Source organism: Gallintestinimicrobium sp. (assembly GCF_046968865.1).
In the GTDB taxonomy this organism is placed as follows: Bacteria; Bacillota; Clostridia; order Lachnospirales; family Lachnospiraceae; genus Gallintestinimicrobium; species Gallintestinimicrobium propionicum.
Genome location: NZ_JBKVPW010000001.1, coordinates 228,806 through 402,158, shown reverse-complemented (window position 1 = coordinate 402,158; position 173,353 = coordinate 228,806). Strand labels below are relative to the sequence as shown.

Below are 173,353 nucleotides of genomic sequence, written 5' to 3'. Positions count from 1 at the left end.
GCAACCGGCTCATAACCGGTCGGTCCTGGGTTCGAGTCCCCGAAGGTCCATTTTTGAAATTAGTTAGTTATTTGGCCTAGTGGCTCAGTTGGTTAGAGCGCCGCCCTGTCACGGCGGAGGTCACGGGTTCGAGTCCCGTCTGGGTCGTTTCTTTTAAAAGAAATTATAATTTTATATGCTGGTATGGCGGAATAGGCAGACGCAAGGGACTTAAAATCCCTCGGGGGCAACTCCGTGCCGGTTCAAGTCCGGCTACCAGCACTTTTGTGTGAAGTCTGATTTTGGTGGATGCTGAGATTGGATTTTTTTGTTGTTTTATAAAATATAGCATTTTTGAGTGGAGCAAAGGAGCGTTTGTTCCACTTTTTATTCATGACAATAGAATGCTCGCAGAGCGTGCATTCTATTTTCTGTCACAGGAATGTCAAAAAGCCGTCCGAAAGAAAATAGCTTCTATTCGGACGGCTTTTTATACTAATGATACCCGTTGTGAAAATGTTTGAAATTCATATAAGCTGCTTTTTAATGTAGCGTCCAGGCTTCTGCACAGATCGGTGTGTCAGCATTGACAGTAATGGTTCCGCAGGTACGGTCATCAGGCAGCTCCCAGTAGGCAATGACGGTATCCTGTTTAGCAGAAAGCTCCAGAATGCCGCGGTCAGCGATCAGATGAAGCTCTGTTAAGCCGGCAGGAAGCTGGGTGGCTTTATCTGCACATGTAAAGATACCGGTTGCTGCATCATAGGCGCAGACATTTCCTAAAATGGAGAAGGAAACTTTGCCGGTGCTGCCAAGAGATACGTCAATGCCAACTGCTGCAGGAGAAGTCAGCTCTGCCTGGCAGGATGTGGTGTCAGCTGCGTGGAAGAGTGTGTTCGCTGCTTTTTTTGCATCAAACCATTCATGAACAGGATGCTGTGCAAGAATCCATTCACCATCCTGCTTGATCAGCTCAAGTTCACGGGGCAACGTCAGCATGCCGGTATAGAGACGTTCCGGATTCTGGGTGCGCAGCCACTGAATCAGTACGATGCGGTCAGGTGCGTTATTATAGGTTTGTCCGGCATAAGCGAGTTCTGTATAGGAAGCACGTTTGCCGGCGCTGTAGTTGGTAAAGCGGAAGCCGTCAAAATCGCCGATAAAGTATTCACTGGAAGCAGTATAGAAAATCCATTTTTCAGTGCCGTCCGGTGTAGAAATCGGGCGCAGATCGGGGCATTCGTTGGCAGTTTCGAAAGTCAGTTGCTGAGTGATCTCCCAGTGGAGCATATCTGTGGAACGAAGGATGGCATATTCCGTGCCTTTTAAGTAAAGGGACATGATAAATGCTTTGGATTTTTCGTGCCAGTAAACCTTGGGGTCACGGTTGTCTGTTTTGAGAAACGGAACAACTGCTCCCGGAAGCTTCTGCAGAGTGAGACCATGATCGGTGCTGTATGCCGTGTGCTGGGTGTAGTCTTTTCCCTCGCTGCAGGCGCTGTCATGGCTGCCGCCGGCTGCGGTATAGAAGAACAGGAGTGCATCCTTGGGAAGACTTCGATAGAGGTTGCTGTCAGCAGCTGCCTGAATTTCATCCCTGTGCTCGTTTGTCAGACCGCAGCCGGAGAAGATGGTTCCCTCTTCATCCGGAAGCATGGCAACAGGAAGCCGTGTCCAGTGGAGCAGGTCTGTACTGGTGGCATGTCCCCAACTCATATTGTTCCAATTGACACCGAAGGGATTGTGTTGATAATATAAGTGATAGGTTCCATTGTCGTAAACAAGACCATTTGGATCGTTGATCCAGCCTGCGTTGGCTGTAAAGTGGACAGCCGGATGCACTTCGCCGGAGACAGGAAGCTCGTCAGTCTGAGTAACTGCATCTTCAAAACCTGCAGGAAACTCTGCAGACAGGGTCAGCGTGCGTCCCATCCATTCAGAAACCGGCAGAGGGGAAAGATATTCGTAGGAATAGGTTCCGTTGTCTGCAGCGGCTTCTCCGAAAGGAAAATAAACACATAAAAGAAGCTTTTCGCCGTCAAAAAGTTTCAGGACCCTGGTATCTTTCGGGTGGGATACAACCGGAAGACAGAGAAAAGGATGCTTAATTGTAAGCTGCATATGGAAATCCTCCGTTTTTTTCTTCATCATAAGATGAATGGCGGAAAAAAGTCAATATGGGAAGTATGAAAAGTACTGTGGGATATCACAGAAAATTGTGAAATAGAAAAGAAGGATAGAAAACAGGATGAAAACAAAAGGCAATTCCGGTGTTATGGATATGACCCAGGGAAATATGGCGATGCTGATTTTAAGTTTTGCATTGCCGTTGATGTTGGGAAATGTATTTCAACAGTTTTATACGGTGGCTGATACGGCCATTGTAGGAAAAATACTTGGAGTGGATGCGTTGGCAGCACTCGGCACTGTAGAGTCGATAAACTGGCTGGTTTTGGGGACCATTCAGGGAATCACCCAGGGCTTTGGCATCCTTGTTTCCCAGCAGTTTGGTGCCAAAAAAGAGGAGGCGCTTCAGGAAACCATTTTTCATGCGTCTTTTCTGGCAGTAGTGGCGGCGATTTTATTTACCGTTGGTATTCTGATCGGATTACCCGGTTTGGTGGGGATTTTACAGGTTCCTGTTGATATTCGCCCGATCTGTCTGGACTATTTGTATGTGCTCTTTGGTGGTATTCCGCTGATGATGCTCTATAATTTTACTGCGGCTATGCTGCGGGCGTTTGGAGACAGTAAAACACCTCTGACAGCATGTGTTATCGCAGCGCTGTTTAATATTGCGCTGGATTTATATTTTATCCTGGAGCTTGGCTGGGGTGTAAAGGGTGCAGCCCTTGCAACTGTGATCGCCCAGACCCTTGCTTCTGCATATTGTCTGTGGAAGCTGTGCCGGATCGAGGTGCTTGCAGAAAAAAGGAAGGCCGCCAAATGGAGACTTCATGCCGGACTTTGCGGGAAACTGATCTATCTTGGACTACCGATGGCATTTCAGAACCTTGTGATCGCCATTGGAGGCATGATCGTGCAGACTGTGGTAAACAGCTTTGGCGTTGCATTTATCGCAGGCTACACGGCGACGTGCAAGCTTTATGGTATCCTTGAGGTGGCAGCGACCTCCTATGGCTTTGCAATGGTTACCTACGCGGGTCAGAACCTCGGTGCGGGAAAAACAGACAGGATCAAGGAGGGAACCAGAATCGGTGTTTTGATCGGTGTGCTGACTTCCTTTGTCATTACCGGACTGATGTTTCTGTTCGGACGAAATATTCTGGGACTTTTCATCTCTGCAGATGCAGCTCAGAGCAGTCAGGCTGCGGTGGTTGCATGGCGCTTTTTGCGGATTATGAGTAGCTTCTTATGGGTACTGTATATTTTACATATCGTCCGCAGCGTGATCCAGGGAATGGGAAATACCGTGATTCCGCTTGTATCCGGAATTTTTGAATTTATTATGAGAACCGGTGCGACGCTGATTTTACCGGTGCTTTTTGGAGAAAATGGAATTTTATTCGCAGAGGTACTGGCATGGATGGGCGCCGATCTGGTGCTGATTCCGGGATATTTTTATATGCGAAAAAAGCTGCTTTCGGGCAGATTGGACCAGGGTGATGTTCAAAGCGCAGTTTGAAGCTCGAAGGAAGAAAAAAACAGCCCTACGGCGGGATGTTCCGGTTGGAAGCTCCTGTGCCGCAGGGCTGTTTTTTTTCAGCGTCGGTTTTGCTGGTAATAGCTTAAGAAGTCCGCAATTTTGTCTGCAGATTCCTTGAGTACCTCGATCCGGGGCAGGTATACGACCCGGAAGTGATCAGGCTGTTCCCAGTGGAAGCCTCCGCCATGGATAAGCAGGATTTTCTTGTCGCGCAGAAGATCGAGGGCAAACTGTTCGTCGTTGGTGATATGAAACTTTTTGACGTCGAGCTTCGGGAACATGTAAAAGGCTGCTTTCGGTTTTACAACGCTCAGTCCGGGAATGTCCTTTAATGCCTGATAAATGCACTCACGCTGCTCATAAATCCGTCCGCCGGGCGTTAAATAATTGCTGACGCTCTGGTAGCCGCCGAGGGCAGTCTGGACGATGGACTGCGCGGGAACATTGGAGCACAGGCGCATATTAGAGAGCATACGGATGCCTTCGATATAGTCCTGCGCGATGGCTTTGTTGCCGCTTAAAATCATCCATCCAATTCGAAAGCCTGCGATCATGTGGGACTTGGACAGACCGCTGAAGGTGACACAGAACAGGTCGGGAGCCAGGGATGCGATGGAAATATGCTCGCCGCCGTCCATGACCAGTCGGTCATAAATCTCATCGGAAAAGATGATCAGATGGTGCTGACGCGCGATTTCCACGATTCCTTCCAGAACTTCCTTCGGATAAAGCGCGCCGGTCGGATTGTTGGGATTGATGATGACGATCGCTTTCGTGCGGCACGTGATCTTTTTTCGAATGTCGGCAAGGTCAGGATACCAGTCTGCCTGCTCATCGCAGAGATAATGGACAGCTTTGCCGCCTGCAAGCGTTGCGCAGGCAGTCCAGAGCGGGTAGTCGGGGGAAGGGATCAGGATTTCATCCCCGTCGTCCAGCAGGGCGGACATGCTTAAATTGATCAGCTCGCTGACACCGTTTCCCGTGTAGATATCCTCGATGGTGACGTTGGGGATATTTTTTAGCTGTGCATACTGCATGATTGCTTTGCGGGCTGCAAACAGTCCCTTAGCGGGAGAATAGCCTTCGCATTCCGTCAGCTGCTGGCGCATGTCGTAAATGACTTCATCGGGAGTGCGGAAGCCGAAGGGGGCGGGATTGCCGATGTTCAATTTTAAAATCTGAACGCCTGAGGATTCCATCCGTTCAGCTTCATCGACAACCGGACCGCGGACATCGTAAAGAACATTGTTCAATTTGGAAGACTTTTTAAACAGCGTCGGCTGGGAAGCAGACGGAGCGGAAAAGTCTGAACCGTCCTGACGGGAAGAAGTTTTCTTCTGAACCGAATCGGAACGTTTGGAGAATGTAGAAGATTGAACCGAACCTGCGGAGGAGGAACCGATGACCGTGTCTGGATGAGGGCAAAAATTGAACTCGGTCGGAAGCTTTGTACTGCCAGAGTTCAATTTTCCTGAACTGAAATTCTGTGCAGAACCGGTGCGCCCTGCCAGCCAGTCTGCCTCAACCTGGAGGGCATTTGCAAGAAACTGCAGGATCTCAGCGCGGGGCATGGTTTTGCCGTTGACATACTGGCTGATGTGGCTTTTGCCGAGCTTTAAATTCTGTTCTTCCGCGAGATGTAAAAGATCAATCGGTTTCATTTGCTGCTGATTCATGGATTCCTTTAAACGGGATGCAAAAAGTTCATAGGCTATGTTTGACATAGAAGGCTCCTTTCCTACAAACAATAGAAGGCACGCTCTGCGAGCATTCTATTGTCATGAATGATGCTTGAACATAGAGTTCAAATTATAAATATAAGTTTAAAAATGAATGCAATTTAAATTGAATAAAAAGTTCAAAAAAACAGGATGCGTCATGATCCATAAAAACAGGATACTGTTGAATTGAATTATATCATAAAATTGAAATGGTTCAAGATAAAAAGCGAAAGTTAAAAATTAAACAAAGGGAGCGTTCGCAGAAAGATTTGCAGGCAAAAAGTCTTTGCCTTTTGGAATGAAATTTGTTACAATACTAACGATATCAGGCAAACAGGAATTGCTGTAAGAAAGTAATACAGCCGGAAAATCTGCCGGTGTCTTTTGAAGAAGACAGGTAAGTCTCTCCGAAGGGAGCCGAGCGGCAGAAAGACGGAAACGATCGTAACAATTATCGTGATGATCCTTATCATAATAAGGTCATAATAAGGAAAAACATGGTGGTCACAGGACGATCCGGATCATGAAGAAAAGAATTGCCAGGAAGGGAATTTGTCTTTCAAAAAGACAGGTTCCCTTTTGTTGTGCAAAATTTCGACGATGGAGCAGGTGCAGTTGAACGGGACCGGCGCAGCGGCAGTACGGCAGTTTTTGACATCAGAATAGATTGCAGACAGGAATAAAGTGATGATAAAGGGAAGTAGACTGGGATTTTCCTATTTCTGGGACGGGGAGAGCATTCCGGTATTTGAACAAGCGAATATAGAGCTGAAAGAGGGCGAATGGACGGCGATCCTTGGATGCAACGGCTGCGGAAAGTCCACGCTTGTGCGTCTGATGAACGGATTGCTGCCGCTTCAGGACGGTAAGCTTTCTGTAAATGGCATAAATGCAGGAAATCCTGCAAATAAGTGGGAGCTGTGCAGGATATGTGGCATGGTATTCCAGAATCCGGATAATCAGTTTGTTTCTTCTGTGTTGGAAGAGGATATTGCTTTTGGTCTGGAAAACGCTCAGGTTCCGGAACGGGAGGTCACATCGAAAGTGAAGGCAGCGCTGGAACTGGTCGGGCTGGAAGGGTATGAAAAGCGTTCTCCGTCGAGCTTGTCCGGTGGGCAGAAACAGCGGGCTGCGCTGGCGGGGGTGCTGGCGTTGAACCCGGAGATCCTGATCTTTGACGAGGCGACTTCCATGCTGGACCCGAAAGGACGCCGGGAAGTACTCGCAGAGATGAAAAAGCTGCGCGATTGTGGAAAAACAGTTGTTATGATCACCCATGATGTGGAAGAAGCTGTGTTGGCAGATCAGGTGATTTTGATGGGACGTCCCAATGGACAGAAGGATCCGAATACCGTCCTTGCACAGGGGAGTGTGCGGGAAATTCTGACGGACAGCAGACTGTTGATACAGGCGGGAATTGTACCGCCCATGGCAGTTCGGATGTATGAAGATTTAAAACTGGTGGGAATTGAACTGAACCGATGCCCGCTGACGAAAGAGGAGCTGGCAGAAGCGCTATGCAGATGGAAGTCAGAAAATTAACAGTTGGATATGGAGCAGCCTGGGTACTGGATCAGGTCAGCCTGCAAATCGGGGCAGGAGAATTTGTCGGGATCGTCGGGTGCACCGGCTGCGGCAAGACGACGCTGTTAAAGGCGATGGCTGGACTACTGGAAGTGCAGAGCGGAGAAATTCTGTTGGACGGGGAAAATATTTTTTCCAGACGATTCGATCGGGCAGTTCTGCGCAGAAAAGTAGGAATGGTATTTCAGTATCCGGAATATCAACTTTTTGCACAAACAGTGGAGAAGGATGTGGGCTTCGGACTGAAATACAGCAGACTTAGCCGGGAGGAAAAACAGGAACGCGTCAGATGGGCGCTGGAGCAGATGGGATTTTCCTATGAGGAAATCAAAGATCAGTCGCCGCTTTCTTTATCTGGCGGAGAGAAGCGCAGAGTGGCGATCGCAGGCGTTCTGGCGACAAAGCCGGAGCTTCTGATGCTGGATGAGCCGCTTGCCGGACTGGATCCGATGGCGCGGGAGATGTTTCTGGAATTTCTGGAAAGGCTGACAGGGCAGGGTGTGACAGTGTTGATGGTGTCCCACAACCTGGACGCACTGGCACAGCATGCTGCACGGATCATTGGAATGAAGCAGGGCAAAATTGTAATGGATGGAAGCTGTCAGGAGGTATTGGGAGACAGCAGGGCGCTTCGGACGATCGGACTGCTCGGCAGCGAAGCAGCGCAGACCGCGGAGCTTTTGCTGGCAAACGGTGTGCTGCCGGAGGGGGCGGCAAAGCGGAGAGGGCTTACACCTGCGCTTCAGGAAGAGATGGAAAACGTTCCCGTGGAAGAAAAGAGGATTCTGCCGGGCAGCGGGCTTCCCGTTACTTATGAGGCGCTGCGGGACGAGATTATCGGTGCGTTGACTGGGGAAAAAGGAGAAAACAGATGATGCAGATGCCGATGGGGCAGTATCGCCCCGGAAATACATTTTTTCATCGGGCAGATGCGAAAGGAAAGCTGCTGGGGCTGTGCCTGGTGATTGCAGCGGTGATCGTGTCCAAAGGGCTGTTTGGCTGTATCGCCGCGGCGGCAGCGGCGCTGACGGTATCGTATCTGGCAGGGATATCCCTGCGGGAGCAGATAAAACAACAAAAAGGGATGTGTCGGTTTTTGGCAGTGATCTTTTTGATGAATGCGTTTTTTTACAGCGGGGAGCACTGCATCTGGAGCTGGTGGATTTTCCGGCTGAGCCGGGAGGGAATCCGACAGGGGGCGATGGTGGTCGTTCACCTGGTATTAATTTTAGTTTTCTGCATGGTGCTGACGGTCACGACAGAGCCGATGGAAATCACGCATGGGCTGGAGGAACTGCTTTCGCCGCTTTCGAAGGTCGGAGTTCCGACGGAAGAAATCGCGATGATTCTGGGTGTTGCGATGCAGTTTATTCCGGTGCTGGGAGAGGAAGCGGAGACAATCCGGATGGCGCAGACTGCACGAGGGGCTCGGTTTGAAAGTAAAAAGCTGACAGAGCGTGCGGCGAGCTTTCTGCCGCTGGTCATACCGGTGTTTCTGGCGGCGTTTCGTCGGGCGGATGAACTGGCGTGCGCAATGGAGGCGAGAGGTTATCGCGGGCCGGGGCGGCGAACAAAGAAGAAAAAATCATTGCCAAACCGCAACGGGAATGTGGCGATTGCCGCGAGTGCGATTTTTTTGATTATGCAGGTATTCTTGCAAAAATAGAAAATAATGCATGAAAAATCCCATGATAAAATGCAAATCAGAGGGATGAAATCGAAATGAGGAATTACCGCAGCGCAGTCTGAAAAAAGGTGAGGGACTGCGCAGCGTGTAATAGATATTTTTTTCAAGGAGGAGAAATGTTATGTCTCAAATGTCTCAGGTAAAACGTGCAATGATTACTGCTGTATGTATTGCGCTGTGTGTGGTGCTGCCGATGGCGTTCCATTCCATTCAGAATGCAGGGGCGATTTTTTGCCCGATGCACATTCCGGTACTGCTGTGCGGTCTGCTGGTGGGCTGGCCTTATGGTCTGCTGTGCGGCCTGGCAGGTCCGCTGTTATCCAGCCTGCTGACCGGTATGCCTGCGATGGGTTATCTGCCCTGCATGATGGTGGAGCTTGGCGCGTATGGCCTGCTCTGCGGTCTGTTCATGAAATTTGTGCGCACCGGAAAAATTTATGCGGATCTGTACATCAGCCTTGTTGGCGGTCTGTTGATCGGTCGTGTGATCGCCGGTCTCTTTAGAGCGCTGATCTTTTCGCCGGGAAGCTATTCTCTGGCAGCATGGGCAACCGGATATTTTGTAACCTGTCTGCCCGGTCTGGTGATTCAGCTTGTTTTGGTTCCGAGTATCGTATTTGCGCTGATGAAAGCCAGACTCGTGCCGATGCGCTATCCTGCAAAGCACTGAATATTGAAACAGAAATAAAATGTCATGTGGTTCCCCCAAATTTCAGACACTGCATTGTCCAGAAAATATGAACGAATTTAGAATATTTTTCGTTTGGTTTGCTGATATAGTTGTGGAAGTGCGGAAAAAATAATGTTACAATAATACTGTTTTAAGAGTGACAAAAACGGGGGGACCAACCAGCGAATGAAAAAAAATACAACGAAAGTGATCAAAGAAGCGAACCAATATCTGGTAATGCAGTGCATACAGGCCTTTGAACCTGTTACGCTGGAAGAAATTGCGGAAAAGACACTGCTGAGCCGTCCTACGATCCTGGAGATCATCAATTCTTTTAAAGAAGAAGGAATTGTAGTAAACGGCGGTTTTCGGGAATCGACAGGAGGACGGCCTCCGCAGTTGCTGTGCATAAATGGAGATTCTGCGTATGCGATTGGAATTGATTTTGAATTTCCGACAATCCGGATCGCGCTTGCGAATGCTAAACGGGAAATTGTGGGCAGACGGAAAATCCTGTTTCAGATAGATACGCAGGCGGAAGAGGTTTTGGCGCGGATGCTCAGGGAGCTTGAGCATCTGCTGGAAGAATTTTCCTCTGTGCGGCCCAGGATCGTCGGGATCGGTGTCGGGATTTGCGGAACGATTCGAAAGACAGAAGGCAGATCCCTGCACATCACGAGAATCCGGGGCTGGGAGCATGTTGAATTGCAGCGGATTCTGCAGGAAAAATTTCATCTTCCGGTTTATGTAAATAATGACGTGCATTTACTGGCGCTTGTAGAAAAGAAGAAGTATATGCGGGAGGACAATTCGGATTTTGTTTATATTGGAATCCGTTCCGGCATAGGCAGTGCATACATGTATCAGAATAAACTGATGGATGGGGTACAGGGCAATGCCGGTTATATCGGGCATACTGTATTGAATGCAGAAGGTCCGATGTGTGTCTGCGGCAATCGCGGGTGTCTGGATGCCTATGCAGGAGAACTGGCATTGAATCGCAGGTATCAGGAACTGACAAATAGTGAAAACGAGTCGTATTATACAATGCGGGATTTTATGAAGCTGTCCCGAAATGGGGATGCAGTCAGCCAGAAAATTTTAAAGGATGCTGCTTTTTATCTCGGGATCACGATTTCGAACCTGATCAAGATATTGGAACCCAAAATGGTGCTGATTGCAAGCTGTGAGCCGTTAAAGGGGACAACATATTGGAATATCATGGAAGAAACCATAAAAAAATATCACATCAACGAGATGGAAACGAAGCTGGAGCTGAGAGAGGCACAGCTTTTAGAGGATGACTATGCATTGGGAGCATGCTGTTATGTTTTCGAATATTTATTTGAAACGCCGCGTTTGTCCCTGGCAATCTTGTGAGGCACAACAATAGAATGCACGCTCTGCGAGTATTCTATTGACATGAATAAAAAAAGAAAAGCTGTCCTGTGATGAAAAACGGATCACAGGACAGCTTTTTTATCGCAAAGAAAATCCGGCTTCTATAGGATAAAAAACGTTTTGCAGGATGGTCAGGTTTTTGAAAGTCTGGTGCTGCAGGCTTAGTCAATCTTTCCGGCGCCAAATTCAGGGAAATCCGAAATCGTGCGTTCGAATCCTCCGCAGACGTTGGTTGCGCTGACGACGAAAAGAGGCAGCTTTTCATAGCCTTCGTTTATGCACTCGAAGGAGCCGTCGGTTTTGAAACAGGAAACCACGTCTTCTAAGGAGCGGACGGCGAGAGCGGGATTTTGCTGTGCAAGACACCAGATCATCCAGCCGGAGGCAGTTGCCCAGTAAGCACCGTTCTGGTAGGTCTCAGGTTCGACATCGATCAGCAGGCGCTCCCAGTATTGTCCTTTTAAGAGGTGGCGAACCTGACCGCGGTAGACGCAGGCATCATAATTTTTTTCCAGAAAAGAGAGAACCGCCTGTTTTTCGTTCGCAGAGCAGGGAAAGCCGATGTAAAGCATGTACGCCATGCCCCAGATGTCGTACTGATGGCAGTCTTTTGTTGCGGCATAAAAAGCGCCGGCAGCAGGATCAAACAGCAGGGAAAGGGAACGCTCGACAGATTCGGCAGCTTTTGCGAAGCGGTCCGGATTTTTGATACCGTAGGTTTTGCACATGCGCTCCATCATACGGCAGGCACGCCAGTAGAGCAGGGATTCCATATAGAGCGTGCCGGTTTTGCCGATGGTATCGGTGAAGCCATAGGGGGAATGGGGGTTCTGAACGTCGTTGTAGACCAGACCGTGTTCCTCGAGGGGCAGCAGGAACAATCCCTGCTCGAGATCGGCCTCCCATTCGGTAAACAGAGGCAGGAAGGCTTCCGGATCCATCCGTCTGGAAAGGCTGTCTACGGTGAAAATCAAAAAAGGCGTATTGTCGAGATTCGCTTCTCCGACGGGAGCTGCAGCGATTCCGGCGGCGTAAACAGCCAGACCGTCTGTCGTCACCCGGTCTGGCATCCATCCGTCGGCACGGCGGTGACGGACCGCATAGCGGATGCAGTTTACAATATCCTGATCCGGAATGGCGAAACCTGCGTATTCCACCATATAGGAAAAATCGCGGAGCCACAGTCCGTCATAGCTGGCTGTGCCGTCCGGGGTATAAATCACAGTGCCGTCTGCAGCTGTGCGGCGGCAGCCATGGACAAGATCTGAGGCGAGAGCACGTAAATATTGTGTCGTATTTGTGTACATTGGTTGAAGGCTCCATTCTAAAGTGTATTTTTATTACTTTAACATTAAAAGGTGCGGAAGCAGCCGATCGAGCACCGCTTTGTAGCCGTTTGCGTACATGTGCATCCCCTCTACGGTATATTCCGCTTTTAACTGTCCCTTTTCATCCTTGATGTCATCGTTGGCGTCTATGTAGGCTGCACCAACCTCGGCGGCGAGCTCTTTTACCATCTCGTTGGCACGGCAGATACAGTCATTGCTGCGGACTTTTAACACTTCTTTCATGCCTGCGTCGGCGACGTCCGGATTGACCGGATAATAGGCGAGCAGAAACAGCTTTGCCTGTGGAAGATGTTCGCGGATGCCGGAAAGAATGGTGCGGTAGCGGTTGTGCAGAACGTCTGGCGTGCAGGCGGGATCGTTTAAGTCGTTGGTTCCGATGTTGATAAAAATGTAGGCGGGACGGAGCGCATAAACGCAGTCCTGCATGCAGGCGAGCATTTCCGATGTGGTGAAGCCGCCGACACCGCGGTTATAGATGGTCAGCGGAAGGTCGAAATCCGCGACAAATTCCTGGATGGGAAACTGTTCCATCAGGCTGGAGCCTGCAAACAGGATCTGTCCGGGTTTGACGAACTCGTTGAGATAGCGGAAACGCATAACTCGGTCAATTTTTCCCGCATCTCCATGTAGAGCCTGATTCAGTTTGTTGTAAAATTCTATGTCCATGAAAAACCTCCTTAGGATGTTTCGAGAAGCGCGCATGCTATTATTTCATAGGAAAATGCGTCCTATGAAATAATAACGCTCCGCGAGGATGCGCACTCGGCGCAGGGGTAGATGGTTGCCGAGGCAACCGCGCCTCGGCGCGAGAATGTGCCGAGGCACATTCTTTTTTATTTTGCAGTGATCGTAACCGCGTGCAGATAGGCGTCGGAGCCAGACGCACAGGTAACGGAAATGCGCTGGTTGGTGACCAGAACCCTGCAGCCGTTGATTGCGTTGACGGAATCGAGCTTGATTTCCATCTGTCCCTGAGGTGTATCGAGGAAAAGCATATTCTCGGTTGAGTTCCCGTTTACAGTGCCGGTGGCGGTCAGCGTGGAAGCGGTATTGACAGAAGCCGAGGAGCTGCTTCTTGCGCCGACTGTGGTAACGGCGTGTAGATAGCCATCATTGCCGTGGTAATAATAAACGGTCAGGGAACGTCCGCTTGTCATCATCAGACCCTTTAAGGTGTTTGCATTGTTGTCGATTACAAACTGCATCGTGCCTCCGGTGGTGGAGAGATAGAGCAGGTTGTTGGTCGTTTTGGAATCTACCGTGCCGTTTATGAACGGATAAGCAGAGTTATCGCCGTTTACAGATGCAGAGGTATTGGCTGCAGAAGAAGCGTCCGCAATTTTTACAGCGTGGAGATATGCGTCAGAGCCGCGTCCGCAGGTAATGCGGTATTTGCCGTTTAAAACAAGGAAGGCACAGCTGCCCATCTCGGTAGAAGGATCCAGCCGGATGATCATCTCACCCTGAGGAGTATCCAGATGCAGATCGTTGTCCTTTGTATTTTGGTTGAGGGTTCCGGTGACGTCAACTGTGTTGTTGGTATCTACAATGACATTGCCGATCTGATTGCCGGTGGAAATTTTAGTTGCATGCAGATAGCCGTCGCTGCCGCCGGTAACGGTGACGGAAATTGCCTGATCGGGCAGCAGGATTTTACCGGCAGTGGTGTCAGTGGCATTATCGATCTTAATCTCCATTTTGCCCTGAGGGGTATCCAGCAGCAAAAGGCTGCCGGTGGTGCCGGACATGACCTTGCCCTGTACGGTAACCGTATTAGCTGCCTGCGCAGGAAGCAGAAAAGCCGGTGTAAAGAGCAGGGACAGAACCAGACAGGCTGTTAAAACAAGCCCGAAATGTTTGTGCATTTTCATAAGGAAGCCTCCGTTCAATAAAATCCGTGTCAGTACAGGAAAACAGACCTGTATCAAGATAGTTTCATCATATAATAAGCCCATTTAAAAAGCAAGAAAAGTTGTCAGAAAAAAGAGATTCTGGTACACTATGGGTTACAAGTACACTCGTGGCTTTTTACAGGAAGAGAGCGCCGCTTCATGTGCAAAAGAAGCTGCGAATGGCGCGGGTGAACGGATTGCCGGGCAAAACAGACTTTGGAAGCAACCGGAAATTTTTTGAGGAATGGGGAACTTTGAATGATCAACAGGGAAGATATGCTGGAACTGACCAGACGGATGACACCGAGCCGCACCTGCATGGATCGGATCGCGGGCGGATATATGGATGAGGACGGCTTTCTGGACGGAAGCTTTAACATACATTTTCTGAAGCTTTCCGGGGAAGAAAAGGCGAAGAACCTCGCGCTTGCAAAGGCGGTTCCTTTTTCGAAGACAAATGAACAGCTAAAAGAATACGAATTTTCACCGACACAGGAAAGGCCCGGAAGCCTGTGGCAGCTGTTGATGGCGATGCGGGAGGCGAGGCTCAAAAATGACGCCCTGAACGAAACGTTTTATGAACTGGTCGGTGAGCATTATCAGAGCGTTGGAAAAGATTACGCGGTCTTTTTGTTTCATGGAACCTATGACGTCCCGCTCAAAGCGTCCGACAAGGAAAGTCTGTGGGAGTCTGAAGAGGTGTACGATTTTTTAGTGTGCACGATCAGTCCGCTGGAGGGCGAATACGAGCCTGGTGAACCGGAGTGGGGCTTTTTGTTCCCTGCCTTTTCTGACCGCAGTACAGAAATCCACCGGATCGATATTTTTCAGAAAAATGCAACGGCATCCCAGACAGAGCTGATGAAAAAGCTGTTTCCCTAGAAAACAGTGACGCAGCAAGCTGCAGTCCGTTCCTGTATGCTGATGATACAGTATTTTTACTGTGCTTTGGGAAGCTGCGTAAAGATTGCGTAAAGAATATCTGCGCAGAGCTGCCAGCGGTTGACAGGAGCCAGTAGTTAAGGTATTCTGGGAAAGATGTAATTGGAAAAACGAAAATTTTAGGAGGATATTCATGATTAAAGAAGCAATTGGAGGCTTTTGTATGGCGCTGGCGGACAGCGTTCCCGGTGTATCCGGCGGTACGGTGGCCTTTATTATGGGGTTTTATGATCAGTTTATCGGTTCGGTCCATGACCTTGCCTTTGGCAAGATGGAAGATAAGAAAAAAGCAATCGCTTATCTGATCAAGCTGGGTATCGGATGGATCATCGGCATGGGGCTGGCGGTTGTCATCCTGTCAGCGCTGTTCGAAAGTCATATTTATGTGGTAAGCTCTCTGTTTATCGGATTTATTGCGGGCGCGATTCCGCTGATCATCCGGGAAGAAAGGGATGGCTTCAAGCAGTTTGGCAAGGGCATTTTATTCCTGATCCTAGGTATTGTGTTGGTGGCCGGGATCACCTGGTTAAACGGCAGAGCCGGAACCTCTTCGATGGATCTGAGCCACTTCCAGCTCGGAAATGCGATTAAACTGTTCTTTATCGGAATGATTGCGATTTCTGCGATGTTTTTACCCGGTATTTCCGGTTCCACCCTGCTTTTGATCTTCGGTGTATACATTCCGGTGATTTCTGCGATCCGCGCAGTGCTGGGGCTGCAGCTTTCCTATGTACCGAACCTGATCTTCTTTGGACTTGGTATCGTAGCAGGCGCATGTAGTGTTGTAAAGATTATCAAGGTTTGCCTGGAGCGCTTCCGCCCCCAGACGCTGTACTGCATCGTCGGCATGATGGTGGGCTCCTTCTATGCGATCGTGATGGGACCGACAACGCTGGAAGAAGCGCAGGCTCCGCTGGCTTTCTCCAGCTTTCATTGGATTGCCGGCATCATCGGACTGGCGCTGGTGCTTGGTATGCAGTTTGCAAAAGAAAAAGGAAAGAAAGCCTAAGAAACAGGAAAACGCCTTCAATAGAAAGCAGGAGGATAAGAAAATGGTAAAGCATGTGATTTTATGGCAGTTAAAGGATTCTTTTACAGAAGAAGAAAAAACGGAAATCAAGGCGGGCATTAAAGCTGGTCTGGAAGGGCTTGCAGGGCAGATCCCCGGTCTGCTTTTCATTCAGGTACATACAGAAGGGCTTCCTTCCTCCAATGCGGATCTGATGCTGGATTCCTGCTTTGCAGATGCAGCTTCCCTGAAAGGCTATTCTGTACATCCGGCCCATGTGGCGGTTGCGGACGGAAAGGTGCGCCCGAACGTGAAATGCCGCGTGTGCATGGACTATGAGGTGACAGAGGCCTGAAAAAGGGATGCAACAATAGAATGCACGCTCTGCGGGTATTCTATTGTCAGGAATAAAAGTGGCAAAATGCCATTGCTTTTTCAAAATTTGATGTTTATAATAATTTATAGTATGATGCCAGGGTCAAAAGGTCTAAGCACACATGAGCTTGCTCATAGGTGGGTGAAAGACCTTGTGACCCGCCCCGATAGGAGCATAAAAGTGGGATAATAATCCCACGATATGCGACTATCGGGCAGGATTGTGGGAGTGCGCAGCACGGAACAATCCGCAGGCATCAAGGTCGGGGGCTTTTGCCCCCGACATCATAGTGTTTCGAAATTCAAAGACAAAGGCAGGTGAATGAAATGGATAGCTGCGATGCTCACGGGCGAAGTCGCTGCATAGGATGGGAAGCAGAAAAAGCACAGAGACGCAGCAGATCCGTTTCGTTCTGAGCCTTTTTTCTGTTCAGTTCTTTCTTCTTCATGGCGATAGAGTTTCTATTGTTCCTGTCCTATGGAATCCCAATAGCACGACAAGTCAGGTGAAAAGCAGGTTGCAGAAGATGCCGCAGGCGTGGATCAACGCAAAGGGGCTTCTTTTTGTTGCGTGATTTATGCAGAAGATGGTGTCTCTGTGTGCAAGTTTGGAGAAGAAAGGAGACGGGAGAGATGGAGACAAAGGACTATACTCAAGAGATCATTGACATTATCCGGAGCAATACCTCCCCGGCGGTGATGAGCAGCCGGCTGGAGGATTACCATGCCAATGACCTTGCGGAAGTTCTCAAAAAGCTGACGGTACAGGAACGCTGCAAGCTGTACCGGATCCTGGATAAGGATATGCTTTCGGATATTTTAGAGTATACGGAAGCAGATGAAGCAGCAGAGTACTTAAAAGAAATGGAACCGCGTAAAGCTGCGGCGATCCTTTCCGGAATGGAGACAGACTCGCTGGCAGAAGTGCTGCGTATGCTCGATAAAGGCAAAAAACGTCTGTTGATCGATCTGCTGGATGACGATGTCCGCCACGATATCGAAGTGATCGCATCCTTCGATGAGGATGAGATCGGCAGCAGGATGACTACGAACTGTATTATCATCCAGAAAAATGTTACCGTGAAGGAAGCAATGAGCAGCCTGATCCGTCAGGCAGCCAAAAACGATAATATTTCTACAATTTTTGTCGTAAGCAGCCAGCAGAAATTTTACGGTGCCATCGACTTAAAAGACCTGATTATAGCAAGGCAGGATCATCCGCTTGAGGAGCTGGTTGTAACCTCTTATCCGTATGTATATGCGGAGGAGGAGATCGACGAGTGTATCGAACGCCTGAAGGATTATTCTGAGGATTCGGTTCCTGTCCTGGATAATGATAACCGCCTGTTGGGCGTCATTACATCCAGCAGCATCATCGAGCTGGTGGATGACGAAATGGGCGAGGATTACGCAAAGCTGGCTGGTTTGACGGCAGAAGAGGATCTCAAGGAGCCGTTAAAGGAAAGCATGAAAAAGAGAATGCCGTGGCTGTTGATCCTGCTTGCGCTCGGCATGGTTGTTTCGTCGGTTGTAGGCGTGTTCGAGACCGTTGTGACGCAGCTGCCGATCATCATGTGCTTCCAGTCCCTGATTCTGGACATGGCAGGTAACGTCGGCACACAGTCCCTGGCTGTGACAATCCGGGTATTGATGGACGAATCCCTGACAGGCAAGCAGAAGGCAGAGCTTGTCTTTAAGGAAATGAAGATAGGTTTATGCAACGGTGGTTTGTTGGGACTGATGTCCTTTGTACTGATCGGACTCTATATTTTTGCAATCAAAGGAAAGACCCTTGCCTTTTCCTATGCGGTATCCGCGTGCATCGGTGTCGCCCTGCTTTTGGCAATGCTGATCTCCAGTGCGGTTGGTACGTGTATTCCGCTGCTTTTCAAAAAGATCAAGGTGGATCCGGCAGTTGCTTCCGGTCCTTTGATTACGACCATCAACGACCTTGTTGCAGTGGTGTCTTACTACGGCTTGAGTTGGCTGTTTTTGATCGATCTCTTCCATATGGCGGGTTAATTCTTACGGAGGATTAAGAAATTCCTTCAGAAAAATAAGCTTTTGTTTAGAAAAAATTTCGGAAAAGCCTCTGCGGCTGTTTGGAATTTGTCTTTATGATAAGGGCAAATGAAACAAACGACTGCGGAGGTTTTTTTATGGATATCGATAGAGAAAAGGAAGGAAAGTGCCTGACGGTGACAGTGCCCTGCTATAATTCGGAAAGCTATCTGGAACGGTGTGTGGAATCCCTTTTAAAAGAGCGCGACGGGCTGGAAATCATTCTGGTGGATGATGGGTCGACGGATAGAACCGGACAGCTTGCAGATCAGTATGCGCGTGCATACCCGGATGTGGTTCGGGTTGTGCACAAGAAAAACGGCGGGCACGGTTCCGGTGTCAACGCAGGGCTGATGCTCGCAAACGGAATTTATTTCAAGGTTGTGGATTCGGACGATTGGCTGGACGAGGCTGCATTTCATAAGCTGATGAGCGTTCTGCGTTTCTGGTGCCGGACAAAGGAGGAAAAACGCCCCGACCTGGTTGTCTGCAACTATGTATACGATCATCTGGAAGAGGGAAAAACGAAAGCAGTCCGCTACGGAAATCTTTTTCCCGAGCAAAAAATCTGCAGGTGGGACGAAATCGGCTGTTTTTCGCCGGAACAGTATCTTGTCATGCATGCGCTGATTTTTCGGACGGGAGTGCTGTATGACTGTGGGTTAAAGCTTCCGGAGCATACGTTTTATGTGGACAACTTGTTTGCAAACTGTCCGCTTCCGTTCGTGCAGCGGATTTATTATCTGAATGAGGATTTGTACCATTATTATTTGGGGCGCGAGGATCAGTCGGTCAACGAAAAAGTGCTCGTGTCGCGCATCGATCAGCAGATTCTCGTGACGCAGCTCGGCAACCGGTTCGTCGGGTCGGACGCGGTGCAGAACACTGAACCGAAGCTGCGCCGCTATCTCTACCGCAACAGCTCGATTATGATGGCGATTTCCACGGTCCATCTGCTGATGCTCGGAAAAGAAGGGCGGCAGCGCAGAAAAAAGCTCTGGCAGTCACTAAAAAAAGAGAATCCGAAGCTCTATCGAAGGCTGCGGCTTGGCAGCATCAGCGGTCTGACCTGTCTGCCAGGTGCGCCTGGGGCGGCGGTGGTGATCGGAGGATACCGCATGGCGCGCCGGATCTGGCAGTTTCAGTGAGGGTGCGGCGATGAAGAATAGGAAAAAGCAGGATAATGCCGCGGCGCAGTCCGCAATCTACGTTGGCTTTGTAGACACGCCTGGTCTGTTTGCTTCGATCATCCGCCGAGTGATCGGGCAGAATTATGTGCATGTCGTGCTGGGCTTCGATCCGGAGTTGAAAGAAGCCTACAGCATCGGCAGACGCAATCCGGCGATTCCGCTGTTTGCAGGCTTTGAACGGGAAAACCGGGAAAAAATATTGAAAAAATATCCGACTGCGCGCTATCAGATCTGCCGCGTGGCATGTACGAATGTGCAGAGGGAAGCGCTGCAGCAGGAGACAAAGACGGAATGGGAACGACGCTTTACCCATCATTATATGGTGATCGGACTTGTGTTTTTGTTAGCTGGAATCGCCTTTGACCAGAAAAATCACGACACCTGTTCGTCGTGGCTGGCGCGTGTAACCCAGAAGGTCGGCCTGCAGGAATGGCAAAAGCCGTTTCCGCTTGTCACGCCACGGGATGTGTATGAACAGTTGGGAAAAGACAGCTGTGCCGGAACGCTTGTATTCGAGGGGACACTGGCAGAGCTGGTGGAGGGCGGCACAGCGGTCGTAGCTTCGGAGGCGGGCTGCGTAGTAGGAACTGCAGCGACATCGGAATCTACTGGCACGGGTCGTGACTGGCGGGCACGTTGGGCGATGAATTGAGGAATGTTCGTGCTGTATGTGCAGCAGCGTAGCCATGGCGCACACATGTTTTTAGGCGCTGCATGCCTGTAGAATGGAGAGGAATATGAAGGTTCGAAAAAAGGATACGCCTGCAGGCGGACGAAAAAAATATGTTTGGGAGACACTGCTGTTTTTGGCGGTGATGGTGCTCACGCTGCGGTTTTGCTTTAGCGGGCAGAAGCCGCAGGAGATCTGGGCAGCGGTAAAGAGCATGCGGGGAATGAGTCTGGCCGGGGCGGTGGCACTCGGCCTTTTTTTTATCTGTATGGAAGGGACGATCATAAGGATTCTGCTTGGGGCAGCAGGCGGAAAAAGCGGGCTCCTGACATGTATCAGCTATTCGTTTCTCGGATTTTTTTATTCCGGAATCACACCGTCCGCGACCGGCGGACAGCCGATGCAGCTCTATGAAATGAAGAGGGATGGAAACAGCGTCAGCAGCAGTACGGTCGTGCTGATGGTCACAGCGGTGTGCTATAAGCTGGTGTTAGTCTGTATCGGCACATTTCTGCTGATTTTTCAGGGGAAAATGCTGCGGCAATATCTTGGCGGATATTTCGGTCTGTATCTTCTGGGGCTGTTTTTGAATCTGGCGATCACGCTCGTCGTGACTGGAATGATTGTCCTGCCGCAATGGATAATCGCAGGGGCAAATATTTTTGACCGATTGTTCGTAAAACTGCATTTGTGGAAAGCTTCAGAAAGCGCAGACAGACAGGAAAAGGTGCGGTGCTTCGTGCAGGAATATCATCGGGCAGTCCTATTTTTAAAAGAGCATCCTGGGCGGCTTGCGGCAGCATTTTTACTGACCTTTGTGCAGAGAAGCAGCGCATTTGTGATTACCTGGCTGGTGTACTGCGGAATGGGTCTTTTCGGGACAAATTTGTGGAGCGTCGTCTTTTTACAGGCGGCGGTGACGCTGGCAGTGGACATGCTTCCGGTGCCCGGCGCGCAGGGAATTACGGAGCTCGTGTACCGGAGCACGTTTGCACAGATTTTCATCGGAGGGACGTTACCTGTGTCGATGATCGTCAGCCGGGCGGCATCGTTTTATGTGCCGATGGCGGTCGGGCTTGCAACCGTGCTCTGGAGGATGGCACGTAAGGCAGGAAAGTGAAGAAAAACAAATGCGCGAAAATTATATATTTAAAACAAAAAATCATATTCCTGTGAGGGCGGTGCGGTGCTACACTTAGGTCACAGGAAGAAGAATTTCGCCGATGAGAGGATCTCGGCGGAGGAAGGAAAACGCTCCGGCAGTCCCAAGGCGCTATTCCCTTCTGCAAAAAAGGACATGACAAGGAGGAGTGACACAACATGGAAAGGTATCGGGATGCAGGACTTCCGATTGAAGAGCGGGTAAAAGATCTGCTTTCCAGAATGACTTTGCTGGAAAAGATCAAGCAGACAGATCAGTATTTCACGTTTGATTTCACAAAAAAAACGCCGGAAGGACGCGTAGAAGAGATAGAATGGGACGCTATGAAGCAGTCCATGGGCAGCATGAGCGTGGGAAGCGTTCAACTGCGTGGTTGCACGCCGAAGATCGCGAATGCGCTGCAGCGCTATGCAGTGGAGGAAACGAGACTGGGCATTCCTTTTTTGTTCAGCGAAGAGGCGCTGCACGGATTTTATGAGGAAAAGGCGACCTGTTTTCCACAGCAAATTTCGCTGGCGGGCACCTTTGAGCCTGAGCTGGGCAAGCGCATGGGGCATTGCATCGCGGCAGAGGCGAGGGCTTACGGTGTCCATGAAACCTTTAGCCCGGTCATGGATCTGACCAGAGATCCCAGATACGGGAGGGTTGAGGAATCCTTTGGCGAGGACACCTACCTGTGTAGCGAATTTGCACGCGAGATCGTGAAGGGAATGCAGAAAGGGGATATCAGCAGACCGGACAGCGTGGCGGCGGAGCCGAAGCACTATGTGGGGTACGGCACGCCCGTTGCAGGACTAAATTGCGCGCCGACAGCATTCGGACGGCATGAAGTGTTTGCATACTGTCTACCCGTGTTCGAGGAAGCCTTTGTAAACGGCGGTGCATGGAATGCGATGTGCTCCTACAATTCCATTGACGGACAGCCGGTGGCATCTGACAGGGAGCTTCTGACGGATGTGCTGCGGGGACAATACCGGATGCCGGGATTTGTCCGCACGGATCTGACCGCCGTTTCCAGGCTGTACAATGATCATTATACTGCGCCAAGCCCGCAGGAGGCGATCCGGCAGGGGCTTGAGGCGGGCGTTGATCTGCAGCTTTATGATTTTACCCATGAGGAATGGGAGAACGGGATCAAGAGTCTGATCGAAACCGGAAAAATGTCAGAAGCAGTATTGGATCAGGCGTGTGGACGCGTGCTGAAGCTGAAATTTGCGCTGGGACTATTTGAATATCCCTATGTGGACGAGAGTCTGTATGAAAAAACGGCTGACTGCGAAGAGCATCAAAAAACCGCTCTGGAAATCGCCAGAAAATCCATCTGTCTTTTAAAAAATGACAGAGATATGCTGCCGCTTTCAAAAAATCTCAAAAAGATTGCGGTGGTGGGTCCCGGCGCTGCGGAACCCGCGCTCGGCGACTACTGTACCAATTTTGAACCATCTCACATGGTGACAGTGCTGGATGGGATCAGGGAGCTTGTGCCAGAGGAAACGGAAGTCATCTATGAAAAGGGCTGCAGTTATCTGGGAGAAAGGCTCATTCCGTTCCATCCGGGTTGGTTTGTCAGCGAGGACGGAAAGACAGGACTGACAGGACGTTATTACAACGGTTGGAACATAGAAGGGGAACTGGTGGCGACCCGGCTGGATCAGGTGATCCAGTTTAACTGGATTTATGCCAAGCCTCATCCGGATCTGGACGCGAGCCGTTTCAGCGCGGTGTGGACCGGAAAGTTAAAAGCGCCGGAGAGCTTTTGCGGATGCATCGGACTATCCAGCCAGGATAGCATGCGCCTCTATGTGGACGGAGAGCTTGTGATCGACGGCTGGGGACAGGGAAAAGACAGCGGGCAGCTTGTGGATTTCACCTTTGAGATCGGCAGAGAATATGATATCCGTTTGGAATTTTGCAATGACGCCAGAGGCGTGCGGGTGGTATTCGGTTACAACAGAGGCAGGGAAAGCTTTGCGCAGGCGGTGGAGGCAGTGAAATGTGCGGATGTTGCTGTCGTCTGTCTTGGCGACAGCGTTGAAACCTGCGGAGAAAATCTGGACCGGGCGGATTTGCAGCTTCCGGGCAGACAGCTGGATTTCTTAAAAGAGCTGGCAAAAACCCAGACTCCGATCGTGCTGGTGCTGCAGAATGGCAGACCACTTTCTCTGACGTGGGAGCAGGAGCATGTGCCCGCGATCCTGGAATGCTGGTATCCGGGAGAAAAGGGCGGCAGGGCGGTCGCTGAGGTGCTCTTTGGAAAGACTGCGCCTTCCGGCAGGCTTCCCATGTCCTTCCCGAAGTCCGTGGGACAGGTGCCGTGCAACTACAACCGCATGCCGGGCGGCGGCAGAAGGTATGTGGAAACGGACTGGAATCCTCTTTATCCGTTCGGCTACGGGCTGACCTACACCAGCTTTTCCTACAGTGATCTGGAAATCGATGCAAAAGATCTACGCGCGTCCGACGTGGAAGTGGGCGCTGAGGCGACGGTTTCTTTTACGGTGACAAATATAGGAGACACCTTTGGGGAGGAAACGGCGCAGGTCTATCTGCGGGATGAGTATGCCAGCGTGGTAAAACCGAGGAAAGAACTGGCAGGCTTTCAGAAGGTTGCGCTGCAGCCCGGAGAAAGCTACAGGGTATCAGTAAAGCTGGGAACGAGACAGCTTCGGACGCTGAACATGAAATATGAGTGGCATGTGGAGCCGGGCGATTTTACCGTGATGGTGGGAGATAACGCAGCGAATGTGCTGCTTAAGGGGAAGTTTTCGATTGCGTGAACAAAAACTGCCCGGCGGCAGGAAAAGCCGGACAACGCGGTGAACTTACAGGGCGTTTTTTTCACCATTTTGTCTGGTATTGTAAAGCAGTGTCAGATTTGTCGTAAATGTCGTAAATTTGTGGTCAAAAAATGATAAGAAATGGAGAGTGCTAATAATATGAACGCAGGCTACGAAGTGACTGCGTTCATGAGCAAGTAGCGAAGCGGATTGCGAATGTCCACTGTTATAACGTATACAAATGTAAATGGATATCTGATCCCGAATCTCACCTATAAATCCGGTGAGCAGATGGAACAGCTTGGCAAGTATGGTTTTCTTCGCAGAGATTATCTGAAGAACCATCGAAACTCAACGTATCAGGTGATGTTTTTGCAGGATACGATTGGTGAGCATCTGCTGGAAGTGGACAAGGCTGCCAGAGAACGGGAAGAAATTTTTCTGAAAGAATTGATTTATGTTTAAAATCGGATTGATATTTTTTTGTTGATTGCGTATAATAAAAATGTAAAGAAAGTAAAGAAAACAAAGCAATCAATGAAAGGATGATGATTATGGAAGTAGCAAAAATTTCCAGTAAAGGGCAGATTACGATTCCGGTATCTGTAAGAAACAAGTTAAAATTGAGAACTGGCGATAAAATTGTCATTCTTGAAGAAAATGGAAGATTTTATTTTGAAAACTCTGCAATGCTTGCATTTAAACGTGCAGAGGATGCATTCGCTGGCGAAGCACAGAAGGCAGGATTTGAAACAGAAGAAGATATGCAGGAGTATATGAAAGAAATCCGGAAGGAAGTAAGGGGGCGTTGATTTGCGGATAATGCTGGATACCAACATCTTTATTTCCATGATATTCTTTCCTTCTGCACAGACCAGAGAACTGGCAAGAAGATTAACAGAAAGCCATCAGATAGTAGTCTGTGATTATGTGATCGAAGAACTACGGCTTGTAACGGAACGTAAATTTCCGGCAAAAAGAAAATTCCTTGACCGTTTTTTCATGGAATTACCATTTGAACTGGTCTATACCCCAAAGGAGCTGGATTTGAACGAGTTCCCGGAAATGAGGGATGTAAAAGATTCCCCAATACTTGCAACAGCAATTATGGAAGGCATAGATGTATTTCTGACTGGGGATAAAGACTTTTTGGTGTTGGATGTCGAAACACCAGAGATTCTCACAATGAAAGAATTTTTGGAACAATATTAAAAATGAATAAATGCAAAGTAAGGCGTGAGTCATAGAAATGTGGCCCACGTCTTTTTCTTTGCTCTGAAAGGAAGTGATGAATATAAACAAGAAAGGAATGCGTTCCGTAAACAGAGAGAGCTGAACCTGATGCTTGGTTTAAAGAGTAATGTGGAGATCGGTGGACGTAGTGGATTCATCTTCAATACAAAGCATGGACGTCCGGTCATGCCGGCGGGAGTGAACAGCTTTCTGAAAAATATTGTTAATGCTTATAATAAGAAAGAAAGCAAATTGGCAGAAGAAGAGAAGCGAGAGCCGGAGCTGATGCCGCCTATTTCATCGCATACCCTTCGTCATACGGGATGTACCAGACTGGGTGAGAACAATGTCAATCCCAAAGTTATGCAGTATGTGATGGGCCATTCAGATGCACAGATTACAATGAATGTCTACAATCATATTGCAGAGAAGTCTCACGTGGAAAATGAGATGTCTAAAATGAACCTGCCAGAAACCGTACCTGCTATGGTATAAATCATAAGTTGTTGTCGTAAAATGTGGTAAGAAAATCAGACGATTATATTTTTCCAAGAATTTGTCGTAAAAATGTGGTCAAACCAAGAAAATCGAGTGCGAAAGCAAGTGAAAAATCCCTGTGAAGACTATAAAATCAAGGTTTCACAAATTTTTCATAAAAAATTAGCACTCAAGTGTTGACGTGGCTAATAGCTGGTGTTATAGTAGGATTCAGATGAAGTGTTATAGCTTCACTAGAACAAGCAACAGCGGCCGGAAGGTTCCAATAGAGGAGCCGAATGGCGAAACCATGATAGATTGAGTAAGGAGGGAGCTGTGTATGAACATTTCCAAATTTACCCAGAAATCCGTAGAAGCAGTGCAGAACTGTGAAAAGCTTGCCTATGAATACGGCAATCAGGAGATCGAAGAAGAACATCTTTTATACAGCCTTCTGACCATCGAAGACAGCCTGATCTTAAAGCTGATCGAGAAGATGGAAATCCAGAAGGAGCATTTTGTGGATCGCAGCAAACAGGCGCTGGCAAAGCGTGTAAAGGTGCAGGGCGGTCAGGTTTATATCGGCAAGGACTTAAATCAGGTGCTGATCCATGCCGAGGATGAAGCAAAACAGATGGGAGATGAATATGTTTCTGTAGAGCATCTGTTTTTGTCCATGCTACAGTATCCGAATAAGGAGATCAAGCAGATCTTTACCGAGTATGGCATCACGCGGGAACGTTTTTTACAGGCATTGTCCACGGTGCGCGGCAATCAGAGAGTCGTTTCGGACAATCCGGAGGCTACTTATGATACATTGGAGAAGTACGGACAGGATCTGGTAGAAAAGGCGAGAGCCCAGAAGCTCGATCCGGTCATCGGCAGGGATAATGAAATCCGTAACGTGGTTCGGATTCTTTCCAGAAAAACGAAGAACAACCCGGTTTTGATCGGTGAACCCGGCGTCGGCAAGACCGCCGTTGTCGAAGGACTGGCACAGAGAATCGTGCGGGGCGACGTACCCCAGGGGCTGAAGGATAAAAAGATCTTCGCACTGGATATGGGTGCACTGGTAGCAGGTGCCAAGTATCGGGGCGAATTTGAAGAGCGTTTGAAGGCAGTGCTGGAGGATGTGAAGAAGAGCGAAGGGCAGATCATTCTGTTTATTGATGAGTTGCATACCATCGTCGGTGCGGGCAAAACAGACGGTGCACTGGATGCCGGCAACATGTTGAAGCCTATGTTGGCGAGAGGCGAGCTGCATTGTATCGGTGCAACGACACTGGATGAATACCGCAAATATATTGAAAAGGATGCCGCTCTGGAACGTCGTTTCCAGCCGGTGCAGGTGGATGAGCCTACCGTTGAGGATACCATTTCCATTCTGCGTGGCTTAAAGGATCGTTATGAGGTGTATCACGGCGTAAAGATTCTGGATAATGCATTGGTAAGTGCCGCCGTTTTGTCCAACCGTTATATTTCTGACCGGTTTTTACCGGATAAAGCCATCGACCTGGTGGATGAAGCCTGCGCACTGATCAAGACCGAGATGGACTCCATGCCTGCGGAGCTGGACGAGCTGCGCCGTAAGGTCATGCAGATGGAAATTGAGGAGGCTGCGCTGAAAAAAGAAGATGACACCCTGAGCAAGGAGCGTCTGGAAGCACTTCAGAAGGAGCTTGCGGAGTTAAAGTCCGAGTATAACAACCGCAAAGCGCAGTGGGATAACGAGAAGAAGAGCGTAGAGAACCTTTCCAAGTTAAGAGAAGAGATCGAAGCGGTCAACAATGAAATTCAGATTGCACAGCGCGAAGGCGACCTGGAGAAAGCTGCAGAGCTTTCCTATGGCAAACTGCCGGAGTTGAAAAAACAGCTGGAGCAGGAAGAAGAAAAAGTAAAGAAGGAAGACCTTTCCCTGGTTCACGAAGCGGTAACCGATGAAGAAATCGCCCGGATTATTTCCCGGTGGACAGGTATTCCGGTTGCAAAGCTGACAGAAAGTGAGCGGAATAAGACGCTGCATCTGGATGACGAATTGCATAAGAGAGTTATCGGTCAGGATGAAGCGGTAACGAAGGTGACGGATGCCATTATCCGTTCCAAAGCGGGTATCAAGGATCCCACCAAGCCCATCGGTTCGTTCCTGTTCCTCGGACCTACCGGTGTCGGTAAGACGGAGCTTGCAAAAGCGCTTGCGGCGTCCCTGTTTGATGACGAGAACAACATGGTACGGATCGATATGAGTGAGTACATGGAGAAATACTCTGTGTCCCGTCTGATCGGAGCGCCTCCCGGATACGTTGGCTATGAAGAAGGCGGTCAGCTGACAGAAGCAGTCCGCAGAAAGCCCTACTCAGTTGTCCTGTTCGATGAAATTGAAAAGGCACATCCGGATGTCTTCAATGTTTTGCTGCAGGTGCTGGATGACGGCCGGATTACGGATTCCCAGGGCAGGACCGTGGACTTTAAGAACACGATTCTGATCATGACCTCGAATATCGGCGCAAACTATCTGCTGGAGGGCATCGATGCGGACGGCACGATTAAGCCGGAAGCAGAAGAGCTGGTAACGAAGGATCTGCGCGGTCACTTCCGTCCGGAGTTTCTGAACCGTCTGGATGAGATCATCCTGTTCAAGCCTCTGACGAAGGATAACATCAGCGGTATTATCAATCTGATTGTCGCAGACTTGAATCATCGTCTGGAAGATAAGCAGCTTTCGATCGAACTCAGCCCGGATGCGGAGCAGTTCATTGTAGACAACGCATATGATCCGATTTATGGCGCGCGTCCGTTGAAGCGTTATATCCAGAAATATGTGGAAACGCTGTCTGCAAAGCTGATCCTGGCAGATCAGGTACAGATGGGTGACACGATCCTGATCGCAGTGGAAAACGGCGAGCTGGTCGCAAAGAAAAAGCAACAATAGAATGCACGCTCTGCGAGTATTCTATTGTCATGAATAAAAGGAAAGGACAGTCAGATGACTGCCCGAAAGAAAGCAGCGTTGCGTTTAAAGCTGCAGACTGTAGAAGCACTCGGCAGGAGGAGGTTTCTCCTGCCGGGTGCTTTTTCTCTTTACAAAATCAACTCCTGCGAGTATTGTGATAGATACGGGTCGAAAAACGGCCTGAAAAGCGCATAGGAATGCAGATTCTGTGAGTAGAAAGGCTTTTGCAGGGGAATGGAGAGAAAAAAGAAAACAAAAGCAATAGAAATGACAACAGGTTCGATCTGGAAGAACCTGTTTTTCCTGAGCTGCCCGCTGGTATTTTCCCAGGTGCTGGAAGTGCTGTTTAATATGAGTGACGTAGCGGTGGTAGGGCGCTTTTCGGACTACCGGGCGCTGGGGGCGGTTGGTTCGACAACGCTTCTGGTCACGCTGTTTACCGGCTTCCTGATCGGAATGGGCTGCGGTGTCAATGTGCGGATGGCGCATGAGCTGGGTGCAAGGCGCAGGGAATCCGTGATCAAAACCGTGCATTCCGCCTTTGTAATTTGTCTGATCGTCGGTCTGCTTGTGGGTGCAGCCTGTTTTTTCTTTGCAGAGGGACTGCTTGGAATTCTGCATACCAAAGAAGAGCTGATGGACAGTGCTGTTTTGTATCTGAAAATTTATGCACTGGGCATGCCGGGTATGGCACTGTATAACTGCGGCAACGGTATACTGAGCGCCACCGGAGATACGAAGCGTCCGCTGCTATATCTGTCCATTGCAGGAATTGTAAACGTTATTTTAAATCTGTTTTTTGTTATCGTGTGCCATATGGCAGCAGAGGGCGTGGCCATCGCCAGTGTGATCGGACAGTATTTATCTGCACTTCTGATCGTGATTCATCTGCTGCGACGGACGGACGACTGTGGGCTGCACCCTTCGAAGCTCAGACTGGATCCAGCCTGCGGAAAAGCGATCCTGGTGCTTGGCATACCCACCGGGATCCAGAATGCCATCTTTGCTATCGCAAACCTTTTTGTGCAGTCCGGCGTCAATTCCTTTGATGCGGTGATGGTGTCCGGAAATGCAGCTGCAGCGAATGCGGACACGCTGATTTTTAATATTATGGCAGCGTTTTATACCGGCTGTTCCAGCTTTATCGGACAGAACTGGGGCGCTGGCAACCGGGAACGGATGAAAAAGAGCTATCTCGTCGGGCTGACCTATTCCTTTGCGGCAGGTGCGATCTTTGGCGGACTCCTGCTGATTTTCGGGCGACAGTTTCTGTCGCTGTTTGCGACGGAGCCTGCTGTAATCGATGCCGGAATGCAGCGTGTGAAGATCATGGGATTTTCTTATATGATCAGTGCGTTTATGGACTGCAGCATCGCAGCCTCCCGAGGAATCGGAAAGAGCATTGTGCCGATGGTCATCGTTATTTTAGGCTCCTGTGTGTTCCGGGTGATCTGGGTGTATACCATTTTTGTATGGATTCATACGATTCCGGCGCTGTACTCCCTCTACTTTTTCTCCTGGGCGATTACATCTGTGGCGGAGGTGCTCTATTTCAGGCACAGCTTTCGGCAGCTGGAATTTCAGAGCTGAGTTCGGGGACGAGAACCGTCAAAATCCGGTAGTTCTTCTGCAGACAGATAAGGTTTTGGCGTTGCTGCGCCGTCCTTTCCGAATGCTAGAGGGCTTCTGCTGCATAGATTAAAAAGAAGGAACCGGAAAAGGCGGTTTTCCATGGAACATCTGGAACATAAAAAAGAGAAACGAAATGAAAGGGCAGCAATTCAACTGGGACTTATTCTGGTTGGATTGCTGCTTTTTGGAACTGCTGCGGGAGGGCAGCTGACAGGGGAGGAAAAAAACGGGAAGGAAAAGGCAGCAATACAGACTTTTGGCGGCGTATCCGATGCAGTAGAGCCCAAAAAGATCGCCCTTACCTTTGATGATGACGTTATAATAGGACTAAGTCAAGAGATTAGCTATAAAGAAGCGGTTTCTATGATTTAGTCCTATTTTCGCTATTCTAAGGAGAGTAGATAGGGCAGCGCTGTTATATTAAAATCTTATAGTGAATAGCCGGGATCTGTCAATATTAGGGATATTGGCTGATGTCGTTATGACCAAAGCAGGGCTAAATCTAAATTCCATGAAAATGGGATACTTGATTTAGCTCTGCTTTAATTTCTATCGGGAGGAGGCAAGTGCTTAACCCTATTTTTATCCAAGTGCATATAAAATATGTTACCCATAGGTGGCCGCCAAGGTACAGCAAGCCTGACCTTGGCTCGCTGCCTGCATGAGAATCTAATGTAACCAAAATAACAAATTCAACAAGAGAAAGGAAGCAAACGTATGGGCAAGGTTTTAGGAATTGTAAACAGAAAGGGCGGAGTAGGTAAGACCACGACTGCCACAACCCTGTCATATCTGCTGTCTAAGGAGGGCTGTAAGGTCGCATTGATTGACTTTGACGGGCAGAGGCACACAACAAAACTTTGCGGAGTGACCGCACCAGAGCAGCTTTCCGTGACAATTTATGACATTTTGAAGTGTATCGTGATGAACGAAGAACTGCCGGATAAAGGGTCCTACATGATAAGGACAGAGACAGGAGTAGATTTAATTCCGGCGAATAACAAGCTGGATAACTTTGATAAGCTGATGTGTGATACTGATTTTGCAGAATACAAGCTGAAAGAGTTTGTGGACACCATTAAGGAGCAGTATGACTACATCCTCATCGACGGGATGCCTAAGATGGGGACAGCCATGATAAATGTGATGATATGCTGTGACAGTCTGATTATTCCGGTACAGTCGGAAACGCTGGCAGTAGAGGGAATGGCAGAGTTTCTAAGGGCTTTCCACAGAATCAAGAGCCACGCAAATGCCAGACTGGAAATCGAAGGAATCCTTATCACCATGGATAATGAACGGACAAGGGTATCAAAGCGTGTGAAAGCGCAGTTACAGCAGGCACTTGGGGAAAAAGTGCGTATCTTTACGAACAGTATTCCCCGGTCTATCAAAGTGCCAGAGGCTGTAGAGTATGGTATGACGATCTGTGAGTATGAACCGGATAATCCGGCGGCGAAAGCCTATGAAAAATTTGTAAAGGAGTTGATGGAAAATGGCGACCAAAACACCAAAAATACCGGCAAGAAGCACATTGCTTAATTCTTCTCTGGACGGTATGGACGACCTCTTTGATTTCAAGACAAAGGAAGACTTAAGCCAGCCGGAGCAGGAAAACGGCGGAACGGGAATCACGGAAATGGACTTTGCTGTGATGGAGCCGCTTCCAAATCATAAGTTCAAGCTTTATACCGGACAGCGGCTTTGGGACATGGTAGACAGCATCCGTGAGTTTGGTATCTTAGAACCGCTTATCGTGTGGGTACATGACGGAAAAAACACGATTTTAAGCGGACATAACAGACAGAATGCAGGAAGCATCGCCGGACTTACCAAAGGTCCGGTCATTATCAGGGAAAATCTGACCTATGAAGATGCCATTCTGATTGCGACAGAGACAAATCTGCGCCAGCGTTCCTTTGATGATTTAAGTCCCTCTGAAAAGGCATACTGTCTGAAACAGCACTATGATGCAATCAAAAGCCAGGGGAGGAGAAATGACCTGATAAAAGAGATTGAAGAGTTCGTAAACCCGCATGAAACCGGGAAAAACGGGACTTCGTTGGAAAACCCAAAGAAGTCAGATGCAGGAGCAGCCGTCAGCGAAGAATACGGATTAAGCAAAGACCGTATTGCACGGTATCTAAGGATAGCAACACTTATCACACCGCTGCTTGACTGTCTGGATGCAAAGACACTTGGTTTTGAAGCAGCCTATGATATTTCATTCGTGAAGGAAGAAATGCAGCCTGTGATTGCGGAATTGATTGTGAATGATAACTGCCGCATAGATACAAAAAAATCAATACTGATACATGACTATGCTAAGAAAGGCAAATTGACAGAGGAACTGTTACGGCAGATCATTACCGGAGAAAAAACGAAGGCTGCAAGGAGTGGCAGCCCGAAACCCATCAAAATCAAGGAGACAGTCATCAACAGATTTTTTGGCAGGGAGCAGAGCAGAAAGGAAATCGAGGATACGATTGTAAAGGCATTGGAGTTTTATTTCGCTCAGAGCAGCGAAAATCCGGAGCAGAAGGTTGGGTAGAGAAACCTATCTTGCAGACCTGTACCGCCAGTCAGTACAGGCACTGACACAGAACAGGACAGAGTGGATGGGGCTTTTGTCCAGTGTGTCAAAATACTACAAGATGTCCTTTGACAAGAACGTGCTGATTTATGTGCAAAGACCGGATGCGGGACTTCTTGCAACGAAGATGGGTTGGGAGAAGCAGACCGGAAGATATTTGAAAGCCGGTTCCAAAGGCATCGGCGTTGTGGATATGAATAATCCGAAAGCCACGCTTGCTTATTATTTTGACCTTGCAGATACCCGTGGCGACTATGAGGGTTTTCGGAGAGCCATGAGTGCGGTCTGGTCTTTGGAGAGGCAGTATCAGCCGGAAATATTAGACCGTTTCCATAAACAGTTTGGGACAGACGAGAATAGTATTGAAAACTGTCTCTGCCAGCTTGTCGGTATGCAGGCGGATGCGTTTTTTGAAAAATATCTTTCCCGTGTAGAGGTAAAGGATGAGAACAGTGTACTGCATGGACTTCCTGCCGGGGCAGTGCAGGCAGAGTTTGCAAAACTTGTATCAGACAGTGCAGCTTATATTGTTTTCAAGAAATGCGGAATCAAGGCAGAGATTTTTGAGGAGACAGGGGCATTTGAGAATATCAGCCATTTTGGAAGTCTGGAATTGTTCATGGGACTTGGGTATTATACCTGCGCCATAGCAAGATCGGTATTGTCAGAGATACATAAACAGATTGAGGAAATCAAGGAAGAAAGGAGTCAGAGATATGAGCCGAGAACCGTTAGCGAAACTGGAATACACGAAAGGGGAGGACGGGATGCTGTATCCGAACCTTCAGATATCCGTGAACAAGGAGTACGACTTAAGACCGACAGGGATGTTCGGGAGAAGATGGAAGGACTACATGATGTCGAAGTACCCGCAGAGACTGTCGGAGTTGATCGCACTGGGGCAGATAAACGAGCTGATAGCCAAGGTGGACGAGGAAGCAGAAGCGAAGAAAGAAACGCTGATTCAGCAGCTTCTGGAGGCACAGCCGATGCCGGAGACCGAGGATATGCTGGAGAGAGCCGGACACATGGAGATGATAACCAGACAGGCGGAGGAGATCATCCTGCACGAAGTAGTGTACCAGTTAAGATAGCAGAAAAAGAGGAAGCGGCAGAGCCGGAGCCTGTAAAAAAGAATACCGAAAAAGCATCAGAGGAATCCGAAGCGGAACATGCCGCAGAGGGTTCCTCTTTTCATATTCCGCAGTCAGCGACAAAAGAGAATATCAGGGAGCATAAGGACTGGGAGGAAGTGCAGAGCCTGTTGACCGATACCGGCGTATTTCCTTTGGAACTGTATGACCGTATCAATCAGGTGTTTGCAAAAGAGACAGATCCGGCTGTGAAAAGGAATGCCGTCAGGGATATTTACCTTGATTACGGACTGCAAAAAAGCAGTGACGGAACACGGGGAATCATGCCGGGAAAGGATGTGGCGGATTTCTTTTTCGGGGAAGAGGGCTTTGTGCGGCTTTCGTGGGATGTGATTACCCATGTGATAGGTTCTCTGATGCAGAACAGCGAGTATATCCCATACCATGAGGAAGAAGATGCCATTGGCGATTTCAATATTCCTGATGAAATAGAAGATATGCAGCTTGGTTCCCGAAAAGACCATGAGGACGGACAGCTCAGCCTGTTTGAACTTTATCCCGGTCCTTACGAGGATGACGGAAAAGGGGGCGACCAGATATTGCCGGAAGAAACAGAGCCGGAGGAAATAAAGAGCGGATATATGCCGTTCCCGGTGGGAAGCCGGATTGCGTATGACGACCGTATCTTTGAAGTGCTTCAGTATCTGGACGATAACCATACGGTTGAACTGGGAGATATAGAGCAGCTACAGGGGCTTCATGGATATAAGGTCATAGAGAGACTGCCGGTAGTCCTGATTGAAAATGCAGAGCTTCTGCAACCCAATTACACAGAGGGAGAAGTGGCTCAGACGGTTGTGCAGTCCGTAGAGGATGGAGATTTTTCGGAAGCAGCAAAGAAACGGATAGAAAACATGAGCCGCATCGGGCAGGCAAATGAGAAGTATGCCATGGATGTGGCAAAGGAAATGGAACAGCGTTTTCGGGACGGTACACTGAATTATCACTATCAGCCGGAGCATCGTCTGTACGAGGGAGGCCCTAAAGCAAAGTTCCGCAATAACGTGGAGGCAATCAGGCTACTGAAACAGTTACAGCAGGAGAACCGTATTGCAACTACGGAGGAACAGATCGTCTTAGCCCGTTTTGTTGGCTGGGGCGGTCTTGCCAATGCCCTGACACCCGGAAAGGAAGGCTGGGAAAAGGAATATGATGAGATTTCAGAGCTGCTGACAGAGGAGGAAATGCAGTTGGCATCGGCTTCAACCCTGACCTCTTATTATACGGATCAGAAAGTCATAGAGTTTATCTATCAGGCACTTTACCAGTTTGGTTTCCGGTCAGGAAACATTCTGGATCCGGCACTGGGGACAGGCAACTTTTTCTCAGCCCTGCCGGAGAGTATGAGCCAGTCAAGACTCTATGGAGTGGAACTGGAACCCATTGCTGGAGGCATTGCAAGGAAATTATATCCGCAGGCAGACATTCTTATCAAAGGGTATGAGGACACAGAGTTTTCCGACAGCTTCTTTGATGTGGTGGTGGGAAATGTGCCATTTCACAATATCAAAGTGAGTGACAGGCGGTATGACCGTTATAACTTCAAGATACACGATTATTTTCTGGCGAAAAGTCTGGATAAGGTAAGAAGCGGAGGCATCCTTGCAGTTATTACCACAAAATTCACCATGGATAAGGAGAATCAGTCTGTGCGGAAGTATATCGCACAGAGGGCGGAACTGATCGGTGCCATCCGTCTGCCGGAAAATGCTTTCAAACAGGTGGCAGGAACAGAAGTGACCACGGACATATTGTTTCTGAAAAAGCGGGAGCAGGAAATCATACCGGATGAAAGGAATACACCGTGGCTTTCCGTGGAAAAAGACGAGAACGGAATCCCCTACAACAGTTATTTCATAGATCACCCGGAGATGGTGCTGGGAACCATGGCACAGGAAACCGGTATGTATGGAAGCCATGATTTTGTAACATGCAAACCATACCCGGATAAAACTTTAAGTGAACTGCTGGAGGAAGCAGTAGGCAGGCTCCATGGGCAGTATGAGGAACCGGCAAGTGAACTATCGGAGGACAAAGACACGGTTATCAAAGAGTGGCTTCCAGCAACGCCGGATGTGAAGAATTACAGTTATACCAAGGTGGGGGACGCTTTCTATTACCGGGAAGATTCCCGGATGTACCGTCAGGAGCTGACAGGGAAAAAGGCAGAGAGGGTAGACGGGATGCTCCACATCCGTGATGCCCTGCGGGAACTGATGGACTTCCAGCTTCACGGCGATCCTGAACTGGGGTGGGAATTGCCCACCATGGAGTATGAAAAGAGACTGAAAGAATTATTAGACCGTCTGAACCGGGAGTATGACAGTTATATAAAAAAATATGGGTATCTCAATTTGCAGGGGAATGTCATGGCATTTTCCAAGGATGCAGATTCTCCGCTTTTACGTTCCATTGAGGAAGAAGTAAAGGACGAGCATGGGAAAAAGGTAAAGGGCGAGTACAAAAAGACAGCAGTATTCCATAAGGCCACGATCCGTCCAAAGAGTATGCCAAAAACAGCAGACAATGTGGAGGAAGCCCTGCGCATTACCATGAATGCCAAAGGAAAGTTTGACCTTGATTATATGCAGTATCTGTACCGTAAGGACGGGCAGATATGCAGCAAGGAGGATATTCTGGAGGAACTGGGGGAGCATGTATATCAGGATCCGGCAAAGTGGCGGCAAGGAGATGCCACGTCCGGCTGGGTGCTTGCAGAGGAATATTTAAGCGGCTACGTAAAGGATAAACTGGCGCAGGCTGTTCTGGCGGAAGAGGAGTACCCGGAGTGGTTTGGGCGGAACGTGGAAGCACTAAAGCAGGTGCAGCCGGAACCGTTAAAGCCGGAGGACATCAGTTTCGTGCTTGGCTCTACATGGATACCGGTGAAATACTATCGGGATTTTATGTATGAGAAGTTTGCAACGAGCAAGCATAACAGGGACAGCAATATCCATATCGAGTTTGCGGAATATACAGGAACCTATTTCATTACTGAAAAGAGGGCTGAGAGAGATTCCATTGCCGCAAATAAAACCTACGGGACAGAACGATTGAATGCCTACGAGATTATGGAATATACCCTGAACCTGAAAACGGTAGAAGTCCGTGACAGGCAGGAGTATGAGGATCCGGAGACTGGGGAAGAAAAGGTGCGGTATGTGCTGAACAAGCGGGAAACCCTGCTTGCAAGGGAGAAGCAGGCACAGATCAAAATGGAGTTTGAATCATGGCTGTTTGCAGAACCGGAGAGAGGGGCTGCATTAACGCAGCTTTACAATGACCGCTTTAACAACATCCGTCCCAGAACCTACAACGGGGATGACCTGATGCTGCCGGATATGAATGATGCCATTACTCTGCGAAAACACCAGCGTGACACGGTAGCCATGGGTATTTACAGTGACGGGAATCTTCTGGTGGCGCATGAGGTAGGAGCCGGTAAGACCATGACAGCCTGTGCTATTGCCTATGAGAGAAAACGGCTGGGAGTATGTAACAAGCCGTTGATTGCAGTACCGAACCATACCTTAGAACAGTGGGCGACAGAGTTTATGCGGCTTTATCCTAATGCCAATATTTTAGTTGCAACGAACAAAGATTTTGAAAAGCCACGTCGGAGACGGTTTGTAAGCCGTATCGCCACAGGGGATTATGACTGTATCATCATGGGACACAGTTCCTTTGAACTGATCGCTCTTTCAAGAGAGCGGCAGTTAGCTACCATGCAGGAGGAGATTGATGAAATCACAAAGAAGATAGACGAAATGAAGATGCTTTCCGGGAAAACATGGTCCTTAAAACAGATGGAGATATTCAGGCATAATTTACAGGACCGTTTTGACAGGCTCTATAATGCAGGGAAGAAAGACGGAACGATTTCCTTTGAGGAACTGGGCGTGGATAACCTGTTTGTGGATGAGGCCCATGCCTATAAGAATAATTACAGCTATACCAAGATGCAGAGAGTGGCGGGCGTGGGAGGACAGAGCAGCCAGCGTGCCATGGATATGCACATGAAATGCCAGTATATCAATGAAATCACGAATGAACATGGCGTGGTGTATCTCACCGGCACACCAGTATCTAATTCCATGTCGGAACTTTATGTTATGCAAAAGACTTTGCAGCCTTCCGAATTAAAGCGCAGGGGACTGCTTATGTTTGATTCCTGGGCAAGCACCTTCGGCAAGGTGGAATCATCGCTGGAAATCAAACCCGAAGGCTCAGGCTACCAGATGAAAGCAAGATTTGCCAAGTTCCACAATCTGCCGGAACTGATGTCCATGCTGTTTTTAGTGGCAGACATCAAGACAGCGGATATGCTGGACCTGCCGGTTCCGAAACTAAAAACGGGAAAAATGCAGGTGGTAAAGACAGCTATCACGCCGGATCAGAAAGCCATCATGGAGGAACTGGTGGAAAGGGCAGAAGCAATCCGTAATAAGGAGGTAGACAGCAGTCAGGATAATTTCTTAAAGCTGACAAACGAGGCAAGGCTGCTTTCCGTGGATCCCCGTATTCTGGATGAAACGCTGGATAACGATCCTGACACCAAACTCAATGCCTGTGCCAGAGGTGTGGCAGAAATCTACCATGACACTGAGGAGCAGCATTCCACACAGCTCATTTTCTGCGATAAGGGAACACCGAAGGCGGACGGCAGATTTAACTTCTATCAGGCACTCAGACAGGAGATGGTGCGGCTTGGAGTGGAGGAAAAAGAGATAGCTTTCATACATGACGCCAATACGGACACAAAACGGGCAGAACTGCTGGAAAAGGTACGGAACGGAATTGTCCGTGTACTGCTGGGAAGCACGGAGAAGATGGGAACAGGATTGAATGTGCAGGATAAATTGATAGCATTGCACAATCTAGATGCACCATGGCGGCCGGCTGATCTGACGCAGCGTAACGGGCGCATCCTGCGGCAGGGAAATGAAAATGATGAGATATCTATCTTTAATTACATCACGGAGCAGACCTTTGATGCTTACCTTTGGCAGATACTGGAACAAAAGCAGCGGTATATCAGCCAGATCATGACTGGCCGGAGTGCGCTTAGGAGCTGTGAGGATGTGGACGAGGTAGTGCTTCAGTATGCCGAGTTCAAGGCTCTTGCTGTATCGGATCCTAAGATTAAGAGGAAAATGGAGGTGGATAATGAGGTCTATCGCCTGCAGACACTGAAATCGGCTTGGAAAAGTGAGCATACGGACTTGCAGAACAAGATTACGGTCTATTATCCTCAGGAAATTAAGAAATGTACAGAAAGGATAGAACATAGAAAAGCCGATGCAGAGCTGTATCAGAAAGAGGTGCCGCAGGAGTTTTCTATTACCTTAAATCACAGGCTGTTTGACGAGCGGACAAAGGCGGGTGAATATCTGAAGATGCAGATGGCAAATCTGGGGCATGAGGCAGGAGACACCGTATCAGCCGGGACCTACGCCGGTTTACAGGTAATGCTGAAAAGAGGAGCATTTCAGGATGTACTTCTCTGCCTGAAAGGGGAAGGCAGTTATCAGGTGGATGCCGGTGAATCTGCACTGGGAAATATCACAAGGCTTGAGAATCTTGCAGAGAAGATACCGCAGTATCTGAAAGATGAGGAGAGGAAATTGGGAGAACTGAAAGAACAGTTTGAAGCGGCGAAAGTGCAGGCGGAGCGCCCCTTTTCTGAGGAAGAAAAGCTGTCGGAGTTTCTGAAAGAACAGGTATCCCTTAATCTGGAACTGGAATTTGCGGATGCAGACGAGGAAGGAATGGAAAAAGCGGGAAAAAGCCATGGAAACAGTATCTACCGGAAACTGCGTAAGCTGGCACCGGAGTTATTTGAGGGTACATATACTTACATGAAATTCAAACAGGACGGCTTTGATGACCTTGTGCTTGAAACCATCGGAGAGAATGAGTACAGTATTGCACACTATTATACACAGAATGGGGACAGGATGCGTGATCCGGAGATTACGTTCATGCTGGACGATACGCAGCGTTGTATCTATGCCTTATCTTACACGCAGGATAACATGGGCATCTATTACGAAACCGGGGACAGAACCGAGAAGCAGATGGAGGATCTGATGGGATTTTTCGACCAATGGATGGCGAATATCAAGGAACAGGGATTTACCTTATATAAGGCATACGGAGAAGATGCGGAATACACGAAAGAAGAGGAACATACAGAAGAAATGGGATATACTGTCATCAGTGCAGATAATTTGAAGCAGATGAATAGATTTGATGGGGAAGATATGGAAAATGAGCGGTAGATGGAAAGGAGAAAAGCAGTTGCAGGTACAGCAGAGGGGCAGACCAATGCCCTTTACGGAAGAACAGATGCGGCAGATTTATAATACGAATATTATAGATTTTGCGGTAAGGAATGGTTTTGAGATTGAGAAAAGTGATAAGGCCACGGTTCATGTGAAGCACAACGGGGGATTGTACCTGTTCAAGCATGGCCGTGGCTATTATTCATTTACGGAAGAACGGGGCGGTGACATTGTTGAATTTGCAATGAATTATCTGGGACTGAAAAAGAGGGAGGCTATGGAACAGATACTGGGGTGCAGGGCTTATGAACGGACCGCCCATGTAGTTTCACCGCAGGAAAAGGCAGAAAGGGGAACGATGGTATTACCGCCCAGGGACACGGACGACCGCCGAGTATTTGCGTACCTGACAAAGACAAGAAAGATTGATCCGGAAATTGTGCAGACCATGATGAAACAGGCAAAAGTATATCAGTCAAGACAGGAAATAGGTGGCAAAGTGCGCCGGAATTGTGCGTTTGTCGGGTATGACAGCAAGGGGACACCAAGATACTGCGCCCTGCGTGGTCCCAGTGCAGGCAGCAGTTTCCGGCAGGATATGGAGAACTCGGATAAGACCTATGGTTTTCTCATGGAGGGAAAAAGCAACCGTGTCTATGAGTTTGAGGCACCTATTGATGCCATGAGCCATGCCACGCTTTATAAGCTGCGGGGATATGACTGGAGAAAGGACTACCGGATATCGGAAGGCTGCCTGTCAGACAGGGCACTGAAGCGGTTCTTAGAGGAGCATCCCAAGGTCAATGAAATCGTGTTCTGCTATGACAATGATGTGGATGGGAAACTTGCAGACGGTACACCTCACAATCACGGTCAGGTAAGGGCAGGAGAAGCGAAGAAGCATTATCAGTCATTAGGGTATAAGGTCGCCATACAGACACCCACAGAGAAAGATTTCAACAAAGTGTTGACTTCTCTTTATGAACAGCCTAGACAACAGCAGAGCATGACGGAAGACCAGGAAGATGAGGAGGGGCTGGGAAGGTGAAGAAAGACTGGAGGTAGAGAATGAGACCGGTATATGTATGCCAGTTGCCGGATGAGATGCAGAGAGAAATAAGGGGAATCTTAACCCGGCTTCTTTTGTATCAGTGCGGAACGGAAGAAAAAGCGGAAAAATATTTTGACATGAGTCTTGTAGATGCGGTGCAGCTTGGCATGGATTCCAAGATTGTTGACATTGACTGTGTAGCAGACTCTTTTAAGAATGGCAGCTATATTGACGGGGAGGTGCCGGAGAATATAAGAAAGGACGTGGAACGACTGGCAGAGATCATTCGTCTGCGGACAGAAATGGAAACAGACAGTCCGTTTCTTTATCATGCCAAGGAACAGATTGACGGGAGGGAATATTATGAGCTGGTAAATGTCCTCTGGAACCATGGAGAAGATGATTATGGCTTATGGCAGGTGCAGATCCCGGTCTATTTGGTGCGGAATATCCTAAACAGCCCACAGAGCTTTATAGGCGATGTGGATGAGATTATGGACGGCGTACCTGTGGAGCAGGAGCCGTCCGACAACACGCTGCATTTCCTGTTTCCAAGGGGCGGAAAGATAGCCTGCTGCAGTATGAAAATGGAGGAAAAGTTCTTTGAGGAATACAGCACCCATGGTACATCCGTGAGAGGGAGCAGGGCAGATATCCGGCAGGACTTGGCAGCATCCTTGGAAGTGGACGAGACTTTTCAAGAAGAAAGATAGCGGGAAAGGAGCGGTAAATGGAAAAAATAAGAACCTTTGAGTTAGACCGGTGGAGTGAGCCGGATGAACAGCATCGTGTAAGGCATATCGGAATGGCGGATGCAAAAGAGACATTTGAGAAGCTGGAGACCCATCTGAAAGAAAAGGGAATGCTTCCGGACGAGTATTTTCTTTACGATGTGGATATGAGGACGAAAGCAAGGGAGTTGCCGGACTTCAATTTTGCCATGTGTGTTCCTAATTTTGGCGGCAGTGAAGGGATTTATCTGGATATTGACCTGATTTACTGTGATGAAGATGGAAAGCAGAAAAGCCTGCGGTTTGCTACGGGAAAGACTTTGCAGGAAGGAGCAGATGCGTTCTTTTGGATGTCCCGGATTGCTGCAGAATGTTCCCTTATGCTGAATGGGCGTGGGCGTACCTATGAGAAGCACAATGTGGAGCTTGTGCTGAAGCCGGAAGAAGCGGAAGCGGTGGAGTATTTTGCTAAGCTGCTGCGGGATAGGGCGTCTGAAGAAGCCGAGGCAGAGGACGAGGGCATGGAGCCGTAAGATACTGTTTTTCCGCTTTTTAGGAAAAAGGCTGCTCTGCGGCCGGGTGTGCCTGTGGCACACCCGCCTTGACACCAAGCTGAGCTTGTTGGTTAAGGCGGGAATAGGCGGGTTCCACACCGCCGGAAAACAGCTTGCAGGCAAAGCCTGCAACGGGGTTATCTCATATTGTGTGGGGTTCCTGTCAGAACCCTTGCAGGAAGAACCGTAAATGGGAGGTGGAAGTATCAAAAAGCCGACACAGAAGCGTTCTATCAATTTTACAACGGAGACTTTGGAAACGTTGGATAAGTTGGCAGCCAAAAACCATACCACGACATCGGAATTGGTGCGGGGATATGTGGAGAAAGGGCTTTCCATAGAGGGAAGCCGTGAGGATATAGATTTTATTGCCCGCATCATCCGGCAGGAGATTACAGCAGTATATCATGTGGACGAGATCAAGGCGATTGCAGACCATGACACGGATCGTCTTGCAAAGATGCTGATGAAGATAGGAAAAATCAATGGAGCAATCTTCTTTCTTCTCATTAAGGTTCTGATGAACCTTGCCAATGAGGGGAGTGAGGACGATTTCGACCAGATGCTTTCCGAAGCGGTCAAGCTGGGCGTGGATTATATGCAAAAAAAAGATTTCCAAATCAACAGTTTCCTACAGGATACATCGAATCTGTGGGAACTGGCTGAAAAATTATAGAAAAAGGAGAATGAACCATGACGTATGAAAAATTTATGGAACAGGTAAAGGAGCAGATTATGTCTTTTTTGCCGGAAGAATACGCAAATGCAGATGTGACAATTCAGGAGGTTAGTAAAAATAATAATCAGAAATTTCATGCAATATGTATTAAACGTCCAGAGGACAGAATTGTTCCCAATGTTTATCTTGAAGATTATTATCGGACATATGAGGATGATGGGAATATGGAAAATATTTTGACCGCTATTGCCCGGATATACAAAAAAAACATGGAAAACAATGAAAATTTGCTTCCGTTTGAGGTAAAGGACTACGAGAGTGTGAAAAACAGATTGTATGTGGTGGCATTGAATAGAAACAATAATCAGGATTATTTGAGAGATGCTGTACGCAGAGATATCGCTGAAACAGATATTACATCCGTTGTGCGTGTTTTATGCACAAACAATCAGGAAAAGGGAATGTCGAGTTTCATGGTTAAGTCAGGTATGCTGGAAATGTGGGGAATCTCAAGAGAAGAAATATATGAGCAGGCACTAAAAAATACGGAAAGAATTTTTAAGCCGGACATGAGGAACATTAAAGAGATTTTGCTTTCTGGTTGTATGGGAACACTTTCGGAAGAAGAACAGGAGGGATTTCGTAGCTTTCTTAATCTGGATATACCAGAGCAGGATCAAAGGGCAGAAAAAAGCAAGGAAATCTTACCCTATGAACAGTATGTCCTTACAAATATAGCCCAAATTAATGGTGCAACAGCCATACTTTATCCAAATTTGTTACAGGAAATCGGGGAAGCAACACAAAGTAATTTTTTCATTCTTCCCAGCAGTATCCATGAAGTTATCCTGATGAAGGATAATGGAGATATGAATGCGGAGGAACTTCAACGCATGGTAATGGAAATAAATAGAACACAGGTTGCACCTGAGGAAGTGCTGTCTGATGAGGTGTACAGTTATGATTACAGACAACAAAAGCTGACTATGGCAACCAGTCCCATACAGACCAAGGAACTTCTAGATCAAATAACAGGAATGTGTGATCATGATGATTTCATGGAAGAAGAACAGGAAGCGGATTTATGTATGGGAGAGTAGTTATTAAGTGATTATTGGGAGGAGGGCAAAAGTGAATCAGGCACAAAGATATGAGCATCTTGTAGGGCTGACCGAAGGGAAGAAACTGGATTCTGACTATCGGGCAGCCTTTTACATTTTATCCAGTGTACCGGAGCTTTTTGAGGTCGCAAAAAAATGTGTGGATCCATATGGTATTTCCTTTGACAAAATCAAAAGATCATGTAAAGGAAATCTGGAGGAGTATCAGAGCCAGCTTTTGTCTATGGCACATAACCTTTTCTCATGGAACAGCAGGACGACCGCCACGCCCCATGAACTGTCCCGTCTTACCTATCCGTGGATGGAGATTGCCTGCAACGCTATCTTCATATCCAGCGGAGAGGTTTCTGTGCTGATACAGGAGAATGAAAGTGGGGAGCCAAATCTGGTTTTGGATGCAACACCTTATGAGAAAACAAAGAGGATATACAAAGGATTGCAAAGAATGGGAGAGCGGCTGGCGGACCAAATGGAAGAAGCAGATGCAGAGGAAAGGGAAGGAGAGGAAGATTGGGAACGGTAGAAAAGCAGTGAAAACGGTATCAAATATATTATAGTACGAAAAGAAGCCGCCATAAATGACGGCTTCACGGTTACAAAATTACCAGGATTGCTCCTGCGTTTACATCATCATACTAGCACAAAGCAGCAGTGATGTCAAACATTTTGTAGCAGTAATAAAGTATGCAGAAAAAGCCTAAATGATACCGCAGGAAACCAGTTTTTCACGGATTTCCTTTAATACGGCAGGCTTTACATCGCCAAACTTCTCGAAGTGGACTCTGGAAAGGCTGACCTGTGTAATCCTTGTTACATTTGCCCAGCGTGGCATTTCGGGAAAACCGTAGACCTTATCAACCATTATATTGTAGTCCATGCTTTTGGGCATCTGGGAAGATAAAGGAATAACGATAAGGGAATCCTTTAAATTTTTCAGTATGATTGCCGGATGTCTGCCGCCAAATTCCGTGCCGATGTTATAACCGAAATCTACCCAGATGACAGCTTTCCGAATCAGTACAAGAGAGCGCATAATCAGTTCAATATCCGTTTCCGGCACGATACTTTTTTTGACAGCAATCACATATTTATCGGTAGCTTTGTCGTACTGATAGTATTTTGACACTACTGCCTGTTTATCGCTGTGCAGCCACTTAAATGCAGATGGCTTGATGACATTGGGCAGGGCGGAGGAGGGTATTTGAAAGGCTTTTTCATTCAGAATCAGATTTGTTTTTAAGGAAGTCCATTTATAGTATTCGTTGGCAAGTTTGACGTTTTCCGGTTCTTCCGGATTAATCTTCTGAAAATGATTTTGTAACGAGGAAGCCATTTCATCAAAGGAATGGTGCGTATCTTCTAATGTTGCTGTATGTTTCAAGGCAATTCTCCTTTGCAGATTTGTATTCCTGATTTTAGCAGATAATGTGACAGAGTACAACAAAATAATACGGAGAAAGGTAGCAGAAAGGTAGAAAATAATGTCAATCTTAGTGTATAAGCAGCGTTTCCGGCATCCGAACAAAAAGGACACACCAGGAGCAAACTATGCACATGTCCGGTATATTGCAACCAGACCAAGGGTTTTGAAGAATGAAAATATGAATCATGGGCTTTTCGGAAAACTGGAGCCGGGTGCTGTTACGGAATTTGGGGACTGGAAGGACGTGGCGAAGTTATCTTATGCCAATTCTAAAAAGGGAATCGTCATGTACCGCAGCGTGGTGTCCTTTGCAGAAGATACAGCAAAAGAGCTTCTTCTAAAGGATCAGAAAAGCTGGCAGAGATATATGGAAAACCACATAATGACGATTGCAGGAAAAAATGGCATCAAACGGGAAAACCTGCAATGGGCGGCTGCAGTGCATTGGGAAAAGAGCCACCCTCATATTCATGTGGTGTTCTGGGACAAGTCTGTAAGAGTAAAGAATCCGTTTACACCGCTGCAGATACCCAATGCCATCCGAAAGCAGATGATAAAGGACACTTTTGCGGAAAAGATACTTGCCTTTGCAAAAGAGAAAAATCTTGCAGTACAGGAAATGCGCCGGATAACGGATGAGCTGGTGGAGGAATTTGAAGAAGAACTGCGGTGTAAAAGCCCCGGCAGATTTCAGGCAGCGGAAAAATGGTTTGAGGAAGAACTGGAACAGGGAGTCTCTTTTGATAAAAAGATACTATCGGAACTCTCAGAGAGGCTCTTTGTACTTCGGACTATGATACCGGAACACGGGAGAATTGCTTATGGGCTTTTACCGCCGGAGAGCATGGAAAAGACGGACGAATTGGTACAATTCCTGCTTTTGGAGATACCGGAGATCAGGAAGTGCTTTGAACGGTATGTAAATGCCAAGTGCAGCATGGTGGGACTATATGCTGCGGATGAGGAATGGCTTTTACAGCAAAAGAAGAAGTTTGAAAAGGAAGCGGAGAAGATACTGGCAAACCGGGTATTATCCGGTGTTAAGGCGATATGCAGACTGGAAAAGGAGAAAAGAGGAGAGGCATACTTAAAGAGCCACAGAGAATATCTGGCATCCAGAATGATTATGGAGGCTCTTGATATGCTGGCGCAGGCGGCTTGGAAACAGGAAGAAGATTTCCTTGACGGACAGGGTATGTCGGGAGAACTGTCGAAGGAGGCAAAAAAAGAATTGTTCCTAAGAAATCAGGATAAAGGATATGAACATTAAAATGATAAATAAAATTAAAAGTCAGGGGCATCCGTGCAGAGGATGTCCCTATGTTTTTACTAGGGGTGGCACAGACTGCATCATGGATGCCGTTCCGGGGGACTGTGCATGGTATTTTTACAAGCGGCTGATGGGACATACGGACGCAACCATTCCTTCTGAAGAAATCAGAAAACAGTACAGGGAATATGTAAAAAGACAATCCAAGGCAGAAGAAAAGCTGGAAAGAGGGATTGATATGCTTCTTGAAGTCGCAGAACTGAAATATGGCAGGCAGTACGCACAGTCTCTGAAAAAGAAGATGAGAGGAGGTACAGATTGAAACTAAAGGATGTTCTGCTTATTACAAATAATAATAAGGGTACGGAATATAAGTATCTTTCAAGCATGAAGGACTATATGACAGTCCTGTTTAGGGCATTTGAGGGTTCGGAAACAGAACTGGCTCATGCGGTGCAGGAACTGTGTCAGACAAAGGAGAACAGCCAGTATGCAGAAGTATATCTGGCGGCAAATAAAACCTTTCATGCCAGATTTTGCAGTGATGAATGGGAACTTAGGAATTTCCTTGGGGGAAACCATAAAATGACAGAGGGAGAGGTCAGTTTTGACAAAGACCGCTGTACAAAAGAATGTCTGGATGTACTGACGGCCTACAACATGGACCATGAAGGCCATCCTCTGATCGGGGCGCTGCATTATGAGAAAATGGAATATGATTTCAGGCAGGGCGAGGTACTGCATAACCTGAACGGAAGTGATTACAGTGTGCTTATGGTGTTGAATCAAAATGACCTGTTTCTGATGGCATTAAAAAGCGGACAGTTTCTAATCGCAGAGGGTACAAGGGCATATGCAAGATATCCGAAAGAAGGAATTTGCTCAGAGGACTGTATTGTAAGAGGAATTGAGTGGGACAGAGGAATCTATTTGGGAAACAACCTGTCAGAGATTGATATGGACAGTATTCAGAAAGAATATGGTATAAACCGTAATGAAGTACAGGAAGAAACCGGTATGGATGAAGAACCGGAATGCTGAAAGGAGAGGCATGAAAACAAAAGTTGAATTTTACAAAGCATTTTTTGAAGAACTGGAAAAAAAAGGCTTCGGGGTGGCACAGCCTTCCTCACCGGATTATGTGGTGGATATCCAGTTTAAGGGAAAGACCATTGCATTTTATACGAAAGTAGACATGATCGAAAAGAACCCCTTTGTAGAGGTGCCGGAAAAGCAGATGGAACGGCTTTGGAGCATGGCAAGGGCAACCGCCAGCTTATGCGGTATCTGTTCCGACCAGCCTTACGAGGAGGAAAAGGCTGAGAAACTGAGAAATGGAGTGATGAAGCTGAATGAGCATAACGGCGTCATACTTGCCTGTAAGCAGCATCCATTGTTCGGATATGTGCTCTCTACCTACAAGCAGGATGCACAGAATGAGAATAAGCCTATTCAGAGGCAGTATTTCTATAACAGGGAGGAAGCCTTTGAGAGCTTCGCTACAAGAAGCGGGCTGGTGGATGAGAGGAAACTGTTTACGGAAACGCAGTTGCAGCTTATCCATGCGGGGCTTGTGAAATTACGGACCATGGACGAGGAGCTTACCGAGGAAGATATGAAAACAGTCGGGGAACTGGTAAACAGGGTAGAGGAGATTGTGCCGGAACTGCACCGGGAGGAGCGGAAATTTGACGTTTCAAGACTGCTGGATGCTCTTTCCATGGGTAACGGCATGGAACGATAGGAAGGAGGAAACTGATGCAGCCACAGGGAGACAGCATCTGGGGCAACATCAATCTTTGTATTGAGATTGCCCTGAACATTTATTACTTATGCGGAGAGAAAGGCGAGGGAATTGTGATCCCAAAGGAACAGGCAGAGAAGGATTTTTCCCCTGAAACAGTTGCGGCGGGAAAGGAGTCGGATGGGTATCTTTACTATCCCAAAGGGGAGGCAATGGAAATGTTCCGGCATGAAATGCTGCAGAAGCGGCTGGTTATGATAAAAAATATGGAACTTGCGGCCACCGAACAGATGGAGGCAGTCAGAAAAGGCGGGCAGGCAGCAGCTTTAGCACGTTTTCAGGATATAGAGCCGCCGGGGGACAGGGGAGAAAATAAAAAGCGCATCTGGAACGGAATCTACATACTGAACGGAGAAGAACAGAAGATTGCCGTCCATGAGAGGATTGCAGAGGCTTTTTTAACACCCTATGCCTGTGAGTTTGGCAGGCGGGAAAATGGGTATTTCTATTATACTCTGCAAAGTGCGGCACTTCCCCTGTATGAGTTAAAAGGGGTGGTCCCGGAATGTCAGGAAATGATTGTTTCCGAGGAAAGCCTGTATGCCACTATCTGTACCCATTATCCGGCATACAGGGAGAGGTACAATGCGCTAGTGGCACAGGAGCAACAGATCCCACAGATAGACGCACCGGCAAACCTGTTTTTGCAGGAGCAGCTTGACAGGGGGCAGACAGAAGCGGATGAGGAAACTGTACATGAGGAAGCATTTGCAGAGGAGGAGGCGGATGAGGACGAATATGGAGAGCAGGTGGATTATGGATTTGGCGTATGAAAGGGGTGCGGATGAAACTTGTCTATATCGCAAGTCCCCTCCGTGGGGAAATTCTTTCGGAGAAGGATTATAGTAAAAACATAAAGAAAGCAACAGAATACTGCGAAAAAGCCTGTTCCCTTGGCGTGCTTGCCTTTGCACCCCATCTGTATTTTACACAGTTTTACAATGACACGATACCGGAGCAGCGGGAAAAGGGACTGGAAATGGGGCTTTCCATGCTGGAAAAATGCGAAGAACTATGGGTAATGGGGAAAAATATCAGTCAGGGCATGAGGGGTGAGATTGCCCATGCAAAAAACCTTGGCATCCCCATCTATCATGTAGAGATGCCGGATGACATTATGTATTATCCGGTCAGTGCGGACAATCATGCACTGCTGGGGCAGCATTCTTGCATGCCGGACAGCCGGGATAAGGACTATATGGGAAAAATCCTGGTGATGAATTATGATGCCCTAAAACCGGAATACCGGAGCAGACCATATCAGCTATGGTTTGCTACCGGCGGCTTTGGGTGCAGCCCTACAGCCAGGGGCAGGAGGGTTTTTGCCACCAGTCTTTATGATGGGGAGCAGAGCAGCTTTTACCGACAGGATTTTGCAGGGATTATAAAGCCTGAAGTCTGGGAAGAAGTACAGGGGCAGTATGATTTTCAAATAACCACTCAGGAAGTACATAAGGACAGTGAAACGCCGCAGGAAGGAATGGAGACATAAAAAAGAAAGAGAAAATCATTTTAGGAAGCATTTTGATAGTGTTTGGAACAATATTCAATCTGTTCTTTACCGCTGCCCTGCACCGGATATTGTCAGGACAGATGAAAACCTTTGCACTGGTGTCGGTTTGGGAGTGTGTGGCAGGGCTTTTCACGAAGCCAAAGCAGGGGATGCTGTTTTTATCCTTTGAGTGTTTTGTGCTGCTCTGTACCGTACTGTTCTTTACGCAGAACAGCAGATCTTATCAGTCAGATCTTATGAAAGTGACGGATGAAATCGAGATACCCGTACCGGTGGGGCAGTTCCAGCATGGTTCTTCCAGATGGATGAGGGAAGAGGAAAAGGACAGAGTGTTTGAGGTATGTACCATAAGCCCCACAAATCCGGTCATAAAAGAACTGATTGACACCGGGTATGAGGGGCTTGATTTTTTAAAGGATAGTGAAATGGTGGATATCAAAGCTGCAGGAGAGCCGGAGGACAGAGAGCTTTCCGGCAGCTTTGTTCCAATAGATGAGGAAACAGAAAAAGAAGCAGACGAAAGAAAGGAGAATGAGGAGACAAAAATAGAGGAAACGGATGAGGGCTACGAGATAGTAGAGTATGCCTACGAAAAAAAGGAGCCGGAGCAGGGAAAAGATGTGCCTGCCTGTGAGGAAAAAAGGAAAGGAGACGGACAGGATCCCTACCGTATTCTGAAAGAAGGCGGTATCGTGATAGGTATGACGAAATGTGGGCAGAAGGAAAAGATACATTATATCGCAGACGATACCCACACGCTTACCATAGGTGCAACCCGTTCCGGCAAGACGAGGACGCTGGTGCTGCAGTCCATTTGTCTGATGGCACTGGCGGGCGAGAGCCTTGTTATCAGCGATCCCAAGGCAGAACTGTATCAGTATGCCGCACCGTTTTTAGAGAAACTTAGGTTTGATGTTATCTGCCTTGACTTCAAGAATCCGGAAAAGAGCAGCCGTTACAACCTGCTCCAGCCCATCATTGATGCAGTGAACCGGGGAGAGATGGATAAGGCAGAGATGTACGCATGGGACATCACGAATATCCTTGTGGGCGATAATACCAGCAATGAGAAGATATGGGAAAACGGCGAGAAGTCCACGATTGCGGCGGCAATTCTCTGCGTGGTGGTGGATAATGCCAAGCGTCCGGAATACCAGAACCTTACCAATGTGTATTGGTTCGTGGCGGAAATGTGCAAGGCGGTTGGAAACAAGACACCCATGCAGGAGTATGTAAAGAAGTTAAGGCCGGGGCATCCGGCAAGGGCGCTTCTGTCAATCTCTGATGTAGCACCCAGCAGGACAAAGGGAAGTTTTTATACTTCGGCACTGACGACTTTAAGGCTGTTTACTTCAAGGGCGGTCTACTCCATTACCCATAAGAGCGATTATGACATAGCAGATATCGGAAAAAAGAAGCAGGCATTGTTCTTTATCCTGCCGGACGAAAAGACCACCTATTATCCCATTGCAAGCCTTATGGTGTCGCAACTCTATGAACTGCTGGTACACCAGTCGGATGAAAGGGGCGGCCGGCTCATAAACCGGGTAAATTTTGTCTTAGAGGAATTTGGAAACTTTACCAAGATCAATGACCTGACGAACAAGCTGACCGTAGCGGGCGGTCGTGGTATGCGGTTCCATTTCTTTTTGCAGAGCTTTGAACAGCTTACGGAGAAATACAACAAGGAAACAGCTGCCATTGTCAAGTCAAACTGTCAGAGCTGGATTTATCTGCAGGCAGACGATAAGGAAACCCTGTCTGAAATCAGCGATAAGCTGGGGAAATACACTTGTTCCGGCTATCAGCTATCCAGCCAGCACGGGCGGTACGTCAATCCATCTTCAAGCAGCACTGTAAGTTTAGTGGCAAGGGATCTTCTGACAACGGACGAGATACGGAGAGTGTCAAGACCATATCAGATCGTGGTATCACGTTCCCACCCGGCAATGATGGTTTCTCCCGATCTGTCACAGTGGTATTTTAACAAAATGCTGGGACTTGGAGACAAGGAGCATAACCGCAGGGTAAGGGAAGAACGGGAGCGCAGGAGGCCGGTACTCACCAGCGTAAAGGAAGATATACCTTTATGGAATATCTGGGTTTATTACACGAAAGATCTTCAGATGAAGGAAGAAAAGCAGAAACAGCAGGGACTTCCGGTACAGGCAGGCACCCTGTTTTCAGAGAAATTTATGCGGAGAGGAGGAAAGCTGACGGGAAATGAAGAAGATGAATAGATGGTTACAAAGATGTAAGGCGGCAGGAAAGACATTTCTTGCCGCTTTTGCCGTGTTTTTGCTGAACACACAGACTGCCTATGCAAGCGGTATCAGTGAGAGCAAACTGGCAAAAGGAACAGAAAAGCTGATCGGGGATGCCACAACCTGGCTCATGGTGCTGGTACCGGTCGTTGCGGGACTTCTGATTATTTATTTCTGCATCAGGAGAAGTGCGGCGGACGAGATGGATCAGAAAAAGTGGAATAACCGTATCGTGGTTGCCATCGTGTCCTGCATCGGGGCAGTAATCGGAAGTGCAACCTTAAATATCATTATTGGTTATTACCAGTAATGCAGACAACCTAAAAAATAAATTTAAAATTCGGAGGAATGAACACTATGAGAAAAATCAATGACACTATGAACAGACTGGCGGTAGCAGCTTATGTAAAGGGTGGACGTATGAGAAAGAAGCTGGCTGACGTTCTTACCAGAAAAGAAGGAGAAGGTTTCGTAGATACCGCATTGAAAATCTTGATTTCTGTTGTGGTTGGTGCGTTGCTGCTGGCAGGGCTCTATGCACTGTTCAAGGACACCATCCTTCCTACCCTGACGCAGAGAATCCAGAACCTCTTTAATTATCAGGGGTAATGATCGTACAGGAAAAAACCATAACGTTCAATGAGAACTGCCTGCCGGGAAACTGGCAGGCAAATTTTATGTAATGGAGGAAAAAGATTGAAAGTAACAGCAAAAATTACAAAGAACTTTACCGATGCAGGTAAGCTGAAAGCATTTGCCACCGTATGTCTGGCAGATGCTTTTTTGGTAACAGGAGTCCGGGTTGTGGAGTGTGAGAAGGGAATCACCGTATTTATGCCCAGTATGAAAGACAAGGAGGATGAATATCGGGATGTATGCTTTCCGATTAAACCGGAGCTTCGCAGTCAGATCAATACAGCAGTATTAAATGCCTACGATGCGAGCTTGAAGGAGAATGAAATGGATGGGGAATAACAGCCAGATAATCTGCGCCACAAGGGAGGTGAAGCGGATTGGAGGTTATACTGGTACTTCTTATCGTGGCAGTCCTGAATGGAGCAGTTGCTTATATTGATGAAATGTTGCAGGAGTTAGTCCCTATGACACTTTATGCCGACCGGTATATGCTGGCGGCAAATGGCGGGAGCATGGTAGATGTACTGTTTGATATCCTGCTTGGGTTTGGCGTATCCATGATTATACTGAAATTTCTGAAAAAAGGGTTTGAATGTTATGTCATGTGGACGGACGGGGATCCGGACACAGAGCCAGCCGGTCTTGTCATCCGGTTTATGCAGGCGGTGGCTGTGGCGGTCTGCTTTCCCATCGTCTACGGATGGATGGCAGAAATCACACAGGGATTGATTGATGACCTGATGGCAGCGATAGGAGCAGCCACCGATTATGACTGGCAGGAGTGGGTAAACGGCATCTCATCCTTGGGACTGACAACAGCAATCTTCGGACTCATCTTTGTTGTCTGCTATTTTATCCTGTATTTCCAGTTCCTGATGAGGGGACTGGAAATCATGATCCTGCGGATTGGGATGCCTATGGCGTGTGTGGGGCTTCTGGATAACGATAAGGGCGTATTCAAGACCTATATCAACAAGTTCTTTCAGAGTACCCTTGCGGTGGTTATTCAGATCTGTCTTTGCAAGCTGGGCGTAGGTATGATGCTGAATATCGGAATCAATATGAATGTATTTTGGGGAATGGCGTGTATGGTGCTTGCCATTAAGACGCCGTCCTTCCTGAGAGAGTTTCTTGTGCCTGCTGGCGGCAGTGGAGGCGGAGTCATCAACAATGTTTACCATTCCGTGCGGTTAGTTGGCATGGTAAAGGGTATGGCAAAGTAAATGGCGTTAGTTTGAAAGGATGGAACGGTTTGAAATTAGATGATATTTCCATAGCCATAATCAGCCTAATCCGTGCGGGAGCGGTATTCCGCTTTGTCTATTGCATGGTGCGTTTGCAGGGTGCGGAGGAAGAACAGGCGCAGTACCGGAAAAGGGCAAAGAATACGGTATTGTTCTATATCGTTGCGGAGAGCATCTGGCAGATAAAGGACATTGTTATGTATTATTATGGGTCATGAGAAGTTCCCATGTTGCGGGACTGGAAAGGAGGAATTACGGAAGAACAGAAGTGGGAGCTGTATATCCCCAGTGGGGTAAAAGCGGAAAATGAATTATTTAATGGTTTTGGACGGAGGGAGCTTTTGCAGAGTATCGCAGGCTCCCTCTTTGGCGGTGCAGTAGCCGCCGTTATCTGGCTGTGTTCTAATAACGTAGCATTTACCGTGGTTGCGGTTCTGACGGGTATCTTTGGGAGTGTGATGATGTGTACCAAAGACCAGAATAATCAGAGCGTAGTCGATCAGGTGGGCAATATGATACGTTTTGCAAGGAGCCAGCAGATTTATCCCTATCGCGCTTTGAGCGAATGGGGCACATGATGAAGTAAGAAACGATTCTACCAATTCAATATGGATGCTATTCTACCGGACCAGAGGAAAAAGGAATTGTGAATACCTATCAAACCATAACAGGAGGTCTGTTTGGAATTTTTAGATTTATTCAGTGGAATAGGCGGCTTTAGAAGAGGATTGGAACGAAGCGGACATAGATGTATCGGTCATGTAGAGATCGACAAGTATGCGAACATCAGTTACATGGCAATGTACGGACTTTCCTACTGCAAGTACGGAAAATGCGGGGAAGGAAACTGTTGCCGGATATGCAGTAAGGAGGTAAGAGAACACTGTGACGGAAGTAAATGCACGGGCGAGTGGTTCGCCAAAGATATTAAACAGCTTACAGCAGGAGAGATTCCAAGAGCTGAAATCTGGACTTTCGGATTTCCTTGCACAGATATCTCCCTGTCAGGAAAGCGGGCAGGTCTTGCCGGAGAACGAAGTGGACTATTTTTTACAGTCGCTGGTCTGCTCAAAAGCACGCCTACCAAAGATAAACCCCGCTTCCTTATCGTTGAGAACGTTAAGCATCTGTTGTCAAGCGAGAGAGGCGGGGATTTTACCGCCGTTCTGTTTAACTTATGGGAAGCAGGGTATGACCTTGAATGGCAGTGTGTCAACAGTAAGGATTTCGGAGTCCCCCAGCACAGGGAGAGAGTGTACCTTGTTGGATATCTTGGAGGAATCCGTGGACGAAAAGTATTTCCTGTCAGCGGAACAAACACAGCGGTTGTTAAAAAAGTTATAGGAGGCTATCAGGGAGAGCGTGTCTATGATGCGGATGGGATTTCCGTTACCCTGACAGCGGACGGCGGCGGTGTCGGAGGAAAGACAGGGCTGTATCTGTGCGGGACAAAGAAGCCGGAGGAATGGATGGAGTGCCTGAAAGAGAATGGAAATGAGGAATGCGGAGCAAAGAACTATGCCGGTTTCCTCACACAGAAGAAAGAGCCGGATATGACAAGGACTTCACGGTGTCTGGTGTCTCATTATAACGCTGGGATAACGAGGTTTGGGGAAAGCTCCGGTGTGCTGCACTGTAAAGCCTGTGACGGAAAGTGCGTGCAGGCGAGAGCAGCACTTACGCCGGAGAGGGAGAACAAGCGGCAGAATGGACGAAGGTTTAAGAATGTTGGAGAGCCGGGATTTACCCTGACGGCGGTTGACCGCCATGGCGTGATGATGCTGCAGTGTCCATATTATGCCGGAATGCCTATTCGGGAAGCAACCAAGCAGGGATACGTAATCGCAAGGCATGGGGATGGGGTCAACCTGTCTTATCCGAACAGCACAGTAAGCAGAGGGCGGGTAGGTAAGCAGTGCGCCCAGACGCTTGTGACAGGTGGGAGCATGGGAGTGGTAGTATACTGTCGCATCCGCAGGCTCACACCGAGAGAGTGTTTCCGGTTACAGGCATTTGAAGATTTCCTGTTTGACCGTGCAAAGGCGGCAGGAGTCAGTGATGCACAGTTCTATAAGCAGGCGGGAAATTCCGTGACAGTCAATATCGTCTATGAGATAGGACTGCGGCTTGCGGAAATGGAGGCGGGCATCCTTGAAGTTTAACATTCTGTATGTGGATCCTCCTTGGGCTTATAAGGTTTACAGTAAGAAAGGACAGGGACGCTCCGCCGAAAATCACTATCGTACTATGAATGTTGAGGACATCTATGGGCTGGATATCCAGTCCATAGCGGCGGATGACTGCATTCTGTTTCTATGGGTGACATTCCCCTGTCTGGAACAGGGATTAGAAACAATCCGAAGATGGGGATTTACTTATAAGACACTTGGATTCTGCTGGGTAAAGCGGTGCAGGAAGCAACAGGAAAAATGGTTCTGGGGACTTGGCTTCTGGACGAGGGCAAACCCGGAGCTGTGCCTGATAGCTACAAAAGGACAGCCGAAACGAGTGTCAAAGGCAGTACACTGCATCGTAGATACACCGGTGGAGGAACACAGCAAAAAACCGGATATTGTCAGGGAGAAAATCGTAGAGCTGGCGGGTGATCTGCCAAGGGCAGAACTGTTTGCAAGAAACGAATATCCCGGATGGGTATGTGTGGGAAATGAGATTGATGGAATGGATATCAGAGACAGCCTGCGGATGCTGAAAGAAAGGTAAGGAAGGAGAATGTTTTGATATGGTTTCTTGAATCACATAGTTTTCTGGTGGCAGTATCAGCAAGTTTCCTTTTTGGAATTTTGCTGGATATGCTGCTGAAAAAACTGACCGGCTCTGAAAAAATCGGATATGTGGCGGTTACAGCTGCGGCTGTTACCGCCGTATTTATTGGAGCGTATGGAACGACTTTACATGCACTTGCCTGTATTTTAACGGGGCAGGTGCTTTTATTTGCGGCAGAGTATGATTTTGCAACCCATACCGTGCCGGACTATGTACCGGTCCTTATACTGATGACCGGATTACTGGAGGTAGAATTTGCCCCAGCACTTCTGGGGCTTGTTCTTGTGCCGCTGCCCTTTGTGGTGGCGGCACTGGTGAAAGAGGGAAGCATTGGCGGCGGGGACATCAAACTGATGGGTGCCTGCGGCTTTGTGCTGGGCGTAAAGCGGGGATATATCGCACTGATGCTGGGGCTGTTTCTGGCAGTCCTGTTTCAGACGGCGTATGCAAAGAAAGAGGACAAAGGATTTGCAATGGCGCCGTATCTGGCATTGGGATGCCTGCTTGCCATGCTGCCTGCATAAAAGCGTGAGAAGAAGTTCTAATGCTCACAGCAAAGGCTGTTTCACAAAGAACTTCTACGGTTTGCAGGCAAACCTTTCTCACGCTGAAGAACGCAAAACCAGCGTTCTTCCCAAATAGATAGAATTGGAGGAAAGAAAAGTGAAAAATTTATTGAAGAACCGTATTGTGATTGGACTGATCTGTATCATCCTTTCGCTGATTATCTGCTTCGGTCTTACCCCGATGTTCAACAATGCACTGAAATCGAAGGTATCCCTGATCCGCGTAAATACGGAAATTCACAAAGGCGACCAGATTACGGAGAAGATGTTTACTACCGTGGAAGTAGGCGGCTATAACCTGCCCGGTAACGTGGTTTACAAAGCAGAGGATGTGGTTGGCAAATACGCTAATACCGACCTTTACAAAGGAGATTATATTCTGGAGAGTAAGCTGTCAGATACTCCTATGTTAAAGAATGCCTATCTCAGTAAATTAAATGGGGAGAACCGTGCAATCTCCGTCAGTATTAAATCTTTTGCAGCCGGTCTGTCCGGGAAACTGGAGGCCGGTGATATTGTAACCCTGATCGCCTCGGATGTGGGGGAAAAGAGGGAAACACTTGTACTGCCTGAGCTTCAGTATGTAGAGATCATAGCAACTACGGCAAGCAGCGGAACGGACAATGATGTGCAGGCTGATGTGGAGGACGGAGAGGAACAGGAACTGGCGTCTACTATTACCGTGCTTGCAACGCCGGAGCAGGCAAGGCTTCTTGCAGAACTGGAACAGACCGGAAAACTTCATGCAGCCTTGGTATTCCGTGGGGACAGCACACAGGCCGAAAAGTTTTTGGATGAACAGCAGAAAGTCTTAGAAGAACTGTATACAGAAGAATTGGAAGGGGAAGCGGAAACAGCAGAAACAGACACAGAGGAGGAAAAGGAAGAACCTATTGTGGATGATGTAGAAGTGAATGCAGGAGGACAGTAGGATGGAACATGGAAATATGCTTGCTATTGTAGGAAGCCCCGGCAGCGGAAAGACTACTCTGGCGGTAAAGCTGGCGGCAGAAATAGCGAAGAAAAAGAAAAATGTGGTTGTGGTATGCAGTGACCCCTTTGTGCCTTCTGTGCCGTTCCTGCTTCCTATGGATACGGAGCAGGAGGTTTCATTGGGTGCGCTTCTGACGGCTCCGTCATTGACACAAAACAAGATACTGGAAGCCTGTGTGCCTGTCACTGCAAATGAATATATCAGTCTGCTGGGGTACAGGATGGGGGAAAACCTGATGTCCTATCCCAAGGTTACAAGAGAGAGGGCAGTGGAATTTCTTGTGTGCCTGCGGCATCTGGCTGATTATGTGATTTTGGACTGTACTTCTGTCTTTGAAGCGGATGTGTTTTCCATTCTTGCCATGGAGATGGCAGACCGGGTACTGCGTGTGGGAACTTCCAATCTGCGGGGAATATCCTACTTCAAATCCCATGCGGGTATGCTGGAAGGACGGGCAGACAATGGAAAATATATAAGTGCCATCGGGAACTTTAAGACCGGGCAGGAATGGGAAGCAGCCGCAGGACAGTATGGCGGAGTAGGCTTTGTATTCCCGTATGTGGCGGAACTGGAGAAACAGTATGATGAGGCAAGTCTGTGGAATGGGTTGACTTCCAAGGAAGCTGGTCCTTTTCAGACGGAGGTCAAAAAAGTTCTGGTTGAGGTCTTTGGACTGTATGAGACAAAACAGGGTGAAAACAAGCCGGGGGCAGAGAAAAAGAAACTGGTAGTGCGCAGCCCCTTTGTCTGGAAAAACAAGGGAGAATTTTAAGCAGGAGGAAAAGAATTGCAGGAAATATTAAACATACATGAAACTGCCGGGATGTTAAACAAAAGTGTGGTATACCGCACTTTTCCGGAAGTATTGAAGGATGTGCAGGAGTACATATCCAAGAACTTTGCTTCCGTGCTTCGTGACAACCCGGACGAGAACCGGGAACTGATTGAATCCTATATCGGGAAATATCTGGAACAGAGCAACGTGGGTGTAGAGGGAATGGAGCAGGCAGAACTCTGCGATCTTCTTTATGGGGAGATGACAGGCTTTTCTTTCCTGACACGTTATCTGTACCGGGATGATGTGGAGGAAATCAATATCAACCAGTGGCGGGATGTCAAGATTACTTATTCTACCGGCGAGATTATCCCGGCAAAGGAGCATTTTAACAGTGCCGGTCATGCGGTCGATGTTATCCGAAGGCTCCTGCATAAGTCAGGCATGATTTTTGACAATGCACAGACTATTGTGGTGGGACATTTGAATAACAAGATCCGTATCACGGTTATGGGCGATGGTGTCATTGATAAGGAAAAAGGGCTGGCAGTGTCTATCCGTATTGTAAATCCGAGGAAGCTGACAAAAGGGCAGTTTGTAGGTTTTGGAACTGCCACAGGGGAAATGCTGGATCTGCTTTCCATGTGCTTTACCCATGGTGTATCCATGTGCATAACAGGGGCGACTTCTTCGGGAAAGACTACGCTGATGAGCTGGATATTGGGTGAAGTGCCGTACAGCAAGCGTATTGTTACCATAGAGCAGGGATGCCGTGAGTTTGATCTGACTGCCGTTGACGAGGAAGGAAATGTGCTGAATAACGTGGTGCATCTGGTGACAAGGTTTTCTGATGATCCGAGACAGAATATTGACATGGTAAAGCTGCTGGAAACCACCCTTACCATCAATCCGGATTGTATCGCAGTAGCGGAGATGAAGGGCGGGGAGAGTATGCAGGCTATCAATGCCGCCAATACCGGGCATTCCGTGATTACCACTATTCACGCCAATTCCTGCGAAGATACCTATTACCGTATGGTTACGCTGTGCAAGCAGGAACAGCCGGGGATGGATGATGCCACGCTGCAGAACCTTGCCACAAAAGCATTTCCGATTGTGGCATTTGCAAAAAGGCTGGAGGACAATTCCCGAAGGATTATGGAGATAACGGAATGTGAGACATTGCAGGACGGAAGGAAGAAGATGCGTACCCTGTACAGGTTCAATATTACAGACAATATCATTGTAGAGGGAAAGCCCAAGATTATAGGACATTATGAGAAGGTGGAGAATCTTTCGGAAGGCTTGCAAAAGCGGCTCCGTGAGAACGGACTGCCTTTAAAGATGCAGGAGCAACTTTTGGCGAAGCGTTAGGAAGTGCCGGATATGCGGCGTATGGAATGTGAAGATTATGAAGAATTACTGGAAGAAATGGAGGTATGACCTATGACATTACTTGTGACCATTGCCTTTATCATGGCAGTGGCGGGATGTTTTATCATGCTGGAGCTGTCACCGTTTGCGTTTTTGGAGGGCTTATCGGGGTATTTAAGACCCAAAAATCACAGCATGAAGAACCGGATCAAAGAGAGTAAAAAGAAGAAAGAGCCGAAAGGACTGAAACTGTTGTTTGAAGAAATAAAGGAAATCTTGCGGCTGACCGGGAAAAGCGAACAGTTTATCATGCTGTGCGTGCTTGCCATGATTTTATTCGTGTTGGGCGTGATGATTGCCCTTACCATGAATAACGTGCTGATGGTGCCGGTGCTGGCAGTGGGCTTTGCACTTTTACCGTTTTATTATGTGAAATTTACGGCATCCAAGCATAAGAAGCAGATCAATACGGAGCTGGAAACGGCTTTATCCATGATTACCACCAGTTACCTGCGGAACAAGAATACCATTATTCGGGCAATCGAGGAAAATCTGCCCTACTTAAATCCGCCGGTATCGGAAGTGTTCCGGAACTTTCTCATGGAGGCGAAACTAATCAATTCCAACACAGCGGAAGCTTTGGAAGGATTGAAAAAGGGGATGGATAATGCGGTATTCCATGAGTGGGTGGATGCAGTGGTTGCCTGTCAGGATGATTACAACCTGAAGAACACCCTGCCGCCCATTGTGTCGAAGCTGTCGGATATGCGTGTGGTGTCATCGGAACTTGATCTGCTGATTTATGAACCGGTAAAGGAGTACATCACTATGATCATCCTGCTTTTAGGAAGCATCCCCCTGCTTTACTTTCTGAATAAGGACTGGTATGAGACACTGATGTTTACCGGCTTTGGAAAGGTGCTGCTTGCCATCAGCGGAACAGTGGTATTTATATCCGTGGCGGCAGTATCAAAACATATCAGACCCATTGAGTATAAGAGGTAGGAGGAAAACAATATATGCAGAACATGATTTTACTGCTCTTTGCCGTGTTTTTTACGGCAGGGAGCTATTTTATTCTTGCGGAAGTCTTTAAAGTACCCACTTACCGCACCAGCCGGGCAATCCTGACCGTGGGGAAAAAGCAGAAGAAGCAGGCGAGAAGTTCGGATGCCTTTATCATGGAATTATCCAGCAAAATCGCCCGCTTCCTGCCCATAGATGAGTATAAAAAGCGTAAGCTGGCGGCAACGCTTCGTTCCGCAGAAATTCCAATGACTCCGGAACTGTATATGGCGCAAGCCTATGTAAAGGCAGGGCTAATATTCGTTTGTATCATACCCTGTCTGCTAACGGTTCCGCTTTTATTTCCCGTCTTTCTGGTTTTGGGGATAGGGACATTCTTTTCCGAGAGCGGAAAAGCGGAAAAAATGGTAAAAAAGCGGAGAGAAGAAATCGAGTTTGAACTGCCGAGGTTTGTAGCGACCATTACGCAGGAGCTGATGGCAAGCCGTGACATCCTTTCCATGCTGGAGACTTACCAGAAGAATGCAGGCCCGGCACTAAGGAATGAACTTGCCATTACTACGGCTGATATGCGGACGGGTAACTACGAAGCGGCACTTACCAGACTGGAAGCAAGGGTATCAAGTGCTATGCTTTCCGATGTGGTAAGGGGATTAATCGGGTGCATCCGGGGAGATGACGGCGTAACCTTCTTCCGTATGCTGTCCCATGACATGAAGCAGCTTGAAGTACAGAGACTGAAACGGCTTGCCATGGAGCGGCCGCCGAAAATCAGGAGATATTCTTTCTTACTGCTGGCCTGTATGCTTCTGATTTATATGGGAGTTATGGGTTATCAGATACTCGGAACAATGTCGGGAATGTTTTAGGAGGAGCAGCCATGAAAAGAAGAATAAGAGATGTGTGCCGAAACCGCAGGGGAGAGGGGTACATTGATGTTGCAATCGGGATCTTTTGTCTGATGCTGGTAGTGGCTCTTGCCATGACATTGTTTCCGGTCTTTATGAAGAAACAGCAGCTTGATTCCTTTGCGGAGAGAATAGTCAGGCAGGCAGAAATCGTGGGGAGTACGGATGTGTCCGGCAGGATTGCACAGTTAAAGCAGGAAACGGGACTTGATCCGCAGATACAGTGGGACTGTGATTATTACAGCGGGAATAAGGTGCAGTTAAACGGAGACATCCAAGTGACACTGACGCAGAGGGTGGATATCGGTTTCTTTGTGTTTGGTTCCTTTCCCATTGAACTGAAAGCGAGGGCAAGCGGTAAGAGTGAAGTCTATTATAAGTGACCAAGAAATGAAGTTTCTCTAAGGCATCAAAGAACGCTGCCTAAGAGAAACTAAATCATTTCTGGAAGAATGGCTCTGCCATTCTTCGCAGATGAGAGGCAAGAGAATGAGAAAAATAAGAAAACTGGTAATGGATAAAAAAGGTATGTCCTATCCGCTTACGGTGGCGTTGGTGCTGGCATTGCTGATTGCGTTATGTGTGCTGGCAGAGTTCTTCCGGCTTTCCATTATCGCCTATGGGGTACGGAATGCCTTGCAGGAATCCGTTATATCCGTGGCGACCACCAACTATAATGAGGTCTATGACGGACTCAGGGAGGGGTACAGTGGCGGCTACTTTATGACAGGGGACTGCTGGGAGGAAACACTGGATTACGGAGATGTGTATACCCGGCTTGACCGCCTGCTTGGTACGAACCCTGATGGAGCGTATCATGTGAAATGGCAGGGAAATGGATATGAATACCGGGTAACGGATTTGAATGTATCAATCAGCAATACACCCTTTGCACCGGGTAACGCCAGCCAGAATTTTGAAGCGGATGTTTCGGTGCAGTTGGAGATACCTTTATCTTTCGGATGGGAGGCTCTGCCGCCTGTCCGTATGACGATCAGAGCAAAAGCTGCCTATATGCCCAAGTTTTGAAAAACAATAGACAGGAGTGCAGGCATTATGGTAGATTGAAGAAAAAGTTTCTGATCTGCCGGGAAATGTCTGGACGCATTCAAAAGTCTATTGTATGATGGAGTTGGATAAAAGTAGGACAGCATTTGCCGTAAAAGTGATTTTATGGAAAGTGAGGTCTTTTAGATGAAAAAAGAATATGATAAGAAAAAGAAACTGGTGATTTTTATACTTACAGCAGTGGCGGTATGCCTTGCTGGAGGGTTGTGTTTCTATCTGGTAAAGATTGGAACGCCGAAAGAGCCGGAAAAGGAGCCTGTGCAACAGGTCACGGAGCAGATGGAAGTGACTGTTCCTGAAATTGATATTACCAAGAAGCCAGAGGCTTTGGAAGAAACCAAGTCGGAAGCAGCCGAAAGCAGCGGACAGGAAACAGAGCAGCCGGAAAGCAGTGAGTCGGAAACAGTAGACATCCATACAGGAAGTGAACAGGGCGGGGATGACAGTGGGAAGTCCCGGACCAAGGAGGATGCCCAGCCCCCGGCAGAGAAACCGGAGGTCAAGGATACGGATGCAGCCGAGAATCCGGAGCAGCCGCCCCAGTATGAGCCGGAGGTGACGGAACCGGAACAGAAGCCGGAAGAACCGGCAGGGGGTAGCACCAACGACAGCGGGCAGGTATTTGTTCCGGGCTATGGATATGTAGACCAGCCGGGCGCACCGCAGGGAGAGTCCGCAGGTTCTGACGGAGACTGGAACAAGCAGATTGGTGACATGAATTAAACAGAGTAAGGATTATATTTGGGAGTATGGTGCAGGTCATGATCTTTTTCTGTTTATTCGTCGGGAAAGTGCCTTGACACGTTGTGACGTAACATGGTATAACGAAATAACTAAGTATACTTTTACGTCATAATAAACAAGAGGATGAATAAATGGGAGATATAGTTAAGAAAAACAATACCATGCCGATAGTACCAACAACCAAACCAGATAAAGTGGAAACGTATGGGGGAAAGCAAACAGCGCGTGTTACCAAGATTTTTAAACAGTCAGACGGTTCTACAGTCAAAGCAACAAAAAAAATTAACAAAGACGGTTCTATTACCGACAAAATCGAGCATAGACATATGTAAATTTATAATCTTATATCTATTTTTATAAATTGTTTTAAACGCTTATTACAAGTTCCCAGTGAGGTTATCTCGCTGGGAATTTTTGCAGTTAAAAAACTTTGGAGGAAAAAATTTGAAAAAAACATTTATGGTAGTATTCCTGACACTTATCATGCTGCTGTCAGGTACGTTGACCGCCTATGCAGAGGGAAGCGGAAACGTGGATGGTGGTGGAGGGGGACTGAATCAGGGAACGAAAGCCTATAACTGGCCGGGCAACTCTTATCAGGGGGTGCGTGTAACGGTGGTAGATGCAGAGTCCGGCGGGACTGTGGCGGGACCCATGGATTTTTCCAATAAGAATCTGTCGTCTGTTGCAGGCAATATGTTCAGTTTTGGAAAAGTCAGCAAGATGCAGTACCGCAATGGAGCAGCGTTGACATTACAGACATCGGGCTATACTTACTATACACCTGATAACCCCATGCCCCAGATTATATCCAGCAATAGTAGTAAGGCGAGTATCGCACAGATCAAGAGGTACTTCTGTTCGGAAGGGGCGGCATCCATGGTAGCAGGAAAGGCGGGCATAGATGTGGTAACACTTACAAATGGTTCCTATAAACTGGTGATCGAACCGGTTATCTATCTAATCTATAACAATCTTTATTTTGCCATGACGACCACCGAGGCCGGGCTTTATAACCGGATGGTGGGCGGCGATTTAGGCGCACATTTTCCCACAGTAGTCATGAAGAACCTGGCTCTTGCGTTGTTTTTGGAGAAGGCAGATTTAGGTTTTCCGGCTTATACCGGCTCAAAGACTACGGCAAGGTCAACGGATGAAATGATACAGACGCTGGGTATCGGTATCATCAGCTACAAGGGCGCACCGCCCACGGAAGCGGAGTACGATGCAGTATATCGGATTGATACGGATGTGATTACTTCCACAACGCTGTCAACCACGGGTGAGATCAACAACGATGCTAAGGCAACAGTGACCTTTTCCATAGGCGGCAGGAGCTATCAGATGTCCGGTGTGGTTATCCCGGAAAACGGGAGTCAGCTTGTGTGGGTAAAATGGCATACACCGTCCGAACCTTGTGAGATTACCATAAACATATCCACAAATAAGGGAAGACTTGCGACTACCACCATCCGGGCAAACGTGGTGGACTTAAATGAGAACCCGCCACCGGATCCCATGGCAGATGACCGTTACAATGGTTACAGCAGACCGTCCTTACCAGCAGGGCAGAATGTGACGAGCCTAAGCTGGGGTATCTGGCGGTGCTGGTGGCACGCTAACTGGGTATGGGTATCTGACTGGGACTGGGAGAGTGGAAGCCATAGCTCCAGTTGTCCGGCGGGCTGTACTTCCAGTCACGGGCATTGGGTAGACAATGGAGAGTGGGAGGATCAGGGCTGGTATGATTATGCCTTAGACACCTATTCGGCATCCTTGTCCACAGCCATGCGTATCACTCCGGATGAAAAGAACCCCACTGCATCAGGAAGCACGTTGAAATCAGGCTATGGCATCAACATGACAGCCACGGCGGATATGCGTTCCGGTGCACCTGCAAGCCATATCACGCAGGTACAGACCTGTGTAGCCTATTTCCCGGAATTTCACTATACCGATTACTGGAGACTGCTGAAGCCGACAAGTCCGGGATATTCTGCACAGTTTGAGTTTCAGAGGAATGAATACAGTACCTATAACAGAAGAACACATTTTACACCGGTCTGGTTCCCGGACGGGAACTATACCGTATATGCACAGGTCATTGACGCATGGACACCAGCGGGGATGCTGCAGATGCACTTGAACGACACCCTGACGATCCATGACAATCTGTTTTCAGACTGGCATGTGCGGCCATTAAATTAAATAGAAATCGGAGGAAGAAATGGAAAGTCTTTTATTTCCCATTATCATGCTTGCCGTCACCTTGATAGGTGGCGGCATTTTGCTTTTATTTTTGAAAACCAGTAAAAAACCCCCGCAGACGGACGCAGGCAGTACGGCCATGCAGACAGCACAGCAGTTCATCAATGTCAAGGACATTCGGGATAAGTACCTGTATACCCGTGGCGGGATGGTATTTATCTATCTGCGGATCCATGCTATCAGTATCGACTTATACAGCAAGTCGGAAAAGAATGTGCTGATTAAGACACTGACAGCAGAGCTTTCCGACATCCAGTACCAGTTCAAGTTCATGGCGTTATCCCGTCCGGTGGATATTTCCCCGCTGATAACGGAGATGAGCGAGATGTTAAAGGAAGCGGAGGACAAAAGAAAAGAGTTGCTTCGTCAGGAAATCTTGCAGATGGGCGGTTTTGCCTTGTCTGGAGAGATTGTGGAAAGACAGTTTTATATCGCATTGTGGGAGAAGCAGGAGGAGGGTATTGAGCGTGACCTGCTAAAACGGGCATCTTTGCTTTGCGAGAAGTTCGCAACTGGCGGCGTGACCTGCGACATATTGACGGAAAAAGAGATCGTCAGGCTGATTAACCTTGTAAACAATCCGTCCTATACCCATCTGGAGGATGCGGAAACGGCGGCAAGTATACCAGTGCTGAAGGGAGTGATGTAATGAGACATGCAGCGCAGACGGTGGAACAGGCACCGGTAAATAGTGCCCTGTTGAACGTAGTGACGCCTATGGGGCTGTCCTTTGAAAAGAACCGTCTTTCCATTGGGGAGAATATCGGAAAGGCATACGGAATTATCCGTTACCCGCAGAAAGTGGATGTGGAATGGCTTTCTAAGCTGACGAACATTCCAAGCACCTTAGTATCTATCGGCTTTAAACCGGTAGATAACGGAACGCTTATCAATGCCATATCAAGAAGTGTAGTACAGCAGAGAGGTCTTGCGGACGGAGCGAAGGATCCCCTGTCAAGACAGCGGGCAGAAAAAGCCGCAGAGGACGGGGAGAAGATTATCATGCAGATTGACAGGGAGGGCGAGACAGTCGGGCTGATGAGTGTGGAGGTTATGCCGGTGGCAAGGGATGAAAAAGAGTTCAAAAAAGCCTGCCGTCGTGCAGAGAGCATAGCCAGCGTAATGAAATGCAAGATGCGGGCGATTCCTAATTTACAGAAAGAGGCTTTTATGCACCTGTCACCTACCTTTCCCAATCATGCCAAGATGGAGAGTATCCTGCAAAGAGTCGTTCCCTTTTCTACCTTTGTGGGAGGCTTTCCTTTCGCCAGCAGCGGTTTTAATGATGGGGAGGGATACTATTTTGCAAAGGACAGAAACGGCGGACTAGTGATTGTGGATACATGGAAGCGCGGTGGAGACAGAACCAACAGCAATTTTTGCGTCATGGGTAATTCCGGTGTGGGAAAGTCCACTGCTATCAAGCATATTCTGTTGTCAGAATATATGAAAGGCACGAGAATTATTGTAATTGATCCCGAATCGGAATATAAAGAGCTGTGCCAGAACTTAAACGGAGACTGGATTAATGCGGCAGGCGGTTCCAAGGGAATGATCAATCCCCTTCAGGTCAGACCGTCACCAAGGGATGATGAAGATGAGAAGGAAGAACTTCGGTTGTACCGGGATGAAGGCTATGGCATGAATGACCTTGCATTACATATGAAGAATCTGGAGATTTTTTTCAGTCTCTACATCCCATCTCTGACGGATATGCAGAAAGCAGTCTTAAAACGATGTCTGGTGGAGCTGTACCAGAAGTTTCACATTACATGGGATACAGATGTTACAAAGCTGGAATCGCAGGACTTCCCGATTTTTTCAGACCTCTATGCACTGGTGCAGGAAAAGACAAAGACAGAAAAGGGAAATCAGGTCTATGCCGAACTTGTCATGCTTTTATATGACATCGCAGAGGGTGCAGACAGCTTTATCTGGAATGGACACACCAGCATTTCCGGCAATTCCCGTTTTACCGTCATGGACACTCACGCCTTGCAGGAAACCGGAGATAATATTAAGCGTACCCAGTATTTCAACATTCTGACCTATGACTGGGAGCAGATGAGCCGTGACAGGGAGGAACGTGTGCTGTTAATCTGTGATGAGGCATATCTTATGATTGATCAGAAAGTGCCGCAGTCCCTTGTGTATCTTAGAAACGTAATGAAACGTGCCAGAAAGTACGAGGCGGCACTGGGTATTATTTCCCACAGCCTTGTGGACTTCCTGCATGAGAGCATCAAACAGTACGGGCAGGCATTGCTTGACATTCCGTGCTATAAGATTTTGATGGGTACAGATGGGAAAAACCTGAAAGAAACCGCAGACCTTTATGATTTGACAGAAGCGGAGCAGGAGCTTCTCTTATCGAGAAAGAGGGGACATGCTTTATTTATGGCAGGAGCGAAGCGGCTTCATATCCAGTTCGATATACCGGAGTACAAATTCAACTATATGGGAAAAGGCGGCGGACGATAAAAAGTCCGCCTTTTGAAAGAAGGTGCAAAGATGGCTGATCCAATTCTGGTGAAGCTGCTGGCAGAGGCAGCTTTACAGGCTGCGAAAGACAGTGAAGGCAAGAACAGACTGCTTGCGATTATCTTAGGTCCTGTCATTTTCCTGCTGCTATTAGTGGCGTTGGTAATGTATCTTGCCACAAGTCCCTTTACCGCTTTGTCTGAATGGCTGGTGGGAGATGAAATTGCCGCGGTGGATGAATTTCAGAAGGACTATGGATATAACAATGATTCCGGTATCTTTGAGAGGGATTTCAGGGAGGCAGACGGGCAGGAATATGACGAGGATATTTTGCTTGGCAGGGAGGGAGAAACACAGGTTGTTTATTATAATCAGTTAGACGAGCGTTGGTCAGATGAACCATACGGGCAGGACAAAATCGGCACACATGGCTGTGGTCCTACCAGCATGAGTATTGTGGTATCTACCCTGACGGGCACAAATGTAAATCCGGTGGAGATGGCTCAGTGGTCCTATGAAAATGGCTATTACTGTCCGGGTGGTGGCTCGTATCACAGTTTGATACCCAAGGCGGCAGAACACTGGGGACTTTCCGTAGATATGAACCTTGAGGGGGAGAATGTGGCAGATGCCCTTGCAGAAGGCAAACTGGTAGTTGCCATTATGTCAAAGGGGCATTTTACAAAAAGCGGACATTTCATCGTGCTGAGGGGAATCAATACAGATGGAAAGGTTTTGGTGGCGGATCCTGCCAGCCTGAAGCGGAGTAATCAGGAGTGGGAGTTGTCACTTATTTTAGAGGAAGCAAGAAAACGGGTAGGAGCAGGCGGTCCGTTTTGGGCTATATCAAACTGAAAAGAGGAGTCGGAAGAAAATGATTTTATATCTATCATCCCAGCAGCACACCAATCTGCTGGATTTTTTGGCAGAGCAGGAAGATGCTTTGCCGGTCAAGAAAATGACAGGGAATTTCATGCTGAAGCAGTTTGTTGTATACGATATGCGGAATTTTTCACATTGCACGGAGCTAGTGTTAGACCGCATTGCCTTTGGTGATGAGGACAGGGATTTTGCCCAGGCCATTGAGGAATTTCTGACGATGTATAATACCAGAATCACAGTTATCTGCGAGGGCTTAAAGGAGAACAATCCATTATTTGGGGCATTGCTTTCCGCAGGCGTGGGAAATATTGTCACCAATGTGGAAATCAGAGGGATGCAGGAGGAAATCCGGCAGTCTCTAAGCAGTCAGGGCATGACAAAATATCATCCCAAGGAACGGAAACAACCAAAAGCACAGGGTGAACATTATCGCTTTATGGCAGATGGAGTCAGAATTGCCTTAGTAAGTTCTCAGAGCCGCATCGGTACGACCACTACTGCTCTTGGCTTCACGTCATGGTTAGGAAGCGTTGGGGCAAGTGTGGCTTATGTGGAGAGGAATGACAGCGGTATTATTTCTTATCTTTCGGATGCTTATGAAATGGACGAGGAAGCAGGCGGGTATCGCTTGGAAAAAATGTGGTATGGAACACAGCCACCTGATGCAGGATTTCACTTTCTGATTGAGGACTATGGAACAGACAGACCGGAGGTGGATACAGATATCCTATTACTTGTCTGTGGCACAAAGCCCTATGAGATTGTACATACCATGAAACTTTTGGAAAAATATGATACGAAGCCAGCTTTTGTACTGTGTCCTTTTGTGGAAGCATCATTGCAGGACACTTATGTGGAAGCATTCCAGACAGATTATCATAAGGTATTCTTCTTGGAATACCAGCCGGACTGCATGAATGGCAGCCCAAACGCAAAGATTTTTAAAATAATTACAAATAAATAGTAGATTTTATTAAAGATTTGCCGAATGGACTGGAAACTGTATTAGGACAGTTAGATAAAGATGGGGAGGAATTATCAGGTGGTCAATGGCAAAAAATAGCTTTTGCAAGAGCTTGTGTAAAAAGTAAAGCAGAAATATTTATTTTTGACGAACCAACAGCTAATATGGATTGTGTTTCTGAAAAAAGAGTTATTAATTTTTTGTTTCGTAATTTGGAAGAAAAAACTTTAATTTTCATAACACATAATTTGGAATTATGCAAATTTTGTGATAGGATAATCGTTATGGATAATGGGGAGATAGTTGAAAATGATTCTTTTTGTAATTTAATGGAAAAAAAAGGAACATATTATGATATGTATAGGAGCCAAACTATACTTTAGCGTTAGGGCGGAGAGAGCATTACAATAAGTTATTTGATTCAAAGGTATTTAATTCAAATTCTAAAAAATAAGCGCTTTTATGTAACAAAAAACAAAGTGAATGCTCTTATACTTATACAAGGGGGTGATGAACTGAAACGAGAAAATTTTAAGGAAGTATATACATTATATTTTCATGATGTTTTTAAGTTTTTAGTGGCACTTTGTCATGATGAAAAGATTGCTGAGGAATTAACACAGGAAACTTTTTTTCGTGCTTTGAAGAGTTACGATCAATTTCGTGGAGAGTGCAAAATAACGAGTTGGCTTTTTCAAATAGCGAAACACTCACTATATTTATATGAAAAGCAAAGAAAAAGATATGTAAATTTAGAAGCAGTTGAAAATGAAATAGCGGATGTGGATACTGTGGAGATTATGTTGGCTCGAAATGATCAGGCTTTTGAGGTGCACAAATTATTGCATGTTTTGCAGGAGCCTTACAAAGAAGTATTTTCATTGCGTGTTTTAGGTGAATTATCATTTGCAGATATTGCAAGATTATTTGGTAAAACCGAAAGCTGGTCGCGTGTAACATTTCATCGGGCAAAATTGAAACTAATTGAACAATTAAAGGAGGAGTATAATGATGGCTAAAATATCATGTGATTTGATTCAGGATTTGTTGCCACTATATTGTGATGATGTATGTTCTGCGGATAGTAAGAATATAGTAGAAACTCATTTGCAGGAATGCGAAGCATGCGCTAAATTATTTCAGCAATTAAAGAGTAAATGTATTATTAATACAAAAGCGAGGGAAGAAAAAAGTGCAGAAGAAGTTATAATTGGTAAAATTGCCCATTCATGGAAGCGTTCTATTTTGAAAGCCTTTTTTAAAGGAGCAATTATTGCTGCAATTATACTGTCACTAGTTGCTGGAGGATATTATACTTTATTTGTACAACAAAACAGTATGGTTGCCTTTGAAGATGTTTTAGTTTCTGCATATATGTTGACAGATGAACATATTACCTTTCATTTACAAGTAGATGATGGATATTGTGGTGGAACAATGAAAACATATATTGATGAGGAAAGGAATTTGTATATTTCTATTCAAAGGACATTGGTAAAAGAAAAACTAACTAATGGTGAAGAGGTGATGGATTACGGCTTCAACCTAACTGATAAAAATTGTGTGGCAGTATATTATGGTGTACCAGGTAATTGCAAATTGCTGTGGAAACAAGGTGATGTTTTGCCGAAGGCAGAACCAGATATTTTTGAATAATTGTAACCATTCAGGGTAATGTTTAGCTTTTTGGCTACAAAAGTACGTAAGAACATGATTCATTCGCAAGCCCATCAGTGAAGCTGGTGGGCTTGCAGTGCAAATTGTAACAGTGAGAGTACTGAATAGTGATCGATCCGGTGCGTCGGAAGACCGGAAAGATCCTGTTCTTTTTTGCCCTTTTTCTTTACCGGACGGGGAGCAGACTCCTCCAGGTGCTCCGGCTCCGGGGCATCCAGGTCACAGACTGCCTCTGCCTCATTGAAGAAAACAATAGTTCCATCCACTTCCCTGAAGCTGATCTGACTGGCATCCGCCATTTTTTCAGAGGAACGTCCAAAACGGTTTCTGTTTGCCAGAACCATCTGCTCCATCATAAGCTGCATCTTTTCATTGAGAGAACAGACCTCGGCGGTCAGGGTCTGAAGCTGTTCCTGCTGGTTCAGAAACATCTGGATCAGCAGGGACTTGTCAACAGTATTCAGTTGTTCTTCTGTGTATCTGACTGCCATAGTGGAGCTCCTTTTCTTACTGGGTTCATTATAGCAGATATGGTACATTTCCGCCAGTCGGCGGCTGTTTTCCTTTCGTCATTATGACGGTGGATAAAAGTACTGAAAACCTGAAAAATCACTGTTTCCTTTCAGATTTTCAGTACTGTTGTCCACAATTGCCCTGCCTTCCCGGTCGTATGGGTGGCAGGCAGAACCGTTGTGGATAAACAGCGGACAGTAAGCCCCGAGAGATAAAACTGTCCACAAAAAATTTCTGCGAAATGCACAAAACTTAAAAAAGTTTCTTCGGGTCCTCTGTCTGCTCTATAGGGTGTCTGGCAACGATCTCCAGTCCCTGCATAAGCATTGCGTACTGATCTGGAGTGATCGACAGTGCTTCTTCGTTGTTTCGCGGCCAGTTAAAAGCACCGTTGTCCAGCCGTTTGTATAATAACAGGAATCCATCTCCCTCCCACAGGAGTCCCTTGATACGGTCTGTTCGTTTGCCACAGAACAGAAACAGCGTATTTCTGTCATAGGGGTCCAGATGAAAACGGAAGCGAATGATGTTTGCCAGTCCTTCCATGCCTCTGCGTAGATCCGTGTATCCAGTGACAAGATATATTTTCTGGAACCCGGAAGCATCATTAAGCATGGCTGGCTGCTCCTATCAGGTTACGGAGGAATTCCGGTGAAGCGTCATTATAGAGATCTATAGTGACTCCGCTTTCTGTATGAAATGCTGCAGCCACAGAGGGATGTGTCTGGGAGGCTTTAGCCGGTATACTTTCCGCAGGTGCTGTGAGTTCCACGAAGGAAGGGGACGGATCATAAAGTTCCAGACAGGCCTCCCGGACCCGGCGCAGGCGATAGTAATAATTCGCCTTTGTTATGCCGTGTTCCCGACACCAGGCATCGACTTTCATATCAGAGGGACGATTCTGGCAGTCCCTGATCTGGTCGGCCCACTGCTGTAGCCTGATCTGTTCTGCCCACTGCTGTAGCCTGATCTGTTCTGCAACTAAACTGGTTTGAGTGTTCATAGTCTGACCTCCTGACCTTGGTCAAAAAAGTTAAGCGCTAAACTTTTTTGACTGTGTATAGTGTGAGACTATTATTGCAGATGAAAGGTAATAGCAAAAGGCACTTGCTATGGAGCGTTTACATTCGGAGGTAAAGAAGAAAATGTTGTAACATTTTTCTTGTGACATATTCTAATATATGAACGAAAAAAATATGTGGTGTAAATTGAGAGAGGAAGGTAAGAATATGAAAAACAGAGTTTTAATGTGTATTTTGGTAATAGCAGCAATAGGTACAGGGATTGGTGTATATGCTATAAAGGCATCAGCCATTAATACACCAACGGAAGAAAGGAAATATGTGAAGGATATTGCAGATCCGGCTTATGCTAAAACGCTTACAGTGGAGCAAAAAAAAATGAATGATGCAATTAATAAACAGCTTAATGAAGAAAAAGCAGATAATTTGAAACAGTACGAAGAATATGGTTTGAGTTATGATGTTGAACAAAATCAAATGTATTTTAGTGGTTTAGAAGTTTGTTATTTTGCAGATAACAGGGCAACTGATGGTACATTTGAGGGAATGGAGGTAAAATCCGAGCATGGTAATATTGGTATTATTGCAGTAAGGGATGAATTAGGAGATTTGACAGGAGTAAAACAATTAAATGAGCAAGAACTAAAGATTTTGTTATCGAATGGATGGAGTCAAAAGTAGTGTTACATGTGTAACTGATGGCGCATATTTTTTTCGGATAACAAATAGTTGAATCATGAAAGGGAATATTCCCCAATCCTGCGTAGAAGGATGAAAATACCCTTGTGGTGTTTGGGTGCTTGCACCAGGGAAGTTTATTAGTAGATGATAATGATAAGTTTCTATTAAACAGTATTTGAGAGAAGGGACTACACATAGCTAATTTAAACTGTTATGTGTAGTTCCTTTTTTATTTTTGCGTGACCTAAAATACATGATTAAGGTAAACAGCTACCATGGTGGATATTCCGTTTAAATAGTGCACTCTTTTCGTAAATTCAGAGCAGGTGTTTCTGTTTCCGCTCCGGAGTGCATACCTCTATAATAATGAATCTATACACATAAAAATGTGTAAATTCATTACATATAGATAACGATGGCTGATTACCTATGAGGGAACGTCATGGTATCAAAGTCTCTCGGAAAGGAGATGTAAATGACTAAGTATTGCTCTTTCAGTAAAGACCATATTATTATTATGAACCTATCGCCTTTTATTTCTATATAGTTTTGCCTTGTTGAATTCTGATGGTTGTATAAATAGTTGTATTTACGGTTGTATTATTTATTGCCTTTAATGGTTATATTTAAACTATAAAATAATAACCAGAGGTACAGGTCATGTTTAAAATAGAAAAAGCATTTTCACGCGCTAACATTCCAAAGACAATCCGTTTCACGGATGACCTTGATGCAAAACTGACTAAAGTTGCAAAAGGAGAACAGATTTCTTTTAATGAGCTTGTTCTGCGCTGCTGTCAGTATGCACTGGATGAATATGACGGAAATGTTGATTTGCAGAATGCAGGGAAATACACAGATGATTAATATAGCCATATGCGATGATGATGTGGCGATGACCGCCACCATAGAAAAAATGCTTTACGTAATAGCGAAAGAACAGAACATTAAGATAAGCAGTGCCGTCTTTTTTGACGGCTCTACGCTTGTTGCCAATATCCGACAAGGTGTATGCTACGACCTGATATACCTTGATATTGAAATGCACAATGTCAACGGCATCAATGCGGCTGAACTGATAAGAAACATGGAGATTCCGGCACTGATCATTTATGTTTCCAGTTATGAAAAAATATCTGAAAGAGCTGTTCAGTACAGAACCTTTCCGATTTCTTTCAAAACCGATAATACCGGAAGATTTTCAGGCGGCATTCATGGCAGCATATAAACGTATCAGACGCAAGCCGGAATATTTTACTTTCACCTATAATAAGGAATACGTCAAGGTTCTGCTGGACAGGATATACTTCTTTGAAAGCAGCAACAGAATCATACATATTCATATGGCGGATGATGCAAAGGATGATAATACAGATGAAACCTTAAACAGGTTTTATGGGAAAATGAGCGATGTGGAAAGACAGCTTTCAGAAAGTAACGGAAGATTTATCAGAATACACCAGTCCTATCTTGTGAACTTTGACTATATCAGACAGATGAATTTTTCCGGTGTAACCATGTCTGACGGCACACAGCTACAGATAAGTGAAGACCGGCAGAAAGAGGTCCGCATCCGCTTCTGCCGAATGGCCGGTATGGAGGGAAGCGGTGATGAATGAGTATGGCATTCTGAATATCCTGATGGTATTTTTTCCCGCACTGATTGTCAGTGTGTATCTGAAAGCATTTCATAATGATAAGAAGTCCCGTACCACAGTCTGTGCTTCGGCATGGGGACTGTATATCATCTTCCAGTGCTGGGTAATGGCATCACATGCCAGCCATCCATTGCTGGTTCTTATCGTAAATATCCTGCTGATATTCCTCATCTACGAAGTTTCCTATCAGGTGGACTTTAAAACAGCACTGTTTCGTGCGGGTTTTTTTTATGTTTTGTGGATGCTGGTAGAAATAGCAACAAACTATATGCTGGGAAAGCTGGGCAATACGACCGTTCCTTCCAGCTTTCTCGTAGGCAGTATAATTTCAAAACTGATTATGTACATAGCGGTTCATATTTTTAAGCGTTTGCATAAAAAGGATTTCAGCACTGGTATTTCCCAAAAATACTGGATACGGCTCTGCTTTGTTCCCGTGGTTACAATTTACATCATACATAACACGTTTTTCCTGACTGCCCGGAATCAGCGGAATATTTTCTTCCTGCTGACAGCAGTATTCATGATCTTAGTAAACTATATCGTATTTGACGTATATGACAAACTGGGCAGCCAGTTGGATACGGAAAAGAAGAATCTTGTCTATGAACAGCAGATAGCTCTGTGCAACAAGCAGGCTGCAGAAAGGGAAAATGCCTATCAGGAAACGCGGAGGGTAAGACATGACCTGAACGGCTATCTTGTTGATTTGAAGGCATCCATCCAGTCGGGCAGGTTTGAAGATGCCGAAGCCAAGATTGATAACATACTGAGCCATAACAGTCTGTACGGTGATGAGGTATCGCGCAGCGGAAATCTTGTCATAGATTCCCTTATCAATTACAAATATTCCCTTGCCCAAAAAGAGGGGATTGAAATGAAATGTTATGTATTTGTTCCGGAGACGCTGGACTTTGACGGCGCTGATTTGTGTATCATACTGGGGAATCTGCTTGACAATGCGCTGGAAGCCGTTAAGAATCTCCCGGCAGAGAAAGGCAGAATAGAGCTGTCAATGTCTCAGGTAAAGGGAAGTCTCAGCATTGTGGTAAAGAATCCCTATGAAGGGAAGATACTGGAAGACAGGAACGGGCAGCTATTGACAAATAAACCGGACAAAAAGAACCATGGGATAGGGCTGGATTCCGTACGCAGGGCTGTAGGAAGATACAATGGGGAACTATTGGCGGAGTATGGAAACGGAATGTTTCGGGCAACTGTCCTTCTGTATCCACGGGAAAACTTACACGATTATTCCTAATTTCTACATGGTTACAAAATACATGACAAAAACATTATAAATTAACTGTAGTTTGCTAAGGCTTGAGGTACAAAATGAAAAAAATATCAATTAGAATAGCAGACCTTTTATTGAGAAAACATCATATAGAAGAATCAATGTACAATATATATCAGTATGGTTTACAGATGACGTTGGAGATAGGCTGTTCTTTCATCACAAGCATTATAGTATGTTGTATATGGGGGAAAGTGATTGAGGGGATACTTTTCTTTGTGATATTTATCCCATTGAGATCATATTTAGGCGGTTTTCATATGAAAAGCTATTGGGCTTGTTTTATTTGTTCACTTGTGACGTTAATTGCCGTATTAGGATTAAGTCCCTTTGCCCCTAAGTATTATATCTCGTGGCTGATTTTAGGCATCTCGATAGTTATGATATTTTTTGAGGCTAAAAAAGAAAAAATGAAGGATGCAGAAGGAAGATATTTTTATCCCAAGATTTGTGTAATTATTTTGTTGATTCTAATTACAGGCATTGTATTTACTGCATTACATTCTTCTTCAAAAATGTTTTTGTTAGCCTGCACGAATGCTTTAGTAGCGGCTTCAAAGCTACTGGAAAGAGTACGAGCAAAAGAAGAAACATAAATATGGATTTAACAATATTATAAAGAACCGTTCAGGCTGAAAGGAGAAAGCATGAACGGTTTTTTGGCGGATAGAAATAATATGGCTGGATGGTTTTTTTACTGTCCGGCTTTTTTTATATGCAAAATTCTTGAATATTAAGGAGTTTGCCTGTCCTATCCGGGCACCGCCTCTTTTCCGATTTTGAAAAATTCAAAAATCGGAAAGGAGACAGCCACAGATGGCAGAAAGAGAAAAATATTATATTGGTCTGAACGGACAGACCTTTGAAGTCAGCAGAGAGCTTTATGAGGCTTATTACAAAGGGCATCGCAAGGAAAAATATTTTACCTGTGATCTGAAACAGGAACATACAAAGGTGGATAAGAAAACGGGAGAGATAATTGTGATTCCCAGCCGGGAAGATTCCTATGAGCGACTTTTGGAAGCGGAAAAGCAGTTTGCAGAGGAGGCAGAGAATGTGGAGGAAACGGCGGTGCGGGCAGTCGTGTTAGAAAAACTGAATGAAGCTTTACATACACTCACAGAGGAGGAGACATCTATCATCCAGGCCTTGTTTTATCAGGAAATCAGTGAGGCAGAGCTGGCAAAGAAATTAGGAATAGCCAGAACAACCTTGCAGTCAAGAAAATATAAGATATTAGAGAAATTGAAAAAAATGTTATAAGGATTATGGTGCTTCTGCCTACATGACAGAAGCACTGCTTTAACATCAGAGTGTTAGTGCACAGTAAAAATTACAAATAAAGTAGTAATTTCTACATAAGGGACTAGAAAAAAAGAGTTTTTTGTAAAATGGAAATATCATAAAACATAATTTCCTGAAAGGAGAAGGCGCATGAAAAAATTAATAGTACTTATCAGCACAATGGCATTGTTACTGAGTAGCAGTTTTACAGTATTTGCAGAGGAATTACCGCACGGTAATGTAGGGGCGGCACAGGTGGAACAGCTATTGGAAGTGGATGTAGTCAATGGAACGGAACGAATTATTAATTTGCCTGAAATGGCGGCATATTCTATGATAGCCGATACCGCATCATCAGATGTTGCATTAGGAAGGTCAATTATTGGGGGCAGCGATGAGAGGACTAAGATTACGAATACAACATCCTCACCTTACTATGGGATAGCATATTTGAGCATTACCATGGAAGATGGAAAAACTTATAGAGGAACAGGCTTTATGATTTCTCCGAATACAATGCTGACCGCAGGACATTGCCTTAAATCATCTACCAGTAAGGCAAAATCAGTTACGGTGTACCCGGGAAGAAATGGAACGTCGAAACCAATAACAGCAAAGATGACAAAATATTATGTGGATACTAAATATACGGGTAGCGAAGCTGATTGGGATTATGGTATAATGGTGCTGGATAGTAATGTTGGTAACACAACCGGATGGTTTGGGCTTCATGGAACCAGTGGAAGCAGCATAGGGACTACCAATGTAAAAGTGACAGGGTATCCAGCAGATTTAGATGGATATTATATGTGGACTTGTGGCGGAACAGTTAGTAATATTACTACAAATAGATTTCAACATACGGCGGATACGGCAGGCGGAGAAAGTGGTTCACCGACATATTTCTATAATGGCTCATATGGAAATCAGGCGGTAGGAATTCATACTCATGGTGGAAATTATAGTAGAAGGATTACTACCACGTTAGTAAATTGGTTAAAGGATAATGGATATGCAAGTTAAAAAGAAAAAGATAATTGTTATTTCTATTGTTGTGGTATTATTTTTAGGTGCTATAATAGCAATGCAACATATGAAGCGTAGGAGTATCTATGAAAAGCCGCAAGTAACGATAGAGGGAACGATTACAGAAATCCAAGAAAATAGTTTATCATTTCAGGATGATTCGGGCAGAGAATTTGAAGTTTCCCTTTCAAAAGACTATGAAGGGAGGGCTTTGACAGATTTTTCTGCTGGGGACATTGTGAAGATATGGTTTTCAGGCGAAATAGCAGAAACATATCCAATGCAGATTACGGCATATAAAGTAGAAAAGAATAATTGATTTTAAAAGTAAAGACAGTATATTTGTTTTAACAAGGTATGCTGTCTTTTTTAATACAAAAAATATCAAAAAAACTTTCGGCAGGCCCCTTTACCTAACGGCGAATTAGGTGAAGGGGTTTTCTTTTGTTCAAAATTATTTCCCCTTTACAGCACTTTGACAATTTCATATCTGTGCGTCAGGCACATATCCGACCGGCCGGGAAGCCGGAAAGCACAAGTCAGGATACGCCATGCGGGGATAACCCAAGCGAGAACTATCTGTGGCTTTACTGCCCGTGGTAGGGCAGGATGCGATGATACCGGTCGGAGATAATGATACTTCCAGCGATGGCCCGCATAAGTGACGGGAAAATGCACACCCACGTTTGAGAAAGAATGTGGGCGGCTTTTATGATGCCTGTTTACCGGCAGGATGTCTGATGTACTTTTTTAAGCAGTAGAGTTCATGGGCTGGATGGAAGTTCATTTTTGTTAATAAAAAGCCAAATCAATACCTTCCAGCCTGTTCCTGTGCTGCTTATGGCACTAAGAAATTTTAGGAGGCGAAACGGATGGCAAAGAACGCAGAGGAATTATTAATTAATTTATTTGATGAGATTTTACCGGAACACGGAATGAATCTGCGGGTAAAGCAGAAAGAACTGGCATTGGAGATGCTGCGGGCATTGCAGGAGAACAAATTGGCATTATGTGAGGCAGAAGTGGGGACAGGAAAAACACACGCATATATCCTTGCACTGACGGTATATAACATTTATTTGGGCAGGAAGGTTCCGGCGGTCATATCCACATCTACCATAGCTTTACAGAAAGCATTGACAGAGGAATACATACCGCAGATATCCGGCATTCTTTTAGAACACCATATCATTGATAAACCATTATCTTTTGTGGTGAGAAAAGGAAAACAGCATTATGTTTGTGACTCCAGATTGAAGATATATGAGACAGCCATCATAAATTTGCAGAGAGAAGCGGACGCTGATCTGATACTGGAATTGGAAAGGCTGGGAGAGAATGGAGATGACAGGATTGATTTGGATGATGCAAGTCTGACACCTTATGTAAAAGGAAGAATCAATGTGTTTCACTGTAATAGGTCATGCCCGTATTCTGTTTTATGCAGATTTATGAATTTTAAAAAGAAGTGTATGACAGGCAGTTTTGATTTTCAGATTACGAATCATAATTATATCCTTGCCGATCTGATTGGGCAGAAACAGGGAAGAAAATCTCTTTTTCCGGGATATGGTGCAATGGTGTTTGACGAGTCCCACAAGCTGATAGACGCTGCCAGACAGATGTACAGCACAGTCTGGAATGAGCAGGAGGCAGAACTTATTGTGACTTTGAGTGAAGTGAGCAGAAGAAGTACAGCAGTAGATGAACTTAGTGTATTACGGAGTCAGCTTGAGGAATATAACAGGAAAATATTTGACAGGCTGTCAGGTGATTTGACAGGAAATCACACAAGAGAGGGAAGCAGGACTGAAATAACAATAGGTGTTATGGAAAAAAGTTATGTCAGGAACATGATAAAGATTTTAGAGCAGCTTCCCTTATCCTATCAGGAAAACAGCGGACAGAAAATGCGGATGCAGAACCTGAAAAGACGTTGTCAGGAGCTGGCAGACAAGCTGACGGTATTTCTAAACAGTGATAATTACATTTGCTGGATGGAAAAGAGGGAGAACAGCAGGCTTGCCCTGTGTGCGGTTCCTATGGAATTGGAGCAGATTTTATTTCGTGATATCTGGAGCAGAATGATACCGGTCATTGTCACGTCCGGCACAATGTCAGTCAGGGGCGATTTCAGACATTTTAATAAGATGACAGGGTTGTCTTTTGCTGCTTCTTCCAGAATCATGGAAACCAGCAAGCCGTCACCTTTTGATTTTCAGAGTAACGGTCTGCTCTATATACCGGAGCGTATGCCGTTCCCAAATATCCGTGATGACAGGTACATACAGGCGGTGATGGCGGAAATATTGCAGATTGTGTCTGCCACCCATGGGCATACCCTGATTCTTTTTACATCCTATTGGCTTATGGAGAAAGTGTTTTATGGTTTGAAGGAGCAGCTTTCCGATTATCCGCTGTTTCTTATGGGCAGAGGCAGACTGGATGTGATAAACAGATTCCGAAGAAGTGGAAACGGAGTATTGTTTGCCAGTGATAGTGCCGGAGAGGGAATTGATCTTGCAGGGGATATTCTTTCCAGCCTGATTGTGGTAAAACTGCCGTTCCCCGTGCCGGATCCGGTTATGGAATACCAGAGAAACCAGTACGAGGACTTCGACTTATACCGCAGGGACATCATCATCCCGGAAATGCTGATTAAACTCAGGCAGTGGTTCGGGAGGGGAATCCGCAGGGAAAAGGACACGGCGGTATTTTCTATTTTAGATAGCAGAGCATCCCTGCGTGGCAGATACCGTACAGAGATTTTGAACACACTCCCGACCATGCCGGTTACGGACAGGCTTATGGATGTGGCAGATTTTATTATAAGGAAGAAAGCGGACAGTTATTTTATGGATAAGGAGTGGAACGAAGAATGAAAATCATAGGGATTGCAGTGGGTGCTGTAACAGGCACCCTGCTTCTTATATTTCTGGTGGCTTGCATTGCCGTTGTCAGGGCTGGGAAATGTATGAAGGCGATGGAAGAAATGTGAAGTTTATAAAGGAATATCGAACAAGCTGGCTGTCATATAGTAAGATAAGCCAGTTTGCTGATTTTGGGAGTGAAAAATGGAGAATTGGGAAAAGCTGAAGTCTGCTGATATACGAACGGTTAAGCGGGATGAGCTTATAGATATTACAAGGATTCCAAAAGATGATTCAGACTGTGAAGATAAAGAAATGCAGATGAGAACTTTTTTAAGAAATATAAAGAACCCATATTGTTTTATGGTAGGGGATGTAATAGTAAAATCTTCTTTTACAGAAGAAGTTAGTCTGAAACAAAGACTGCGGGAACTGGCGGATGGAATATAGAATGAAAATTGCTATAAAGGTCTGGAAAAAGGAGAAGTTCTGTGCTAATATGTGTATAGGACTAAAGAAATAGAAATCACTTCTTATTTATAGCAGATTGTTCTGGCTAATATGAATAAGGAGTGTTTTTTATGCTGTCAAATAACTTATCTAAAACATATCTATGTGGTGGCTATCTTCGTTTATCCAAAGAGGATGATGATATTGCCAAAAGTGAAACTCTGCAAAGCAACAGTATTGAAAATCAGAAAGAATATATTGAAGATTATCTGCAAAGCAAACCGGAAATTAGGGTTGTAGATTTTTACATTGATGACGGCTACAGTGGTGTAAATTTTGACAGACCTGATTTTCAGAGGATGCTGCAGGACATTAAGGACAAGAAGATAAACTGTGTCATTGTCAAAGACCTGTCACGATTAGGAAGAAACTATATCGAGGTTGGAAAATATATTGAGAGGCTTTTTCCTTTTCTTGGAGTACGCTTTATAGCAATCAATGATAATTTCGACAGTGCTGATGATGCGGCATTATCGAATAATATAATTGTTCCCTTTAAGAATTTAATCAATGACGCATATTGCAGGGACATATCAATCAAAATCAGAAGCCATTTGGAAGTAAAGAGAAAACGCGGTGAATTTATTGGTGCTTTTCCAGTCTATGGATATATGCGGGGAGAGGATAAAAATAAACTGATTGTCGATCCGTGTGCGGCAGAGATTGTAAAAGAAATTTTTGCCATGAAAATGGAGGGAATGAGCCAACAGGCAATTGCCGATGAACTGAACCGTTTGGGAGTGCTCTCTCCGGCAGAATACAAGAAAGAGCAGGGGAGCGGATATAAGACGGTATTCCAGACACACAGCAGGGCGAAGTGGACTGCGGTTGCAGTTCTGCGTGTTTTGACAAATGAAGTTTACATGGGAACTCTGATACAGGGAAAGGAGAGTACCCCCAATTATAAAGTCAGGGTGAGGGAAAAGAAACCGAAGGAAGAATGGATTCGGGTAGAAAATGCGCATGAGGCAATTATAAGCAGAACTGATTTTGAACTTATTTCAGATATTTTACAGAAGGACACAAGGGTAAGTACAGGAAAAAGTGCAGTTTCTGTATATTCCGGTTATCTTGTCTGCGCGGACTGCGGATGCAGCATGGTAAGAAAAAAGGTTCGCAGTGGTTCTTTAGAATATGTATATTATGTCTGTTCTGGAAATAAGAAGGACAAAGATATATGCAGTAGTCATAGAATCAGTGAGAATACCTTGAACATGGCCATAACAAAGACATTGCAGCTTCATTTGAAACAATTGGGCGATTTACAGGAGAGTATTCGGTATATACGGGAGACATCCGGTAATTCAGATAAGATAAAAAAACTGGTGCTGCAGTCAGAAAAACGGAAAGAAGATATCGAAAAATATAACCGGTTAAAATTGGAATGCTATGAGGACTATAAAAAGGAACTGATTACGCAGGACGAGTATATGCTGTTTAAAAAAGAATTGGATAATAGAATTGAAGAGATTCAAAGGGCTATTACAGAATTAGGAAAGAAAAAAAGAATGTTATTGGATGGCGGATACGAAAAGGAAAGTTTACTAGAGAAATTTTTGACAAGTAAAGAGATAGAATTGAAGCGTTCCATATTAGTCCGCTTTATTAGCAGGATATATGTATATGAGGATCATCGGATAGAAATTATCTTTCGTTATCAGGATGAAATCAGGCAATTATTAGGGATAGTAGAAGAAATTAAGCAGGAAGTGGCGCTTGAGGAGGTGATTTGATGGCACGCACAGTCAGAAATCACCCGGTTCCGAGAGATAAGATGCAGGAAGAACGGGGAGCGGAACAAATACCTGAGGTTAAAACACAGGAAATCTCCGTTGGACTATATATTCGATTGTCAAAAGAAGACAGCGGAAAACATAATCAAAATACGGTAGAAAACCAAAAAGCGTTGTTAGAGGACTTTGTCAGAAGCAAAGCGGATATGAAAGTATTCGATGTTTATATTGACAATGGCTTTAGTGGGACGAATTTTGAACGTCCCGCTTTTCAAAAAATGATGGAAGATGCGAAAAGCGGAAAGATTAATTGCATTATTGTGAAAGATTTGTCTCGTTTTGGACGCAGTTATTTGGAAATAGGGAATTACTTGGAAAAGATATTTCCCTTCTTAAATATACGGTTCATTTCTGTAACAGACCACTTTGATACTTTTGCTGCAGCTTCTTCTGAAAGCGGCAGACCATTGACGAATGGGCTGGAAATACCGCTGAAAAATATTATCAATGAGGTGTATGCAAAGGATATTTCCAGAAAAGTAGGCTCTGCCATAGAAATCAAGAAAAAAGAAGGCAGATATGGCGGCGGAGTTGCACCCTATGGTTATCGGAAATCGAAAACTGTTAAGGGAAAATATGAAGTGGATGAGGAAGCAGCCAAGGTAGTGCGCTATATTTTTGGACTGCGCTCTGAGGGTTATGGATATTGCAGTATAGTAAAAATTTTGAATGAGAAGGAAATAAAGTCACCCAGTGCATACCGTTATGAAAAAGGAATCGTAAAGAACGAGAAGCTGAGGGATGTGCTTTGGAAAGCTTATGCCATAGAGGATATGCTTCGTGATGAAGTGTATTTGGGAAATATGGTACGGGGTAAAACGCATTCTGCTATGCACAAGGGAGAAAAGAGGCATCCTGTTCCGAGGGAGGAATGGATTGTTGTTCCGGGAATGCATAAGCCTATTGTATCTAAAGAACTCTTTGATGCGGTACAGGCTGTGAATGAAAAGAGAGCGCAGGAGCATAAAAAGAAATTGGAAAAAGCAAAAGAAAATCCGAAACGTGATAATGTGTTTAAAGGAAAAATCTTTTGTGGAGATTGTGGCATTACCATGGGGTGTAGTGTCGGCAAACATAACTCTAAGAGTTACTACTGCACAAATTACAGGGAGAATGGTGCAATGGGATGTGTGAAAAAGCATATCAGTGCAGGAAAATTAGAAAAGGCGGTAGCAGAGGCAGTTCAGATATATCTAAAAATGTTCTTAGAGAGCAGAGATATAATCAGGTCAAGAAACGGAAATATTGAAATCAGTAAGAAACGGATGGTACTTGAAAAGGAGATAAGAGATTTAGGACAAAAAGAGGTACAGCTTCAACAGAAATTGAGCAGCAGTTATCTTGACTATAAAGACAAATTACTTACGGTTCAGGAATATTTTATGCTCAAGGAAGAATATCAGAGGGCATTGGCACAGACTGATGAAGTCCGTAAAGAGAAAGAATTGCTTTTGCATGAAATGCAGGAAACTTATGGAGATAATCTGGAACTGTCTCAGGCTGCAGAGCAGTATGCAGGGCAGGATACGGTTACACAGGACATGATAGATTCTTTGATAGAACGGATAGAAGTATTTGCAGGAGGACGTATACATGTTATATTCCGATTCGAGGATGATTGCCGGAGGTTATTAGAGAAGAAAGAAGAGATGGAGGTCGGGGAATGAAAAAGTATACGATTGCTAAGTATATCCGGCTTTCTATGGAAGATTTAGATTTATGCGATTCTGAAGAAAAGGCTGAGAGTGTAAGTATCAGTAATCAGAGGAATTTTATCAATGTTTTTATGGAGCAAAAGGAAGAATTTAAAGGAGCAGAAGTCAGGGAATTTGTAGATGATGGATATTCCGGTACCAATTTTGACAGACCGGCGATGAAAGAGATGCTTCGGCTATGCAAGCAGGGAGAAATAAATTGTATTATCGTAAAGGACTTATCACGTTTTGGACGAAATTATCTGGAGGTTGGAGATTATTTGGAACAGATATTTCCTTTTTTGGGTATCCGCTTTATTAGTATCAATGATGGGTTTGACAGTAAAAATTTTTTCGGACAGACAGGTGGAATGGATGTAGCTTTCAAAAATTTTATTTATGAAATGTACAGCAGAGATTTGTCTGAAAAGGTAAAAAGCGGGGTTACAACCTGTATGAAAAGGGGAGAGTATTACGCAGGTTGTATGGTGTATGGCTACCAAAAATCGTCTGATGGTAAAAGAATGGAAATTGATGAAGGTGCAGCAGTCACGATACGGCGTATTTTTCGGGAATTGGCAGATGGAAAAAGTGCAAAAACTTTGGCAATTGAACTTAACGCAGAGGGAGTACCGACTAGACTGACTTATAAGCAGGCAAAGGGAGAGCAGCTTAATCGGCATTATAAAGCAGATATATGGAATCGTAACAAGATACATTCCATTATCCATAATCGGGTATATCAGGGAGATATGGTGTATCGAAAGGCTGTCCGCACAAGGGTTGGAAGTAAACGGAAGGTAACTCAGCCGGAAGAAAAATGGTTTGTGATACCGGAACATCATGAGGCGATTGTCAGCCGGGAACTTTTCAAAAAAGCAAATGACAGTATCAGAAAAAGAAAAACAGCAGAATATGACCGTTCTTCCGTCCACCGGGGGATTGTCTTTTGTGGATGTTGTGGAAATCGGCTAGAACTGCGGAAAACCAAAACACCATATTATCTATGTAAACGAAGAAACTTGCTGGATGATGCGGCGTGCAATGAACTTCGTGTGGAGAAAGAGCAGATTGAGAGGACAATATGGACTATCTGGCAGGAACATTGTCGGTTGTTTGCGACAATTCCTGTTGCGAGTCTCTATGAGCAGCAGATTGAGAAGCTGAGGAAGCAGGAAAAAATACTAAAGCAGAGTTTAGAGCGTTTTCCGGCTGAAAAAATCAATTTGTATGAACAGTTCTGTTCCAGCAGGGTAAAGCAGGATATGTTCTTGAAAGAAAAGGACCAATTGAGCAAACAGGAAGAAGTGGTACGGAAAGAAATAGAGAAAGTCTCCGGACAGATTGATATGCTGGAAAAAAGACAAAAGAATTATCAGTGTGCTGCTGATCTTGTAGAAAGGTATAGAACAAGTGAAGCATTGACAGAAGAATTTATGAGTGAGATGGTAGAGAAAATCGTAGTGTATGAAGACAAGCGGATAGAAATTGTCTGGAAGTATCGGGAAGAATTTGAAGAAATATTGTAAGAATCTGAAAAGAGGAAGCCTAAGGAAGCAGAAAGGCTTCTTCTTTTTGTATATTATCTATCCATAGTTAATATTTTAGATGTCAATAGTAGGAAAATATTGTATAATATATATGTATTTTTTGACAACGGAGGTATTAATCTATGGCACAGATGACGTATATAGAGAAAGATTATTTCGAGAGATTATTTGACATGGAAATGGGTTATGTATTAGATTTCACAAATTATACATATCAAAGATTCGTTGCTGATACTATTAATATAGATGTTTATAAAAAGTATCATAATTTATCCAAGGCAAAAATCTTAAGAGCAATTATGGATGATTATGATAATGTTATTGTTGGAAAATTGTTACTTGGACTAATGCAATATATGCAGGCAAGAAAACTTGTGACAGATGAGAAAAATGAAATCTTTCAGAAATGCTCTCAAATAGGGTATCGCTTAATCGGAAAGAAAATTTCTGAGAAATCGGTTGATACTGTAGCTGAATCTCCCAAAAAAGAATTTGATTTTAAAAAGTATCTTGATGAACTTAAAGAGTTGGCAGATTATCATGATAATCCGCAAGCAAGAGGATATCAATTTGAGAGATATTTAAATAGGCTATTCAAAGATTGTGCGTTAGAGCCAAGAGAAAGCTTTAGGATTAAGGGAGAGCAGATAGATGGAAGTTTTGTTTTAAGGAATGATATATATTTATTAGAAGCAAAATGGACGAACAAGTTAACTGAAAAAAGTGATTTAGTGGTATTTAATGAAAAGGTATCTTCAAAATCAGGCTTTACAAGAGGGCTATTTATTAGTTTTGCTGGCTATAGCAATGATGCAGTTGAAACATTATGTAATGGTAGAAAAGTTAATATAGTGTTAATGACAGTACAGGAGTTGGCAGTAGCCTTAACAAGGGAAATGAATATTTCTACTGTGATATGGAACAAGGTTAGGGCATTAGCAGAAGAGGGAAATTATAATAAGTTGGTATTTGAGATGTGAGTTATAACACCAAGGTATGGGATAGCAGTGGAGTATGGCTAAAGTGGTACTACAAATTGTAACTGTGCTTATGCAAATTTTCTTTAGAAAACTGTTTTCGGTTCAAAATCAGCAGACACTAATTGAATAATCTACAAATGAATTATGAGGAGAAGCAGTAATGATAAGACGAGAGAACGTGATAAAAAGATTTATAATGGGAATGAGCGTACTCACTGCATACATTTATTATACAGGAAATTTGAATATGCATGATATAAATATTAGTGCAGAACAATTTATGTGTGATTTGCTGAATATTCTTTATAATATGGATTTAAAAAATGCAAATAATGTCACATATAATAATTCGGGATATGACTTGATCAGCGAAAATAAAAAAATAATTATACAGGTAACAGTTACGGATACACCAGAAAAAATAATACGAACACTTAATACTATTAAGCATAAGGTATTTGAATACTCAGAGTGGACGGAGAAACTTAGAGAAATAAGAGTGCAAAAAAAATTAGATCCGTCGACATATACTTCTAAAGTGCAAGACGATGAAAAGAAAATTAGGTCTAAATTGGCGGAGAATGTGAATTTAAATGATTATACATTATATTTTATGGTAATGAAGCAAGACGCAACCATGCAGAGAAAATATAAGGGTGAGAATAATCAGGGGTATGTGTGTATAGATGAAGTTAATTTTGACAAAAAGAATATTTGGGATTTCAGCACGCTTATTAATAAAGTTAATAGTATATCGGAAATTTCCAGCAATGGGGAAGATGATTTATTAACTGAAATAAATCATTTTATGGATAAAAATATCAATGTATTTGGAATGTTATCTGAACATGGAAATAGCCTTAACAATAAGGTTAAATCTATTATTAAAGAATATGCAGATAATTTTACAGAAAAGTTATTTCGACATAGATATGTTAGGAATAGTAAGGTTACATTAAATAGATTGTTTGTAGAACCTAAAATGAAAGTTAAAGAGTATTCTTTGGACAATTTTATTGTTATATTGGATAATTTTTTGTGGAATGAAACAAAGAAAAGAATATTGTTTATTGAAGGTGATGCAGCAATTGGAAAGACAAGTCTAGTTTCATATTTGTGTTATCACTATTTAGAAAAAGATGATATAAGTAAAGCAGTTTTTCTTAATAGTGATTTAGTGTGCGTAAGATTACGTGAACTAGATTTTTCCGATCGGAATAAAAGTATTCAAGAGATTTTATTAGAATATTTAGGCTTTGAAACAATGGAAAAGTTTAAGACTCTATTCGCTGATTGTATTTTGATTCTAGATGGTGCAGATGAAATGAGCATGATTGAAGGAATACATAGTACGGGAATGGAGGACTTGATTGTTTCCATTAGAAAAATATTTAAGAATAACAAAATAATTATAACTTCTAGACCACAATTTATTGATACAAGAAGATTTGATGCAAGAAATTTTAGCATTGAAAAGGCAGAAATTTTGCATTTTGATAAAGAAAAGAGAAAACAGTGGTTAGAAAAGTATGAGAGCTGTGGGGAGAGTGTACCTGAAAAAACAAAAGAATATATAATAAATATAGATGATAATGTAGCATCAGGAGTAGCCGATACACCTTTGGCACTATATCTTTTGGTTGCATGTGATATGCGAGAGGAACTTCAGGGAAATGTGTGGGCTTTATATCATGAAATATTTCATAATGCAATCATTAACACAGAGTATAATGAAAATTTTGATAATAGTCTTGAGCATCCAATAAAAGATTATGAAGAGATTCTATATAAGATTGTATGTAGTATTGCATTCAGAATGTTTAAAAATTCAATGGAAGAGAGGTATTATATAAGTTCACATGAACTTGATGAAATCATAAATGAATCGGGGGTTGACTCCGTAATTGTAAAATGGGTTCGAAAATGTTGTGTCCTTTGTGCATATTGGAAGAGCAATGGTAAGGCAGGTGCATTAGAATTTTATCACAATAATATTCGGGACTATTTTTTTGGTGAGTATATATATAATAAACTGAGCTTGCTAATGAATGAAAATGATGTTGAGAATCCACAAAATTTTCTCACAACAATGTGTGAAATAATGCAATACGGATATATAGCAGGAACAACATGGGAACAAACATTTTTGTTCATTTATAATAAGTTACAATATGATGATAAGAATTATGAGTGTGATCTTGAGAGTATGGTGATTTTTCTGCAAAGTATATATACAAAAATTATTTTAGCTGATGATACAATTTGGACGTATAATTACAGTGGATACAATTATCAGAAAATCAAGAATACATTATTTAATACATTGTTGTTAATTCGAGTTTATCAAAAAGGAGCGTTAATAGAAAAAAACAGTACGAAAACTACTTTTTGGAGTTCAGATGGTGAATTTATACAAATATTAAATTCAAATATTTTTGCGGATTGGTGTGATATGTTTAAGCAAAAAGTAATTATATCGAATAATAATATAATCTCGATAGGGCAAAACTGTCTACTCGATGGATTGAATTTTGAAAATAGGAGTATGCAGAATGTTGGATTTCAAGATTCAAGCTTAAGAAAAGCAAGCTTTAATAATACAAATTTGAATGGTATTGATTTTGCTTATAGTGATCTTTCAAATGCGTTTTTTTCAGGAGCAATATTAGAAAAAATAAATTTTTCAAATGCTCTTTTGGATGATATTGATTTTAGTAATGCTACTCTTATTAATTGTAATTTTACAGGTGCCAAAATTAGAAGGGGAAAATTTGACTTAACTAAAGTGGTAGATTGTGCATTTAAAGATTTGAAAGTGGAGGATGTAAATTGGGGTACTACGAAAATTCAGAGGTGTCATTTAGAAAATGTAAAGTTTACAAATTCATGTTTAGATAGAATAAAACTTAGAAAGGAAACGATTAATAATTCTGAATTTATAAATTGTAGTTTAAAAAAGGCGGATTTGGAAAGATGTAATGTTCAAGAAAGTATATTTGGAGAATGTGTGTTAGATGAAATTATATTAATTGGTGCAGAACTTTGCAATATAGAAATTACAAAAACATCATGCAGAAACGCAAATTTAAGTAATTCATCTATTGAGGATAGTCAGCTTATAAGTATAGATTTTGAAAACACAAGCTTTACTCAGGCAATTTTAAAGAAAAATAGCTGGGAACATATGAAATTTCGAAATTCAGATTTTAGACATACACAAATTTTTACAGATGATTTCATCAAGTTAAAAAAATATGATGCAGATTTAAGATGGTCAGTGGAGAAGAATGAGGATTTTTAAGATAAGTTAGGTTAGTCCACGCAAGTTTGAAATTTGTCAGCTCTAAAATAATAATTTATTCAAAATTTTTGGTCCTTACTTGACATCAGCAGATGACGGCCCGCATCCGGTCTATACGAAAATACTTTTGGACGGCCTGGCAGAGCGAGGCGCAAAAGCCAGTTTTTTTGTTACAGGGGAGAATGCAGAAAAATATCCGGAGCTGATTTTGCGTATGCAGAAGGAGGGACATCTGATCGGCAACCACACCTATAGTCATATTCAGCTGACAAGCAATAACCGGGAAGCCTTTCGACAGGAGCTGATTTCCACGAATGAGGTATTGAAGGAGATAACAGGAGCGGAACCCATTTTTGTCCGTCCGCCCTATGGAAGCTGGGACAAAGGCTTCGAACAGGAGCTGAATATGTTCCCGGTGCTGTGGACGATTGATCCCCTGGACTGGTGCAGTCAAAGCAGCACCAATGTTGAAAAGCGAATCTTGTCCAAAGCGCGGGAAAATGCGATTATCCTGCTGCATGATGAATATGCTTCCAGTATTGAAGCGGCACTTTTTATTGTGGATGAGCTGCAAAGCCAAGGCTATGTCTTTGTGACAGTCGAAGAAATAATGCTGGTATCTTGAAATCCGCAGTTGGATAAAATCCGCAGTTGGATAAAATCCAACAGTTGGATGAAATCCAACATGTACAGCAGGGAAAATAGTTGTTATAATCAAAATTGAAAGCGTTTGCCCTGATTGTGTCTGCGCGCACTTGGCACAAACTCGGCATGGGCAAAAAGCGTGCGCAGAAATGAGTGGAAAGAATGCAATATACCTACACAGAACTGGCAGCGTATCTGCTGCTGTACAGCTTTATCGGATGGGCACTGGAGGTTGCCTTTTTTGCAGTAAAAGAAAGAAGATTTTGTAACCGCGGATTTTTCAGCCTGCCCCTTTGCCCGGAATACGGCATAATGATGGATATTCTGATCCTTTTGCTGCCGGAGCAGGGGACAAAATGGCTGCTGCAGTTTCTGACCACTTGGATGGTCGTGTCCGTTGTGGAATATTTTTCCGGAGGGATCGCAGCCAAAATCTGGAAAAAGCATTTGTGGAATTACGAGGATGTGACACTGTTTGGCGGAAAGAAAAAGAGTGTGCTCCTTTCGCTGATCAAGGCAGCAGTTGTGATGACGGCGGTGCTGCTTTTGCATCCTCCGGTCTTTATCCTGTTTTCAATGATTCCGACAATTGTGCTGCGGATCATAGACATAGCCGGCTTTGGGCTGATGGCTGCCGACCTGGTGTCGATTCTGATTGCAGTCAGGAAAAGCAGGAGCCTGACAGAGCTGAAGGAAACCCAGGGGAGACTTCTGCAGGAACAAAAGGAAGTCAAGCAAAAGCTTGGAGGCAAGATCTATCATGCAGTCTGGAAGCGGTTAAACCGCGCATACCCGGAGATGGAAGCTCTGGAGGAGGCAGATCGGGCAGAACGATATGTCTTTGCAAGAGGCGTCTGTGTGGATAAGCTGATCTGGGTATTTATGATCTGTGCATTTCTCGGAGATCTGATCGAAACGCTGTTCTGCAGGGTGACGGGAGGCGTATGGATGAGCCGGTCCAGCGTAATTTACGGCACCTTCAGTATTGTCTGGGGCTTCGGTGCGGTCATTCTGACAGTTGTATTGCAGCGGCTTGCCGGAAAAGAGGATCGTTATATTTTCCTGGCGGGCAGTGTGCTGGGCGGCGTATATGAATATCTGTGCAGCGTATTTACAGAGATTTTTCTCGGGACTACATTCTGGGATTACAGTGACATGCCATTTAATATCGGCGGGAGAACCAACCTGCTGTATTGCATTTTCTGGGGACTGTTATCCGTTGTCTGGGTAAAAATTTGTTATCCGACGATCAGCGGATGGATCGAAAAGCTGCCGCCCCTTGGAGCAAAAATTGCGACCTGGGCAGTTATCGTGCTGATGAGCTGCGATGCGGTGATTTCAGCAGGCGCCATGGTACGCTATGTGGAACGGCAGGACAGCGCGGCGGTGCAGGAGAGCAGTGCGGACGCAAGGAATGCCGCGGGCGTAGAAAACGCCGCGAAGGAGGAAAGCGTCGCGGACGCAGGGACTGTCGTAGGCACGGAAAGTACCACAGGAACCGTGCGGGCGGAAAAGAAGAGCGTGATCGACACATTCTTTGACATCAATTACCCTGACGAGCGGATTGAGAAGGTGTGGCCGAACATGAAAGTGGAGGTACAATAAGGGGACATGGATCTTTTCGATTATATGAGACAGACCAATCAGGAAAAGGAAGCGCCGCTGGCGGCAAGGCTGCGGCCCCGGACGCTGGATGAGGTAGTCGGGCAGCAGCACATTATCGGAAAGGACAAGCTTTTGTACCGTGCGATTCAGGCGGACAAGCTTTCCTCCATCATTTTTTACGGACCGCCCGGAACGGGCAAAACGACCCTTGCGAGGGTGATCGCGAATACGACCAGTGCGGAGTTTATGCAGATCAATGCGACTGTGGCAGGCAAAAAGGATATGGAAGAGGTTGTGGCTAAGGCAAAGGACAACCGTGGAATGTTTGGCAAAAAAACGATACTGTTTATTGATGAAATCCATCGGTTCAACAAGAGTCAGCAGGACTATCTGCTTCCCTTTGTTGAGGATGGAACCCTGATCCTGATCGGTGCGACGACGGAAAATCCGTATTTTGAGGTAAACGGAGCGCTGCTGTCCCGTTCGGTTATTTTTGAACTCAAGCCGCTTTCAAAGGAAGATATCGAAGAACTGATCCGCCGGGCGGTCTACGATCAGAGAGGAATGGGTGCCTATCAGGCACAGATAGAGCCGGATGCGCTGGAGTTTCTGGCGGATATTGCAGGCGGAGATGCACGTGCGGCATTGAATGCAGTAGAGCTTGGCGTAATGACGACACAGCGCTCAGAGGATGGAAAAATCCATCTGACCCTGGAGGTTGCCCAGGAATGTATTCAAAAACGTGCAGTAAAATACGACAAAACAGGTGATAATCATTACGATACGATTTCGGCATTTATCAAGAGTATGCGGGGCTCCGATCCGGATGCGGCGGTTTATTATCTGGCGCGGATGCTGTATGCTGGGGAAAGCGTGACATTTATCGCCCGCAGGATGATGATCTGTGCGTCGGAGGATGTTGGCAATGCAGATCCGACAGCGCTGCAGGTAGCGGTTTCTGCATCCCTGGCAGCAGAGCGGGTGGGCATGCCGGAGGCGCAGATTATTCTGGCACAGGCGGCGGCCTACATTGCATGCGCGCCGAAAAGCAACGCAGCGGTCAACGCCATTGCGTCTGCAATGAAGACGGTGGAAGAAACCGGAAATCTGGCGATTCCGGTGCATTTGCAGGATGCCCATTATAAAGGAGCAGCAAAATTGGGACACGGAAAAGATTATAAATATGCACACGATTATCCAAACCACTATGTCAGACAGCAGTATTTACCTTATGAGCTGTCCGGAAGAGAGTTTTATCAGCCAGGTGGGATGGGATATGAAGTAAAAATCAAAGAGCACATGCAGCGGATACGCAGGGAAGCGGCTAAGACAGAGCAAAAGCCGCAGGATGGAGAAGAGCAATGAAACAGATACCAAAGCGGGTCATGATCGTGTCCTTTGATGCGGTCGGAGCAAAGGACCTGGAATATTTACAGACCCTGCCGAATTTTCAGCGTTTTTTTGAACAGGCGGCGCTGTGCAGCCATGTAAACAGTGTGTGTCCGTCCCTGACATATCCGGCCCATACATCCATTGTGACAGGGCGGATGCCGAAAAATCACGGGATTGTGAACAACACAAAAATCCAGCCCAACCGGAAGGATCCGGACTGGCTTTATCATCGCAAATGGATCCGCAGCACGACGCTTTATGACGAAGCGAAGAAAAAGGGAATGACGACGGCCGGGCTTTTGTGGCCTGTTGCGGCAGGCAGCAGGATGGACTACTATGTGCCGGAGATTATGGTGACACGCAAATGGCAAAATCAGATCCTGATGAATGCGACGAACGGTCCGTTGTTTTATCAGTTGGATCTGAACAAACGCTTCGGACAGTTGCGAAACGGGATCGCACAGCCTCAGCTGGACAATTTTATTCAGGCATGCGCGCTGGATACGATCTACAAATACAATCCGCAGCTGTTTTTGCTGCATCTGACGGATGTGGATGCGAACAGACATCTCTATGGCGTGGAGAGTAAGGAGGCAAAAGAAGCTCTTAAGCGCCACGATAAGCGTCTGGGCGAGATTGTAAGGGCACTGGAGGAAACCGGAGAGATGGAGAGCACGACGGTCGTGCTTCTGGGGGATCATTATCAGAAGGATGTGGACAAGGTTGCCTTCGTCAATCATGCACTGTGGAAAGCCGGCTTGCTGACGGTCCGCAACGGCAGGATCAAAAGCTGGAAGGCCTATGCAAAAAACTGTGACGGAAGCTGCTATATCTATCTGCATCCGTCTGTAGAAAACAATGCAGAAGTGCAAAAGCGTACAAGAAAAGTGCTGGAGACGCTGAAAGGACGGGAGGATTTTGGAATCGAAAGGATTCTGACCCGGGAAGAGGCAGCAAATATGGGCGCAGACGAAAACTGCTTTCTGATGCTGGAAGCAAAGGAAGGATGGTTTTTTCTGGACGAATGGGAACAGCTGACGGCAGCAGAAAAAGACTGCGCACATGGTATGAAGGGGACCCACGGGTATCTGCCGGGTGAGGCAGACTATCAGACCTTTTTTGCAATGTCGGGATGCAGTGTAAGAGCTGGTGCCAGGGTAGAAAAAAATATCGCGCTCTGGGATGAGGGCGCGACATTGGCAGCACTTTTGGAGATAGACCTCGGAAAAACAGATGGCAGTGTGATCCGGGAGATGCTGCAATAACATACTTTAAAACAGGGCGGTTGTCAGATACTGATAAATCTCCCTGTTATTTTTTTGCCAGTTTTCGCAAATGGAAATTGCGAGCTCTTCTGTAGGAACCGTAAGGCGGATGGTCACCAGGTTGACGTCCTTATCCACTGCAGTCAGCTCTGTTTCGAATTCCCCGTTGACAGCCTTGTAGTAGTTGCTCTGGATCGAAGATTCGTTGCGCATTTCCAGTTCATTTTTTTTGAGATATTCGCCGATGTCTGCCTTGATCGCGTCACTGATGCGGTTCTCAAAATAGGAAAGGGTATTGCGGCCCTCCTCTGTGATCTGCAGATGGGTTCGGTTGACCAGTGTTTTGGCAGTGATCAGCCCGGCCTGCGCCAGCTCATTGATAACCTGCTGCAGTGTCAGATAGCTGGTATATTCTTTTTCCAGAATGAGATCGCTGACCTGCGCCATTGTGAGTGGGAAGGATACCTTGTTGAGCAGATAAAGAACGATCAGTTTATAGAGTGTAAGAGGTTCCTGGTTCATAATTATCCCCTTGTCTGAGATTTCGTTGTTTCATAAGGGCATGCAGCCCGTTTAAGACGTTTCGTTTCGAAAGACTCCACTGGGGCGCGATCAGAAGCTTGCGGGGACCGTCTCCGGTGACCCGGTGGAGGCAGATATCCGGAGAAAGTGCAGCGATACAGCTTGTCAGCAGATCGAGATATTCTTCCTGTGTCAGTACAGGAAGCTTTCCGGCTTCATAAAGCAGGGCAAGATCTGTTCCCTTTAAAATATGGAGAAGCTGCAGCTTGACCCCAAAGGGATGCACCTGATTGACGGCACGGATGCTTTCCAGCAGGTCAAGCCGGGTTTCCCCGGGGAGTCCGAGGATCAGATGGACGATAAAGGGAAGCCTTCTGGCATGGAGCTTTGCTGCAGCATCATAAAATACGGAGGTCGGATATCCCCGGCGGATCCTTGCTGCAGTGTGGTCATGAATGGACTGCAGACCAAGCTCGATCCAGATAAACCGGTCAGGATACAGTAACTGGAGGCGGTCAAGTCCCTCCAGAATGATATCGGAAAGACAATCCGGGCGCGTCGCAATGGAAATGCCTGCGACCTCCGGGGAGGAAAGTGCTTCTTCATAACAGGAAAGCAGTCTGTCCGGATCACCATAAGTGTTGGTATATGCCTGAAAATAGGCGATCAGAGACGGCTTGCCGGGTTCCGGTGTCCATTTGGAGGACAGAAGTGCCTTGGCCTGATTTAACTGATCTGTTACAGAAAGCTGCCGGGAAGCAGCAAAATCGCCGCTTCCGCCTGCAGAGCAGAAAATGCAGCCTCTTGTATCGAGGGTGCCATCCCGGTTGGGACAGGTACAGCCGATATCCAGTGCAGCCTTGTAAAGTTTCCGTCCGTATGTATTTTTACACCAGGCGTCCAGCGAATAGTAGGGCTTCTGGTGCCAGAGATCAACGGATGTTTTTCTTGACTGCATCTGCAACAACATCCGCAACTCTGGGATCGAATGCTTCTGGCATGATATTGTTTTCGTTTAATTCTTCGTCAGAAACGAGGGCTGCGATGGCATTAGCGGCAGCCAGCTTCATTTTATCGGTGATTTGTTTTGCATGTCCTTCCAGAGCACCGCGGAAGATGCCGGGGAATGCGACAACGTTGTTGACCTGGTTCGGGAAATCGCTGCGTCCGGTGCCGACAACGCGTGCCCCTGCTTTTTTTGCGAGATCAGGCATGATCTCAGGAACGGGGTTAGCCATTGCAAACAGAATAGCATCGGAATTCATGGAAGCAACCATCTCTTCCGTCACAATACCTGGAGCGGAAACGCCGACGAAAATATCAGCACCCTTTAAAGCATCTGCAAGGGAACCGGTTTCGTGAGCCAGATTGGTGCGTTTTACCATCTTTTCCTGCATCCAGTTTAAGCCCTCTGCGCCATCGCAGAGAATGCCGGATTTATCGCACATAATGATATTAGAAAAGCCGTAGGTCAGCAGCAGGCGGGTGATGGCAACTCCTGCGCTTCCTGCGCCGTTTACAACAACGCGGCAGTCTTCCTTTTTCTTACCGACTACCTTTAAGGCATTGATGATGCCGGCGAGTACAACAATAGCAGTTCCGTGCTGGTCATCGTGGAAAACAGGGATATCCAGAGTCTCTTTTAAGCGCTCTTCGATTTCAAAGCAGCGGGGTGCACTGATATCTTCCAGATTGATGCCGCCAAAAGCGGGAGCAAGCCAGGTAACAGCTTTGATGATCTCTTCCGTGTCCTGAGTATCCAGGCAGATGGGAACTGCGTTGACACCGCCGAATTCTTTAAATAAGACAGCCTTGCCTTCCATAACGGGCATAGCGGCCTTCGGACCGATATTGCCGAGTCCCAGTACGGCGGAACCGTCGGAAACAACAGCTACAGTGTTTGCTTTCATCGTATAGGTGTAAGCGGCAGCCGGGTCTTTTGCAATGACCTTACAAGGCTCCGCAACGCCGGGAGTATAGACAAGTGCAAGGTCTTCACGGGTGCGGACGGGTGTTTTGGAAACGGTTTCAAGCTTTCCCTGCAGCTTCGCATGCAGTTCCAGCGCTTTTTCCTGATTTGTCATTTGATTTGCCTGCTTTCTTTTTTATTTAATAAGGAATGATGATGTCGGGGCATACGCGCCATTCGTAGCTCTCTGTATATCATCATATCTGATTTATTTGAGTGAATCAAGGAAAAAATCTTCCTATTCTGTTTTGAGTGTGGTACAATGAGCGAAACAGAAGGAGACGTTTGACTTGCGTCTCCGATGTGTAATAAAATTCACTAAAATGACAGGCACTTTTGATTTCTGACAAAAGACCGCTGTTTCCCGGATCGGGATGTTCTGGCGCATTTCAAAAAGATCGTTTCATGTAGAATTCCGTATGAAAATCAGGGACGAATCACGATGGCAGTAAAAGGAGTAAAGATTGAAAAATAAAAATTTTCAATCGCGAGATTTGTGTCTGCGCGCACTTGACACAAACTCGACATGCGCAAAAAGCGTGCGCAGAAATGAGAGGAAAAAATGATAAGAGAAAAATATGAATCTCTGGCAGTGCATGATCTGAAGGAGATTGCAAAAGCAAGGGGGATAAAAGGACTTTCTACAATGAAAAAGGCGGAAGTCATTGATGCGATGCTGAGGTTGGATGCCCAGGAGAATGCAGAAATCAAAACAGAACGCAGCGTCCCGGAGAGCCGCCCGGCAGAGCGCAAGGATGCCCCGGAGAAGGACGCGGCAGAGCGCAAGGATGCTCTAAAGAGGGACGCAGCAGAGCGGGAGGATGCTCCGAAGAAGGGCGCAGCAGAGCGGGAAGATGCTCCGAAGAGAGGCGCAGCAGAAAAGCAGGATCCTCATGACAGTGGGACGGAACCGGAGAGCAGAGCAGGGGATCGGGAAGAAAGACGGCAGCAGAGAACAGGAAAGCGCTTCATCAGCAATGGTTCTTATCATAATGGACGGACAGGAAGCCGCGACAACAATGGTGCGCGGGAAAATACTGCAGCTGCAGTGCCCCGTACTGCTGCGCCTGTGGCAGAAGAGGCACAGAACCGTGTGAGCGCGCCTGCACCTCGTTATAATGAGCGCTACAACAGTCCGTATAATCGCGGAACTGCACCGATCCAGAGTCCAGAGGACGACAAGTTCCCGACAGAGCTGGACAGCGGCATTACGGTAAAGGGTATTCTGGAGGTCATGGCTGAGGGCTATGGCTTTATCCGCTCGGATAATTATATGCCGGGAGATAATGATATTTACGTGGCACCCAGCCAGATTCGTCGGTTCAATTTGCGGACAGGCGATATTTTAGAGGGAAATACCAGAGTGCGGACACAGAATGAAAAATTCTCCGCCCTGCTTTATGTCAAGACGATCAATGGTTATACCACAGAGGAAGCATCCAGACGAAGCAACTTTGAAGATATGACGCCGATCTTTCCGAACAGCAGACTGAAAATGGAACGCTTCGGCTGCCCGGTGGCGATGCGGGTCATGGATTTGTTAAGCCCCATCGGTAAAGGACAGAGAGGTATGATTGTGTCCCCGCCGAAGGCTGGTAAGACAACCCTATTAAAAGAAGTGGCCATGTCGGTAAAGAAAAATTATCCGAACCTGCATCTGATCATTCTCCTGATCGATGAACGTCCGGAGGAGGTAACGGACATGAAGGAGACGGTGGCAGGGCCGAATGTTGAAGTGATCTATTCCACGTTTGATGAATTACCGGAACATCATAAACGAGTTTCCGAAATGGTTATTGAGCGTGCAAAGCGTCTGGTCGAGCATAAACAAGACGTTATGATCCTGTTAGACAGTATTACCCGCCTGACCCGTGCCTACAACCTGGTGGTTCCGCCCAGCGGACGTACCCTGTCCGGTGGTATTGACCCGGCGGCATTGCATATGCCGAAGCGCTTTTTTGGTGCAGCCCGCAATATGCGCGAGGGCGGAAGCCTGACGATTCTGGCCACTGCACTGGTGGACACCGGATCCAGGATGGACGATGTCATTTACGAGGAATTTAAAGGAACCGGTAATATGGAGCTTGTGCTGGATCGTAAGCTGTCTGAACGCAGAATTTTCCCTGCCATCGACATCCCCAAAACCAGCACGAGAAGAGAAGATCTGCTGCTGAGTGCAGAAGAGATGGAAGCAATCAACGTGGTGCGCCGCGCGCTGAATGGTATGAAATCCGATGAAGCTGTGGATAAGGTGCTGGATCTGTTTGCAAAGACGAAAACCAATGTAGAGTTTGTGCAGACGGTGAGAAAGATGAGATACCTGTAAAAATACAGCCCATGCAACAAAATGGGAAAGATGGAGGGCGTGTGAAAAAATGAGAAATCATTTTTTACACGCTCTTTTAGACTAAAAAATTATAAACGAAGTAGTCTCGTCATTTTTTATAATACCAAAAGTACCTTCTGCCTGGATGGAACGGTTCATTCTAAGCAGCGCACCCTGGATACTCTCAAGGTTTTGAATCACTTCCTGATGCATCTTTGTTAGTTCCTGATTGACACGCACGGTACGGTTTCCTTCTCCCTTTTTACATTTTTCCGCATAAGGACATCCACTGCAGTCTTCGCACTGATAGATTTCCTCTTCCCGTCCATACGCGTTTCCTTTTATTGCCTTACGGTACTGCAAATGAAATCCCTTTCCGTTAGGGCACCGCATTTTTCCATCTCCGTCGATCTTGAAATTAACTGCCCGGAATGGGTCTTCATGATAGTTTTTGTCAGTGGTTTCTTTCTTAAACATTGGGAATTTCATATATTTTTCCAGCCCATTCTGTTCACAGAAAATATAGTTATTATACGAGCCGTAACCGGCATCCGCTACCGGATATTTGGGGTAGAATCCATAAATATCATGGAACTTATTCATGAGGGGGATGAAACAGTCCATATCTGAACGGTATTGGTTCACATCAACAACCGCTATATACTCATCCGCCACACCGACCTGGACATTATACGCCGGGAGCAGCTGGTCATTTCCCATATAGTCCTTTTTGATTCGCATGAAAGTAGCGGAATGATCAGTCTTGGAATAGCTATTGCGTCCATCTCCACAGATTTGGATCTTTTCTACATATTCATTCAGCTTTGACAGATATTCCTTAAGTTTTTCATAATGGCGCTGCTGGACGGACTTTCGATGTCCTTTACCAGCGACAAACGTTGCTTCATCCAACTGCCAGATTTCTACGTATTTCGATGCGGCTTCCTTTAAGTATTCTGGCGAGTATTCCGTATTAATACGGAACTTTATCCCCGTGTATTGAAGCTCAAGATTAATTTCCTGAAACAGGGAAGTGATCTTCTCAAACAGGCGGTATCTGGATTTTTCAGTCGCCTTCTTCCATACCCAGGAATACTTGTTTGCGTTGGCTTCAAACTTAGAACCGTCAATATATAAATGTTGCAGGTCCGTATGTTCTTCCTCAAAAATTTTTTGATTGATATCACAGAATAGTTTCTCAATAGAATCGCTGAGTATCTCATTGATAAAATATCCAAAAGTCCGATAGGATGGGACTTCATGATCCATCAGATACATGAACCTTAGATTCACTTTGCAGCTGTCTTCCAGCTCACGAAGAGAGACATATCCATTTGTCATAAATCCGAACAGGATTGTTTTCAGCATACTGACCGGGTTATACCGAAGTCTTCCCATCTCATGTTTCGGGATTTCCTTCAGGTATTTCTCCAAATCGATTTCTCTCATAAATCGATCAAATGTCAGCACCGGATCACAGATGTCCAGATAATCTTGAATAAATAGTGGCAAAACTGCCTGTTTTGGATTAGAATAAGTATTAGTTAGATTTTTCATCGCAAGTTAATTCTAACACAAAAAGAGGACCTTGGGGTTTTTTATGAACCCTTGGTCCTTCTTTTTTATAGGCTATGTTTTTTCACAGCCCCGTTTTTCATCTTATGATGTGCCTTGGGGAGAGCCATTTTTCTCCGTCCCCAATGGTTTACATTGCCTCAAGGATAGCTGCCAGGTAATCATTGATTGCGCTCATAGCATCAATAGTTGACTCTGCGTCTTCCTCAGCAAGGCTTGCCTGATCAACCTCTCCAAGAGATTCGATCAGCTCCTTGGCCTGATTCAGGTTTGCTTCTACTTCGTCACTCTGCTCAATCTCATCGGACATATAGGCATCGGATACCGCATTGTATGCCTCTACTAACAACTGGTAGTTGCTCTGCAGCACTGCGAAGGTCTCATCAGAACAAGGGGTAGACTCTGTTACCTCTCCCATCATAGCCTCGTCTGCTGCGTAAAGAGCATCTGCAAGGGTTTCCATAGCATTCAACAGAACCAGTGCATCATCCTCAGAAATGTTTTCCTGAGTCAGTTCACCCATCTGGTTGATTGCGTCAGCACTCTGGTTCAATGCATCCTCCAGATCTGCATCAGCTGCAATCTGATCTTCTGAATAAAGGTCAACAGTCTGATTGTGAAGATCTGTCAACAATCCGAACACTTCCTGCAAAGAAGCGAAAGTTTCATCAGAACACATCTCCTTAGCGCCTGTTTCCTCTGCCTCTGCATCCTCTACAGTGTCTGCCTCTGCCTGAACACTTACATCATTCTGAGCAGCGGGAGTCTCCTTGGATCCTCCACATGCAGTCATGGATAATACCATTGTTCCACATACAATCAGTGCAAGTAATTTTTTCATAGTAATCTCCTACCTTTCCGTAATCTGCATCCTATTAGGTGACAATCCACAGGGATCGCTCGCGCCTTCATGCAGGTACATTGTTTACTAACTGAGATCAGTATAATTCCAAATAAATCCCTGGAAACATCTCTGTTGTGAAATGTCGATTTTTTGTCCCGAAATGTAACACAAATTAGGGAAAATACGATATAATGGGAGAAATACAAAGGATGGTTTATTCAAATTATGATACTCCAAATTGTTCGATATATCGTCGCACTCGTCTTCGGAGTCGTAGCAACTGCAGCTTTTGCAGGAATCCGAAATACCAGGAAAAACATCTTTGGCCTAAGTATCGTCTCCTTGGGCATTCTGCTGTTGCAGCTGGTATTTCTCATATTAATGGGATTGGACCAGACCCTGGCCCTGTACCCCATCCATACACATCTGATTTTAATTGTTTTCCTGATTTTTCACTTTGAGTGCACCTGTCTGGATGCCGTTATCTACACCCTTCTGGCTTACATGTGCTGCCAGATACCTGCCTGGTTTTCCAAGCTGGCAATCTATACTCCATTCAATAGTGGCGGTCTGGAACTTACCATCTATATTGTCACAGTGTGCGCCACCTTATATTTGATCTGCCGGTTTGCAGCAAAGCCCGTGCACGAATTGGTGCAAAGCTCCACACGGTCAGCCATTGCCTTCTCCCTGGTTCCTGTCACTTATTACCTGTTCGATTACGTCACTACAGTGTGGACCCAGCTTCTCTATACCGGCAATTACCATATCACCCAGTTTATGCCACTGATTGTCTGCGTCTCCTATTTAATCTTCGCCGTCATCTATAACAAAGAGCAGAAAAAGCGGGTACAGTCCAACGAAGAGCGAACCATGCTGGAAAATGAATTATACAATGTGGAAAATGAAATCGAAAGCTTAAGTGAGTTGGAACATAAGACTCGGGTTTACAGACATGACATGCGCCATCACCTGTCATTGCTTTTAATGTATCTGGAGGAGGATCAGATCAAGGAAGCCAAGACCTACATTCAGGAAAACTTAAAAACCATTGACTCCTTCACTCCAAAAAGATATTGTGATATGCAGATTCTGAATCTGTTATTGTCCCATTTTGCAGGCAGAGCGGAGGAGATTGGAGCAAGCTACCATCCGGATATCAAACTGCCGGATCATCTGCCTTTAAGTAATATGGAAATCTGTACCCTTGTGTCCAATGCTTTGGAAAATGCTTTTGACGCCACAGAAAATGTGCCTGTAGGACGTAGAATGGTAGAGGTAAGAATACAGGAATTTCAGGAGCAGCTTGTGATCTCCATTGATAATTCCTGCAACAATGATATTGTCATTATAGATAATCTGCCCCAGGCCTCCCGAACCGGTCACGGTTACGGAACCAAGAGCATTCAATCCATCGCCAAAGTGCATGGAGGAATGGCCCTTTTCCAGGTAAAGGAGGAAATTTTCTCCCTGATGGTAACCATTCCACTGCACAATATTACTGTCTGATAGCGGAGTGCAGATAGTTTACATACTGTGTATGCACCTCCGTCAGCAAATTTCTGGAGATGGGAATTTCCTTGCCGGTCATAGTTTCGAAACTATTTTTATTCAGACTCTTCATATGATCCATGTTAATCACATAAGAGCGATGGATCTTTAGGAAATTCGGCTGGGAAAGCAAATTTTCCTCATAATCCGAAAGTTTGCCCCGAAGAGCCTTGGTCTCTCCATCAATCAGGTGAAACAACAAGGTTCGGTTATTGATTTCCACATATTCCAGCTGGGACAGGGAAATCACATGCAACTCCTTGGCGTTCTGAATCGTCAGCATATGGCTGACCAATTCCTTCTTTATTGCAAAAATCCGATTTAACCCCTTAAACAACTCCGCTTCGTCCACCGGTTTCATCAAATAGTCAAATGCATGAACCCGGTAACTGTCCACGGCAAATTCCGGACTGGACGTCAGAAACAGAATCGGAATATCCTCATTGATCTGACGAATATCTCTGGCTGCCTCAATGCCGTTAAGGCCCGGCATCAGAATATCCATCAGCAATGCATCATATCTGCCAGAGGAAAGGTTTGACACAAGATCCAAGGCATTTCCATAGAGATCGTAGCGAACCTTTTCCCCTTCCGGCGTCACATAACGTTCCAGCATCTGTGCAATACTATGCAGTTGATTTTTGTTGTCATCACAGATAGCAAGTTTCATTTTACAGTCCTAACAATTGTTTTTTCTTCGCATCAAACTCTTCCTGGGTGATGGCGCCCATATCTAAAAGTTCCTTGAACTTCTTCAGTTCATCCGCTGTACTGACAGGCTGTGCAGGAGCTGCCTCCTGTGCCAGGGAATGATTGTCATTCTCATAAATCACCTTACAGTTGGGATAGCAGGTATCCCGGAAAACCTGAATCAACTCCGTCAACTCAGAAACTTTCTGATTGTAATCTGCCATATAATCATATACGGAAGGATGGGTTCTGTCAAAGGTAGGCGCCCCCTCGTGCTCCTTCACAGAATCCCACCAGGGATGATTCAGCACCAGCTCAATGTGAAATTTCTCAAAAGGCAACACAGGGCGGAAGGAAGGGCTGGAGTAGGAAGAGGAGGAGTAATCCTGTTTCTCATTACTGCCTGCTCTCAGTTCCTCCACACGTTTTCTCTGCTCTTCCATACGCTTTCTCTGCTCTTCCAGGAACTCATAACGCTCATACTCCCGATTAAAAGCATCGATTTCCATCTGCAGTGCATTCACCTCATCCGGCACCGGAGATGTGTAAAACCGAAGGCTCTGAGGTGTCAGCTCCATGAACACTCGGTCATCTTCAGAAATTGTCATACGCTCCACACAATTTCCGGGGAACACAATGGCATTGTTCAAATTTGTGATTTTGAACAGCTGATGCACAGAATCACAGATAAAAAAGGTGTTGCTGAAAAAACGGCTGCTTCTGGAATAAGTCTCCTGGAACATTTCCCTAAGCTTGGCATTTTCCCCATCATAAAATTCCAAATACTTCTGAAATTCAGCCATCGTAAGGTTGTTGGCTCTGCCCTGGGGAAGATTGATCTTGTCCGCACAGACAGAACAAATAGGCTCGCCCTCAATCTTGGTAGGCAACAATCTGGGAGTGGGGCTTCCGCAGATTGGACAAAGTTTTTTCTTATTAGTAAATAGGCCCATAAAAATACCTCCTCGCACGAAACATATTTGATGTTTCTATTCTACAAAAAAATCTTTGCCGTGGGCTATAATCACGCGAAATGTAAGATTTTTGTTGTAAAATGCGAGGAGGAATCATCCATTGTCAAAAAAGCCTTTTTGCCCTTTCCCGTTAGCTATTCCCAATGCCTACAAAACACCGTCTGTCCAGCCAATGTCTTCGCCGTCACCTGAGCCGGCATCGGGCTGCTGAACAGGTTCCGAAGGGGTGGGTTCTGCAGGAGTCGGTTCTGCCGGGGTTGGATTGGATGGCGTTGGATTGCTGGGTGTCGCAGGAGTAGGATTGGATGCCCCTGCACTGCCGCCTGCAGGAGTCTGTGTTCCTGCCTGTCCGGTTTCCTGACCAGTCTGCGTATTTTCTACAGCCTGGCTATTATTGTTTCCTTTGTTCTTCTTGTTATTTGCGTTACCATTTGCACTCTTATCCGCACCGGCACCTTTTTTGTCCACCGTAATTTGCTGGGTCGCATCCGCAAGTCCATTCTCCCTCTTCAAAGAAGCCACAGAAAATCCACCGTTTTCCTCATCCGTTCCGTTTGTCTCCGCCTCCTGGTGCTGTCTTACAATTTCTTCCATCTTCTGTCTGCCTGCAGACACCGGATCAGATTGTTCAAACTCCTGAATGGTGCAAATATCTATCCACTGACCCTGACTGTCTTGCTGCTGTACCATATCATCCAACAATCTGACGGTGGTATCGCCGGATTCTTGGTCCGCTGTGGCCAGATCAGAGGCATTCTCTTCCTTTTGGCCCATTACTTCCTGCCAGGCTTCTCTCTTTTCTGCCTTTAATTCCTTTAACTCACCTAGGGTGCTGTTTAACTTCACCATCAGAATGAGACTTAAAATTGCAAATACAATGGCTGCAATGGCGGTAACAATCAGCCAGTCCTTCCTCTTCTCCATGTGTTTCTCCTCCATACAAATCAACTAGCTTTGTTTTTCCTATGAAATTGGCAGCTTTACTGTGTCTCTACACTGTCAACTATATTTTTCAAAAATTGATATCCACTGGTTCCCGGCTGAAAATCTCCTTTTTTCAATCCCGTTTCATTGAAAAATCTGCACCGGATCTTCTTCCTTTTCAAGGAAATCAAAAAAATACTTGCGTAAGGCAAAAGTTTATGCTATATATAGTTGTATAAAATATACAACGAAAGGAAAGCGAACGATGAAGCTGCAGGAAACCCTGGAACATCTGAATTTTTCAAGGCTGGAAGCACAGATTTATATGGCATTGATCGGTTCTGAGCCCATGTCTGCCTATCAGCTGGCAAAAAAAATCGCAATTGCACGCCCTTCTATTTACAATGCGCTGGAGCACATGCTGGATAAGGGGATGGTGGAGCTGGTGCCGGATCAGACAGCACTGTATACCGCCCAGGAGCCGGATGTGCTTTTGGGGCGGATGCAGGCGGAAATGACAGCAAACCTTTCTCTCGCCAGGCAACAGCTGGAAGAATATGAGACGGCGAAGCAGCCGGAGGTGCATTTCGTATTCCGGGGCTTTGAAACGGCGATGGCAAGGGCAGGGAAGCTTCTGGAGGATGCCCGGGAGGAGGTTTATCTGAATGCGGATTTTGATCTTTCCCGTTTTGCAGAGACCTTCCATCGGCTAAAGAAAAAAGGCGTGCGGATCGTTGCGTTTTCCTTTTATGATCTTGGGCTGAACCGGGAGGATGTGGAGTTTTATACCCACGGAGGAATGCTGACAGCACATCAGCCCTCCCGTCTGATGCTTGTGACAGACAGGCAGATGACGCTGACAGCGGACTGCGGTGCATTTGCCAACTGGAGCGGTACGGTCAGCAACAATGGGCTGATGGTGAAAATTTTGTCGGAGCATATTCAACATGACATCACCTTACTGCAGCTGCAGAAAAAGTATGGTCTGGAAATGTATTGAAATGAGATCGGCTGCAGTTCGAAAGGATGCAGCTTGGAAAAAGGAGGTCTGAACATGATTCATTTAGAAGCGGTTTATCATAGAGCGTCACAGCAGTTTTGCTATGCATTGAATGAGGAAATTTTGATGGTAGGGCTGCAGACCGGAGAAGAAGTGGAACAGGTTTGGATTCATTATGGTGACCCGTTTTCTACCGGTATTCTGGGCGGAAACGAGGCTTGGGAAGGCAGCCGGGAGGAGATCGTGACAAAAATGCGCCTGCCCCAGCACCTCTGGTGGGAAATTCCCGTGCAGCCTCCCTATAAACGGTGCCGGTATTTCTTCGAGCTGCAGGCAGGAGCAGAACGGGTCTTTTATTTTGAAGATGGCTTTCATTCGCCAGAGGATGTGAAAAACGGACAGCTGGGACAGTGCTTTACGTTCCCGTGGATGAACTCGGTGGATATCAACGTGACGCCGAAGTGGGTGCGGGAGACGGTCTGGTATCAGATTTTTCCGGAGCGCTTTTGCAACGGCAACAAAGAAAATGATCCGGACTGGGTAAAGCCCTGGGGATACCATACCGTAAGTAATCTCGATTTTTACGGCGGCGATCTGGATGGAATTCGTCAAAAGCTTCCTTATTTACAGGAGCTTGGTATTACCGGACTGTATCTGACGCCGGTGTTTGAATCTCCCTCAAGTCATAAATATGATACGACAGATTACCGGAAGATCGATCCGGGCTTCGGAGATGAAAAGACTATGAAGCTGCTCGTTAAGGAGGCCCATGACAGAGGCATCCGCGTGATGTTGGACGGTGTATTCAACCATTGCGGCAGTAACTTTTTACCGTGGCGGGATGTGATGGAAAAGGGGCCCAAGTCCCCCTATTACGACTGGTTTATGATCAATCGCTGGCCCTGTCGGGAGCAGGAGGGCAGCACCCGGGATGGACGCTATTATTCCTTTGCCTTTGCGGAGCGGATGCCAAAGCTCAATACGAGTGAAAAAAAGGTGCGGGACTATTTTTTGGATACCGTTCGTTATTGGATTGAGACATTTGACATTGATGGACTTCGGTTAGATGTTGCAAACGAAATTTCCCATCTGTTCTGCCGTGAGCTGCGGCAGATGACAAAGCAGTTAAAACCGGATTTTTATCTGCTGGGGGAAATCTGGCATGACGCAATGCCGTGGCTTGGCGGGGACGAATTCGACGCCGTTATGAACTATCCCTTTGCTGCAGCCATCCGGGAGTTTTGGTATCAGCCGGAAAAGACAAAATCGGATTTGGAAGAGGCGATCCATGAAAATCTGGTGCGTTATATGCGTCAGACGACAGAGGTTTTGTTTAACCTTATGGATTCCCATGATACAGATCGGCTGATCCATCAGACAGGTGGAAATCAGGATCTCTTTTTCCAACAGCTTGCAATGCTCTTTACAATGCCTGGAAGTCCCTGTATCTATTATGGGACGGAAATCGCGATAGAGGGCGGCGCTGACCCGGATTGCAGACGCTGTATGCCCTGGGATCAGATCGAACAGGGAAACTATGCAGAGATTACGGAGCAGGTAAAGCAGCTGATAGCCCTTCGAAAAGAGCCTGCGGCCCGCAGCATGGAAATCACATTTGAAAATAATAACAGCTCTGACCGGGTGGTGGAATATGTCAAAACCGGGGCAGAGGGCAGCAGGCTCCGGGTTGTGTTGAACGCATCCGGAAAAGAGACCGATGTGGAGACAGAGGGCAGCGTGCTGTTTGCAAGAGGTTATGAGAATGGGGTGCTGCGCGCAGGCGGCGCATTGGTGGAACGGCTGTAAAACAAGGATTTCTGGTCAAACCGCAGCGAAAGAGGACAAAAATTTCACCAAAACTTTACCGGCATGTATATTGACAGAAGACTTTGCATATGATAACCTTACTGCTAAACAAAATTCCCTGTGAGGGAGTAGCGAGCGCAGCAAGTGCAGCTGCCGGAATAAAACAGAGCCGGCGGATCGCCTTTGCATCAGCGTAACAAGTCAACAACCCCGATCCTATGCCGATCTGGCTTGTTTTAAATTGCGAGACTCAGATACTGTTTTCTTTTTGAAAAGCAGTATTTGGGTCTTTTGTGATTTAAGACAATAGAGCGATCACGAAGTGAGAGATCTATTGTACGAAAAACACCATCGGGAGGAAAAAGAATGAAGTATTATTGTGAAGACTCACAACAGGTACTGCAGGAGCTGAACAGCCAAAAAAGCGGCCTGACGGAAAAAGAAGCGGCAGAGCGGCTTTTGCAGAACGGGGCAAATGAGTTAAAAGCGGCGAAGGGAAAATCCCTGCTGCGCCGGTTTGCGGAACAGGTGGCAGATCCGATGATCGTGATCCTGCTGGCGGCAGCGGCCATCAGCGGTGTGCTTGCAGTCCTGGAAAATGACAGCTTTGCGGATGTCATCATTATCCTGGCAGTGGTCCTGATCAATGCCGTGCTGGGTGTGTATCAGGAAAGCAAGGCGGAAAAGGCGATCGAAGCGCTGCAGGACATGGCAGCGGCCACCTCAAAGGTTGTGCGGGACGGGAAAATGTCCTCGATTTTGAGCAAAGACCTTGTGGTGGGGGATATCATCTGTCTGGAAGCAGGGGATGCGGTTCCGGCGGATGCAAGGATTCTGGAAAGCGCAAGCCTGAAAGCAGAGGAAGCTGCACTGACAGGAGAATCCGTGCCGGTCACGAAGCTGATCGATCAGATCTTTTTGGCAGACGGGGAACGGGATGTGCCTCTGGGCGACCGTAAAAATATGGTCTATATGGGAAGCACGATCGTATATGGACGTGCTGTGGCAGTCGTAACGGCCACTGGTATGGATACGGAAATGGGAAAAATTGCGGATGCTCTGTCTCAGGCTCAGGAAGGACAGACACCGCTGCAGAGAAAACTGACACAGCTTTCGAAGGTGTTGACAAAGCTGGTGATCGGAATCTGCGTACTGGTTTTTGCGATTCAGATGATCCGGGCAGGCAGCCTGAATTTTGAGGTTGCGCTGAACTCCTTTATGATTGCGGTTTCCCTTGCAGTGGCGGCGATCCCGGAAGGACTTGCGGCAGTTGTGACAGTGGTACTTTCCATCGGTGTAACGAACATGTCAAAACGAAACGCGATTATCCGCCGGCTGACTGCAGTGGAAACCCTTGGCTGTGCCCAGGTGATCTGCTCGGATAAGACCGGAACGCTGACGCAGAACCAGATGACAGTTGTAGATTCCTTCGGAGCAGAAGAGAAGGAGCTTTCGGCAGCAATGGCACTGTGCAGTGACGCAGAGCTGGATGCAGACGGTAACGTGACAGGAGAACCGACGGAGGCTGCCCTGGTTGTCTGGGCGAACCGGATCGGGCAGGATAAGAATCTTTTAAAACAGAGTATGCCCCGTGTGATGGAGGCTCCCTTTGATTCCGGACGGAAAATGATGTCCACAGTCCATAAACGCAAGGATGATTACATTCAGTTTACAAAAGGGGCGCCGGATGTGGTTCTCACCCGTTGTGCATTTTATCTGGAGGATGGACAGCTTCTGCCCATGACAGAAGAATATCGGAAAAAGGTTTTACAGGCAAATAAGTCCATGGCAGATCGGGCACTGCGTGTGCTGGCATGCGGACAGAGAGTCTGGACGAAAAAACCGGAAAGCGAGGATGCGGATCTGCTGGAGCAGGAGCTTTGCTTTTTGGGACTGTGCGGCATGATTGATCCGGTGCGTCCGGAGGTAAAGGCAGCAATTGACGAATGTCGGGAAGCGGGTATCCGACCGGTTATGATCACGGGCGACCATGTGGATACGGCAGCAGCGATTGCAAAAGAGCTTGGTATTTTGCAGGATGGCAGCCTGGCAGTGACCGGAGCAGAGCTGGAAAAAATGGACGATGCAGAATTTGCAGAGAAGTTCCGGAACATCAGCGTTTATGCCCGCGTACAGCCAGAGCACAAGACCCGTATCGTAAACGCCTGGAGAAATGCCGGCTATGTGACGGCAATGACCGGTGACGGCGTTAACGACGCGCCCTCCATCAAGGCTGCGGACATCGGCATCGGAATGGGCATCACAGGAACGGACGTTACCAAAAATGTGGCAGATATGGTGCTGGCGGACGATAATTTTGCAACGATTGTCGGCGCGGTGGAAGAGGGCCGCAGAATCTATGACAACATCCGGAAGGCAATCCAGTTTCTGTTAGGCTCCAATATGAGTGAAGTGCTGAGTATTTTCTTTGCGACACTTCTGGGCTTTACGATTCTGCAGCCGGTGCATCTTCTGTGGATCAATCTTGTAACGGACTGCTTCCCGGCGCTGGCACTTGGTACGGAAAAGGCAGAGCCGAACATTATGAAGCGCAAACCCAGAGATGCGAAGGCCGGGATTTTTGCAGATGGAATGGGCTTTGATATTGCTTATCAGGGACTTTTGGTAACAGCACTTGTCATGGTTTCCTATTTTATCGGACATTTCATGGAAACCGGAGAATGGACCATCACAAACAGCGCCCATGGCACTACGATGGCGTTTGTCACAATGTCAATGGCGGAAATTTTCCACAGCATGAATATGCGTTCCCAGAGAGGAAGTATTTTCAAGCTTGGCTCGAAAAATTGGCTTCTGCTTGGAGCGGCAGTGGTTTCGCTGCTTGCAACTACTGCAGTGTGTGAGATCCCGCTGCTTGCCGGGGCATTTGGCTTTACGAGTGTGGAACCTGCAGAGTATCTCGTTGCACTACTTTTGAGTGTGCTGGTAGTTCCCATCGTGGAGCTTGTAAAGTGGATCCAGCGGCGCAGTGCGAAACACGAGGACTGATCGGCGCAGGTTGAACCACAGAACTGTAACCTGTTTAGAGTCAACAGATGCGAATATACGCAACTGTTGACTCTGTGCTTTTTACGGGATATAATTGGAAAGAGCTGCAGCTGTTGAAACCAACAGACTGCAGGTTTATCAGGATGCGGCAGGCTGCAGACAGCACTGTAGTATCCCAAGAGAAGCGAGAGGGACAGGCATATGAGCAAAAAGAATATTTTAACGGGGGATCGCCCCACAGGACGTCTTCATGTGGGCCATTATGTAGGCTCTTTGAAGGAGCGTGTAAGACTGCAGAATTCCGGTCAGTTTGACGAGATTTATATTATGATTGCGGATGCACAGGCGTTGACAGACAATGCAGAGCATCCGGAAAAGGTACGTCAGAACATTTTACAGGTAGCGCTGGATTATCTGGCATGCGGCCTTGATCCGGAAAAGGCAACGATTTTCATTCAGTCGATGGTTCCGGAGCTGACAGAGCTGACCTTTTACTATATGAATCTGGTAACGGTTTCCAGAGTACAGAGAAACCCTACCGTTAAAGCAGAGATCCAGATGCGTAATTTCGAAGCAAGCATTCCGGTTGGATTTTTCTGCTATCCCATCAGCCAGGCTGCGGACATTACTGCATTCCGTGCAACTGCCGTTCCGGTTGGCGAAGACCAGCTGCCGATGCTGGAACAGTGTAAGGAAATCGTACATAAGTTCAACAGCGTTTATGGGGACACCCTGACAGAGCCTGAGATCATCCTGCCCTCCAATAAGGCATGTTTAAGACTGCCCGGCATCGACGGCAAGGCGAAGATGAGCAAATCCCTTGGCAACTGTATCTATCTGTCCGACACAGAAGCAGATGTGAAGAAAAAGGTTATGAGCATGTTCACAGATCCGAATCATTTGCGTGTGGAGGATCCCGGCAATGTAGACGGAAACCCTGTATTTATCTATCTGGATGCGTTCTGCAGACCGGAGCATTTTGCAGAGTTTTTACCGGATTACCAGAATCTGGACGAATTGAAAGCACATTATCAGCGGGGCGGTCTGGGCGACGTCAAAGTGAAGAAGTTCTTAAACAACGTTATGCAGTCTGAGCTTGCGCCGATCCGTGAGAGAAGAAAATACTGGGAAGAGCATCTGACGGATGTTTACGACATTCTGAAAAAGGGCAGTGAGGTTGCAGAAGCAAAGGCTGCGGAAACCTTAAAGGATGTCAAGGCAGCGATGAAGATCAATTATTTCGAGGACAGCAGCCTGTTAAAGGGCGAATGAAAATTATCTGCGTGTTTCGCGGAAAAATAAAGGCTTATCGGAAATAATCAGGGCGTGTGAAGGATGAGAAATCATTTTTTGCACGCCCTGATAATGTAAGAGGCGGCAGCACTTTTTGCTGTCGCCCCTTAGCGGCCTAAAAGCAAAGACAGGCGGGGCTGTCAATAGCGGACGTAGCCCGTTCATTTTACTGTGGACTAATATGTGTTGCATTTTTTTGCTTTCTTAATTCTGTTCCCACTAACACAATAGATAGCACAAACGCTGAAAAATCAGCAACAGGCCCCGCTAGCAATACTCCCATAATTCCGAAACGAAGCGGGAGCAGCAGGGTAAGCGGAATCAAGAAAAAGGTCTGCCTTGTTAATGCCAACAGAGCACCTTTTAACGCTTTTCCTATTGCGGTAAAAAAGTCGGAAGAAAGCAACTGCACACCATTTACCAACACCATGAAAATATAGGTACGCATGAACAAAACAGCAAATTCAAAATACAGCTCGTCCCCGTCTCCGAATAGTGAAATGATAGATCGCGGGAAAAATTGAAATGCGATAAAAGCAATAGTGGAAACAACAAGGTTCCATTTTACTGCAAGCAGGTAAGCCTCCCGTACCCGATGATATTGCCTTGCTCCATAGTTGAAACCGATAATCGGCTGCATCCCTTGCGAGATTCCTGTAACAATCGCAAGGATTATGGCATTTGTTTTCATAACAATTCCGCAAGCTGCCAAGGGAATATCCGTTCCATATTTTGTTAATGCGCCGTAATAAGTCAACGAATTGTACTGAATGATTTGAATCACGGTAATTGCAATCTGATTTGAGCAGCTGCTTATCCCCATGCTGCAAATTTTCAGGCTTTCTTTAATGTCAAATAAAAACGACTTTTTTTCAAAATGGATTGTTTGGAAACGCCATAGATAACGGAGTGCGAGTGTGAAAGAAAAAATTTGCCCAATAACCGTTGCCCAAGCTCCGCCGGCAATTCCCCAATCGCAAACAAAAATAAAAATGGGGTCAAGAATGGTATTGATAATAGCTCCCACAACCATGCAGGCCATTGAATACTTTGGTTTTCCATCTGCTCGAATCAAATTGCTCATACCATTCGTTACAATGAGAAACGGCATTCCAATCAATGTTATGCTGGCATACTGCTTTGCATATGGAAATACAGCTGTCGTTGCCCCAAATGCCTTTAGGAGCAAAGGCAGAAAAGTTTCTCCAACCAGCAAATAAATAATTCCGAAAATTCCCATCAGAACAATACCATTTCCCGCTGCTTTGGCGGCAGCTTTCGGCTCTTTGCATCCAAGACAGAGGGAAACACGGGAAGAACTGCCAATTCCGACCAGTAGTGCAATGGCAAGGCAGATGGTAGAAAACGGGTAGGCAACATTGGTTGCTGCATTTCCCAAATAACCGACCCCTTGACCAATAAAAATCTGATCCACAATATTGTAGATTGAGCCGACAAGAGACGCCACAATACTGGGAACAGCAAAATTTTTCAACAGCTTTGGTATTTTTTCATAGCCCAGAGGATTTTCAGTCATTGAACTCCTCCCCCTTTCTCTCTATATGGAGTTCCGATGTGATATTTCTGCCCGCCTGTATTAAGAAATCCATAAAAAGGTTCTGCTCGGATTCGCTCATACCCTGCAATAAAAGAGCTTCTGTCTTTTCGCATATCATCTGTATCTCGTCAATAATAGACAATGCTCTTTCTGTAGGATACAATTTACATGTCCGCTTGTCATTATCATTGGGAGAACGTGTAATCATTCCCTGCTTTTCCAATGTCGCAACCGTCCGTACAATATTGCTTGGATGAACATAGAACATATTCAACAAAGAATCTTGTAGAATACCGGGCGAACGACAGATTTTGATTAAGAACATATATTGACTGTTGTTGATTCCATAGGGGGCAAGTTGCTTGTCCAAATAGATTTTGTAAAATCGGTCTGTTACGGAAAGCCATTTTAATAGTTGCATAGATATATACCTCCAAACAGAACGTATTGTACATCAATATGCGTGCGCACGCAAGTATTTTTTCTGCCAACAAATATTTCCACAATGCTTGTCTTTTGGTCTTTGTTTTCTTTGGTTCGGAATAGTGTGGTGCTGGCGGTCTATCTCTTGTTTTCGGTTGCTTGCTTCTTTACCGTACATGAGCATTACTGTAAGGCGTATAAAAAATGCGGCGCAAACGGCGTTGTTATCGCAGAGCCGCTGGCAGGAGTGCTTTCTCCTGCGATGGAAGATTCGCTTGCATCCATCGGTGCGATGGGATATCATTTTGGAAATGCAGTCAATATGGAAGACGCGCTGGAGAAGATGCCGGCAGACAGACTGGTCATGGGAAATGTAGATCCTGCTGGGCAGTTTAGAAACGGTACGACAGAATCTATCCGGAAGGCGACGCTGGAAGTGATGGAAAAATGCTGCACGCATGATAATTTTATCATTTCCTCCGGATGTGATATTCCTCCGATGTCCAAATGGGAGAATATCGACGCGTTCTTTACGGCTGTATCGGAATATTATGAAGCAAAGGACAAATAGGAGACCGGATTGTTGGCTGGCAGGCAGAAAACAGACGGTTCGGAGCCTGTTTGACAGGACAGAATAAAAAATGACAGATAACTGCGAAAAAATCCGTTTTTGGATCAATGAAGAGGCTTTTTTTACAGAGCCCGGAACAACAGTCAGCAGTCTGCTGAAAAAATCACACGGAGTGGAAATGCCCTGTGGCGGACGGCATGCCTGTGGAAAATGTATGGTGTATGCGGAGGGAGGTTTTGCGGCGCCGTCTGAGACGGAAAAAAAACTTCTTGGAGCCGAGCGTCTTGCGCAGGGAATCCGGCTTGCCTGTTTTCTGAAAGCAGTGCCGGACGGGAAAATCGATGCGCTGCGGCAGGAAGCAGACGGGGAGGAGACCATTTGTGTAAGCACGCCGTCTGCACCGTCAGTTGCCTGCGCCGCCGGCATGTCGCCTGCTCCGCCGTCAGAGCGCGCCAGTGCAGCGCAGCCGTCAGAGCACACCAGCGCTGCGCCGTCTGCAGAAGCTGCGCCCGGCGCGCGGCTCTACCGTCATCTCGGCGCGGCAGTGGATATCGGTACAACGACAATTGCAGCCGTCCTCTATCGGGAAGGCAGGGCTGTCGGAACGATGGGTGCATGGAATCCGCAGTCCGTGTTCGGAGCGGATGTCATCAGCCGGATGGAAGCTTCTCTGGAGGGAAAAGCAGGTAAACTTGCGGCAATCGTCCGGGAGGCAGTGTCGTGCCTGCTTACAGAGCTGGCAGAACACGCAGGAGAAAGTGCAGAGGCCATTGAGACAGTTATCATTACCGGAAATACGTCGATGCTGTATTTCCTGACGCAGAAGGATCCCAGATGCCTGTCAAGGGCGCCGTTTGAAGCGGACGAGCTGTTTGGCTGGTGGACGATAGGAGAAGCACTGGATTTGAGCTGCCGGAAAGCAGACGTATATCTTCCGCGCTGCATGTCTGCGTTTGTCGGTGCGGATATTACGACAGCGATTCTTGGATCGGGTCTTACAGAAACGAACCGCATACCCGGAGCGGACGGCAGCCGCAAAGAAGCTGCGGCAGCAATTGACACGAATGTCAGCTGCGGAGAATTGAATGGCGTCTCAGCCGCGCGCAGCGGCAGATCCCGGCTGATGGTGGATGTGGGGACGAACGGAGAGATTGTCCTGTTTCATAAGGAACGCCTGATTTGCTGCGCGACAGCGGCGGGACCGGCTTTTGAGGGCGCTGGGCTTTCCTGCGGCATGCGAGGTGTGGCAGGTGCCATTGACCATGTAAACTGGGAAAACGGCAGCTGGAAGGTACATGTGATTGGCGACAGGGAGGCTTCTACAGCAGAAGGCATCTGCGGCAGCGGCGTGATCGACGGTGTGGCAGGATTGCTGGAAAGCGGATTGCTGGAGGATACAGGTTATCTGGAAGAGGATGTATGCTTTGCTGGAAACGTCGGTCTGACTGCAGAGGATATTCGTGAGGTTCAGCTTGCCAAGGGAGCGATCCGGGCAGGAATGGAGACACTTTTGGCGGAGGAAAAAATAGATGCTGCCGGGTTGGAAGGCCTGTATGTGGCAGGTGGCTTTGGCTCCTATATGTCGTCCAAAAGCGCAGAAAGAATCGGACTTTTTCCCAAAATTGACCTGTCCCGTATTAAAATCTGCGGAAACGCGGCACTGGCGGGTGCGGTAAGGATTCTGCATGACCGCAGGCTGGAAAAAGAAGCAACAGCGCTGGCAGAGCGGGCAAAGACCATCAATCTTGGATCGAGTGCGAAATTTCAGGAATTTTATATGAAATATATGATGTTTGATGAATAGAAAGGAAGAAAGCGTTCGGTCTTGGATTCGGAGCGATGTGCTCGATTCCCTATCTGTTTATCGGGGGAATCCATACTGCAGTTATGTGAGGAACGATTCTATGGAACGATTTGTCTTAAAAAATTGCTGGCTTGGAAGAATTCTCCCTACCGCAAGCCTTTAATCTTGAAGGGTGTACGTCAGGTGGGTAAGACTTGGATTCTGAAAGAGTTCGGCGGACGCTGTTATGAAAATACAGCTTACTTTAACTTTGATGAAATGAAGAATATAAGAAATTTTTTGAAGTCATGCCCCGTTATTGGAGTCAGAACAACCCGCCTTACGAAGTTGATTTCCTCATTCAGCGGGAGAACGACATCTTCCCAGTGGAGGTCAAATCCGAAGCTGGACGATGATGTGCTGAACATTCCGCTATTCATGGCAGATCAGGCGGATCGATTGATTGGGTTGGCATTGGAACCGGGTAACGCACAGTAATAGAAGTACAGAGCGGCAGTTTTCCAAATTGGATAATTTCATAAAATGCTTTTCTGATTTGCAGGATTTTCCGGAAAGGAAATCCTGCATTTTTTATATGCAGAACTTTTACAAACGATTTACGCATTCCTGATGGTGACAAATAGAAAAGAGACATAAGATGTTAACAGTTCTTTTGATGATGTGCACACAAAACTTAGAACTGCAGGAAAGGGAATAGAAAACACAACAAGAAGGAGAATGTATGAAAAAAAGGACTCGGTTGATTGCCGGAGTAATGGCAATGATGCTTACGCTTGGTGGCTGCGGCTCTGCTGCAAATACCGCAAATAAGAAAGAGGCGACTCAGACGACTGCTGAGCAGACTGCGTCTTCACAGGAGGATACAGCAGAAGCTGCAGCAAAAGAAACAGAATTGGATGTTTTGAAAATTGGTCTTGCTGCTTTGCCGACACAGTTAGATCCGGACAGATCCATCGGTATTGCCAGCATTAAGCTTTTTTATAATATTTTTGATACCCTGCTTTTCACGGATAAAGAAGGAAATATCACCGGACAGCTGGCAGATAGCTGGGAATGGCAGGATGATACAACATTAAATGTAAAAATCCGGGAAAATGTTACCTTCCAGAACGGCGAGGTATGTGATGCAGAGGATGTGAAATTTACATTTGATCGAATTTTAAGCGGCTATGGAGATGGAACCATTGCAGTATTATATGAAACACTGGATTCCGTCGAAAAGATAGATGATCTTACGGTACAGTTCAAGCTGAAAAAACCGGATGCTGCGTTTGAACAGAGACTGGGCTCTATCTGGGGAGCAAGCATTGTACCGAAGGATTATATTGAAGAAATCGGAGATGAAGCCTTTCAGACTGCTCCCATCGGTACCGGCCCGTATAAGCTGACACAGTACTCTCCTGAAAAATATGTGTTGGAGCGTTACGACGGCTTCTGGGGAGATAAGCCTGCTGCAAAGAGTATAGAATTTATTTCTTATCCGGAAGCATCTGCCCGTATGACCGCTTTGATCACAGGGGAAGTAGATATTATCAATGATGTGCCTTCTGATGCGGTAGATACGATCAATGGAACCTCCGGTGTGAGCGTGGTGGGAACCTCCATTAAAAATATCCATATATACACATTTAATACCAGAAATGAAGACAGCATTATGTCAAATCAGAAATTCAGACAGGCATTGACGATGGCAATAGACCGCCAGACACTGGTAGATACCCTTTGGTCCGGATATGCAAAGGTTCCGAATGGGCATCAGTTTGAAAGCTATGGAGATTTATATATTGAGGACTATCCCGGTGTACAGTATGATCCGGAAAAAGCTCGTGAATTAGTAAAAGAATCCGGATATGACGGGGAAGAGGTTATTTCCATCGAAATGGCGGACGGTTATTATACAAACGGCAATCAGGCAGGTGAGGCCATTGTCAGCATGCTTGCGGATATCGGCGTAAAAGCAGAAGTCGTATTTACAGACAAATTCTCCTTCAGTGCAGACATCCGGGCATGGTCCTCTGCTTCCCGGTTTGATAATCCCCTTGGTGCATTATGGCTCCTGTTTGGAACAGGATCCGGACCGGCAAACCCGGAAACAGGAAGCTGGACACCTACAGAGGAATTTGTGGCAGCAGGAAATACACTGATCGACAGCAAGGATCTGGAAGAACAGCGGCAGGCAGCAAGAACCCTGATGGAAGTATTCGATACCTACTGCCCAGGCACTTATTTGTATCAGGCAGAAGATTTGTATGGTATCAGAGATGGTCTGGAATGGGATATGACATATTGTGAAAACCAGATCATGCCGTTCCGTGCAGGGGATCTGAAAGTTGCAGAATAATGACAGGACTGCTTCCCGGCAGATATCTGCCGGGAAGCAGATTTTGAAAGGAAGTATAGTTATTTGGAAGCTATTCTGAAAATAAAAGGGTTAAAAAGCTATTACTACTCGGGACAAAACGTAATTCCGGCAGTGGATGGAGTGGATCTTGATATTTATCCTGGTGAAATTGTCGGAATCGTAGGAGAATCCGGATGTGGAAAAAGCACGGTTGTGCGCAGCTTGATGGGATTGCTGGATCCTGTTTCCTCCAAAAGGGAGGGCGGACAGGCCATTTATCTGGGGAAGGATCTGTTTCAGATGAAGGAAAAAGAGCTTTGCCGGATAAGAGGAAAAGAAATTTCCATGATCTTTCAGAATCCCCTCTCCGCATTGGATCCGGTGTACACGATAGGAGATCAGATCGTAGAGATCATACGCATACATGAAAAAATCTCTAAAAAAGAAGCCTATGAAAAGGCTGTTTTTTTGTTAAAGCAGGTAAAAATCCCTTCACCGGAGGTGAGGATCCAACAATATCCTCACGAATTGTCCGGAGGTATGCAGCAAAGAGTTATGATCGCCATTGCATTGGCATGTAACCCGAAGGTACTGATCGCAGACGAACCGACAACGGCGTTGGATGTGACGATCCAGGCCCAGATCCTTTCCCTGCTGAAGGAGCTGCGGGATCAGCTGGGAATAGCAGTCATACTGATAACCCATAATATGGGAGTAGTGGCCGCTGTCTGTGACCGTATGCTGGTAATGTATGGCGGTGCAGTAGTAGAAGAAGGAAAATGTACAGAACTGTTCGAAAATCCATGCCACCCTTACACCAGAGGGCTTCTGGCAGCAATTCCCAGCATAAAAGAGAGAAAAGAAAAGCTGTATACAATCCCTGGTCAGGTTCCAAAGATGAAAGTACCGGTACAGTACTGTCGGTTTTGCAGCCGCTGCAGCTATGCACAGGAGGTATGCCATGAGAAAGAGCCGGGTATGCAGGGGGAAAACGGACATTTATACAAATGCTTCTATACTCCGCAGCAGCAGGAAAAAGAAAAATGCGGGCCTGGAGGGGTTGCCTTGTGAAAGAGAAAATATTAGAAGTCGTTGATCTATGTAAAGAATATCCGGTAAAAAGAGGAGCACTGCTTCCAAAAGAAATTGGAATGGTACATGCCGTGAATCATGTTTCCTTTACCCTGTATCAGGGCGAAACACTGGGGATCATCGGGGAATCAGGGTGTGGAAAAACAACCCTGATCCGCATGCTGATGGGGTTGGAGGAAGCGACTGGCGGTTATGTGCAGTTCGGGGACAAAAAAATACACAGACATATGCCTCCTTTGGTTAGAAAAAATATACAGATGGTATTTCAGGATCCCTATGCATCTCTGGATCCCCGCATGAGCATTCAGCGAATTCTGGAAGAGCCGTTACGGATCCATGAGCGGATGAGTGCAGAGGAAAAGAAATCGAGAATCCTCCCTTTGTTGGAGCAGGTGGGATTATCCAGAGACTCTCTGAAAAAATATCCCCATGAATTTTCAGGAGGACAGAGACAGAGGATTGCCATTGCCAGAGCTTTGGTGACGGATCCGCAGCTTTTATTGTGTGACGAACCAGTTTCTGCGTTGGATGTTTCTATTCAGGCGCAGATATTAAACCTTTTGAAGGATCTGCAGGAGAAAAAGAAGCTGACCTATGTTTTCGTTTCACATGACATGAGCGTTATAAGCCATATCAGTGACAGAGTGCTTGTAATGTATCTCGGGCAGGCAGTAGAACTGGCGGAGAAAGAAGATCTGTTTGAGCATCCGCTTCATCCCTACACCCAGGCCCTTATGCAGGCAGTACCGATACCGGATCCCAGAGAACAGGATCAATGCAAAGTACTGGAGGGAGAGATCCCCAGTCCCATGGATTTGCCCTCTGGATGTCCGTTCTGCGCGCGTTGTAAAAAGGCACTTGCTATTTGTAAAGAGATCAGACCGCAGATGGCAGAAACGGCAGATGGACATCAGGTTGCCTGTCATTTATACACGGATGGAGGAAAGCAATGAAACGTTATATTATATTGCGTGTAGGAAAGGCGGTACTGACGATATGGGCAGTTTACACTCTGGTTTTTTTCCTTACCAGAGTAACGGGAGATCCGATTGAATGGCTGACATTGGCCGGAGCCAGTGATTCTGCAAAAGAAATCCTGCGGACAAATCTGGGACTGGATATGCCGCTGTGGCAGCAGTACATAAAATCATTTGTCGGGCTCTTTACGGGGGATACCGGAATGAGCTATTACTATGCACGTTCTGTTTCCGATCTCTTCGCAGAGCGTATGATTCCGACAATTTCATTGGGAAGCATTGTATTGGGACTTACCATTGTGATCGGAATCCCCTTGGGAGTTCTGGCAGCGGTGAAGCACAATACCCTGTTAGACCGGATCACCATGAGCAGTGCGGTGGTAGGCAGTACTCTGCCTAATTTTATATTGGGAATCCTGTTGATCTTTATTTTTTCTCTGAAACTCAGAATTTTGCCAAGCGGCGGTATCGGAACTCCACAGCACTTTCTCATGCCGGTAATCGCGTTGTCAGTAGGTCCCATTGCCAATGTTGCAAGACTTACCCGCAGCTCGCTTCTGGATGTGATCGGACAGGAGCATTTGGATTGTGCCAGAGCAAAGGGCATGCGGGAATGGAAGGTGGTTTTAAAGCATGGCCTCAGGAATGCGCTGATCCCGGTCATTACGATTTTGGGAGCACAGTTAAGTGCTATGATCGGAGGATCTGTTGTTGTGGAAACGGTATTCGCGTGGCCCGGGATCGGAACCTTAATTGTTTCCAGTGCACAGCAGCGAGATTTTCCTGTGGTAGTATTTGGCGTTCTGGTGATATCGGCTTCCGTAACATTTGTGAATCTTTTGGTAGACCTTTCTTATGGTTTGCTGGATCCGCGAATACGCGATCATTAAAGGATTTCAGATAAAATACAGAAATGAGGATAAGTATGCGGAACAGAAAGCTCGGTAGAAAAAGATGGATCATTCCACCGATGATAATTTTTTTAATGGTGACACTGGCAGTAATCGTTATAACGGCGCTGCTTGCACCGGTGATTGCACCGATCGATCTGGGGGCAAGTGATCTTACACAAAGATTAAAAATGCCAAAATTTAAGGATCCCACATCCCCCTATTTATTTGGAACGGATAATCTGGGCAGAGATGTTGCGATCAGATTGCTTTATGCCACAAGATCCACCATCATGATTTCCTTTACCGGCATGATCATTGCGACGGTAACTGGAACTGCATTGGGGATTCTTTCCGGACTGGGCGGAAAATGGATAGACGCGGTATTGTCTTTCTTTACAGATGTACGTTTATCTATACCAACCACATTTATCGGTATTATTTTTGCTTGTATTCTGGGGGCAAAGCCGGTTACGACAATTCTCGTTATGGCAATCACAGGATGGTCTTCCTATTGCCGTCTGGTAAGAAGCCAGATTTTTCAGCTGAAAAATGCGAAGTTTATCGAAGCGAGCCGTTCTATGGGGGCAAGCGGAGTAAAAATTGTGTTTGAGCATATTCTGGTAAATATTGCATCGCCCCTGATCGTGCAGACTACCATGGAGCTGGGGGGATTTATTTTGCTCGAAAGCACCTTGTCTTTTTTGGGACTTGGAATAGAGCCTCCCGGCACATCTCTTGGCGTGATGGTCAGTCTGGGCAGAGATTATATGCTGACGCATTGGTGGCTGGCGGTACTGCCCAGTATTATCATAGTGGTACTGATCTTAGATATTTCCCTGATCGGAGACTGGCTGAGAGATAGATTGGATCCTAAATTAAAAAATGCTTCCTGAAAAAAGAAAGGAAATGGATAAAATGTCAAAAAGAAAATTTTGCTCACACAGAGGATTTAATGCCGTTGCGCCGGAAAATACACTGCCGGCATTTGCGGCTGCGGTGGCATTAGGAGCGGATGAGATAGAATTTGATTTATGGCCGACGGCGGATGGACAGCTGGCAGTGTGTCATGATCCGTCGGTAGACAGGACGACAGACGGCAAAGGCACAATCTGTGATATGACATGGGAACAGATGAAAAACCTGGATGCAGGAAAGAAATTTCATTCGGAATATGAAGGAGTACGTATTCCTTTATTTGAAGAGGTGCTGCGGCAGTTTGCCGGTAAGGTAGTTATGAATATTCATATCAAATCCATTGGCGCTTCGGTTCTTAAAAATCGGATCATGGAGGGAAGAGGACAGGAGCTGATGGAAATATATACAGAAAATAAGCCGCTGCCGATGCCTCTTAGGGAGCCGGAGCCGATGGTGCTGAAGGATCTGGAAGACAGAGAAATTCCGGCTTATGATGAGAATACCTTTCAAAAAATCCTGCAGCTGCTGGATAAATACCAATGCAGAGACATGGTTTATATTACCGGGGAGAAGGATGTTTTGGAAACGGCATTAAAAATGGCGCCGGATATCAAAAGATGCTGTCTGGAGGGACATATGAATTACAGCATTGTGGAAAATGCCATTCGGTATCAGTGCAGCCGGGTACAATTCTGCAAATTATTTCTGACCCGGAGCATGATCGACAAGGCTCATGCAAAGGGGATGATCTGTAATTTATTTTGGTCGGATGATGCAGAAGAAGCAAAAGCCTTCTTTGATATGGGGATCGATGTCATATTAACGAATCATTTTTTAAAAACATCAGGGATTGATTGATTCTATTGGAAAAGTGCAGGATTCTGATATTGAGCAGTCCGGAGGAAAATGGTAAAATAGACAGGTCAGCAAACATACTGGCAGGAAAGAGGAATTTACTATGTGGGCATATGAAAGTGTATTTTATCAGATTTATCCCCTTGGTTTTGTCGGAGCACCGTTTGAAAATGACGGGGTGGAGACACATCGGATTTTGAAGGTGCTGGACTGGACAGATCATATCAAAAAGCTGGGGGCAAATGCGATTTATTTTTCACCGGTCTTTGAATCGGATACCCATGGGTACAATACAAGGGACTATCGTAAAATCGATTGCCGCCTCGGTTCGAATGAAGACTTTAAGCAGGTTTGCGATAAGCTTCACAGCGAAGGCATCCGGGTTGTGCTGGATGGCGTGTTCAATCATGCAGGACGCGGCTTCTGGGCATTTCAGGATGTTTTGAAAAACAGGGAAAATTCCCCCTATTTAAACTGGTTTCATATCAATCTTGGCGGCAACTCCAATTACAATGACGGTCTGTGGTACGAGGGCTGGGAAGGCAATTACGATCTTGTCAAGTTGAATTTACAGAACGAGGAGGTTGTCCAGTATCTTCTGGAAAGCGTAAGAGGCTGGGTTGACGAGTTTGACATTGACGGTCTGCGGCTGGATGTCGCTTATTGTCTGGACGAAAATTTCGTCCGCCGTCTGAGAAGCTTCTGCGACAGCTTAAAGCCGGATTTCTTTCTCGTCGGAGAAATGCTGCATGGGGATTACAACCGGTTGATGAATGATTCCATGCTGCATTCTGCCACCAACTATGAATGCTATAAGGGACTGTATTCCAGCTTCAACAGTATGAATATGTTTGAAATTGTCCACTCTCTGCTGCGCCAGTTCGGCCCGGAAAACTGGACCCTTTATAAAGGAAAGCATCTGCTTAGCTTTGTGGACAACCATGATGTGACGCGAGTGGCAAGCATCCTTACCAATGAAAAACATCTGCCGCTTATTTATGCGCTGATGTTTGGTATGCCCGGAATCCCCTGCGTTTATTATGGAAGTGAATGGGGCGCAAAGGGAGAGAAAAGCCAGGGAGATCCTGCACTGCGTGCATGCTTCGATGGGCCTCAGACAAACGGGCTGACAGAGTGGATCGCAAAGCTTGCAGAAGCTAAAAAACACTCCAATGCCCTCAATTATGGCGCATTCCGCAGTGTTGTGCTGACGAACCGCCAGTGCATTTTTGAACGCGCCGTAGATGGAGAACGGGTTTTGGTTGCGATCAATGCAGAGGAGCATCCCTATACAGCCCACTTCGATGCAGGCTGTGGTCGTGCGGTGGATCTGATCACCGGACAGGAGCATGATTTTGGCGGCGGAAGTGAGCTGCCGGGATATAGTGCTTACTTCTGGAAATGTGAGAGATAATAGTCGAAAAGAAAAGACGTTCCCGAAACAAATCTGTTCGGGAACGTCTTTTTTTCATGACAATAGAATGCTCACAGAGCGTGCATTCTATTGTTATCGGATAGGAAACTTCGTTTTCATACGATAATAAATGCTTTACGAGGATGCGCACACGGCGCAAGGGTAGATGATTGCCGAAGCAGCCGCGCCTCGGCGCGAGAATGTGCCAAGGCACATTCTTTTTCAAATCAGTGATCGGCATTGCGCTGTGCCGCATGTCGGCATCTCCCTTACACAGCAGCTCGCATTCTTGCGCATTTACGCTTCTTCATCTGCCGCGCGGTCGAGCATCGTGCGCACAGCTGCGACAGCTTCCGGATCAGTCTGCCAGATCTCATATTCGCTCATACCGGGAATTCCCATAAAAACCTCCGGGTTGCGGTAGACCATCTCACTGTTTTTAATGGTCTTGCCGGACATATGGAATTGGGTCAGGGACGTTTTTTCAAGGAGAGCAGGAACCGTTTTGGCAGAGACGCCTGCACCTGCAAGGAGATGGATTCTGCCGTCAGCTGCCTGATGGAGTTTATTGAGCAGATCGACGCCGTGCAGACAGTCGGGAGCCTGACCGGAGGTCAGAATGGTCTGAATATCCAAGGAAATCGCTTCCTCAAGGGCTGCAAAGGGATCGCGGCACATATCAAAGGCACGATGCAGTGTGACGGACATATCCCGGGCATGTTCGCGGAAACGTTTCATCTGTTCGGTACACAGGGAACCGTCCGGAGAAAGACTTCCGATTACAACGCCGTCGGCTCCGGCTGCCCGAAACGCATCGATTTCTTTACAGATGAGGGCTGTCTCATCCTCCGAGTACAGGAAATCGCCGAAGCGGGGGCGGATCAGAACATGGATGCGGATGCCGGTCTGTTTTCTGATCTGTTCATAAAGGGCGAGGGTGGGCGTCGTACCGCCGATGACAAGATTAGAGCAAAGCTCGAGGCGGTCTGCACCTCCTTTTTTGGCCATACGGGCAGAATATGCGGAATCGACGCAGCATTCTAACAGGTAATTGGATGATTTCATGAATTGCTTCTCCATTTTGCAGGATTTCCCGGGAAGGAAATGCTGCATTTCTTTGTGCGGTTGTTAATGATCCTATCCAGCCTGATAGTCGCATATCGTGGGATTAGCATCCCACTTTTATGCTCCTATCTTGACGGGTCAAGAAGTCAAAACGCCTTCTGTAAGCAAGCTTGCGTCGGCTTTTTTGACTTTTTGACCCTAGCATCCTATATGATACAGGATTTTTTCGGATTTACAAATGCAAAATCGGCGTAAAAAGGAAGAAAAAGTCGAAATATGTACAAATTGTGAACAAAACCTTATAAAATTCATAAAATGTTTTAAAATTAGAAAAAAACTATTTACAAACAAAAGGAAAGGTGGTATCCTCACATTCGTATTAAGGAAACGGCATTTTTTAAATGCCTGGTTTTGATTTAGGAGGAGACATTATTATGAAAAAGAATTTAGTAGCAGTTTTAGCAGCAGTAGTTATGACAGCATCCATGGTAGCTTGCGGCAGCGCAGCAGCTACAGAGACAACTGTTGAGACCACAACCGTTGCAGAAGAGAGCACAGTAGCAGTTGAGTCTACTGTAGAAGAGACCACTGTAGAAGCTACAACTGAGGAAGCTACCACAGAAGAAGCTACAACTGAAGAAGCTACCACAGAAGCAGCTACAGAAGAAGCTGCAACTGAGACAGCTACCGAGACTGTTGCTGAGTAATTATACCCAGACAGTTTTGGCAGGATGTGTTTTTTCAGGCATTTGATCAGTCCTCATGTGGAAAACACATCGGATAAAGGAAATGAAAGAGACACCCTTTTGTATGGAAACATGCAGAAGGGTGTTTTTTAATATGGAAATGAATTGTATAAAGGAAATGAGTAAGTTATAATATAGATATGGTCTGATGCCTTTTGGGGGATGACTGAAGAAATTTATGAAACATCCATCCAAGGGAGGGATACCGGTGAATGCAGAATTAAAAAATGCAATAAAAGCAACAGATTCTAAAGCAGAATATGATACGAGTGCGAAGCGCTTGTTAGGACAAAAGAGTATATTGGCACATATACTGGTGAAGACTGTTGATGAATTTAAGGGTATGGACCCTAAGAAAGTGGTGGACAGTATTGAGGGAACACCTCATATTGGTACTGTGCCGGTGGAACCTGGTCTTACAAATGCAGTCAGTGAGAAAAATGGAGAACGGCTGGTTGGGTTTAACACGGAAAATGGAGAAGTTAATGAAGGACTGATAAGATTTGATATTGTCTTTTATGTACGTATGAAAGATGGTTTATCACAGATTATTATAAATGTGGAGGCACAAAAAGATGAACCGAATGGATATGAAATTTTAAACAGAGCAATCTTTTATGTGAGCAGACTGATTTCTTCGCAAAAAGAACGCGATTTTGAAAATTCTAGCTATGATGATATTAAACGGGTGTATTCCATTTGGATATGCATGAATATGAAGGAAAACACCATGAGCTATGTACATCTCACAAAAGAAGATTTAATAGGTTCCTATGAATGGAAAGGAAATCTTGATCTGCTGAATATTATTATGATTGGATTAGCAAAGAAACTGCCTGAGCATGATGAAACATATGAGTTGCACAGACTATTGGGAGCATTGTTGTCACAGGATCTTACAGTGGATGAAAAATTAAATATCATAGGAAATGAATATGATATCCCTATTGAGGAAAATTTCAGAAAGGATGTGAGCGTTATGTGTAACTTGAGTCAGGGAATTGAAGAAAAAGGAATTGCAATTGGAGAGGCTGGACTTATTGTCAAAATGTATAAAAACGGTTTTACTGCAGAACAGATAGCGGCAGCTACAGATAAAGATCTAGAAGCAGTGAAAAAAATTATTGCCGACAAGGAGCCTATGCCAGCATAGGAAAATGTTATTGGGAATAAGAAGCCTTTGAGTGTAATGACTTGAAGGCTTCTTCTGGATAATTGGGAAAATGATATTGTGTTGAATAAAGAACTTTTGGCGAAGCGGTTCAAAAAATAGAAGAAGAAATTTATTATATGAAAAAATGGAGGATTTTATGAAGCTTTTGATTGTAGTAGACATGCAGAACGATTTTGTTACAGGGAGCCTTGGAACAAAGGAGGCTCAGGCGATTGTGGAAAACGTCGTCTGCAAAATCAAAGAAACCCCGGCAGAACAGATCTACGTGACACAGGACACGCATCCGGAACAGTATCTGCAGACAAAAGAAGGACTGCATCTTCCGGTTGCACATTGCATCGAGGGAACGAATGGACATTGCCTGTGCCCGGCAGTAGAGCAGGCGTTGAAAGAAAAACAGGTGGATGCAGCGAGAAAAATTCAAAAGCCCACCTTTGGCTCCATGGAGTTGATTGAGAAACTGCGCTCGGACGAGAAAATCGTTGCGGATTCGAACCTGCAGATCGAGCTGGTCGGACTTTGCACCGGAATCTGTGTGCTCTCCAACGCGATTTTGTGTAAGGCTGCATTTCCTGAGGCAGATGTGATCGTTGATGCGGCAGCGTGTGCCTGCGTGACGCCTGCTTCTCATGATACTGCGCTGGCGGCAATGAAGCTGTGCCAGATTGAAGTAGAGAAGGAAGGGAAAGAACCCTGGAGAAATTAAACATAGGATCCTAACATTTTTGTTGACAGAATCGAAAAGAGTGCTATAATGAAATCAAACATATGAATAATTGTTCATATGAAAGAAAAAGCAATGGGGAACAGAAGCACCCATAGATGCTGCAAGACAGGAAAAGAGAGGATTTTATCATGAAAAAAACTTACAAAATCGACGTTGACTGCGCAAACTGTGCAAACAAAATGGAAGACGCTGCAAAGAAGACTGCAGGCGTTAAGGACGCAACGGTAAACTTCATGACCCTGAAAATGTCCGTGGAATTTGAAGAGGGTGCAGATGTAAAGGCCGTTATGCAGGATGTATACAAAAACTGCAAAAAGGTAGAGGATGACTGCGAGATCTTCCTGTAAAAGAAGACAAATCTGCAGGCTGTAGCCGTCATGGACAGTCTGCAGATTTAATGTTTTTACTGAAAGGGGAAAGGCATGAATAAGAAACAGAAAAAAGTATTGACCAGGATTATCGTGGCAGCAGTGCTGATGGTTGTGCTGAGCCTGCTTCCGGTAGATGGCTGGCTGAAATTTGTGCTGTTTATGATTCCGTATCTGGTGATCGGCCATGATATTTTGTTAAAGGCCTGGAAAGGTATTTTAAACAGACAGGTTTTTGATGAGAACTTTCTGATGGCGGTTGCGACCATTGGCGCGATCCTTCTGGGGGATTATAAAGAGGGCGTTGCGGTTATGCTCTTTTACCAGATCGGTGAGCTGTTCCAGAGCTATGCGGTGGGTAAGAGCCGCAGAAACATCAGTGAGCTGATGGATATCCGTCCGGATTATGCGAATATCGAAAAAGAAGACGGAACACTGGAGCAGGTTGATCCGGATGAGGTTGAAATCGGCAGCGTGATCGTTGTACAGCCCGGAGAAAAGGTGCCGATTGACGGCGTGATCGAAGAGGGACGCACAAGCTTAAACACCAGCGCCCTGACCGGTGAGAGCCTTCCGAGGGAAGCCGGCGTTGGGGACGAAGTCATCAGCGGCTGTATCAACATGTCCGGCGTGCTGAAAATCCGGACGACAAAGGAGTTTGGCGAATCGACGGTATCGAAGATCCTAGATATGGTAGAAAATGCAAGCTCCAAAAAATCCAGATCCGAGAATTTTATTTCCAAATTTGCAAAATACTATACGCCTGCGGTCTGCTACGGAGCTCTGGCGTTGGCAATTTTACCTCCCCTTGTGCGGCTGCTGTTTCTTGGAATGACACCGGAATGGGGCGACTGGGTTATGAGGGCGCTGACCTTCCTGGTAATCAGCTGTCCGTGCGCGCTGGTCATCAGTATTCCTCTGAGCTTCTTTGCCGGAATCGGCGGTGCGAGCAACGCAGGTGTTCTGGTAAAAGGCTCCAACTATCTGGAAACACTTTCCGAAACCAAATATGTTGTATTTGATAAGACAGGAACCATGACGCAGGGCGTGTTCGAAGTAAGCGGTGTGCATCATTCTTCCATGGATACAGAGAAGCTGTTGGAATACGCAGCGCTGGCGGAATGCCATTCCTCCCATCCGATCAGCAAGAGCCTTAAGAAGGCATACGGCAAGCCCCTGGATCCGAGCCGTGTAACGGATGTCGAAGAGATCAGCGGCAACGGTGTGACTGCAAAGGTGGATGGCGTGAGAGTTGCTGCAGGCAACAGCAAGCTGATGGAAAAGCTCGGTGTGGATTGTATGGAATGTCACAGCGTCGGAACCGTTGTTCACATGGCGGTGAATGGCAAATATGCCGGACATATCCTGATTTCGGATCAGATCAAGCCTCATGCAAAGGAAGCCATCGCGGCATTGAAAAAATGCGGCGTGAAAAAGACGATCATGTTGACCGGAGACCGCCGGGAGGCAGCACGTCAGGTTGCGGAAGAGCTCGGTATTGATGAGGTACACAGCGAGCTTCTGCCCGGCGACAAGGTAGCGCAGGTAGAAAAGCTTCTGGATGAAAAAGGGGAAAAGGAAAAGCTTGCCTTTGTGGGAGACGGCATCAACGATGCACCGGTGCTTTCCCGGGCGGATATCGGCATCGCAATGGGAGCACTGGGCTCGGATGCAGCGATCGAGGCGGCGGATATTGTTCTGATGGATGATGATCCGTTAAAGATTTCCAAGGCCATCAGAATTTCCAGAAAGTGCCTGAGAATCGTTTATGAAAATATTTATTTTGCAATCGGTGTTAAAGTGGTCTGCCTGATCCTCGGCGCACTCGGCATTGCGAATATGTGGGCGGCGATCTTCGCAGATGTGGGCGTTATGATTATCGCCGTGCTCAATGCGATCCGCGCCCTGAATGTGAAAAAGCTGTAAAGAAAATGGAGAGAACCATGCAGGAAAAAGAAGAACTGGAAATGGATCACTGTGAAGAAACGGAGGTTCATGAAGAACTGCTCAGGATCGTACAGGAAAAGCTTCCAAAAGAAGAAGAGCTTTATGATCTGGCGGAGCTTTATAAGGTATTTGGAGATTCTACCCGTATCCGGATTCTGTTTGTTTTGTTTGAAGCGGAGGTCTGTGTCTGCGACCTTGCAGCAGCCCTGCAGATGACGCAGTCGGCGATTTCCCATCAGCTGCGCATTTTAAAACAGAATAAACTGGTTAAAAGCAGAAGAGAAGGCAAATCCATCTTTTATTCCCTGGCGGACGGACATGTCCGCACGATCATCAATCAGGGACTGGAGCATATCGAGGAGGATTGAACCGATCCTGTTGTCAGAAAGAAAGCACCTCAACCGATCTGAGAAAGGTTGAGGTGCTTTTGCTTTTTTGGAGGAGGATCCCCCTTAAGTTCAAAGATTATTTTTCTGTAAAAAACGCCACTGCGATAGCTCCGGGACCGACATGGGTTCCGATGGCGCCTCCAATGGTTCCGATGGGCAGATGATCGACATGCTCTTTCCAGATCTCTGCGCTGTCGGAAATGTATTTCTGCAGCAGCGCGTCGCTTAACCCGGTGTAGCCCAAGAAAAACGGCCGGGAAAAATCAATGCCGTCCTTCTGAATCTGCTGGATCAGGAAGTTGTTGCCCTGGCGGGAGCCCCGTGCCTTACCCAGCAGTGCAACCTCACCATCCACAACGGAGACCACCGGCTTGATGGAAAGCAGGCTTCCGGCGATGGCAACGGTTTTGGAAATTCTGCCGCCTTTTTGCAGATATTCCAGGGTATCCAAAAGAGCGATCACTCGCAGATTTTCTTTTTCATGATTCAGGGTCTCTACGATGGTGTGGATATCTGTGCCGGCATCCTTCATGCGCAATGCATATTCCACGATGGCCTTTTCCCCGACGGCAACGTTTAAGCTGTCTACGATATAAACCTCTCCGCCGGTTTCGGCTGCGGCGATGTTGGCACTCTGCCAGGTTCCGGAGAGCTTGGAGGAGATCGTAATGATCAGTGCAATGTCGCCCTGTTCATGGATTTTTCTGATTGCAGCCTCGAAGGCATAGGGGGAAGGCTGGCTGGTGGTCGGCAGCACCTGTGTTTCGATCATCTTTTCATAAAACTGTCTGTGGGTTAAGTTGACGCCGTCCAAATATTCTTCATCGCCAAAACGGATGGTCATCGGAAGGACGGTCAGGTCTGTGCGGGAGCAATCGACGATATCCGATCCCGCGTCTGTAATAATCTGTATCTGATTCATGTGATTCGTTACCTCCATTTCGCAGGCCCATTGGGCTGCGTGGCCGATCGATTTCCCAAGTCGGCCTGGAAAGCATAACATATATTTGTTGATGTGTCAACAAAGATGGAAAAGCTACAGCACAATCGCCCTTGTGGATTTGCGAACCTCCAGAAGAGGCGACATCACACGGCGTGTCACCTGCGGATCACGGGTTTCGATCTGATGTTTCAGAATCGTGCCGGCTTCTTTTCCCATCAGATATTCGGACTGACTAATGTGGGTAAAGAAATCGGGACGCTGGGATTCTACCAGCGGTTTATCAAAGGACATCAGGGAGATATCCTCAGGAACCCGGAGGTTCATTGTGGCAAACAGGCTGTAGAGATAGGCGCAGGTAGTGGATTCTGCTGCAATAAAGGCAGTGATGCGCTCCTCCCGGATCAGCTTCATCATTTGCTTCTGATAGTGAACGTAGGGCTGATGCTTGTTGAAGAAATCCAAGATCGTAATGGAGGATTCCGGAATATTGCGTGCCTTCGCTTCTTGCAAAATGCCGTCGATACGGGAGCGAACCGTGAAGGTATTCCGCCGGGCAGAAGAGACGAAGCAGATGCGCTGATGTCCGAGGGCGTGGAGATGACGCAGACAGAGTGCACCGCCGGTTTTATTGTCCCCAATGACATAGCTGGTATCCAGACGCGGAAGATTCCGGTCGATGAGGACCAGGGGATATTTCTGCAGCAGCAGATAAAGCAGTTGCTCGCTGAAAAATGGCTGATCCTGAGGAAACAGAACGATTCCGCTGATGCCGGTGTCGATACATTTTTGCAGCAGCCGGTTTTCCAGAGAAGGATTGAAGCTCTGGAAAAGGTGACAGATATAGGAATCTATGGGAAATGCAGAAAGTATGCCATTTACCATGGATAACGAAAACTGATCGGAGAAGGACGGCAGGATGCAGGCAATCTCGGTAAAAGCAGTATCGGAGGTACTGCCTTCCGGGACAGCAGGAAGCTGCGCGGAGGCAGAAGCCGGCAGCAGGACACTGGGAGCTTCCAGCGGGACCTGAGCCGCAGCAGCAAGGGGAGAAGCACTTTCTGTGCAGGGTGTTTGCAGGCGATTTCGATGCGGTAATTCTGGATGAACCGACAGCATTTTTAGACCCGCTGACAGAAGCGGATATTTTGCAGGAAGTGCTGGAAGCGACAAAGGGAAAGCTGTTGATTTTCGTGACGCATCGGTTATCCTTTGCACGGCAGGCAGATCAGATTTTATATCTGAAAAAAGGAATGATTGCAGAGCATGGAACGCACGAAGAACTGATGGAAAAGGGCGGCGACTACTGCAGGATGTTTACGACGCAGCGACGGCAGTATTTTGCACAGGAGGGGGAAAACGATGCGGTTTAACGGGTTGAAAAGTCATCTGCGGCTGCAGAAGCTCCGCTTTCTGGATGCACCGGGGCTGTTTTTACTGGAAATTGTGCTGACGGGCGCATATGACCTGGCGGATGTGTTGGCGAATGTCCTTGTTTTGAAATGGATGATCGGCGCGCTGATGGGGCGTGATCTGATACGGGCAGCGTGGGTGCTGGGAGGATTTCTGGTGTACCAGCTGTCGGTGAGCTTTTTGTGGCACTGGTACTTTGAACGCATTTATCCTCAGTGGAAGGAACGGCTGGAATACAAACTAAATTGCAGGCTGTACCGGATCATGCTGGACGCAGATTGCAGAAAATATAACGAAGAATCATACTTTCACGGATACCGCAGGGCGTTGCAGTTTGCACAGACGAAAATGGAGGAAACGCTGGAATTTTACCGGCAGCTGTTCGGCAGTTTTCTGGCTGGTGCGGTAGCGGTCGTCATTTATATCCGCATGGATCAGATGATCGTTGTGTTCGTTTTGCTGGCGTTTGTGGCAAGCCGTTTCTGTGTCAAAAGTCTGGTGGAAAAAACGAACGCAAAGCGGGATGAACAGAACAAAAAAGATGCATTGCACCAGAACTATTTACGGATTTTTCTGCGAAAGGAATATGCAGCAGAGGGGCGGATTCTGGGCTGCCTGCCATTTTTCGTAAAACGGGATCAGGACAGCTTTTCGCAAAAGGCGGAGCAGACGAAACAGTGGAATCGACGTATTTTTCCAATTGCGTTCGGGCGGGAGATCGGGAGCGATTTTCTGTTTATCGACTGTTTGATGATCGCGTATCTGGGATATTGTTTTTTCTGGAAAAAGACGATCGGACTGGACGATTTTGCGGCGCTTTTGAACGGGACGCACATCATCCTGTATGCGCTGTCCGTGCTGTTTGAGCAGATGGCGGGAAGAGCCGGGGAGTATGCCGGATACATCGACGGATTTATTGATTTTTGCGAACAAAACGGAGAAGTGTCGAATGACAAAAACCAGGAATCCATGGCAGCGGACAGTAGGATGATTTCAGAGATTTCGATGGAGCATGTCGATTTCGGATACGGGGAGAAGAAAGTCTTACTGGACATCTGTTTTCAGATGAAAAAGGGGGAAAAGATCGCATTGGTCGGAGACAGCGGCGCCGGAAAAACGACGTTCATCAAGGTTTTGCTCGGACTTGGAAAAACGGACAGTGGGACGATTTTTGCGGATGGAGCAGCCGTTTCGACGAAGGCAGAATGGGAGGAATGTCGGAAGCATTTCACGGTGCTGTTTGCTGGAAATCTGCTGTATGCGGCGTCTCTGGCGGAGAACGTGGCGCTTTCCGAAAACGCAGATAAGAGCCGGGCTGCGGACGCGTTGTGCGAGAGCGGTTTGTATCGAAAGGGGACCTCTGTTCCGGTCGAAAAACAGGTGTTGCGGGAATTTTGCGAGGACGGTTTCCTGTTTTCAGAGGGACAGAAACAGAAGATTGCGCTGGCGCGCGCCTGCTATTATAACACGGAGTTTCTGATTGCGGATGAAGCGGCGGCTTCACTTGATCCGTTTGCAGAGGATGCGTTTAACAAAACGCTGCTGCAGGGACATCCCGATCAGGGCGTGCTCGTGATTTCGCACCGGCTTTCCGTGACGGCGCTGACGGATCGAATCTATGTCATGGAGCATGGACGGATTACGGAGTGCGGCAGCCATCAGGAACTTTTGGCGCAAAAGGGACGCTACTGGAAAATGTGGGAGAAGCAGAGGCGGGGATATGCGTGAAACGGGGTCAGATCCCCAATCAAAACGCAGCATATTGGATAGCGGTTGCTGTTGATTTTTTTCGAAGTATCGTTTACATTAAATCTATGATGTCGAGGGCAAAAACCCCCGACCTTGATGCTTGTGGATTGTTCCGTGCTGTGCACTCCCACAATCCTGCCCTATAGTCGCATATCGTGGGATTATCATCCCACTTTTATGCTCCTATCGGGGCGGGTCAAGAGGTCTTTCACCCACCTATGAGCAAGCTCATGTGGGCTTAGACCTTTTGACCCTGGCATCAAATATATTCTATTATGGCAGGCGGCTTTTGCAGAGGGAGAGCCGCCCCTGCCGTAGAATCTAAAATCTTTTTTTCAAGGTCGGATCGACCAGAGATTTCTATCAGACAAAAATTGAATAAGGAACAGATGGAGATACCGGGAAGACCTTGCAGGAAAGAGCCTTCCTGGTATATGATGAATGTATCAGAAAGGCAAAAGATGGAGACAATCAATACACCTTATGATGACACTTTCCGCACGCTGCTGCAGGACTGCCCAGAGCTGGTGGTTCCGCTGATTAACGAGCTGTTCGGCACGAATTATACCGGGCGGGAAGTAGTGGTATCGAATGAAAACGAGATTTTTTTTAGGAACCCGGAGGGGAAAAAGGAGAAGCGGGTTACGGATTCCAACCTGACATTGATTTCTTTAAAGGGAATTTCCAAACGGTATCATCTGGAATGTCAGAGCACACCGGATGGGACAATGGAAATTCGGATGTGGGAATATGATGCGCAGATTGCTTTGAGGAATAAGGAATACCGGAACGGCGTGCTGTATGTGAAATTTCCGGATTCTGCAGTGATCTATCTGAGGAGCAATTCGAATACACCGGATGAGTTGAAGATTTGTATTTGCGTTGGGAAAAAGGAAATATTTTACGAAATTCCGATCCTGAAAGTAAAGAACTATACGTTGAAAGAAATTTTTGAAAAAGAGTTATGGATGTTGATCCCATTCTATATTTTTCGATATGAAAAGGAATTTCGAATAATTAATGGAGATGAAAAGCGGCTTCGCAGTTTGAGGATGGAATATGAGAACGTAGCTGCACGGCTGGATCAGGAGTGCCAAAGCGGGCGTATGAAGCCAATTACCGGCGGCGCGTTGTGTGAACTGGCGAATACTGTAGTGGAAAAACTGGCGTCGAAATATGACAATGTGGAGAAGGAGGTTACGGAAGTTATGGGAGGAAAAGTGTTGAATTATCGGTCGAAGGAGATTTTTCGGGAAGCCATGGAGAAGGGGCTGGAAGAGGGACGCTTAGAGGGACGCCTGGAAGGATCTAATCAAAAAACGGTCGAGTTGGTAACTAAAAAGTATCAAAAAGGCGATTCTGTATCCAAAATAGCGGAAGACCTCCTGATGAGTGTAGAGGAAGTAGAAGAAATCCTGGGGAAAATGACAGTAAGTCAGTAATAAACAGGCTTCCAATATTTAGAAGAGTGCGTATGCCGTTCTATCATCTAAGCAGATGGCAGGGCGGCATGTTTTCTGATATTGGGGCGGCAAGGGCTACGGGAGAGAATCAAGATTGAAAAAAGAACACTGGATTTGCGGCGGCGCAGGCTGTGAAGCGCCGCTGTTTCGAAGAAGCTTCTGGCTGGATAGGACAGAGCGCTTTCAAAGCGCCCGTCTGGAAATCTGCGGACTGGGGTATTTTCTATTCTATATCAATGGAAAAAGGATCAGCGATCAGGAGCTGATGCCGGCGATGACAGACTACGCGTCGGTGCTCGGCTGTGAAACAACGTATCCGGTATGGGAGGAGCGCAGCGCACATCGCTGCCGGTATTTGAGCTTTGACTTACTTCCGTATTTAAAGGCAGGAGAGAATGTACTTGCAGTACGACTGGGCAATGGCTGGTATCATCAGACAGAACGGATTGCCGAAGGAAAATTTATTTTCGGGCTGCCGAAGCTTTGGTTTGAGCTGACGTTGACAGATGCAGACGGAAGACAGGAATGGATTGAAAGCGACCGGCAGACATTGTGGCATCCGGGTGGATTGCTGAAAAACAACCTCTTTTTGGGAGAGGTCGGGATTTGCGGAAAGAGCTGGAAGGCTGGCAGTATCCGGGCGCTGATTTATCCGGTTGGAAGCCAGCACAGCCGGTCCATGCACCGGAAACCCTTTTAGAAGAGCAGACCTGTCCACCGGATCGTGTGATCCGAAAGCTTTATCCGATCCTGATTGGGGAGCACGATGGCAGAAAAATGGTTCCGCTCGCATGGGCAAAAATTTATGGGGACGACAGCCTGCTTGTGCAGGGCTATGACGCGATCCTGCGCTGGTTCGATTATATGGATGCCCACAGTGAAAAGGGACTTGTGGTCCGCGAAGAGGAGGGCGGCTGGTGTCTGGGCGACTGGTGCTTTCCGGCATCAGAGGAAAAGGAGCAGCTGCCGGAGGCATTTATCAATACGTTCTACTACTTGCATGGATTGCAGGAAATGATGCAAATTTCAGAAAAAATGAATAATAAACTGCCAATTCGATTTGCGGAGCGGGAAAAGAATGTCAAAAATGCTTTTCTTGACGCTTATTTCGATCCGGAAACCGGAGATTTCTGCGAAGGAAGGGCAGCAGGCAACGCCTATGGACTGGCACTTGGGCTTGGGGATGAGCGGACGAAAAAGCATCTGGTCGAAAAATATGAAGCGCTCGGACGTTTTGATACCGGAATTTTCGGCACGTCGATGCTTTTGGAACAACTGTTTTCCATCGGTGCAGGGGATCTGGCTGTAAGGCTTCTGACCAATGACAGCGAAGCAGCGTCCTTTGCACATATGAAACGAAATGGTGCGACGACGCTCTGGGAGCGCTGGGATGGCAGAGAATCCCATAACCATCCGATGTTTGGCGCCTGTGTGCGGCTGCTGTTTACACAGATCCTTGGGATCCGGATGATACCAGCGCCGCAGCCGCCCGTTGTCAACTCTACGCAGCCGGACGTTACTGCACCGCCAGCACAGGCATTGAAGCCGCTCAACGGCGAACTGCAGCCGCCAGCCGTGCCCGGGTTCGCACAGCATTTTTCTTACGAAATCCGTCTCAGCAGCCAGCGGCAGCTGACCTGGGCAAAGGGCAGTATCCAGACGCCGGATGGAATCCTTTCGGTGAGCTGGGAGCTTCTGGAAAACGGGGAAAAGCAGGTGGAGTGGAGCCTTGCGCCCGCAGGCGAGGACAAGGTGCCTACAATGTAATATGGCAGCTCGGCGTGTCGCACTACATTAAAGAAAAGGAAAAATAACATGATAGAAACAATTCTGGAGGAAATCCGTGTGCTGAATCTTCCGCTGTTCTGGCTGACGGAGTCGGAGCATGGAAAGCGCACGACATGGAGTTTTGTGCCGGACAATCCGTGCAATGACATCTATTCCGTTACGAAGGTGTTTACCGTGACGGCGCTTGGCTTTTTATACGATCAGGGACTTTGGAAGCCAGACGATAAGATCTGCGATCTGTTTCGGAAAAAGCTGCCGGAGCGCTATGATCCGCAATGGGAAGAAGTGACGCTGGATCATGTGATCCGGCACCGAATCGGCGTGACGGAGGATTTTCTGGATATCGATAATTATGATATGACGCAGTTTGGTTCGGAGGATTTTTTAAAGCTCGCGTTTGAACGTCCGGTTCCGGCGCGGCCGGGCGTGGACTATCAGTACAGCGACGGTGCATATTATCTGCTGTCCCGCGTTGTGACGGAGCTTTCCGAAGAAAAGCTGGACGACTTTCTGCGCCCGCGCCTGCTGATGCCGCTGCATGTAAGGGAGGCGGCTTTTTCAAAGTGTCCGATGGGGTATCCGATTGGAGCGACCGGCATGTATGTGCGCACAGAGGACATGGCAAAGCTTGGCGAGGTCTATCAAAACGGTGGCACATTTGAAGGAAAGCATCTGCTTTCGAAAGAGTGGGTCGAGCTTGTTTTTGAGCGGGAATATGAGCTTGCAAAGATGGAAAACGGAGGGCACTGCAAGGGCGGTATGAACGGACAGATGCTGTATCTGTCGCCTCATGGCCGCGTGATCGCGTGGCAGAGCTATGACCCGGAGGGAAAAGGGAACACGTTGATGGAATTGATTCTGAAAAATGAGTGAGAAGTGCGCATGGTGCGCTTTGAGTAACAAAATCCCCGCTGTCACAGCGATTCAGGCTGTGGCGGCGGGGATTTTTGCCGTGAGCAGCGTTCTGGCAGCTTACGCGGAATTTTTACATGTCGTATGCAGCAGCGAGTGTTACGGCTCAAGCATAAACTCTAAAAATTTCTTCGCATTTTCCGGGTGCTGGCAGTTGGCAGGGATGGTAAACCATGCATTTGCCCGATCTGTCAGCAGATATTTGGATCTGCTGACGCTGATGCCGATGGGGATTTCCCCGTCGGTATTGTCATCAGGAAGATCCTTGTATATAACCTGATCGCCGTACTGTGCCAGCTCCTCGTCGGTAAAATACTGGTGCAGGTCGCAGAATAGACCGGCTTCGAGATTGTGATCCATATAGGTATCATCTGTGATGAGGGCATCTAAGGTCTTGCCGGATATCATCGCGATGATTTTCTGCATATTTGCATAGGAATACTGGTCAGTATTTTCATAATCAACATTCATATCCCGGTTGATTGCGGCACAGTCGCTGGAGGTATCGATGTCAGCATACTGCTCAAAATCGGCGATCATCGTGTCGGAGTCGACCTCGGTATTCATGTAGCAGTTGACAAAGGCTGCTTCCATGACGGTATCCTTGCGCGTCGCAAAGGTGTAAATCAGGTTTCCCGCAAAGGCGAGAACCGCGATCACCACGATCGTTTGGATTTTATAATATTCCCAGAAATAAGCCCATTTTTCCTTGAAGGGTTTCCCTTTTAATTTTTGCTGCTGTTCCTTAACTTCGTCATGGACGGAATTGCCTGTTGCCATTGAGTGCCTCCCTGTAGTTCGGTGTTGAATCCTGTATTTTGCGGCATGCGGCAAAATCTGGTGCCGGTATCCTGTGTTCGATCGTTTCGATAGTATGGAAAGATTCATGCGCTGATATTTATCATAGTCGTTTGATTTTGGGAAGTCAATGAAAGCATTGTGATAGAAAAGTGAAAATTTTCTAAACTACCGGATAAGTCCCTGGGATACCTTGAAAAAAAGCGAATTCTGTACTATGATAGCTTTATCGGTTTGAAAAAGGGAGCACTGTCAAAAGGGCAGACCTTTCAAAACCCTGAGCTTCCCGGGATGGGGAATAAATACGAAGGTGGTAAAGCAATATGAATGAAAGCTATGTAGAATGTCTGGTGGCGAAAAAACCGTCCAGTGCGATGAAAGCACTGCAGGTTTTTCTGATTGTCCTGGCGGTGATTTTTTTCCTGCTTAGCATGCTGAATGCCCTGATGTGGCTCGGAGTGGCAGCAGCCGGAATCGGAGCGTATTTTACTTCGCTCAATGCCAGCGTGGAGTTTGAATATCTGTACGTGGATAAGGAGATTTCCGTCGACAAGATTTTAAACAAAACCAAACGGAAAAAAGTCGAGAAGTTTGAAACAGAGAGTATGGAGATTTTTGCACCGATCAACTCCTGGCATCTGGACAACATGAAGAATCGTCAGCTTAAGGTGACGGACTATTCCAGCGGCGTTGCCGGACAGCCGGACAGACGCTATGTGATGATCTACAGCGGAGACCGCAAGATCATTTTTGAGCCCAGCGAGGCTATGGTAAAAGCACTTCAGTCTGTTGCGCCCAGAAAAGTATTTTTCGATTGACACAGAGTTTTAATTCTGTTACACTTGCCTCAAACGAACTGTCAGTAGTGTATTTACTGGCAGTTTTCATTGAATTGACAGTTAAAATACGCAGGAGGAGAGAAGATGGGTCAGATTATTGGCGAAGGCATTACCTTTGACGATGTGCTGTTGGTGCCGGCATACTCTCAGGTAATTCCCAATCAGGTCGACGTGACTACCTGGTTGACAAAAAAGATCAAGCTGAACATTCCGCTGATGAGTGCGGGAATGGATACCGTTACAGAACATAGAATGGCGATCGCAATGGCCAGACAGGGCGGTATCGGTATTATCCATAAGAATATGTCCATTGAGGCGCAGGCCGATGAGGTGGACAAGGTAAAACGTTCTGAGAACGGCGTCATTACAGATCCTTTTTCGTTATCCCCGGAGCATACCCTTGCAGATGCCAATGAGCTGATGGCAAAATTCCGTATTTCCGGTGTCCCGATCACAGAGGGCAAAAAGCTGGTCGGCATCATTACCAACCGCGACCTGAAATTCGAGACAGATTTTACCAAGAAGATTAAAGAATCCATGACCAGTGAAGGTCTGGTTACGGCTCCCGAAGGTATCACACTGGAAGAAGCAAAGAAGATTCTGGCAAAGGCAAGAAAAGAGAAGCTGCCGATCGTTGATAAGGACTTCAATCTGAAGGGCCTGATCACGATCAAGGATATTGAGAAGACGATCAAATATCCTCTTGCAGCAAAGGATGCACAGGGACGTCTGCTCTGCGGTGCAGGTGTTGGTATTACTGCCAATGTTCTGGATCGTGTGGCAGCTCTGGCAGAAGCCAAGGTTGACGTTATTGTTCTGGATTCCGCACATGGTCATTCTGAAAACGTACTGCGCTGCCTGCGCATGATCAAGGAAGCATATCCGGATCTGCAGGTAATTGCGGGCAACGTTGCAACCGGAGAAGCGACCAGAGCACTGATCGAAGCAGGTGCAGATGCCGTTAAGGTTGGTATCGGACCCGGTTCTATCTGTACAACCCGTGTGGTTGCAGGTATCGGTGTTCCTCAGATCACAGCTATCATGGACTGCTACGCAGTTGCAAGAGAATATGGTATCCCGATCATCGCAGACGGCGGTATCAAGTATTCTGGTGAAATCACCAAAGCAATCGCGGCAGGCGGAAGCGTCTGCATGATGGGTTCCATGTTTGCAGGCTGTGATGAGAGCCCCGGACAGTTCGAGCTGTATCAGGGACGTAAATACAAGGTTTACCGCGGCATGGGTTCCATCGCTGCGATGGAAAACGGCAGCAAGGATCGCTACTTCCAGACCGACGCCAAGAAGCTCGTTCCGGAAGGCGTAGAAGGTCGTGTTGCATACAAGGGTCTGGTAGAAGATACGGTATTCCAGCTGATGGGCGGTCTTCGCTCCGGTATGGGTTACTGCGGAACAAAAAACATCGAAGAGCTGAAGGAAAACGGCAAATTCGTCAAGATTTCTGCAGCAGCTCTGCGTGAGAGTCATCCTCATGATATTCATATCACGAAGGAAGCTCCCAACTACAGCTCTGCGGACTGATTTTAACCGATTGGCCGCATAGCATAGAATAGGATGTTCCGTTAGCGGGTATCCTGTTTTAACACAATCAAACACAAAACGTGTGACTGGCGGATTAGTGGAGATCACCACGGGGAGCACGTTTGAAGAAACCGACCGCCTGGGTACTGACAGCAGAAGATGATGTGAGTATTCAGGCGGTTTTTTATCGTATTCATTTCAAAATGGAGGACAACATGGAGCTTTTAAATCTTTCGGAAGAACTGAAAAACAACGCCTATCCGGGACGAGGTATCGTCATCGGCAAAACCCCTGACGGAAAACAGGCGGTAACAGCGTATTTTATTATGGGCAGAAGCAGCAATTCCCGCAACCGTGTGTTCGTAGAGGAGGGCGAGGGCATCCGCACACAGGCGTTTGATCCGTCCAAGCTGGAGGATCCGAGCCTGATCATCTATGCACCGGTTCGCGTGCTGGGTAACAAGACGATCGTTACAAACGGCGACCAGACAGACACGATCTATGAGGGCATGGACAAGCAGCTGACCTTCGAGCAGAGCCTGCGCAGCCGGGAATTTGAGCCGGACGGTCCGAACTACACCCCTCGTATTTCCGGAATCCTGCATATTGAAAACGGCGGTTACAACTTCGCAATGTCCATTTTAAAGAGCGACGACGGCGATCCGTCCTCCTGCCTGCGTTACACCTTTGCTTACGAAAATCCGAAAGCGGGCGAGGGCAGATTTATCCACACCTATATGCATGACGGCAATCCGCTGCCGAGCTTTTCCGGCGAGCCGAAGAAGGTTGCGATTTCCGGAGATATCGACAGCTTTACTCAGCTGGTTTGGGAAAGTCTGAATGAAGAAAATAAGGTTTCCCTGTTTGTGCGCTACATCGACATCGAAACCGGCAAATACGAGACAAGAATTGTGAACAAAAACCACTGAAAATGGAATGGAGGAAAAAATGAACGAAATTCAGTTAAAGTACGGATGCAACCCGAATCAGAAGCCTTCCAGAATTTTCATGGAGGATGGCAGCGACCTGCCTGTTACCGTATTAAACGGCAAGCCAGGATATATCAATTTCCTGGATGCATTAAACGGCTGGCAGCTTGTTTCCGAGTTAAAAAAAGCGACCGGACTTCCGGCAGCAACCTCTTTTAAGCACGTTTCCCCGGCTGGTGCGGCCGTGGGACTTCCGCTGACGGATACGCTGGCAAAAATTTACTGGGTAGACGACCTTGGAGAGCTTTCTCCGTTGGCATGTGCCTACGCAAGAGCGAGAGGTGCAGACAGAATGTCTTCCTTTGGTGACTTTATTGCACTGTCTGATGTCTGTGACGCAGACACGGCAAAGCTGATCAAGCGCGAGGTTTCCGATGGAGTGATCGCTCCCGGCTATACCGACGAAGCGCTGGAGATTTTAAGAGCAAAGAAAAAGGGCGGATACAATGTTATCCAGATCGATCCCTCTTATCGCCCTGCGGAAATCGAGAGAAAACAGGTGTTCGGCGTGACCTTTGAACAGGGACGCAACGAGTTAAACATTGATGAAGAGCTGCTGTCAAACTTTGTAACAAAGAACAAAGAAGTGCCCGAAGAGGCGCTGATCGATATGAAGATCGCGCTGATCACCCTGAAATATACCCAGTCCAATTCTGTTTGCTATGTAAAAGGCGGACAGGCGATCGGTATTGGTGCAGGTCAGCAGTCCCGTATCCACTGCACGAGACTGGCAGGACAGAAAGCGGATAACTGGTGGCTGCGTCAGTCTCCCCAGGTGCTTGGACTGCAGTTTGTAGACGGCCTTGGACGCGCAGACAGAGACAATGCCATCGATGTTTACATGGGTGATGAATACGAAGATGTGCTGGCCGAGGGCGTATGGCAGACCCGTTTCAAGGTAAAGCCTGCTGTCTTTACGAGAGAAGAAAAGCGTGCATGGTTAAACCAGCTGACCGATGTAACCCTTGGTTCTGACGCATTCTTCCCGTTTTCCGATAACATCGAACGCGCACATAAGAGCGGCGTAAAATACATTGCACAGCCCGGCGGCTCCGTCCGCGATGATGCGGTCATCGAATGCTGTGATAAGTATGACATGGCGATGGTATTTACCGGAATCAGACTGTTCCATCACTAAGCTACACAAAACGGCGCACCGGCTCGGATGAGCGGTGGCTGAAACTCCGGGGGCAAAGCGGCGACATCGCGAAAAATACAGGATATCGCCTAGTATCGGAAGGCGGTAAAGATTGAAAATAAGAACCAGATGCCAGAAAGGCTTCGCCTCTCGGGTATCTGGTTCTTATTATCGTATAGAAAACTTCGTTTCCATACGATAATAAACGCTTTACGAGGATGCACATTCTTTTTTATAAAAATAAAAAATATCCATCCGCCCAGGTCTTTAGGAAGTACACCTGTACGAATGGATATTTTATAAAAATCATATGGTTACAATAGCTATTTTCCGGAAAATCCTCAGATCACATCATCCGGCTGAGGATCGCATCCATATCCGCCGTCATAAGATTGTTCCGGCTTTAAGCTTAAATAATAACCGGCGTTGGTAATCTCGGTATAAGGAGTTACATACAGGCTTGCAATACCGCAGGTAACACCTGTAAGCAAATACCAGAGGATAAAGGAAAGCTGCAGCACGAAGTATTCCCACAGATGACCGCTCATCAGCTCTTTACTTTCATTGACACACTGACGGATTCCCTTATTGGGATCTTCTGCCAGAATGTAGAAGGCCTGGGAATAACGCAGTGCAGCGATGATGCCGGGGATGTAGCACAGGCAGCTCCACAGCATGATGAACAGACCCATCCAGAGGGAAAGACCGAAAATCTTGAGCAGCATGGGAAAGTATGCAAGCAGCTCGGAAATGCCGGCTTCTTCATGCTTGAAAACCTTCAGGCTGTATGCATAATAGCCAAACTGAACGGTACCGATCAGTAGGCCGATAACGATCGCAACAACCAGGTAGATCAGGAAAGCGCCGATGCTGGGGGCATAGTTTAAAAATGCACTGTCTTCATACATGCTGGAGCTGATGGCTGCAGCAAAGTAGGTAGTAAAGCCGCAGATACTGGAAACAATACCAAGAATGATCTGCGCGGCGAGCTGGATCGCCCAGAAAACAAGGGTTGTGAGTACCGGATGCGGATTTGCCGCTTTCATAGCGTCCTTGGCATCCTGTTTGAGTAAGGCACGATTCATAAGGGAGTCCTCCTGCATAAAAAAGTGTAGTTATAACATTTGTACAGCAGGGTATTCCGAAACTGATAAAAATATCCCTGCAAAAGGTATTTTATCATACAACAGGGGGAAAGAACATTATTATTTTCTTAAGAACGATGTTGTATTTTAATGTTTGTTTTGATAAGATAAAACAATAATAAGGAAATGAAAGGATGGGAGATAAGGAAAATGGCTGAATTCTCGAAAGAAAATCCTGCAGCAGAAGAAGCAAAGGAGCCTGTTTCCAGAAACTTCATCGAGCAGATGATTGATAAAGATCTGGAGGAAGGCGTTTACGAAACAGTACATACCAGATTTCCGCCGGAACCCAACGGATATCTGCATATCGGACATGCCAAGAGCATTCTGTTAAATTATGGACTTGCAAAGCAGTACGGCGGTAAATTCAATCTCCGTTTTGACGATACCAACCCGACGAAGGAAAAGATCGAATTTGTAGAATCGATCAAGGCGGACGTAAAATGGCTGGGCGCAGACTGGGAGGACAGACTGTTCTTTGCATCCAACTATTTCGACCAGATGTATGAGGGCGCTGTAAAGCTGATCAAAAAAGGCAAAGCTTACGTTTCTGATCTTTCCGCGGATCAGATCCGTGAATACCGCGGTACGCTGACCGAGCCCGGCAAGATGGATCCCGGTGCAGAGAGAAGCGTAGAAGAAAACCTCGCTCTGTTTGAAGAGATGAAAGCGGGCAAATATGCCGACGGCGAAAAGGTTCTGCGCGCCAGAATCGATATGGCAAGCCCGAATATGAACATGAGAGATCCGGTTATTTATCGTGTGGCGCACATGACACATCACAATACCGGAGATAAATGGTGTATCTATCCGATGTACGATTTTGCACATCCCATCGAGGATGCCATCGAGGGCATTACCCATTCCATCTGTACGCTGGAATTTGAAGATCACCGTCCGCTGTACGACTGGGTTGTGCGGGAGCTGGAATACAAACCCTATCCGCCCCGTCAGATCGAGTTTGCAAAGCTGTATCTGACCAATGTTGTTACCGGCAAACGTTATATTAAGAAGCTGGTAGAGCAGGGCATCGTAGACGGCTGGGACGATCCCCGTCTGGTTTCCATCGCAGCGCTTCGCCGCAGAGGCTTTACACCGGAATCCATCAAAATGTTCGTAGACCTGTGCGGTATTTCCAAGAGCAATTCTTCCGTAGATTATGCGATGCTGGAATATTGCATCCGGGAAGATCTGAAATTAAAACGCGCCAGAGTGATGGCAGTCGTTGACCCGGTGAAGCTTGTGATCGACAACTATCCGGAAGACCAGATCGAATATCTGGACGCTCCGAACAACCTGGAAAACGAAGCACTGGGCAGCCGTAAGGTTCCGTTTGGCAGAGAGCTCTACATCGAACGCGAAGACTTTATGGAGGAGCCTCCGAAGAAATACTTCCGTATGTTTCCCGGCAACGAGGTGCGCCTGATGAACGCGTACTTTGTAACCTGCACAGGCTGTGAAAAGGATGAAAACGGCAATGTAACCGTAATCCATGGAACCTACGATCCTGCAACCAAGTCCGGAAGCGGTTTTGAAGGACGTAAGGTAAAGGGCACCATTCACTGGGTAGCGTGCCAGACTGCAGTCAAAGCAACCGTTCGTCTGTATGAGAACATCATTGATGAAGAAAAGGGCGTTTACAATGAAGACGGCTCCCTGAACTTAAATCCCAACTCCCTGACTGTAAAGGAAGCATGGATTGAGCCTTCCTTAAAGGAAGCAAAGCCCTACGAAAGCTTCCAGTTCGTCAGACAGGGATACTTCTGCGTAGATTATAAGGATTCCAAGCCGGGCGAGCCGGTATTTAACCGGATTGTATCCTTAAAGAGCTCCTTTAAGCTTCCGAAAAAGGACTGAGCCTATGCAGGATCTGGTAATTGAGTGGAAAGAGGATGGGACCCATCTTTACGAACAGATTTATCAATATATCAGAGACGAAATCAGAAGGGGGAAGCTTCTCTGTCAGGAGAAGCTTCCCTCGACGCGTTCTCTGGCGGAATATTTGCAGGTGTCCCGCAGTACGGTAGAGCTGGCGTATGACCAGCTCGTGGCGGAGGGATATCTGGAGGCGGTACCCTATAAAGGATATTTTGTCGCACGGGTGGAGGAACTGTACCAGATGGAGACCGCGCCGGACGCAGGAATAACGTCTCGCGAACAAGCTGGCAGCTTTTCACGTGCAGATGCAGGCGGCGATTGCCTTTTCCTTTCAGAGGCCGCTTGCGCATCCAAAGCTGCATTGGACGACTCGTCTGCGGTGCCGCCCGTTCAGATCGATTTTTCTCCAAATGCGATCGATATGCGTAATTTCCCGTTTGATTTATGGCGAAAAGTCAACAGAAACGTTCTGAATCTAAACAACCAAGACCTGTTTTTGCCGGGAGATCCGATGGGCGATCTTTCGCTGCGCCGCACGATTTCCCGATATCTGCATGCATCCCGTGGCGTGACCTGCAGACCGGAGCAGATCGTGGTTGGAGCGGGAAACGATTATCTGCTGATGCTGCTCCGTTATGTTTTCGAGGAAACAATCACAGCGGCGTTTGAAAATCCGACCTATCCGCGTGCATGGAAGATTTTTCAGCTCTTTGCGGGGGAAGTGGTTACGGTATCGTCGGATGCCAGCGGAATCTGCATAGAAGAGCTGGAAAAATCGGGAGCGCAGGTGGTCTACGTGATGCCGTCGCACCAGTATCCCACCGGGCGTATGATGCCGATCGGGCGCAGGACAGAGCTTTTAAACTGGGCAGCACGGGAAAAGGAACGCTATATTGTAGAAGATGATTATGACAGTGAATTCCGTTACCGTGGAAAGCCCGTGCCGTCCCTGCAGGCGAGTGATGCGGCGGGAAAGGTGATCTATATGGGAACCTTTTCCAAGTCGATTGCACCTGCAATCCGTGTCGGGTATATGGTGCTGCCGGAGGCTTTGCTGGAGCGCTACCGGCAAAAATGCGCCTGCTTTTCGTGTACGGTTTCGAGAGTCGACCAGGCGGTGCTGGAGCAATTTCTGGACAGCGGTGCGTTTGAACGGCATTTGAACCGGATGCGGAAAAGCTACAGCAGAAAACATGAAGCGCTGCTGGACGGGCTGAAACCCTTTTTGGGGCAATTTGACCTTTCGGGGGAAAATGCGGGACTGCATCTTTTGCTCACGGATCGCGTCGGACGCAGCGAAAAAGAGCTTGTCGACGCGGCACGCCGACAAGGTGTGAAAGTCTATGGTCTGTCGTCAGCGCTTGTGGGGGCAGCTGTCCCGGAGGCTGTGTGTCGCGCAACCGTTTTGATCGGCTTTGGCGGCCTGACGGAGGACGAAATCCGGGATGGTCTGGAGCGGCTTGCAGCGGCGTGGCTGATCGAAAAAAGATTGTGATTTTTTAGGGATAAATATAGGATTATTGGGGTTGACGAACCAGATGGAAAACGTTATAAATGAGGTGGTATTGATTTTTAATACCCGAGAATATAACACAACACGGAGGAATTCAGATGGGGATCATGAGTTCAGAATGGCGTGGCAGACTGCAGCATTGGATGCGCACGCTGAAGGATGATTTTTACAGACCTTTGGGGGAGATTTCCTGGGAAGCGTTCCGCACAATGGATCATTTATCTCAGGAGGAAGCGATGAATGGCCCGTTCGAGCCTGTAGAGCCCGGCTTTACCTGGGGCAAGACCTGGGAATATTGCTGGTTTAGAGGCAAAGTGGTTCTGCCTGCAGAAGCACAGGGCAAGAGAATTGTCATGGATTTAAAACCGGACGGCGAATCCACGCTGTTTGTAAACGGTCAGGAATTCGGTACCTACCGTGCTTCCTGGGTAACCCAGAAGCATCATTTCGTAGAAGATAACGTTCTGACCACTGACGCTGTGGCAGGAACAGAATATGAAATCCTGATGGAAACCTACGCAGGCCATTATTATCCGGAATCTCCGGACGGCGGCTGTGCAACCGGCCCGGTACTTCCCGGCGCATATCAGGACCCGCTGGAAGAGGGTAAGAGACGTATCCTCGGTATCTGCACCTTCGGTATCTGGAATGAAGACGCATATCAGCTGTGGATGGATGCAGACACCTTAAGACAGCTGTTGGACAAGCTCGATCCGAATTCCCTGCGGGCTGCAAAGATCGCAGAGGCGCTGGAGGCCTTTACCCTTGTGGTTGATTTTGAGCAGGATGAGGCTGGCAGAATCGCATCCTACAAGGCAGGCAGAGAAGCACTCCGCCCCGCACTGGAAGCGAAGAACGGTTCCACTATGCCTGTATTCTACGCAATCGGCAATGCCCATATCGATCTGGCATGGCTGTGGCCGATGGCAGAGACACACAGAAAGACAGAGCGTACCTTTGCAGCACAGCTGCGCCTGCTGGAAGAATATCCGGAATACAAATATATCCAGAGTCAGCCTGCCGGCTATGAGATGTGCCGCAAATACTACCCCGAGCTGTTTGAAAGAATCAAACAGGCGGTTAAGGATGGTCAGTGGATCGCAGAGGGCGCGATGTGGGTAGAACCGGATACGAATATGGCTTCCGGTGAAGCACTGATCCGTCAGCTGCTCTACGGCAAACGCTATTATCAGGAAGAGTTCGGCGTAGACAGCAAGATGCTGTGGTTGCCTGATACCTTTGGTTATACCGCTGCACTGCCTCAGATTTTGAAGAGCTGCGGCGTTGAATATCTGGTAACTCAGAAGATTTTCTGGTCTTACAATGAAGGCGAACAGTTCCCTTACCATTATTTCTACTGGGAAGGCATGGACGGCACGAAGATCAGTTCCTTCCTGCCTACCAGCTACACCTACCGCACCGACCCCACCGAGCTGATGAACGTGTGGGAGAACAGAAGCCAGAAGAGAGATCTGGATGCATTCCTCCTGCCCTTTGGTTACGGCGATGGCGGCGGCGGCCCGGCAAGAGACTATCTGGAATATGCGAAGCGTGAGGCTGACCTGGAAGGCTGCCCGAAGGTAAAACTGGAAGGCCCCATCGAGTTCTTCCAGGATATGGAAGCAGAAGGCGGACCGAAGCATACCTATACCGGAGAGCTGTATTTCAGCGCTCACCGCGGAACCTATACTTCTCAGGCAATGGTGAAGAACAACAACAGAAGATGTGAGCTTTCCATGCGTGATCTGGAATTGTGGGGCACGTTGGCAGCCCAGAAGGGACAGACATATCCTGCAGAGGCAATTGAGCGTCTGTGGAAAGAAGTCCTGCTGCATCAGTTCCACGACATCCTGCCCGGCTCTTCCATCGCAAGAGTTTATGAGGACGCGGAAAAAGCATTCCATGCAATTCTGGAAGAAAGCCATGAGCTGACTGCAAAGGCAGTTGCAGGTCTGGTAGAAGCCGGAAATGGCGTGACTGTCGGCAACTCCCTGGGATTTGCATATGACACACTGGTTGAGCTGCCGGAAAGCTTTGCGGCAGGTGCACAGACCAGAGAAGGCAAGGCTGTTCCGACCGAAAAGATCGGTGACAAGGTATATGGTCTTACAGAAGTTCCTGCTTATGGTATGGTTTCCCTGGTTCCTGCAGAAACCCAGACCAAGGCAGCAGACAGTGTTTCCCTGACTCAGGACGGAGATACCTTCATTCTGGAAAACAATCAGGTGAAGGCTGTCGTAGACGGCAAGGGTGAGGTGGTATCCTTTGTTCTGAAGACAAGCGGCAGAGAGTTCGCAGCTGAGCCGATGAACCGTTTCCACTTATATAAAGATGTTCCGCGTCTGTTCGATGCATGGGATATCGATTCCAACTACATCGATCAGGAAATCACCGCTGCAGAGGATGTAACGGTAACCGTTGAAAGCACAGGCAGCCTGCGCAGTGTCCTGAAGGTAACTGGCCGCATCAGCAATTCGTCCTTCGTTCAGTACATCCGTCTGGATGCAGACAGCACAAGACTGGAATTCGAAACTGCCATCGACTGGAAAGAGCTGCATCGCCTGTTAAAGGTTGGCTTCCCTGTCAACGTATTTGCAGAGAACGGGATCAACGAAATGCAGTTCGGTTATGTAGAGCGGCCTACCAGACGCTCCAGAGCATATGAAAAAGATCGTTTTGAGGTTTGCAACCATCGTTACAGCGCTCTGTGCGATCAGGCTCACGGCGCCGCAGTGCTCAATGACTGCAAGTATGGTATCAGCATGAACGGCAATGCACTTGAGCTGACCCTGTTGCGTGCAGCAGCTGCTCCTGAGATGCATGCAGACAACAGAGAACATCACTTTACCTACGGCTTTACTGCATGGGAAGGCAGCTTTGCAGACAGCGACGTAGTTCGTCAGGGCTATGAGATGAACGTAAAGCCTGTTATTACAGCTGGTGTTGTGGATACCTTCAGCGCCTTCGGTGTAGAGAAAGACAACGTTATTCTCGAATCCGTGAAGCTGGCTGAGGACGGCAGCGGCGACCTGATCCTGCGTCTGTATGAAGCGAAGAAGGCAGCAGTCAATACGAAAGTATTCACTGCGCTCAACGTTGCACAGGCATGGACCTGCGATATGCTGGAAAAGAAAGAAGCAGAGGTTGCTGTGGAAGATAACACCGTATCCCTTGATTTCAGGGTATTCGAAATCAAGACCCTGCGCCTGAAACTGGCATAAAATCCTTCATTCCGCAGGCGCTTTGCGCCGAAGGAATCGCGAGGCGAACGTCCAGTTCGGCTCTGCGATCATAGCTACTTTGTGACGCCTGTGGCACAAATAGCTGTGTGAAAAATAAGCGATCACGCTTATTTTTCACACTAAGACTCATCTGAAAACATAACCCCCCGGCAGAAGCCTGATGAAAAGTTTCTGTCGGGGTTTTTGCGCGAAAAAAGGTGTAGCTGCCCAAAATGCTGCAACATGCTGCAACGAGAGCGACAACCGCAGGGAAAACGGGGGATTCCTGCGGTTTTGAATGTCAAAGCGTTTTGGAAGAAATACGGAATGGAGGAGAGAATGAAAGAGAAAAAAGGGAGCTTCAGCGGCTCAATCGGATTTGTGCTCGCTGCGGCGGGGAGTGCGGTAGGCGTCGGAAATATTTGGCGTTTTCCTTATTTATGTGCAAAGGACGGCGGCGGACTGTTTCTGATTATTTATCTGGTGCTGGTGCTGACATTTGGTTTTGTTCTTTTGACAACGGATGTGGCGATCGGGAGGAAAACAAAGAAAAATGCACTGAATGCATTTGCTGCGATTTGTCCGAAGTGGAAATTTCTGGGATATCTGACGTTTCTGGTTCCGGTGCTGATTATGACTTATTATTCGGTCATCGGCGGCTGGATTACGAAATATTTTGTGGAATATCTGGCATCTGGGGACAACGTGCCTGCACAGGACGGATATTTCACTTCGTTTATCACGTCAAAGGCAGCCCCGATCGTGTTTATGCTTCTGTTTCTGGTGCTGACAGCAGCGGTCGTTTACGGCGGTGTGGAAAAGGGAATCGAAAAGGTTTCGAGCTTTATTATGCCTGTGCTGGTTGTTCTGATTGTGGCGATTGCGGTTTTTTCCCTGACGCTGTCGGCAGAAGGGGAGGATGGTGCGGTTCGGACGGGAATGCAGGGACTGGCGATTTATCTGCTGCCGGATTTTCATGGGCTGACGGTGAAACGGTTTCTGGAGATTTTGCTGGATGCGATGAGCCAGCTGTTTTTCTCCCTGAGTGTTTCGATGGGCATCATGGTGACTTATGGTTCCTATGTAAAAGATGACGTGGACTTAAATAAAACGACGAACCAGATCGAAATTTTTGATACAGGAGTTGCATTCCTCGCTGGAATGATGATTCTGCCTGCGGTTTATGTGTTCCTTGGAAAAGAGGGCATGGCGTCCGGTCCCAGCCTGATTTTCATTTCGCTGCCGAAGGTTTTTTCGGCGATGAGAGGCGCAGGAAGAATCGTGGCAATCGCCTTTTTCCTGATGATGGGCTTTGCGGCGCTGACATCGTGTGTATCCGTTATGGAAACGCTGGTTGCAAACTGTATGGAAGTATTTCATCGGACACGCAAAAAGATGTGTGGACTGATCGGTGTTTATTCGCTGGTAACGGCGGTGCTGATCTGCCTTGGCTACAACGTGCTTTACTTTGAACTGCCGCTGCCAAACGGTTCCACCGGACAGCTGCTCGATGTGATGGACTATATCAGCAACAGCTTTTTGATGCCGTTTATTTCATTGCTGACGAGCATTCTGATCGGCTGGGTGATTGGCCCGGACTGGATCGTTGGTGAGGTGGAGAAAAACGGTGAGCGCTTTACAAGGGCGAAGCTGTATCGTTTTATGATCAAATACGTCGTGCCGGTTGTGATGCTGATCCTGTTTTTGACCTCAACGGGACTGTTGAATAGGATTGCGTAAGAAGTTTGTGCTGTAATAGGGGTTCAGGGAGCGCTGCCACTGTTTGTTGGCTGCAGGCAAGCTGCTCGTAGGAAGAAAGGCACTTTTGGTCACAGGGGCAAGGCAGATAGGAAAGACATGGCTTATTAGAAATGAGAACGAGGCTATCCCATCAGTTTATGACTGCAGGATAGCCTCGTTTTTTAGTTGTCAGCCTCCGTTGTAACGAGAACTTCTTCAGCCGGAGGCGCGTTCGTTTCAAATCCCAGTATTCGTTTACAGCTGTTTATTCTGCCGCCGGAGCATCGGATTCGGAAGCGGTTTCCTCAGTCTTTACATCGCCGGAGGTTTCCTCAGCTTTTGGAGCATCGGTCGCCGGAGCAGCGGAAGCTTCCTTTGCAGCCTCTTCCTCTGCAATTGCCTCTGCAGCCTCCTTTGCTTCTGCAGCAGCTTCGGCTACAGTGGTGTGAACCTTGTCTGCTACGTAGCGGGCAGCGTCTTTGGCCAGATCAGCGGCAGCACTTCCGGCCTGCTTTGCAGCGCCGGCAGCAGTGTGAGCGGCTTCCTCGACAGCCTGTACATCTTCGTTGCTGCGAACCTTGTCGACCGTTTCGTTGATCTTGCCGGTTACGGTTTCGTATTCGCTGCTGTTTTTGATTCTGGAAACGGTGTCGCCGACTTTATTGAAAACAGTGTCGCGCAGCTGGACAGCCTTATCCTGAGCAGCCTTTAAGTCCAGGGTCACATAGGTATGCCCGTCCTCTTTCGTTTCGGAAGAAAAGACGGGAGTGTCTTCTTTTGCTTCTTCTTTGGCTTCCTCCGGATGCTCGCTTTCATCGACGAAATCATCGTCCGTGAAATCGGTGTCGTCAAAGTCATCCTCTGGATCTTTTTCGAAATCATCCTCTTCTTCCGGAGCTTCCTGCACTGCGGCTTTTTTATTCTGGAGATAATAATAAGCAGCGGCAGCAGCGGTGCCGGCGGTAACTGCGAGAGTGAAAAGTTTTCCTAATTTTTTAGCCATAATAATGCCCTCCATACATATACCAGAATATGGTTACTTATTTCTCTCATTTTAATACTATTTTATGAAAATGAAAAGGTCAGTATGTATGAAAAATCTATAAACTTAACATTGAAGTGACCCTGCAGGTATGATAGAATGAAACGACTCAGAAAGTCAATGACGCGGGGACAGACACATGAATGATAAATTTTTTGATTTGAAACAGGAAAAGCAGGACCGGATGATCAACGCATCTCTGAAGATTTTTTCCAGGGGCGGCTATCGACACGCCAGCACGGATGAGATCGTAAAGGAGGCGGGGATCAGTAAGGGACTGCTTTTTCATTATTTTGGAAGTAAACTGGGGCTGTACGGATTTCTGTTTGACTACAGCGCGCGCTTTATGTTGTTGGAGCTTTCCAGAGAGGTAAAACGTTCCGAAACGGATTATTTTGCCCTGACAAAGCAGATGGAACAGGCGCGGATGCAGGTGATGAAGCTTTATCCGTATATGCAGCGGTTTCTGGATGTTGCGGTAAAAGAAGAGAATACGGAAGCGGTGGAGCGGATCGCGGAAAAGAAGCTGGATTACGAGGATCGGCTGCGGGCATACAGCATGCAGGCAGATTACAGCATTTTTGCACCATACGGGGATTCTGTGCGTGTGACAAAAATGGTGCGCTATACGATCGACGGGCTGACCGATGAGATGTCGGAGCGCTACGATTTTTCCCCGGAGAAGCTTTTTGCAGAGATCTGCGCTTATCTGGACACGCTGCGGCGGATGACCATAAAAGAGACTTAAAGGCGCAAGTAACTGCGGAAGGGAGGAAGAAGAGTGAAAGAAAAGCTTTATACGATACCGCTGAATGATGCGGTAAATGCGGGCGATGAGTGCCCTTTTTGTTATATCGAGCGGAATGTAGAGCAGGATCTGATGGATTTTGTGCTTGGCTCCTGCGCTTCGTACATGGAGAGCGATGTCCGTGAGGATACAGACCGGGAAGGATTTTGCCGCACGCACATGAAAAAAATGTTCGATTACGGCAACACCCTTGGCAATGGCTGGATTTTAAAAACCTACTATAAAAAACTGCTGTCCGAAATGGATGGCGAATTCAGGCATTTCAGGCCGCAGAAGCAGTCGATGGGGGACAAGCTGCGCAAAATTGCGCCGAAAAACTCCGTGGCAGACTGGGTGCAGAAAAAGGAAAGCACCTGTTATATCTGCGACCGTTTCCAAAAAGAATACGAGCGCTATCTGGACACTTTTTTCTATTTATATGAAAAAGACCCGGATTTCAAAGCACGGATTGCGAAGAGCAAGGGCTTTTGTCTGCATCATTTTGGGGAGCTTTGCAGCAGCGCGGATACCAGACTGTCGGAAAAGGAAAAAGAGACCTTTTTCCCGGAAATTTTCGAGATCATGCAGAAAAATATGGAGCGTATGAGCGCAGATGTGGACTGGCTGATTGAAAAATTCGATTACCAGAACAAGGACGCGGACTGGAAAAATTCCAAAGATGCCATACAGCGCGGAATGCAGAATATCCGGGGCGGTTACCCGGCCGATCCGGTTTATAAAATGAATAAATAGACAGGAGAAATGAGAAAAAAGACATGAGTAATGCAAAAGAAACCAAAGTAGAAGACCACGATTATTCCCTGCAGCCGGTGCCTCAGTTTGCACGGCGCAGGCTGCTGACAATGTTTATGATCATGCTTGGCTTTACGTTTTTTTCAGCCAGCATGTGGACGGGACAGACGCTGGGTGACAGCCTTGATCTGTCCGGCTTTATCGGTTCCCTGATCCTGGGAGGTATCATTCTTGCAATTTATACCGGCTCTCTGGCTTATGTCGGTGCCAAAACCGGACTTTCCCTGGATCTGCTGGCACAGCATTCCTTCGGTGCAAAGGGCTCCTATTTGCCGTCTGTGCTGACCAGCTTTACCCAGATCGGATGGTTTGGCGTAGGCGTTGCGATGTTTGCAATTCCGGTTGCAAAACTGATCGCTCCGGAAAATCCGTGGCTGCCTTATTTGCTCGTTGCGATTGCCGGCATTTGCATGACCGGTTCCGCATTTTTCGGAATTAAGGCGATGACCATCGTCAGCTATATTTCCGTTCCGCTGATCGCAATTCTTGGCATTACGGCGATGGTAATGGCGGTCAAAACCGGTGACGTTCCGCTGGCTGAAAAATTTGCAGAAAGCCAGGGTATGAGCGTCATTGCAGGCGCCGGACTGGTCATCGGTTCGTTTGTCAGCGGCGGTACGGCAACTCCGAACTTTGCAAGATTTTCCAAAACGGCACTGCAGTCCGTTATCGTCACAGTAGTCGCATTCTTTATCGGCAACAGTCTGATGTTCTGCTTCGGCGCGTTCAGCGGCGTTTATGTAGGCGGAAACGATATTTTTGAAGTTATGGTTGCGCTGAACCTGACGGTATTTGCGATTATCGTCCTGGGCTTAAATATCTGGACAACCAATGATAACGCGCTTTATACCGCAGGTCTTGGACTGTCTAATATCACAAAAGTGCGTAAACGTCCGATGGTTGTAATTTCCGGTATTCTGGGAACCGTAACCGCGGTATGGCTGTACAACAATTTTGTCGGCTGGCTGAATATCTTAAACTGCACACTGCCTCCGGTTGGCATGATTGTTGTACTCGGCTATTTCTGCCATAAAGAAGAATACGAAAAATGGGATGTGATTCCCAGACAGGTCAACTGGTTCGCAATCGCAGGCGTCCTCATCGGTGCGGCTGTTGCAAATCTGGTTCCGTGGGGCATCGCTTCTGTCAACGGTATGGTTATTGCAGCGGTATGCTACCTCGTTGGCGAACTGGTAGAACGGAAAAAGAAATAAATTCGAAGAAAATCGAAAAAGAGAAGCGTCAAATTCTGCAAAACAGAGTGGAATTTGGCGCTTATTAACTTTGCTGACTTCTGCAAGCTCCTGATGGAAGGCGGAATCCTTCCGAGAGTATATAAAAGAACAGTTTATTTGTAGAATCAGTGAATGGAAGTATGATATAATGAGCGCAAGTGAGCGGGAACAGGCGAAGCCTGCTCATCGCGAACGGCGAAATTATTGAGTGAGCTATGCTCACGATATAATGAGCACGAAAGAAAAACAAGCGACGCCGAAGGCGGCATTTGTTTTTCTCGTGCCATTAGCGAACGAGCAGCCTGCGTAGCAGGCGGTAAAGCGCGTCAGCGCGGGCTCGTGAGCGAGCGAGAGCACGAAAGAAAAACAAGCGACGCCGAAGGCGGCATTTGTTTTTCTCGTGCCATTAGCGAACGAGCAGCCTGCGCAGCAGGCGGTAAAGCGCGTTAGCGCGGGCTCGTGAGCGAGCGAGAGCGCAAGTGAGTCAGCGTTCTTGCATGACTGACAGTTGAAAGTAAGGCACACGGGAGAAAGATTGTAAAAAGCGTGCGCGGAAATGAGAGAAAACATGACATTACGAGAATTACCAATTGGAAAAACAGCTACAATTAAATCGGTCGGAGGAGAGGGGGCGCTTCGGCATCACTTTCTGGATATGGGACTGATTCCGCAGGGCGACGTGACGATGGTGAAATATGCGCCCATGGGCGATCCGATGGAGCTGCGGATTCACAGCTATGAACTGACGCTGCGTCTGGCAGATGCGGAGAAAATTGAAATAGAGAATGTGCGGGACGTCTGTCCTGAGACTTCCCGGCAGATGGGGAAGCCGATTCCGCATCCGGGTCTGGGAGAAGAGGGAAAATATCACGATAAGGAAAAGGAAGATCCGCTGCCGGATCAGGAGGTACTGACGTTTGCCCTTGCCGGCAACCAGAACTGCGGAAAAACGACACTTTTTAATCAGCTGACCGGCTCAAATCAGCATGTCGGAAACTTTCCGGGTGTTACGGTAGACCGAAAGGACGGTCAGATCCGTGGACAGGAAAATACGCTGGTAACGGATCTGCCGGGTATTTATTCGATGTCCCCCTATTCCAGCGAAGAGGTTGTGACGAGAAACTTTCTGCTGGAGGAGCACCCAAAAGGAATTATCAATATCGTGGATGCGACAAATATCGAACGGAACCTTTATTTGACGATGCAGCTGATGGAGCTGGATATCCCGATGGTGCTGGCGCTTAATATGATGGATGAGGTGCGGGAAAACGGCGGTTCCATTCTGGTTAATCAGATGGAGGCGCTTCTGGGCATTCCGGTTGTTCCGATTTCCGCAGCCAAAAACGAAGGCATTGAAGAACTGATTTCCCATGCGGTTCATGTGGCAAAGTATCAGGAGCGCCCCGGACGGGTGGATTTCTGCGACAGCGAGGAAGATGGCGGTGCCGTGCATCGGTGTCTGCATGCGATCATGCATTTTATTGAAGATCATGCAAAAGAAGCGGAGATTCCGGTGCGGTTTGCAGCTTCCAAGCTTGCAGAGGGAGATGTCCTGATCCGGGACAGCCTGAAGCTGGATGAAAATGAAAAGGAAACCCTGGAACATATCATCTGCCAGATGGAAGCAGAGCGGGGGCTGGACCGTGCCGCTGCGATTGCGCACATGCGGTTTGATTTTATCGAAAAGGTGTGCGACGAAACGGTGATTCGTCCCAAAGAGAGTAAAGAACATATCCGCAGTCAGAAAATCGACCGGATTTTAACGGGAAAATATACGGCGCTTCCGTGCTTTGCAGGCATTATGGCACTGGTGTTTTTCCTGACTTTCAGCGTAATAGGATCAGGCCTGTCAGATCTGCTCGATGCAGGGATTACGGCGCTTGGAAGCTGGGTGGATGCGCACATGACAGCGTGGAACGTAAACGATGTGATTCATTCCCTTGTGATGGACGGTATTTTTAACGGTGTTGGAAGCGTTTTGAGCTTTCTGCCGATCATTGTGACGCTGTTTTTCTTTTTATCGCTGTTGGAGGACAGCGGATATATGGCGCGGGTTGCGTTTGTGATGGACAAGCTGCTGCGCAAAATCGGTCTTTCCGGCAGAAGCATTGTGCCGATGCTGGTTGGGTTCGGATGTACCGTGCCGGGTGTTATGGCGAGTCGGACACTGCCCTCTGCCCGGGACCGGAAAATGACGATTTTGCTGACGCCTTTTATGAGCTGTTCTGCAAAGCTGCCGATTTATGCGTTTTTCACAGCGGCGTTTTTCCCGAAACATGGGGCACTTGTGATGATTGCGCTGTATTTTGGCGGAATTTTGATCGGGATTTTGATGGCACTTTTCATGCGCGGTACGCTGTTTCAGGGAGAAGCGGTTCCTTTTGTCATGGAGTTGCCAAACTATCGGATGCCGGGAGCCAAAAATGTTGGACATCTGCTCTGGGACAAGGCAAAGGATTTTCTGCAGCGGGCCTTTACCGTTATTTTCATGGCAACGCTGGTGATCTGGTTTTTGCAGACCTTTGATCTGCATCTGAACATTGCAGCGGATTCGAAAGACAGCATACTTGCGCTGGCTGCCGGAAGCCTTGCATTTTTGTTTGCACCCATGGGCTTTGGAGACTGGCGGATCTCCACGGCGCTGATCACCGGATTTATGGCAAAGGAAAGTGTGGTTTCGACGCTTTCCGTGCTGTTTGGATCTACAGAAGCGCTGCAGACGGTTCTGACGCCGCTTTCTGCTGCCAGCCTTCTGGTGTTCTGCCTGTTGTATACGCCCTGTGTGGCGGCGATCGCTTCGATTCGTCGGGAGCTTGGCGGAAAATGGGCGGTATTTGTCGTGGTCGGACAGTGCGTGATCGCCTGGATAGCGGCATTTGTGGTCTATCAGGTTGGCCATTTGTTTATTTGATAACATAACGCCGGGGCTGCGGCAACCAAAATAAGACCGGGGTTGCGGCAACTAACATAACTCTGAGTTTACGACAACTAACATAACGCCGGGGCTGCGGCGACTAAAATAGGAAATCAGGAGAGGTACATTATGAAAAACCAAAGCATAACCGAAGCGATGCTTCAATTTATCGAGGAGAGCCCGACGGCATTCCATGCGGCGGCAAACGTAGAAGCGCTGCTTTTGGAAAACGGCTTTGAAAAGCTGGAAAATCTGGCGGAGGGAGCTCTCGTGCCGGGCGGAAGCTATTATACGATGCAGAACGGTTCTGCGGTGCTGGCGGTGAAAATCCCCGAAAATCCTGCCAAGGGTTTCCGGATTGCAGCAAGCCACAGCGATTCTCCGTGCTTTAAAATCAAGGAAGTGCCGGAGATGAAGGTGGAAAACACCTATGTGAAGCTGAATGTGGAAAAATACGGCGGCATGATTTTAAGCCCGTGGCTGGATCGCCCGCTTTCCGTTGCCGGTCGTGTGTTTGTGGCCGGAAAAGATGGAAAGCCGGAAGCAAAGCTCGTCAATCTGAAAAAAGACCTGTTGATAATTCCCAATGTAGCGATTCATTTTAACCGGGAAATCAACAATGGCTTTGCATACAATCCGCAGACAGACATGGCACCACTGATGGGGCTGGATCAGGAGCTTTCGATCAAAAGGCTGTGCGCAGAAGCGGCAGACGTGGCGGAAGAGGAGATTCTTGGCAGCGATCTGTATGTGTATAACCGGGATAAAGGGCGCATCATGGGAGCGGACGATTCCCTGATCGGCTCTCCGCGTCTGGACGATCTGCAATGTGCTTATGCGACGCTGCGCGGATTTCTGGCATCGAAGCCGGAAGAATCTATCAGTGTGTATGCGCTGTTTGACAATGAAGAAGTTGGAAGCGGAACGAAGCAGGGCGCAGATTCCACGTTTTTGGAGGAGTTTCTGGAAATTGTTCTGGAAAATGTCTATCCGGATAAAAACAGGCTCTGGAAGCGCAGCTTTTATCAGAACAGCTTTCTTTTGTCCGCGGACAACGGACATGCGGTGCATCCGAACCATCCGGAGAAGACCGATCCGACCAACCGTCCGTACTTAAACGGTGGTGTTGTGCTCAAATATAACGGCAGTCAGAAATATACGACAGACGGTTATTCTGCAGCAATTGTCCGCCAGATCTGCAATACCTGGGAGATCCCGCTGCAGACCTTTGCAAACCGTTCGGATATCGCAGGCGGCTCCACGCTTGGAAACATTTCTACTGCCCATGTCTCCATTCCCTCTGCGGATGTAGGACTGGCACAGTTGGCCATGCATTCTGCATTCGAGACAGCGGGGGTGAAGGATACCGAAGCACTGGCACAGCTGGCAGAGCATTTGTTTGCGTGAGTTTCCTTTGACACGAGAGGACGAAATCGGAGTGTTGGTACCTGACCCCAGGAAAAATTCGCTTCAAACGAAATTAAGACGAAAAATGTTGGATTTATTTCGCTATATAGGATGTAATTGCGTTAGATCATCGTTTGGAGGTGCGTTATGGACTATTTGTCTTGTGCGGATGTTGTTTCTGACGAGTCAAATGTGAAAAGAATGATTAATTAACAATCGTTTGCCGTGATGCCCATTATATTGACGAATAAACTGGGAAAATATATACTTTATTTAATGAAAAATTTACCAAACCGGAGGGCGTCATGGGAATATTGGTTTCATTTTTAAGAGGAATTGTATCGCTGGTGCTGTTTGCGGCAGCGGTCACTACAGTTGTGATCGATATGGAATTTATCGGGGAAAAACTGGGAAAATATAAACTCCTTCGATACGGACTGATCGCAGGAGTTGTTTTGCTGTTGTTTCTCATAGGATTTAATTCTACCTGTAATGTAGTGATAATTGCTATCGATATATATGGAGTCTGGGCTTTTTTCAGAAGAAAAAAAGAAGACGATCTGGCATGGGAAGAGCGCCAGGCAAACGAAGAAAAAGAGCGAAGAGCCACAGAGTGCTATCAGAAAGCAGAGGATATCAAAAAGACAGATCTGGTGCAGGCGCGCGAGCTTTACCGCGAGGCAGCAGAGCTGGGGCACCGGAAGGCGCAGTACCAATATGGCTGGTATTGCCTGAGAGGCATCGGTGGTGAAAAAGATCCGCAGCAGGCATTTGAGAACCTGACGAAAGCGGATGAGATGCGGAGAAACGAAAAATATGACCTGGAGCTGGAAAGAGACGTCCATTATGCATTGGGCTTGTGTTACAGCCAGGGCGCAGGTACCGAACGGAATGATTCCGAGGCGGTAACCAGGCTGGAATGGGCGGCAGAACATGGCAGCAGTGGGGCAACTGTCGTCGCAGGAAATGTGTATAAACGGAATGGACAGAAATCGGATGCGGAAAGAATGTACAGAACTGCAGCCGGGCAGGGCAGCGTTATGTCCATCTATGAAGTGGCGCAGATTTGTATGGGAAAAGAAGGAAATCTGGATGCGTATCGGGAGGCTCTGGAGCTGTTTGAAGCAGTGAAGCTGGCGGATGCAAGACGGGAAGAAGCGTGTGAAGAAGCGATTCAGACTTTGAAGGGTTATATCGCTGAGGAGCAGCAGAAAGAGGCAAAGGCATATTTTGAAAATGGCGGCAAGGATGCAATTTCTCTGGAAGAGGCAAAGAAGTTATATCAGGATGCCATAGATGAGATGAAACAGACGTTGGAGTATAAAACAGTGACGGACAAGCTGGAAAAGGCAGCGTTTGGAAGCTATGCACCTGCAGAATTTTTGTGTGGGTATTTCTGGATAAAGGGTATGACAAAGACACAAAATCCATTCATTGCAGCGGAATGGATCCGGCGTGCAGTCAATCAGGATTATATCGAAGACAATCTGTTGGAGTACGACTGGATCCTGGCACAGGATGAGGCGCTGGCAGCCCGCATTTTAGAACTGGGCAAGCTGCGTGGCAGTGCATTTGCATTGTATCGTCAGGGAGCGGACGCCATGCAGAAAGGAAATATAGAAGAAGCGATTGCTGCATATCAAAAAGCAGCGGATGTAGGAAATGCGGAAGCCTGCTATCGGCTTGCAATATGGACAGCGCAGCAGGCAAACGGGAACCTGTCCGAGGAAGAATTCAAACAGGTATTGAGCTGGCTGAAACAGGCAGCTCAGCAGGAGCATCCGGAAGCCTGCTATTGTATGGGAGCGCTGATGGAAAAGAACCATCCGGAGGTTGCCTGCAAATATTATGAAATTGCGGCAAATCGGCAATATATTCCTGCAATGCTAAAACTGGCATTATTGTATGATAAAGAGGATACGCTGTTTGAGCAGCTGTTCTGGATGGATCGGCTGGTATGGAATGGAGAACACAGTCCGCTGAAGGATTTGCCTCGGATCCATATGCTGTATGCAGAAAAGCTGAAAAAAGAAGCGATCAGTGATCTTCAATCAGAACAGCAGCCGGAAACGTATAAATCCCGCATCGAGGCATGCAGAGAGGCTATTTTGGAAACAGGAAAGGCAATTTTCTGGCAAAAATGTATTTCCAGACAGCCGGAGAAAAATGATAAAGAAGTAAATCAGATGTATGAAGTGCAGAAGAAGCTTTATGTATATCTGGATTCCCTGGAGGATCTGAAACATTACGCGGAAAAGAAAAAGCGGATCGATGCGGAAATAGAAAAGGCAGAAGAAGAGCACGCAAGGGAAGCTGCTTTGTACGTGCAGCAAAAGAAGGAAGACGCTCTGCGGAATGCAGAGATGATGGGAGTCATTTTTGGAGCAGAGATGGAGGCATATTTGCTGGCAAGAGACTTTGCAGAAGAAATCAAAGAGGATCCCTGGCTGTATTGTGCCCTTACAGATGTCGATCCGTGGCTTGTGAATATACTGTAGGACTGCAAATCTGCGCCAGGCTGCACCGGACTTTACAGGAGAAGGAGGAATGTCAATGCCCTACGATTTTCGGGATAATCGAACGAATTACGAAAAAGAAAAAGAAGTGCGGGAAAAGCGTCTGTCCGCTTATTCGGAAGACATTCAGAAAAGGACGTTGGAGCAGTCCTGTGAGCTGATCCGGCATCTGGTGGAAGAGAGACGGCAGCAGGGGATGACCCAGCAGGATGTGGCGGACATCACAGGAATTTTGCCTTCGAATCTGGCGCGTCTGGAGAGTGGAAAAAGAGTTCCGACACTGGTTGTTTTGCAGAAATATGCCTCCGCATTGGGAAAACATATCGAGTTAAAGCTTTGCGACGGGGCGGAGGAATAAAATGGGGGAAGAGACTCAACCAATCACCGGTCTGCATAGGGATATTGAGGAACTTCCGCACGCGGAGCTATTGACTGTCCTCCACGAAAACCACGACGAGCAGCATCTCTGGGACTGCATTGTTGCATTTGAGGGATATCCGTTTCAGACGATTTCCGGACTGCCGTTTTCCTATCAACTGAAAACCGGACGAAACGGCGAGCTGACAAAGGAGCTCTGGATTGACCGGCGGGAAAAGAGCAAGAGCCTGGCGTGGAGCTCAGTGAGGATGGCATTTGAAAAGACGGAAGGAAAGCCGATTGTGACACGGCCGAAAGCACTGGGAGATATCCGCGGCATATCTTATATTTACGGGATTTTTCTGAAATTTGGGCTGATCGAGGCAGCACAGAAAGATACGAAAAAAGAAGAGACCTGAAAGTCGATTACTGTTCACTCGCGCCATTCGCAAACGGTACGAGTGAACTGCAATGGAAATTTTTTAAAATCCGCAAAAAGTCTTGCATTGCGCACACTCCTATGGTATTATGAATAAGCTGTCCGTAGAATATTACAGGCAGTGGCCGAAAGGCCTCGCGGATGAGAACAAGTACAGATAACCAATCAATATAAGACGAGGTGAAAGGAAATGAAAGCAGGAATCCATCCTAACTACTACCAGGCAACTGTAACCTGTAACTGTGGCAACACATTCGTAACCGGCTCTACCAAGCCCGAACTTCACGTTGAAGTTTGCTCTAAGTGCCATTCTTTCTACACTGGCCAGCAGAAGGCAGCACAGGCTCGCGGACGTATCGATAAGTTCAACCGCAAGTATGGTGTGGCAAGCAAATAAGAAATTGGGTAAGGTTGAGGTTTTTATAAATCTCAACCTTAATTTAATTGTGACAATAGAATGCGCGCTTTGCGAGCATTCTATTCCTTTTTAACGTGCAGAATTCTTTTTAATAAGGACTACAATTATGGGAAAAAAGAGAAAAAAAAGATGCTATTGCGGAATCGGCGGACAGGCGGTTCTGGAAGGTGTCATGATGAAAAATAAGGACAGCTATGCGGTTGCAGTGCGCAGACCGGATGGCGAAATTGAGCTGAAAAAAGAAGATTATAAAGGAATCTGGGGCGATAAGAAGATCACGAAGATTCCTTTTTTACGCGGTGTATTTAATTTTATAGACTCGCTGGTGCTTGGCATGAGCACACTGACCTGGTCGGCGCAGTTTTTTGAAGAAGACGAGCCGGAGAAGAATATAGCCGACCAGAAGAAAAAGGCCAAAAAGCCGGAGCAGAAGGAAATGGTTTCGGATGCAGTCACAGAAAACGTGGATGAGAAAGCGGATGCGACGGATACGAAAGAGAAAAAATCCGGCGCGGCAGAAAGTATTGCAGTCGGCGGAACGGTTGCGCTGTCGATTCTGATGGCAGTTGCAATTTTTATCGTGCTACCGTATTTTCTGAGCATGCTGTTTTCCCACTATGTGCTGAATGAGTCGCTGCTGGCGATTGTGGAAGGCGTGCTGCGTATCGTGATTTTCGTTGCATATGTAGCAGGAATTTCTGCGATGAAGGATATCCGGCGCGTATATATGTATCACGGCGCGGAGCATAAATGTATCAACTGCATCGAGCGCGGCAGAGAGCTGACGGTGAAAAATGTCCGCAAAAGCTCCAGACTGCACAAGCGCTGCGGAACGAGCTTTTTGTTGTTTGTCATGCTGGTGAGCATCGTGCTGTTTTTGTTTATCCGGGTACAGAACCCGCTGTTGAGACTTGGATTGCGGATTCTTTTGATTCCTGTGATCGCCGGAATTTCCTATGAGCTGATTCGTCTGGCTGGACGCAGCGACAATTTCCTCGTTCGGATCATTTCTGCGCCTGGCATGTGGCTGCAGAGGCTGACAACCAAGGAGCCGGACGATTCGATGATCGAGGTTGCGATCGCCTCTGTGGAAGCGGTATTTGACTGGAAGGCGTATCTGAAAGAGACGTTCGGATACGACGTGGAGGACTGGGAAAAGCAGGATGCGGCGGCAAAAGCGCAGGAAACAGAGGACGCAGAAGCGGCTGACGGTATGGAGGCAGGTAAAGCAGCTGCGGAAGAAAGTAGGGAGCAGTGATGGAGTACCGTAGCCTTTATGCTCTTGGAAAAGAAAAGCTGGCGGCAGCAGGCATCCCGGAAGCCGATCTCGATGCGCGGCTGTTGCTGGAATATGTCTGCCATACGAGCCGTAACGATCTGCTGGTGCACGGCGACCGCGAGGTTGCAGAGACAGAGCAGCAGGCGTATGAGCAGTTGCTTGCAAAACGCGCAGAGCATATCCCGCTGCAGCAGCTGACTGGAGAGCAGGAGTTTATGGGACTGACTTTTTCAGTCAATGAACATGTATTGATTCCTCGTCAGGATACGGAAGTTCTGGTGGAAGAAGTGATGAAAAACCTTCATGACGGATTTCGGATTCTGGATCTTTGTACGGGTTCCGGCTGTATTTTACTGAGCCTTTTACACTATTCCAACGATTGCAGCGGCGTCGGCGCCGACCTGTCGGAGGAAGCGTTGGAAGTGGCGCGAAAAAATGCAGAGCAGCTGGGGGAAAGCGGTGCGTTGTTTGTGCAGGGCGATCTGTTTGCGCCGGTCGAGGGAAAGTTTGAGATTATTGTATCCAATCCGCCTTATATCTGCTCCGATGTGATTCCGACGCTGATGGAAGAGGTGCGGGAGCATGAGCCGATGCAGGCGCTGGATGGCGGTGCAGACGGACTGGATTTTTACCGGAAAATCATACAGGGCGCAAAGGAGCATCTCTGCGGCGGCGGGCAGTTGTTTTTCGAGATCGGTTACGATCAGGGAGAAGCTGTGCAGCGGCTGATGGAGCAGGCAGGCTACCGGGAAGTGGAGTGCGTGCAGGATTTTGCCGGACTGGACAGAGTCGTATTTGGAACGTTGTGGTAAGTTACAGTTCACTCGTGGCTTCGCGTTCACAGCTTCCATGCTTGCATGAGAATCTGTGAACACGAAGCTATGAATGACACGGGGAACTGTAACCGTTTTGACAGATAGAATGGAGAAAATCAGATGTTTGATAAACTGGAGGATTTGCTGATTCGGTTTGAAGAGATTATGGGCGAATTAA

General features: G+C 46.8%; 156 protein-coding genes, 2 tRNA genes, 2 pseudogenes and 1 riboswitch (1 of these 161 only partly in view). Of the genes and pseudogenes, 135 read left to right on the top strand and 25 right to left on the bottom strand.

What is annotated here, in order from left to right; all coding sequences use genetic code 11:
• Window positions 1–73 precede the first annotated feature (73 nt).
• Together ACLTOQ_RS01720 and ACLTOQ_RS01715 are read left to right on the top strand one after the other, a co-directional pair.
• A tRNA-Asp gene (locus tag ACLTOQ_RS01720) sits at window positions 74–147 on the top strand.
• Window positions 148–177: 30 nt separating this feature from the next.
• Window positions 178–261, top strand: a tRNA-Leu gene (locus tag ACLTOQ_RS01715).
• A gap of 261 nt (window positions 262–522) precedes the next feature.
• Here ACLTOQ_RS01715 and ACLTOQ_RS01710 read toward each other — a convergent pair.
• Complete coding sequence (locus ACLTOQ_RS01710) at window positions 523–2,100, bottom strand: glycoside hydrolase family 32 protein (RefSeq protein WP_412318538.1); 1,578 nt, start codon at window positions 2,098–2,100, stop codon at window positions 523–525.
• Between the two features lie 127 nt (window positions 2,101–2,227).
• Between ACLTOQ_RS01710 and ACLTOQ_RS01705 the strand changes: the two genes are divergently transcribed.
• A complete protein-coding gene (locus ACLTOQ_RS01705) occupies window positions 2,228–3,625 on the top strand; it encodes an MATE family efflux transporter (RefSeq protein WP_412318537.1) in 1,398 nt (465 codons plus the stop codon).
• A 77-nt stretch (window positions 3,626–3,702) separates the two neighbouring features.
• On the opposite strand, the gene ACLTOQ_RS01700 is transcribed toward ACLTOQ_RS01705, so the two are convergent.
• On the bottom strand, window positions 3,703–5,370 hold the full coding sequence (locus tag ACLTOQ_RS01700) for an aminotransferase class I/II-fold pyridoxal phosphate-dependent enzyme (protein ID WP_412318535.1): 1,668 nt from the start codon (window positions 5,368–5,370) through the stop codon (window positions 3,703–3,705).
• 684 nt (window positions 5,371–6,054) lie between these two features.
• Here ACLTOQ_RS01700 and ACLTOQ_RS01695 point away from each other — a divergent pair.
• The 5 genes from ACLTOQ_RS01695 to ACLTOQ_RS01675 all read left to right on the top strand — a co-directional run bounded on the left by ACLTOQ_RS01695 (window position 6,055) and on the right by ACLTOQ_RS01675 (window position 10,688).
• Entirely contained in the window at window positions 6,055–6,909 is an 855-nt protein-coding gene (locus tag ACLTOQ_RS01695; RefSeq protein WP_412318533.1) for an ATP-binding cassette domain-containing protein, read from the top strand.
• Entirely contained in the window at window positions 6,891–7,826 is a 936-nt protein-coding gene (locus ACLTOQ_RS01690) for an energy-coupling factor ABC transporter ATP-binding protein (RefSeq protein ID WP_412318531.1), read from the top strand. The genes ACLTOQ_RS01695 and ACLTOQ_RS01690 overlap by 19 nt, the downstream gene beginning before the upstream one ends.
• Window positions 7,823–8,617 carry an energy-coupling factor transporter transmembrane component T family protein gene (locus tag ACLTOQ_RS01685; protein WP_412318529.1) on the top strand — a complete coding sequence of 265 codons (795 nt, stop codon included), beginning with the start codon at window positions 7,823–7,825 and terminating at the stop codon, window positions 8,615–8,617. The genes ACLTOQ_RS01690 and ACLTOQ_RS01685 overlap by 4 nt, the downstream gene beginning before the upstream one ends.
• 142 nt (window positions 8,618–8,759) lie before the next feature.
• Window positions 8,760–9,308 (top strand): ECF transporter S component, encoded by a 549-nt coding sequence (locus ACLTOQ_RS01680; RefSeq protein ID WP_117962364.1) that lies wholly within the window; start codon window positions 8,760–8,762, stop codon window positions 9,306–9,308.
• 186 nt (window positions 9,309–9,494) lie between these two features.
• Entirely contained in the window at window positions 9,495–10,688 is a 1,194-nt protein-coding gene (locus ACLTOQ_RS01675; protein WP_117962363.1) for an ROK family transcriptional regulator, read from the top strand.
• 182 nt (window positions 10,689–10,870) lie between these two features.
• On the opposite strand, the gene ACLTOQ_RS01670 is transcribed toward ACLTOQ_RS01675, so the two are convergent.
• The 3 genes from ACLTOQ_RS01670 to ACLTOQ_RS01660 all read right to left on the bottom strand — a co-directional run bounded on the left by ACLTOQ_RS01670 (window position 10,871) and on the right by ACLTOQ_RS01660 (window position 13,929).
• Entirely contained in the window at window positions 10,871–12,016 is a 1,146-nt protein-coding gene (locus tag ACLTOQ_RS01670; protein ID WP_412318528.1) for a hypothetical protein, read from the bottom strand.
• A 33-nt stretch (window positions 12,017–12,049) separates the two neighbouring features.
• Entirely contained in the window at window positions 12,050–12,724 is a 675-nt protein-coding gene (locus ACLTOQ_RS01665; protein WP_337598880.1) for a GDSL-type esterase/lipase family protein, read from the bottom strand.
• A gap of 167 nt (window positions 12,725–12,891) precedes the next feature.
• A complete protein-coding gene (locus ACLTOQ_RS01660; protein WP_337598878.1) occupies window positions 12,892–13,929 on the bottom strand; it encodes a hypothetical protein in 1,038 nt (345 codons plus the stop codon).
• Between the two features lie 279 nt (window positions 13,930–14,208).
• Here ACLTOQ_RS01660 and ACLTOQ_RS01655 point away from each other — a divergent pair, with 279 nt between their 5' ends.
• The 25 genes and pseudogenes from ACLTOQ_RS01655 (at window position 14,209) to ACLTOQ_RS01535 (ending at window position 45,118) form a co-directional block, all read left to right on the top strand.
• The gene (locus tag ACLTOQ_RS01655) at window positions 14,209–14,832 is read left to right on the top strand and encodes a DUF4317 family protein (RefSeq protein WP_117962359.1); all 624 of its coding nucleotides are present in this window, start codon (window positions 14,209–14,211) and stop codon (window positions 14,830–14,832) included.
• A gap of 193 nt (window positions 14,833–15,025) precedes the next feature.
• Window positions 15,026–15,901 (top strand): DUF368 domain-containing protein, encoded by an 876-nt coding sequence (locus ACLTOQ_RS01650; protein WP_118497527.1) that lies wholly within the window; start codon window positions 15,026–15,028, stop codon window positions 15,899–15,901.
• A 43-nt stretch (window positions 15,902–15,944) separates the two neighbouring features.
• Window positions 15,945–16,256, top strand: a complete 312-nt coding sequence (locus tag ACLTOQ_RS01645) for a Dabb family protein (RefSeq protein ID WP_337598874.1) — start codon at window positions 15,945–15,947, stop codon at window positions 16,254–16,256.
• 653 nt (window positions 16,257–16,909) lie between these two features.
• Window positions 16,910–18,298 (top strand): magnesium transporter, encoded by a 1,389-nt coding sequence (gene mgtE / locus ACLTOQ_RS01640; RefSeq protein WP_337598839.1) that lies wholly within the window; start codon window positions 16,910–16,912, stop codon window positions 18,296–18,298.
• Window positions 18,299–18,435: 137 nt separating this feature from the next.
• Complete coding sequence (locus tag ACLTOQ_RS01635) at window positions 18,436–19,485, top strand: glycosyltransferase family 2 protein (RefSeq protein WP_337598840.1); 1,050 nt, start codon at window positions 18,436–18,438, stop codon at window positions 19,483–19,485.
• A 10-nt stretch (window positions 19,486–19,495) separates the two neighbouring features.
• A complete protein-coding gene (locus ACLTOQ_RS01630) occupies window positions 19,496–20,179 on the top strand; it encodes a hypothetical protein (RefSeq protein WP_337598842.1) in 684 nt (227 codons plus the stop codon).
• Window positions 20,180–20,264: 85 nt separating this feature from the next.
• Window positions 20,265–21,317, top strand: coding sequence for a lysylphosphatidylglycerol synthase transmembrane domain-containing protein (locus tag ACLTOQ_RS01625; RefSeq protein WP_337598843.1), 1,053 nt, complete (start codon window positions 20,265–20,267; stop codon window positions 21,315–21,317).
• Window positions 21,318–21,517: 200 nt separating this feature from the next.
• The gene (locus tag ACLTOQ_RS01620) at window positions 21,518–24,136 is read left to right on the top strand and encodes a glycoside hydrolase family 3 C-terminal domain-containing protein (RefSeq protein ID WP_337598845.1); all 2,619 of its coding nucleotides are present in this window, start codon (window positions 21,518–21,520) and stop codon (window positions 24,134–24,136) included.
• Window positions 24,137–24,352: 216 nt separating this feature from the next.
• A pseudogene (locus ACLTOQ_RS01615) lies at window positions 24,353–24,589 on the top strand (TnpV protein); the annotation flags it as partial.
• A gap of 101 nt (window positions 24,590–24,690) precedes the next feature.
• Window positions 24,691–24,948, top strand: coding sequence for an AbrB/MazE/SpoVT family DNA-binding domain-containing protein (locus ACLTOQ_RS01610; RefSeq protein WP_055056916.1), 258 nt, complete (start codon window positions 24,691–24,693; stop codon window positions 24,946–24,948).
• Window positions 24,949–24,958: 10 nt separating this feature from the next.
• The gene (locus ACLTOQ_RS01605) at window positions 24,959–25,348 is read left to right on the top strand and encodes a putative toxin-antitoxin system toxin component, PIN family (protein WP_227292136.1); all 390 of its coding nucleotides are present in this window, start codon (window positions 24,959–24,961) and stop codon (window positions 25,346–25,348) included.
• A gap of 129 nt (window positions 25,349–25,477) precedes the next feature.
• Window positions 25,478–25,864 carry a tyrosine-type recombinase/integrase gene (locus ACLTOQ_RS01600; RefSeq protein WP_412318525.1) on the top strand — a complete coding sequence of 129 codons (387 nt, stop codon included), beginning with the start codon at window positions 25,478–25,480 and terminating at the stop codon, window positions 25,862–25,864.
• Window positions 25,865–26,186: 322 nt separating this feature from the next.
• Window positions 26,187–28,775 (top strand): ATP-dependent chaperone ClpB, encoded by a 2,589-nt coding sequence (clpB, locus tag ACLTOQ_RS01595; protein WP_412318524.1) that lies wholly within the window; start codon window positions 26,187–26,189, stop codon window positions 28,773–28,775.
• 255 nt (window positions 28,776–29,030) lie between these two features.
• Window positions 29,031–30,386, top strand: a complete 1,356-nt coding sequence (locus ACLTOQ_RS01590; RefSeq protein WP_412270326.1) for an MATE family efflux transporter — start codon at window positions 29,031–29,033, stop codon at window positions 30,384–30,386.
• Between the two features lie 141 nt (window positions 30,387–30,527).
• Window positions 30,528–30,800, top strand: a complete 273-nt coding sequence (locus tag ACLTOQ_RS01585; RefSeq protein ID WP_412318523.1) for a hypothetical protein — start codon at window positions 30,528–30,530, stop codon at window positions 30,798–30,800.
• Between the two features lie 345 nt (window positions 30,801–31,145).
• Entirely contained in the window at window positions 31,146–31,970 is an 825-nt protein-coding gene (locus tag ACLTOQ_RS01580; protein ID WP_055169974.1) for a ParA family protein, read from the top strand.
• A complete protein-coding gene (locus ACLTOQ_RS01575; protein ID WP_412318521.1) occupies window positions 31,924–32,979 on the top strand; it encodes a ParB N-terminal domain-containing protein in 1,056 nt (351 codons plus the stop codon). The genes ACLTOQ_RS01580 and ACLTOQ_RS01575 overlap by 47 nt, the downstream gene beginning before the upstream one ends.
• 758 nt (window positions 32,980–33,737) lie before the next feature.
• Entirely contained in the window at window positions 33,738–34,115 is a 378-nt protein-coding gene (locus tag ACLTOQ_RS01570; protein ID WP_082430328.1) for a TnpV protein, read from the top strand.
• Window positions 34,116–34,438: 323 nt separating this feature from the next.
• Window positions 34,439–40,456, top strand: a complete 6,018-nt coding sequence (locus tag ACLTOQ_RS01565) for a DUF6908 domain-containing protein (protein ID WP_412318545.1) — start codon at window positions 34,439–34,441, stop codon at window positions 40,454–40,456.
• Window positions 40,446–41,507 (top strand): DUF3991 domain-containing protein, encoded by a 1,062-nt coding sequence (locus ACLTOQ_RS01560; RefSeq protein ID WP_412318520.1) that lies wholly within the window; start codon window positions 40,446–40,448, stop codon window positions 41,505–41,507. Before ACLTOQ_RS01565 ends, ACLTOQ_RS01560 begins: the two co-directional genes overlap by 11 nt.
• Window positions 41,508–41,527: 20 nt before the next feature.
• On the top strand, window positions 41,528–42,223 hold the full coding sequence (locus tag ACLTOQ_RS01555) for a hypothetical protein (protein WP_118172950.1): 696 nt from the start codon (window positions 41,528–41,530) through the stop codon (window positions 42,221–42,223).
• Window positions 42,224–42,240: 17 nt separating this feature from the next.
• Complete coding sequence (locus ACLTOQ_RS01550; RefSeq protein WP_118172949.1) at window positions 42,241–42,774, top strand: hypothetical protein; 534 nt, start codon at window positions 42,241–42,243, stop codon at window positions 42,772–42,774.
• 211 nt (window positions 42,775–42,985) lie between these two features.
• The gene (locus ACLTOQ_RS01545) at window positions 42,986–43,471 is read left to right on the top strand and encodes a hypothetical protein (protein WP_207743155.1); all 486 of its coding nucleotides are present in this window, start codon (window positions 42,986–42,988) and stop codon (window positions 43,469–43,471) included.
• Between the two features lie 17 nt (window positions 43,472–43,488).
• Window positions 43,489–44,574, top strand: a complete 1,086-nt coding sequence (locus ACLTOQ_RS01540; protein WP_118172948.1) for a DUF5688 family protein — start codon at window positions 43,489–43,491, stop codon at window positions 44,572–44,574.
• Window positions 44,575–44,605: 31 nt separating this feature from the next.
• A complete protein-coding gene (locus ACLTOQ_RS01535) occupies window positions 44,606–45,118 on the top strand; it encodes a hypothetical protein (RefSeq protein ID WP_118172947.1) in 513 nt (170 codons plus the stop codon).
• A gap of 174 nt (window positions 45,119–45,292) precedes the next feature.
• Here the strand turns inward: ACLTOQ_RS01535 and ACLTOQ_RS01530 are convergent, their stop codons facing one another.
• Window positions 45,293–45,976, bottom strand: a complete 684-nt coding sequence (locus ACLTOQ_RS01530; protein ID WP_118172946.1) for a type II toxin-antitoxin system PemK/MazF family toxin — start codon at window positions 45,974–45,976, stop codon at window positions 45,293–45,295.
• Window positions 45,977–46,076: 100 nt separating this feature from the next.
• On the opposite strand from ACLTOQ_RS01530, the gene mobP3 reads away from it, so the two are divergent.
• The 33 genes from mobP3 (at window position 46,077) to ACLTOQ_RS01365 (ending at window position 73,239) form a co-directional block, all read left to right on the top strand.
• Entirely contained in the window at window positions 46,077–47,288 is a 1,212-nt protein-coding gene (gene mobP3, locus ACLTOQ_RS01525) for a MobP3 family relaxase (RefSeq protein ID WP_412318519.1), read from the top strand.
• Window position 47,289: 1 nt separating this feature from the next.
• Window positions 47,290–47,610: a hypothetical protein gene (locus ACLTOQ_RS01520; RefSeq protein WP_412318517.1), complete on the top strand. Its 321-nt coding sequence runs from the start codon at window positions 47,290–47,292 to the stop codon at window positions 47,608–47,610.
• Window positions 47,607–48,329: a hypothetical protein gene (locus ACLTOQ_RS01515; protein WP_055169957.1), complete on the top strand. Its 723-nt coding sequence runs from the start codon at window positions 47,607–47,609 to the stop codon at window positions 48,327–48,329. Before ACLTOQ_RS01520 ends, ACLTOQ_RS01515 begins: the two co-directional genes overlap by 4 nt.
• A 10-nt stretch (window positions 48,330–48,339) precedes the next feature.
• Window positions 48,340–49,032 carry a hypothetical protein gene (locus ACLTOQ_RS01510; RefSeq protein WP_055169990.1) on the top strand — a complete coding sequence of 231 codons (693 nt, stop codon included), beginning with the start codon at window positions 48,340–48,342 and terminating at the stop codon, window positions 49,030–49,032.
• A gap of 14 nt (window positions 49,033–49,046) precedes the next feature.
• A complete protein-coding gene (locus ACLTOQ_RS01505; RefSeq protein ID WP_195523035.1) occupies window positions 49,047–49,865 on the top strand; it encodes a hypothetical protein in 819 nt (272 codons plus the stop codon).
• An 11-nt stretch (window positions 49,866–49,876) separates the two neighbouring features.
• Window positions 49,877–50,584 carry a DUF4406 domain-containing protein gene (locus ACLTOQ_RS01500; RefSeq protein ID WP_195523034.1) on the top strand — a complete coding sequence of 236 codons (708 nt, stop codon included), beginning with the start codon at window positions 49,877–49,879 and terminating at the stop codon, window positions 50,582–50,584.
• Window positions 50,585–50,622: 38 nt separating this feature from the next.
• Entirely contained in the window at window positions 50,623–52,845 is a 2,223-nt protein-coding gene (locus ACLTOQ_RS01495) for a VirD4-like conjugal transfer protein, CD1115 family (protein WP_242854027.1), read from the top strand.
• Window positions 52,829–53,179 carry an Mbov_0395 family pilin-like conjugal transfer protein gene (locus tag ACLTOQ_RS01490; protein ID WP_412318514.1) on the top strand — a complete coding sequence of 117 codons (351 nt, stop codon included), beginning with the start codon at window positions 52,829–52,831 and terminating at the stop codon, window positions 53,177–53,179. Before ACLTOQ_RS01495 ends, ACLTOQ_RS01490 begins: the two co-directional genes overlap by 17 nt.
• A gap of 110 nt (window positions 53,180–53,289) precedes the next feature.
• Entirely contained in the window at window positions 53,290–53,478 is a 189-nt protein-coding gene (locus ACLTOQ_RS01485) for a DUF6133 family protein (RefSeq protein WP_242997832.1), read from the top strand.
• Between the two features lie 87 nt (window positions 53,479–53,565).
• On the top strand, window positions 53,566–53,844 hold the full coding sequence (locus ACLTOQ_RS01480) for a SpoVG family protein (RefSeq protein ID WP_243253381.1): 279 nt from the start codon (window positions 53,566–53,568) through the stop codon (window positions 53,842–53,844).
• A gap of 38 nt (window positions 53,845–53,882) precedes the next feature.
• Complete coding sequence (locus ACLTOQ_RS01475) at window positions 53,883–54,728, top strand: conjugal transfer protein TrbL family protein (RefSeq protein ID WP_195523031.1); 846 nt, start codon at window positions 53,883–53,885, stop codon at window positions 54,726–54,728.
• 29 nt (window positions 54,729–54,757) lie between these two features.
• Window positions 54,758–54,967 (top strand): mercury transporter, encoded by a 210-nt coding sequence (locus tag ACLTOQ_RS01470; protein ID WP_195523030.1) that lies wholly within the window; start codon window positions 54,758–54,760, stop codon window positions 54,965–54,967.
• Between the two features lie 9 nt (window positions 54,968–54,976).
• Window positions 54,977–55,327, top strand: coding sequence for a hypothetical protein (locus tag ACLTOQ_RS01465; protein WP_055169931.1), 351 nt, complete (start codon window positions 54,977–54,979; stop codon window positions 55,325–55,327).
• 102 nt (window positions 55,328–55,429) lie between these two features.
• Window positions 55,430–56,911, top strand: coding sequence for a DNA (cytosine-5-)-methyltransferase (dcm, locus tag ACLTOQ_RS01460; RefSeq protein ID WP_195523029.1), 1,482 nt, complete (start codon window positions 55,430–55,432; stop codon window positions 56,909–56,911).
• Window positions 56,901–57,470, top strand: coding sequence for an MT-A70 family methyltransferase (locus tag ACLTOQ_RS01455; RefSeq protein WP_242997811.1), 570 nt, complete (start codon window positions 56,901–56,903; stop codon window positions 57,468–57,470). The genes dcm and ACLTOQ_RS01455 overlap by 11 nt, the downstream gene beginning before the upstream one ends.
• Before the next feature lie 89 nt (window positions 57,471–57,559).
• Complete coding sequence (locus tag ACLTOQ_RS01450; RefSeq protein ID WP_412318511.1) at window positions 57,560–58,057, top strand: prepilin peptidase; 498 nt, start codon at window positions 57,560–57,562, stop codon at window positions 58,055–58,057.
• A gap of 139 nt (window positions 58,058–58,196) precedes the next feature.
• A complete protein-coding gene (gene cpaB / locus ACLTOQ_RS01445) occupies window positions 58,197–59,030 on the top strand; it encodes a Flp pilus assembly protein CpaB (protein ID WP_195523028.1) in 834 nt (277 codons plus the stop codon).
• Between the two features lies 1 nt (window position 59,031).
• The gene (locus ACLTOQ_RS01440; protein WP_158564698.1) at window positions 59,032–59,865 is read left to right on the top strand and encodes an ATP-binding protein; all 834 of its coding nucleotides are present in this window, start codon (window positions 59,032–59,034) and stop codon (window positions 59,863–59,865) included.
• A gap of 15 nt (window positions 59,866–59,880) precedes the next feature.
• The gene (locus ACLTOQ_RS01435; protein WP_243253380.1) at window positions 59,881–61,242 is read left to right on the top strand and encodes an ATPase, T2SS/T4P/T4SS family; all 1,362 of its coding nucleotides are present in this window, start codon (window positions 59,881–59,883) and stop codon (window positions 61,240–61,242) included.
• A 72-nt stretch (window positions 61,243–61,314) separates the two neighbouring features.
• Window positions 61,315–62,247 carry a type II secretion system F family protein gene (locus ACLTOQ_RS01430; protein WP_195523027.1) on the top strand — a complete coding sequence of 311 codons (933 nt, stop codon included), beginning with the start codon at window positions 61,315–61,317 and terminating at the stop codon, window positions 62,245–62,247.
• A gap of 14 nt (window positions 62,248–62,261) precedes the next feature.
• Window positions 62,262–63,137 (top strand): secretion protein F, encoded by an 876-nt coding sequence (locus tag ACLTOQ_RS01425; RefSeq protein WP_195523026.1) that lies wholly within the window; start codon window positions 62,262–62,264, stop codon window positions 63,135–63,137.
• Between the two features lie 11 nt (window positions 63,138–63,148).
• Complete coding sequence (locus tag ACLTOQ_RS01420) at window positions 63,149–63,559, top strand: DUF4320 family protein (protein ID WP_195523025.1); 411 nt, start codon at window positions 63,149–63,151, stop codon at window positions 63,557–63,559.
• A 106-nt stretch (window positions 63,560–63,665) separates the two neighbouring features.
• The gene (locus ACLTOQ_RS01415; protein ID WP_412318509.1) at window positions 63,666–64,205 is read left to right on the top strand and encodes a hypothetical protein; all 540 of its coding nucleotides are present in this window, start codon (window positions 63,666–63,668) and stop codon (window positions 64,203–64,205) included.
• A 165-nt stretch (window positions 64,206–64,370) separates the two neighbouring features.
• Window positions 64,371–64,967 (top strand): DUF6550 family protein, encoded by a 597-nt coding sequence (locus ACLTOQ_RS01410; protein ID WP_412318508.1) that lies wholly within the window; start codon window positions 64,371–64,373, stop codon window positions 64,965–64,967.
• A gap of 152 nt (window positions 64,968–65,119) precedes the next feature.
• On the top strand, window positions 65,120–65,320 hold the full coding sequence (locus ACLTOQ_RS01405; RefSeq protein WP_195523022.1) for a hypothetical protein: 201 nt from the start codon (window positions 65,120–65,122) through the stop codon (window positions 65,318–65,320).
• A gap of 112 nt (window positions 65,321–65,432) precedes the next feature.
• Window positions 65,433–67,196: a hypothetical protein gene (locus ACLTOQ_RS01400; protein WP_412318507.1), complete on the top strand. Its 1,764-nt coding sequence runs from the start codon at window positions 65,433–65,435 to the stop codon at window positions 67,194–67,196.
• Between the two features lie 19 nt (window positions 67,197–67,215).
• Window positions 67,216–67,905 (top strand): hypothetical protein, encoded by a 690-nt coding sequence (locus ACLTOQ_RS01395; RefSeq protein WP_195523021.1) that lies wholly within the window; start codon window positions 67,216–67,218, stop codon window positions 67,903–67,905.
• Entirely contained in the window at window positions 67,905–69,737 is a 1,833-nt protein-coding gene (locus tag ACLTOQ_RS01390; RefSeq protein ID WP_412318506.1) for a VirB4 family type IV secretion system protein, read from the top strand. The genes ACLTOQ_RS01395 and ACLTOQ_RS01390 overlap by 1 nt, the downstream gene beginning before the upstream one ends.
• A 30-nt stretch (window positions 69,738–69,767) precedes the next feature.
• Window positions 69,768–70,592, top strand: coding sequence for a C39 family peptidase (locus ACLTOQ_RS01385; RefSeq protein ID WP_412318504.1), 825 nt, complete (start codon window positions 69,768–69,770; stop codon window positions 70,590–70,592).
• A 19-nt stretch (window positions 70,593–70,611) separates the two neighbouring features.
• Window positions 70,612–71,583, top strand: a complete 972-nt coding sequence (locus ACLTOQ_RS01380) for a hypothetical protein (protein WP_412318502.1) — start codon at window positions 70,612–70,614, stop codon at window positions 71,581–71,583.
• A gap of 17 nt (window positions 71,584–71,600) precedes the next feature.
• Window positions 71,601–71,966, top strand: coding sequence for an ATP-binding cassette domain-containing protein (locus tag ACLTOQ_RS01375; RefSeq protein ID WP_412318500.1), 366 nt, complete (start codon window positions 71,601–71,603; stop codon window positions 71,964–71,966).
• Window positions 71,967–71,999: 33 nt separating this feature from the next.
• On the top strand, window positions 72,000–72,602 hold the full coding sequence (locus tag ACLTOQ_RS01370) for an RNA polymerase sigma factor (RefSeq protein WP_412318498.1): 603 nt from the start codon (window positions 72,000–72,002) through the stop codon (window positions 72,600–72,602).
• Entirely contained in the window at window positions 72,592–73,239 is a 648-nt protein-coding gene (locus tag ACLTOQ_RS01365) for a zf-HC2 domain-containing protein (protein WP_243253423.1), read from the top strand. The genes ACLTOQ_RS01370 and ACLTOQ_RS01365 overlap by 11 nt, the downstream gene beginning before the upstream one ends.
• 74 nt (window positions 73,240–73,313) lie before the next feature.
• On the opposite strand, the gene ACLTOQ_RS01360 is transcribed toward ACLTOQ_RS01365, so the two are convergent.
• The 3 genes from ACLTOQ_RS01360 to tnpA all read right to left on the bottom strand — a co-directional run bounded on the left by ACLTOQ_RS01360 (window position 73,314) and on the right by tnpA (window position 74,776).
• Window positions 73,314–73,751: a transposase gene (locus ACLTOQ_RS01360; RefSeq protein ID WP_279310847.1), complete on the bottom strand. Its 438-nt coding sequence runs from the start codon at window positions 73,749–73,751 to the stop codon at window positions 73,314–73,316.
• A gap of 274 nt (window positions 73,752–74,025) precedes the next feature.
• Complete coding sequence (gene tnpB / locus ACLTOQ_RS01355; RefSeq protein WP_195523279.1) at window positions 74,026–74,388, bottom strand: IS66 family insertion sequence element accessory protein TnpB; 363 nt, start codon at window positions 74,386–74,388, stop codon at window positions 74,026–74,028.
• Window positions 74,381–74,776, bottom strand: coding sequence for an IS66 family insertion sequence element accessory protein TnpA (tnpA, locus tag ACLTOQ_RS01350; protein WP_412318495.1), 396 nt, complete (start codon window positions 74,774–74,776; stop codon window positions 74,381–74,383). The genes tnpB and tnpA overlap by 8 nt, the downstream gene beginning before the upstream one ends.
• Window positions 74,777–75,002: 226 nt before the next feature.
• On the opposite strand from tnpA, the gene ACLTOQ_RS01345 reads away from it, so the two are divergent.
• The 21 genes and pseudogenes from ACLTOQ_RS01345 to ACLTOQ_RS01245 all read left to right on the top strand — a co-directional run bounded on the left by ACLTOQ_RS01345 (window position 75,003) and on the right by ACLTOQ_RS01245 (window position 98,346).
• Window positions 75,003–75,476, top strand: a complete 474-nt coding sequence (locus ACLTOQ_RS01345) for a hypothetical protein (protein ID WP_195523277.1) — start codon at window positions 75,003–75,005, stop codon at window positions 75,474–75,476.
• Between the two features lie 660 nt (window positions 75,477–76,136).
• The gene (locus ACLTOQ_RS01340) at window positions 76,137–76,343 is read left to right on the top strand and encodes a hypothetical protein (protein WP_195523357.1); all 207 of its coding nucleotides are present in this window, start codon (window positions 76,137–76,139) and stop codon (window positions 76,341–76,343) included.
• Window positions 76,318–76,704, top strand: coding sequence for a response regulator (locus tag ACLTOQ_RS01335; RefSeq protein WP_412318494.1), 387 nt, complete (start codon window positions 76,318–76,320; stop codon window positions 76,702–76,704). Before ACLTOQ_RS01340 ends, ACLTOQ_RS01335 begins: the two co-directional genes overlap by 26 nt.
• Window positions 76,691–77,095: a LytR/AlgR family response regulator transcription factor gene (locus ACLTOQ_RS01330; protein ID WP_412318493.1), complete on the top strand. Its 405-nt coding sequence runs from the start codon at window positions 76,691–76,693 to the stop codon at window positions 77,093–77,095. Before ACLTOQ_RS01335 ends, ACLTOQ_RS01330 begins: the two co-directional genes overlap by 14 nt.
• Window positions 77,088–78,395, top strand: a complete 1,308-nt coding sequence (locus ACLTOQ_RS01325) for an ATP-binding protein (RefSeq protein ID WP_412318491.1) — start codon at window positions 77,088–77,090, stop codon at window positions 78,393–78,395. Before ACLTOQ_RS01330 ends, ACLTOQ_RS01325 begins: the two co-directional genes overlap by 8 nt.
• Window positions 78,396–78,469: 74 nt before the next feature.
• The gene (locus ACLTOQ_RS01320; RefSeq protein ID WP_195523378.1) at window positions 78,470–79,027 is read left to right on the top strand and encodes an accessory gene regulator B family protein; all 558 of its coding nucleotides are present in this window, start codon (window positions 78,470–78,472) and stop codon (window positions 79,025–79,027) included.
• Window positions 79,028–79,247: 220 nt separating this feature from the next.
• Entirely contained in the window at window positions 79,248–79,694 is a 447-nt protein-coding gene (locus tag ACLTOQ_RS01315; protein ID WP_195523379.1) for an RNA polymerase sigma factor, read from the top strand.
• Between the two features lie 171 nt (window positions 79,695–79,865).
• A complete protein-coding gene (locus tag ACLTOQ_RS01310; protein ID WP_195522556.1) occupies window positions 79,866–80,738 on the top strand; it encodes a trypsin-like serine peptidase in 873 nt (290 codons plus the stop codon).
• On the top strand, window positions 80,728–81,060 hold the full coding sequence (locus ACLTOQ_RS01305) for a DUF3221 domain-containing protein (protein WP_195522555.1): 333 nt from the start codon (window positions 80,728–80,730) through the stop codon (window positions 81,058–81,060). The genes ACLTOQ_RS01310 and ACLTOQ_RS01305 overlap by 11 nt, the downstream gene beginning before the upstream one ends.
• 553 nt (window positions 81,061–81,613) lie before the next feature.
• The gene (locus ACLTOQ_RS01300) at window positions 81,614–83,623 is read left to right on the top strand and encodes an ATP-dependent DNA helicase (RefSeq protein ID WP_195522554.1); all 2,010 of its coding nucleotides are present in this window, start codon (window positions 81,614–81,616) and stop codon (window positions 83,621–83,623) included.
• Window positions 83,624–83,815: 192 nt separating this feature from the next.
• On the top strand, window positions 83,816–84,061 hold the full coding sequence (locus tag ACLTOQ_RS01295) for a DUF6870 family protein (protein WP_118173571.1): 246 nt from the start codon (window positions 83,816–83,818) through the stop codon (window positions 84,059–84,061).
• A gap of 131 nt (window positions 84,062–84,192) precedes the next feature.
• Window positions 84,193–85,854: a recombinase family protein gene (locus ACLTOQ_RS01290; RefSeq protein ID WP_118173572.1), complete on the top strand. Its 1,662-nt coding sequence runs from the start codon at window positions 84,193–84,195 to the stop codon at window positions 85,852–85,854.
• A pseudogene (locus ACLTOQ_RS01285) lies at window positions 85,854–86,423 on the top strand (recombinase family protein); the annotation flags it as partial. The gene ACLTOQ_RS01290 and the pseudogene ACLTOQ_RS01285, both read left to right, overlap by 1 nt.
• A 72-nt stretch (window positions 86,424–86,495) precedes the next feature.
• A complete protein-coding gene (locus ACLTOQ_RS01280) occupies window positions 86,496–87,581 on the top strand; it encodes a recombinase family protein (protein WP_412318543.1) in 1,086 nt (361 codons plus the stop codon).
• The gene (locus tag ACLTOQ_RS01275) at window positions 87,578–89,137 is read left to right on the top strand and encodes a recombinase family protein (protein WP_118173574.1); all 1,560 of its coding nucleotides are present in this window, start codon (window positions 87,578–87,580) and stop codon (window positions 89,135–89,137) included. The genes ACLTOQ_RS01280 and ACLTOQ_RS01275 overlap by 4 nt, the downstream gene beginning before the upstream one ends.
• 143 nt (window positions 89,138–89,280) lie before the next feature.
• Window positions 89,281–90,138 carry a restriction endonuclease gene (locus ACLTOQ_RS01270; RefSeq protein ID WP_118173575.1) on the top strand — a complete coding sequence of 286 codons (858 nt, stop codon included), beginning with the start codon at window positions 89,281–89,283 and terminating at the stop codon, window positions 90,136–90,138.
• 160 nt (window positions 90,139–90,298) lie between these two features.
• Entirely contained in the window at window positions 90,299–93,439 is a 3,141-nt protein-coding gene (locus ACLTOQ_RS01265; RefSeq protein WP_118173576.1) for a pentapeptide repeat-containing protein, read from the top strand.
• A gap of 79 nt (window positions 93,440–93,518) precedes the next feature.
• A complete protein-coding gene (locus ACLTOQ_RS01260; RefSeq protein WP_412318487.1) occupies window positions 93,519–94,064 on the top strand; it encodes a polysaccharide deacetylase family protein in 546 nt (181 codons plus the stop codon).
• 182 nt (window positions 94,065–94,246) lie between these two features.
• On the top strand, window positions 94,247–95,689 hold the full coding sequence (locus ACLTOQ_RS01255) for a putative ABC transporter permease (RefSeq protein WP_337598235.1): 1,443 nt from the start codon (window positions 94,247–94,249) through the stop codon (window positions 95,687–95,689).
• A 6-nt stretch (window positions 95,690–95,695) separates the two neighbouring features.
• Window positions 95,696–97,054: a replication-associated recombination protein A gene (locus tag ACLTOQ_RS01250; protein ID WP_337561671.1), complete on the top strand. Its 1,359-nt coding sequence runs from the start codon at window positions 95,696–95,698 to the stop codon at window positions 97,052–97,054.
• Window positions 97,051–98,346, top strand: a complete 1,296-nt coding sequence (locus tag ACLTOQ_RS01245) for an alkaline phosphatase family protein (protein WP_349173581.1) — start codon at window positions 97,051–97,053, stop codon at window positions 98,344–98,346. Before ACLTOQ_RS01250 ends, ACLTOQ_RS01245 begins: the two co-directional genes overlap by 4 nt.
• A gap of 6 nt (window positions 98,347–98,352) precedes the next feature.
• Here ACLTOQ_RS01245 and ACLTOQ_RS01240 read toward each other — a convergent pair whose 3' ends face one another.
• From ACLTOQ_RS01240 to ACLTOQ_RS01230, 3 genes are read right to left on the bottom strand one after another with little or no spacing between them, the layout of a single operon-like run.
• Window positions 98,353–98,868: a DUF4364 family protein gene (locus tag ACLTOQ_RS01240; protein ID WP_412318486.1), complete on the bottom strand. Its 516-nt coding sequence runs from the start codon at window positions 98,866–98,868 to the stop codon at window positions 98,353–98,355.
• Window positions 98,840–99,826, bottom strand: coding sequence for a TIGR01212 family radical SAM protein (locus ACLTOQ_RS01235; RefSeq protein ID WP_412318485.1), 987 nt, complete (start codon window positions 99,824–99,826; stop codon window positions 98,840–98,842). Before ACLTOQ_RS01235 ends, ACLTOQ_RS01240 begins: the two co-directional genes overlap by 29 nt.
• Window positions 99,801–100,952, bottom strand: coding sequence for an NADP-dependent malic enzyme (locus ACLTOQ_RS01230; RefSeq protein WP_412318483.1), 1,152 nt, complete (start codon window positions 100,950–100,952; stop codon window positions 99,801–99,803). The genes ACLTOQ_RS01235 and ACLTOQ_RS01230 overlap by 26 nt, the downstream gene beginning before the upstream one ends.
• A gap of 447 nt (window positions 100,953–101,399) precedes the next feature.
• Here ACLTOQ_RS01230 and rho point away from each other — a divergent pair, with 447 nt between their 5' ends.
• Complete coding sequence (rho, locus tag ACLTOQ_RS01225) at window positions 101,400–103,163, top strand: transcription termination factor Rho (RefSeq protein WP_412318482.1); 1,764 nt, start codon at window positions 101,400–101,402, stop codon at window positions 103,161–103,163.
• 81 nt (window positions 103,164–103,244) lie between these two features.
• Here the strand turns inward: rho and ACLTOQ_RS01220 are convergent, their stop codons facing one another.
• Window positions 103,245–104,675 (bottom strand): transposase, encoded by a 1,431-nt coding sequence (locus ACLTOQ_RS01220; protein ID WP_412318481.1) that lies wholly within the window; start codon window positions 104,673–104,675, stop codon window positions 103,245–103,247.
• A 193-nt stretch (window positions 104,676–104,868) separates the two neighbouring features.
• The gene (locus ACLTOQ_RS01215; RefSeq protein WP_349173576.1) at window positions 104,869–105,579 is read right to left on the bottom strand and encodes a hypothetical protein; all 711 of its coding nucleotides are present in this window, start codon (window positions 105,577–105,579) and stop codon (window positions 104,869–104,871) included.
• Between the two features lie 228 nt (window positions 105,580–105,807).
• Here ACLTOQ_RS01215 and ACLTOQ_RS01210 point away from each other — a divergent pair, with 228 nt between their 5' ends.
• Window positions 105,808–107,091, top strand: a complete 1,284-nt coding sequence (locus tag ACLTOQ_RS01210) for a sensor histidine kinase (protein WP_412318480.1) — start codon at window positions 105,808–105,810, stop codon at window positions 107,089–107,091.
• On the opposite strand, the gene ACLTOQ_RS01205 is transcribed toward ACLTOQ_RS01210, so the two are convergent.
• The 3 genes from ACLTOQ_RS01205 to ACLTOQ_RS01195 form a co-directional block, all read right to left on the bottom strand.
• On the bottom strand, window positions 107,081–107,803 hold the full coding sequence (locus ACLTOQ_RS01205) for a LytR/AlgR family response regulator transcription factor (protein ID WP_412318478.1): 723 nt from the start codon (window positions 107,801–107,803) through the stop codon (window positions 107,081–107,083). The genes ACLTOQ_RS01210 and ACLTOQ_RS01205 overlap by 11 nt on opposite strands.
• A 1-nt stretch (window position 107,804) precedes the next feature.
• The gene (locus tag ACLTOQ_RS01200; protein ID WP_412318476.1) at window positions 107,805–108,776 is read right to left on the bottom strand and encodes an SHOCT domain-containing protein; all 972 of its coding nucleotides are present in this window, start codon (window positions 108,774–108,776) and stop codon (window positions 107,805–107,807) included.
• Between the two features lie 168 nt (window positions 108,777–108,944).
• Complete coding sequence (locus tag ACLTOQ_RS01195) at window positions 108,945–109,721, bottom strand: hypothetical protein (protein ID WP_412318475.1); 777 nt, start codon at window positions 109,719–109,721, stop codon at window positions 108,945–108,947.
• Between the two features lie 265 nt (window positions 109,722–109,986).
• Between ACLTOQ_RS01195 and ACLTOQ_RS01190 the strand changes: the two genes are divergently transcribed.
• The 4 genes from ACLTOQ_RS01190 to trpS all read left to right on the top strand — a co-directional run bounded on the left by ACLTOQ_RS01190 (window position 109,987) and on the right by trpS (window position 116,808).
• Window positions 109,987–110,721 (top strand): TrmB family transcriptional regulator, encoded by a 735-nt coding sequence (locus ACLTOQ_RS01190; protein WP_412318474.1) that lies wholly within the window; start codon window positions 109,987–109,989, stop codon window positions 110,719–110,721.
• A 57-nt stretch (window positions 110,722–110,778) separates the two neighbouring features.
• Window positions 110,779–112,527 carry a glycoside hydrolase family 13 protein gene (locus ACLTOQ_RS01185; protein ID WP_412318541.1) on the top strand — a complete coding sequence of 583 codons (1,749 nt, stop codon included), beginning with the start codon at window positions 110,779–110,781 and terminating at the stop codon, window positions 112,525–112,527.
• A 366-nt stretch (window positions 112,528–112,893) separates the two neighbouring features.
• Window positions 112,894–115,536: a cation-translocating P-type ATPase gene (locus ACLTOQ_RS01180; RefSeq protein WP_412318473.1), complete on the top strand. Its 2,643-nt coding sequence runs from the start codon at window positions 112,894–112,896 to the stop codon at window positions 115,534–115,536.
• Window positions 115,537–115,737: 201 nt separating this feature from the next.
• Window positions 115,738–116,808: a tryptophan--tRNA ligase gene (gene trpS, locus ACLTOQ_RS01175; protein WP_412318472.1), complete on the top strand. Its 1,071-nt coding sequence runs from the start codon at window positions 115,738–115,740 to the stop codon at window positions 116,806–116,808.
• A 187-nt stretch (window positions 116,809–116,995) separates the two neighbouring features.
• On the opposite strand, the gene ACLTOQ_RS01170 is transcribed toward trpS, so the two are convergent.
• Window positions 116,996–118,366: an MATE family efflux transporter gene (locus ACLTOQ_RS01170; protein WP_412318471.1), complete on the bottom strand. Its 1,371-nt coding sequence runs from the start codon at window positions 118,364–118,366 to the stop codon at window positions 116,996–116,998.
• Window positions 118,359–118,808, bottom strand: a complete 450-nt coding sequence (locus tag ACLTOQ_RS01165) for a MarR family winged helix-turn-helix transcriptional regulator (protein WP_412318470.1) — start codon at window positions 118,806–118,808, stop codon at window positions 118,359–118,361. Before ACLTOQ_RS01165 ends, ACLTOQ_RS01170 begins: the two co-directional genes overlap by 8 nt.
• 111 nt (window positions 118,809–118,919) lie before the next feature.
• Here ACLTOQ_RS01165 and ACLTOQ_RS01160 point away from each other — a divergent pair, with 111 nt between their 5' ends.
• The 10 genes from ACLTOQ_RS01160 to ACLTOQ_RS01115 all read left to right on the top strand — a co-directional run bounded on the left by ACLTOQ_RS01160 (window position 118,920) and on the right by ACLTOQ_RS01115 (window position 129,672).
• On the top strand, window positions 118,920–119,381 hold the full coding sequence (locus ACLTOQ_RS01160) for a uroporphyrinogen decarboxylase family protein (protein ID WP_412318469.1): 462 nt from the start codon (window positions 118,920–118,922) through the stop codon (window positions 119,379–119,381).
• A 70-nt stretch (window positions 119,382–119,451) separates the two neighbouring features.
• Entirely contained in the window at window positions 119,452–121,185 is a 1,734-nt protein-coding gene (locus ACLTOQ_RS01155) for an ASKHA domain-containing protein (RefSeq protein WP_412318467.1), read from the top strand.
• Between the two features lie 287 nt (window positions 121,186–121,472).
• Window positions 121,473–121,580, top strand: a complete 108-nt coding sequence (locus tag ACLTOQ_RS01150) for a DUF4143 domain-containing protein (protein ID WP_412318540.1) — start codon at window positions 121,473–121,475, stop codon at window positions 121,578–121,580.
• A gap of 326 nt (window positions 121,581–121,906) precedes the next feature.
• Window positions 121,907–123,526, top strand: a complete 1,620-nt coding sequence (locus ACLTOQ_RS01145) for an ABC transporter substrate-binding protein (RefSeq protein WP_412318466.1) — start codon at window positions 121,907–121,909, stop codon at window positions 123,524–123,526.
• A 63-nt stretch (window positions 123,527–123,589) separates the two neighbouring features.
• On the top strand, window positions 123,590–124,597 hold the full coding sequence (locus ACLTOQ_RS01140) for an ABC transporter ATP-binding protein (RefSeq protein ID WP_262586357.1): 1,008 nt from the start codon (window positions 123,590–123,592) through the stop codon (window positions 124,595–124,597).
• Window positions 124,594–125,571, top strand: a complete 978-nt coding sequence (locus tag ACLTOQ_RS01135; protein WP_412318463.1) for an ABC transporter ATP-binding protein — start codon at window positions 124,594–124,596, stop codon at window positions 125,569–125,571. The genes ACLTOQ_RS01140 and ACLTOQ_RS01135 overlap by 4 nt, the downstream gene beginning before the upstream one ends.
• Window positions 125,568–126,485, top strand: a complete 918-nt coding sequence (locus ACLTOQ_RS01130) for an ABC transporter permease (RefSeq protein WP_021914288.1) — start codon at window positions 125,568–125,570, stop codon at window positions 126,483–126,485. The genes ACLTOQ_RS01135 and ACLTOQ_RS01130 overlap by 4 nt, the downstream gene beginning before the upstream one ends.
• Before the next feature lie 80 nt (window positions 126,486–126,565).
• Window positions 126,566–127,381 carry an ABC transporter permease gene (locus ACLTOQ_RS01125; protein ID WP_337427082.1) on the top strand — a complete coding sequence of 272 codons (816 nt, stop codon included), beginning with the start codon at window positions 126,566–126,568 and terminating at the stop codon, window positions 127,379–127,381.
• Between the two features lie 22 nt (window positions 127,382–127,403).
• Window positions 127,404–128,261: a glycerophosphodiester phosphodiesterase gene (locus ACLTOQ_RS01120; RefSeq protein ID WP_262586364.1), complete on the top strand. Its 858-nt coding sequence runs from the start codon at window positions 127,404–127,406 to the stop codon at window positions 128,259–128,261.
• Window positions 128,262–128,361: 100 nt separating this feature from the next.
• The gene (locus ACLTOQ_RS01115) at window positions 128,362–129,672 is read left to right on the top strand and encodes an alpha-amylase family glycosyl hydrolase (protein ID WP_412318462.1); all 1,311 of its coding nucleotides are present in this window, start codon (window positions 128,362–128,364) and stop codon (window positions 129,670–129,672) included.
• A 297-nt stretch (window positions 129,673–129,969) separates the two neighbouring features.
• Here the strand turns inward: ACLTOQ_RS01115 and ACLTOQ_RS01110 are convergent, their stop codons facing one another.
• Window positions 129,970–130,737 carry a copper homeostasis protein CutC gene (locus ACLTOQ_RS01110; RefSeq protein WP_412318461.1) on the bottom strand — a complete coding sequence of 256 codons (768 nt, stop codon included), beginning with the start codon at window positions 130,735–130,737 and terminating at the stop codon, window positions 129,970–129,972.
• Between the two features lie 434 nt (window positions 130,738–131,171).
• Between ACLTOQ_RS01110 and ACLTOQ_RS01105 the strand changes: the two genes are divergently transcribed.
• The 6 genes from ACLTOQ_RS01105 to ACLTOQ_RS01080 all read left to right on the top strand — a co-directional run bounded on the left by ACLTOQ_RS01105 (window position 131,172) and on the right by ACLTOQ_RS01080 (window position 136,067).
• Window positions 131,172–131,444: a hypothetical protein gene (locus ACLTOQ_RS01105; RefSeq protein WP_412318460.1), complete on the top strand. Its 273-nt coding sequence runs from the start codon at window positions 131,172–131,174 to the stop codon at window positions 131,442–131,444.
• A gap of 247 nt (window positions 131,445–131,691) precedes the next feature.
• Window positions 131,692–132,636, top strand: coding sequence for a PD-(D/E)XK nuclease family transposase (locus tag ACLTOQ_RS01100; protein ID WP_412279511.1), 945 nt, complete (start codon window positions 131,692–131,694; stop codon window positions 132,634–132,636).
• Between the two features lie 157 nt (window positions 132,637–132,793).
• A complete protein-coding gene (locus ACLTOQ_RS01095) occupies window positions 132,794–133,363 on the top strand; it encodes a cysteine hydrolase family protein (RefSeq protein ID WP_337562996.1) in 570 nt (189 codons plus the stop codon).
• 149 nt (window positions 133,364–133,512) lie between these two features.
• A complete protein-coding gene (locus tag ACLTOQ_RS01090; RefSeq protein WP_412318459.1) occupies window positions 133,513–133,731 on the top strand; it encodes a cation transporter in 219 nt (72 codons plus the stop codon).
• 75 nt (window positions 133,732–133,806) lie between these two features.
• Window positions 133,807–135,678 carry a heavy metal translocating P-type ATPase gene (locus ACLTOQ_RS01085; RefSeq protein ID WP_412318458.1) on the top strand — a complete coding sequence of 624 codons (1,872 nt, stop codon included), beginning with the start codon at window positions 133,807–133,809 and terminating at the stop codon, window positions 135,676–135,678.
• A gap of 17 nt (window positions 135,679–135,695) precedes the next feature.
• Window positions 135,696–136,067, top strand: coding sequence for an ArsR/SmtB family transcription factor (locus tag ACLTOQ_RS01080; protein ID WP_021914279.1), 372 nt, complete (start codon window positions 135,696–135,698; stop codon window positions 136,065–136,067).
• 97 nt (window positions 136,068–136,164) lie between these two features.
• Here the strand turns inward: ACLTOQ_RS01080 and ACLTOQ_RS01075 are convergent, their stop codons facing one another.
• The gene (locus tag ACLTOQ_RS01075; protein ID WP_337426358.1) at window positions 136,165–137,010 is read right to left on the bottom strand and encodes a DegV family protein; all 846 of its coding nucleotides are present in this window, start codon (window positions 137,008–137,010) and stop codon (window positions 136,165–136,167) included.
• A 114-nt stretch (window positions 137,011–137,124) separates the two neighbouring features.
• The gene (locus ACLTOQ_RS01070; RefSeq protein WP_412318456.1) at window positions 137,125–137,913 is read right to left on the bottom strand and encodes a substrate-binding domain-containing protein; all 789 of its coding nucleotides are present in this window, start codon (window positions 137,911–137,913) and stop codon (window positions 137,125–137,127) included.
• 185 nt (window positions 137,914–138,098) lie between these two features.
• Between ACLTOQ_RS01070 and ACLTOQ_RS01065 the strand changes: the two genes are divergently transcribed.
• From ACLTOQ_RS01065 to ACLTOQ_RS01040, 6 genes are all read left to right on the top strand, one after another.
• Window positions 138,099–138,401, top strand: coding sequence for a hypothetical protein (locus tag ACLTOQ_RS01065; RefSeq protein WP_412318454.1), 303 nt, complete (start codon window positions 138,099–138,101; stop codon window positions 138,399–138,401).
• On the top strand, window positions 138,391–140,169 hold the full coding sequence (locus ACLTOQ_RS01060) for an ATP-binding cassette domain-containing protein (protein WP_412318452.1): 1,779 nt from the start codon (window positions 138,391–138,393) through the stop codon (window positions 140,167–140,169). Before ACLTOQ_RS01065 ends, ACLTOQ_RS01060 begins: the two co-directional genes overlap by 11 nt.
• Window positions 140,170–140,651: 482 nt before the next feature.
• Complete coding sequence (locus ACLTOQ_RS01055; protein ID WP_412318451.1) at window positions 140,652–141,632, top strand: hypothetical protein; 981 nt, start codon at window positions 140,652–140,654, stop codon at window positions 141,630–141,632.
• Between the two features lie 115 nt (window positions 141,633–141,747).
• A complete protein-coding gene (locus ACLTOQ_RS01050; protein ID WP_412318450.1) occupies window positions 141,748–142,353 on the top strand; it encodes an alpha-L-rhamnosidase N-terminal domain-containing protein in 606 nt (201 codons plus the stop codon).
• Window positions 142,260–143,420, top strand: a complete 1,161-nt coding sequence (locus tag ACLTOQ_RS01045) for a hypothetical protein (protein ID WP_412318449.1) — start codon at window positions 142,260–142,262, stop codon at window positions 143,418–143,420. Before ACLTOQ_RS01050 ends, ACLTOQ_RS01045 begins: the two co-directional genes overlap by 94 nt.
• A gap of 48 nt (window positions 143,421–143,468) precedes the next feature.
• Entirely contained in the window at window positions 143,469–144,314 is an 846-nt protein-coding gene (locus ACLTOQ_RS01040) for a serine hydrolase domain-containing protein (RefSeq protein ID WP_412318447.1), read from the top strand.
• Window positions 144,315–144,452: 138 nt separating this feature from the next.
• On the opposite strand, the gene ACLTOQ_RS01035 is transcribed toward ACLTOQ_RS01040, so the two are convergent.
• Complete coding sequence (locus ACLTOQ_RS01035) at window positions 144,453–145,133, bottom strand: hypothetical protein (RefSeq protein WP_337426402.1); 681 nt, start codon at window positions 145,131–145,133, stop codon at window positions 144,453–144,455.
• A gap of 341 nt (window positions 145,134–145,474) precedes the next feature.
• Here ACLTOQ_RS01035 and ACLTOQ_RS01030 point away from each other — a divergent pair, with 341 nt between their 5' ends.
• The 4 genes from ACLTOQ_RS01030 to ACLTOQ_RS01015 all read left to right on the top strand — a co-directional run bounded on the left by ACLTOQ_RS01030 (window position 145,475) and on the right by ACLTOQ_RS01015 (window position 149,656).
• Window positions 145,475–145,969, top strand: coding sequence for a DUF6106 family protein (locus tag ACLTOQ_RS01030; protein WP_021914306.1), 495 nt, complete (start codon window positions 145,475–145,477; stop codon window positions 145,967–145,969).
• 105 nt (window positions 145,970–146,074) lie between these two features.
• On the top strand, window positions 146,075–147,529 hold the full coding sequence (gene guaB / locus ACLTOQ_RS01025; protein ID WP_021914307.1) for an IMP dehydrogenase: 1,455 nt from the start codon (window positions 146,075–146,077) through the stop codon (window positions 147,527–147,529).
• A gap of 72 nt (window positions 147,530–147,601) precedes the next feature.
• Window positions 147,602–147,681, top strand: a riboswitch (ZMP/ZTP riboswitch).
• Window positions 147,682–147,744: 63 nt separating this feature from the next.
• On the top strand, window positions 147,745–148,458 hold the full coding sequence (locus ACLTOQ_RS01020; protein WP_118497406.1) for an IMP cyclohydrolase: 714 nt from the start codon (window positions 147,745–147,747) through the stop codon (window positions 148,456–148,458).
• Window positions 148,459–148,477: 19 nt separating this feature from the next.
• Window positions 148,478–149,656, top strand: coding sequence for a phosphoribosylaminoimidazolecarboxamide formyltransferase (locus ACLTOQ_RS01015; protein WP_262585416.1), 1,179 nt, complete (start codon window positions 148,478–148,480; stop codon window positions 149,654–149,656).
• Between the two features lie 341 nt (window positions 149,657–149,997).
• Here ACLTOQ_RS01015 and ACLTOQ_RS01010 read toward each other — a convergent pair whose 3' ends face one another.
• Complete coding sequence (locus ACLTOQ_RS01010) at window positions 149,998–150,741, bottom strand: DUF975 family protein (RefSeq protein WP_412318445.1); 744 nt, start codon at window positions 150,739–150,741, stop codon at window positions 149,998–150,000.
• Between the two features lie 210 nt (window positions 150,742–150,951).
• Between ACLTOQ_RS01010 and ACLTOQ_RS01005 the strand changes: the two genes are divergently transcribed.
• The 4 genes from ACLTOQ_RS01005 to ACLTOQ_RS00990 all read left to right on the top strand — a co-directional run bounded on the left by ACLTOQ_RS01005 (window position 150,952) and on the right by ACLTOQ_RS00990 (window position 159,153).
• Complete coding sequence (locus tag ACLTOQ_RS01005) at window positions 150,952–152,658, top strand: glutamine--tRNA ligase (RefSeq protein ID WP_412279478.1); 1,707 nt, start codon at window positions 150,952–150,954, stop codon at window positions 152,656–152,658.
• A 4-nt stretch (window positions 152,659–152,662) separates the two neighbouring features.
• The gene (locus ACLTOQ_RS01000; protein WP_412318443.1) at window positions 152,663–154,174 is read left to right on the top strand and encodes a PLP-dependent aminotransferase family protein; all 1,512 of its coding nucleotides are present in this window, start codon (window positions 152,663–152,665) and stop codon (window positions 154,172–154,174) included.
• Window positions 154,175–154,290: 116 nt separating this feature from the next.
• Complete coding sequence (locus tag ACLTOQ_RS00995) at window positions 154,291–157,413, top strand: alpha-mannosidase (protein ID WP_412318442.1); 3,123 nt, start codon at window positions 154,291–154,293, stop codon at window positions 157,411–157,413.
• A 339-nt stretch (window positions 157,414–157,752) separates the two neighbouring features.
• Entirely contained in the window at window positions 157,753–159,153 is a 1,401-nt protein-coding gene (locus ACLTOQ_RS00990; RefSeq protein ID WP_412318440.1) for a sodium-dependent transporter, read from the top strand.
• 265 nt (window positions 159,154–159,418) lie between these two features.
• On the opposite strand, the gene ACLTOQ_RS00985 is transcribed toward ACLTOQ_RS00990, so the two are convergent.
• Window positions 159,419–160,156, bottom strand: a complete 738-nt coding sequence (locus tag ACLTOQ_RS00985) for a hypothetical protein (protein WP_262585410.1) — start codon at window positions 160,154–160,156, stop codon at window positions 159,419–159,421.
• A 178-nt stretch (window positions 160,157–160,334) separates the two neighbouring features.
• On the opposite strand from ACLTOQ_RS00985, the gene ACLTOQ_RS00980 reads away from it, so the two are divergent.
• From ACLTOQ_RS00980 to prfA, 12 genes are all read left to right on the top strand, one after another.
• Window positions 160,335–160,943, top strand: coding sequence for a TetR/AcrR family transcriptional regulator (locus tag ACLTOQ_RS00980; protein ID WP_262585409.1), 609 nt, complete (start codon window positions 160,335–160,337; stop codon window positions 160,941–160,943).
• A 33-nt stretch (window positions 160,944–160,976) separates the two neighbouring features.
• Window positions 160,977–161,735 carry a DUF6062 family protein gene (locus tag ACLTOQ_RS00975; protein WP_262585408.1) on the top strand — a complete coding sequence of 253 codons (759 nt, stop codon included), beginning with the start codon at window positions 160,977–160,979 and terminating at the stop codon, window positions 161,733–161,735.
• Window positions 161,736–161,758: 23 nt separating this feature from the next.
• Window positions 161,759–163,009, top strand: a complete 1,251-nt coding sequence (codB, locus tag ACLTOQ_RS00970; RefSeq protein WP_262585407.1) for a cytosine permease — start codon at window positions 161,759–161,761, stop codon at window positions 163,007–163,009.
• Between the two features lie 589 nt (window positions 163,010–163,598).
• The gene (gene feoB, locus ACLTOQ_RS00965; protein WP_412318439.1) at window positions 163,599–165,941 is read left to right on the top strand and encodes a ferrous iron transport protein B; all 2,343 of its coding nucleotides are present in this window, start codon (window positions 163,599–163,601) and stop codon (window positions 165,939–165,941) included.
• A 132-nt stretch (window positions 165,942–166,073) separates the two neighbouring features.
• On the top strand, window positions 166,074–167,351 hold the full coding sequence (locus ACLTOQ_RS00960; protein WP_412318438.1) for a M18 family aminopeptidase: 1,278 nt from the start codon (window positions 166,074–166,076) through the stop codon (window positions 167,349–167,351).
• 305 nt (window positions 167,352–167,656) lie between these two features.
• Window positions 167,657–169,849, top strand: a complete 2,193-nt coding sequence (locus tag ACLTOQ_RS00955; protein WP_412318436.1) for a hypothetical protein — start codon at window positions 167,657–167,659, stop codon at window positions 169,847–169,849.
• A gap of 55 nt (window positions 169,850–169,904) precedes the next feature.
• Window positions 169,905–170,225, top strand: a complete 321-nt coding sequence (locus tag ACLTOQ_RS00950; protein WP_337426425.1) for a helix-turn-helix transcriptional regulator — start codon at window positions 169,905–169,907, stop codon at window positions 170,223–170,225.
• A gap of 1 nt (window position 170,226) precedes the next feature.
• Window positions 170,227–170,643, top strand: a complete 417-nt coding sequence (locus ACLTOQ_RS00945; protein WP_412318434.1) for a hypothetical protein — start codon at window positions 170,227–170,229, stop codon at window positions 170,641–170,643.
• Window positions 170,644–170,853: 210 nt separating this feature from the next.
• Window positions 170,854–171,060, top strand: a complete 207-nt coding sequence (gene rpmE / locus ACLTOQ_RS00940; RefSeq protein ID WP_021914324.1) for a 50S ribosomal protein L31 — start codon at window positions 170,854–170,856, stop codon at window positions 171,058–171,060.
• A gap of 127 nt (window positions 171,061–171,187) precedes the next feature.
• Complete coding sequence (locus ACLTOQ_RS00935; RefSeq protein WP_412318433.1) at window positions 171,188–172,339, top strand: DUF1385 domain-containing protein; 1,152 nt, start codon at window positions 171,188–171,190, stop codon at window positions 172,337–172,339.
• The gene (prmC, locus tag ACLTOQ_RS00930) at window positions 172,339–173,172 is read left to right on the top strand and encodes a peptide chain release factor N(5)-glutamine methyltransferase (protein ID WP_412318432.1); all 834 of its coding nucleotides are present in this window, start codon (window positions 172,339–172,341) and stop codon (window positions 173,170–173,172) included. Before ACLTOQ_RS00935 ends, prmC begins: the two co-directional genes overlap by 1 nt.
• Before the next feature lie 123 nt (window positions 173,173–173,295).
• On the top strand, window positions 173,296–173,353 hold the 5' portion of the coding sequence (gene prfA / locus ACLTOQ_RS00925; protein ID WP_021915875.1) for a peptide chain release factor 1. It continues 1,025 nt past the right edge of the window; 58 of the gene's 1,083 nt are visible here — the first part of the coding sequence; its start codon is at window positions 173,296–173,298; its stop codon lies beyond the right edge, outside the window.

Excerpts from the sequence above, each read along its gene's own strand:
- ACLTOQ_RS01710 (WP_412318538.1), bottom strand. The coding sequence starts at position 2,100 with ATGCAGCTTACAATTAAGCATCCTTTTCTCTGTCTTCCGGTTGTATCC.
- ACLTOQ_RS01705 (WP_412318537.1), top strand. The coding sequence starts at position 2,228 with ATGAAAACAAAAGGCAATTCCGGTGTTATGGATATGACCCAGGGAAAT.
- ACLTOQ_RS01700 (WP_412318535.1), bottom strand. The coding sequence starts at position 5,370 with ATGTCAAACATAGCCTATGAACTTTTTGCATCCCGTTTAAAGGAATCC.
- ACLTOQ_RS01695 (WP_412318533.1), top strand. The coding sequence starts at position 6,055 with ATGATAAAGGGAAGTAGACTGGGATTTTCCTATTTCTGGGACGGGGAG.
- ACLTOQ_RS01690 (WP_412318531.1), top strand. The coding sequence starts at position 6,891 with ATGGAAGTCAGAAAATTAACAGTTGGATATGGAGCAGCCTGGGTACTG.
- ACLTOQ_RS01685 (WP_412318529.1), top strand. The coding sequence starts at position 7,823 with ATGATGCAGATGCCGATGGGGCAGTATCGCCCCGGAAATACATTTTTT.
- ACLTOQ_RS01680 (WP_117962364.1), top strand. The coding sequence starts at position 8,760 with ATGTCTCAAATGTCTCAGGTAAAACGTGCAATGATTACTGCTGTATGT.
- ACLTOQ_RS01675 (WP_117962363.1), top strand. The coding sequence starts at position 9,495 with ATGAAAAAAAATACAACGAAAGTGATCAAAGAAGCGAACCAATATCTG.
- ACLTOQ_RS01670 (WP_412318528.1), bottom strand. The coding sequence starts at position 12,016 with ATGTACACAAATACGACACAATATTTACGTGCTCTCGCCTCAGATCTT.
- ACLTOQ_RS01665 (WP_337598880.1), bottom strand. The coding sequence starts at position 12,724 with ATGGACATAGAATTTTACAACAAACTGAATCAGGCTCTACATGGAGAT.
- ACLTOQ_RS01660 (WP_337598878.1), bottom strand. The coding sequence starts at position 13,929 with ATGAAAATGCACAAACATTTCGGGCTTGTTTTAACAGCCTGTCTGGTT.
- ACLTOQ_RS01655 (WP_117962359.1), top strand. The coding sequence starts at position 14,209 with ATGATCAACAGGGAAGATATGCTGGAACTGACCAGACGGATGACACCG.
- ACLTOQ_RS01650 (WP_118497527.1), top strand. The coding sequence starts at position 15,026 with ATGATTAAAGAAGCAATTGGAGGCTTTTGTATGGCGCTGGCGGACAGC.
- ACLTOQ_RS01645 (WP_337598874.1), top strand. The coding sequence starts at position 15,945 with ATGGTAAAGCATGTGATTTTATGGCAGTTAAAGGATTCTTTTACAGAA.
- mgtE (WP_337598839.1), top strand. The coding sequence starts at position 16,910 with ATGGAGACAAAGGACTATACTCAAGAGATCATTGACATTATCCGGAGC.
- ACLTOQ_RS01635 (WP_337598840.1), top strand. The coding sequence starts at position 18,436 with ATGGATATCGATAGAGAAAAGGAAGGAAAGTGCCTGACGGTGACAGTG.
- ACLTOQ_RS01630 (WP_337598842.1), top strand. The coding sequence starts at position 19,496 with ATGAAGAATAGGAAAAAGCAGGATAATGCCGCGGCGCAGTCCGCAATC.
- ACLTOQ_RS01625 (WP_337598843.1), top strand. The coding sequence starts at position 20,265 with ATGAAGGTTCGAAAAAAGGATACGCCTGCAGGCGGACGAAAAAAATAT.
- ACLTOQ_RS01620 (WP_337598845.1), top strand. The coding sequence starts at position 21,518 with ATGGAAAGGTATCGGGATGCAGGACTTCCGATTGAAGAGCGGGTAAAA.
- ACLTOQ_RS01610 (WP_055056916.1), top strand. The coding sequence starts at position 24,691 with ATGGAAGTAGCAAAAATTTCCAGTAAAGGGCAGATTACGATTCCGGTA.
- ACLTOQ_RS01605 (WP_227292136.1), top strand. The coding sequence starts at position 24,959 with ATGCTGGATACCAACATCTTTATTTCCATGATATTCTTTCCTTCTGCA.
- ACLTOQ_RS01600 (WP_412318525.1), top strand. The coding sequence starts at position 25,478 with ATGCTTGGTTTAAAGAGTAATGTGGAGATCGGTGGACGTAGTGGATTC.
- clpB (WP_412318524.1), top strand. The coding sequence starts at position 26,187 with ATGAACATTTCCAAATTTACCCAGAAATCCGTAGAAGCAGTGCAGAAC.
- ACLTOQ_RS01590 (WP_412270326.1), top strand. The coding sequence starts at position 29,031 with ATGGAGAGAAAAAAGAAAACAAAAGCAATAGAAATGACAACAGGTTCG.
- ACLTOQ_RS01585 (WP_412318523.1), top strand. The coding sequence starts at position 30,528 with ATGGAACATCTGGAACATAAAAAAGAGAAACGAAATGAAAGGGCAGCA.
- ACLTOQ_RS01580 (WP_055169974.1), top strand. The coding sequence starts at position 31,146 with ATGGGCAAGGTTTTAGGAATTGTAAACAGAAAGGGCGGAGTAGGTAAG.
- ACLTOQ_RS01575 (WP_412318521.1), top strand. The coding sequence starts at position 31,924 with ATGGCGACCAAAACACCAAAAATACCGGCAAGAAGCACATTGCTTAAT.
- ACLTOQ_RS01570 (WP_082430328.1), top strand. The coding sequence starts at position 33,738 with ATGAGCCGAGAACCGTTAGCGAAACTGGAATACACGAAAGGGGAGGAC.
- ACLTOQ_RS01565 (WP_412318545.1), top strand. The coding sequence starts at position 34,439 with ATGCCGGGAAAGGATGTGGCGGATTTCTTTTTCGGGGAAGAGGGCTTT.
- ACLTOQ_RS01560 (WP_412318520.1), top strand. The coding sequence starts at position 40,446 with ATGAGCGGTAGATGGAAAGGAGAAAAGCAGTTGCAGGTACAGCAGAGG.
- ACLTOQ_RS01555 (WP_118172950.1), top strand. The coding sequence starts at position 41,528 with ATGAGACCGGTATATGTATGCCAGTTGCCGGATGAGATGCAGAGAGAA.
- ACLTOQ_RS01550 (WP_118172949.1), top strand. The coding sequence starts at position 42,241 with ATGGAAAAAATAAGAACCTTTGAGTTAGACCGGTGGAGTGAGCCGGAT.
- ACLTOQ_RS01545 (WP_207743155.1), top strand. The coding sequence starts at position 42,986 with ATGGGAGGTGGAAGTATCAAAAAGCCGACACAGAAGCGTTCTATCAAT.
- ACLTOQ_RS01540 (WP_118172948.1), top strand. The coding sequence starts at position 43,489 with ATGACGTATGAAAAATTTATGGAACAGGTAAAGGAGCAGATTATGTCT.
- mobP3 (WP_412318519.1), top strand. The coding sequence starts at position 46,077 with ATGTCAATCTTAGTGTATAAGCAGCGTTTCCGGCATCCGAACAAAAAG.
- ACLTOQ_RS01520 (WP_412318517.1), top strand. The coding sequence starts at position 47,290 with ATGATAAATAAAATTAAAAGTCAGGGGCATCCGTGCAGAGGATGTCCC.
- ACLTOQ_RS01510 (WP_055169990.1), top strand. The coding sequence starts at position 48,340 with ATGAAAACAAAAGTTGAATTTTACAAAGCATTTTTTGAAGAACTGGAA.
- ACLTOQ_RS01505 (WP_195523035.1), top strand. The coding sequence starts at position 49,047 with ATGCAGCCACAGGGAGACAGCATCTGGGGCAACATCAATCTTTGTATT.
- ACLTOQ_RS01500 (WP_195523034.1), top strand. The coding sequence starts at position 49,877 with ATGAAACTTGTCTATATCGCAAGTCCCCTCCGTGGGGAAATTCTTTCG.
- ACLTOQ_RS01490 (WP_412318514.1), top strand. The coding sequence starts at position 52,829 with ATGAAGAAGATGAATAGATGGTTACAAAGATGTAAGGCGGCAGGAAAG.
- ACLTOQ_RS01485 (WP_242997832.1), top strand. The coding sequence starts at position 53,290 with ATGAGAAAGAAGCTGGCTGACGTTCTTACCAGAAAAGAAGGAGAAGGT.
- ACLTOQ_RS01465 (WP_055169931.1), top strand. The coding sequence starts at position 54,977 with ATGTTGCGGGACTGGAAAGGAGGAATTACGGAAGAACAGAAGTGGGAG.
- ACLTOQ_RS01450 (WP_412318511.1), top strand. The coding sequence starts at position 57,560 with ATGCTGCTGAAAAAACTGACCGGCTCTGAAAAAATCGGATATGTGGCG.
- ACLTOQ_RS01440 (WP_158564698.1), top strand. The coding sequence starts at position 59,032 with ATGGAACATGGAAATATGCTTGCTATTGTAGGAAGCCCCGGCAGCGGA.
- ACLTOQ_RS01430 (WP_195523027.1), top strand. The coding sequence starts at position 61,315 with ATGACATTACTTGTGACCATTGCCTTTATCATGGCAGTGGCGGGATGT.
- ACLTOQ_RS01425 (WP_195523026.1), top strand. The coding sequence starts at position 62,262 with ATGCAGAACATGATTTTACTGCTCTTTGCCGTGTTTTTTACGGCAGGG.
- ACLTOQ_RS01420 (WP_195523025.1), top strand. The coding sequence starts at position 63,149 with ATGAAAAGAAGAATAAGAGATGTGTGCCGAAACCGCAGGGGAGAGGGG.
- ACLTOQ_RS01415 (WP_412318509.1), top strand. The coding sequence starts at position 63,666 with ATGAGAAAAATAAGAAAACTGGTAATGGATAAAAAAGGTATGTCCTAT.
- ACLTOQ_RS01410 (WP_412318508.1), top strand. The coding sequence starts at position 64,371 with ATGAAAAAAGAATATGATAAGAAAAAGAAACTGGTGATTTTTATACTT.
- ACLTOQ_RS01405 (WP_195523022.1), top strand. The coding sequence starts at position 65,120 with ATGGGAGATATAGTTAAGAAAAACAATACCATGCCGATAGTACCAACA.
- ACLTOQ_RS01395 (WP_195523021.1), top strand. The coding sequence starts at position 67,216 with ATGGAAAGTCTTTTATTTCCCATTATCATGCTTGCCGTCACCTTGATA.
- ACLTOQ_RS01390 (WP_412318506.1), top strand. The coding sequence starts at position 67,905 with ATGAGACATGCAGCGCAGACGGTGGAACAGGCACCGGTAAATAGTGCC.
- ACLTOQ_RS01385 (WP_412318504.1), top strand. The coding sequence starts at position 69,768 with ATGGCTGATCCAATTCTGGTGAAGCTGCTGGCAGAGGCAGCTTTACAG.
- ACLTOQ_RS01380 (WP_412318502.1), top strand. The coding sequence starts at position 70,612 with ATGATTTTATATCTATCATCCCAGCAGCACACCAATCTGCTGGATTTT.
- ACLTOQ_RS01365 (WP_243253423.1), top strand. The coding sequence starts at position 72,592 with ATGATGGCTAAAATATCATGTGATTTGATTCAGGATTTGTTGCCACTA.
- ACLTOQ_RS01360 (WP_279310847.1), bottom strand. The coding sequence starts at position 73,751 with ATGGCAGTCAGATACACAGAAGAACAACTGAATACTGTTGACAAGTCC.
- tnpB (WP_195523279.1), bottom strand. The coding sequence starts at position 74,388 with ATGCTTAATGATGCTTCCGGGTTCCAGAAAATATATCTTGTCACTGGA.
- tnpA (WP_412318495.1), bottom strand. The coding sequence starts at position 74,776 with ATGAACACTCAAACCAGTTTAGTTGCAGAACAGATCAGGCTACAGCAG.
- ACLTOQ_RS01345 (WP_195523277.1), top strand. The coding sequence starts at position 75,003 with ATGAAAAACAGAGTTTTAATGTGTATTTTGGTAATAGCAGCAATAGGT.
- ACLTOQ_RS01340 (WP_195523357.1), top strand. The coding sequence starts at position 76,137 with ATGTTTAAAATAGAAAAAGCATTTTCACGCGCTAACATTCCAAAGACA.
- ACLTOQ_RS01335 (WP_412318494.1), top strand. The coding sequence starts at position 76,318 with ATGCAGGGAAATACACAGATGATTAATATAGCCATATGCGATGATGAT.
- ACLTOQ_RS01330 (WP_412318493.1), top strand. The coding sequence starts at position 76,691 with ATGGCAGCATATAAACGTATCAGACGCAAGCCGGAATATTTTACTTTC.
- ACLTOQ_RS01325 (WP_412318491.1), top strand. The coding sequence starts at position 77,088 with ATGAATGAGTATGGCATTCTGAATATCCTGATGGTATTTTTTCCCGCA.
- ACLTOQ_RS01320 (WP_195523378.1), top strand. The coding sequence starts at position 78,470 with ATGAAAAAAATATCAATTAGAATAGCAGACCTTTTATTGAGAAAACAT.
- ACLTOQ_RS01315 (WP_195523379.1), top strand. The coding sequence starts at position 79,248 with ATGGCAGAAAGAGAAAAATATTATATTGGTCTGAACGGACAGACCTTT.
- ACLTOQ_RS01310 (WP_195522556.1), top strand. The coding sequence starts at position 79,866 with ATGAAAAAATTAATAGTACTTATCAGCACAATGGCATTGTTACTGAGT.
- ACLTOQ_RS01305 (WP_195522555.1), top strand. The coding sequence starts at position 80,728 with ATGCAAGTTAAAAAGAAAAAGATAATTGTTATTTCTATTGTTGTGGTA.
- ACLTOQ_RS01300 (WP_195522554.1), top strand. The coding sequence starts at position 81,614 with ATGGCAAAGAACGCAGAGGAATTATTAATTAATTTATTTGATGAGATT.
- ACLTOQ_RS01295 (WP_118173571.1), top strand. The coding sequence starts at position 83,816 with ATGGAGAATTGGGAAAAGCTGAAGTCTGCTGATATACGAACGGTTAAG.
- ACLTOQ_RS01290 (WP_118173572.1), top strand. The coding sequence starts at position 84,193 with ATGCTGTCAAATAACTTATCTAAAACATATCTATGTGGTGGCTATCTT.
- ACLTOQ_RS01275 (WP_118173574.1), top strand. The coding sequence starts at position 87,578 with ATGAAAAAGTATACGATTGCTAAGTATATCCGGCTTTCTATGGAAGAT.
- ACLTOQ_RS01270 (WP_118173575.1), top strand. The coding sequence starts at position 89,281 with ATGGCACAGATGACGTATATAGAGAAAGATTATTTCGAGAGATTATTT.
- ACLTOQ_RS01265 (WP_118173576.1), top strand. The coding sequence starts at position 90,299 with ATGATAAGACGAGAGAACGTGATAAAAAGATTTATAATGGGAATGAGC.
- ACLTOQ_RS01255 (WP_337598235.1), top strand. The coding sequence starts at position 94,247 with ATGCAATATACCTACACAGAACTGGCAGCGTATCTGCTGCTGTACAGC.
- ACLTOQ_RS01250 (WP_337561671.1), top strand. The coding sequence starts at position 95,696 with ATGGATCTTTTCGATTATATGAGACAGACCAATCAGGAAAAGGAAGCG.
- ACLTOQ_RS01245 (WP_349173581.1), top strand. The coding sequence starts at position 97,051 with ATGAAACAGATACCAAAGCGGGTCATGATCGTGTCCTTTGATGCGGTC.
- ACLTOQ_RS01240 (WP_412318486.1), bottom strand. The coding sequence starts at position 98,868 with ATGAACCAGGAACCTCTTACACTCTATAAACTGATCGTTCTTTATCTG.
- ACLTOQ_RS01235 (WP_412318485.1), bottom strand. The coding sequence starts at position 99,826 with ATGCAGTCAAGAAAAACATCCGTTGATCTCTGGCACCAGAAGCCCTAC.
- ACLTOQ_RS01230 (WP_412318483.1), bottom strand. The coding sequence starts at position 100,952 with ATGACAAATCAGGAAAAAGCGCTGGAACTGCATGCGAAGCTGCAGGGA.
- rho (WP_412318482.1), top strand. The coding sequence starts at position 101,400 with ATGATAAGAGAAAAATATGAATCTCTGGCAGTGCATGATCTGAAGGAG.
- ACLTOQ_RS01215 (WP_349173576.1), bottom strand. The coding sequence starts at position 105,579 with ATGAAAAAATTACTTGCACTGATTGTATGTGGAACAATGGTATTATCC.
- ACLTOQ_RS01210 (WP_412318480.1), top strand. The coding sequence starts at position 105,808 with ATGATACTCCAAATTGTTCGATATATCGTCGCACTCGTCTTCGGAGTC.
- ACLTOQ_RS01205 (WP_412318478.1), bottom strand. The coding sequence starts at position 107,803 with ATGAAACTTGCTATCTGTGATGACAACAAAAATCAACTGCATAGTATT.
- ACLTOQ_RS01200 (WP_412318476.1), bottom strand. The coding sequence starts at position 108,776 with ATGGGCCTATTTACTAATAAGAAAAAACTTTGTCCAATCTGCGGAAGC.
- ACLTOQ_RS01195 (WP_412318475.1), bottom strand. The coding sequence starts at position 109,721 with ATGGAGAAGAGGAAGGACTGGCTGATTGTTACCGCCATTGCAGCCATT.
- ACLTOQ_RS01190 (WP_412318474.1), top strand. The coding sequence starts at position 109,987 with ATGAAGCTGCAGGAAACCCTGGAACATCTGAATTTTTCAAGGCTGGAA.
- ACLTOQ_RS01180 (WP_412318473.1), top strand. The coding sequence starts at position 112,894 with ATGAAGTATTATTGTGAAGACTCACAACAGGTACTGCAGGAGCTGAAC.
- trpS (WP_412318472.1), top strand. The coding sequence starts at position 115,738 with ATGAGCAAAAAGAATATTTTAACGGGGGATCGCCCCACAGGACGTCTT.
- ACLTOQ_RS01170 (WP_412318471.1), bottom strand. The coding sequence starts at position 118,366 with ATGACTGAAAATCCTCTGGGCTATGAAAAAATACCAAAGCTGTTGAAA.
- ACLTOQ_RS01165 (WP_412318470.1), bottom strand. The coding sequence starts at position 118,808 with ATGCAACTATTAAAATGGCTTTCCGTAACAGACCGATTTTACAAAATC.
- ACLTOQ_RS01155 (WP_412318467.1), top strand. The coding sequence starts at position 119,452 with ATGACAGATAACTGCGAAAAAATCCGTTTTTGGATCAATGAAGAGGCT.
- ACLTOQ_RS01150 (WP_412318540.1), top strand. The coding sequence starts at position 121,473 with ATGCCCCGTTATTGGAGTCAGAACAACCCGCCTTACGAAGTTGATTTC.
- ACLTOQ_RS01145 (WP_412318466.1), top strand. The coding sequence starts at position 121,907 with ATGAAAAAAAGGACTCGGTTGATTGCCGGAGTAATGGCAATGATGCTT.
- ACLTOQ_RS01130 (WP_021914288.1), top strand. The coding sequence starts at position 125,568 with ATGAAACGTTATATTATATTGCGTGTAGGAAAGGCGGTACTGACGATA.
- ACLTOQ_RS01125 (WP_337427082.1), top strand. The coding sequence starts at position 126,566 with ATGATAATTTTTTTAATGGTGACACTGGCAGTAATCGTTATAACGGCG.
- ACLTOQ_RS01120 (WP_262586364.1), top strand. The coding sequence starts at position 127,404 with ATGTCAAAAAGAAAATTTTGCTCACACAGAGGATTTAATGCCGTTGCG.
- ACLTOQ_RS01115 (WP_412318462.1), top strand. The coding sequence starts at position 128,362 with ATGTGGGCATATGAAAGTGTATTTTATCAGATTTATCCCCTTGGTTTT.
- ACLTOQ_RS01110 (WP_412318461.1), bottom strand. The coding sequence starts at position 130,737 with ATGAAATCATCCAATTACCTGTTAGAATGCTGCGTCGATTCCGCATAT.
- ACLTOQ_RS01105 (WP_412318460.1), top strand. The coding sequence starts at position 131,172 with ATGAAAAAGAATTTAGTAGCAGTTTTAGCAGCAGTAGTTATGACAGCA.
- ACLTOQ_RS01095 (WP_337562996.1), top strand. The coding sequence starts at position 132,794 with ATGAAGCTTTTGATTGTAGTAGACATGCAGAACGATTTTGTTACAGGG.
- ACLTOQ_RS01090 (WP_412318459.1), top strand. The coding sequence starts at position 133,513 with ATGAAAAAAACTTACAAAATCGACGTTGACTGCGCAAACTGTGCAAAC.
- ACLTOQ_RS01085 (WP_412318458.1), top strand. The coding sequence starts at position 133,807 with ATGAATAAGAAACAGAAAAAAGTATTGACCAGGATTATCGTGGCAGCA.
- ACLTOQ_RS01080 (WP_021914279.1), top strand. The coding sequence starts at position 135,696 with ATGCAGGAAAAAGAAGAACTGGAAATGGATCACTGTGAAGAAACGGAG.
- ACLTOQ_RS01075 (WP_337426358.1), bottom strand. The coding sequence starts at position 137,010 with ATGAATCAGATACAGATTATTACAGACGCGGGATCGGATATCGTCGAT.
- ACLTOQ_RS01070 (WP_412318456.1), bottom strand. The coding sequence starts at position 137,913 with ATGGTAAATGGCATACTTTCTGCATTTCCCATAGATTCCTATATCTGT.
- ACLTOQ_RS01060 (WP_412318452.1), top strand. The coding sequence starts at position 138,391 with ATGCGGTTTAACGGGTTGAAAAGTCATCTGCGGCTGCAGAAGCTCCGC.
- ACLTOQ_RS01055 (WP_412318451.1), top strand. The coding sequence starts at position 140,652 with ATGGAGACAATCAATACACCTTATGATGACACTTTCCGCACGCTGCTG.
- ACLTOQ_RS01040 (WP_412318447.1), top strand. The coding sequence starts at position 143,469 with ATGATAGAAACAATTCTGGAGGAAATCCGTGTGCTGAATCTTCCGCTG.
- ACLTOQ_RS01035 (WP_337426402.1), bottom strand. The coding sequence starts at position 145,133 with ATGGCAACAGGCAATTCCGTCCATGACGAAGTTAAGGAACAGCAGCAA.
- ACLTOQ_RS01030 (WP_021914306.1), top strand. The coding sequence starts at position 145,475 with ATGAATGAAAGCTATGTAGAATGTCTGGTGGCGAAAAAACCGTCCAGT.
- guaB (WP_021914307.1), top strand. The coding sequence starts at position 146,075 with ATGGGTCAGATTATTGGCGAAGGCATTACCTTTGACGATGTGCTGTTG.
- ACLTOQ_RS01020 (WP_118497406.1), top strand. The coding sequence starts at position 147,745 with ATGGAGCTTTTAAATCTTTCGGAAGAACTGAAAAACAACGCCTATCCG.
- ACLTOQ_RS01015 (WP_262585416.1), top strand. The coding sequence starts at position 148,478 with ATGAACGAAATTCAGTTAAAGTACGGATGCAACCCGAATCAGAAGCCT.
- ACLTOQ_RS01010 (WP_412318445.1), bottom strand. The coding sequence starts at position 150,741 with ATGAATCGTGCCTTACTCAAACAGGATGCCAAGGACGCTATGAAAGCG.
- ACLTOQ_RS01005 (WP_412279478.1), top strand. The coding sequence starts at position 150,952 with ATGGCTGAATTCTCGAAAGAAAATCCTGCAGCAGAAGAAGCAAAGGAG.
- ACLTOQ_RS01000 (WP_412318443.1), top strand. The coding sequence starts at position 152,663 with ATGCAGGATCTGGTAATTGAGTGGAAAGAGGATGGGACCCATCTTTAC.
- ACLTOQ_RS00995 (WP_412318442.1), top strand. The coding sequence starts at position 154,291 with ATGGGGATCATGAGTTCAGAATGGCGTGGCAGACTGCAGCATTGGATG.
- ACLTOQ_RS00990 (WP_412318440.1), top strand. The coding sequence starts at position 157,753 with ATGAAAGAGAAAAAAGGGAGCTTCAGCGGCTCAATCGGATTTGTGCTC.
- ACLTOQ_RS00985 (WP_262585410.1), bottom strand. The coding sequence starts at position 160,156 with ATGGCTAAAAAATTAGGAAAACTTTTCACTCTCGCAGTTACCGCCGGC.
- ACLTOQ_RS00980 (WP_262585409.1), top strand. The coding sequence starts at position 160,335 with ATGAATGATAAATTTTTTGATTTGAAACAGGAAAAGCAGGACCGGATG.
- codB (WP_262585407.1), top strand. The coding sequence starts at position 161,759 with ATGAGTAATGCAAAAGAAACCAAAGTAGAAGACCACGATTATTCCCTG.
- feoB (WP_412318439.1), top strand. The coding sequence starts at position 163,599 with ATGACATTACGAGAATTACCAATTGGAAAAACAGCTACAATTAAATCG.
- ACLTOQ_RS00960 (WP_412318438.1), top strand. The coding sequence starts at position 166,074 with ATGAAAAACCAAAGCATAACCGAAGCGATGCTTCAATTTATCGAGGAG.
- ACLTOQ_RS00955 (WP_412318436.1), top strand. The coding sequence starts at position 167,657 with ATGGGAATATTGGTTTCATTTTTAAGAGGAATTGTATCGCTGGTGCTG.
- ACLTOQ_RS00950 (WP_337426425.1), top strand. The coding sequence starts at position 169,905 with ATGCCCTACGATTTTCGGGATAATCGAACGAATTACGAAAAAGAAAAA.
- ACLTOQ_RS00945 (WP_412318434.1), top strand. The coding sequence starts at position 170,227 with ATGGGGGAAGAGACTCAACCAATCACCGGTCTGCATAGGGATATTGAG.
- rpmE (WP_021914324.1), top strand. The coding sequence starts at position 170,854 with ATGAAAGCAGGAATCCATCCTAACTACTACCAGGCAACTGTAACCTGT.
- ACLTOQ_RS00935 (WP_412318433.1), top strand. The coding sequence starts at position 171,188 with ATGGGAAAAAAGAGAAAAAAAAGATGCTATTGCGGAATCGGCGGACAG.
- prmC (WP_412318432.1), top strand. The coding sequence starts at position 172,339 with ATGGAGTACCGTAGCCTTTATGCTCTTGGAAAAGAAAAGCTGGCGGCA.